The 230,686-nt window shown below is 42.6% G+C and carries 210 protein-coding genes, 4 tRNA genes and 3 riboswitches (1 of these 217 only partly in view); of the genes, 133 read left to right on the top strand and 81 right to left on the bottom strand.

Going from position 1 to position 230,686, the window contains the following annotated elements; all coding sequences use genetic code 11:
• The 8 genes from yidC to COR50_RS21960 all read left to right on the top strand — a co-directional run.
• Positions 1–105: the 3' portion of a membrane protein insertase YidC gene (yidC, locus tag COR50_RS21995; protein ID WP_098195997.1), read on the top strand. The gene continues 1,725 nt to the left of window position 1, outside the view; only the last 105 of its 1,830 coding nucleotides appear in the window; its start codon lies beyond the left edge, outside the window; it ends in the stop codon at positions 103–105.
• A 132-nt stretch (positions 106–237) separates the two neighbouring features.
• Positions 238–651, top strand: coding sequence for an OsmC family protein (locus COR50_RS21990; protein WP_098195996.1), 414 nt, complete (start codon positions 238–240; stop codon positions 649–651).
• A gap of 530 nt (positions 652–1,181) precedes the next feature.
• Positions 1,182–1,553 (top strand): PH domain-containing protein, encoded by a 372-nt coding sequence (locus COR50_RS21985; RefSeq protein ID WP_098195995.1) that lies wholly within the window; start codon positions 1,182–1,184, stop codon positions 1,551–1,553.
• Positions 1,554–1,822: 269 nt separating this feature from the next.
• Entirely contained in the window at positions 1,823–2,458 is a 636-nt protein-coding gene (locus tag COR50_RS21980; protein WP_098195994.1) for a DUF4240 domain-containing protein, read from the top strand.
• Positions 2,459–2,694: 236 nt separating this feature from the next.
• Positions 2,695–3,453 (top strand): alpha/beta hydrolase, encoded by a 759-nt coding sequence (locus COR50_RS21975; RefSeq protein ID WP_098195993.1) that lies wholly within the window; start codon positions 2,695–2,697, stop codon positions 3,451–3,453.
• A 103-nt stretch (positions 3,454–3,556) separates the two neighbouring features.
• Complete coding sequence (locus tag COR50_RS22805; RefSeq protein WP_098196365.1) at positions 3,557–3,706, top strand: GrpB family protein; 150 nt, start codon at positions 3,557–3,559, stop codon at positions 3,704–3,706.
• A 17-nt stretch (positions 3,707–3,723) separates the two neighbouring features.
• Complete coding sequence (locus COR50_RS21965; RefSeq protein WP_098195992.1) at positions 3,724–4,710, top strand: phosphotransferase; 987 nt, start codon at positions 3,724–3,726, stop codon at positions 4,708–4,710.
• Positions 4,711–4,907: 197 nt separating this feature from the next.
• Positions 4,908–6,260, top strand: coding sequence for an ATP-binding protein (locus tag COR50_RS21960; protein WP_098195991.1), 1,353 nt, complete (start codon positions 4,908–4,910; stop codon positions 6,258–6,260).
• Between the two features lie 313 nt (positions 6,261–6,573).
• On the opposite strand, the gene COR50_RS21955 is transcribed toward COR50_RS21960, so the two are convergent.
• The 5 genes from COR50_RS21955 to COR50_RS21935 all read right to left on the bottom strand — a co-directional run bounded on the left by COR50_RS21955 (position 6,574) and on the right by COR50_RS21935 (position 8,730).
• The gene (locus tag COR50_RS21955) at positions 6,574–7,197 is read right to left on the bottom strand and encodes a SprT-like domain-containing protein (RefSeq protein WP_098195990.1); all 624 of its coding nucleotides are present in this window, start codon (positions 7,195–7,197) and stop codon (positions 6,574–6,576) included.
• Positions 7,198–7,201: 4 nt separating this feature from the next.
• Positions 7,202–7,594: a hypothetical protein gene (locus tag COR50_RS21950; RefSeq protein ID WP_098195989.1), complete on the bottom strand. Its 393-nt coding sequence runs from the start codon at positions 7,592–7,594 to the stop codon at positions 7,202–7,204.
• Complete coding sequence (locus COR50_RS21945; RefSeq protein WP_198405735.1) at positions 7,581–7,844, bottom strand: AtpZ/AtpI family protein; 264 nt, start codon at positions 7,842–7,844, stop codon at positions 7,581–7,583. The genes COR50_RS21950 and COR50_RS21945 overlap by 14 nt, the downstream gene beginning before the upstream one ends.
• Positions 7,786–8,232, bottom strand: coding sequence for a bactofilin family protein (locus COR50_RS21940; RefSeq protein WP_098195988.1), 447 nt, complete (start codon positions 8,230–8,232; stop codon positions 7,786–7,788). Before COR50_RS21940 ends, COR50_RS21945 begins: the two co-directional genes overlap by 59 nt.
• A 129-nt stretch (positions 8,233–8,361) precedes the next feature.
• Positions 8,362–8,730: a hypothetical protein gene (locus COR50_RS21935; protein WP_098196363.1), complete on the bottom strand. Its 369-nt coding sequence runs from the start codon at positions 8,728–8,730 to the stop codon at positions 8,362–8,364.
• 249 nt (positions 8,731–8,979) lie between these two features.
• Between COR50_RS21935 and porW the strand changes: the two genes are divergently transcribed.
• A complete protein-coding gene (gene porW / locus COR50_RS21930) occupies positions 8,980–11,967 on the top strand; it encodes a type IX secretion system periplasmic lipoprotein PorW/SprE (protein ID WP_098195987.1) in 2,988 nt (995 codons plus the stop codon).
• Positions 11,968–12,044: 77 nt separating this feature from the next.
• Positions 12,045–14,456, top strand: coding sequence for a transglycosylase domain-containing protein (locus COR50_RS21925; protein WP_098195986.1), 2,412 nt, complete (start codon positions 12,045–12,047; stop codon positions 14,454–14,456).
• A gap of 77 nt (positions 14,457–14,533) precedes the next feature.
• Here COR50_RS21925 and COR50_RS21920 read toward each other — a convergent pair whose 3' ends face one another.
• The 4 genes from COR50_RS21920 to sucC form a co-directional block, all read right to left on the bottom strand.
• Entirely contained in the window at positions 14,534–15,466 is a 933-nt protein-coding gene (locus COR50_RS21920) for a M20/M25/M40 family metallo-hydrolase (RefSeq protein WP_098195985.1), read from the bottom strand.
• Between the two features lie 27 nt (positions 15,467–15,493).
• Positions 15,494–17,419 (bottom strand): DUF4139 domain-containing protein, encoded by a 1,926-nt coding sequence (locus COR50_RS21915; RefSeq protein ID WP_098195984.1) that lies wholly within the window; start codon positions 17,417–17,419, stop codon positions 15,494–15,496.
• A gap of 134 nt (positions 17,420–17,553) precedes the next feature.
• On the bottom strand, positions 17,554–18,564 hold the full coding sequence (locus COR50_RS21910) for a DUF4407 domain-containing protein (RefSeq protein WP_098195983.1): 1,011 nt from the start codon (positions 18,562–18,564) through the stop codon (positions 17,554–17,556).
• A gap of 231 nt (positions 18,565–18,795) precedes the next feature.
• A complete protein-coding gene (sucC, locus tag COR50_RS21905) occupies positions 18,796–20,010 on the bottom strand; it encodes an ADP-forming succinate--CoA ligase subunit beta (protein ID WP_098195982.1) in 1,215 nt (404 codons plus the stop codon).
• A gap of 224 nt (positions 20,011–20,234) precedes the next feature.
• Between sucC and COR50_RS21900 the strand changes: the two genes are divergently transcribed.
• The 7 genes from COR50_RS21900 to COR50_RS21870 all read left to right on the top strand — a co-directional run bounded on the left by COR50_RS21900 (position 20,235) and on the right by COR50_RS21870 (position 27,613).
• Entirely contained in the window at positions 20,235–21,092 is an 858-nt protein-coding gene (locus COR50_RS21900; RefSeq protein ID WP_232516227.1) for a purine-nucleoside phosphorylase, read from the top strand.
• A gap of 18 nt (positions 21,093–21,110) precedes the next feature.
• A complete protein-coding gene (locus tag COR50_RS21895) occupies positions 21,111–23,069 on the top strand; it encodes a putative porin (protein WP_098195981.1) in 1,959 nt (652 codons plus the stop codon).
• A 128-nt stretch (positions 23,070–23,197) separates the two neighbouring features.
• Positions 23,198–23,593 carry an HYC_CC_PP family protein gene (locus COR50_RS21890; RefSeq protein ID WP_098195980.1) on the top strand — a complete coding sequence of 132 codons (396 nt, stop codon included), beginning with the start codon at positions 23,198–23,200 and terminating at the stop codon, positions 23,591–23,593.
• Positions 23,594–23,687: 94 nt separating this feature from the next.
• A complete protein-coding gene (locus tag COR50_RS21885) occupies positions 23,688–24,242 on the top strand; it encodes a heavy-metal-associated domain-containing protein (protein ID WP_098195979.1) in 555 nt (184 codons plus the stop codon).
• Positions 24,243–24,268: 26 nt separating this feature from the next.
• Positions 24,269–25,144, top strand: coding sequence for a hypothetical protein (locus COR50_RS21880; protein WP_098195978.1), 876 nt, complete (start codon positions 24,269–24,271; stop codon positions 25,142–25,144).
• Between the two features lie 4 nt (positions 25,145–25,148).
• A complete protein-coding gene (locus COR50_RS21875) occupies positions 25,149–25,721 on the top strand; it encodes a helix-turn-helix domain-containing protein (protein ID WP_098195977.1) in 573 nt (190 codons plus the stop codon).
• Between the two features lie 191 nt (positions 25,722–25,912).
• On the top strand, positions 25,913–27,613 hold the full coding sequence (locus COR50_RS21870; RefSeq protein WP_098195976.1) for a L,D-transpeptidase family protein: 1,701 nt from the start codon (positions 25,913–25,915) through the stop codon (positions 27,611–27,613).
• Between the two features lie 79 nt (positions 27,614–27,692).
• Here the strand turns inward: COR50_RS21870 and COR50_RS21865 are convergent, their stop codons facing one another.
• The gene (locus tag COR50_RS21865; protein WP_098195975.1) at positions 27,693–28,922 is read right to left on the bottom strand and encodes an NADP-dependent isocitrate dehydrogenase; all 1,230 of its coding nucleotides are present in this window, start codon (positions 28,920–28,922) and stop codon (positions 27,693–27,695) included.
• A 105-nt stretch (positions 28,923–29,027) separates the two neighbouring features.
• On the bottom strand, positions 29,028–30,293 hold the full coding sequence (icd, locus tag COR50_RS21860) for an NADP-dependent isocitrate dehydrogenase (protein ID WP_098195974.1): 1,266 nt from the start codon (positions 30,291–30,293) through the stop codon (positions 29,028–29,030).
• Between the two features lie 211 nt (positions 30,294–30,504).
• Between icd and COR50_RS21855 the strand changes: the two genes are divergently transcribed.
• The 6 genes from COR50_RS21855 (at position 30,505) to COR50_RS21830 (ending at position 35,100) form a co-directional block, all read left to right on the top strand.
• A complete protein-coding gene (locus COR50_RS21855; protein WP_098196361.1) occupies positions 30,505–31,131 on the top strand; it encodes an SGNH/GDSL hydrolase family protein in 627 nt (208 codons plus the stop codon).
• A 54-nt stretch (positions 31,132–31,185) separates the two neighbouring features.
• The gene (locus COR50_RS21850) at positions 31,186–31,848 is read left to right on the top strand and encodes an FAD-binding oxidoreductase (protein WP_098195973.1); all 663 of its coding nucleotides are present in this window, start codon (positions 31,186–31,188) and stop codon (positions 31,846–31,848) included.
• Positions 31,849–32,129: 281 nt separating this feature from the next.
• A complete protein-coding gene (locus COR50_RS21845; RefSeq protein WP_157761061.1) occupies positions 32,130–32,867 on the top strand; it encodes a LiaF transmembrane domain-containing protein in 738 nt (245 codons plus the stop codon).
• A 62-nt stretch (positions 32,868–32,929) separates the two neighbouring features.
• Positions 32,930–33,283 (top strand): DUF4288 domain-containing protein, encoded by a 354-nt coding sequence (locus COR50_RS21840; RefSeq protein ID WP_098195971.1) that lies wholly within the window; start codon positions 32,930–32,932, stop codon positions 33,281–33,283.
• A 21-nt stretch (positions 33,284–33,304) separates the two neighbouring features.
• Positions 33,305–34,348 carry a sensor histidine kinase gene (locus tag COR50_RS21835; protein WP_098195970.1) on the top strand — a complete coding sequence of 348 codons (1,044 nt, stop codon included), beginning with the start codon at positions 33,305–33,307 and terminating at the stop codon, positions 34,346–34,348.
• Positions 34,348–35,100 carry a LytR/AlgR family response regulator transcription factor gene (locus tag COR50_RS21830; RefSeq protein ID WP_098195969.1) on the top strand — a complete coding sequence of 251 codons (753 nt, stop codon included), beginning with the start codon at positions 34,348–34,350 and terminating at the stop codon, positions 35,098–35,100. The genes COR50_RS21835 and COR50_RS21830 overlap by 1 nt, the downstream gene beginning before the upstream one ends.
• Here COR50_RS21830 and COR50_RS21825 read toward each other — a convergent pair.
• Positions 35,095–35,487: a thioesterase family protein gene (locus COR50_RS21825; protein WP_098195968.1), complete on the bottom strand. Its 393-nt coding sequence runs from the start codon at positions 35,485–35,487 to the stop codon at positions 35,095–35,097. The two genes, COR50_RS21830 and COR50_RS21825, sit on opposite strands and share 6 nt — an antisense overlap.
• Before the next feature lie 93 nt (positions 35,488–35,580).
• Here COR50_RS21825 and COR50_RS21820 point away from each other — a divergent pair, with 93 nt between their 5' ends.
• The 12 genes from COR50_RS21820 to COR50_RS21760 all read left to right on the top strand — a co-directional run bounded on the left by COR50_RS21820 (position 35,581) and on the right by COR50_RS21760 (position 52,263).
• A complete protein-coding gene (locus COR50_RS21820) occupies positions 35,581–36,279 on the top strand; it encodes a hypothetical protein (protein WP_098195967.1) in 699 nt (232 codons plus the stop codon).
• 414 nt (positions 36,280–36,693) lie between these two features.
• Positions 36,694–40,716 carry a DUF5977 domain-containing protein gene (locus tag COR50_RS21815; RefSeq protein WP_098195966.1) on the top strand — a complete coding sequence of 1,341 codons (4,023 nt, stop codon included), beginning with the start codon at positions 36,694–36,696 and terminating at the stop codon, positions 40,714–40,716.
• Between the two features lie 39 nt (positions 40,717–40,755).
• Positions 40,756–46,287, top strand: coding sequence for a DUF6443 domain-containing protein (locus COR50_RS21810; protein ID WP_098195965.1), 5,532 nt, complete (start codon positions 40,756–40,758; stop codon positions 46,285–46,287).
• Positions 46,288–46,290: 3 nt separating this feature from the next.
• Positions 46,291–46,821, top strand: a complete 531-nt coding sequence (locus COR50_RS21805) for a hypothetical protein (RefSeq protein WP_098195964.1) — start codon at positions 46,291–46,293, stop codon at positions 46,819–46,821.
• 23 nt (positions 46,822–46,844) lie between these two features.
• The gene (locus COR50_RS21800) at positions 46,845–47,504 is read left to right on the top strand and encodes an RHS repeat domain-containing protein (protein WP_262496279.1); all 660 of its coding nucleotides are present in this window, start codon (positions 46,845–46,847) and stop codon (positions 47,502–47,504) included.
• A gap of 278 nt (positions 47,505–47,782) precedes the next feature.
• The gene (locus COR50_RS21795; protein WP_157761060.1) at positions 47,783–48,244 is read left to right on the top strand and encodes a carboxypeptidase-like regulatory domain-containing protein; all 462 of its coding nucleotides are present in this window, start codon (positions 47,783–47,785) and stop codon (positions 48,242–48,244) included.
• A 141-nt stretch (positions 48,245–48,385) separates the two neighbouring features.
• Positions 48,386–48,784: a hypothetical protein gene (locus COR50_RS21790; RefSeq protein ID WP_098195962.1), complete on the top strand. Its 399-nt coding sequence runs from the start codon at positions 48,386–48,388 to the stop codon at positions 48,782–48,784.
• Between the two features lie 292 nt (positions 48,785–49,076).
• Positions 49,077–49,289, top strand: a complete 213-nt coding sequence (locus tag COR50_RS22800) for a DUF1493 family protein (RefSeq protein WP_098195961.1) — start codon at positions 49,077–49,079, stop codon at positions 49,287–49,289.
• Positions 49,290–49,295: 6 nt separating this feature from the next.
• Entirely contained in the window at positions 49,296–49,802 is a 507-nt protein-coding gene (locus COR50_RS21780; RefSeq protein ID WP_157761058.1) for a hypothetical protein, read from the top strand.
• A 554-nt stretch (positions 49,803–50,356) separates the two neighbouring features.
• Positions 50,357–50,986: a hypothetical protein gene (locus COR50_RS21770; protein WP_098195958.1), complete on the top strand. Its 630-nt coding sequence runs from the start codon at positions 50,357–50,359 to the stop codon at positions 50,984–50,986.
• A gap of 13 nt (positions 50,987–50,999) precedes the next feature.
• Positions 51,000–51,716 (top strand): RHS repeat-associated core domain-containing protein, encoded by a 717-nt coding sequence (locus COR50_RS21765; RefSeq protein ID WP_098195957.1) that lies wholly within the window; start codon positions 51,000–51,002, stop codon positions 51,714–51,716.
• 67 nt (positions 51,717–51,783) lie between these two features.
• Positions 51,784–52,263 (top strand): hypothetical protein, encoded by a 480-nt coding sequence (locus COR50_RS21760; protein WP_157761057.1) that lies wholly within the window; start codon positions 51,784–51,786, stop codon positions 52,261–52,263.
• Between the two features lie 232 nt (positions 52,264–52,495).
• On the opposite strand, the gene COR50_RS21755 is transcribed toward COR50_RS21760, so the two are convergent.
• Together COR50_RS21755 and COR50_RS21750 are read right to left on the bottom strand one after the other, a co-directional pair.
• Complete coding sequence (locus COR50_RS21755) at positions 52,496–53,188, bottom strand: hypothetical protein (protein ID WP_157761056.1); 693 nt, start codon at positions 53,186–53,188, stop codon at positions 52,496–52,498.
• 68 nt (positions 53,189–53,256) lie between these two features.
• Complete coding sequence (locus COR50_RS21750) at positions 53,257–53,586, bottom strand: helix-turn-helix domain-containing protein (protein WP_098195954.1); 330 nt, start codon at positions 53,584–53,586, stop codon at positions 53,257–53,259.
• 142 nt (positions 53,587–53,728) lie between these two features.
• On the opposite strand from COR50_RS21750, the gene COR50_RS21745 reads away from it, so the two are divergent.
• The 3 genes from COR50_RS21745 (at position 53,729) to COR50_RS21735 (ending at position 55,376) form a co-directional block, all read left to right on the top strand.
• The gene (locus tag COR50_RS21745) at positions 53,729–53,941 is read left to right on the top strand and encodes a SymE family type I addiction module toxin (RefSeq protein ID WP_098195953.1); all 213 of its coding nucleotides are present in this window, start codon (positions 53,729–53,731) and stop codon (positions 53,939–53,941) included.
• Between the two features lie 368 nt (positions 53,942–54,309).
• A complete protein-coding gene (locus tag COR50_RS21740) occupies positions 54,310–54,642 on the top strand; it encodes a DUF6984 family protein (RefSeq protein ID WP_098195952.1) in 333 nt (110 codons plus the stop codon).
• A gap of 236 nt (positions 54,643–54,878) precedes the next feature.
• Positions 54,879–55,376: a hypothetical protein gene (locus COR50_RS21735; RefSeq protein ID WP_098195951.1), complete on the top strand. Its 498-nt coding sequence runs from the start codon at positions 54,879–54,881 to the stop codon at positions 55,374–55,376.
• A 127-nt stretch (positions 55,377–55,503) separates the two neighbouring features.
• On the opposite strand, the gene COR50_RS22510 is transcribed toward COR50_RS21735, so the two are convergent.
• Positions 55,504–55,641 carry a hypothetical protein gene (locus tag COR50_RS22510; RefSeq protein WP_198405734.1) on the bottom strand — a complete coding sequence of 46 codons (138 nt, stop codon included), beginning with the start codon at positions 55,639–55,641 and terminating at the stop codon, positions 55,504–55,506.
• A 602-nt stretch (positions 55,642–56,243) separates the two neighbouring features.
• On the opposite strand from COR50_RS22510, the gene COR50_RS21730 reads away from it, so the two are divergent.
• From COR50_RS21730 to COR50_RS21705, 6 genes are read left to right on the top strand one after another with little or no spacing between them, the layout of a single operon-like run.
• Positions 56,244–56,834: a hypothetical protein gene (locus COR50_RS21730; RefSeq protein ID WP_098195950.1), complete on the top strand. Its 591-nt coding sequence runs from the start codon at positions 56,244–56,246 to the stop codon at positions 56,832–56,834.
• A gap of 18 nt (positions 56,835–56,852) precedes the next feature.
• Positions 56,853–57,089, top strand: a complete 237-nt coding sequence (locus COR50_RS22795; RefSeq protein ID WP_098195949.1) for an RHS repeat-associated core domain-containing protein — start codon at positions 56,853–56,855, stop codon at positions 57,087–57,089.
• Between the two features lie 54 nt (positions 57,090–57,143).
• Positions 57,144–57,692: a hypothetical protein gene (locus COR50_RS21720; RefSeq protein ID WP_157761054.1), complete on the top strand. Its 549-nt coding sequence runs from the start codon at positions 57,144–57,146 to the stop codon at positions 57,690–57,692.
• Between the two features lie 31 nt (positions 57,693–57,723).
• Positions 57,724–58,188: a hypothetical protein gene (locus COR50_RS21715; RefSeq protein ID WP_098195947.1), complete on the top strand. Its 465-nt coding sequence runs from the start codon at positions 57,724–57,726 to the stop codon at positions 58,186–58,188.
• The gene (locus COR50_RS21710; RefSeq protein ID WP_098195946.1) at positions 58,131–58,799 is read left to right on the top strand and encodes a hypothetical protein; all 669 of its coding nucleotides are present in this window, start codon (positions 58,131–58,133) and stop codon (positions 58,797–58,799) included. Before COR50_RS21715 ends, COR50_RS21710 begins: the two co-directional genes overlap by 58 nt.
• 11 nt (positions 58,800–58,810) lie before the next feature.
• Positions 58,811–59,140 (top strand): hypothetical protein, encoded by a 330-nt coding sequence (locus COR50_RS21705; protein WP_098195945.1) that lies wholly within the window; start codon positions 58,811–58,813, stop codon positions 59,138–59,140.
• Positions 59,141–59,200: 60 nt separating this feature from the next.
• On the opposite strand, the gene COR50_RS21700 is transcribed toward COR50_RS21705, so the two are convergent.
• Together COR50_RS21700 and COR50_RS21695 are read right to left on the bottom strand one after the other, a co-directional pair.
• Positions 59,201–61,078 (bottom strand): Nramp family divalent metal transporter, encoded by a 1,878-nt coding sequence (locus COR50_RS21700; protein WP_098195944.1) that lies wholly within the window; start codon positions 61,076–61,078, stop codon positions 59,201–59,203.
• Positions 61,079–61,098: 20 nt separating this feature from the next.
• Positions 61,099–61,758, bottom strand: coding sequence for a metal-dependent transcriptional regulator (locus COR50_RS21695; protein WP_098195943.1), 660 nt, complete (start codon positions 61,756–61,758; stop codon positions 61,099–61,101).
• Between the two features lie 142 nt (positions 61,759–61,900).
• Here COR50_RS21695 and COR50_RS21690 point away from each other — a divergent pair, with 142 nt between their 5' ends.
• Positions 61,901–62,842: a hypothetical protein gene (locus COR50_RS21690; protein ID WP_098195942.1), complete on the top strand. Its 942-nt coding sequence runs from the start codon at positions 61,901–61,903 to the stop codon at positions 62,840–62,842.
• A gap of 401 nt (positions 62,843–63,243) precedes the next feature.
• On the opposite strand, the gene aat is transcribed toward COR50_RS21690, so the two are convergent.
• The gene (gene aat / locus COR50_RS21685) at positions 63,244–63,897 is read right to left on the bottom strand and encodes a leucyl/phenylalanyl-tRNA--protein transferase (protein WP_098195941.1); all 654 of its coding nucleotides are present in this window, start codon (positions 63,895–63,897) and stop codon (positions 63,244–63,246) included.
• Positions 63,898–63,910: 13 nt separating this feature from the next.
• Positions 63,911–64,219: an ATP-dependent Clp protease adaptor ClpS gene (locus COR50_RS21680; protein WP_098195940.1), complete on the bottom strand. Its 309-nt coding sequence runs from the start codon at positions 64,217–64,219 to the stop codon at positions 63,911–63,913.
• Positions 64,220–64,406: 187 nt separating this feature from the next.
• Here COR50_RS21680 and COR50_RS21675 point away from each other — a divergent pair, with 187 nt between their 5' ends.
• Both COR50_RS21675 and COR50_RS21670 read left to right on the top strand, forming a co-directional pair.
• On the top strand, positions 64,407–66,569 hold the full coding sequence (locus COR50_RS21675) for a cation:proton antiporter (RefSeq protein ID WP_098195939.1): 2,163 nt from the start codon (positions 64,407–64,409) through the stop codon (positions 66,567–66,569).
• Positions 66,570–66,826: 257 nt separating this feature from the next.
• The gene (locus COR50_RS21670; RefSeq protein WP_098195938.1) at positions 66,827–67,393 is read left to right on the top strand and encodes a DeoR family transcriptional regulator; all 567 of its coding nucleotides are present in this window, start codon (positions 66,827–66,829) and stop codon (positions 67,391–67,393) included.
• 685 nt (positions 67,394–68,078) lie between these two features.
• On the opposite strand, the gene COR50_RS21665 is transcribed toward COR50_RS21670, so the two are convergent.
• A complete protein-coding gene (locus COR50_RS21665; protein WP_198405733.1) occupies positions 68,079–68,474 on the bottom strand; it encodes a hypothetical protein in 396 nt (131 codons plus the stop codon).
• Positions 68,475–69,012: 538 nt separating this feature from the next.
• On the opposite strand from COR50_RS21665, the gene COR50_RS21660 reads away from it, so the two are divergent.
• The gene (locus tag COR50_RS21660; protein ID WP_098195937.1) at positions 69,013–69,987 is read left to right on the top strand and encodes a hypothetical protein; all 975 of its coding nucleotides are present in this window, start codon (positions 69,013–69,015) and stop codon (positions 69,985–69,987) included.
• A 378-nt stretch (positions 69,988–70,365) separates the two neighbouring features.
• Here the strand turns inward: COR50_RS21660 and COR50_RS21655 are convergent.
• From COR50_RS21655 to mtaB, 4 genes are all read right to left on the bottom strand, one after another.
• A tRNA-Val gene (locus tag COR50_RS21655) sits at positions 70,366–70,440 on the bottom strand.
• Between the two features lie 154 nt (positions 70,441–70,594).
• A tRNA-Val gene (locus tag COR50_RS21650) sits at positions 70,595–70,669 on the bottom strand.
• A gap of 28 nt (positions 70,670–70,697) precedes the next feature.
• A tRNA-Val gene (locus COR50_RS21645) sits at positions 70,698–70,772 on the bottom strand.
• A gap of 204 nt (positions 70,773–70,976) precedes the next feature.
• Positions 70,977–72,254: a tRNA (N(6)-L-threonylcarbamoyladenosine(37)-C(2))-methylthiotransferase MtaB gene (gene mtaB / locus COR50_RS21640; RefSeq protein ID WP_098195936.1), complete on the bottom strand. Its 1,278-nt coding sequence runs from the start codon at positions 72,252–72,254 to the stop codon at positions 70,977–70,979.
• Between the two features lie 70 nt (positions 72,255–72,324).
• Between mtaB and COR50_RS21635 the strand changes: the two genes are divergently transcribed.
• From COR50_RS21635 to priA, 3 genes are all read left to right on the top strand, one after another.
• Complete coding sequence (locus tag COR50_RS21635; protein ID WP_098195935.1) at positions 72,325–72,732, top strand: DUF4258 domain-containing protein; 408 nt, start codon at positions 72,325–72,327, stop codon at positions 72,730–72,732.
• A 77-nt stretch (positions 72,733–72,809) separates the two neighbouring features.
• A complete protein-coding gene (locus COR50_RS21630) occupies positions 72,810–73,577 on the top strand; it encodes a lysophospholipid acyltransferase family protein (protein ID WP_098195934.1) in 768 nt (255 codons plus the stop codon).
• A gap of 11 nt (positions 73,578–73,588) precedes the next feature.
• On the top strand, positions 73,589–76,033 hold the full coding sequence (gene priA / locus COR50_RS21625; RefSeq protein WP_098196359.1) for a replication restart helicase PriA: 2,445 nt from the start codon (positions 73,589–73,591) through the stop codon (positions 76,031–76,033).
• Position 76,034: 1 nt separating this feature from the next.
• On the opposite strand, the gene COR50_RS21620 is transcribed toward priA, so the two are convergent.
• Together COR50_RS21620 and COR50_RS21615 are read right to left on the bottom strand one after the other, a co-directional pair.
• Positions 76,035–78,032, bottom strand: coding sequence for a DUF3857 domain-containing protein (locus COR50_RS21620; protein WP_157761053.1), 1,998 nt, complete (start codon positions 78,030–78,032; stop codon positions 76,035–76,037).
• 71 nt (positions 78,033–78,103) lie between these two features.
• Positions 78,104–78,760 (bottom strand): NAD(P)H-binding protein, encoded by a 657-nt coding sequence (locus tag COR50_RS21615; protein ID WP_098195932.1) that lies wholly within the window; start codon positions 78,758–78,760, stop codon positions 78,104–78,106.
• 53 nt (positions 78,761–78,813) lie between these two features.
• On the opposite strand from COR50_RS21615, the gene murB reads away from it, so the two are divergent.
• Entirely contained in the window at positions 78,814–79,833 is a 1,020-nt protein-coding gene (murB, locus tag COR50_RS21610) for a UDP-N-acetylmuramate dehydrogenase (RefSeq protein ID WP_098195931.1), read from the top strand.
• A 154-nt stretch (positions 79,834–79,987) separates the two neighbouring features.
• On the opposite strand, the gene COR50_RS21605 is transcribed toward murB, so the two are convergent.
• The 8 genes from COR50_RS21605 to nagB all read right to left on the bottom strand — a co-directional run bounded on the left by COR50_RS21605 (position 79,988) and on the right by nagB (position 88,747).
• Positions 79,988–80,971, bottom strand: a complete 984-nt coding sequence (locus COR50_RS21605) for a YpdA family putative bacillithiol disulfide reductase (protein ID WP_098195930.1) — start codon at positions 80,969–80,971, stop codon at positions 79,988–79,990.
• A gap of 84 nt (positions 80,972–81,055) precedes the next feature.
• Positions 81,056–81,754, bottom strand: a complete 699-nt coding sequence (locus COR50_RS21600; protein WP_157761052.1) for a type 1 glutamine amidotransferase — start codon at positions 81,752–81,754, stop codon at positions 81,056–81,058.
• Between the two features lie 77 nt (positions 81,755–81,831).
• On the bottom strand, positions 81,832–82,788 hold the full coding sequence (locus COR50_RS21595) for a YeiH family protein (protein ID WP_098195928.1): 957 nt from the start codon (positions 82,786–82,788) through the stop codon (positions 81,832–81,834).
• Between the two features lie 103 nt (positions 82,789–82,891).
• On the bottom strand, positions 82,892–83,818 hold the full coding sequence (locus COR50_RS21590) for an NAD-dependent epimerase/dehydratase family protein (RefSeq protein WP_098195927.1): 927 nt from the start codon (positions 83,816–83,818) through the stop codon (positions 82,892–82,894).
• 23 nt (positions 83,819–83,841) lie between these two features.
• Positions 83,842–84,405, bottom strand: coding sequence for a GNAT family N-acetyltransferase (locus COR50_RS21585; RefSeq protein WP_098196358.1), 564 nt, complete (start codon positions 84,403–84,405; stop codon positions 83,842–83,844).
• Between the two features lie 116 nt (positions 84,406–84,521).
• Complete coding sequence (locus COR50_RS21580; RefSeq protein WP_098195926.1) at positions 84,522–85,223, bottom strand: phytanoyl-CoA dioxygenase family protein; 702 nt, start codon at positions 85,221–85,223, stop codon at positions 84,522–84,524.
• A 23-nt stretch (positions 85,224–85,246) separates the two neighbouring features.
• The gene (locus COR50_RS21575; protein ID WP_098195925.1) at positions 85,247–86,716 is read right to left on the bottom strand and encodes a DNA recombination protein RmuC; all 1,470 of its coding nucleotides are present in this window, start codon (positions 86,714–86,716) and stop codon (positions 85,247–85,249) included.
• Positions 86,717–86,824: 108 nt separating this feature from the next.
• Positions 86,825–88,747 (bottom strand): glucosamine-6-phosphate deaminase, encoded by a 1,923-nt coding sequence (nagB, locus tag COR50_RS21570; protein ID WP_098195924.1) that lies wholly within the window; start codon positions 88,745–88,747, stop codon positions 86,825–86,827.
• Positions 88,748–89,128: 381 nt separating this feature from the next.
• Between nagB and COR50_RS21565 the strand changes: the two genes are divergently transcribed.
• A complete protein-coding gene (locus COR50_RS21565) occupies positions 89,129–89,536 on the top strand; it encodes a hypothetical protein (RefSeq protein WP_098195923.1) in 408 nt (135 codons plus the stop codon).
• Between the two features lie 216 nt (positions 89,537–89,752).
• Here COR50_RS21565 and COR50_RS21560 read toward each other — a convergent pair whose 3' ends face one another.
• The 7 genes from COR50_RS21560 to COR50_RS21530 form a co-directional block, all read right to left on the bottom strand.
• Positions 89,753–92,047 (bottom strand): glycoside hydrolase family 20 protein, encoded by a 2,295-nt coding sequence (locus COR50_RS21560; RefSeq protein ID WP_198405732.1) that lies wholly within the window; start codon positions 92,045–92,047, stop codon positions 89,753–89,755.
• A gap of 621 nt (positions 92,048–92,668) precedes the next feature.
• Positions 92,669–93,448: an endonuclease/exonuclease/phosphatase family protein gene (locus COR50_RS21555; RefSeq protein WP_157761051.1), complete on the bottom strand. Its 780-nt coding sequence runs from the start codon at positions 93,446–93,448 to the stop codon at positions 92,669–92,671.
• A gap of 175 nt (positions 93,449–93,623) precedes the next feature.
• The gene (locus COR50_RS21550; RefSeq protein ID WP_098195920.1) at positions 93,624–94,517 is read right to left on the bottom strand and encodes an alkaline phosphatase; all 894 of its coding nucleotides are present in this window, start codon (positions 94,515–94,517) and stop codon (positions 93,624–93,626) included.
• A 63-nt stretch (positions 94,518–94,580) separates the two neighbouring features.
• The gene (locus COR50_RS21545) at positions 94,581–95,327 is read right to left on the bottom strand and encodes a copper homeostasis protein CutC (protein WP_232516226.1); all 747 of its coding nucleotides are present in this window, start codon (positions 95,325–95,327) and stop codon (positions 94,581–94,583) included.
• 23 nt (positions 95,328–95,350) lie between these two features.
• Positions 95,351–96,400 (bottom strand): N(4)-(beta-N-acetylglucosaminyl)-L-asparaginase, encoded by a 1,050-nt coding sequence (locus COR50_RS21540; RefSeq protein ID WP_098195918.1) that lies wholly within the window; start codon positions 96,398–96,400, stop codon positions 95,351–95,353.
• 36 nt (positions 96,401–96,436) lie between these two features.
• Positions 96,437–97,402 (bottom strand): ROK family protein, encoded by a 966-nt coding sequence (locus COR50_RS21535; RefSeq protein WP_098195917.1) that lies wholly within the window; start codon positions 97,400–97,402, stop codon positions 96,437–96,439.
• Positions 97,374–98,795 carry an MFS transporter gene (locus COR50_RS21530; RefSeq protein WP_098195916.1) on the bottom strand — a complete coding sequence of 474 codons (1,422 nt, stop codon included), beginning with the start codon at positions 98,793–98,795 and terminating at the stop codon, positions 97,374–97,376. The genes COR50_RS21535 and COR50_RS21530 overlap by 29 nt, the downstream gene beginning before the upstream one ends.
• A gap of 188 nt (positions 98,796–98,983) precedes the next feature.
• Here COR50_RS21530 and COR50_RS21525 point away from each other — a divergent pair, with 188 nt between their 5' ends.
• Positions 98,984–100,282, top strand: a complete 1,299-nt coding sequence (locus tag COR50_RS21525) for a sugar MFS transporter (protein ID WP_232516225.1) — start codon at positions 98,984–98,986, stop codon at positions 100,280–100,282.
• Positions 100,283–100,560: 278 nt separating this feature from the next.
• Entirely contained in the window at positions 100,561–101,709 is a 1,149-nt protein-coding gene (gene galK, locus COR50_RS21520) for a galactokinase (protein WP_098195914.1), read from the top strand.
• Positions 101,710–101,860: 151 nt separating this feature from the next.
• On the opposite strand, the gene COR50_RS21515 is transcribed toward galK, so the two are convergent.
• Positions 101,861–103,252 carry a Gfo/Idh/MocA family protein gene (locus COR50_RS21515; protein WP_098195913.1) on the bottom strand — a complete coding sequence of 464 codons (1,392 nt, stop codon included), beginning with the start codon at positions 103,250–103,252 and terminating at the stop codon, positions 101,861–101,863.
• A 416-nt stretch (positions 103,253–103,668) separates the two neighbouring features.
• Between COR50_RS21515 and COR50_RS21510 the strand changes: the two genes are divergently transcribed.
• The 10 genes from COR50_RS21510 to argH all read left to right on the top strand — a co-directional run bounded on the left by COR50_RS21510 (position 103,669) and on the right by argH (position 115,270).
• Positions 103,669–105,750 (top strand): alpha-L-fucosidase, encoded by a 2,082-nt coding sequence (locus COR50_RS21510; protein ID WP_098195912.1) that lies wholly within the window; start codon positions 103,669–103,671, stop codon positions 105,748–105,750.
• Between the two features lie 396 nt (positions 105,751–106,146).
• A complete protein-coding gene (locus tag COR50_RS21505) occupies positions 106,147–106,959 on the top strand; it encodes a GNAT family N-acetyltransferase (RefSeq protein WP_232516224.1) in 813 nt (270 codons plus the stop codon).
• Between the two features lie 44 nt (positions 106,960–107,003).
• Positions 107,004–108,200, top strand: coding sequence for an argininosuccinate synthase (gene argG, locus COR50_RS21500; RefSeq protein ID WP_232516223.1), 1,197 nt, complete (start codon positions 107,004–107,006; stop codon positions 108,198–108,200).
• 45 nt (positions 108,201–108,245) lie between these two features.
• The gene (gene argC / locus COR50_RS21495) at positions 108,246–109,229 is read left to right on the top strand and encodes an N-acetyl-gamma-glutamyl-phosphate reductase (protein WP_098195910.1); all 984 of its coding nucleotides are present in this window, start codon (positions 108,246–108,248) and stop codon (positions 109,227–109,229) included.
• Positions 109,230–109,298: 69 nt separating this feature from the next.
• Positions 109,299–110,426, top strand: coding sequence for an aspartate aminotransferase family protein (locus tag COR50_RS21490; RefSeq protein ID WP_098195909.1), 1,128 nt, complete (start codon positions 109,299–109,301; stop codon positions 110,424–110,426).
• Positions 110,427–110,478: 52 nt separating this feature from the next.
• Positions 110,479–111,432, top strand: a complete 954-nt coding sequence (locus COR50_RS21485; protein ID WP_098195908.1) for a Rossmann-fold NAD(P)-binding domain-containing protein — start codon at positions 110,479–110,481, stop codon at positions 111,430–111,432.
• A 6-nt stretch (positions 111,433–111,438) separates the two neighbouring features.
• Positions 111,439–112,233 (top strand): acetylglutamate kinase, encoded by a 795-nt coding sequence (gene argB / locus COR50_RS21480; RefSeq protein ID WP_098195907.1) that lies wholly within the window; start codon positions 111,439–111,441, stop codon positions 112,231–112,233.
• A 3-nt stretch (positions 112,234–112,236) separates the two neighbouring features.
• A complete protein-coding gene (locus tag COR50_RS21475; RefSeq protein ID WP_098195906.1) occupies positions 112,237–113,304 on the top strand; it encodes a M20 family metallo-hydrolase in 1,068 nt (355 codons plus the stop codon).
• Positions 113,305–113,307: 3 nt separating this feature from the next.
• Positions 113,308–113,895, top strand: a complete 588-nt coding sequence (locus COR50_RS21470) for a GNAT family N-acetyltransferase (protein WP_098195905.1) — start codon at positions 113,308–113,310, stop codon at positions 113,893–113,895.
• A 43-nt stretch (positions 113,896–113,938) separates the two neighbouring features.
• Positions 113,939–115,270 carry an argininosuccinate lyase gene (argH, locus tag COR50_RS21465; protein ID WP_098196356.1) on the top strand — a complete coding sequence of 444 codons (1,332 nt, stop codon included), beginning with the start codon at positions 113,939–113,941 and terminating at the stop codon, positions 115,268–115,270.
• Positions 115,271–115,431: 161 nt separating this feature from the next.
• On the opposite strand, the gene COR50_RS21460 is transcribed toward argH, so the two are convergent.
• The gene (locus COR50_RS21460; RefSeq protein ID WP_098196355.1) at positions 115,432–117,810 is read right to left on the bottom strand and encodes a TonB-dependent receptor; all 2,379 of its coding nucleotides are present in this window, start codon (positions 117,808–117,810) and stop codon (positions 115,432–115,434) included.
• Positions 117,811–117,915: 105 nt separating this feature from the next.
• Positions 117,916–118,011, bottom strand: a riboswitch (TPP riboswitch).
• 233 nt (positions 118,012–118,244) lie between these two features.
• On the opposite strand from COR50_RS21460, the gene COR50_RS21455 reads away from it, so the two are divergent.
• The 8 genes from COR50_RS21455 (at position 118,245) to COR50_RS21420 (ending at position 123,629) form a co-directional block, all read left to right on the top strand.
• Positions 118,245–118,550 carry a single-stranded DNA-binding protein gene (locus COR50_RS21455; RefSeq protein WP_098195904.1) on the top strand — a complete coding sequence of 102 codons (306 nt, stop codon included), beginning with the start codon at positions 118,245–118,247 and terminating at the stop codon, positions 118,548–118,550.
• A 99-nt stretch (positions 118,551–118,649) separates the two neighbouring features.
• Positions 118,650–118,721, top strand: a tRNA-Met gene (locus tag COR50_RS21450).
• Positions 118,722–118,845: 124 nt separating this feature from the next.
• Positions 118,846–119,715 (top strand): GTPase Era, encoded by an 870-nt coding sequence (gene era, locus COR50_RS21445; RefSeq protein WP_098195903.1) that lies wholly within the window; start codon positions 118,846–118,848, stop codon positions 119,713–119,715.
• 63 nt (positions 119,716–119,778) lie between these two features.
• Complete coding sequence (gene der / locus COR50_RS21440; protein WP_098195902.1) at positions 119,779–121,095, top strand: ribosome biogenesis GTPase Der; 1,317 nt, start codon at positions 119,779–119,781, stop codon at positions 121,093–121,095.
• 88 nt (positions 121,096–121,183) lie between these two features.
• Positions 121,184–121,390, top strand: coding sequence for a hypothetical protein (locus tag COR50_RS21435; protein WP_098195901.1), 207 nt, complete (start codon positions 121,184–121,186; stop codon positions 121,388–121,390).
• Positions 121,391–122,312: 922 nt separating this feature from the next.
• Positions 122,313–122,579 (top strand): hypothetical protein, encoded by a 267-nt coding sequence (locus COR50_RS21430; RefSeq protein WP_098195900.1) that lies wholly within the window; start codon positions 122,313–122,315, stop codon positions 122,577–122,579.
• 152 nt (positions 122,580–122,731) lie between these two features.
• Positions 122,732–123,151, top strand: a complete 420-nt coding sequence (locus tag COR50_RS21425) for a hypothetical protein (protein ID WP_098195899.1) — start codon at positions 122,732–122,734, stop codon at positions 123,149–123,151.
• A gap of 13 nt (positions 123,152–123,164) precedes the next feature.
• Positions 123,165–123,629 carry a hypothetical protein gene (locus tag COR50_RS21420; protein ID WP_098195898.1) on the top strand — a complete coding sequence of 155 codons (465 nt, stop codon included), beginning with the start codon at positions 123,165–123,167 and terminating at the stop codon, positions 123,627–123,629.
• A gap of 742 nt (positions 123,630–124,371) precedes the next feature.
• Here the strand turns inward: COR50_RS21420 and COR50_RS21415 are convergent.
• Positions 124,372–125,979 (bottom strand): S41 family peptidase, encoded by a 1,608-nt coding sequence (locus COR50_RS21415; protein ID WP_098195897.1) that lies wholly within the window; start codon positions 125,977–125,979, stop codon positions 124,372–124,374.
• A gap of 153 nt (positions 125,980–126,132) precedes the next feature.
• Between COR50_RS21415 and COR50_RS21410 the strand changes: the two genes are divergently transcribed.
• From COR50_RS21410 to COR50_RS21370, 9 genes are all read left to right on the top strand, one after another.
• The gene (locus COR50_RS21410; RefSeq protein ID WP_098195896.1) at positions 126,133–126,999 is read left to right on the top strand and encodes a BadF/BadG/BcrA/BcrD ATPase family protein; all 867 of its coding nucleotides are present in this window, start codon (positions 126,133–126,135) and stop codon (positions 126,997–126,999) included.
• 23 nt (positions 127,000–127,022) lie between these two features.
• Positions 127,023–127,835, top strand: a complete 813-nt coding sequence (gene murQ, locus COR50_RS21405) for an N-acetylmuramic acid 6-phosphate etherase (RefSeq protein ID WP_098195895.1) — start codon at positions 127,023–127,025, stop codon at positions 127,833–127,835.
• Positions 127,836–127,934: 99 nt separating this feature from the next.
• Positions 127,935–128,498 (top strand): hypothetical protein, encoded by a 564-nt coding sequence (locus tag COR50_RS21400; RefSeq protein WP_098195894.1) that lies wholly within the window; start codon positions 127,935–127,937, stop codon positions 128,496–128,498.
• Between the two features lie 143 nt (positions 128,499–128,641).
• Positions 128,642–129,319: a succinate dehydrogenase cytochrome b subunit gene (locus COR50_RS21395; RefSeq protein ID WP_098195893.1), complete on the top strand. Its 678-nt coding sequence runs from the start codon at positions 128,642–128,644 to the stop codon at positions 129,317–129,319.
• A gap of 19 nt (positions 129,320–129,338) precedes the next feature.
• Positions 129,339–131,312: a fumarate reductase/succinate dehydrogenase flavoprotein subunit gene (locus COR50_RS21390; RefSeq protein WP_098195892.1), complete on the top strand. Its 1,974-nt coding sequence runs from the start codon at positions 129,339–129,341 to the stop codon at positions 131,310–131,312.
• A gap of 52 nt (positions 131,313–131,364) precedes the next feature.
• Entirely contained in the window at positions 131,365–132,111 is a 747-nt protein-coding gene (locus COR50_RS21385) for a succinate dehydrogenase/fumarate reductase iron-sulfur subunit (protein WP_098195891.1), read from the top strand.
• 240 nt (positions 132,112–132,351) lie between these two features.
• Positions 132,352–133,734, top strand: a complete 1,383-nt coding sequence (locus tag COR50_RS21380; protein WP_098195890.1) for a Gfo/Idh/MocA family protein — start codon at positions 132,352–132,354, stop codon at positions 133,732–133,734.
• Between the two features lie 203 nt (positions 133,735–133,937).
• Positions 133,938–135,986 (top strand): S9 family peptidase, encoded by a 2,049-nt coding sequence (locus COR50_RS21375; protein ID WP_198405731.1) that lies wholly within the window; start codon positions 133,938–133,940, stop codon positions 135,984–135,986.
• 131 nt (positions 135,987–136,117) lie between these two features.
• Positions 136,118–136,930: a mechanosensitive ion channel family protein gene (locus tag COR50_RS21370; protein WP_098195888.1), complete on the top strand. Its 813-nt coding sequence runs from the start codon at positions 136,118–136,120 to the stop codon at positions 136,928–136,930.
• Between the two features lie 64 nt (positions 136,931–136,994).
• Here the strand turns inward: COR50_RS21370 and COR50_RS21365 are convergent, their stop codons facing one another.
• Positions 136,995–137,555, bottom strand: coding sequence for an HdeD family acid-resistance protein (locus COR50_RS21365; protein ID WP_098195887.1), 561 nt, complete (start codon positions 137,553–137,555; stop codon positions 136,995–136,997).
• 149 nt (positions 137,556–137,704) lie between these two features.
• Here COR50_RS21365 and COR50_RS21360 point away from each other — a divergent pair, with 149 nt between their 5' ends.
• Positions 137,705–139,348, top strand: coding sequence for an ABC-F family ATP-binding cassette domain-containing protein (locus COR50_RS21360; protein ID WP_098195886.1), 1,644 nt, complete (start codon positions 137,705–137,707; stop codon positions 139,346–139,348).
• 116 nt (positions 139,349–139,464) lie between these two features.
• Here the strand turns inward: COR50_RS21360 and COR50_RS21355 are convergent, their stop codons facing one another.
• The gene (locus COR50_RS21355) at positions 139,465–139,863 is read right to left on the bottom strand and encodes a response regulator (RefSeq protein WP_098195885.1); all 399 of its coding nucleotides are present in this window, start codon (positions 139,861–139,863) and stop codon (positions 139,465–139,467) included.
• Positions 139,864–140,271: 408 nt separating this feature from the next.
• A complete protein-coding gene (locus COR50_RS21350; RefSeq protein ID WP_098195884.1) occupies positions 140,272–141,240 on the bottom strand; it encodes a hypothetical protein in 969 nt (322 codons plus the stop codon).
• 98 nt (positions 141,241–141,338) lie between these two features.
• Between COR50_RS21350 and COR50_RS21345 the strand changes: the two genes are divergently transcribed.
• Together COR50_RS21345 and holA are read left to right on the top strand one after the other, a co-directional pair.
• Positions 141,339–142,079 (top strand): ribonuclease H-like domain-containing protein, encoded by a 741-nt coding sequence (locus COR50_RS21345; RefSeq protein WP_098195883.1) that lies wholly within the window; start codon positions 141,339–141,341, stop codon positions 142,077–142,079.
• Complete coding sequence (gene holA / locus COR50_RS21340) at positions 142,057–143,091, top strand: DNA polymerase III subunit delta (protein ID WP_232516222.1); 1,035 nt, start codon at positions 142,057–142,059, stop codon at positions 143,089–143,091. Before COR50_RS21345 ends, holA begins: the two co-directional genes overlap by 23 nt.
• Here the strand turns inward: holA and COR50_RS21335 are convergent.
• Entirely contained in the window at positions 143,088–144,032 is a 945-nt protein-coding gene (locus COR50_RS21335) for a bifunctional riboflavin kinase/FAD synthetase (protein WP_098195881.1), read from the bottom strand. The two genes, holA and COR50_RS21335, sit on opposite strands and share 4 nt — an antisense overlap.
• Positions 144,033–144,174: 142 nt before the next feature.
• On the opposite strand from COR50_RS21335, the gene COR50_RS21330 reads away from it, so the two are divergent.
• A complete protein-coding gene (locus tag COR50_RS21330; protein ID WP_098196354.1) occupies positions 144,175–145,353 on the top strand; it encodes an AIR synthase related protein in 1,179 nt (392 codons plus the stop codon).
• A 274-nt stretch (positions 145,354–145,627) separates the two neighbouring features.
• Here the strand turns inward: COR50_RS21330 and COR50_RS21325 are convergent, their stop codons facing one another.
• Positions 145,628–146,914, bottom strand: coding sequence for a M56 family metallopeptidase (locus tag COR50_RS21325; protein WP_098195880.1), 1,287 nt, complete (start codon positions 146,912–146,914; stop codon positions 145,628–145,630).
• Positions 146,911–147,282, bottom strand: coding sequence for a BlaI/MecI/CopY family transcriptional regulator (locus COR50_RS21320; protein ID WP_098195879.1), 372 nt, complete (start codon positions 147,280–147,282; stop codon positions 146,911–146,913). The genes COR50_RS21325 and COR50_RS21320 overlap by 4 nt, the downstream gene beginning before the upstream one ends.
• Before the next feature lie 274 nt (positions 147,283–147,556).
• Between COR50_RS21320 and COR50_RS21315 the strand changes: the two genes are divergently transcribed.
• From COR50_RS21315 to pnp, 3 genes are all read left to right on the top strand, one after another.
• Positions 147,557–148,252 carry a cell division ATP-binding protein FtsE gene (locus COR50_RS21315; RefSeq protein ID WP_098195878.1) on the top strand — a complete coding sequence of 232 codons (696 nt, stop codon included), beginning with the start codon at positions 147,557–147,559 and terminating at the stop codon, positions 148,250–148,252.
• A 135-nt stretch (positions 148,253–148,387) separates the two neighbouring features.
• On the top strand, positions 148,388–148,660 hold the full coding sequence (gene rpsO / locus COR50_RS21310) for a 30S ribosomal protein S15 (protein ID WP_098195877.1): 273 nt from the start codon (positions 148,388–148,390) through the stop codon (positions 148,658–148,660).
• An 86-nt stretch (positions 148,661–148,746) separates the two neighbouring features.
• The gene (gene pnp, locus COR50_RS21305) at positions 148,747–151,053 is read left to right on the top strand and encodes a polyribonucleotide nucleotidyltransferase (RefSeq protein WP_198405730.1); all 2,307 of its coding nucleotides are present in this window, start codon (positions 148,747–148,749) and stop codon (positions 151,051–151,053) included.
• Between the two features lie 78 nt (positions 151,054–151,131).
• On the opposite strand, the gene COR50_RS21300 is transcribed toward pnp, so the two are convergent.
• The gene (locus COR50_RS21300; RefSeq protein WP_098195876.1) at positions 151,132–151,707 is read right to left on the bottom strand and encodes a hypothetical protein; all 576 of its coding nucleotides are present in this window, start codon (positions 151,705–151,707) and stop codon (positions 151,132–151,134) included.
• 92 nt (positions 151,708–151,799) lie between these two features.
• Between COR50_RS21300 and prmA the strand changes: the two genes are divergently transcribed.
• The 3 genes from prmA to COR50_RS21285 all read left to right on the top strand — a co-directional run bounded on the left by prmA (position 151,800) and on the right by COR50_RS21285 (position 154,342).
• On the top strand, positions 151,800–152,621 hold the full coding sequence (prmA, locus tag COR50_RS21295) for a 50S ribosomal protein L11 methyltransferase (protein WP_098195875.1): 822 nt from the start codon (positions 151,800–151,802) through the stop codon (positions 152,619–152,621).
• A gap of 122 nt (positions 152,622–152,743) precedes the next feature.
• Entirely contained in the window at positions 152,744–153,406 is a 663-nt protein-coding gene (gene plsY / locus COR50_RS21290; RefSeq protein WP_098195874.1) for a glycerol-3-phosphate 1-O-acyltransferase PlsY, read from the top strand.
• Between the two features lie 132 nt (positions 153,407–153,538).
• A complete protein-coding gene (locus COR50_RS21285) occupies positions 153,539–154,342 on the top strand; it encodes a M48 family metallopeptidase (RefSeq protein ID WP_098195873.1) in 804 nt (267 codons plus the stop codon).
• A gap of 67 nt (positions 154,343–154,409) precedes the next feature.
• Here COR50_RS21285 and COR50_RS21280 read toward each other — a convergent pair whose 3' ends face one another.
• Complete coding sequence (locus tag COR50_RS21280; protein ID WP_098195872.1) at positions 154,410–155,279, bottom strand: transglutaminase-like domain-containing protein; 870 nt, start codon at positions 155,277–155,279, stop codon at positions 154,410–154,412.
• Between the two features lie 68 nt (positions 155,280–155,347).
• Positions 155,348–157,696: a type I DNA topoisomerase gene (gene topA / locus COR50_RS21275; protein WP_098195871.1), complete on the bottom strand. Its 2,349-nt coding sequence runs from the start codon at positions 157,694–157,696 to the stop codon at positions 155,348–155,350.
• Positions 157,697–157,907: 211 nt separating this feature from the next.
• Between topA and COR50_RS21270 the strand changes: the two genes are divergently transcribed.
• From COR50_RS21270 to COR50_RS21255, 4 genes are all read left to right on the top strand, one after another.
• Positions 157,908–158,687 carry a Rossmann-like and DUF2520 domain-containing protein gene (locus COR50_RS21270; RefSeq protein ID WP_098195870.1) on the top strand — a complete coding sequence of 260 codons (780 nt, stop codon included), beginning with the start codon at positions 157,908–157,910 and terminating at the stop codon, positions 158,685–158,687.
• 90 nt (positions 158,688–158,777) lie between these two features.
• Complete coding sequence (locus tag COR50_RS21265) at positions 158,778–159,299, top strand: KdsC family phosphatase (RefSeq protein ID WP_098195869.1); 522 nt, start codon at positions 158,778–158,780, stop codon at positions 159,297–159,299.
• A gap of 40 nt (positions 159,300–159,339) precedes the next feature.
• Positions 159,340–160,281: a geranylgeranylglycerol-phosphate geranylgeranyltransferase gene (locus COR50_RS21260; RefSeq protein ID WP_098195868.1), complete on the top strand. Its 942-nt coding sequence runs from the start codon at positions 159,340–159,342 to the stop codon at positions 160,279–160,281.
• Positions 160,282–160,848 (top strand): Maf family nucleotide pyrophosphatase, encoded by a 567-nt coding sequence (locus tag COR50_RS21255; protein WP_098195867.1) that lies wholly within the window; start codon positions 160,282–160,284, stop codon positions 160,846–160,848.
• A gap of 172 nt (positions 160,849–161,020) precedes the next feature.
• Here COR50_RS21255 and COR50_RS21250 read toward each other — a convergent pair whose 3' ends face one another.
• Both COR50_RS21250 and COR50_RS21245 read right to left on the bottom strand, forming a co-directional pair.
• Entirely contained in the window at positions 161,021–162,202 is a 1,182-nt protein-coding gene (locus tag COR50_RS21250; RefSeq protein ID WP_098195866.1) for a homoserine dehydrogenase, read from the bottom strand.
• A 2-nt stretch (positions 162,203–162,204) separates the two neighbouring features.
• Entirely contained in the window at positions 162,205–163,383 is a 1,179-nt protein-coding gene (locus tag COR50_RS21245; protein ID WP_098195865.1) for a trans-sulfuration enzyme family protein, read from the bottom strand.
• Between the two features lie 168 nt (positions 163,384–163,551).
• A riboswitch (SAM riboswitch) is annotated at positions 163,552–163,665 on the bottom strand.
• 120 nt (positions 163,666–163,785) lie between these two features.
• Here COR50_RS21245 and COR50_RS21240 point away from each other — a divergent pair.
• Positions 163,786–165,072 (top strand): DUF2851 family protein, encoded by a 1,287-nt coding sequence (locus COR50_RS21240; RefSeq protein ID WP_098195864.1) that lies wholly within the window; start codon positions 163,786–163,788, stop codon positions 165,070–165,072.
• Positions 165,073–165,250: 178 nt separating this feature from the next.
• On the opposite strand, the gene COR50_RS21235 is transcribed toward COR50_RS21240, so the two are convergent.
• The gene (locus COR50_RS21235) at positions 165,251–165,658 is read right to left on the bottom strand and encodes an OsmC family protein (RefSeq protein ID WP_098195863.1); all 408 of its coding nucleotides are present in this window, start codon (positions 165,656–165,658) and stop codon (positions 165,251–165,253) included.
• Between the two features lie 197 nt (positions 165,659–165,855).
• Between COR50_RS21235 and COR50_RS21230 the strand changes: the two genes are divergently transcribed.
• Positions 165,856–166,677 (top strand): hypothetical protein, encoded by an 822-nt coding sequence (locus tag COR50_RS21230; protein WP_098195862.1) that lies wholly within the window; start codon positions 165,856–165,858, stop codon positions 166,675–166,677.
• A 33-nt stretch (positions 166,678–166,710) separates the two neighbouring features.
• On the top strand, positions 166,711–167,610 hold the full coding sequence (gene lipA, locus COR50_RS21225; protein WP_098195861.1) for a lipoyl synthase: 900 nt from the start codon (positions 166,711–166,713) through the stop codon (positions 167,608–167,610).
• 80 nt (positions 167,611–167,690) lie between these two features.
• Here the strand turns inward: lipA and COR50_RS21220 are convergent, their stop codons facing one another.
• The gene (locus tag COR50_RS21220) at positions 167,691–168,095 is read right to left on the bottom strand and encodes an SdpI family protein (protein WP_098195860.1); all 405 of its coding nucleotides are present in this window, start codon (positions 168,093–168,095) and stop codon (positions 167,691–167,693) included.
• Between the two features lie 108 nt (positions 168,096–168,203).
• Positions 168,204–170,909, bottom strand: coding sequence for an AsmA family protein (locus COR50_RS21215; protein ID WP_157761050.1), 2,706 nt, complete (start codon positions 170,907–170,909; stop codon positions 168,204–168,206).
• A 187-nt stretch (positions 170,910–171,096) separates the two neighbouring features.
• Here COR50_RS21215 and COR50_RS21210 point away from each other — a divergent pair, with 187 nt between their 5' ends.
• On the top strand, positions 171,097–171,384 hold the full coding sequence (locus COR50_RS21210) for a hypothetical protein (protein ID WP_098195858.1): 288 nt from the start codon (positions 171,097–171,099) through the stop codon (positions 171,382–171,384).
• 448 nt (positions 171,385–171,832) lie between these two features.
• Here the strand turns inward: COR50_RS21210 and COR50_RS21205 are convergent, their stop codons facing one another.
• From COR50_RS21205 to leuC, 5 genes are read right to left on the bottom strand one after another with little or no spacing between them, the layout of a single operon-like run.
• Positions 171,833–173,338, bottom strand: coding sequence for a 2-isopropylmalate synthase (locus COR50_RS21205; RefSeq protein WP_098195857.1), 1,506 nt, complete (start codon positions 173,336–173,338; stop codon positions 171,833–171,835).
• Between the two features lie 42 nt (positions 173,339–173,380).
• Entirely contained in the window at positions 173,381–174,460 is a 1,080-nt protein-coding gene (leuB, locus tag COR50_RS21200) for a 3-isopropylmalate dehydrogenase (RefSeq protein ID WP_198405729.1), read from the bottom strand.
• A 31-nt stretch (positions 174,461–174,491) separates the two neighbouring features.
• Entirely contained in the window at positions 174,492–175,091 is a 600-nt protein-coding gene (leuD, locus tag COR50_RS21195) for a 3-isopropylmalate dehydratase small subunit (RefSeq protein ID WP_098195856.1), read from the bottom strand.
• A gap of 31 nt (positions 175,092–175,122) precedes the next feature.
• Positions 175,123–175,875: a class I SAM-dependent methyltransferase gene (locus COR50_RS21190; RefSeq protein WP_098195855.1), complete on the bottom strand. Its 753-nt coding sequence runs from the start codon at positions 175,873–175,875 to the stop codon at positions 175,123–175,125.
• A gap of 10 nt (positions 175,876–175,885) precedes the next feature.
• Positions 175,886–177,289 (bottom strand): 3-isopropylmalate dehydratase large subunit, encoded by a 1,404-nt coding sequence (gene leuC / locus COR50_RS21185; RefSeq protein ID WP_098195854.1) that lies wholly within the window; start codon positions 177,287–177,289, stop codon positions 175,886–175,888.
• A 198-nt stretch (positions 177,290–177,487) separates the two neighbouring features.
• Here leuC and COR50_RS21180 point away from each other — a divergent pair, with 198 nt between their 5' ends.
• The 3 genes from COR50_RS21180 (at position 177,488) to COR50_RS21170 (ending at position 183,222) form a co-directional block, all read left to right on the top strand.
• Entirely contained in the window at positions 177,488–179,041 is a 1,554-nt protein-coding gene (locus tag COR50_RS21180) for a hypothetical protein (RefSeq protein WP_098195853.1), read from the top strand.
• A 274-nt stretch (positions 179,042–179,315) separates the two neighbouring features.
• Positions 179,316–179,519, top strand: a riboswitch (cobalamin riboswitch).
• Positions 179,520–179,649: 130 nt separating this feature from the next.
• Entirely contained in the window at positions 179,650–180,624 is a 975-nt protein-coding gene (locus COR50_RS21175) for a ribonucleoside-diphosphate reductase small subunit (protein WP_098195852.1), read from the top strand.
• Between the two features lie 222 nt (positions 180,625–180,846).
• The gene (locus COR50_RS21170) at positions 180,847–183,222 is read left to right on the top strand and encodes a ribonucleoside-diphosphate reductase subunit alpha (protein WP_098195851.1); all 2,376 of its coding nucleotides are present in this window, start codon (positions 180,847–180,849) and stop codon (positions 183,220–183,222) included.
• Positions 183,223–183,768: 546 nt separating this feature from the next.
• On the opposite strand, the gene COR50_RS21160 is transcribed toward COR50_RS21170, so the two are convergent.
• Both COR50_RS21160 and COR50_RS21155 read right to left on the bottom strand, forming a co-directional pair.
• On the bottom strand, positions 183,769–184,380 hold the full coding sequence (locus tag COR50_RS21160; protein WP_098195849.1) for a TrmH family RNA methyltransferase: 612 nt from the start codon (positions 184,378–184,380) through the stop codon (positions 183,769–183,771).
• Positions 184,381–184,452: 72 nt separating this feature from the next.
• On the bottom strand, positions 184,453–185,148 hold the full coding sequence (locus tag COR50_RS21155) for a M15 family metallopeptidase (protein WP_157761049.1): 696 nt from the start codon (positions 185,146–185,148) through the stop codon (positions 184,453–184,455).
• Between the two features lie 118 nt (positions 185,149–185,266).
• Here COR50_RS21155 and COR50_RS21150 point away from each other — a divergent pair, with 118 nt between their 5' ends.
• The 10 genes from COR50_RS21150 (at position 185,267) to COR50_RS21105 (ending at position 193,573) form a co-directional block, all read left to right on the top strand.
• Positions 185,267–186,043, top strand: coding sequence for an SDR family NAD(P)-dependent oxidoreductase (locus tag COR50_RS21150; protein ID WP_198405884.1), 777 nt, complete (start codon positions 185,267–185,269; stop codon positions 186,041–186,043).
• A 38-nt stretch (positions 186,044–186,081) separates the two neighbouring features.
• On the top strand, positions 186,082–186,828 hold the full coding sequence (locus tag COR50_RS21145; RefSeq protein ID WP_098195847.1) for a hypothetical protein: 747 nt from the start codon (positions 186,082–186,084) through the stop codon (positions 186,826–186,828).
• A gap of 8 nt (positions 186,829–186,836) precedes the next feature.
• Complete coding sequence (locus tag COR50_RS21140; protein WP_098195846.1) at positions 186,837–187,688, top strand: fumarylacetoacetate hydrolase family protein; 852 nt, start codon at positions 186,837–186,839, stop codon at positions 187,686–187,688.
• 72 nt (positions 187,689–187,760) lie between these two features.
• Positions 187,761–188,099: an L-rhamnose mutarotase gene (locus COR50_RS21135; RefSeq protein ID WP_098195845.1), complete on the top strand. Its 339-nt coding sequence runs from the start codon at positions 187,761–187,763 to the stop codon at positions 188,097–188,099.
• 34 nt (positions 188,100–188,133) lie between these two features.
• Positions 188,134–188,967, top strand: coding sequence for an amidohydrolase family protein (locus tag COR50_RS21130; protein WP_232516221.1), 834 nt, complete (start codon positions 188,134–188,136; stop codon positions 188,965–188,967).
• Positions 188,968–188,992: 25 nt separating this feature from the next.
• Positions 188,993–189,778, top strand: coding sequence for an L-fucose dehydrogenase (locus COR50_RS21125; protein ID WP_098195844.1), 786 nt, complete (start codon positions 188,993–188,995; stop codon positions 189,776–189,778).
• 34 nt (positions 189,779–189,812) lie between these two features.
• Positions 189,813–191,078 (top strand): L-fucose:H+ symporter permease, encoded by a 1,266-nt coding sequence (gene fucP, locus COR50_RS21120; RefSeq protein WP_098195843.1) that lies wholly within the window; start codon positions 189,813–189,815, stop codon positions 191,076–191,078.
• A gap of 142 nt (positions 191,079–191,220) precedes the next feature.
• On the top strand, positions 191,221–191,982 hold the full coding sequence (locus tag COR50_RS21115; protein ID WP_157761048.1) for an MbnP family protein: 762 nt from the start codon (positions 191,221–191,223) through the stop codon (positions 191,980–191,982).
• The gene (locus tag COR50_RS21110; RefSeq protein ID WP_098195841.1) at positions 191,982–193,037 is read left to right on the top strand and encodes a cytochrome-c peroxidase; all 1,056 of its coding nucleotides are present in this window, start codon (positions 191,982–191,984) and stop codon (positions 193,035–193,037) included. Before COR50_RS21115 ends, COR50_RS21110 begins: the two co-directional genes overlap by 1 nt.
• 101 nt (positions 193,038–193,138) lie before the next feature.
• Positions 193,139–193,573 carry a septal ring lytic transglycosylase RlpA family protein gene (locus COR50_RS21105; protein WP_098195840.1) on the top strand — a complete coding sequence of 145 codons (435 nt, stop codon included), beginning with the start codon at positions 193,139–193,141 and terminating at the stop codon, positions 193,571–193,573.
• Positions 193,574–193,585: 12 nt separating this feature from the next.
• Here COR50_RS21105 and COR50_RS21100 read toward each other — a convergent pair whose 3' ends face one another.
• From COR50_RS21100 to COR50_RS21075, 6 genes are all read right to left on the bottom strand, one after another.
• Positions 193,586–194,227 carry a response regulator transcription factor gene (locus COR50_RS21100; protein WP_098196349.1) on the bottom strand — a complete coding sequence of 214 codons (642 nt, stop codon included), beginning with the start codon at positions 194,225–194,227 and terminating at the stop codon, positions 193,586–193,588.
• Positions 194,228–194,406: 179 nt separating this feature from the next.
• A complete protein-coding gene (locus COR50_RS21095) occupies positions 194,407–194,961 on the bottom strand; it encodes a DNA-3-methyladenine glycosylase I (RefSeq protein ID WP_098195839.1) in 555 nt (184 codons plus the stop codon).
• Between the two features lie 284 nt (positions 194,962–195,245).
• A complete protein-coding gene (locus COR50_RS21090; RefSeq protein ID WP_098195838.1) occupies positions 195,246–197,447 on the bottom strand; it encodes a DUF4954 family protein in 2,202 nt (733 codons plus the stop codon).
• A gap of 25 nt (positions 197,448–197,472) precedes the next feature.
• On the bottom strand, positions 197,473–199,311 hold the full coding sequence (gene glmS, locus COR50_RS21085) for a glutamine--fructose-6-phosphate transaminase (isomerizing) (protein WP_098195837.1): 1,839 nt from the start codon (positions 199,309–199,311) through the stop codon (positions 197,473–197,475).
• Between the two features lie 209 nt (positions 199,312–199,520).
• Complete coding sequence (locus COR50_RS21080) at positions 199,521–199,727, bottom strand: hypothetical protein (protein ID WP_157761047.1); 207 nt, start codon at positions 199,725–199,727, stop codon at positions 199,521–199,523.
• A gap of 151 nt (positions 199,728–199,878) precedes the next feature.
• Positions 199,879–202,257, bottom strand: coding sequence for a S9 family peptidase (locus tag COR50_RS21075; protein ID WP_098195835.1), 2,379 nt, complete (start codon positions 202,255–202,257; stop codon positions 199,879–199,881).
• A 117-nt stretch (positions 202,258–202,374) separates the two neighbouring features.
• Between COR50_RS21075 and COR50_RS21070 the strand changes: the two genes are divergently transcribed.
• Entirely contained in the window at positions 202,375–202,914 is a 540-nt protein-coding gene (locus tag COR50_RS21070) for a histidine phosphatase family protein (protein WP_157761046.1), read from the top strand.
• Here the strand turns inward: COR50_RS21070 and mgtE are convergent, their stop codons facing one another.
• Positions 202,915–204,291 (bottom strand): magnesium transporter, encoded by a 1,377-nt coding sequence (gene mgtE, locus COR50_RS21065; RefSeq protein WP_098195833.1) that lies wholly within the window; start codon positions 204,289–204,291, stop codon positions 202,915–202,917.
• 97 nt (positions 204,292–204,388) lie between these two features.
• Positions 204,389–205,264, bottom strand: a complete 876-nt coding sequence (locus tag COR50_RS21060; protein ID WP_098195832.1) for a bestrophin family protein — start codon at positions 205,262–205,264, stop codon at positions 204,389–204,391.
• Positions 205,265–205,390: 126 nt separating this feature from the next.
• On the opposite strand from COR50_RS21060, the gene COR50_RS21055 reads away from it, so the two are divergent.
• The 8 genes from COR50_RS21055 to COR50_RS21020 all read left to right on the top strand — a co-directional run bounded on the left by COR50_RS21055 (position 205,391) and on the right by COR50_RS21020 (position 213,687).
• Complete coding sequence (locus tag COR50_RS21055) at positions 205,391–205,798, top strand: SET domain-containing protein (RefSeq protein WP_098196348.1); 408 nt, start codon at positions 205,391–205,393, stop codon at positions 205,796–205,798.
• Positions 205,799–205,971: 173 nt separating this feature from the next.
• Positions 205,972–206,487 (top strand): MarR family winged helix-turn-helix transcriptional regulator, encoded by a 516-nt coding sequence (locus COR50_RS21050; RefSeq protein WP_098195831.1) that lies wholly within the window; start codon positions 205,972–205,974, stop codon positions 206,485–206,487.
• 11 nt (positions 206,488–206,498) lie between these two features.
• Entirely contained in the window at positions 206,499–208,067 is a 1,569-nt protein-coding gene (gene hutH, locus COR50_RS21045) for a histidine ammonia-lyase (protein WP_098195830.1), read from the top strand.
• The gene (gene hutU / locus COR50_RS21040; RefSeq protein WP_098195829.1) at positions 208,045–209,715 is read left to right on the top strand and encodes a urocanate hydratase; all 1,671 of its coding nucleotides are present in this window, start codon (positions 208,045–208,047) and stop codon (positions 209,713–209,715) included. Before hutH ends, hutU begins: the two co-directional genes overlap by 23 nt.
• A gap of 46 nt (positions 209,716–209,761) precedes the next feature.
• Positions 209,762–210,991 carry an imidazolonepropionase gene (gene hutI / locus COR50_RS21035; protein WP_098195828.1) on the top strand — a complete coding sequence of 410 codons (1,230 nt, stop codon included), beginning with the start codon at positions 209,762–209,764 and terminating at the stop codon, positions 210,989–210,991.
• A 15-nt stretch (positions 210,992–211,006) separates the two neighbouring features.
• Positions 211,007–211,996 carry a formimidoylglutamase gene (gene hutG, locus COR50_RS21030; protein ID WP_098195827.1) on the top strand — a complete coding sequence of 330 codons (990 nt, stop codon included), beginning with the start codon at positions 211,007–211,009 and terminating at the stop codon, positions 211,994–211,996.
• 138 nt (positions 211,997–212,134) lie between these two features.
• On the top strand, positions 212,135–212,626 hold the full coding sequence (locus COR50_RS21025) for a metallophosphoesterase family protein (RefSeq protein WP_098195826.1): 492 nt from the start codon (positions 212,135–212,137) through the stop codon (positions 212,624–212,626).
• Between the two features lie 29 nt (positions 212,627–212,655).
• Entirely contained in the window at positions 212,656–213,687 is a 1,032-nt protein-coding gene (locus COR50_RS21020; RefSeq protein ID WP_098195825.1) for a DUF4421 domain-containing protein, read from the top strand.
• On the opposite strand, the gene COR50_RS21015 is transcribed toward COR50_RS21020, so the two are convergent.
• A complete protein-coding gene (locus tag COR50_RS21015; protein ID WP_098195824.1) occupies positions 213,684–214,010 on the bottom strand; it encodes a hypothetical protein in 327 nt (108 codons plus the stop codon). The two genes, COR50_RS21020 and COR50_RS21015, sit on opposite strands and share 4 nt — an antisense overlap.
• Positions 213,991–214,269, bottom strand: a complete 279-nt coding sequence (locus tag COR50_RS22380) for a hypothetical protein (protein WP_157761045.1) — start codon at positions 214,267–214,269, stop codon at positions 213,991–213,993. The genes COR50_RS21015 and COR50_RS22380 overlap by 20 nt, the downstream gene beginning before the upstream one ends.
• Before the next feature lie 771 nt (positions 214,270–215,040).
• Here COR50_RS22380 and COR50_RS21010 point away from each other — a divergent pair.
• The 11 genes from COR50_RS21010 (at position 215,041) to COR50_RS20960 (ending at position 223,810) form a co-directional block, all read left to right on the top strand.
• Positions 215,041–215,556, top strand: coding sequence for an RNA polymerase sigma factor (locus tag COR50_RS21010; RefSeq protein WP_098195823.1), 516 nt, complete (start codon positions 215,041–215,043; stop codon positions 215,554–215,556).
• Positions 215,553–216,113 (top strand): hypothetical protein, encoded by a 561-nt coding sequence (locus COR50_RS21005; protein ID WP_098195822.1) that lies wholly within the window; start codon positions 215,553–215,555, stop codon positions 216,111–216,113. The genes COR50_RS21010 and COR50_RS21005 overlap by 4 nt, the downstream gene beginning before the upstream one ends.
• Positions 216,097–217,176, top strand: coding sequence for a DUF4097 family beta strand repeat-containing protein (locus COR50_RS21000; protein ID WP_098195821.1), 1,080 nt, complete (start codon positions 216,097–216,099; stop codon positions 217,174–217,176). Before COR50_RS21005 ends, COR50_RS21000 begins: the two co-directional genes overlap by 17 nt.
• Before the next feature lie 93 nt (positions 217,177–217,269).
• Positions 217,270–218,079 (top strand): head GIN domain-containing protein, encoded by an 810-nt coding sequence (locus tag COR50_RS20995; protein ID WP_098195820.1) that lies wholly within the window; start codon positions 217,270–217,272, stop codon positions 218,077–218,079.
• Between the two features lie 106 nt (positions 218,080–218,185).
• Complete coding sequence (locus tag COR50_RS20990) at positions 218,186–218,677, top strand: YajQ family cyclic di-GMP-binding protein (protein WP_098195819.1); 492 nt, start codon at positions 218,186–218,188, stop codon at positions 218,675–218,677.
• Positions 218,678–218,817: 140 nt separating this feature from the next.
• Positions 218,818–219,066 (top strand): type B 50S ribosomal protein L31, encoded by a 249-nt coding sequence (locus COR50_RS20985; RefSeq protein WP_098195818.1) that lies wholly within the window; start codon positions 218,818–218,820, stop codon positions 219,064–219,066.
• 72 nt (positions 219,067–219,138) lie between these two features.
• Positions 219,139–220,323: a putative sugar nucleotidyl transferase gene (locus tag COR50_RS20980; RefSeq protein WP_098195817.1), complete on the top strand. Its 1,185-nt coding sequence runs from the start codon at positions 219,139–219,141 to the stop codon at positions 220,321–220,323.
• A 27-nt stretch (positions 220,324–220,350) separates the two neighbouring features.
• On the top strand, positions 220,351–221,109 hold the full coding sequence (tpiA, locus tag COR50_RS20975) for a triose-phosphate isomerase (RefSeq protein WP_098195816.1): 759 nt from the start codon (positions 220,351–220,353) through the stop codon (positions 221,107–221,109).
• A gap of 134 nt (positions 221,110–221,243) precedes the next feature.
• Positions 221,244–221,840, top strand: coding sequence for a 2'-5' RNA ligase family protein (locus COR50_RS20970; RefSeq protein ID WP_157761044.1), 597 nt, complete (start codon positions 221,244–221,246; stop codon positions 221,838–221,840).
• 1,164 nt (positions 221,841–223,004) lie between these two features.
• A complete protein-coding gene (locus COR50_RS20965; protein ID WP_098195814.1) occupies positions 223,005–223,304 on the top strand; it encodes a hypothetical protein in 300 nt (99 codons plus the stop codon).
• Positions 223,305–223,537: 233 nt separating this feature from the next.
• Positions 223,538–223,810 carry an acylphosphatase gene (locus COR50_RS20960; RefSeq protein ID WP_098195813.1) on the top strand — a complete coding sequence of 91 codons (273 nt, stop codon included), beginning with the start codon at positions 223,538–223,540 and terminating at the stop codon, positions 223,808–223,810.
• Positions 223,811–223,899: 89 nt separating this feature from the next.
• On the opposite strand, the gene COR50_RS20955 is transcribed toward COR50_RS20960, so the two are convergent.
• The 6 genes from COR50_RS20955 to COR50_RS20930 form a co-directional block, all read right to left on the bottom strand.
• Positions 223,900–225,024 carry a C1 family peptidase gene (locus COR50_RS20955; RefSeq protein WP_098195812.1) on the bottom strand — a complete coding sequence of 375 codons (1,125 nt, stop codon included), beginning with the start codon at positions 225,022–225,024 and terminating at the stop codon, positions 223,900–223,902.
• Between the two features lie 162 nt (positions 225,025–225,186).
• Positions 225,187–227,328, bottom strand: a complete 2,142-nt coding sequence (locus COR50_RS20950; RefSeq protein WP_098195811.1) for a M56 family metallopeptidase — start codon at positions 227,326–227,328, stop codon at positions 225,187–225,189.
• 55 nt (positions 227,329–227,383) lie between these two features.
• Positions 227,384–227,758, bottom strand: coding sequence for a BlaI/MecI/CopY family transcriptional regulator (locus COR50_RS20945; RefSeq protein WP_098195810.1), 375 nt, complete (start codon positions 227,756–227,758; stop codon positions 227,384–227,386).
• A gap of 107 nt (positions 227,759–227,865) precedes the next feature.
• A complete protein-coding gene (locus COR50_RS20940) occupies positions 227,866–228,735 on the bottom strand; it encodes a sterol desaturase family protein (RefSeq protein WP_198405728.1) in 870 nt (289 codons plus the stop codon).
• A 47-nt stretch (positions 228,736–228,782) separates the two neighbouring features.
• Positions 228,783–229,628: a sigma-70 family RNA polymerase sigma factor gene (locus tag COR50_RS20935; RefSeq protein WP_098195809.1), complete on the bottom strand. Its 846-nt coding sequence runs from the start codon at positions 229,626–229,628 to the stop codon at positions 228,783–228,785.
• A gap of 101 nt (positions 229,629–229,729) precedes the next feature.
• Positions 229,730–230,191: a carboxymuconolactone decarboxylase family protein gene (locus COR50_RS20930; RefSeq protein ID WP_098195808.1), complete on the bottom strand. Its 462-nt coding sequence runs from the start codon at positions 230,189–230,191 to the stop codon at positions 229,730–229,732.
• Positions 230,192–230,686: the final 495 nt, after the last annotated feature.

The raw sequence follows: 230,686 nt of genomic DNA, 5'->3' as shown, positions 1-230,686 counted from the left end.
AAGAAGAAGCCGAAGCAGAAATCGAAGTGGGCAGAGAAATTAGAAGAAATGCAGAAACGCCAGGCAGAAATTCAAAAAACACAACAACAACAGCGTAAAAAATAGTATTCCTGCAACGGAATCCAGATATTTTGAAGGCCGGTTCTTTTTTAAGGACCGGCCTTTATTTTTAGAAATGAATTAGCCTAGTTTTTCTCCCGGCAATTTTGTAAATTTTGAGTAGAAAAAGGTTGGCTTATGCAAGTACATCTCAAAACGATTCATGACACCAGCGCCGCTACCATCTGGGCAGGGCCGAGGGCTGTAACTATTGATAGAACTCCCAGGGCCGGGGGGCTCGGGATAGGCTTCAGCGGGGAGGAATTATTGTTGATGTCCATCGGGGCATCTTATTGTAATGTACTGTATAAGGAAGCGCCAGGTTTTGGCGTTGAGATTTCCGAAGTGGAGATTATTGTCAATGCCGATTGGGGAGGTGAACCCCTGCAAGCGAAGAATGTCCGTTTCGACGTGAAAATTAAAACAGCTAGTCCCCGCGAGACGGTGGAAGAATTGTTGAAACATACGGATAAAGTAGCCGCTGTACATAACAGCTTAAGGCAAGGGATACCGGTTAAATTAAATGATTGGGAGCTGTTGAAAAGCCGGTAAAGTAGGGACATCTTTTATTTAATAAGTTACGAATTATGTAAAATCCCTGCCTTTACCAAGTTACAAAAAGCTCTAGGTATTTGAAATCCATCCAAATGATTGGAGCATCATTGTGCCAGCCGTCCCGAAAGTCAAAACCAGAAAAATCAACAACTTCTATATTGCGCATTTTGTATTACTTGCAAAAAAAATCTAAGGAAGTTATACAAAATAGGCAATATAAAAAGTCTCGCAATACCAAAGCAACACACTTAAAAACAACTGTTTATAGAGGTTGGTAGAAAGGTACTTGGTATGTTTCCAGGTAGAAGATTATAGCGTATATTTGAGAGTCATGGGCAAGTTTAAAACGACACGCTACAACGGAAAGTGGCAGACAAGAGAGCCACCGACTTTTCATTTTGACACGTCTTGACAGTCATTCACGACTGACAACAATCCTTTATTTTTAAAAATGGAGACCAGCGACCATTAAAAAAATAGGGCGACACCGAAAAGCCAAACGAGTAGGACATAAAAGGAAAAACAAAATGGGAAAATACGTTGACAACAATTTAATCAAAGATGAACAAGTTGAATTAGAAACAACTTATCATTGGATAATTTTCTGCAATTTAAGAGCAGTCTTAACACTTTTTATTGCACCGCTTATTGACAAATACACAGACGAGTTTGCAATCACAAATAAACGTGTCATTATCAAGACGGGTTTAATCAGTAGAAAGACTTTTGAAATGAACCATTCAAAAATTGAGAGTGTGAATGTTGACCAAGGAATATTAGGAAGAATACTTGGTTACGGAACAATCAGAATTGTTGGTTCGGGAGGAACAAAGGAAGTTTTTCCAAAAATTCAATACCCTATTGAGTTCAGAAAAAAATTCCAAGAGTTATCACATTAGAAGTTGTAAAGTTGGTTTGTCGTCTGACTGTCTTGCTGACAGTCGGACAACAAACCTGCTCATAACAGCGGTTTTGCGTGAGTCGGGGTGAAGTGCTTCGTATGAACATTTGTGCTAAATTTGAGCTTTCGGCTTCGTATCAAGGTTAGTGCTAAAAAGCCCGCCCGAGCGCAAAGCCGCAGACCGTTGGCAGTAATATTATGAAGACCCTCATACTAACATTGATTTCCTTGACATTATTTAGTTGTGTAAACTCAAAAGACAATTTTATGGGACTATTTGACAAACTTTTCGGGAAAAAAGAAAATTCTGAAAGTGGACAAATTAATAACACAAACATAGACACAACTCAATTGACCAAAACTGCTGAAATGCTTGACGAAGATTTGTATTGGTCAATAATTGACAAATCTTTAAAAAGCACAAGAAACCAAGACGAACAAGAGCAATTTTTAATAAAAGAAATTGGCAAACTGACACCAAAAGAAATGATTGGCTTTCGCTTACGAACGGACAAACTTTTATATGACACTTATAATTCTGAAATGTGGTGTGCAGGTTACATAATGAATGGCGGTTGTTCTGATGATGGATTTGAATATTTCAGAAATTGGGTAATATCGAGAGGAAAAGACGCTTACTACAATGCAAAGAAAAATCCGGACAACTTGATAACTGAAGTTGATGAAAATGCAGAAATGTATGACTTTGAAAGTTTTTGGTATGTTGCACTTGAAGCATTTAAACAAAGAACAGGAAAGAGTTTGTATGACTATATTGACGACGAAAATTTCAAAACCAAAGAAGGACAATATCCACAGTTTGAATTTACTTGGCAAGAAGAAAATCCAGAAAGTATGAAAAAGATTTGTCCAAAACTATTTGCAAAATTGTGGAACCATTAAAAAAAACTACGGCCAACAAGGCACTTATGAAGGCGGGCCGAAAGTCAAATCATCAACTTTCGTACTACTATTTCGCCTTCGCCGTTTTTCTTGGCAGAAAAACGTAAATTAGACAACAAAAATGGCTTCGGCTTGCAGAAGTGCAAAGGTTGAACTTTTGGTTCGCTATTTCTAGCCCTTCCGCAAAACCCAAACCGTAAGCCGTCATTGCCAAGTTACACTCCAAAAACTTTAAAATGAACAAAAATACTTGCCTGGTTTTATTGACATATTTACTTTTTACTGCTTGTTTGACAAATAGTAAGATAGCCAAAAGCCAGACTCATACCTTGGGATTGGACACCTTGACATTATTTGACCAATCAAGGAGCAGAGAAATCCCAGTAGCATTCTATAAGCCTCACATTGACAGCCCTAAAATTGTAATCTTTAGTCACGGGTATGGACAAAATGAAGGGGGAAATTATTTATACTACTCTTATTTAACAACGTATTTGGCTGCTAAAGGATACTTTGTAGTTAGCATTCAGCACGAACTTCCCACAGACAGCCTAATTCCTTCAACCGGAATTCCTCAAATTGTCAGACGACCTTTTTGGGAACGGGGAGTGGACAATATTCTATTCGTTATAAATGAACTGAAAAAATCAAATCCTGAGTTAGACTTTAAGCATATTACTCTAATCGGACATTCCAATGGTGCGGATATGTGTGCACTTTTTCCTCAAAAATATCCGGGCATAGTTGACAAAATAATTACGTTAGACAATAGACGAATGCCTTTACCGAGAACAATTGAACCTAAAGTTTATTCATTGCGTTCGACTGACCAACCTGCTGACGAAGGAGTCTTGCCGACAGAAGAAGAACAGAAAAAGTATGGGATTACTATCATAAAGTTGCCAAATACAATTCACAATGACATGGACGACCATGCGAATAAAAGACAAAGGAAAGAAATAAGGGATTTTATTATGACATTTCTAAATAACTGAAACAACGAGCCGCCGACATGCGCATTTTTGTTATGTTGGCGAACAGACAACGCCGCCCTAGCTTCACTTGTCAATCATCTGTAGCCCGGGCAGGGCTTTATAAATTGGGCAAATTGACTTTCGGGATTATCTAAATTCCAATAATAAACGAGCAAAGGAATACGAAGATTTAAAACTTGAATTAGCATTCAAATTCAGAAAGATCCGAGGTTCGTATGTACTTGAAAAAACGCCTTCGTCAACGAAACCATAAATTTAGCGACTAAAACAATGACAACATTCCCCGTTATAGCCTCTACTCTTTCTGCCAAAGAATTAGGAGAATTTGTGAAAGAAAGATATGGCCTAGACGATAAATACAATTGTACTTTATTCAGAACAGGAATGAATCACACGTATTTTCTTTCCAACACCGAAACGAAATACGTTTTACGAGTTTATAGTCATAATTGGAGGTCAAAAGCCGAAATTATTGAAGAGCTTGAACTTTTGAAATCATTGCAGGACAAAAATTTAAGTGTTTCTTTTCCAATTGAAGATAAAGACGGAGCGTTCATTCAAGAAATAAGCGCGCCCGAAGGAACCAGGTACGTTGTACTTTTTTCCTTTGCTCAAGGTGGAAAAATTCGACTTATGGACAACGAAACTTGCTTTCGAATAGGTTCTCTAATGGCAAAAATCCACAACTTTACCGTAAACAAGAACATTAACCGAGTATCATATAATAAGAAGTCTCTTATAGAATTACCTTATGAATATTTAAAGCAATATTTTTCAGACAAGTTGCCAGAAATGGAATTCATTAAGGAATTTGGACGAAGTTTTCAAAACTCAGATTTTGATAATACTCGAAACGGAATTATACATTTGGATATTTGGTATGATAATATGGCTGTAACTGATGACAAGGGAATCACAATCTTTGATTTCGACAATTGCGGAAATGGATGGCAAATTTTAGATGTTGGATATTTCTGCAAACAACTATTTTTCATAGAATCAGATAAAGAGCAGTATGAATTAAAAATTCAAAGCTTCCTACGTGGATACCATAACAATAGATTTTTATCTGAAAAAGAGCTCCAGTTAATACCAAAAGCGGGTGCTTCTATTTTTATTTTTTATCTTGGAGTACAAGCACAAAGATTTGATTGGTCCAACATATTTTTGACAGAAAACTATCTTAAAATGTTTGTCGGAAGAATAAAAGCTTGGATGGATTATTACGCAAAGAACGAAGTCACTGTGGCTATATAGTGAAAGATTGATGAAAAAAAGACGTTTAATTTTCAAATCCATCCCCCCGCTCATTTGTGGCCTGCGAAACCCCACCACTCTTGCCTTACGCTGTTCTCGATTTGGGCATTTACGATGAATTTCTTTCATGCCATGCATGGCTTTCTCCTTTCCCAATAGCATTTTATTCTCATCTGTATAAAATGTAAATTTGTATTATGTCAGAATCTCAAAGCACAGAGTATAAAAGTAGTTGGAGAGACGAATATCTCAAATGGATTTGCGGTTTTGCGAATGCAAATGGCGGTACTATTTATATCGGTAAAGACGATAACGGGAAGGTCGTGGGTATCACTGATGCTAAAAAAATGCTGGAAGAAATTCCCAATAAAGTGCGTGATGTTTTGGGTATTCTGGTTGATGTGAATTTGTACGAAACCAAAGAGGGCGACTATCTGGAAATTATTGTTGAACCTTATTCAAACGCAATCAGCTACAAAGGACAATACCATTACCGAAGTGGAAGTACCAAACAAGAATTGAAGGGCGTTGCGTTGGAAAAGTTCTTGTTGCATAAAAAGGGAAAGCGCTGGGATAGCGTGCCGATACCTAAAGTTTTAGTAAGTGATTTAAAACAAGAAACTTTTGAGTTTTTCAAAAAGCGTGGAGTAAGAAGCAAGCGCCTTGATGAAAACAACCTTACCGACAACAACGAACGTTTGCTTGAAAACCTAAAACTTACTGAAAACCTGCCTGCCGGACAGTCAGGCAGTTATCTGAAACGAGCTGCAATTTTGTTGTTCCACCCCGACCCCGAAAAATTTGTAACGGGAGCTTATATCAAAATCGGATATTTTGAAAACAGTGCAGACTTAATTTTCCAAGATGAAATTCACGGGAATCTGTTTGAGCAAATTGAAAAAACGCTTGATATACTATTCACAAAATACATTAAGGCAATTATCAGTTATGAAAATGGAATTAATCGTATTGAAACGTATGAATATCCGAGAGAAGCCGTTAGGGAAGCCTTGTTGAATGCCATTGCTCACAAAGATTATTCAGGTTTAACGCCAATTCAAATTCGTGTTTACAAAGATCGTATAATGATCTGGAATGAGGGACATTTGCCGGAAGATTGGACAATAAACAATCTTCTGAAAGAGCATTCCTCAAGACCGTTCAACCCCGATATTGCTAACGCTTTTTTCCGAAGTGGTTACATTGAATCTTGGGGACGAGGAATCAGTAAAATGACGGAATTATGTGTAGCTATAGGACTTCCCAAGCCGTCTTACCTTGTTGAAGGTTCGGACTTTTGGGTAGTATTCAGAAAAGATATTTATTATGCCGAACACTTACAATCACTTGGACTTAACGACAGGCAGGTAAAAGCGGTTTTGTTTGTGAAAGAAAAAGGTAAAATCACGAACAGCGATTACCAAGCGTTAAACGACATATCGAAACGTACAGCAACAACGGAACTGACTGAATTAGCAGACAAATTAAAAGTTTTAACGAAAATAGGAACTTCGGGAGCAGGTATTTACTATAAGATAGTCGGGCAATAGTGGGGCAAATGGGGCAATGATGGAGCAATAGTAGGGCAACGGTTGGAACATTGTTGGCAAAACATTCTTCAAGTCCTTACAATCCCGATATAGCCTATGCCTTTTTAGAAGTGCTATATTGAATCTTGGGGTCGGGGGGCGGAATAATTGCATTATTTGCACATTGAGTTGGGGGTAATAACTAAGTATTGAGGTTTTTAACGAAAATGAGTGGCAAAATTCGGTATATCCACCCATTTTTTATCCAAATTTCGAGTTCAAGGAACATCAATTGGAATTCCTGGGTATAGCTTTCCATGAATGTTATAACAACCTAGTTTTCGACTAATTCCACCTCGTACACCGGGCTAAATAAATACACCTTACTCGTTCCCACCTCTTCACAGCGAAATCTTTTCCTGATCCTTTCACCGCGGCGGAATATCCTGCCATCTTTCGTTTTAAAAAGCTGGTGCAACGGTAATTGCTCCACGAGGTAATGATTTTCCTTCTTATCATCATATTGACGTAGCACGCGCATCAATTGCTCATCAGAGCAGGAGCTCGCCCCGGGGTTCTGCATGCTTTGCCGGATAGCTAATTCAACATCCGGGGGAAAAAGGGATTTCCCGACGAAGGATTTCAAAATCTTGGAATATTCATGTTTCCATTCTTTGCCATGGGCAGCTACTGAATGCCCGTACAATTCGAACGTGATCATATGTGCGAACTCGTGCAGCAAGGTCACGAGAAAAGAGTACCGGTTCAGGGTGCTGTTCACGCTGATCCTATGACCGCCTTTCCCGGCAACGGGGTGGCGGTAATCACCCAGTACGCTTTGTCTTTCCCGCGTAACGGTAAGGTGAACTTTATAATCCGTTAAGAATGGTAAGATTAGATCGAAAGATCCTTTGGGCAAATAGGCGGCTAATGCTGATAAAGGATGTTCTTTTTTCAAATTCTCAATTTTTTTTCTTCCCTAAAGCGTATAGGCTAATGGTTTCCACGACGGTGTAAACCAGGTAAAAACCAAGCAAGATAAAGATACTGAGTTTACTGATATGATCCTTGGTCAGTAATACGTAAATGGTAATACCGATCAGGCAGAGGAAGAGTTTACTAAAGGTCGATGCATATACCAAGCGGACGAAGGCATGGTTATTTTCGGCATGCATCCCCTTGATATTCAGGTGGTAAGATAAGGCCGTGATACAGGCCATGATGAAATTTCCCGCGAGTAATACTTCAAAATGGGCTTGTTGCTCCAGTAATTGGGGTTTGAGGACGAACAAAGCCGCGGAAATCAGTAAGAAATAGGCGATCAGCCGTACTACGAATTTATCAGTTTTCTTCATTTGGTTTATTAGTGTCTTTTATAATTTGCCACAAAAGTAGTGCTAATGCCAATAAAGAAAAAATGATGATGAACAGTGGGAAGCCTAAACCAACCCACTGATCAACTTTATAACCTAAGAAAAGAGCCATACCGATCGCGACCAGCATTTGAAATGCCAGCCCGGAGTATTTCAGCAGCAACTGCTTATTACTAAGCGATGGTTTCTGCTGGCTGTTCTTCTTGTGCTTGCTCTCTTTTCGCTCTTCCATGTTTATTTTCAGGCTTTCCTTCGGAAGCTTCCATATGGCAACGGCCGTTGAAGTTCGCAGAAGGCTCCATTTCGAAATGCTTGGTGTAAACATCTCCTTTTACTACTGCATTCCCTTTCAGGAATAATAAATCGTCGACCTTGATGATACCGGTTACCTGGCCCAGGATATCCGCGCTATCGCATTGAATATCACCGGAAACACTCCCTTCTGGTCCTACTACTACTTTAGACTTAGTGCTGACCAATCCTTCTACTGAACCATCGATCCTGATATCGCCTTCACATACGATATCCCCCTTGATACTTGTTCCAGCTCCAATAATGTTGATATTGGAAGTCGGCAAAATGCTTTTGCCCTCGCTCTTTGTATTACCTCGGTTAAACATAGGTCTACAGGTTTTTCTGGTTTAAAATTTGCGTAAGATAATAATTATTTATAACATGTAATGTTTTTTATATTACTATTTATTGTAATAATCTAACATGACATGCAAGTATGACTTATATTTTCTTGTTTAATAAGTACTGTTATCGTGTTTAGGTACTTTTAACATGGTGGTATCGAGCTGGCCTGTAAAATTGCCGCTGATCACCTGTTTTACGTTTTCAAGATACTGGTCGCGTTGATTGATGGCTTTCTGCATCGAATCGGCTTTCATTTTTAAGGATAGAAATTCCTTGCGTTGATTGAGGTCGCCATAGCCCGGAATATAATAGCGCAACGGCGTAAATACTACCGTGGCAACCGTTATGGCAACCAGCAACACGAACAAGGTACTCATCGCTACATACACACTCATGCGTGATAAACGGAAAGAAGTAACTTCTTCGTACGTATCGTCATTCATAATTACCAAGCGGTATTTATGCTTGAGTCGATCCATACGATTCACTTTACTTTTTTTCTTCTTATTACTTTCCAAAGGCATGAACTCAGTCGGTTAATTCAAAAAACAAGTTTTCAGAGGGCTAAAGTTAATCAAATAATCCTTGTCTCCTAACCAAAGAAAAAAATTATCCTATCTTTAAAATATTTTTTTATCTACCGAGTTATATATATTCGCCTATATTCCCAAGCATACATGAATTGCTCCCGACTGTTAAATATTTATCTAGCTTTTATATGTGGATTGATGTTCTGTAATCTTGCAGCCATGGCTCAACAGCCGGTACAAGCGCAGAAATCTCCCACCCAGGTACAGCAACAGCATACCAGGCCGGCTAATCAAAAGACCCCGGCCGAAAAGATGAAAAGCAAACCCTGGAACTGGAAAAGACAGTTTTTCCAGAATATGACTACACGTTATAACTATTATTTTCATGCTAATCTCCAGTTGCAAGGTATCTTGGCCGGCGTGAACCGCGAAAGGCAGGAGAACTACAGCGAGTTTTTACCTTTTTACCCGTATTCTGCCGAAAGCCTCAACCTCAATCAAAGTGACCTCGATTCCGTAATTACCAGGGCCTCTATCGCGATTCAAATCCACGATGCCCGCGGTAAATGGATCGATGATTGCTATTTGCTCATCGGGAAGGCTTATTATTATAAAGCTGATTGGGAAAATGCGGATAAAACCTTCGCTTTCATTAACATGAACTTTGCGCCTAAGAAGAAGGATGAGTATAAAACCGTGGTGGGGCAATCAAAAAATAGTCAACTTTCTATAGCTACCCGCGAAAAGAGGAAAGGTGTAGTGGGCAAGATGAAGCATAAATCTGCAAGGAATGACGCTTTCCTCTGGCAGGCCAAATCTTATTTGGAACAGGGTAAATATGATGATGCCCAATCATTACTGAATATCCTGAGCGAAGATCCATATTACCCCAAGAGGTTACATGGCAGCCTTGCCGAGATGCAAGCTTTCCGCTTGTATAAACAGGAACGTTACCTCGAATCTATCGAGCCGCTCAAAGTTGCTATCAAGGACACGGACGATAAAATTCAACGTGCCCGGATGCAGTATATCCTTGGGCAGATATATGATTATAACAAGCAGCCGGATTCGGCCTTGGTCGCTTTCCGCGATGTATTGAGCTTCCATCCCGACCCGCTGATGGATTTCCACGCCAGGTTAGAAATTGCCAAGAATAATATCTTGGCCGAAGGGGGAAGTTTAGAAGAGAGTTTAGCCGCCTTGGAAAAGATGCTCAAAAAGGAAAATTTCATCCCTTACCGCGACGTGATTTATTTTACGATGGCAGAAATCGCCATGCCCGAGGACGAAGCTAGGGCAGAGGAGTTTTTGCAACGATCGCTCAAGGAACCAAGTGACAATACAGTGCAGAAAGCCGTTACCTATTATACATTGGCAAACATGCGTTATGATGATAGGAACTATGCCGCTGCAAAAAAATATTACGATAGCGCCGCGGCCGTTATGCCAAACGATTTTTCCGCTGCAGAAATAATCAATGCCCGTAAAGACGTGCTCAATGAGGTGGATGCCAATATCGCATTGATCCACCAGGAAGATAGCTTGCAGGCTATCGCCGCGATGGATCCCTCGTCCAGGAATATTTTCCTCGAAAAGAGAGCCAGTGAAATGAAAGCGGAAGCCAAGCGGAAGGCCGCTTTGTTCGGCAGGGAAAATAATTCCTTTTACGTGCCGCCTTCAGCTGAAGTAACGCAGCAAAGATTGATGAACAGCAACCCTCTCTATGCACAACAGAACGGCGGGCAAGGGAATGTGAACGGCTCCATGGGAGATTGGTATTTTTATAACCCGGTGACGAAATCTTCCGGTTTACAAGAATTTAAAAGGAGATGGGGAAACCGTCCCCTGGTGGATAATTGGAGAAGATCCGCGGCGGCGGGCATCGGTACGAATGCCAGGATGCCCGGTGACCTGTCAGCGTTGGATAGTGTTGAAGCGCAATTGCTATCTCGCAACATGGAAGCGCTGCCTGCGGATAGCATCACGGTGGAATTATTGTCCAAGAACTTACCATTGACCCCGGAATTACTCCAGCAATCGAAACAGAAGCAGATGAATGCCGGGTTCGACCTGGGTAAATTATACCATGATAAATTGGAGAATTTGCCCGAAGCGATCAAGGCTTACGATACCTTGTTGATCAAATTCCCGGAACATCCGCGTAAACCTGAAATTTTATATTCGCTGTATGTTTGGAATGACCAGGCTAGTAATACACAGGCTGCGGAGCGGTATAAAAACCAGTTACTCAAAGATTACGGGGCAACAGAATTTGCCAGGGCCATCCGGGGCGTGAAATTTGAAAATGTTGATGATCAGAATAATAAGGCAGCATTGGCCTTGTATGATTCCGCTTATATTAATTATTTATCAGGGAATTACGATATCGTATTGCAAAATAAAAAGGCGGCAGATTCATTATATCAGAAATACCCGCACCAGGCACAGTTTGAAATTTTGAATAGCATGGCGCTTGCCAAACTTGGCGACGAAGCCGGCGCCAAGGCTGCATTAGAAGCCGTGATTCAAAAGTATACGGCCGATGATGAAATAATAGCCAAAGCGCAAAGTTTATTAAACGTAATGAATCATAAACAGGAACTGGTTGACTATCTTTCCGGCTTGCAAGTACAAAATACCGATGACAAGACCCGCAAAGTGGATGAAAATATCAATATTGTTTATCCTTGGCAAAGACCGGATCCCAAACTTGTTGATTCTACGCAATTACAAAAAGCGAAAGATTCACTTCAAAATATTACACCCGAACCGCCACCGAAACCGAAAACTCCTTACAAGTTGAAAGGAGATGATCTTACCGCGGCGAATCCCCATTTCGTTGTATTATCGTTTAACCGGGTTGAAAAAGCGATGATTGATAAAGGTGTGGCACAATTTTCGAAATACAATGCAGAGAAACATGCAGGAGAAGGGATCGAAGTAAGTAGTTTCGTATTGACGCCAACAGATATTATGCTGATATTCAGGCTGTTCCCGAACGAAGAAGCAGCGTTGAAGTACTGGGGTGAGGTACAAAAAGAAGCGCCAAAGTCGATTATCCCGCATATTAATCCGAAAGATTATTCGATTTTTATCATCTCCAGGGAGAACTTTATCTTGCTAAATACTTCTAAAGATTTGCAGGGGTATAAAGAATTTTTCGAATCGAATTACGAACTCAACTAGGTTTAACAGCTTATTAGTACCTAAAAGTGATAATTTTCAATAGTTTTGTGTGCTGATGCACTTAATTAATTCTTAATATGAAGAAATCGGTTAAAATATTGTGGCTGACTGTTTTAGGTGGGATGGGATTATTTGTTATAATACTTTTGTTAATCAACTTCCGTATTATTGGTAATATGCCGTCCATGGAAGCGCTCGAAAATCCGAGGGCAGCCCTGGCATCCGAGGTATTAGCCGATGATGGCACCATCATGGGGAAATACTATGCGGTGGATCGTTCGAATGTCGATTATAAAGATATCTCCCCCAATGTTATCAAGGCCTTGATCGCTACCGAGGATGAGCGTTTTTATTCACACTCCGGTATCGATGCTATCAGTACGATGGCGATCCCATTTTACCTGATGGTTGGGAAAAAGAGGGGATCCAGTACTATTACACAACAACTTGCGCTCAACCTGCAAACAGATAACGGCGCGGGGCAGCGGGCGCGTAACCCGATTTTACGGGGATTTCAAAAACTTACGGAATGGGTAATTGCCGTGAAGTTGGAACGCAACTTTACCAAGGAAGAAATTATTACGCTTTATTTGAATACGGTTGCTTTCGGGGATAACGTGTACGGCATCGAAAATGGCGCCCGTACCTTCTTCAGTAAAGATCCTTCCCGTTTATCCGTGGAAGAAGCAGCTACCTTGATAGGAATGTTAAAAGGTGTAACCTTGTATAATCCCCGCCGTAACCCGATCGAATCGAGGAACAGGAGAAATACGGTGATCAACCAGATGGAAAAAAATGGTTATCTCACCGAGGCTGAAGCGGAATCCGCTAAAAGCAAACCGATCGTATTGCGCTATAATAAAATTGATCATAACAAAGGTTTAGCGCCGTATTTCAGGGAAGTTTTGCGCGGCGAATTGAAAGATTGGTGTAAAAATCATAAGAAAGCCGATGGTTCGGAATACAACTTGTACCGCGATGGACTGAAAATTTATACCACTATCAATCCCAGGATGCAACTGTACGCGGAAGAAGCAGTTGCGCATCACTTGAAAGATTTACAGAAAGTTTTTTATAATCAGAATAATATTAAAACCGGTTCCGTTTGGAAAAAATGGAACAAGGACCTGCAATATTTTATCAAGCAAACGGAGCGTTATCAAAATATGAAGAACGATCCGGATCATGAATATACCGATGAGGAAATCATGAAAGTGTTTAACACGCCGACCAAGATGAAAATATTTTCTTGGAACAGCTTCACGGAGCCGGAGTTGAATGAAATTGATACGGTGATGACCCCGGTCGATTCCATCAAGCGGATGCGGGAAGTATTGCAGGCGGGTTTCATGGCGATGGATCCGATCAATGGTGAAGTGAAAGCCTGGGTCGGCGGGCCGGATTTCAGGTACTTTAAAAACGACCACGTTATCCGTAGCCGCAGGCAAGTGGGATCCACTTTCAAACCTTTCCTTTATTGCTTCGCGTTAATCAACGGGTTATCGCCCAACACGATACTTCCGAATGAACCCGTGACGATCGGGAACTGGACGATCTCCCGTAACTCCGAGGGAAGTGTAGGTGGTGAAATATCCATGGCCGGGGCTTTGGCGAAGTCGTTGAACCTCGTTTCAGTTTACCTGATCAAGCAATTAACGCCGAAAGCTTTCGCAGATTTTGCGCAGAATAAAATAGGTTTCTCAACGAAGATCGATCCGTATCCTTCCATCGCATTGGGGGTATCGGAGATTTCGCTGTATGAAATGTTGCAGGCATATACGATGTTTGCCGGGAGGGGCATCATCTCTAAACCGATTTACATTACCCGTATAGAAGACAGGAACGGTAATATCCTCGAAACTTTTGCACCGGAGAAAAGGGAAGTGATTTCCGAAACGAATGCTTACACGATGGTAAAAATGATGGAAGGTGTTACAACGACCGGGGGGACCGGCGCCCGTTTACGTTTCAGGTATAACTTACCTGGGGAAATCGCAGGTAAAACCGGGACAACGAACGATAATACGGATGGTTGGTTTATCGGTTACACACCGCAGATTTTAGCAGGCGCATGGGTAGGTTGTGATAATAATTACCTCCGCTTTTCAACCACCAGGATAGGACAAGGTGCTAATACCGGCTTGCCGATCTGGGCTTATTTCTACCAGAAACTGCTGAATGATAAAACATTGGGTTACGACTCCAAGTCGACATTCCCAATTCCACCGAATTTTCATGAAGACTTGTACCTTGATTATAAAACCGATGTGCTGCCGGGTGCAGAAGCAGAAAATACGGGTAACGGTTCGGCGGAAGATTATGGCGGTTACGTAGATGTACAGGCTTTAGAAGCCCAGGCCGATAAAGAAGCGAGGGCGCGTGAGAAAGCTAAGAAAGAAGCTAAAGCGAAAGAACAGCAGAAGAATAATAAGGGTGATCAGAAAGATGGAAAGCAACCGAAAGCACAGTATCCTCCTAAGAACGATTAATAACAGGTTATTTTGTTTACATAAAAAAGGATCATCCGCATTCCGGATGATCCTTTTCATTTATTTTCACACGTTAACTATTCAGTTTCCATGAAAGTTAGCGAATCGAATTTCATAGCGCCGTTAATTATCTGGATGCCGATATCCAGGATGCCGGCTTCTTCTTTGGCCATCAGTTTATCGGCGTCATCAGTAGGTTTATGGTAATCATCATGTCCGCCGGTATGTAAAAATATTACGGGTACATTTTTCATATAAAAACTATGGTGGTCGCTACCACCTTTCCCGGCTTTATCCGTAAAGAATTTAATAGTATCGCTGCTAACGTTTTTAAATATTTCCGGCCACTGGGCCGCGGTTCCATATCCGCCGATACCTACGCCCCTGGAAGGGTTGTATCGCCCGATCATATCCATATTCAACATGAAATGAACCTTATCCAACGCGATCGCCGGATGGTTCACGAAATACTTGGATCCTTGTAACCCTAATTCTTCTCCACCGAAAGCAATGAATAAGAAATTGAACGGTTCCTGTTCATTATTTTTAGTATAATAACGCGCTAGTTCTAGTAATCCTGCAATCCCCGAAGCATTATCATCTGCACCGTTATGAATTTCCCCGATCGGGTATTTACCATCGAATAAAGCTGCCCGGCCTAAATGGTCGTAATGCGCACCGATTATAATAGTTTTGGCAGCGTGATTATCGAGGAAGCCTAATACGTTCCTGCTCGGGATATCTTTATGAGCATTTTTATCAAATTTAAAATCCTGGTAATAGTTACCTTGATCTCCACCTGCCGCTAAACCCAGTTTTTTGAATTGTTTTTCCACGAATTTGCCGGCCTTGATGCCACCTTTTTCATCGGTTCCCCGGCCTTTTAATTTGTTTGATGCCAAGTAATTAACTACCGATTGAATCCTGGCAGCATCAGGCAAATATTCCTGTGCAAAGTTTACAGATGGCGCAAGCAACAATGCTGCGCCGATGATCAGATATTTTCGCATGAAGCAAAATTAGCAGGAAATTTATGACTACAAATAATTTATCAATTTATCCTTGGGTAATTTTATGCCGAATTGTAAATACTCTTTGTGTTCCTTTCCCGGCTGAACTTCCAGCTCCCATGTAAGTATTTGCGTGTTCTCATCCAGCCTGGCATGCTCATATTTCGGTTTAATCAGTTCAACATTGTTGGAGATCGGGATCGGTAATTGATCCAACAATTTTATTTTTACCGCTTCTTTCTTCAGGTTACGGATACTGAATTCAAAGGATTTATATTCGGTTTTATTATTCCCGATGAACTGTCGTTTATTAAATTCTTTCTGTTGGACACGGTTTACCTGGATGTTTTTATCGCTGCCTAAAGAAAGTACCAGCGTATCGCCAACATTCGCCAGGTTCAATAATGTTTTTCCGCGGAAGCTGCCATCGATATAAATATTCGCTTCGCCTTCCAACAAGTTCAATTGATCCCAATCGATGATGCTGGCAGTGAGGTAAGCGTTTTTATCTTTCTTCGGTATGCTGATGTATTCATAAGTGGCGGGCACAGCAACTTGGTTGATGTTTACCGAGATAGGGGCATCTCCACTAGCCACGGTGTAAGGCATCGTAATGTCATAAGTAACCGAGGTGGGTTGGTAGTTCATCTTCGTTTCAACTACCAAATTAGGCGCAGGCGGCGCTTCTTTTTTCATTTTAACTGAGCTGGCCCCGCGAATTTGTAATCCTGCCACTTTCCCTTGCAGGCCGGATTGATTTCCGTATCCTGTGACTACGACTTCATCTAAGGCCAACGAACTTTCGATCATCCTGATGATCGTGTTCGATTGGTTGGGTTGAATTTCTTGCATTTCGTAACCAACCGCGCTAACAACAAGTGTAATCCCGGTTGGATCAATCTTCAGGCTAAATCGACCGGATGCATCGGTAACAGTACCGATCGATCTGCCTTTAACCAATAGGGTTGCTCCTACAATGGGAGCGCCGTTTTTATCCGTTACGATTCCTTTTACTTCATGTTCCCCGCTACGTGCTTCTTGCACAAGCCGTAATTGGTATTCGGAATTGTACAAATTCGTATACCAAGGATCTAGTTTAGGAATGTTGTTGTTATCATCGGGGTTCGTTGTAGACAAATGAAGTTTTACCCCGTTCCAGTCTTCCCCGGTTAATTGGTGTACATTGGCCCGGTAAATCAGATCTATGGGCTGTGAAAGGGAGTTCACCTTTAGGTCGTATGTTGGATACCAATGCGCATTTTTCACGAAATATTTCAAGGTAATATTTCCTTGAACGGCTTGCTGGGTAGAGATTTTAATTAACAATGTATTCGTGGTGGCGGAGGGAGCGGTATGCAGGCTGGATAGCTGTTGTTGGTATTTCGTTTTAACAGAGTCTAAGGTTTGAATTTGGTTCTTGATTTTTAATTGTTTTTCGATGATTTCTGTTCTCCGGTTCCTCTGGAATTCCAACATGAGGGCCAGGTCGCGGATGGTGGTTTCCCCGGCTTTGTTATCTCCTTTCCCTATTTGAATATTGGCATCCAATATTTTCCCTTCTGCTTCGAAAACGGAGAGTTGGGCCATTTTTTCATTGATGTTTTTCGTGGCTTGGAAAATTTTGTTATTTAGCAAGTCTATTTCCACTCGCTTATCGCCGGAAGTTAGGTAGTCTTTTTCTTTAGCAACGGAGATCACCGTGAAATCGCCGATACCATCGATTTGTAAACTTTTCTCATCGATGTCGGCAGCAATTTTAGGGAATTGCAATACTGTAATACCTGCCTGTAAGGATATTTTTGCTGTCCTGGTGACCTGTGCTCCATTCAGGAAAACAGTTACATCAGATATTTTTGATGCTATTTTTTCTTTTTCATCTCCTATACCATAACTGGGATAAATGGTAGAAATACAAATGATTAAAGCCGATAAAAAGGATAACTGTTTTTTCATATCTCATGGATTTTTATCCATGATGCAGTTTTTATGAAAATTCCACAGGCCCGGGTTGGATTCAGCTGGTTGGGTTCAGCTGGTTGGGTTCTGCGGGTTGGGGTCGCGACCCCAACCTGGCAGGGCAGAATTTCCTAAACCAGGATATCTTCATCCTGCATTAATCTCTTCTTGCTATTTCTATCCAGCATAATTTTCCTTTCATCTTTATGCACTTTGAAGGCATATTCATGTTGTTCCAACAAATCATCATAGGGGCCGCGGGTGGAAATTAATTTTACAAAGACCGGGGCTGTTTCCAAAGCAATAAACAGGAGCATGATAAACCAGTTGGCCCAGCGGATCGGAACACTATTTTTAGTGAGAGTACCGAGTGCATCTAACCTTGAGGCGAAGCCATCGAGGCGGTCCCTTTTCAGGTCCTGGATGGTTTGTTGAATCGAGCTATCAGTCTGCGTTATCAATATATTATTAGCATCGATGCGGGCATTATTTCTTTGGCTAATGGCATTTAAGCGGGCAGTGGCGCTATCAGCATCAGCTTTTTTAGCTTTATAAATAGGTCCGAGGTTTTTTACCCGGGAGCCGCCGGTACCATCAGCTTCCTGTTGGGCTATTAACAATAAAGTGTCGCGAGTGGCAGCCTGGAGATCCATTTCGGATTTCAGCAAGGCATTTTCACTTTTAAGGGAGTCTATCTTTGATTGGAACCTTATTTTTACAAGATCTTCTTGTTCTTTAAACTTCTGTTGTTCCATCACGATCAGTTCGGCTTGTATTTCCTTGTTGAAGATTTGTAACTCCAGGGGTTTAGAAATCACGGTAGCAATTAGTATTGCCATGATAATACGGGGAATAGCCATTTTGAATTCATCCCAGGCCCTTTCCCTTTTACGCATACTGGAAACGATATACCTGTCGAGGTTGAAGATCATCAATCCCCATATGATCCCGAAGAGTAAGGCTGCCCACCATTGACCAAAAACAGTCCACATGGCATAACCCCCGGCCAGTGCAGCCAGTAACCCGGTGAAAAATATCGTTCCGCCGATGCCGGCATATTTATTGGCTTCCGATGGAGCCCTTTTAATAATGGGCAAATAAGCGCCGGAACATAGAAGTAAGAAATGTTGTATTCGTTGCATATTCTCTAGGTATAATATATTGTGTCAATAGAATATTTTACCCGCAACTAGCACAGATAGGTATTATATAAGGAAGGATGTAATGTAAAGGTATTACAATATTGGAATATAAGTTAACATGCGCACCAAATATCTACATGATAGGGTTAAAAGGGTTACCAAAGGTGAAGCGTATTAAAGAAGCCGCACCGAATGAACGGTACGGCTTTTATGTATGCTGATAAGTTAAGATTAAGCTTGAACGGCTTTTTGAACTAAAGCGGCAGCTTCGCTCAACAAGATGGCGGATTGTACTTTCAAGCCGCTTTTCTCGATCAGTTCTTTTGCCTCGGCAGCATTGGTACCTTGCAGGCGAACGATGATCGGCACCTGGATATTACCGATAGAGTTATAAGCATCGATAACACCTTGCGCTACGCGGTCACAACGAACGATACCACCGAAGATGTTAATCAGGATTGCTTTCACTTTCGGATCTTTCAGGATGATGCGGAAACCGGCTTCAACAGTTTGAGCATTCGCGGTACCACCAACATCCAAGAAGTTAGCCGGTTCACCACCGCTCAACTTGATCATGTCCATCGTAGCCATCGCCAAACCGGCGCCGTTTACCATGCAACCCACGTTACCATCTAATTTAACGTAGTTCAGGTTGTATTGACCGGCTTCTACTTCCGTAGGATCTTCTTCGGTGATGTCGCGTAAAGCTACCAGGTCAGGATGACGCATCAACGCGTTATCGTCCAGGTTCAGTTTACAGTCAACCGCGAGGATTTTCTCATCGGAAGTTTTGAACAGCGGGTTGATTTCCAACATGGCTGCATCCAAACCTACGTATGCGTTGTAAAGGTTGGTTACGAATTTTACCATGTTTTTGTGCGCTTCACCTTTCAAACCTAAATCGAAAGCGATTTTACGGGCTTGGTAACCTTGCAATGGCAAGTTCGGCGCTACCCATACTTTGAATATTTTCTCAGGGGTGTTATGAGCCACCTCTTCGATGTCCATACCACCTTCTGTAGAGTACATGATTACATTTTGTCCTTTCGCACGATCTAACAAGATAGACAAATAAAATTCTTTCACCGGGTTAGGGCCGGGATAATATACGTCTTGCGCTACTAAAACTTTGTTTACCAATTTACCTGCATCACCGGTTTGGATGGTTACCAAGGTGCCACCCAGGATGTTGCCGGCGATAGTTTTGATATCTTCAGCGTTTTTGCCTACAGCAACACCGCGTTGTTCCGTGCCCCTGATTTTTCCTTTACCACGGCCACCAGCATGAATTTGCGCCTTCACAACTGCAAATTCGTTGCCATAGGTCACCTTCAATTGCTTGTATGCTTCTGCTGCCGCCTCGGGGGTATCTACCGGGATACCTTCCTGTACTGGTACGTTATATTTCTTCAACAGTTCCTTAGACTGGTACTCGTGTAAGTTCATCGGAATAAAATTTGCCGCTAAAATAGTGCATATTGGATGAAAAGCCAATAACAAATATCATAAATCGCCCTTTAGTGGCTTGTATCCTAGTAGAATAGGCCGTTTTCAGTATATTAACTAATTTTTATATGATGAGTTCCCAGGCAGAAACGTAATTGTTATCTATTATAGGATTAACTTTGCCCGCGTATAATTTCTGAATCTTGCCCGGTAAAAGTATTTAAATGGGCAAATTGGAACCTATCAAAATATCTACCAGGATGAGTCAATTATTGCAAAAGATTGCCGAAGCGAAGGCTTTTATCGAGGGGAAATCAGGACTGAAAGCTACCACGGGTATCGTGTTGGGCAGCGGTTTAGGAAATTTAGCCAACGAGATCGAGGCCGAGCTTGCCATCCCGTACCACGAGATACCGCATTTCCCACCGGCCACGGTAGAGGGGCACAGTGGGAAACTGATACTCGGTAAACTCAACGGCAAGCCCGTGATAGCTATGGCCGGAAGGTTTCATTATTACGAAGGTTTGTCGATGCAAGAGGTGACCTTTCCTATCCGGGTAATGAAGGCGCTTGGAGTTGAAACGTTGTTGCTCTCAAATGCCGCGGGCGGTATGAACGAGAACTACCGTGTCGGGGATTTGATGATCATCACGGATCATATTAACCTGCAACCGGAACACCCGCTGCGGGGGCCTAACATGGATGAGCTGGGACCGCGCTTCCCCGATATGAGTGAACCTTATGCCAAGCACTTGGTAGGAAAAGCGCAACAAATAGCGCAACAACATAACATATTCGTCCATAACGGCGTTTACGTAGGGGTGCAGGGACCTACCTTTGAAACCCGGGCAGAATATAAATTTATGCGCATCATCGGTGGAGACGCCGTGGGAATGAGTACCGTGCCTGAAGTAATCGTGGCGGTACATGCGGGGATGAATGTTTTCGCGATGAGCGTAATTACGGATATAGGCATCCGCGAAGAGGAGAATGTTATTACACACGAAGAAGTACTGGCGGCGGCCAAAGCGGCAGAGCCCAAATTGACCTTGATTTTTAGCGAATTGATCCAGCAATTATAATTTTTAGTTACCAACAGGATGAGGCATTTACTCTTTTGCATGATCGGTGTTTTTTGTATTTCATTGTCGGCAAATGCTCAATTCAACCGTAATTTCGGTGGAATGGGCGGCGGCAAGATGCAAATCGATACCTCGAACCACGAGCACGAACCGGATACTTTGACGATTAGATATACTTTTTTAGGTGAGCCTACTGAATACATGATAGATTCGTCTATCTTGGACTTTACCAAGAATTACCTGGGGGTACCCGCGACTTATATATCAACCGGAAATTATGGCGGCGCCGCGCGTAACCTGTTATTTAGCCCGAGGATGAAAGCCGGTTTCGATGCCGGTTTCCATGCTTACGATGTTTACGGGAATTACCATGAAACGGCAAAATTTTATAATACCAATAGACCTTATTCGGAGTTGTACTACATGATCGGTAGTAAACAAGAGCAGGTCATCGGGGTTTCCCATACCCAAAACCGGACGGAGAAGTTCAACATCGCTTTCGATTATATCAAGATCAATTCGCCCGGCTATTATAGAAGCCAGGTTACCAACCACGACCGCTACCGTCTTACAAGCCGCTACCATACTCCGAATAAACGCTATAATATCCATATTAGCTATTATTTAAATAGGTTGAACGGCGGTGAGAACGGGGGCATCGAAAACGTAGCATTATTGGATGATCCTGCATATACGGATTATAAAACAATTCCTACGAACCTGGGCGGTTCAACGATCAGCTCAAATGCATTGTTCAGCACCAATATCCCGACCAAATCCGATTACCAGGAAGGTAGTTTTTTATTCCAGCATAGCTACGACTGGGGAAGAGGCGACACGATTCATGTAAATGATACGACCGATTATTGGAAATACGACCCGCGCTTCCGCATTCAGCATACTTTAACCTATACACAGAACACGTATCGTTTCTTGGATAGCAATCCCGATACGGTATTCTATCCGCAACACTACGGTTTTTCCGTTTCTGACATAGATACGCTGCGTTCTATGCAACGTTGGAAGATCATGAGCAATGATCTCTCGATCATCTCTTTCCCGATCTTGGGCAACCAGGCGCATTTCTTGAATTTAGGCGCAACCATTGACAACGTAAAAGGTGAGCTGACCGATGCGATTGCCGATTTTTACAACTTCAGGGTACACGGAGAATACAGGAATAAAACACGCAACAAGAAATGGGATCTCTCTGCAAAAGGAGAATTCTATGTTCTGGGAGCCAATTCAGGGGATTATACCCTTAGCGGGAGCTTAAGCAGGTATATTAACCCGAAATTGGGAAATATAACCCTCGCCGTGAAGAATACGAACCAAGAACCTTATTATAAGTACAAGTTTTTCAGTACCTCTGAAAAGTTTTGGCTCAATACATCCTTTAACAAGGAAAATATTACGAAGTTATCCTTCATCGCCAACAGTGATTTGTGGAAATACAACCTGTCATTGAATTATTTCATCGTAACCAATTATACCTATTTCTCCGATTTCCAGACCAGCGCACAATACAACGGTGTATTCAACGTGTTGCAGCTTTGGGTAGATAAGAAGTTTAAATTGAAGAGCTTTACATGGTTGGCGGAAGCCGCTTTCCAGCAGATTCACGGCAGCGCTCCCCTGCAACTGCCCACTATCTGGACCCGTCACCGAATCGGCTACGAAGGTACCTTGTTTAAAAACCTGAACCTGTTTACAGGTATTGAAGCTAAATATACGACGGCTTATTATGCCGATGATTATTCCCCTTTATTCGGGCAATTCGTTTACCAGGATGTTAACAAGATTAATAATAAACCGGATCTTGCCGCATTCGTTCATTTCCGGGTGAAATCTTTCACCGCTTATGTTCGCGGGGAGAATCTGAATGCTTTCTTGTGGACGAACAACCTGAATGCTCCCTTATATCCAAGCAACAATTTTGCTTTCCGCCTCGGCATCCGGTGGTGGTACATCAATTAATGGCTGCCAAAATGCAATATGAAATCGTACGTCTACCAGCCTTTGTATGATGAATTGTTAAAATTGATGATAGGTTCGGCGCGAAAAAAGGATATGGCGAAGATTTTGTATTTTTGTAGCCAGGATTTATGAAGAAAATACTTACCATATTAATTGCTTTGCTGTACACCGCTATCACGAGTGGTTTTACGGTGAATGTGCATTATTGTATGGGGAAATTGGCTGCTGTTAAATTTATTCAATCCAACAGTGCCGCCTGCCCGAAATGTGGTAAGAAAGATGGCAGTAATAAATGTTGCCGGGATGAAGCTAAGTTCTTTAAAATGAAGAAGCTGCACCAAAATGTGCAATTGAATGTAGACTTTGTTAACCAGCTTCCGGTTGCAATCCTGGATACTTCGTTTCCGAGTTTGTTAATGCCCAGGATAGAAATTGCGGAACGCAACCCGATGGCACGTCCTAATGCTCCGCCACTGATAAAACCTACCCCTCTTTACTTATTGCATGAAAGTTTCTTGATTTGATCATTCCTTGACCTGCCCGCTTTTGGGTAACGGGGAAGCTAGTACTTAATGTCAACATATTGTTGCGTATTTATTAATAATAATTATCAAATTCATGAAACATATATTCATTTTTTTTACCTGTTTATTAAGCCTGCAATTTACCGCCACACAAGCCCAGGTTAAGAAAGCCGCATTACAGGCAAGTGGTCTTACTTGCGCGATGTGTTCCAACGCCACGTTGAAGTCTTTACAAACATTACCCTTTGTAGATAAGATTGAAACAGATCTGAATACGACAACTTTTAATATCTATTTTAAAAAGAATGCCGCCGTGAATGTAGATGCGTTAAAAGAGAAAGTTGAAGATGCCGGTTTTTCCGTTGCTAAGCTCGTTCTTACGGCCGACTTCCATCAAACGAGTATCAAGAAAGATGCACATATAGATTATAACGGGCTGGTGTTGCATTTTGTGGGTGTAAAAGACCAGGTATTAAATGGTGAACAGCAAATCACCGTAGTCGACAAGAATTTTGTACCCAATAAAACGTTTAAGAAATATGCAGCTATGACGGATATGACTTGTATCCAAACCGGTCATATGGGTACTTGCTGCAATACTGCTGCAACTTCTATTGCCGGATCCAGGGTTTATCATGTTACCATTTAATAAATCAACCGGGAAAATAGATTGTTATGAAGAGAATTTTAGCCATCGGGATATTGATTTGGTTGAGCGGGACTGTATCTGCGCAGGAACTTTACGTAAACTCTGAGCCGGCCAGTAATATGCCTGCAAAGGCGCTCGGCTTCCGGCTGACAGATAAGATATTTAAATTATCAACGGATGGTCGCGTGGCCACCAGGCTTGAACCCGAAATCATGTTCGGGATCAGTAAAAATTGGATGGTACATGCACAAGCGTTTTACGGGAATGCCATGCAAGTGTCTAACCGTTTTGAAGGTGCGGGTGTTTATGCGAAATATAGATTTTATTCTAGCGACCAACCACATGCACATTTCAGGATGGCGGCATATTTGAGAGCAAGTGTTGTAGATAATCCTTTTATTCAGCAAGCTGGGGAAGATTTGAATGGAAAAAATGTAGTTAATCAAGATTTGGATTTGGAAGGCGGTGTTTCCGGTGTAAACGGCGGGGTTGTAGCGACACAGTTAATACATAAGTTGGCTTTGTCATCGACCGTTGGATATAATCGTTACATGAATAATGTGAATCACCATTTAGATACAGAACTTGGCCTGCCTGCACAAGCCATGAATTACAGTTTGTCCGCAGGTTATTTGTTGTTGCCGAGGAAATACAAAAGCTATGAACAAACCAATTTGAATTTGTACGTAGAGCTGTTAGGTAAATCAAATATGGGCGGCCTCGCTAACGGTACTTATTTGGATATCGCGCCAGCTATACAGTTTATATTTAATAGTACCACCCGCTTGGATGTATCATACCGGACGGAGCTGTATGGGAATATGAACCGCATGTCGCCGTATAATAATTTTTTAATTAGGGTGGAACATAATATATTCAATGCATTAAAACGAAAATCTTAAAGACATGGATAGCACTACTTTGTATATCAAGAATATGGTCTGTCCTCGTTGTATAAAAGTTGTACAGGAAACAATTGAAAAGAGCGGATTGAAGGTCGGGCATATTGAACTCGGTAAAGTAACCTTGGATGGAAATATTGACCAGGAAGCAAAGGATATACTGTCAAACCGGTTGAAAGGAGAGGGATTTGAATTACTAGACGATCGTAAGCAGCAGTTGATAGAAGCGGTGAAAAATATTATTGTTGAGCTGGTGCATTATGGAGATTTGGACGAATTGAAAGAAAAGTTTTCAACGGTTATCACGCAGAAGTTAAACAAGGATTACCATAGTATTTCAAAGCTGTTTTCAGAGATCGAAGGAGGTACGGTGGAGCAATTTATCATACAGCAGAAAGTAGAAAGGGTAAAAGAGTTGATCGCTTACGGGGAACTAACTTTGAGTGAAATATCGTTTAAGATGGGATATAGTAGCGTTGCTCACTTGAGCGCTCAATTTAAAAAGGTTACCGGGATGACACCCAGCCAGTTCAAAGCGGATCCCGGTTCGTACCGGAAACCGATCGATGCTATTTAAAATTGATATCATGAAATACATCATAAAGTTTTTACGTTGGATACCAACGTTATTTGTTAAAAAAAACTGTTGTAAGTAATAAGGAACGGGTGCGGAATGTACCCGTTTTTTTATGATGCCAGCCGTTAGCTAATTATTAACAAATGACTGGAATCAGTTATTCGTAATTTGCTGTACTTTCGTTTTGAATTATGATGATGTTATCCTCGAATATAAGAACGAATACATTACTTTGTTGCCTGCTGATCTTCGCTTCTTGCGGCCACCCGAAACAAGCCCCGAAGGAACAAGAGATCGTGCAGGATACCCGTCAATTAGATGAAATTATCCATGAAAATATCGCGGAAAGAATCGAGTATATAAACGCCAACGACGGTGTTATGGAAGATAGTATCGCAAGTTTTCCGGGTAATATATTGATACGGGTATATGAAGGTAATCAGTATAAACCCAAATGGTCATCAAATGGCGTTCCCAACAAATCTTTACCGGAGCTTATTCAAAAGATTAATACGGCGGATTTGCTCGGCTTGTTTCCCGGCAATTACCACCAGCAAAGCCTCTCTAAAGCCTGGCAAAAAATAGAAAGCGATTCTATTGCAAGGAAAGATGCTGCCTTATGGGCAAAGGTAGATGTTATGGCTTCCGATGCATACCTGAAGATGATGCAAGATTTGCATTTCGGTATGTTTCCCAGGGACAGCAATACACTAAGGAAAGATTCCACCTTCGATGAACAACGATTAATGGAACAATTGCAAATTGCCAGCTCAAATGCGGGGTTGCAAAATACCCTGGACTCTTTAGAGCCGAAACATCCGGGATACCGGGATTTAAAGAACGCATTTTCGGCATTCAAGACCTATTATCAAGGTTTGCATTGGGATACATTGCCCTTAGAATATTCCGATACGGTGGCATTCCGGATATTGTTAGCCAATAGGCTGGTTCAAACTTTCCACCTCGATACTTCCGGTGGAATAGGTTATGATTCTTTGGCCATCGTAAAAGCCGTCAAATCATTCCAACATGAATTTAGTTTATACCCTGATGGCATCGCGGGAAAGAAAACCATCGATCTATTAAATAGGAAATATACAGGCTGGTTTTTACAATACGCCGTTAATATGGATCGTTGGCGCAAGTTGCCCGATTCTTTACCTGCAAGGTATTTATGGGTGAATGTTCCGGCTTACCAATTAGATGTCTATGAAGACAGCATCCCGGTGGTGCATTCGAGGATTATCGTGGGTACTTCCAGGAATAAAACACCTTTATTGGCCTCTTCCATGACCAACTTTGTATTATATCCATACTGGAGAGTGCCTTACAGTATTATTTACAAGGAAATGTTGCCGAAGATAAAGAAAGATGTGAACTACTTAATTGAAAACAGGCTGGAGGTAATTGATAGGAACGGGGAGATCGTGAATCCTCATGATGTGGATTGGCAACAATTGAATAAAAAGCATTTCCCTTACGTGTTACGGCAAGTGGATGGGGAAGATAATTCCTTGGGGATTATTAAGTTTAACTTCAGTAACAGGCATAGCGTTTATTTGCATGATACGAACAACCGGAATTTATTCAAAAACTCTTTCCGCTCCTTGAGCCATGGTTGCGTGCGGGTGCAAAATTGGGACACCTTGGCCATGTACCTGGTAAAAGATGATACCAGCCGTCTTGCAAGGAGGGATAGCGTTAGGACCTGGTTAGTAAGAGGTGCGAAAAAGCAAGTGAATTTTAAAGATCGCCTACCGATTTTTATCCGGTATTTTACTGCCGTTGCAGAGGATAAGCATATCAGGTTTTACGAGGATATTTACGGCATGGATCGTTCGATTATTGATCAATATAAATTGATTCATACCAAGGGGAAGGCGATGTTTTAAATGTATTCCCCGCGGTGATAAACGTGTAGAGCCAAGGCATGCCTTGGCTCTACATAAAATAAAATATCAAAAATTCTTCTTACGCCAATTTCGCTTTCAAGCCGTTATCGATCGCTTCCAAGAATTCTTCGGTATATAAATAATCTTTACCGTGTTCTACTTTACTACCGTGGATACAAACGGCCAAGTCTTTCGTCATTTTACCGCTTTCAACAGTTTCGATACAAACTTGTTCCAAAGTTTGGCAGAAATGAATCAACTCTTGGTTGTTATCTAATTTACCACGGAATTCCAAACCGCGGGTCCATGCAAAGATGGAAGCAATCGGGTTGGTAGAAGTTGGTTTACCTGCTTGGTGATCGCGGTAGTGGCGGGTAACGGTACCGTGGGCAGCTTCCGCTTCCATGGTTTTACCATCGGGCGTAACGAGGGTAGAAGTCATCAAACCGAGGGAACCGAAGCCTTGTGCAACGGTATCGGATTGAACATCACCATCATAGTTTTTACAAGCCCATACGAAGTTACCATGCCATTTCAAAGCGCTGGCCACCATATCATCGATCAGGCGGTGCTCGTAAGTAAGCCCGTTCTTATCGAACTCGGCCTTAAATTCATTTTGGTAAACATCTTCAAAGATATCTTTAAAGCGACCATCATATTTTTTAAGGATCGTGTTCTTAGTACTGAGGTACAGGGGCCATTTTTTCATCAAGGCTTGGTTGAAGCAAGCCCTTGCGAAACCACGGATAGATTCATCGGTGTTGTACATGGCTAATGCAACGCCATCGCCTTGGAAGTTATATACTTCGTGTTCGATTACTTCACCGTTTTCACCTTCAAATTTTATAGTGAGCTTACCTTTTCCCTTGGTAAGAAAATCTGTAGCGCGGTATTGATCACCGAAAGCATGACGACCGATGCAGATAGGCGCAGTCCAGTTAGGCACTAATCTCGGAACGTTGCTCATCACGATAGGCTCGCGGAAAACTGTTCCATCCAGGATATTACGGATGGTACCGTTAGGAGATTTCCACATTTGTTTCAGGTTGAATTCCTTCACGCGGGCTTCGTCCGGGGTAATGGTGGCACATTTGATACCAACGCCGTATTGACGGATCGCATTTGCCGCGTCAACGGTAACCTGGTCGTTGGTAGCATCCCTATGTTCCATACCTAAATCGAAATACTTGATATCGAGATCTAAATATGGTGTGATCAATTTGTCTTTGATAAACTTCCAGATGATGCGTGTCATTTCGTCACCATCCAATTCTACTACAGGGTTTGCAACTTTAATTTTTGTAGACATTTCAGGATTTTTAATAAATTATATGATAATAACAAGGCAGAACCCCTTTTCCGCCCTCCAGTTTAAACCCCTAATATACAAAGTAGCTATGTAATAATCAAACTATTACATATGTTTGATAATCTCGTCTGCGAACTCGCTACATTTCACGAGGGTGGCATCGTCCATCAATTTGTAGAAGTCGATCGTAACGCGCTTTCTCATGATGGCAGTACTCAAGCCTTCAACGATAATGTTCGCAGCTTCTTTCCAGCCCATGTATTCGAACATCATCACGCCGCTTAAAATCACGGAGGATGGGTTCATGGTATCCGTGTTGGCAAAACGCGGGGCAGTACCGTGCGTGGCTTCGAATACGGCATGACCGGTGGCATAGTTGATATTAGCACCCGGCGCGATACCGATACCGCCGACTTCCGCGGCCAATGCATCGGAGATATAATCACCGTTGAGGTTCAAGGTTGCCACGACGGAATAATCTTGCGGCGCCAGCAGGATTTGTTGCAGGAAGTTATCAGCAATAACATCTTTGATCAAGATTTTACCGTGGGCTAGTGCGATGTTCAGCTCCTTGTTGGCAGCTTCTTCACCTTCGGCTTTCTTGGTCGCTTCCCATTGTTCCCAGGTATAAACAGCATCGCCGAATTCCCTGGCAGCCAGGGCATAACCCCAGTTTTTGAAACCACCTTCGGTAAATTTCATGATATTACCCTTATGAACGAGGGTAACAGAAGGTTTTTTGTGATCGATGGCATATTGGATAGCCGCGCGGATCAATCTTTCAGAACCTTCAACAGATACCGGCTTGATGCCGAATGAAGAAGTTTCAGGGAAACGGATATTCTTAACTCCCAGCTCGTTTTGCAGGAAGTGCAATAATTTTTTAGCTTCCGGGGAATCGAACTTATACTCAATCCCGGCATAAATATCTTCCGTGTTTTCGCGGAAAATCACCATGTCAACCAGTTCCGGGTGCTTCACGGGTGAAGGCACCTTGTTGAACCAACGGATCGGGCGAACACAGGCATATAGATCCAAGGTTTGGCGCATGGCCACGTTCAGGGAACGGATACCGCCGCCTACGGGGGTAGCCAATGGTCCCTTGATAGATACGATATATTCGGAAAGGGCGTCTAAAGTAGCTGCTGGCAACCATTCCCCTGTTTGTTGGAATGCTTTTTCACCTGCTAATACCTCTTTCCACGCTACTTTTTTACTGTCGCCATAAGCTTTCTTTATAGCTGCATCAAATACGCGAACGCTGGCACGCCAGATATCTGGGCCAATGCCATCGCCTTCAATAAATGGAATAATTGGATGGTTCGGAACTATTACCTGGCCATTATTCATCGTGATTTTTTCTCCCGGCATAAAACACTTTATTTACACTTTACGAATGTATGTTTAGCACCGCAAAGGTAAAACATTTAAAACTAAGAAGCTGTTAAATATAAAGGGTAATAAAATCTCTTGATCCTTATTGGTGGCTTATTTCCTCGTATTGTTAAAAAAAATATGGCTTATGTTTCAATTCATCTTATTTTGGGGGCTGATTTTACAACCAACCATAAATTCAACCGTTATGAGAAGCGAACATGAGCAACATGAACTCAGTTACCTGGCCCTTGGCGATAGCTATACCATCGGGGAAAGCGTTGCCGATACCGAACGTTTTCCCATGCAGACTGTAGAACTGCTTCGCAGGAAAGGCCTCTCGGTACAGCAGCCCAGGATCGTAGCTACTACTGGCTGGACAACGGACGAGCTGGAAGCGGGGATCGTCTTAGCCGGTATTGAACCGACATATGACCTCGTGACACTGCTGATCGGCGTTAATGATCAATACCGTGGCAGGAGCGTGCAGGAATATGAACCGGCATTCGAAAAGCTGCTCCGGGCAGCTATCGCATTCGCAGGCGGGGAACGTAACCATGTCTTCGTTCTGTCCATACCCGATTGGGGTGTAACACCCTTTGCAGAAGGGCGCGATCGCCAGCAGATTGCCTTCGAAATCGATGCTTATAATGCCGTCAATAGGAGGATTGCCCAAAAAGAGGGGGTTGCTTACCTGGATATTACCCCCGGTACGAGGCTAGCTACTTCGGATCCATCGTTGGTAGCAGGGGACGGGCTGCATCCTTCCGGCAAGGAATATACCGCCTGGGCACAGCAGTTGGCGCCGATGATCCTGAAAGTTATGCAACGGTAAAACTATATATGATACAAATTGTTTACATTGCTGAGAGTCAAAAAATATCCATTTATGGAAGCACATGTAGTTAAAATCCTGAAAATCGATCAAGTTACGCACAACGTAAAGCGTTTTAAAGTTGAAAAACCGGCTGGATATAAGTTTATACCCGGTCAAGCTACGGATGTTTGTATTAACCAGCCGCGTTGGGACGAACAATTGCGTCCTTTCACTTTCACGGCCCTCAACGATTGGGATCACCTCGAATTTACCATCAAGATGTATAAAGATCATGATGGGGTGACCCACCACCTCGATAGCCTGAATGTTGGCGATAGCCTCATCATCCATGATGTTTGGGGAGCAATCCAATATAAGGGAGAAGGGGTTTTCATCGCCGGGGGAGCCGGTGTTACTCCTTTTATCGCGATCTTTCGCCAACTATACAAGGATGGCAAAGTGGGTAATAATAAATTACTGTTCTCCAATCAAACGGTTAATGATATCATCCTGAAAGATGAATTTCAAAAGATGCTCGGTAAGAATTTTATCAATATTATTACCAAGCAGAAGGTGGATGAATACGATTACGGTATCATCAATGAAGATTACCTCAAAAAGAAGATCAGTAACTTCAACCAACCTTTTTATATCTGTGGCCCAGATGCCATGGTAACTTCATTGTCCAAAACCTTGGAAAACCTTGGCGCTGAAACAGTAGTGGTTGAAATGTAACATTATCATTCTCCTGATATAATCCCCCGTGAATGTGAAAGGTACATTTTCGGGGGATTTTTATATGTAATTGCTGCCGGCTCATCAGAAGCCGGTACGGGGTAATAAAAAAGCTTTCTATGAGCTGGAATCCGGCAATTCACCGGTTATTTTCCGGGCAGTGGAAATTTCACCGATGATTTACCTGCTTTTACCTAGATTCTGATCTATTTAGCCTAAGCTGTATTGCCTGGGCTTTACCAGGATCCTATTTTTGTTGTACAAATTTAAAATATATGAACATGGAAGATCGTCATAAAGAGTATAACTACGAACGTAACATGCGCAAGCGTAATGGTAATAGCAGCCTTTGGGGAGGACTAGTGCTGGTATTGATTGGCTTGTTCCTGATCCTTAAGAGGTTGAACCTTCATCTACCGGATTGGTTATTTTCCTGGGAGATGATCCTGATCGTAATAGGTGTGTTGGTAGGTTTGAAGAATAATTTTAAAGGCTCCGGCTGGTTAATCTGTATCGTTATCGGCGCCGTATTTATGCTTCACGATGTCCTGCCATGGTGGCCTGATGAAATGAGGAAATTTACCTGGCCTTTACTGATCGTCCTGGCAGGAGTATTAATTATCGTGAATGGCACTAAAAGAAACGTGACCCGGTCGATGGTAATAGAAGGGGGCAACGCGGAAGATTATATCAACGCCACCGCGATTTTCGGTGCAGCCAATAGGAACGTGATGTCAAAAAGTTTCAAGGGAGGACAAATTACGGCAATCTTCGGCGGTGTAGATGTGAATTTTAATAATGCAGATTTCGAAGGGGAGGTTGTCCTGGATATATTTGCAACGTTCGGTGGTGTCGATATAGTTGTGCCCGCCAATTGGGAAGTTGTGATGGAAGTAAAAACATTGTTCGGCGGTGTAGACGATAAAAGGCAGCCCGCTTATGCCCAGGAGCCATACACAAAACGCTTGATTATTACAGGTAACTGTACGTTCGGCGGTATTGAATTGAAAAGTTATTAATACGGTACCCCGCTGTATGTGGCGGGGACTGATCCATCCTTAACAAGACTAAAATTTATTTTATGCAGTGGTTTGTAGCAAAGGTGGTGTACCAGGTAATATGTGGCAAGGGAGATCATGCAGCACAGTTCGATGAACAACTGCGTTTGATCAGCGCGGAGAATAAAACCGAGGCTTGGCGAAAGGCTAATTCCATCGGTCAACAAGAGCAGTACGCATTTAAAAACCAGAAGCAAGAACTCGTGGAATGGCGTTTTATCAATGTTCCGGAGTTAGTGAACCTGGTTGAACTGAAAGATGGTATGGAGCTTTATTCCCGCGTGGAAGAACCGCAAGATGCCAATACTTACATGGCACTACAACAAATGAAAGCAACACAATTGCAAGAGCAAAAGTTCTTAGACATCAATATATAATACCTATAAATCCTAACTGTTTTGGCAAAACGCTTATTTGCATTTTCAACATCGCGGTGGAGCTTCGGGATCATCTGGCTATTGATTACTATCTGCCATATAGCCCTGTTGTATTTTTGGTTCGGACTTCCCATCTCTGTCGCGGTGGCCGACAGCGCCATTCATAATATACTGTTGGCATGGACGATCATAGGCATGAGCCAATATTTTGCTTATTACAGGCCAGTTAGGGGCAGATATCTTTTCCTGGTATCCGTCAGTGCAGCCCTTTCCGCCATTTGGGTAGTGCTCTGTTCATGGATACTAGGTAAGATATTTGCGATGGATTTGTATTACCTCGAATGGTTGAATAATTCGATGCCGATATTTTTCGTGTATTGTTGGATATTGAACCTCTCGATGGGCCTACTAAGTACCTTCTGGTATGAAATGCAGGAAAAGCAAGAAGCGCTAGCCAGGAAGGAAACGAACGAGAAGATGGCGCGCGAAGCGGAGCTATATAAATTGCGGCAGCAGTTACAACCGCATTTCCTGTTCAATAGTTTGAACTCGATTAATGCTTTAATTGCCATGCGCCCGATGGAGGCCCGCGAGATGATTACGAAGTTATCCGAATTTTTGCGGGGAACATTGAAGAAAGAAGATCAACAATGGGTAAAGTTTGAAGATGAAATTCAATACCTAACTTTATACCTTGATATCGAGAAAGTACGCTTTAGGCACAGGCTCAAAACGGTGATTGAATTTCCACCGGAAGCCTCTACCATGTTGGTGCCACCGATGATTTTACAACCCGTTGTTGAAAATGCGATCAAGTTCGGATTGTATGATACCACGGGGGAGATTACGATCAGCATTCAAGCAACCGTGGCAGAGAAGGCGCTGAGCGTACATATTACGAATCCCTTCGATGAACAATTACATAAAAGCACCCAGAAGGGGACAGGATTCGGATTGAAATCGATCGATAGGCGCTTATACTTGTTATTTGCAAGGAATGATTTATTGAATACGCAGATCCATGACAACTTATTTACAACAACGATTAAAATCCCGCAGCCTTAATGGACAAGAAGAAAGTAATAGTAATAGATGATGAGCCTTTAGCAAGGGAATTATTGATGGAGTACCTTGGGTCATTTCCTCAAATCGAAATGGTACAGGAATGCAATGATGGGTTCGAAGGTTTGAAAGCTATTCAACAGTATCAACCCGACCTGGTTTTCCTAGATATCCAGATGCCGAAAATTAACGGTTTCGAAATGTTGGAATTGGTGGAAAAGATGCCCGCCGTGATTTTTACAACAGCTTTTGAAGAATACGCGCTGAAAGCATTCGAAGTTCATGCCGTAGATTACTTGCTCAAACCCTTTTCCAAGGAGCGTTTCGATAAAGCGGTACAAAAATGGTTGGACGGGCAACTGGTATTGCAGCAGGAAAATGCTACGCAGGAACTATTGGAAACCGCATCTCAACAAATGCCGGCACAGCACAATAGGGTAGTAGTGAAGATCAATGGTAAGATCAAAATAATACCGGTAATTGATATACAATATATTGAAGCAGCCGATGATTATGTGAGACTAGTAACGCAGGAAGGTTCATTTTTAAAGAATAAAACGATGAGTTTCTTTGAAAGCTTTTTAGATGCACAGCAATTTACGCGGGTGCACCGTTCTTATATCTTGAACGTCAGCCAGATTACCCGGATTGAGCCTTATGAAAAAGATACGCACCTGGCCATTTTGAGGAGCGGCGAGAAAATCCCAGTAAGTAAAACCGGATATCCTAAATTGAAATCTATCTTGGGTTTATAGTAATCGCTCAAAAATTTTTTCTAATTGTTGCTTCGGCAAAATTTTCTGTCCTTGTTTACCTTTCGCGATCAAACGCGCCCCTACATATGCTTCGTATTGGCATATGATTTCATTCCCTTGTATGGAAGCTACCGTGGCCGTAAAATCCACGGTAGCACCAACTAGGGCCGGTGCAAGATGTTCGATTGTTAACATGGTGCCGATCCCCTCTTCATCATCTTCCTTCATATCCAGTACAAATAAACGGCAGCACCATTCCGCATCCCTGGCCAATGCAAATGTTGCATATACGGGGTGCACCAGTCCACTTTCGAAACTGGCACAATCTGCCTTCGTAACTACCCTGGAAAAATGACGGGTATCGCCTGGTTTGAAGATCAACTTCATACGATAATCTTAAGAAATTTTTACTCAATTTTATTTTGAAATGGTATATTTAATGAATCAATTTAGTTCTTTTTCATCAAACCCATTTTACCTATGCCTATTAAGAAGATTTTGTTGCCCGTAGCGGTCATTGTATTTAGTTTCCCGGCATTAGCACAGGACCCAACTTTAGAAGAAGTCACAACTAGTGGAAATACGACGTCAAAAAGTATTATTATCAAGAATGCCGATGGTTTAGTGGTAGCCGTAGACCCGGCTTATAACTTTAATGTAACCACGCACAAAATCAAGGCTTCTCCGGAGGAAAGCCGTACCCTTAGGTTTGACTGTAGTTCGATTACGCCAAGCGGGGGGTGGGAGTTTTACAATTCCGGGAGTAGCAGTAGCTTACTGTATGTTAAACAAAATGGGAATGTTGGCATCGGTACGGCCTCTCCCCAATCTACACTCGCGGTGAATGGAGCGATTACTTCTAAAAAAGTTACGGTTGAATTAGAGGGCTGGCCAGATTTTGTGTTCCACCCGGCTTATACTTTCCCGACCTTGCACGAATTGGAATTGTTCATTAAGAAGCACAGGCATTTACCTGGAATCCCACCGGAGAAAGAGGTAGCTGCACAAGGGATCGACCTGGGCGAAATGCAAGCGAAACTATTGCAAAAAGTAGAAGAGATGACCCTTTACCTCATCGAGTTGAATAAGCAATTAGAAAAGCAACAGGATATTATTGAGCAACAACAAGCGCAGTTGGAAGAGCAGGCAAAATTGTTAGAACAGTTATCAAATAATTAGGTCTTGTTGTGATATTTGAAAGGGTTTTGTTTTTTTCTTTAAAGAAAATGTTTATTTTTATCTTGTATTTATTCCATTAACCTATACCGCTAATTTTATGATTTTGCTATCAAAAACCCGATTCCCAATTTGATAATACTACGCCCAGGCTTATTTGGCTTAATCGCCGAATAGAGAAGATCATTTTATATGGTCATATAAAAGTATTTATCCAAATTAATTACACCGCGGTTATCTCGTTGGATTGGCTTCCGACCCGGGAGTGTTTTGCTTAAAATATGCAGGAAAGAATTGCTATGAGCCGCACAATTAGTAACAGCTTACCTATTCGTGAAGAAGACAGCATTATGTGTTTTGCATCCCTGCTTATCGCGTACATGCAATAAAATTAACCTGGTTTAACCTAATTGATATATGAATAACTTCACTAAGTTTATCTTATTATTGGGCGTTGGCATGTTATTAATGAATGTTAAATGTATTTGCCAATTCAATACTAATCTACCCGATATATTACCTCCTTCTCCTGAAGTTGCCAATCTAACAAAGGCAGGTATAGGGGCTGTAGATCAGTCTACAGGCGCTATTAACGCGAGTATTCCCCTTTATACATTAAAAGTAAGGGAAATAGCATTTCCTATTTCACTATCGTATAATAGTCAAGGTATTAAGACGGATGAAGCTTGTTCCAGGGTTGGTTGTGGTTGGAATATTAATTCTGGTGGAGTTATAACGAGGGTTGTCAGGGGGCAACCGGATGAGATGACTCCTTGGTTGGATCCACCTGGACCATTAAATCTATCGAATGCTCAGAATTACAATTATGTCAACTTGATCGCAAGCAATAATTTTTATGATACAGAAGTAGATGAATTTATATACAGTTTTAATGGTTATTCGGGACGGTTCGTAGTCGGGAAGTTTGGACAAGTAATTCAATTAACGAATAGCAACCTGAGGATAGAAATTGACAACAATTACTACAATATTAAGATTACAGATCCCAATGGTATAAAATATTATTTTGGAGGAGCACAGTATGAAGAAACAATCAGCCATAATGTAATATCCCTGTCAGGGACCAGCCCCCATATTAAAACAGGCTATTTCTTGAACAAAATCCTAGCCCCATCTGGTGCCAGCCTGGATTTTGTCTATAGCAGTATAAATACTGAAATTACGAATGGGATGTGGCAAACGGTTACATTCCCGGATAGCGTAAATTCCGGGCCTAGTCCTGTAAACCCGTGCCTTGACTGTCCAGATAATACAACTACCTTGAAAGGTGTCTATAAAACGATCTATAATACTAAATATCTCACTTCTATCGTAGGATCAAATGGGCTGAGCGTAACGTTTTCGTACGAGTCTAGACCGGATCAGACCGGGGATAACAGGTTAATAAGAGCCGTGTTTAACCAAGGTCTAAATTCATTGAAGTCATACCGATTTGAATATTACAATGTACCCGGCCAAGATGGCACTAGTCATGATTTCCTGGGACACCAGGTATTAGTTGGTCGATTTTTTCTAACAAAACTGGTAGATGAGGAACGTAGTTATGATGAATACGGTGAATATACATTCATCGACAGGGAATATATTTTTGATTATTATGATCGCGATGAAGTAGTGATGCCTATTTCGACTCAACAGGATCAATTTGGCTTTGCTAACAATAACAGTAACCAAAGTTTATTACCCCCTTTCAACAATTACACCTTCGGCTCTTTTGCACTAGCGAACAGGAGTTCCAATGCCGATATTGCTAAGAAAGGAATGTTGAAATCGATTATTTATCCAACAGGGGGCAAAGAGGAGTTCACATATGAAGCTAACACTATCAATGAATCTGTTTTACGGAATACCAAGGTTTCTAAGTCCATGTCGATTAAATACGATGAGGGAAGCGCAAATGTTAAAAGCATACTATTTGAAATAAAGAAACCCCAAGATGTTACGTTTTATTACCAATCCTCTTGGGATTCGCTGGATACTACCTCGATACCTCCTTCGTTGAAGTGGTTTAGAATGAGGGTTTACTGGGGTGATTCTACGGTTGTTGACCGTACTTTACTCGGTTTAAAAACGGATTCCTTGGTGGCGTGGTTGGAACCTTACCATAGCTATCGTTTCGAGATAGCCATCCTGAATAACCGGGAAGAAAGCTCCGGTTCAGCAACAATGATTTATGATACGAGCGCTACAAATATTTACGATAGAGTAAATACGGAGGTAAGCGGACTGAGGGTGAGGCAAATTAAAATGACAGACCTTTTTACCGGAACTACTTCAAGCAAGTTTTATACTTACGCGGGGTTAGAGGATTTAACAAAATCGACAGCAATCGCAAACAAGGAAGTGTTTTACCTATCCCGTACTAAGAACCTGAAAACTTGTATAGCTGATTCCAATAGTTTTGTGCTTTATAGGCTGTGTGAATTGAACCTTTATAGTACTAATACCACCTTCAGCGGTTATAACTTTAACGGCAGTCATATTAGTTACAAGAAGATTATAGAAAGCGATGATGAAAATTTTAAAAATGGCGGTACAGAGTACGAGTTTTTTGACCCTGTTCAAGCTTATTCAGATCAAGTTTTTTGGGGCGGCGAACTGCCAAATGTTCCTTCAACCTGTTATGGTACGTTAACGGGTAAAGTCTATAAGACGAAGGTGTTCGACAGTTCTTTCTTTGTATTGAAGGAACGGACAGATAACTACGCGCCACTTTGGATGAGCGGCGATTCAGGTTATGTAACCTCGTATCTGATTAGGAAAAAATATGACATGATAGAATATCCGACCCCGGATTACGACGAGGAAATGGAATCCTTTAACGTGATTCAATACCGGCATACGGGTCGCTGGCTTAAGCTCGCTTCCACAATTGAAAAGGAATACGACCATGCTGGAAATACATTCACAAACGAAACTCTTTATACCTACAATTCAGAAAAAAACATATTGCCATCTGGCATAGTTACGACCGACAGTAGGGGAAGGGAAGTACGTAATAGTGTTACATATCCGACTGACTATGCATCGGGTAGCTTATACAAGAAGATGGTTCAAGTGAACTTGATAGAAAAGCCCATCGAGGAAAATATTTACATAGATAATATATTACAGCAACAGAAAGTAACGGAATATGAACCCGTATTATCAGACAGCTCATTGATTTTACCTTCCGTGGTGAAGTTGAAGGCTTCTCCTAATGATGTCTTGAGAAGTAAAATTGAATTTCAGTTATACGATGAAACCGGAAATCCGCTTCAGTTTAATAAGACAAGTAACGAGTCTTATGCGTATATATGGAACTATAATAAGGAATATGTTGTTGCCCAAGCGATAGGAGCAAAGTTTGCGCAGGTTGCGTATTCAAGTTTTGAAACCGGTGACCAGGGTAATTGGATGATTTCCAGCGGGACCACCATTAATGGCGGGTTCACAGGCTACCAATCTTTTAGTGGTACGGTCACGAAAGATATAACGGATCCGGGAACTTATACTGTAAGCCTTTGGACTAAGCAATCAGCAACGGTTAATGGTCAACCTGGAACACAATTAAAAAATAAGGGAGGTTGGAAATTATTCCGTTATACACTAAATAATCCGTCAACTGTTACGGTTAGCGGCACTGGGATAGATGAATTGAGATTGATACCTCTGGATGCAGTTATGGTAACGAATGTTGTAATACCCGGGGTTGGGATTACCGCCCAAGGCGATGCTAACCATAATTATAAGTTTTATGAATATGATCCAGCCAATAGGCTCCGCTTAGTCAAGGACATAGACGGCAATATATTACAGAAAGCAGATTATAAATATTTGAACATTCCATATTCTAATTCTGATCCCGTTTGGATTGGTACCGGTGAAACCAGGTGCCAAGAATGCAATAGGTTTAAGGGATTCTACACCGGGAAGAGGGAAGAATTACATAGAGATGCTAACGTGAGAAGTAGTACCTATAATCAAACTAAATGGATCGTGGTTGCAGATGATGCTACCTGTGGCCAGGGATGCCCAACATATTCTAACCCTGAAACCCTGTACGCTCGATTCTATAAATCAAACTGTGAAGGGGGGGGCACTGCAAGCTTCACTTATATTATACCGGCAGGAACCGTCTATTCGTATATAAGCGCACAAGATGCGGCAGCGAAAGCTTTACAGAAATTGAATACCGAGGGACAAGCTATTATTGATAGTGTGCCTTGCCCTGCTAGTTGCGGTAACATGGTAGTGGATAACTTTAGTTCCAAGTGCATCAATAATTTGTACGAGGCTGGGCAAATAATTATGAAATCAACGCGCTATGATCAATCAATTGATAAGTATATCTGTACGTATTATTACCAGTTTTCAGATGGTAGCACTTCATTTGACTGGTATGCTATAGGAGATGATATGTGTATTATAGAGCTATAACTATTGTTTAGAAACCCTAATAATTAAAATCCTGTATCTATGAAATATAGATTGATTATAATAACCATTCTGTCAATTTGTTTGGGGATATCTTCCTCTATCAAAGCGCAGGGTATTATCATTAATGGGCCGGAAGTGGTTGGGTCGGGTGTGGAATATTGTTATCAAGGAGTTGATTCGTGTAATAGCGCGGTAATTATTAAAACGAGTATAGGTGTTCAAAGCTTGGTGAGGGAAACATGTTTTATCGAATCACTTGTTGATACGGGTTCACCGAGCCTGATGTCTTCAAATTTAACTTCTGGTACTTTTGTTTATGCTAAAATTACTTTTCTGCCAACCACAATTGAACGTTACGTTTTAATTACGGTATCGAATCAATGCGGTGGGGCAGACACATTGGTCGTATTAGTATTACCTGTTATTTCTAACGTTAGCTTAGCAAATGATATTCAAACAGTACAAGTTAATTATGTGCCTGAACCGATAACGGTGGCTTCAGTAAGTGGTGGCGATGGAGAATATATGTATCAATGGCAGGTGTCTGATGATAATTCAAATTGGTCCGATATCCCGGGCGCGGACTCTTCTAGTTATATTCCCCCTGCTAATGCTTCCCCCGTAATAAAATATTACAGGGTTGTAATTCAATCACATATTTATTCTTATACAAGTAATGCCGCTACAGTACAAACAGTACTTGGACCACCGGTTATTAGCCCTGTAAACCAATGGTTAGGAAATCAATCTAGCATTCAACAATTAACAGCGACGAATGTCAGCGGGGTGCCATTTACTTACCAATGGTATTCTTCAACTGATAGCCTGGTTTGGAAGGCTATTAAGAATGCTAATAGCGCTACTTATACGCCTCAAAATTTGGATCAAACTACTTATTTCAAGCTGGGAGCGAGTATTAACAGTATAAATGTTTTATTTAGTAATGTTGTAACGGTTGGAATATTAAGCCCGGGTATATTTGAAATATCGAAAAAATTGATCGGGTTCAATGAGCCTATAGGGTATTTATATGCAACTGCGGCTAGCGGTAGCCCCGGCGGTTACTCCTACCAATGGCAACAATCAACGGATAGCATTTCCTGGTCCGATATTAGTTCAGCTAATACACTTAACTATTATTATGAAAGTACCATCCACAGTCCTTTGTATATTAGGAGGAAAGTAACGAGTGCGGGCGTAACTTCATATACTGGTGCAGTTAAATTTATTGCTAAAAGTAGTTCTAACACCCCGGATGATAATGCCGCAACGGGGACGGCAGTGTTAAAACCCATCCCAAAATACAATAGTGAGTATAACCCGGATGATATAAATTTCGTTAGAACCAAGCTAGTTAAAAAGCCGGGAGTGTTTGATACTACCGCGGTAAACGCCTTAATAGATCCATTTGAACAGCAGACGGTTACCAAGTATATAGATGGTTTGGGGCGCGAATTTCAAACAGTTGCGGCACAAGCTTCCCCTAATTATGGCGACCTTGTAAGTACGGTGTTTTATGATCAATACGGACGATCTCCCAATGTGTATTTGCCTTATGTAGATGATGCAGGTGATGGATCTTTCAAAATGGATGTACCACAGAAACAACCATCCTTTTATGATAACCTATTCCAAGGAAGCGACTCTTATTACTATTCACAAACCGAATTTGAACCGTCACCGCTCGGGCGCGTATTGAAACAGATGGCGCCGGGCAATAGCTGGACGGGTAACTTGAGGGGTACATCGGTCATTGAACGGTTTAATGCTTACGACGAAGAAGTGAGGATTTGGGTTATAGACTCGGTATCGATGGCAATTCCAATTTCGAGTACTATATATCCAGCAGGCAGGTTAAGGGTGCTTGAATCGAAGGATGAGGATGAAAACAGGGTAATCGAATATAAAGATCTGTCAGGGAAAGTCGTGTTAAAGAAAGTCCAGTTGGTAGCGAATCCCAGTAAAGCGCATATTGGTTGGTTGAATACATATTATGTTTATGATAACATCGGTAATGTAAGGTTTGTAATACCACCCAAGGCAGTAGAAAGTATTTCTGCCGGTTGGGTAATCCCCGCGAATATCAGTAAGGAGCTTTGCTTCCAATATGCTTACGATGCGATGAACCGTATGATTATCAAGAAAGTGCCGGGCGCTGAACCCGTAGAGATGGTTTACGATAACCGGGATCGCCTTGTATTTAGCAGGGATGGAAATTTGAAGGCAAAAAATCATTGGATGCTAACTTTTTATGATGGTCATAATCGCCCGGTAGAAACGGCCCTGTATAATTCAACCGCTAATAGGGCCGGTTTGCAAAATTCGATGAATACTATTGCCGGAACTACAACAGGGCTTATTTCCTATGATACCCCTGTGCCACAAAATTTAGAAGTTGCAGCCCATGATGGAAGAACCGAATACAAAGCAAGTGAAATGATTGTATTCAACGCGGGTTTTGATGCCGGGGGCAATTTTGAAACCATTTTGGGCCCGGGAGTATCTTATTCTACGAATGTTACTGTAACCAACCCCTTGCCTAATATTAACACGGCCAATGTTTATCCTTTAACCTATACTTTTTACGACAATTATGATTATGGATCGGGTGGAGAGGGGAAGCACCCATTCGTAGCTTCTTATTTTAATAAATTGCCCCAAGTAGAGGAGCAATTCCCGGAGCCGGCTGATGAAGCATCTAGTTTAACTACAGGACTGGTAACCGGAACCCGGGTGCGGGTGCTTGAAACAGGAGATTGGACAACAGTAAGTACTTATTATGATGAAAAAGGCCGGGTTATTCAAACTGCAAGCAATAACATGAGTACCGGCGCAGATTATATATCCAGCTTGTATGATTTCAGCGGTAAGGTTTTGAGTACATATTTGCACCACAGGAATGTAGCCAGTAGCCTAACACCGGAATTAAAAGTATTAACAACGATGAATTACGATCACGGGGGAAGGTTGATCAGTGTACATAAGCAATTGAACGATGAGGGAACGTTAAAACGCTTGGATACATTGACTTACGATGCTTTAGGGCAACTGGAGACCAAAACTTTGGGAAATGACCTGGAATCGTTAGATTATGATTATAATATCCGGGGATGGGTTAATGGTATAAATAAATCGTATAGCGAAAATTCAGCCGCACCACATTTCTTCGGGATGGAGTTATTTTACGATCAGGGGTATACAAATAATTCATTTAATGGAAATATAAGCGGTATTAGATGGAGGGGATTTAATGATACTACCCGGAGGTCATATGGCTTTGAATATGATAATAGTAACCGTTTGTTGAAGGCGAAATTTACAGAGCAGTTGGGGAGTACATGGAATACGGGCAACAATATTGATTTTACGGTACCTGTTATCCGGTATGACGCTAATGGAAACATCATGTCATTAAAACGCAGTGGCTTGAATGGAACATCCAGCAATATAATTGATAATTTAACTTACGCTTATTATGATCATTCCAACAAATTAAAAAGTGTTACCGATTCTGTATTTAATCCCAACTCAACCTTGGGGGACTTCAAGGAGGTTACACAAGGACAGGTTACCGATTATGATTACGATCGAAATGGTAATCTTAGATATGATGAAAATAAGGAAATCGACAGTATCCGCTATAATATCTTAAACCTGCCGGAATATATCAGTATTACGGGAAAAGGTACAATCGAGTTTGTTTACGATGCAGCGGGTAATAAATTGAGAAAAACAGTAATCGATCAATCTGTCAGCCCTACAAGAACAACTGTAACGGATTATATATCAGGAGTGATTTATGAGAACGATACCATGCAGTTTTTTACCCATGAAGAGGGGAGGATTAGAGCTGATTATAATTCCGGTCATTTAAACGGATATATATATGATTATTTTGTAAAAGATCACTTAGGTAACGTACGTATGGTGCTAACCGAGCAAACGGATACCAGCATATACCTGGCCACGATGGAAACGGAGAATGCCCCTGTGGAAACAGCGCTGTTTAGCAACATCGACGCGAGCCGTGCGGCGAACCCTTCCGGTTACCCGGCAGCTAGCCCTGGGAACAAGCAGGTGGCAAAGCTGAACGCGAATAACGAAGGCAGCAAGATCGGTCCCTCGCTGGTATTGAAGGTGATGGCCGGAGATACGATCAGCATCGCCGCGAACGCTTTCTATAAATCGGTCACACCCCAAGAACAGTCGGCAGCGAATATCGAGACGGATATCGTGCCGGCCTTGCTGAACGCGCTGGGCGGTGCGGCGCCCCAAAATGCCTTGAAGGGATCGGGGATCACGTCTAGCCCAATCACAGCAGATTTTTACAACAACGCCTACCAGCGTTTGCGGGAGCGCGATAAGGGTGATAATAATACAGATCGGCCAAAAGCCTACCTGAATTTCGTGATGTTCGATGAAAAGTTTAACTTGGTGGAGGGCAACAGCGGCGTGAAGCAGGTGGCCGCGAGCCCTGACGAGCTGCAAACGCTAGCAGAAGGCCAGCTGGTGATGGAAAAGAGCGGCTTCCTGTACGTTTACACGAGTAACGAGAGCGGGCAGGATGTTTACTTCGATAACGTGACGGTGGCGATGCAGAGCGGGCCGGTACTGGAGGAGACGCATTATTATCCGTTTGGGTTGACCATGGCGGGGATCAGTGCAAAGGCACCGGGAAAACTAGAGAATAAGAATGAGAAGTTCCAGGGGCAGCCGTTGGATGATGATCTAGGATTGAACTGGTATGGCTTTAAATGGAGAAATCATGACCCGCAGATAGGAAGGTTTGTTCAAATAGATCCTCTTGCTTCGGAGTATACTTACAATTCAACATATGCTTTTTCGGAAAATCAGGTTACTGCACATGTTGAACTAGAAGGCCTTGAGAAATGGTCCATAAAAAATGGAATTGGAGAATTAGTTAACATTTATGGACCATATGCCAATCAAAATGCTGCACAACAGCACTTTGATGACAATCTCACGACAAGTGGCCGCGCATTCACTTTGGGGAACGGAGGATTTGTGGAAAGTAATCGTGTTACTCCAAATAGAGTGGAAGCTCTGGAGAGAGGAAACCTAGGTGATGTTAATGGCGTAGTTCTGCATAGAACAGCTTCAAGTTCGACGGAGGGTACTCTACGGGCGTTTCAAAATGGTAGGGACGGTGTAAACTATGGCACACATTTTTTAGTGGGGAAAGATGGAGAGATTCTTCAAACTGCAAGTTTAGAATCTTATACGTTGCATGTAGGGAAAGTAAGAAATAAAACATACCCAACCAATTCTAATGCCATTGGAATTGAGGTCGTCGGCAATTACGATTATAAGGCCAAAAGTTGGGAACCTCTTACTAATGCTCAAATAACGTCTACTGCTTTTCTAACTAATAGCTTGAAGCAAACATATAACTTAACAAATGCACAGGTGTACAATCATGAGGATATTTCCTATAAAACTAAAGACGAAGGTCGGGTGGTGATGAATGCAATATCTCAATATTTAGCACCGCCGTCTCAGAATACTTCTAGTAACAAAACCCCATGGTGGATGCAGTATTTAAACAGATAATTTATGAAACTGAACTTCTTAATTCTTCTTATAAGCTTGCTCAATATACTAATCTCTTGTAAGGTCAAGCCACGTACCTTAAAAAAGGAACAGGATCATACTAAGATGAAAGATACAAGTGTAGTCGCTAAGAATGATACATTGGTGAAAGGAAAGACTACAAAAAAAATTGAGATTAAACCCAACTCCATCATAAACGTTAAATCTACAAACTGGACCTTAAACGAGGCTCCACCAGATGATATAATGGTCTCTAAATGCAAAAACTGGAGCTTATCGCCAGCATCAATTGTAACAATAATCAAAAGCGGAGAATCAATTAATATGCATGATTTCTCCTATTTATACTATGTATTACCATGCGAAATAAAAGGACAGATAGAGATTGACAGCAGCCTTTATAGCTATAGAGTAAATGCAGGATCATTTTTTACTATTTCAAATGAAGATACGACATATTTTTATGGGTGTAATTCCCCACAATGCAGGAAATTCTTTCTAATGGGTGGAGGAAATCCTAAAGATATTGAGTAGTTGAGCAGTTCTAGTCTCGGGCCGTGGAGGAGACGCACTATTATCCATTTGGGTTGACGATGAAGGGGATTAGCAGTAAAGCAATTTACAGTCCTGAGAACAAGTATCAGTATAATGGTAAAGAGTTGCAGAGTAAGGAGTTCGCAAACGGAAGTGGTCTTGAATGGTATGATTATGGGGCCAGGATGTACGACCAGCAGATCGGAAGATGGCATGTTGTTGACCCGATGGCGCAAAAACGTTATTGGGTAACTTCATACAACTATGTACAGAATAATCCTATGATTAGAATAGACCCCAATGGTTTGACGGATTACATACTGAATAAAAAAACAGGTGAGATAAAACAAGTAGGTGAGAAAAATGATGATCCTGATAGAATACTGAAATCAAAAACAAACAAAAAGGGCGAAGTTGTACTTAAGACTAAAAAAAATGGCAAGCCTAAAATAGCGATCGGTGAAATAGAAAAAGGAATTCTAAAAGACGGAATAAATTTTCAAAAAAATGATAACGTTATTACCGTTGGTGGAAAAGGGCAACCGTCAGTTGATGGAGTTAAATCTTTTACATTACAGCTTTCAGAGTATGTTGGAAAGGAAATCAAAGGCTATTCGTATTCGTCTGATGGTTCCAAAAATGTTACTGATATGGTATTAGGAAAATATGTAAACAACGAATAAGATAAACCATTTGGTAATGTCATAGAACTACAAAAAAAATACGGGAATAATTTTTCTAGTAATAATATTTTACAAGAATTTTCATACACATCCTGATGGTAAGTTAGGTGCAACTCAATCTGACCCGGGACTTTCACAAGACGTTAGAAGTCTAAAAGGGCAGAAGCCATTAATACCCAATGCAAGTTTTATTATTTTGTATAGAATTGCAGGCCAGGTAAGATCAGGAGAATACGATTATACTCATGAATATATACCGTAAAAAGATTGAAGATAGGATGAAGAAATTAATTATCACCTTGATTTTAATCACCGCTTCAACAGTTAGTCTTTATTCACAAAATAAAACAATCAAGGGGCGAGTAATTTCTGATGATTTTGAAATAGTACCATTAGCGTTAATCATGATTAATGATACGGTTGAAGTTGGTAGAACAGATTCAAATGGTTTTTTCCAAATAGACATCCCTGTTTCCGTGAAAAAAATATTATTTAGGGATGTTGGATTTGAGCAGGTAACAATAGCGTTTGTAGATACATGTGATGAAGTTGAGGTTGTGATGATGTTAAGCGGTACTTATGATTTTCGAACTCTCAAGAAAGTTGATAAACTTCGAATGAAAAAATTTAAGAAGCTACCAGAATTACATAGAGAAGCATTTGAGAAAGGCATATTTAAAACTGATAAAGCTTGCTATATACAAGAGTTTATACCTTATTATAAGAAAAAGCAAAGGTGATATTAGGGGGTGACTAAAAAGCTGTTTAAATTTCTTAACAACTCATTTTAGAAGAATACTAATGAATGCTACTTGGATGAACGCAACAGATGATTCAGGTAGCTGTTTCTTTTAGTTTTTGATCTTGGTAAATTTTTAGATATGAGTATTAAATTAAAAAGATTAATTCGGATACTTCCATTCGCTGTTGTACTTGTACTTGTGACGATCGGATGGTGGCGTATTTTGAATATCACATATCTTGCTAGGGTTAGAAATGGTATAGCAGCGATTCTAGTATTAATTAATCTTTTGATGTTCCTTTTCAGCTATCGTTTAGCGATTTTGTTTACAGGAATCATTTTATTGCTTTGTACCTTAAATTTAGCGTCGTTCACATTAGAAATTAGGACAGAGTCTTATTCTTTGTCATTTGGAGGTTTTAGTGTTTCCACACCAGAATTTCAGCCTTGGGCACTTCTGCTTTTAGCCGTTTATTTAGTAATTAATCTCCGTTTTCTTTTAAACTCCTTTGGTAAATATGGCTCCGCAATAAAATAAATCGATTTGATTATAAAATGAAAAGTTGAATACCTCTACGAAGCGTGCACAATATGGAGTGCGGGTTTTGTTATTTAGCATATACTTTATGCGCTTTGCAGTCCCGCAGGTAAGTATCGATCATATTAAATAGGGTTGCCATGGTAATGCTACTTATCAGTTTTATTTGACAAAATTTGTCAACATGCCTACAAACGATCAGTTTAGGTTTGTAAATACTATAAGATGCCGGTTCCTAATGCCGCAGGTACTTTGTAAAGATAAAAAAATGCATCAAGAAGCATTTTAAGATTTGGTTGCTTTTATACATGAACAGTCAAGAAGATATGAAGTTTCAATTACTTTGGATACTTCTATTGAGAATGACCTTGGCCTGACCGGTGATGATGGAGAAGCGCTAATTTTAGCATTTAGGAAACGCTATAATGTAAATATTGATTATTTTTACATTACCAAGTATGATGAACCAGAAGACCCTTCGCCAATTCCATTTGTTTATTATTGATAAATTATGAGAGTTTATATATTGCTATTATCAATCAATTTGAGCATAAGTTTAATGAGCAAAGCACAAGATAGCAGTCTTGATTCATCACATCAATTTACTGTAATACATCTTCCTGCTTATTACAATGAAAAGGGAGTAGTTTTTAATAAGGATTATGTTGTTGGGATTGAAATGAGAAACTTACAGTCCAGGTATACACCAACAAAAGACGACATAATAAAAGCAGAAAAGATTTTCAACAACAAGTATAACGAGATAAGAAAAACAAATGTTGACACCAAAACATTCTTTTGTCGTTGGGTAAGGCAATATGTTGGACTGATAGATAATAACGGTAACAAGAACATTATTGTTCAGCTTGTTGATAATACAAAACCAAGAATAATAAACCGGTTATTCGGAAAGGGCTGGGAAACTTCGTTCGTTATTTATTTTGCAGACCCCTATCCGGGTTTAGGTATTCCTTTTAGAATTAACATAGATACAGGAGAAATGTCAGACCAGCTATAGCTACTGAATGAAATTAAATGACACTATCTCAAAAACTGTGTAAATCATAAAAATCGGGCTTTCACTCCGATTTTTTAATTTTAAAGTATATAGAGTTTTATTAAGACAGAAGATTTTTTATCTGACGACTTTGCAGTGCTCGTTTTCTTCATTGGCAGTATCTTTCTGCTGGAGGTTGCTTTGGAAATAGTAAAGGTGGCATAGGAAGGAACTGCCGTAAAGATGAAGATTGAGCGGCTTTACCCAGGGCAACGTGCGGGTGGTACTGACGGAGCAGACGGATTTCAGCATGTATACAGCCACGATGGAAACGGGGAATGCCCCGGTGGAAACGGCGCTTACATATATGAGACAGGTACAACATCCAGTTCTGGGGGAACAACTATTCCAGCATCGGATTTAAGCCCATCAAAAAGCTTGTCTAATGTGAAAATTAGTGGAGGATTTTGGGTAGAGAGCTCATCTAATCTAATGACACCAGTAGTCGTTCACCCGGTTATTCCTATACCCAAAACATTTAATCACAAGTGGACTGCTCCTAAAAAATAGCTCATATGAAGATGTATATATTTTTTTTTGTTTTAGTATTAAAGGTAATTTGTTCAGGTTGCCAGGGGGAAATAAAATCTGAAAAAAGCAAATGTAAAGAAGCGTATGAGGAAGCTAATGCTCGATTGAATGAATATTACCAGAACGCAGATCAGGAGATGCTTGATACTGTCTTACATATTGTTCAAAAAAATATTAATGACTGTCCCGATTATAATGTTAAAATGGTTAATTTGAAAATAAGGGTTTTGATATTGCTTAAAGAATATGATCTTGGGTATAAGTTTATTTATTCATTAGATGAAAAGAAGTTCGAAAAGCCATATAAAAAGGACTTTTACCTTAAAAGCTTAAAGGCAATGGAGTTAGAAAGTCAAGGAGATTCAGCAAGCAGGAACGAACAATATTTGGGTATAATTGATGATGTATTGAGGTATATAAATCTGCATCAATCTGATAAGGAAGCGATTGCAGATTTGTTTTTTATAAAAGCCAAAGTAGAAGAGAAATCAAGAGTTCTTGAGAGCTTGGATATAATGCGGGACCAGGGTAATAGCGGTGATAGCATGTTCTATGAAGGATTAAAATCAGCAATATTGGGGAGCGAAATTACCGCTCCTGCTGTTCGGCAGTAATAATGTATCATTCTTGGAGGAGACGCATTATTATCCGTTTGGGTTGACGATGAAGGGGATATCCAGCAACGCGATCTATAGCCCGGAGAATAAGTTCCAATACAATGTGAAGGAATTGCAGAATAAGGAGTTCGCTGGCAGTGGGTTAGAGTGGTATGATTATGGAGCGAGGATGTATGACCCGCAGATAGGTAGGTGGCATGCTGTTGACCCATTAGCTGAAGAGTTCTCTCTCCAATCTCCATATGTGTTTACTGATAATAATCCTTTCAACAAAATAGATCCAGACGGAAGAGCAGCTTATCCAATTGTTACAATTACAAAACAAAAAACGGGTCAAACTGCGGAGCAAAGAGTATTGGGATATAGCGGTGGAGCCACAACCCAAGTTGATTTGTATAAAGTCGTAGTAACTGATACAGAGGATGCTAATTTTAGAATGGAATTTTCTGTTACAAGAGATGCTTGGACCGTTGAGCAGGGAAATTCTACAGCTTCCAATGTTGCCTTTGAGCCCAAAGATGGAAACGTAAATAATTTTACTGGAAAAGTAATGAACGGAGGCTATCCCAAAGGAAATGGAACGGAGGCTTTAAAGTTAACACAGAAAGGCTCTGAAGTTGTTCATGCAGAACCAAATCAGACATCCGTAAATATGGGATGCAGAAATAAAGATGATGTGGCTGCAGGAGTAATGATACACGTAGGCGGGAATTTCATATTCGCATAGCATTTGAATACCATTCAAGACCAAGCTAATAAAAGTCAAACAAACCCTGGACATATCAGAGTAGTAATTGAAAAAAGAGAAGGCAATGAATATCCAACGACCAAAAAAATCAATTAACTTACTGTTAACCGTTCTTGTGATGGTATTTGTTGTAAGTTGTGAAGCTCAAAAAAAAACAAAGGTTGTAGAGATTTTTATGGGCGTCCAGATGGTTGACAAAAATTACAACTATTCTGATGAATCAGTTTTTAAGCTTGATAATATTGAGTATTCATTGAGGAGCAAAGCTATTTATGATACAAGTGGAGATATTCAACAGCTAATTATTTATAAGCCCGGGGGAGCATTAGAATATAACAAACTTCAACTATTAGAGGATGAAAACTTAATGATATATTATGATATTCCACTTCATCAGAGTTTTACCTATGCTGGTGGAACAATACTGAAAAGCGAGGAGGGTAAAATAGATGTAATTAAGATTACGGAAGACTATTTAATAAATAAAACAGGTGGAGACAAAGTTCAGTTTTACAAACTGAAATAGTCAGAAATCAAAAATAAAGCCTTGCAGAAATGCAGGGCTTTTTCATTACATAATACTTCGTAGTTTGGTCTGCTTCAGGAATACATCAAGGAGGGCGAAAACGTGCTGTTTTTCGTCCTCTTTACATAGTGCTTGCTATGTTTGTGATTTTTTTATTGATGCTATTGCTTGGCTCTGGATACGATCATCAATGGCGCCCCGGGCAATCCTTTCCTGTAAGGCGACGGTAAACTTAAAGGATGGGGCTATTGTCAGTAAGGAATGTCATGCTTTTTTTGAAATCAGATTTAATGTTCGGAACAAGAAAGTTGATCCACTGAGGTTTTTTTTCATCTTTATCACGTAAAAGAGCGAATAGAGCTAGCGCGTACCCCCATTCTTGCTGGCTCAGGTAACCTTGTTTTCGATATCCCCAGCTTTCTTGATTTGTATAAAACCTGAATGAAGAATTGGCATTAAAAATGCCTAGGCCAAAAATGACAGTGACTAAATCAGTAAGGAACTCATCATTTTGTTTTATTCTTTTTTCTCCTATTAGTTTAATGTGAGCGAACTCGTGAGCTAAAGTGGCGATGAGGCTTTCTGTATTTTTTAATTGGGCAGCTTCTATTGAGATGACAAATTTCCCTGCATTCTTTTTAGTATTATAAGTACCAGCTGAATATTGTTCGCCGGGCGTTTGTTGTGAAAATATTTTTCCTGCGCCTGAGGAAAATTCTGCCAATGTTTGGTCATAAAACCGAAGTTCTATTTGTGATGATTCAACTTCCATTTGTTCGGCAATGACTGGTAGCAGAATATAGGCATCTTCTTCAGACTGATTAAACTGGAAGGGGAAATCTTCGTTAGATGGCCTTAATATCTTGCGGGAAATAATTTTATCTTTTTTAAACTCGCTTATCAGCCATTTGAATGCGTCTTCCATCCATATCCTGTTCTCTTCAGGAATAGGGCATTTAGCTTTTGTAGATTTACGAAAGAACCCGAACATATTTATTGCAATACGTTTTTAATTTTCCTGTTGGCGATAAAAGAATCGAGGAACTCGAACACGAGTTCTTTGTCTTTTGGGGACAGTTTATTGATATCTTGTATCCTGCCGAGGGTGGCGGCATCCAGCTCCATATCGGTGATGCCGACAAGCCAATCGAGCGATACGCCCAGCACCTTCGCCATTTTTGTAGCTGCATCAATGGACGGCTTCATCTCATCCCGCTCATATCTACCGATAGCAGGCCCTTTAGTACCGAGGTGAGAGGCCATCTCTTCCTGGCTGATACCTTTCTTTTTGCGGGCTTCCAATAAACGTTTACCAAAACTCATACGTACTGATTAAAACGGCCCAACCGGGCATAAGCCGAAATTATGGAACATAATTGTTGTTAACAAAACGGAATAATTTTGTTGATTAGAGCTCATACGTTATTTTTGGAACGGATGAGTTCTAATTAAATGTTTTTTCCATATGGTGCGCAAAGTCAACAAGTTTCGCCTGGTAAAGCTAGGTACAAAAGCGCATCCGCGCGACAGGGCCGATAAATATTTACCGTGGCTGAACCTGAGCGCGGTCTGGTTGGCACAGGCTGGGTTCCAGATCGGCGACCAGCTAGAGATCACGGTGAGCAATGTTTTGTGGGCTTCCAACAAACGTTTACCAAAACTCATACGTACTGATTAAAACGGCCCAACCGGGCATAAGCCGAAATTATGGAACATAATTGTTGTTAACAAAACGGAATAATTTTGTTGATTAGAAAGCATCCGTTATCTTTGGAACGGATAAATTCTAATCAAATGTTTTTTCCACATGGCACGCAAGGTTAACAAACTGCGCCTGGTAAAGGTAGGTGCAAAAGCGTATCCGCGCGACAGGGGTGATAAATATTAGCCGTGGCTGAACCTGAGCGGGGTCTGGTTGGCACAGTATCTGCACAGATAGTGCCTGGTAAGCCATTTAATCAGGTGATAGAAGTTGCAGGGCAAAGAATACATTATACTGCATTCAAACTACCGGATGGAACAATAAACAAAACATAGGAAGAATACATGGAGTCGATTGGAAAGCCATCAAGGCAAGAGCTTAATCTTATAAAGTTATTGGTGCATAAGGCAGCCAGGATACTACCTTTAAATTGGGAAACTGATTTGAAGGTTCGCTCCATGCAAGATGGAGGAATGGGAAGCCTGCTTTTATTCCCTAATGGAATATTTGTAGAGGATCGTAAATTTGGAGAAAGAATAAGTGAATATCAATTCCGTGATGTCGATGGGGTTGATGTAATAATCTCGCTGAATTATGATACTAAAGGAGAACTATTTGAATTAGATGTGTGGAAAACAGATTTAAGTCCTTTAAGTCACCTCCCAGGTAAATTGTAATTATTGGAGGACATTTTTAATTTTCCTGTTAGCGATAAAAGAATCAAGGAACTGGAACACGAGTTCTTTGTCTATTAAGGACAGGTTATTAATATCCTGTATCCTTCCGATTGTAGTAGCATCTAGCTCCAAATCGGTAATGCCGACGAGGCAGTCGAGCGACACGCCCAATACCTTCGCTAGGAAAAACTCGTCAATAGAAAACTCCTTTTGTAGTTATAAATCCATAAACGTCTATGTTAAAAATTATATTATTAATATTAATTGTTTCTTCTTGCTCAAGCATGAAAGGTGTTAAAAAGGAAGACAAGTTAGAAGGAGTTTGGGTTCCAGTAAAAATTGAGTGGAAAAGTGCAGTAGAAGGTGATCAGGAACTTGAAGGTATAAATCATGCTTCCTTTTACATTTTTTCATTTGCTAAATCTGAGTTTATTTTAGTTGGATCTACAAATGCCCCCGGAGATAACGACAGCTTAATAATTGCTTCGGAACCTGGCTATAGCTTATATTATGGAAAATGGGAAATGCGCGATAGCATTGTTCTAACCAAGTATAAAAAAGTTTATAGTTTTTTAAATCTTCCAGGAGATACGATGATGTTAAAAGAAAGAGTAGATACCTTGATTTTAAGGAATGAAATTTTAATTTTTAACAATGAACCTTATAAACCTTACACTAATACTGATACAGGTAAGATAAGCAGATTTTGGAGACAGGCAAAGGAAGCAAAATAGGATAACCAATTTTTATTGATCACAATCCCCTCTCGGATCCTTTAGACACTATAGTAAAACAAATTCAGTGAGAAAGCATTTTGAAGGTGATGGCCTGAGATACGATCAGCATCGCCGCGAACGCTTTCTATAAATCAGTCACACCCCAAGAACAGGCGGCAGTTAATATCGAGACGGATATCGTGCCGGCCTTGTTGAACGCGCTTGGCGGTGCGGCGCCCCAAAATGCCTTGAAGGGATCGGGGATCAGGTCTAGCCCAATCACAGCGGATTTTTACAACAACGCCTACCAGCGTTTGCGGAAGCGCGATAACGGTGATCATAATACAGATCGGCTAAAAGCCATCTGGATTTCGTGAAGTTCGATGAAAAGTATAACTTGGAGGAAATCATCATTAAGAAATAGCCCGCAGCGAGCGTAGCCGAGCTGCATATCTTAGCAGAAGGCCAGATGGTAATGTAGAAGAGTGGCTTCCTGTACGTTTACACGAGCAACGAGAGCGGGCCGGTGCTGGAGGAGACATATTATTATCCTTTTGGGTTGGTGATGAAGGGGATTAGCAGTAAAGCAATTTACAGTCCTGAGAACAAGTATCATTATAATGGTAAAGAGTTGCAGAGTAAGGAGTTTGCTGGCAGTGGGTTAGAGTGGTATGATTATGGAGCCCGGGAAGTAGTTTAATTGGCACTCGGCTGACAAACGCAAGTACGACTATTGCTACTGGACAAGCGATGAAGGAAATGAATACATATATGCGGTTGGCGGAGAAGGTTAGGTCACGGGGTAAAGCAGATTCCTATAACTACTGGAGAAATGCAGCACAGAATGTGTATAGGACTAAATTGTCTAATTAAAAGAGAGAAAGAATGAATAAGTACCTTTTTTTATTTGTTGCCACTTTTTTCATTAGTTCATGCATTGATTCCCAAACTAAAAGAGGGCATTTCAAAACGAATGATAGCACAACTTTAGATGAGAAAGTAGAAAATGGCAAAAAAAATGAGCTTGAAAATGACGAAGAACTCATCACGTTTGTCAAAACATTTGAGAAATTATTGTTGGATACTGTTGTTGTTGATTCTGTGTTTGACGTAGGTTCTGATAAAATAACTTTTTCTTTCAAGCATTATGCAAATCAAGCTAAAACAATGTTAATTCCAGACAAGTATACCCGTGTATATGGATTAAGTCACTATAAGGTGCCTGAGTTTGTTTCGTCGATTCAATTGAGCCGAAATAGTTCAATTATATTAGATACGATTTTGCAGAAACCGATTTTTTACAAGATATTGCCTGTCGAATTAATTGAATATGGAGCAATGTTGTATCCTGTCATTTCCTTTGAAGAGGATGGCTTGGTTATAAAGTATAGTATTTCTATTCCATTGACAGACATTGGGAAAAAGGCCATTTTGCGAATGGATTACCTTGGAAGACTTGCTATTGATGAGGAATAAATACATGTCGAAGAAGTATTGTTGGAGGAGACGCATTATTATCCGTTTGGGTTGGTGATGAAGGGGATATCTGCCAGAGTTATTTACAACCCAGTCAACAAGAACCAGCTATTCCAGGATCAACCGTTGGATGATGAGTTAGGACTTAATTGGTATGGATTTAAATATAGGAATCATGATCCGCAGATCGGGAGATTTATTGAAATTGACCCTCTGGCATCTGATTATACGCATAACTCTCCTTATGCATTTTAGGAGAATCAGGTGATAGCACATGTCGAGTTGGAGGGACTTGAAAGCATCGGATACTTGAAAGCCCAGCTTTGGCAATCGGCTGGCATAACATCGACTACTGCCAGGAATATCGAGAATACCGCAAATACAGCGTTGAAAGAAATAAAACCCTATGCAGAAGGAGCCGCTACCGGATTGAAATATGCAGGTATAACTGCGGGTATTCTTTTAGGAGGGCCCGCGGGAATAATACTTGGTATTCCGGCACTAGGTTTAACTCTTACAAAAGACATAGCTCATGCGGTTAATCCAGACAATCCAAAAGTGGAAGCAATACCTGAGGGTTTGGGAGAGACTGTTGGGCTTGTTGCCGACAAAACAACCGAGGCTGCAACGGGACAAAGTACAAATGGACTATTGCAGAATGTTGGAGGGTTCTTGGAGACAGTATTAACGGGTACAAAGGATTTGCTGAAAAAAGCCAAACCAAACCAGCCCAAAGCATTAGTAGCTATTGATAAAACAAAGACGGCAAGTGATACGTATAAAGATGGTGAAAAAGTGGTTATAAAGATAGATCAAGCAATTGAGCAGAAAAAAGACGAAAAGAAAGAAGGAAACTAATTAATAATATCCTTTAAAAGTCATTGTAGCAATGAAATTAGAGCTTTTTGGAATTGAGGAAGCTAATCGACATTTTTTATTACGATATTGGCGTAATATTAGAGTATTTCTGCTGCTTTTTGTCGTCATAGACATTGCATTATTCGTAAAGATTGGACTAGGGTGGGGAGTGATTATTGTTGAGGCTGGGTTTTTACTTTTAGTGGCCTTATATGGGTTAAGAATGTCTGTTAATGTTTTGTACAAAGTTTATCTGGATGAAGATAATGATATAGTTGAAATAGAAACACTGTATTTTAGCCAAGTAAGAAAAATTCAGCGTAACAGAAAGGATGTGAAAGTGAGGGTTATTCAAGATGCTTCATCTAGATATATCGTGGATATGATACGTATCGATGTAGATAGAAAGACATATTTTACCCAAAAACAGTTTGCTCCTTGGTCTCGAGAAAGGATTCAGCAGGTAAAGAATCTGGTAACACAAGGAGTCTTGTAAATGAGACTGATTATGGAGCTGATGGCAGTTCTGAATTAGCAACAAAAGCAGCTTCAAACATCCAGAGTCAATGGAATGCTGCGAATGGAAAAACCACAATAGATGATGTTGAGTATAGTGTTAGTTTTGTTGTAACGGGAATTTTTGATAACTCCATAACTGCGGATGATATAAAAAACAATACTGATATAAAGAATAATTATATAAAGTTTACTAAATCACGAATAGATGTTTCTTATATGGATGGTGTAGGAAGTAACACAGGAGAGTTTTTAATTAAGAATGTTAATGACGCTAAAATTACTACAGAGACACACGAATTTGGACACGGCTATGGTTTAGCTCACCCAACAGATACAGATTTAAGAGGCAAAGGACAACCTGGAATAATGTATCCAAGAGGAACACTAGTTGATGCGAAATATACATATTACCCGAAAAAAGGGAATTCTGCTGTTGACCCAACAACTGGAGCTCGTTCAAATACTATAAATCCTGTATATAGGAAAGTCACTCAACAAGACATAAATAATCTTGGACTAGATAAAATAAAGTATGACCCAAATACTGGAACAGGACAACTAGGTAAATTATCAAACATTAAACATTAAAAGTTTTGAATATGAAAAAAATAATTTTAGGTGTTATAGTGTTTGTTTTTATACAATCTTGTACAGTAAATAAAAGTATAGTTGGGAAATGGTGTTTGGATGATAAGACACAATTAAATTACCCAGTAATAACTTTTGGCATAGATTCCATTGCTGTATTTAGTAGTAAAATGGATACAGTTTATTCCTTTAAATACTACAAAAAAAATAATTATTTGCATCTGGTTCAGCCAACAGGGGAAATAATAAAAGAGGAAATACTTTATCTGAATAAAGATAGTTTAGTGCTTAAATCTTTAATGGAAAACAAAGTACTACAGAAATATACTAAATGTAACTAAATCAAAAGCCATCCAGTCGGGTGGCTTTTTCCTAAAAAATAAAATGATCCGGCCAATCTATCACTGCACCACCAGCACCGGCACTTTCACATAATGCCTTACGTGGTTCACCGTTTCCCCGTAAATCCAATCCTTGATACCCCGGTGCCCATGGCCGCCGAGTACCAATAAATCGGCCTGTTCTTCTTTCACGATCCTCACGATTTCCTTAGTCCGATTTCTATAACCTAAGACTCCCTTGGCGTTAATGTTTTTATCTTTTAGCAACCTTATATACGTATCCAACTGTTCCTGGTCTTTGCGGGTTTCAAGATCATCGCTTTCATTACCGAAATACCGTGCAGAAGCACTTTCCACGATATGGATCAAAATATAGCTCGTGTTAGGGTTGCCTTGCGCTAAAGCATTGCTGATGATTTTCTCATCGTAATTGCTGAAATCCAAGGCTAGGGCAATCCTGTTATACACGGGGTGTTCTATGTTGCCAAGGCTCACCTGCGATGGATGCATCCGCGCTTCGGTTGCTTTTTTATAGCGGTTGATTAACGGGTAAATAATGGTCACCACGAGAAGGGTCATAAAGAAAAGACCGAATACTATAATCGTGATATCAATCCAAGTGTTCCCCGGTTCTTGAATATATTGTATAGCTTCCGTGTACACCATCTTGGCATTTAAATACACTAGGACTGCTGCAATTGCCCAGGCTGCAAGTTTTACATGCCAGCGGATCGCGTAATGTCCCATCGTGGTTTTATCGCTTACGAAATGTATCAGGGGTATGACCGCGAAACCGAGCTGTAAACTCAATAATACCTGGCTGAAGACTAATAACCCGCCTATTTGCTCCTCTCCTGCTATTAAAATTACTAACAATGCCGGGATGATCGCTAATAATCTTGTAATTAACCTCCTCAACCAGGGGTTGATACGTAGGCTCAGGTATCCTTCCATCACGATTTGCCCGGCCAATGTCCCGGTAACGGTTGAACTTTGTCCCGCTGCAATTAATGCTACCGCGAATAAGATCGGGGCCAGCTTGGTGCCTAGCAGTTTATCCAGCATCATATGCGCATCGCGGATATCCGCTATACCGGTATAACCCGATTCAAAAAATACTTTCGCGGCAAGAATTAAAATCGCGGCATTTACAAAAAATGCCAGGTTCAACGCGATCGCGCTATCCATGAAATTATACTTAATCGCTTGCCGGATGCCGGCATCGTTCCGTTTAATTTTACGGGTTTGTACCAAGGCCGAATGTAAGTACAGGTTATGCGGCATTACCGTGGCGCCTATAATACCGATCGCGATATACAATGCCGTTTCGTCCGGGATGTGCGGAACAAATCCTTTCACGATTTCCCCGACTTCAGGCTTTGCCAGTAGCAACTCGATCATAAACGAGGTGCCCACGATGGCAACCAACGAAATAATAAATGCTTCCATCTTCCTGATCCCGTAACGATGTAATACCAACAGTAGGAAGGTGTCCAAAACGGTTAAAGAAACGCCCCAAGTTAAACTGATGCCGGTCAGTAATTGTAATCCGATTGCCATGCCTAATACTTCGGCTAAGTCGGTGGCGGCAATGGCTATTTCCGCGAGAATATATAAACAAAAGTTGATAATGCTAGGGTAGGTTTCCCTATTAGCCTGTGCCAAATCCCTGCCGCGGACAATCCCCAACCGCGCACTCAGGCTTTGTAACAACAATGCCATCAGGTTACTCATCAACAGCACCCAAATTAGTGTGTAGCCGTACTGCGCACCACCCGCAAGATCCGTAGCCCAGTTGCCCGGATCCATATAACCAACGCTTACAAGGTAAGCCGGTCCGAAGAAAGCTAATATACGTCGCCATTTCGAGCGACTTTTAGTCATATCTACCGAGTTATGTACTTCGCTTAACGAATTTGTATTATGATGTCGGTTCATAAATCCTGGATTGCTATCAATTAAATCGGTCTAACGAGGATGTTTTTAGAAACTTGCTCGCTCAAGGTTAATGCCGGTTGGTTCTTTATTTTGATTTCTACGGAGTTGTCAAATTCATAACGCTCGATCACTTCCATCTGGGTACCCAACTTGATCCCCTTGGTATTGAGAAATTCAAGCAAGGCCGTAGATTGGTCCGTGACACCCATAACTTCCAGCCGTTTAGCTTGGGCCTGATCCAGCGAGATGGAAACGATCGATGCGTCGATATTGCCATCTGCATCGGGAATCGGGTCTCCATGGGGATCCGTGGAAGGATTGCCCAGGAACTCACTCAAACGGTTCGTCAGTTTTTCACTGCGCACATGTTCGAGATCCTCGGCAATTTCATGTACTTCTTCCCAGCTAAATCCCAATTTATCCACCAGGAAACACTCCCAAAGACGGTGCCGCCGCACTATCTGGAGGGCGATGCTTCTCCCGGTAGCCGTCAGGAGGATACCCTGATATTTTTCATATTCGATATAGCCTTTTTCTTTGAGCTTTTTGGCCATATCGGTAACTGAAGCCGGTTTGGTATCCAGCTCATAGGCAATTGAATTAGTGGCAACGGGTTGTTCACCGTCCTGTAACTTATATATAGACTTGATATAATTTTCTTCAGCAACCGTTAAATTCATGCTATCTAAATTAAATTTTAGATAAAGCTAAATAATATTTTGATGATATACAACATCCATTCATCTTTTATATGAATATTTCATAACAAAGGGTACAACATCGATAAGATTTGTGTAATTTTCCATCCATATACGTATATGTATGAATAAATTAACCTGGTTATTGGCTATCATCTTGTTAGCAAGCGCTTGTAAATCGAAGAAGGATGCCTCGGCAAACGACGAAAATGCTCCATTGACCTATCCCGCTTTCCGCGAACTATTTCCCAAAGGACAGGCCCCGTTTACCTTGGCTGTAGACAGCGTAGCTGTAAATCTGCCGGATTCGCTAGCGTTTAAGACCAAGGTGGTCACCCAGTTTCATTTGGATTCTTTATTGAATGATAAGGGGAACAAGCAGAAAGCCCATTATTTTCCAATGAAGTATTTCAAGGAATCGGCCATTGACTATTTCCTCGTTAAGAAGGAAGCAGCCGCAACCCGGGAAGTGTACTTATGTTTGTACGATAAGGAGGGCGCTTTTATCAATAAGATTCTCGTGGGCAAATCAAGTGCTAATCAAAATGTAAACTTTTCATTAGATAGGCGCTACAATATAAAGATCTCCACCAGGGAAACTGCCAAAGATGGATCAGATAATATAAAAGAAGAATTTTTTGATGTTTCTTCGCAAGGGGAGTTTATCCTCGTTCTAACAAACTCCAACACGCCGGTTGCATCCGGTCAATATTTTAACCCGATCGATACATTACCTCAAAAACACAAATTATCAGGCGATTATGTGCTGGGTGAAAATAATATCGTGAGCATCCGTGATGGCGACACGCCGCATGATTTCCTGTTTTTTATTCACCTCGATAAAGAAAAAGGCGCCTGCATCGCTGAAATGGATGGCGCCGGAAGGTTTACTACCGCCACCAATGGCCATTATAAAGATAAAAGCTCTGCTTGCAGTGTAGAGTTTAAGTTTAGTGGTAACAAGGTGTCCTTGGAAGAAAGTGGATGCGGCGCTTACCGTGGAATTAAATGCTCGTTTTCAGGCACCTATACCAAGAAAAAGGTGCAGGTTAAAAAGACGAAGTAGAACCAGTTTGAATGAGCATGATGATTCGGGTAGAACGTTGCTCATGGAGGGAGTCCGGGCTTGGAATCCTCTAGCGTTCGAAATCATTTCAAGTTAAATAAAGTAGAGTTTCACCGGAATTTCCTAAAAAACCATTCAACAAGTTAGATAAGCAATAGAGAGCGGATGCCTGGTAACACAGTAGTACAGAAGCTGGATCGGGCGATCGAATTGGTGGCCATAATGGCCCCTTTCTTTGTAATTTTCTTTGGGGAAACAAAGGACGTTAAAATGTTGACGGGCTGATAAAAGTAAACGCGCAAATTAAGGAGCGTAAATTAATGTAACAGAAAAACGAAACTGCATATATACTCTAAAATTGTATTAAATCTAAGGTGCCGGTTTCCGCATGCTGAACGGCATCATTGAAAAATATCCATATTTTCCCTGGTAATACTCAAGAATTGATCCCTGGATATAAACCTCGCTCCCAAAGATTCGAGGTGTTCAGTATGAACTTGGCAATCAATTATTTTTAGCTGGGGATCAGATTGTACGAAGCTAATAAAAGCAGCTTTCGAAGCATTACTAACTTTTGCAAACATCGATTCCCCGAAGAAGCATCCCCCCATCCTGATACCATACAAGCCGCCTACTAGTACCTCATCTTGCCAAGCCTCAACTGATACGGCGAAGCCCATTTGATGCAGTTCGGTATAAGCCCTTTCCATCTCGCTTGTAATCCAAGTTCCGTCTTGCCCCGCCCTGGGACTCGTTTTACAATGCCTGATCACATCTTTAAAAGCCTTGTTAACCGTAATCGTGAAAGGTGTTTTTTTCAACACCTGCCTCATTGATTTCGATATTTTGAGTTCATCTGGAAATAAGACGAACCTGGGGTCGGGGCTCCACCATAAGATCGGTTTTTCCGAAAACCAGGGGAATATCCCGTGGCAGTATGCATTTAATAGTCTTTCTGCACGTAAATCTCCACCAATGGCCAGTAAGCCATCCGGCTCCGCTAGAGATACCGGGGGAAAATCAAAATTATCATGTTGTAATTGAAAAATCGGCACGATATGGAGTAGGTTAGGAACCGACGGTTTCTTCTATTGTTGCGCTCAATCCCCTGTCTAAAAGGGCTTCACACATGGGTTTTAATTCCCTTATTTCACCTGATTTTACCGCGTATTTACCGTTAAAGTGAATAATGAGGGCGCATTGTTCGGCTTGTTCGGGAGAGTGGTTGCATACTTCAACCAGGGACTGAATGACCCAGTCGAAAGTATTCACCTCGTCGTTCCAAACTATTAAATTGTACGGAAGTTGCTCGTCTTCTGCAACCAGCACATCTTCCCAGGTTTGGGTTGACCTTTCCGTCTCAGTCTGATAAGCCATGATAACAATCGTTGTTTCATGCAAATTTAATCAAATTAACGGCTTTTTGAAAGCGCTTAATTTGGCAGGAAATTACGATCTTACAGCCTGGGCAACATGAATTATTGTGTCGTTAAACTGTAAATCAACGGTTTACCGCTCATTTTATTCACCCGGTTTTGACGAAAAGAACGTAAATTAAGGTTATATGAAAGGATTGGTATTATTATTAGATTTTAGTTTGCCTTTGAAAGACCCGATACCCATCTTTTCATTGGTGTTGTTCATTATCCTCTTGGCGCCTATCATCTTACGGAAATTCAGGATACCCAGTATTATCGGGCTGATCTTGGCGGGGATGTTAATCGGTGATCACGGGTTTAATGTGATCGAGAAGGGAAGTATTGATTTGTTTGGGAAAGCAGGATTGCTTTACATCATGTTTTTGGCAGGCTTGGAGCTTGATATGGCGGAGTTCTTGAAGAACAAGAACCGTAGCCTCGTGTTCGGGTTATTCACATTTTTGATCCCGATGGGCTTAGGCTATGCGGTCAGCGCATACGTTTTACAGCTCAATTTCCTGGCTTCCATGTTGGTGGCCAGTATGATGGCAACGCATACCTTGGTCGCTTATCCTATCGCTAGTAGGATGGGCATTACCAAGAACGAAGCGGTTACCATTGCCGTTGGCGGAACAATCATTACAGATACCGCCGTGCTATTGATTTTAGCCATTATCACCGGCGCCGAAGCGGGAAACCTCAATGCCGCGTTTTGGACTCGCCTCGGTATATCATTGACCATCTTTACCGTGATAATCATGTGGGGATTCCCTTATATCGGCAGGTGGTTTTTCAAGAAAATTAAGGATGACAAAACCACGCACTTTGTTTTCGTATTGGCATTGGTGTTCCTGGCTGCTTTCCTTGCTGAATTAGCCGGTGTAGAAAGCATTATCGGCGCTTTCTTGGCAGGACTTTCGCTAAACAGGCTGATCCCGCATACATCACCCCTGATGAATCGACTGGAGTTCGTGGGTAATGCACTTTTTATCCCGTTTTTCCTGATTAGCGTTGGTATGTTGGTAGATTTAAAAGTGTTGTTGAAAGGTACAGAAGCTTTGATCTTAGCTGGAATATTAACCGTGATTGCATTATTTAGTAAATGGTTCGCCGCTTGGATCACGCAATTGTTGTATAAATATTCCCCTAACCAGCGGAAAGTAATTTACGGTTTAACTTCTGCAAGGGTAGCAGCAACGATTGCCGTAGCCTTGATCGGTTTTAACATGGGTGTCATCAACGAGAGTATGCTGAACGGCACGATCATCGTGGTACTTATCACGAGTATGGTTGGTTCATTTATAACGCAGAATGCCGGTCGTAAACTGGCAATCGAGGAAGCGGAGAAGAAACCCATCATCGAAACCGGGCCGGAGAAAATATTGGTTCCCGCGGCACATCCCGAGAAGTTGGAAACCATGTTAGACTTCGTTTTCATGATTAAAGATCCGAACTCGGAGAACCCGGTTTATCCCTTGGTAGTGGTGCAAGATGATGCGGAAGCCAAGGAGAAAATTTTGCTGAGTAACCGGATGATGGAAAAAGCGGTGATACATGCCGCCGCTACCGAAAATGATATCAAGGTCGTAACCCGTGTCGATCTGAATATTTCAGATGGAATTTCTAGGGCAGCGAAGGAGCTCATGGTTTCCGATGTTGTATTAGGATTTACTGATAAAACCAGTACCACGGAACGCTTCCTCGGAAACATCTTCGGAACCACGCTCGATAATGTACTTTCCAGTGTTTGGGATACGATTTATGTTTGTAATTTCCAACATCCCTTAAATACGACGAAGAACCTGGTACTGGTAATTCCCAGGAACGCGGAATACGAAATCGGGTTCGCGCATTACCTGGGCAAAATGATTTTATTGACCAAGCAAGCCGGGGCAAAATTGCAGGTTTACAGCAGCATCAGAACGAAGTCAGCGATAGAAGATCTCCTTTCATCCAAAAAAAATAACAGCATCGATATCCAGTTTAATTCGCTGGACGACATCGAAGATTTCTTAATATTATCGCGTAAAATTTCTAGTAATGACCTGTTGGTAATTGTTTCCGCCAGGAAAGGTACCTTATCATATCAACCGTTTTTAGACAGCATGCCCTCGAAGCTTTCCAGGCATTTCAAGGAGAATAACGTGATCTTAATTTACCCGGAACAGACGGAAGTGAAGTTCAGTGAGCCGGGATTGATGCAGGAAGATTTAACCTTGGCCCCGATCCAAGAACAAATCGAAAACTTGAACAAGCTGGGTAAAGTGGTGAAAAGGATTTTCAAACAGCCAAAGCAAGACGAAGATTAGTTGAACAGTATGTATTTAGTGAAAAAGGTGATCCCGGTTCCGGGGCCACCTTTTTGCCGGTGCATTTAAAATGTATATAGCAATTTACGGCGTTAACGGGTGATCGTTGAACGAAGCGAAAAGAACGTAAAGAAGTTATTAAAAAAATAGCCGGTCATCTTGAGTGACCGGCTATTTGAAGTGGGAGTTGACGGATTCGAACCATCGACCCTCTGCTTGTAAGGCTAAAAAATTATAATTTCAGTTATTTTATCAATATGCTGGATATTGCAGCGCTGAGATGGCGGACAGTGGAGGAAGAGAGTATTTTGTTTTCACGCGGGAAAACACGCGGAACCAGCCGAAAGTCTGCAAAACCAATTGTTATTATCAGGAACGAAATTATTGACCGGATACTGGATGACTGGGGAACCAGCCCTAAAATTGATGATGTTTTTGTGTTTGATATTGCTGCTGTGGAAGATGATCCCGCCAACCGTTTAACAAAGGAGTATGCGGGTAAAGGTAAAGCAGTGTTTATAGAAGGCGGAACATTTAAAACCCTTATTCCTCTGCCTGTCGGAAAAACTATTATAACTGATGATACTGTAAATGATACTGTAAATGATGCTGTAAAAAAACGCCTAGTACAAATAATACTGCAACTACAAGATCATCCGGGACTTCGGATAAGCGAACTGACGGAGATGTTCAAAGTATCTGAAGTAACCGTAAAAAGAGACATGCAGAAAATTAGGCCACTGGTTGAGTTCAAGGGCAGTCAAAAAACAGGTGGCTACTTCCTCACAGATTATATGCTTTCGAAGCTCCAAAAAAACTCTTGATCCGCAGAATAAATCGAGAAAATACCCCAAATATATTCCTGTATGGGCATAATCTTATTTGATGGTTATTTAGTTTGTGGCTTATTATATACTAAGTAATTGATAATCAGTTTATTTTATTTGATGGTTATTTGATTGGATGTCAATTACCGGGTATGCCTCGGTAGTTGGGAACGATAAACTTTACAAGCGTAATGTAGTGCGATCTGTTAGCTTCACCGGATCGCAGGCTGTGCCTTTGTAACACTTACATTGATGATTGCAGAAATTTAATCGTTTATCGACCCCACGTATTGGGGGAACCCTGTAAACAGTCTCAAGCAAATTCAACGAAGAGCAGAAGGAGCGGCAGACGACATCGATCCGTTCTGTTTTTCAGATTTTGAAAAAGATTTCATTGATAAAAATACCAGGATCAAAAAAGAATTGGAACGATTATACAAACTTGACAAATCGAGAAGGAAAAATTGAGGCAAAGGCAAGAATAGCAAAAACAGAAAAAAACATAGTGTCTTGTTATTATAATTGACGTGTAATAACCGGCACAATTTATAGCCGGGTTTTTGCCTCCGACTTATAATTTTCGTATTAAACCATCAAAGATCCTAATCAAATTGGGCAATATCATCGGATAGGTAAATCCTGGCTACCATGGCTTATGAGATGTGTATTATGATGTCCTCAGCTATTCACTTAGTGCATTTACGAAAGTGCCAAACCGAAGGATTTTTTCGCTGTTCGCTTTGTTGAACAACAAATGTTCGAAATCCCATTGTTTTACTTTCAGATCCATCTTTTTAAGCTGTTGCAGATTGCGAATACCGGAACGTGCTGCCAGGAATTCATAATCAGGTTTAGACTGCGACAGTAAAAACATCAGATCATAAAAATCCCAGCCTTTGGAACGGGACAACATGGCCGCAACCTTCATGCTGCACAATACGCCATCGGAAGGAACGGGAAAAGGAAAGAAAAATCCACAGCCGCTTATATCAATGATGACAGGCTCATAGGCTATCCCCTGATCTTGGCTTTCCACTTTTATTAAAAAACGTTCCTCTTTGTGCCCGTTCAACCCCATATCAAACAAAAGTTCAGGGAAATGAATATTTCTCCTGAAAGCAGTGAGCTTCGAACTGCTCTTATCCTTTGCTTCTACACGGTAGCCCGAACGCTCTAAAAACAGAAGAAACCCGTTAAATAATTTTAAATCCTATTGCTAGAAAAAAAAAAGTTGATTATCTTTAAAAGATCATCAGTGATATCTTTAACCATAACCTAAAGCTGATGCGCCCTATTTCATGAACGACCTATACTATTCTCCGCTCCCAAGGCGGCCTGAACCCTATCAGAAAAGACCTTGTTGGTTCAATTCATTTCTTCGCTGCCTGTTGACGTTGGGCAGGATTTTTTCTCTAGCTAATTTATTGAAGCAGGAATTTGATGGCCGTTTTATACTTGTCAGCCAGGATAGATATAACAGTAACGACCAATCGCTTCTCATCTTTTTCTAAATAGCATATCATTTAATTTAAATAAAACTCTTTTCCTACAAACGGGGAGGGTATGTACTGCCTAACTTTTTGTAATTATTAACTGCTACGTATATACTAATCTTTATGAAATGGAAATCCATTTTTGTTTATATTCTTTTTTTAAGCGCTCTGTCAATATCTTCACTTTATGCGCAAACCAATACTGCCACCATCACCCAATCAGGCTGGTACAGGATCGCTATTAACGGACCTCTTATTCAAGGTGGTTCAGGGGGAAGCAGAGCTGCCGCCAGGTTTATTCTGAAAGATGTATCCGATCATACCCACGGAACGCTGGAATTTTTGGGATACATACATTTCGGAGATAAACCTGTAATAAACATATTAAACAACAGTTTCTACAATCAAGTATCGTTTGTGAAATTACGTATAGTAGAAGCGGGATCTTATGAGGGCGCTGCAATAGAAGTTTATGTCCGGAATCAAAGCCCAGATACCAGCCATATTACCTGCTATATAGAAAATAATATTCAGTTGAGCGGTTGGACGCCTGTTGATTGGCAATTTATTAATAGCTCACCTGGAGATAACGATGGAATCCCCAGTGGTTTTGCTGCAAGGACAATTAATCTATCTAATATAGTCCAAGGGTTTGTCACAGATGGAGGCCGACAGAAATCCTATTTTAATGGCAACTTCTATACCAGTGGCAAAGTAGGCATTGGCACCGAAAATCCGCAATCCGAGTTAGCAGTCAATGGTACAGTTACAGCTAAGCAGGTAAAGGTGACTATCACAGGTTGGCCGGATTACGTCTTCGATACCGCTTATAGCCTGTTGCCGCTAAAAGAGGTGATGGCTTATGTTCATGAACACAAACACCTCCCGGAACTGCCTTCAGCAAAAAACATTGACAAGGAGGGACTCGACCTTGGTTCAATGCAGAAAGCTCAAATGAAAAAGATCGAGGAGCTGACCTTATACTTGATGGAGGAAGATAAAAAAATAGCTGATTTGAAAGAGATCGTCAACAACCAAAATAAAATCATTGAGAAACTGAATTTGCGCATTGAAAAACTGGAGAACCAAAAACAATAAAATCCTATTGCCTTAAAATTAACCTAAAAGAAAACCTTTGAAGCCCTTATCAAAAAAATTGAAGCTTGTTGTAAGCGTATGTACGTTGCTGCTATTTTGTCTGTGCCGGTACACCATCTTTGCATGCACAGGGGCTTTCGGATAGTGCCACCACAGACCTATCCACGAAAGCAGAAAAGACAGCATAGCTTCCATCCTCCTATTTCAAAGACATCGATATGCAACTTACCGCCAAAATAGAAGATAATAAAGGGGAATTGTGATCGTGCAATTTGCTGTAAATTTGCACTGTAAAAGCTCTTTGTTTCAAGATTTCCGAAGGCACTAGCAAATTTATAAAGGCCGCCAGTGGCGACCTTCTAAATGATTGATAATCAGTGGGAGTTGACGGATTCGAACCATCGACCCTCTGCTTGTAAGGCAGATGCTCTGAACCAGCTGAGCTAAACTCCCTTGTGCTGACTGCAATCCTGTTAGGGATTACCGGGTGTGCAAATGTAATTATTAAAAGCTTTTGAAGAACAAATGTGCATAAGTATTTTAATACGCAATGATCCACATCCGGCTTAAGAACTTATTGAAAAGCCCCGGCATTACCGAGGCTTCGTGGGAGTTGACGGATTCGAACCATCGACCCTCTGCTTGTAAGGCAGATGCTCTGAACCAGCTGAGCTAAACTCCCTTAGGGAAATATAAAATCAGAAAAAAAGTGGGAGTTGACGGATTCGAACCATCGACCCTCTGCTTGTAAGGCAGATGCTCTGAACCAGCTGAGCTAAACTCCCTAAACTTACTTCCCCAGTGTATTTCGATCGCTTTTCGTTCGTTGGGATTGCAAAGGTAAAAATTATTTTTTCTCTGCCAAATATTTTTTTGATTTTCATTGAAACAGTTGGTTCTCAATTGCTTGAAAATCCTTGTCAGCATTAATTTCTACAGGGAGGGTAAAAAGTTAATTTATTGTTCCCTCATAGCCCGTAGCTTAAGTATTACCTTAATTCCCAATCTACGATTTGATTCACCCATTCTTCACGGAAAGGGGTGCTGACCTTGATATAATTATCGGTATAGCCTTCCATCATCCCGTTTTTGGCATGTGATTCAAACAGCACGCTGCGGGTTTCCCCGGTATGTTGCCCCGTGAAATATTGCATCTTCTTAAAACTCAGGTTCCGTAACATCTTGTTCCTTTCCTGGCGGACTTGTTGCGGTACAACCGGGTTAATATCCAGGGCTGCCGTATTCGCCCTTTCGCTGTAAGTAAATACGTGTAAGTATGAAATATCTAAGCCGTGCAAGAAATCATAGGTATCCTGGAAATGTGCATCGCTTTCGCTGGGGAATCCAACGATGACATCTACCCCTATACAACAATGCGGCATTAAGGATTTGATCTTATGCACTTTCTCTGTATAAAGTTCCCGGCGGTAGCGGCGGCGCATCAGGCCTAATATCTCGTTATTCCCACTTTGTAAAGGGATATGGAAATGCGGCATGAACTTGCGGCTCCTGGCCACGAATTCAATGATTTCATCAGATAAAAGGTTCGGCTCGATGGAAGAGATGCGGTACCGTTCGATACCGGCTACATTTTCCAATGCCTGCACCAGTTCATAGAAGCTTTCTTCCCTGCGCTTGCCGCCTTCGAAGCCCTTGCCGAAGTCTCCCAGGTTAACCCCGGTCAGCACGATTTCTTTTACCCCGCCGGCTGCCAATTCTTTTACATTTTCAAGGACGTTGGCGATGCTGTCGCTACGGCTGATGCCGCGTGCCATCGGTATCGTGCAAAAAGCACAGTTATAATCGCAACCATCCTGCACCTTGAGGAACGTCCGGGTACGATCATTTACCGAGTAAGAAGCATGGAAAGTATTGACATCTTCAATATCGCAGGAGCAGATTTGCGCGCTATCGCCCTTCGTGAAATTTTTAATATGATCCACGATATTGAACTTTTCGGCGGCGCCTAATACGAGGTCCACACCTTCGATCCCGGCAATTTCCTGCGGTTTCAACTGTGCATAACAGCCCGTGATCACGACCATACTTCCCGGTGCGCGACGTTGGATGCGGCGAACGAGCTGCCGGCATTCCTTGTCTGCATTGTCTGTAACAGAACAAGTATTGATCACATAAACGTCGGCCTCATCCTCAAATTCTTTCTTTTTGAAACCGTCATTCTCGAATAGCCTGCCAAGGGTGGAGGTTTCCGAGAAGTTCAGCTTGCAGCCGAGGGTATGAAATGCTACTGATTTTGCCTGTGCCATAAGCTCGCAAAGGTAGCAACTTTTTAGCTTAGTTGAAGGTTCCTATTTTTGTGTTAATTTAGTTCGTAATATGTTATCAAAGAATCTTAGGAAAGTTATCTGGGTGCCGCTCGTGGCGGTAGCGGCCTTTTTCGTAATCGGAAAGGACAAGTTAGCCGGGAGCAAGCCGGCAGCACAGCAGCAAGGGCCAGCCACTCCTTATTCTAAGGAGCATCCTTATTTTTATTATACGAAGCATGCCCGTTGCCGCATGGAATGCCGCCATGTTTCGGAAGAGGAAGTGGCAGAGATATACCGGGAAGGTAAAGTGAACCGTGCTAAGTCGGATCCCGGTGATAAACCTTGCCCTACAATTGCCAAGGAAGGCTATTCTGATGATGGTCAACATTTACGGATTGTTTTCGCGAATTGTGGGCAGGTAATTAAAGTGATTACCTGTATAGATTTGGAAAAAGACTGGACTTGCGATTGCCAATAGTTTGAATAATATTTTTAGGTAATCCGCTTACTTATACTTAATTTTCGCGTTTTTAGAGATAATTGTCGAGCTGATTTATGCGTACCATCCTCAAGCCTATCCAGGTTATTTACACGATTTATGCGATCATTACGTTCTTGGGCATCATGTTCCTGATCTTACCACCTATTATCTTGGCCACATTAATTTTCGGTAGGGTTAAAGGTGGCAACATCGTGTTTTATTTCTTGAGATTTTGGGCGCATGCTTGGTTTCCATTAATCGGCATTTGGGTAAGCCGCATTTATAAAGCGCCCCGTAAGAAAGAGCCTTGTATTTACGTGGTGAATCACAGTTCTTACCTGGATGCAGCGATTGCCGTTAAGGTAATGCGTTTGCCCTTTCGCCCGCTCGGTAAAGTAGAATTAGTTAAAGTACCCTTTTTCGGGATTATTTATAAGGCTTCGGTGGTGGCTGTAGATCGCAAAACGGCAGTTGGCCGCGCGAAAAGTGTTAGGGAAATGATTGCCATGTTGAAAGAAGGGGTATCCGTATTGATATTCCCGGAAGGAACATTTAATAAATCAGATAACCCCTTGGGTACTTTCCATAACGGCGCTTTTAAAATCGCTATCGAAACCCAAACCCCGATTAAACCGGTGGTGTATGTAGATAGTAAATTCAGGTTGAAGAAGGTTAACCTCACTTCCCTGGCGCCGGGCAAATGCCGCGTAGTATTCTTGCCGGAGATCCCCGTTGAAGGATTGACGATCGAAGATTTACCGGCCTTGAAACAAAAAACTTACGAAATCATGGATGCTGCGATGCGTGAATACCATGAGTATCCCGCCTTGCAGACGGTTTGATAAGTATTGATATGAAGTTTGCAGATGTAATCTTACCCCTGGCGCTGCCCAGGAATTATACATATTCCATCCCCGATAAGATGGTGCCTCTTTTACAACCCGGCAGCCGCGTGGCGGTGCAGCTCGGGCGACAAAAGAAATATGCTGCCATTGTTAAAACCATCCACGAACAAGCTCCGAAGGCTTATCAAACTAAGCCTATATTAGATATACTCGATAAGGACCCCGTTGTATTTCCGAATCAAATTAAGTTTTGGGAATGGATCGCTTCGTATTACATGTGCACCGAAGGCGAGGTGCTCAACGCTGCTTTGCCCGCGCATTTAAAATTGTCGAGTGAAACGATCCTCTTATATAACGATGACCATACTTACGATTCTGCATTACTGGATGATGATGAGTTTATGATCGCGGAAGCTTTGCAGATCCGTAAAGAACTCAGTATCGAGGAAGTACAGCAGATTTTGGATAAAGTAGAAGTATATAGCGTGATCAAACGCCTGCTGGAAAAGAACATCCTGTTGGTGTATGAAACGCTGAAGGAAGCTTACCGGGAAAAGAAAGAGAATTATGTGCAACTTAGCCCGGACTACCAGCAGGAAGAACGCCTGTCCGCATTATTCGATGAATTGGGCCGCGCACCTAAACAACTGGAATTATTATTGGCCTACCTGCACTTCGTTAAAACGCAAGGCAGTGTTTTGCAGGCGGAGTTGTTGAAAAAATCTGGCGCATCTGCCGCGCAGTTGAAAGGCTTGGTTGATAAGGGAATACTCTGGATCGAAAAAAGAACGGTGGATCGCATCCCCTTAGGCAAAACGGAAGCCACGATAGATTTTAACTTGAGTCCTTCTCAAGAAAATGCCCTGGCAAGCGTACGCGGATGTTTCGAAACTAAAGCCGTTACCTTGTTGCACGGCGTTACGTCCAGCGGTAAGACACAGGTATACGTAAAATTAATAGAAGATTGTATCAATAAGGGGCAGCAGGTCTTATACCTTTTACCGGAAATCGCGTTGACAGCGCAGATCATCCGCCGGTTGAAAAAACATTTTGCAGGAAAGATCGGGATTTACCATTCCCGCTTTAACAATAACGAAAGGGTTGAAATTTGGAACAAGGTGAAATCCGGGGAGATTCAAATCGTCCTGGGGGCCCGTTCTAGCTTATTATTACCATTTAAAGACCTGGGTCTTATTGTCCTGGATGAAGAGCATGATAGTTCTTACAAGCAACAGGATCCTGCACCGCGCTACCATGCGAGGGATGCGGCCATTTATTATGCGGGTTTGTTCGGTGCAAAGGTGCTGCTGGGCTCCGCGACGCCCAGCATGGAAACTTACTTCAATGCCAGCCAGGGTAAATTCGGTCTGGTGAAATTGATGGAACGTTTCGGCGGTATCGAGATGCCCGCAATCGAAGTGGCGGATTTGAAACAGGAAGCGGCCTTGAAAACGATGAAAGGCAACTTCTCCCAACAGTTGCTCTCAGCGATGGAAGAAGCGTTGCAACAACAGAAACAGGTCATCCTGTTCCAAAACAGGCGTGGCTTTGCACCCTTTCTCTTGTGTACTACCTGCGGCTGGATTCCGCATTGCCATCAATGTGACGTATCATTAACTTACCACAGGAACCAAGATAAACTGCATTGCCATTACTGCGGTACAAGGTACCCCTACTTATATACTTGCGAAGCTTGCGGCAGCCAAACATTGATCCCGAAAAGCTTCGGTACCGAAAAGGTGGAAGATGATTTACAACATCTTTTCCCGGAAGCGAGAATTGCCCGCATGGATGTGGATTCTGTACGTACTAAGGACTCCCATAACAAGATGATCCAGATGCTTGAACAAAGGGAAATTGATATTTTAGTAGGTACGCAAATGGTCGTGAAAGGCCTGGACTTTGAAAATGTAAACTTAGTTGGGATTTTGAGTGCCGACAGCTTGCTGAGTTACCCGGATTTCAGGGTAAATGAAAGGGCGTTTCAACTGATGGAGCAAGTGAGTGGCCGCGCGGGTAGAAGGGACGGACTAGGTAAGGTAATTATCCAGGCTAATAATACGAAACACCCGGTATTGCAATATGTGGCTGACCATGATTACAATGCTATGTATGTCAATGAAATCGCGGAGCGCGAGCAATTCAACTACCCGCCGTTTTGCCGTTTGCTCAAAATAACATTGAAGCATAAGCAGGAGAAAACGGTTGCGCAGGCGGCACAGGTTTTAGGTAATTGGCTGGTACCGAAATTCGGAACACAGGTTATCGGGCCATCGGCGCCGATCGTGGACAGGGTTAGGAATTATTATTTACAGGAGCTGATGATAAAGTTGCCCCGCGATTCAAAAAAAATCGCGCAGGCAAAATATATGCTGCGCGAATTCTTTATCCAGTTAACGACGGAAAAAGCTTTCCGCTCGGTTATTATCATCCCGGATGTAGATTGTATCTAGGTTATTTACGTTTTAATACTATTGGACTTTCTTTCAATTGCAAAAGCTGACCTAGCATATTGTGTAACTGGTCAAATACGCCCAGCTCGTAATGTGTTGCCCCGTACCATTGCGTGATATAATAAGTAAGATTGTTCCCGTCCACCATCACCATGGATTTAAAACCGGCTACTTCTTTTGCCCCATCTTTTACCGTAAATTCTTTATCGTAATATTTGGGATTGGCTAATGTATAACCAGCCGGTATTTCGATAGTGATTTTACTTTCTTGGAAGAATGGATACAAAATATCAAGGCCTTTATCCCGCGGCGGTAATGTGTTATTTGCACTCACGATAGTAGGATTAAGTCCGCCCAGCCTAATCTCGATCCCGTTATTAGTTTTCGTTAATAAAGAAGCATTGGTGTAGGTACCCTTGATATTTGTAGGCGCTTCTATCTCGGTTGGTGACCAGTCGGTATTGCTATAGCTAAGTGCTTTAATATGGATGTCTTTTTCCGCCACCGGCAATAATTGGGCTGCTTTATCCCTATATTGATTCGCGTTCAGCGCTTTAAACATCGTCTTTACGCTTACATCGGGTAAACCGTTGATTGTTTGGGACGAATTGATGAGCAAGGAGTCCATGGAAGCGGTCAATCGAATGTTGCTCACCGTGCGGCTGCCGTTGCCTGCATAATCCTTTGCAGGTACTTGCATAAACGCAGTTTTTACTTCGGACTGGTCGCCATCCTTAACATCCCAACAATGCAAGGCAGTAGTATTTGCCCAGAGTGGGGGAATATTTGGGAAATGGTATTCATATTCGGTGGGCGCCATGCATAGATCTATTTCCGGGAAATACAGCAAAGGTTTTTTAGCCCTATCGAAACTACACATTGTTGAATCGATCTGCAATTCATCCCTTGGGGAAGTCAATAATAACTCCGTGCGGATTCCGAGCATGTAATATACCGCTGAAAATAGCCTTACCAAGCCTACATCGTTGGCTTCGCGGTTCCGGAGAATGTAACTTAAGTCTTCCAGTTGCTGGATATTTTCAGCCGGTTCGTACTTGATAATGCTTTTGAGGTAATGCTCCACCTGGTATATTAATAAGGGTAAAGCTTTTTGTTGTTTTAGGAAGGCCCAGCGTTCCATATTCTTTTGCAAGTTATTGAACTCCGTACGGCTAATGTTATTGTAAGTGATGAATTCCGATTCGCCAAAATCTTGCCAGGTATAGGTTACTTTCTCTTTCTTATTATAAGTTTGATTGACAAAAGATGACATGGCATAAGCTACAGCCTGCATGTTCGGTTTGGGGAACATGTAAATGCTGTTGGATATAGCGGGGATATTGCTACTGCTGGCTTCTGCCGTAAGAAGCTTCGTGCCGGCGATAGGGGAGATATCACCGAAACCATTTAATCCCTTCACGTCGAAAGTAAAAGTATTGGGAGCAATTAGTTTAAAGTTCGCTTTCAGCACGGGGCTATTTTCCTGGAAATAATCTACGCCGGAATATTGATTATAAATTAATAAACCGAAATCGTATTCAATTTCACAACCTACTTCTAGGTTTTCGGGGCGCATGACCCAGGCCTCTTCATCCTTGCTAAGTTTAACCGTTCTTAGGTATCCTTTTACCATCTCGAATTTCCCGTTAGGATGAATAACCCTAGCTTCCATGAAATATGGATCGGCATTCGGAATCTTTGGAATCATGTAATTAGCTAAGCTATCGACTGCCTTTTGCGTATTGAGACGGATGTGTTTATGTATATAAAGCACCTGTGAAAGATCCGGCTCCGACCTCGTGGTAGCTTCATAGAAATTACGGGCTACGCTATAATCCAGTATGGTGACATCCGTTTGTACTAAACCGGGATCGGTAACCACGTAGGGGCTGGGATTCACGCTCCATGTACCAGGAATCTGGGTATTGATTTGCGCATTAGTAACCAGGTGACCCATCAAGCATACTCCGATAATCATTAATAATCGTCTAATTCTCATAACTTTTACCATTGATTGGGTGTGTTTATATCAGCAAATATGGTAAATAAATCAGCAAAAAAAGCACCAGATTACCTGGACGGCTGTACCATATCATTATATTCATATATATGCAAGCCTTTCGACTGTTGCAAAGAAGCACCTAGCATTGATTGGACAATCGTTCCGGGTGAGATACTTCTATATTTGCGGAGGCCGTCTAAAAGTAAGGGATTCATTGCCCTCATTAACATCATCGAAATCTTTTCGGCCAATCTTCGTTCAGATCTTTCACCGTCAATCAAAGATGGCCTGAAAATATGCAGCGACTCGAAATCCAATGCTTCCAATGCCTTTTCCATCTTGCCTTTCGTGCGCAGGTAGAAATTACTGGAACCGGCGTTGGCGCCTATGGCAGAAATAACAAGCATTTGAGGAACTGCGGCTTGTTTCGCCAGGGATCCAAAATTTACAGGGATGTCAAGGTCCACTTTCGCAAAGGCTTCCCGGGTGCCGGCTTTTTTGATCGTGGTACCGATACAACAGAATAGCGCTTCGCCTTTCAATTCCGCTGATATCGTAGGAAGGTTATCAAAATCAGTTAACACTTGTACGAGTTTAGGATGATTGATAGGCAGGGAAGTTCGCACGAAAACCTTCACTTGATCAAAGTACGTATCTGAAAGCAGCAGCTGGGTCAACTTTTTACCACATAAGCCGCTAGCCCCTATAATTAAGGCAGTTCGCATGCGATTTTATTTATCTTTGTTCAATTATTAAAGATAGTTTTTTATACGCAACCATGATACAAGTTCAAGAACAAGTTTCATTATTACCCTACAACACCTTCGGCATTGAGGCTACGGCTCAATATTTCAGTAGCTTTCGCAACGCGGTAGAGTTACAGGAACTACTGGAGGGGAAATCATGGAAAGGTTTACCAAAGTTGATTTTAGGAGGGGGAAGTAACATGTTGCTGACCAAGGATGTGGCCGGGCTGGTAATGAAAAATGAAATTAAGGGACTAGAGATATCGGGTGAGGATAAGGATTTTGTATATATAAAATGCGGCGCAGGGGAAGTTTGGCACCAGTTTATCTTGCATTGTGTGCAAAACAATTGGGCTGGGCTAGAAAATCTTTCCTTGATACCCGGTAACGTCGGCGCAAGTCCCATGCAAAATATCGGCGCTTACGGCGTCGAGATAAAAGATAGTTTTTACGAGCTCACAGCTTTGCAGCTTGAAGATCTGAGTATCCATACTTTTGATAATAAATCCTGTGAATTCGGTTACCGTGAAAGCGTTTTTAAAAAGGCGCTGAAGAACCGGTTCGTGATCTTGGATGTGACTTATAAACTCCGCAAGCAACCGCGGTTTAATACCAGTTACGGCGCTATAGAACAAGAATTGGAAGCGATGGGGGTTGAAGATTTGAGTATCCAGGCAATCAGCCAGGCCGTTATCAATATCCGTTCCTCGAAATTGCCAAATCCTGCCGAGATCGGTAACGCTGGGAGTTTCTTTAAGAATCCCGAAATACCGGCAAAGGTATTCGCATCATTACAAATCGATTTTCCGGGTATCGTAGGTTATCCATTACCTGGTGATCGTGTCAAATTAGCTGCCGGGTGGTTGATCGAACAATGTGGCTGGAAAGGTTACCGTAATGGGGATGCCGGCGTTCATGCCAAGCAGGCCCTGGTTTTGGTGAACTACGGTCATGCCAAAGGACAAGAAATATTTGACTTGTCTACTGCTATCTTGGAAAGCGTTCAAGCAAAATTCGGCGTTGCACTGGAACGCGAGGTGAATATCATATAACATCTCGCCCCTTAGTGGGGTGGGCTGGTGTATGATGCAGTATTATAACGTGGGTTGTAAACTTAAATTGATTACTCTAAACAGGTTGATAAAATAGTAAGGGCTAACAAGATAGTAATAATAATTTAATATTTAAGCATTTTGTTAAAAAAAATTAGAAGGTGTAACTATTTTTATTTTGAATATGATGCACGATCTTCTTTGCATGCTCCCTAGAATTTTCTATAAACCAAACATGGGTATCCATCCCCCCGCAAACAACCCCCGCTAGGTATATACCTTGTAAATTGGTTTCCATCGTTTTCTCGTTATATGCCGGATACCGCTTCCAATCCTTGGATAATGCAATACCTACTTTTTCCAAGAAACTGAAATTGGGTTGATACCCCGTCGCGGCAATGACGAAGTCATTATCAATTGACACGATTCCATCAGGTGTTTTGATGTCAACGCTATGATCATGGATGGCATGGATTGTTGAATAGAAAAAAGCTTTGATGCTTCCTTCTTCTACCCGGTTCTCTATATCGGGTTTTACCCAGTATTTTACTCGTTTACCAATATTGCCTTCCCGGATAACCATCGTTACTTCCGCCCCTTTTCTATATGTTTCCAAGGCGGCATCTACGGCTGAATTATTGGCGCCTACAACGACTACCTTTTGACCGGCGTAGTAATGTGGGTCACGGTAGTAATGCGTTACTTTGGGTAAATCTTCGCCCGGTACATTCATCAAGTTCGGAATGTCGTAAAATCCTGTTGCGATAACTATATTTTCGGCTTCATAATGTGTTTTGCTTGTCTGCACGGTATAGTACCCGTCCGCGGGGATGATCGCCGTCACTTCTTCGAACAATTTCATCCGGATCTTGGCAGAATCGGCTACACGGCGGTAATATTCCAATGATTCGGCCCTTGTCGGTTTTGCGTTATTAGAAACAAAGGGAATGCCGCCGATCTCCAATCTTTCCGAAGTGGAGAAAAAAGTCATATTAAGCGGGTACCGGTACAGGGAGTTGACCAGGCAACCTTTTTCAACCACGAGGTAGCTTAATCCTGCTTTCTGTGCTTCTAAAGCACATGCCAAACCAATGGGGCCGCCCCCGATTATCAATAAATCAATTCTTCCTTCTTTCATAAACTTTGCAAGATTTTCCTGAGAAAACAAAGCTACTGGTTATCCTGCTTATTTCATGCATATAACTGTCATTTTGTGACGGTTTTAACCTGCCATCGCGGTTAACCTGTCCAGCAACTTATACATGTAAGCATTGGCTTTCGGTATATGTTCTACGCCTTTCAGCAGATGGATTTTATCTTGAATAAAAGGTGCGGTAATTAACTCGTTTTCACAATGGGTTAATAAATCTTGGACACCTTGCTCCAGTATCTCGAAATGAAATTGTAAACCGAGAACTTTCTGTTTATAAATGAATGCCTGGTTATTACATGCGACGCTGGAAGCAAATTGCAAGGATTCATCGGGAAGATCGAAAGTGTCGCCATGCCAATGAAGCACGCGCAACTCGGAAGGTAAAAAGTCTAACTGGCGAAAAGTATGGACATTTTCTTTGAAATATACCGGGTGCCAGCCGATTTCCTTCTGTTGATTTGGAAAAACATTTGCACCCAGGGCCGCTGCAATTAATTGCGCACCGAAGCAAATCCCCAATACGATCTTACCGGAATCTATCGCTAGTTTTACCAGCTTCTTTTCAACATGCATCCATGGATAACGTGTTTCCTCGTATACTCCCATGGGACCACCCATTATAATGAGCATGTCGATCGCGTCAAGGTTAGGTATACTAATGGTTTCGTACCACCTGGTATGGCTTACCGTATGTTTGTTTTCATCAATCCAAGACTGGATACAGCCAAGACCTTCAAAGGGAACATGTTGAAAGTAATGTATGTGCATAGCGGGTATTTGGGTCAATTTCCCGAAAAAATACAAAAATTTCCCCTTCCTTAATAATTCAAATGATGAAATGTTTCTTAGATAACATATAAAATGATGAACAGGGTTAGCATGCTTGTCAATATCCATAAGAACGTACCATGTAGTAATGGCTTCCAGCCAATGTTTGCCAAGGATGCGGGCGTTAGGCTGGCCCCGATAAGAAATAATGTGAGTAGGAACCCGGTTTTGGCTACCGGCACTATGTAATTTGAAAATGTCTGCGCGGCAGGGATATAAGTATAAATCAGCATGGCCAATACGAATGCCGGGATAAAATACGGGATCTTGATACGCTTAGCTCCCTGTTTAAAATGCCAAGAGGAATAAACAGCCAGCGGGATGATCCATAACACCCTTGATAATTTTATCGTAGTCGCGATCTTCAAGGCTTCTTCTCCATATTTCCCGGCAGCTCCCACGACGGAACTTGTATCATGGATCGCCAATGCACTCCAGGTACCGAACTGTTGCTGACTTAAACCTAACCGGTGGCCAACCAATGGGAAAATAAACAGCGCCGAAGCATTTAATAAGAATACCACGCCCAATGAAACGGAGAGTTGTTCATTATCTGCTTTTATGACCGGCGAAATGGCCGCAATTGCACTTCCGCCGCAAATGGCAGTACCTGCACATACAAGGTGGGCGGTGGTTTTCTCAATACCCATCCACCTGCCTAAGAGTTTACCCACAACCAATGTGAAGAGGATGGATATAATGGCTAATCCAAATCCTTCCTTACCAACTTTGAACGCTTCGATAGCATTCATGCCAAAGCCTAGTCCTACAACGGAACATTGTAACAATATATGTGAAACTTTTCCTTGTAATGCGGCAAATGGATGCGGGATAAATTGTGCAACTATAATCCCCAAAACGATGGCGATCGCCGCGTTCATAAATGGAAGTAAGCATACACCCATAGCAACAAAAAACAGGATTCCTTGCCATGAAATATTTCCCTTCGTAACCGATAATAATTTTCTAACCATCTGGAACAAATTTTATTGTTGCAAAGGTTAGATGAATCGATAACTAAGTCAAATCAAGAAATAGTATGAGTTATAACTAAAAGTTATGAGATTAATAGGTTGGCTACCTTTTTTGCCGGTTATATTGAATCATATATTGAATACCCTCACTGTACGGCGTATACATCTTCCCGAACCTTTTCTCGAACTTGGAACTATCGAAAAGATACGGTGAGTCGTATTGGTACAACATTTCCTTGATCTCGCGGATATTGGTATTAAACAAGCCTGCAATCGTAAGTAACCAAGGAGGGAAAATACCGATTTTTTGGGGCAGTCCCGCAGCTTCCAAGGCTTGATGAATGAATGACTTCATCGTAATTTTTTCCGGGTCGGTTGGTAAATGCCAAATTTGATTATAAGCATCCGGGGTGTTTCCCAGTAGTGCGGTTGCTTTGCCGGCATCGGGCGTATAAGTTAAGGAGTGGGGCACATTGATATCAACGAGCCATTGTGGCTTTTTGCCATCGCGGATATTATCAAATATTAAATTCGTAACGCTGTTTTTAGTTCCCGGTCCGTAGAAGTCTACCGAACGCGCGATTAAAATAGGGAACGTGTTCTTATGCATCTCGTCCTGGAGCATACTTATAAGGCGGGTACGCACTTTTCCTTTCTTGCTATTAGGGCGCATAATGCTTTCTTCCGTCATCCATCCATCTACTTTGCCATACATGTATACGTTATCGAAGAACACTAATTTTGCGCCGGTACGGATACAGGCATTGATAACATTTTGCATCAAGATAGGCCATTGCTCTTGCCATACTTTTGCCTGGTATTTTAATCCAACCGTTAGGTAAACGACTTCAGAGCCTTCGATGGCGCGGAATGTTTCACCCGGGTTTAATAAATCTGCTTTGAAGACCTGGTCTGTCTCGTTAACTTTCTGTGGATTCCTAGCTACTATCCTAATGTCTGTCGTGTATTGGGTGAGGGCTTTTGCAAGCTCGATGCCAATAATACCGCCGGCTCCTAATATCGTCTGCATGTCAAATGATTTTTTTAATGTTTTTATGATATTGTCATCGCTTCATATTTCTTTCTCAACAAGACGAACATATACATATCGAAATGTTTTTGATCGAAATACATCCAGTCTTTGAGCATAGCTTCCCTGTAAAAGCCCAACTTCTCCAGCACCTTTATAGATGACGTATTACCGGGCATAACTTCCGCTTCGATGCGGTTGACCTGTAATTGTTCCATTCCAAATTGAATGACACGTTTTAATGCTTCCGTCATAAAGCCCTTGTTCCAATAATCGGGATGAAGGTCATAGCCTATATTGGAACGGTGGTTCGGCGTAAAATGGTTGAACCCGACCGTACCGATCAATTTCGTTGCACCTTGAATCGTGATACCCCAACGGACACCTTTCTGCTCTTGAAAACGCTTGGCATAATAATCAATAAAGTGTTGCGCTTCATGCAATTGCCGGAAAGGATGCAGGTTATAAAATTGCGTAACGCGCGTGTCGCTGAACAATTTAAAAATATCTTCGAGGTGTTTAGGATTGATAGGCACCAATGATAACCTCGCTGTTTGAAGTACGGGAAATGCTAATAATGATGACATTGCCGGTGAGGTGATCATAATCAATATCGGGTTGTGTGATAAATGTACAACAAAATGGGTTGAAAACCTTAAATATATGTGTGGCTACAAGTACTAGGTTGGCCATTGGCTAAACCCTACAAAATGATCTTCTCTTCCCATTCTAATTCCCCGGGTAAGTCCATCGCAGCATATTCAATGTGTAAAACCCTGCGGCTTAAACCTCCTTTACTCCTGCCGGATGAATGCAGGATTAAAGGTTGCATAATCATTATACCACCCGCCGGAACATTACATATAACCTCCTTGGTCCTGTATTGATCGAACTGATCGGGTGGAATAAGGCCTTGCTTATGGCTCCCGGGTACCACGCGGAGCGCCCCGTTGTCTCCGGTTGTATTATCTAAATGTATCCTGCAAGTGTAAACTTGTTGTAATAATTCAATAGGTGGCTGAACCGAAAAATAACCGTTTTTCTTTGTCCATTTGGAATATTTTGGAGTTGCTACCTGCTTGCTGACAGATATAGTTAAATCTTGGTGGTAGCTTACAAACCAGTTGGAATGAGCGGGCTTATCAAAGTAAATTGATTTAACAGGAAAATATTTTGAACCCGGTAAGATCGGATCAAAATATTTTTGTAGCCCCGGCTTTATAAGTGCCGCCAAACTCGGGATTTCATGCAGGATTTTCCTTGTAGCATGGATGGCGGTACCTTCAGCGCAAGGATCTATCTTGCTATTTAATAATGATTGTATACAAGCAACTTCCTGTTGCGAGAATACATTTGGTATAATAAGGTACCCTTCGTTTTCCAAGAACTCTTTCGGGTTAATCATTTTAGTATCAGTTATTTTTGATATTAGGCATCTTCTTCTACATCAGCTTCCGCGTCTCTACTCCCGGCAAAATCATCCTCCAATAAACTGATATCGCTAATGAATTGTTGCGGGATTTGTTTAGTTGTTTTGGCTTCCAGCCGTTTGATATTATCGATCTTCCCGGTAATAGTATCGCCTCTCCTGGCGCCCTCACTTAGTTTATTCAAAGCCTTGGTATAAGAATTATTAGCAGATTGCAAGCTATCGCCCAACCTACTCATATCTTCTAGGAAGCTGACGAATTTATCATGAAGGGCGCCGCATTGTTTAAAGATTTCTTCAACATTTTTAACCCTGTTTTCCTTCTGCCAAATCATTTTCACCATTTTCATAGCTGCTACTAAGGTGGTAGGCGTGATGATAACAATATTCTTCTTCAAGGCTCGGTCAAATATATCCGGGTTCTCGTTGAGCGCTAAACTTAAGGCAGATTCGAAATGCATGAACATGAATACGAAAGGAGGGGCATTGAGTCCCTGCAAGTGCTGGTAGTTTTTAGCGGAAAGATCATCAATATGGTGGATGATATTCTTCGCTAATTGTTGTAAATAACTTTTTTTCTCATTATTATCTTGCGCGTTAAAATATTGTATATACGCGTTGAGCGAAACTTTACTATCGATGATGATGTGTTGGCCACCCGGCAGGTTCAGGATGAGATCGGGCTTACGGGTAATGTTTTCTTCCGTGTCTTTGAACGCGCCCTGGGTACTGTAATCGATATATTTCTCCAGGCCTTCCGCTTCTAGGATAAGTTTCAGCCTGTCCTCGCCCCAGTTGCCTTGAACTTTTACATCAGATTGTAAAGCTTTAGAAAGTCTTTGTGCGTCCCCGCTTAATTGCTGATTCATCTTTTGCAAGGCTTCCAGTTCTTTCTTTAGGCTGGTAATATCCTGGATGTCTTCTTTGCGGGTTTCTTCAATCGTTTTTTTGAACTGGGTAATATCCTGTTTTAAAGGGTTCAGCAGGATATCCATATTGCTCTTATTATTCAATGCAAATTCTTTACTGTTGTGGTTCAGTATTTCGGTAGCAAGATTTTTAAATTTCTCTTCAGATAATTCCTGTAAGCGTACCACTTCCTCCTTGAAATCGGACATTTTATCTTGCAAGTTTTCATTTTCTTTTTTCAAACTGGCGCATGCCGTATGCAACTGGACGAGCTCGGAATCCTTGGCCTGTAAATACCTTTGCAATTCATCCTTTTCGAATTTTTGTTCTTGAATTTGTTTCAACGTATGTAGGTGCAATTCTTTGGAAACGTACAATTGTTCCAATGTTGTTTTTGAAACGGATTGAGTTTGCTGGAGTTGTACTTGCTGGTAATTCTTGTTTAAATCATCATACAAATGCTTATCAACACTATTTCTATTCTTTGTTGATATGGCAATGAAATATCCGAGTAATGTTCCGGCAACTAGTGCTGCCAATACATATAATAAGGTCATCATGAATTATAAATTAGGCTTCCCCAAAAATACTGAAACTTATTTAGAGCTGAAATACAAAAGCCCCGGACATATGATGACCGGGGCTTGAAATATCAACGAATTTATTTTTTACAAGAAATGGTAGCGAACAAATGCTTCCATCGCTGCATATTTCTGCAAACCGAGTTTGTCATAAAGTTCCGCTGTATTCGCATTCCTATCTTCTGCACGTTGCCAGAACTCGCGCAAATCAGTTCCTTGGAAAGGAACCACGTCTTTCTGACTTTGGTGGATGAAGATACCAAGGCGTTTTTGCATTACTTGGTCGGGGCTCATCGGTACGGCCATCTCAATTTCATGGATGTCCCATTCTTGCCAAGCGCCTTTATATAACCAAACCCAACAATCCTTGATCCAATCTTCGTTTTTCAAGCGCTCCAATGCCGCGAATATAATATCCAAGCATACCTTGTGCGTGCCATGCGGATCGGCTAAGTCGCCCGCGCAATAAATTTGCTGCGGTTTTAATTTTTGTAATAGATCCACGGTGATTTGGATATCTTCTTCACCCATTGGCTTTTTCTCCACCAAACCTGTTTCGTAGAAAGGTAGGTTTAAGAAGTGTGCATTGTCTTCCACACCTACGTAGCGGCAGGTAGCTTTAGCTTCGCAGCGGCGGATCAGGCCTTTGATCGCGCGGATCTCCGGTGTATCTTTTTGGGATGGTTTCTTGATTTTCAAGAATGCTTTAGCTTCTTCTAAAACTTTAGAGCTCTTGTTGCTATCAATTTCGAACATTTTGTCGAAACCTACGGCGAAATCGATGAAACGCAATACAAATTCATCGGTCACGGCGATGTTACCGGATGTTTGATAAGCGACATGTACATCGTGACCCTGCTCGTGCAGGCGGATGAAAGTGCCACCCATAGAGATAATATCATCATCTGGGTGGGGGGAGAAGATCAGCACGCGTTTGCTGGCGGGTTCTGAACGTTCCGGGTGGTTCGGCAAGTTCGCGCCCGGTTTACCTCCTGGCCAACCCGTAATGGTGTCGCGGATACCGTTAAATTGTTCGATGTTTAATTCGTAGGCGGAACCGTATTGTACAACGAGATCATTCAATCCATTTTCATTGTAATCGCGATCCGTCAACATCAGGATGGATTTATTCAATTTCAACGCTAGGCTGGTAACAGCTTTGCGGATCAACTTCGGTGTCCATTCGCAATCCCCTGTCAACCAAGGTTCCTTGTACCTGGTCAATTCTTGCGCTGCTTGTTCGTCGATCACGAACTGGCAATTAGGATGTTGCTGCAACAGGGAAGCCGGCACCTGATCGGTACTATGACCTTCAACAGAGCGGCGAACGATTTTCGCTTTATGGGAACCCCAAGCCATCAGGATAACGCGTTTGGCCCTCATGATCGAGCTGATACCCATGGTAATGGCTAACCTTGGCACTTGGCTCATGTTAGGGAATTCGTAAGCGTTGGCAAGGCGGGTGGTATTGTCTAAAGTTATAAGGCGCGTATGCGAGTTGATATTGGAGCCCGGTTCGTTAAAGCCGATATGGCCGTTGTTACCGATACCCAAGATCTGTACATCGATACCACCTACTTCTTCAATTTTGCGTTCATAAGCTTCGCAATAAGCTTTAATCTTTTCTTTAGGCACAGTTCCGTCAGGGATGTGGTAGTTTCCTTCGGGGATGTCAACATGGTTAAATAAATGCTCCTTCATGAAGCGGTTATAGCTTTGTAAAGCATCCGGCTCAATGGGATAGTATTCGTCCAGGTTAAAAGTTACAACGTTTTTGAAGCTAAGTCCTTCCTCTTTGTGCAGCCTTACCAACTCCGTGTATAAGTATTTCGGTGTGGAGCCGGTAGCAAGGCCGAGCACGCAAGGTTCGTTGGCTGCCTGCTTTTCCCGGATGAGTGCCGCAATTTGCTGGGCTACCGCTTGGGAGCCTTCCTTGGCGGCAGGATGAATCTCAACGGCAATTTGTTCAAAACTGTCGATCAGTTCAATTTCCTGGTGATTGATGGTCATGAGTCAATGTTTTATATGCGTTTTAAAAACGAGCCGGAAAAATATAAAATTTACAGGTATCTAGGACAAATATTTAATATTTGTTAAATATCCCTCCCGAATTATTGAAAATTCATAAGCTATCCATAAAATTAGTGCAAGTTGCAAATGTACAAAAGCTAAACATTTAGCGGGTGAATTTTTTTGCAAAATTTATCTTAATTCATAAAAAATTCTCCAGGTTAAGCTTCGGGGTAAAAATCCAAATTCATTGAAATCTCGTTACTTATAATATACACACTCCATAAATTCTCCCGGGAAGGATTGATGGTCATGCTTATAATTTCTGCTCTCAATAGGGCTGTTTTTCTATTGGATAACCTTTAAAATCCTCGTTTAATAATGAAAAAGTTATGCTTTTTATGCATCGCTACAGGCATGTTCCTGGTAGCGGGACCCGGTAAACTCGATGCGAATTCTCACCAACCTGCAAGTTGCATCTCCGTAGTTTTTGAATGGAAAAAAGCTAAAGACGGCGCTTGGCCGGGCATGAAAGATGGAAAAACTTATTGGTACAAGTTAAAAAAAGGCGGAAACCTTGTTTGGAGTACTGATGGTAAGTCCTGGGCCGAAGTACCCGGGAATGCCTGGGCTGATAAAGACGGCAAATGGCTAAAAATCAGCGATGGCAAACTGCTGTGGTCTAAAGATGGTAATGATTGGGCCGAAGTACCCGAATGGAAATGGGAAGCCTCCGATGGGAAATGGTACAAGTTCGATAAGAATTGGGGACTCTGGGTAAATATGTAAATGTTTGCGTACCCGGTACGCGAAGTGGTTAACACGTAATGCAAAGTGGTAGAGGTCGTCTTGTTTTAAAGGCGGCCTCTATTTATATAGTAAGTGAAATGAGCCGTTCCATATGATATAATAAGCCCCGCCTGGATGCGCTATTCTTAAGTAAGAACGGAAGCGTGACGGGTGCTGTTAACGTAAAATTATTAATCCTTGAACGGTTCCGGGTGATTACCTCACCACTATCTCATCCACGAACAACCAGCTATCTTCTCCCGCACCGGGGTTCCCCGAGGGAATCTTCCCGGCATTTTCAAGCACAATTTTTACATAACGGGCTGAAGCGCCGGGTTGGTAATGTAATTTCATTTCACCGATTAATTTCCCTCCGAAAGAGCCTTCAGTAGTCCTATTGTTGAAGTTTTTACCATCGGTCGATAGACCGATGGTAATCTTTTTTCCTGCCCAAATCCATTGACTGGGATTCTGCAAACTCCTGCAAGATACTTCCTTGACAGGCATTTCTTTTCCGAGGTCAATGACTGCTTCCATATTCTTTCCCGCGTAACCCAACCATGCGCCGCTCGCATGTTCCTCGTTTCCCTTGATACCATTTACAAGTGTAAATGCACCATCGGCCATATATTTTTCACTGGGTTGTGTTAATAAGGTTGTTTTTTTTCCAAGGGCTTTATGGTAAATAAAGTCTTGATGATAACCGCTACCAAAGGCTTTTTGTCCTTGGAAAACCTTCGCCCAAATATCCATATCCTTGCTGACCTGGATCGGTTTTTTATAAATTGGTGAACGCGGCGTAGGTTCTTTACCATCCAAGGTATAACGGATGACGCCGCCATCTAATTTCGTATCAAGCGAAACACTCACTTGGCCGTCTGCCTTATTTTCAACCTTGCTTACAATCCCGAATACATGCTTCGCATAATTGACATGTTTTACATCTAAACGTTTCAGATGCACTTTCAAACGGTTTAAGAAATCATCATAATCCCGTTTTCCTTCCGGCGACCACAATACTTCCGACAATGCGGTTGCACGCGGGTATACCATGTATTCTACCTGTTCGGGCGTTAAAATATATTCGCTCCAAAGGTTGGCTTGCGCCCCGATGATATATTGCTTTTCTGTTTCTGATAAAGAAGCCGGAACAGGTTCAAAACTATAAACTTTACTAACAGGAGTAAATCCTCCTATAGCGATAGGCTCAGATTTATCTTTAGATTGATAATGATCGAAATATACGTGGGATCCCGGGGTCATAATAACATCGTGATGTTGCTTGGCTGCCTCGGTACCACCTTCCATACCTCTCCAGCTCATCACGGTTGCATTCGGTGCGAGCCCGCCCTCTAAAATTTCATCCCAACCGATGATTTTTTTGCCTTTGCTATTGATATATTTCTCCATTCTTTGAATGAAATAACTTTGCAAGGCATGTTCATCTTTTAAGCCTTCCGCCTTGATCCTGGCCTGGCACTTGGGGCATTCTTTCCAGCGCGTTTTAGGACATTCATCACCGCCGATGTGTACGTATTTGCCAGGGAACAACGGCATTACTTCGTCTAATACATCCTGTAAAAATGCGAAAACAGAATCATTTCCTGCGCAAAAAACATCATCGAATACTCCCCATTTGGTACCGACTTCGTATGGACCACCGGTACATCCGAGGTTAGGATACGCTGCCAAGGCCGCCAGTGCATGGCCCGGCATTTCAATTTCAGGAATAACCGTTACCTGTCTTGCCGCTGCATATTTAACGACATCTTTAACTTCTTCCTGTGTATAATAGCCACCGTATGGCTTGCCATCGAATTTATTATCTGCATAACGGCCAACCATAGAAGTTTTTCTTCGTGATGCAATGGTTTGTAGCTTGGGGTATTTCTTGATTTCGATACGCCATCCTTGGTCATCGGTAAGATGCCAATGGAAAGTATTCATTTTGTGCATCGCCAATAGATCGATGTATTTTTTTACGAAGCTAACCGGGAAGAAGTGGCGGCATACATCGAGATGAAGACCCCTGTATTGAAATCTCGGGTAATCTTCTACCGTTACCAGGGGAAGCGCATAATTTTTGCTTTTTTCCACCGGTACTAATTGCATGACGGTTTGCATACCGTAAAAAGTGCCCGCATCGTCATTGCCGGTAACTGTTATCGCGTTTGGCGAACTGCTGATCCTGTAGCCTTCGGCGGGCGACTGTTGCAGGGTTCGTAATATGATGACATTATTGGTCGCTGTAGCTACGATCGGTAATGCATAGCCGCTGATACTCTTGAAATATTCATTAAATAATTCCGCGGTTTGTTTTTCTGAAGGGCTGTTCGCCATCAACTTAGTACCGGGATTAATCATGAAGTAACCATCTTTTTCTTGGAGAGAAACCGGTAGTGGAATGATGTTAGCTTTACGCGTAGCTTGCGCTGATGCCTCTAAACTGAATACACAAGCTATCATTAACCCAATGACAGATTTGCGAAGCAACAAGTTGATAATTGACATGGAGCGTGTTTCTTTTGTGTGTTGAAATATTTTGGATCACTGTTAGGTATAAAGATAGATATTGATTGATTAAATTAATCACGGATTTTTATGGATTAGGGGATTTCACGGATTTTTTTCGGGGAAGTTTTGGGGGGCAATGGAAATGGCCGTGAATATTGGGGGGGATGATAGGGGAATGATGGGGGGAATGACGTGGAATAAAAAATCCCGGTTATGGGATAACTGGGATTTTTTTAAATTGTTAATCATTGTTGTCCGACTAAAATTGCATCCAATTTACTTGGATTTCCTTACATGGTCAAGGACATAAGCGAAGGGTGATCTATTCGGCCCCGCCAACAAAACCGTGGAACTTCGCACCGTTGATAGCGAAGGGAAGCTTGGCCATACAGTAGCACAAAAGCTGGATCGAGCAATCTAATTGGCGGCTGTGATGGTCAATTTGTGCCCTTTTTTGTTACTTTTTTGGGCAAGCAAAAAAAGTACAAAGAAATGTGCAGGTGAACATTGGATCGAACTTTTGAGGCGATGATAATTTTTTCGTTGAAAATTTAGTAGGACAATAATGATTGTTAATATTTTTTTTGCTTTTGTTCTTGTTGTTTTTTTGTTGATATGTTAATTGATTTCCAATTCGCACATCACTGGTCGATGATCGGAGGCTATCGTTTCTTCAATAACTTTTGATTTGATTATGTTGAATCTGGATGCCGGGTGAACAAATATGTAATCTATTTTAATCTTGGGCGAATCTGCGGGATGCGTTGGCCCGCTGAATTCTGTTACGTCGTGGTATAATTTTTTGAAATGTAACATTTCTTTAGACCCGGGAACGGTGTTGAAATCACCCGCGATAATAGTCGGGGTTATTCCCGGTTCGAAATGTTTATATAAAATATTCATTTGTTCTGTTCTGTCGATTCCATCTTCATTAAAGTCGAGATGGGTGCTTACAAAATTGAAAAGGCTGTCATCGGGCAATACTAAGCGGGTTACCGCGGCAGTGCGCGGTTCTGCTTTCGGGTTTTTACTGGGCAATGGAATGCTATAGCTACTATCAATAGGGAACTTTGAAAGCACCCCGGTTCCATATCCGCCACCTTGTAAGTCCATTGCTTTACTGAAATAAATATACATACCGGTGAGGGAAGCTAACTCTTTGAGTTGATCCACTTGCTTGGTGCGCGTTGTCATACTATCAACTTCTTGTAATGCAACCACATCAGGATTGTAAGCGAGAATTACTTTAGCGATGCCGCTGATATCCAGTTCCCCGTTGTTGTTCTCCGCATGGTGGATATTATAGCTTAGAACACTAAGATGTTGGGGTGTATTCTGTGCTTTAATAAGGGTATTGGAACCAACGGCCATTATCATAAATAGCGCAAATCGTTTCATAGATAACATATTAATTCGAGTCAGAAATCACATGTTAAATTACAAAAACTCTTTTCTCTACAAAAAGAATGCATGTAATAATGTGATGAATTCTTATAAGTATATCAATATGAATGCCATGAATTTCGATGCAAACGATTTGCGCAATTTTACGCATTAAAAAATATTCTAAGAATTACTTGGTGAAAGCAGTCCTAACATTTCTACCAATCCAAGCCTGTGGCACTTTTAGCCCGAATATATAGGCAATTGTTGCCGCGGTATCAAAAGTGTTAACTGTTTCCTGTATTTCTTGATTTTTTTTGATGCCTTTACCCATAATTAACCATGGAATTTCTATTTCTTGCAGGGTTTTGCCACCGTGACCTTTATTAATCCCGCCATGATCGGCAGTCAGCATCACGATTGTTTCATCCCAGGTGCCGGATTCTTTAATGGCATCGAGGATTTTACCAATTAATTGATCTTGGATTTTCAATTGCGCGTAATACTCCGGGGTATCATGCCCGATTTTATGCCCCGTTTCATCAGGTTGATCGAAATGTATGAATAAGAAATTAGGCTTTTCGTTTTTGATATAATCTGTTGCAACAGCAGTGGTCATGCTATCTGATTCACAATGCACATCTTTTTTCACGGTTTGCTTGGGAAAGAGGTAGCCGATACCTTCCCAGGTGTAAATCACACCGGCGGAATACTTCGGTTTTTGTTCGTACAAGAGTGTAAAGATAGATGGGAACATCCCGAATTGATCAACAACGCGCGATGGTATTTCCGGTTTGCGGCTGTTCCATTCCGTGTAACCATGTATTTCCGGGCTGGCGCCCATGAGGAGCGATGCCCAGTTAACAGCGCTGGAAGTAGGTAATACGTTCCGGGCTTTAATTGTCCAAGAACCTTGTTGCATCATTTCTTTAAGCCGGGGCATTTCCGCTTTCGGGATGCTATAAGAGCCGAAGCCGTCCAGTCCTATCAAGATGACATGTTTTACGCCTTTTACGCCTTTGGATTGAGCAAAGGCAGGGAAAGATAAAAATGCTAGGCATAGCCCAAATAACAAATGCTTCATATTTACTGTCTTTCGTTTCAGTAAATATAGAAGCATTTGTTTAATATTTGTAAATAAAGTTTACTAAACTTCTTCAGCAATTTTACGAATGGTAGCTACCTGGTCTGCCTGGGTAAGAGAAATCCCGTATTCGGGAACCCCGGGAATACCGCCCATACTAACATTAGGGTTTCTGAATTGCATCTGGCTTTCTTCGTAAGCTTTAGCTGATGTATGGTACTCTGTTGCTTTCGTTGTTGTAACGAGTTCCGCAATATTGTTGGCCCTGACACCCGAGCCGACCATGATCGTGATGCGGCCATCGGCTTTGTTGACCAGTTCTGCTAATAACCCGGCCCCTTCAACCGCCGTATTTCGGTGTCCTGACGATAAGATTCTCTCGCAGCCACAATCGATGATATCTTCCATGGCTTGGAAAGGATCAACCGTCATGTCGAATGCGCGGTGGAAAGTAACGCCTAAAGGGTATGCCAATTCAACTAACTCGGTCGTTCTGATTTTATCGACCCTGCCATCGGCTGTTAATAAACCGGTTACCACGCCATCACATCCCAGCTCTTTGCACATCCTGATGTCCTTTTTCATCACTTCGAACTCGGTATCATCATAGAGAAAATCACCCCCTCGCGGGCGGATAATGGGATATAGTTGTATACTGATCTTCTCCCTGGCTACCGCGATGGTGCCATAGCTGGGGGTTGTACCACCTTCTAACAAGTTATCACATAATTCAACCCGGTCTGCGCCCCCATTTTGCGCAGCAATACATGAGCCAACGGAGCCCGCTGCAATTTCTAAAACGATTGCCATTTCAATTCAATATAGAAGATGAATTATTTAAAATAATACTTGCCCTTAATCAATTTCTTTTGATCTTCCGCGTTGCAAACAGCGTAGTTGAATCCTTGCTGCAAGCAATATGCACCGTGTTCACCTTTTTTATTCAAGGCTAGGAAACCGATCTGGATAGCTTTCGCCTTCGCTGGATCGCGTTTTACGATGCGCATCACGGCCTCTTTACAAGCATTTTCAGGCGAATAACCTTGGCGCATTAACTCCACTACCAGGTGGCTACCTACTATGCGGATCACTTCCTCACCGACACCGGTCGAGGTAGCCGCACCAACTTCATTATCGACGAACAAACCGGCGCCGATGATAGGAGAATCTCCAACCCGGCCGCGTAATTTGAAGGCCATGCCGCTGGTAGTGCAAGCACCGGAAAGGTTCCCGTTCGCATCCATCGCCAACATGCCGATCGTATCGTGGTTGTACACGTTCCCCGGCAGCATCAGCGGGTTGTAAGCCGTTGCACCATTGCTGTCGTAGGATTTGGTTTCCATGTTGATGATCGGCTTATATTCCGATTTTTCTAACCACTCTTTCCAGGCTTTTTCCGCTTCCTGGGTGAGCAAGTTTTCCTTTTTGAAACCGTTTTCCAAGGCGAACTGCAAGGCGCCTTCGCCTACGAGCATAACATGCGGCGTTTTTTCCATCACCAACCGGGCAACGGAAATAGGATGCACGATATGTTCCAAGGCAGCTACCGAGCCGCAATTGGAGTATTCATCCATGATGCAGGCATCCAAGGTAACATGCCCGTCACGGTCGGGATAGCCGCTATAACCGACGCTGTGGTTCTTAGGATCGGCTTCAGGTACGTGTACGCCGCGTTCCACGGCATCTAGCGCCCGTCCGCCAGCGCTTAGCACTTTCCATGCTTCCGCGTTGGCAGCGATCCCGAAATCCCAGGTAGAAACAACGATCGGTTTCCCTTTTACAACTTTGGGGGTGGCAGCTTTGGCCGTTTTAGAAACCCCGTCAATTGAAAAGGCAGCAGCACCAAGCACTGCTGCCTTGAAAAATTTACGCCTGTTTTGCATATTGTAAATTTGTGAAGCTTTTGCTTCCTGGCAAAATTAATCTTTCATTTCCCAGGCCAGTGCGCTGGCGCCGAGAATAGCGGCATCACTTTCCTTCAGTTCCGAGAAAAGCAATTTCACTTTATTTTGGAATATAGGCAATAAGTTTTTCTCCATATGCTCCCTTACAGGTTTCATGATGAGGTCACCGGCTTTCGTAAGACCACCGAAGAGGATGATGGCTTCCGGGCTGGAGAACATCACGAAGTTGGCCAGGGCTTCACCCAGTACTTTTCCCGTGTAAGCGTATACTTCGCGGGCAAGCGGATCGCCTTTTTGTGCCGCTTCGAAAATCACCTTGGAAGAAATTTCATTTTCAGGGTAGTTTCTAAGCAAGCTTTCCGTTTCAGGCCTGTTGTGTAAGAACTCGATAGCAGTATTGGTAACGCCCGTCGCAGAAGCATAAGATTCGAGTGAACCTTTAGCGCCTGTACCCGGGTGTAATCTTCCGCCCGGAATCACGATGACGTGACCCAATTCGCCTGCAAAACCATCATGACCGTAGATCAATTGACCGTTGGCCACGATGCCGCTTCCCACGCCGGTACCGAGGGTAATCATGATGAAATCCTTCATACCCCTGGCCGCACCGTACGTCATTTCACCTACGGCAGCCGCGTTGGCATCATTGGTGAGATGCGTAGGGATATTGAACAAACCTTGTAACATGCTTGCCAAGGGAATGATTCCCTTCCAGCGAAGGTTGGGAGCATATTCAATATTTCCTGAATAATAATTTCCGTTAGGAGCGCCCACGCCGATACCTTTAATATTGGCGGGTCCGCCGACTTGGTCGATAAGTTTGGATAAGTGCCCGTGTAGTTCGGATAAGTAGGTCGTAACTTCTTCATGGGCTTTGGTTGACATTTTCCCATCGCACAAAATGTTACCTCTTCTATCTACAATGCCGAACACGGTATTGGTTCCTCCAATATCAATGCCCACCGCTAATTGCTGACTCATAATCAATTCCTTGAGATTTTAGTATAGATTTAACTCTGATCGCGTAAAATGCTAAGTATGCAAAGCACAATACAGGTATGATGTAAGAAGTGTGGATACCGATCGTATCGGCCAAGCCACCTTGAACAAGTGGAACGATCGCCCCACCGAGAATCATCATAATTAAGAAGGCAGAACCTTGGGAAGTATATTTCCCCAAACCTGCGGTAGCCAATGTGAAGATACAAGGCCACATTACGGAGCAGAAAAGACCTCCACTGATAAAGGCAAACAATGCTACTTTACCTGTTGTCACCAAACCGATCACCATTGCAGCAATACCAAATAAGGCAAATACTAATAATTGACGGGCGGGTTTATCTTGACTTAAGAAGAAGGCTACCACGATGAATGAAATACATACACCGTAAATATATAGATCGCTAACATCACCTTCCCTGATCGCGTTAATCAATAAATAAACGACGAACGCTATATACGGTACAATAACCGTTAATATTTTTTTCCAAGTTGCAGATGGGTTGAATGCACTCGTACCGGCAGTCCAACGCCCCATCATCATACTAGCCCAGAATAAAGAAACGTAGTGGCTGATTTGAGAGGAGTCCAGGTTTTCGGTTACCTTCAAATATTCACCCAGGTTGGAAGCGATAGAAACTTCAACTCCTACATAAATGAAGATGGCCACCATACCCAGCACTAACTGCGGGTATTTCAACGCGCCGAAGCCTTTCTCCATCTTTTCATCGTTACGCACAGCCGGTAATTTCGACATGTAAAACACGATCGCTACCAATATGAATAATACGCCCAATACCAGGTAAGGGATTTTCACGGCGCTGATCGGTGCATTTTTCGCCGCATCCTTCGTGGCCTCGCCAAAGATGGCGATACTTACCAATACAGGACCCAGCGTGGAACCGAAATTATTGATACCACCCGCTGCGTTCAAGCGCTTGGCGCCGTCGGCAGGGTCGCCCAGGGCGATTGCAAAGGGGTTGGCAGCAATTTGTTGCAAAGAGAAACCTAAGCCTACCATGAATAATGCGGTGAGCATTAAAGCGAAAGATTCGGTTTGGGCAGCCGGGTAAAATACCAAGGTACCTAGACCGGAGAAAATGATCCCGTAAACGATCCCGTTTTTATACCCGATACGGTTGAGGGGATCGGTGCCCCAAATTTTTCCAACGATGAAATAAATAATAGCTCCTACGAAATAGGCGATATAAAATGCAAATCCTACCAGTTGCGATTGCCATTGTTCCAAGTGGAATTTTTCCTTAAAAAGTGGTATCAGAATATCATTAGAGGCAGCAACAAACCCCCAGAAAAAGAACACCATTACTAACACAAAAAACTGTGGGTGGGTTCCTTGCTTCGATTGCGTGGACATATTACTTGTTAATTTTAAATAAATTTGTGGCAATAAATGTATAAATTATTTTTTATCATTTTCGCAAAAAACTAAAGAAAATGTTCAGGTTTCATAACTGCTTTAACGTTTTAGCTAATATATTTATGAAATTTAAAAAGTAATGAGTATGTTCGTGTTCACGTGAACACATTCAATCAAAGCAGCTTATGTCAACAATGACTTCAACCAAACCAGCCAGCAGTACGGCTACACCATCAAATTATAAGCAGGCCATGGTCGTTATCGGGACCATGTTTTTTATCCTGGGTTTTGTTACCTGGCTCAACAGCTTGCTAATACCTTTCTTGAAACAGGCATGCGAACTTACTGATTTCGAAGCATACTTCGTGACATTCGCATTTTATATTTCCTACTTTGCCATGGCAATCCCTTCTTCGCTCATCCTGAAGAAGATCGGGTTTACCAAGGGAATGTCGCTCAGCCTCGTCGTGATGGCCATCGGCGCCCTGGTATTTATCCCCGCGGCACAAAGCCGTTCTTACATCGTTTTCTTACTGGGTTTATTTACTACTGCTGCCGGCATGACCTTGCTGCAAGCAGCCGTAAACCCCTATGTTACGATTTTAGGCCCGATTGATAGCGCGGCGCAGCGTATGAGTATCATGGGTATCTGTAACAAGGTGGCCGGTATGATCGGTATTTTTATCCTGAGCATGTTCTTGTTCCATGACAGTGCGGAAATCTCCGAACGTATCAAGACCCTTAGCGGCGCCGAGAAAGAAGCGGAATTGACATTACTGGCATCGAAGGTGATCGTGCCTTATATCGTGATGGCAGCCGTTTTATTTGTCCTGGCCTTCATTGTAAGGAAAGCCCCACTGCCGGAAGTTAACGCGGAAGACAACGTGGAATCTAATGAACCGGACCAGTATGGCAGGACTTCTGTATTCCAGGTGCCGTACCTCGTATTAGGCGTAATTTGTATATTCTTATATGTAGGGGTAGAGGTATTAGCGATCGATTCCTTGACTTTATTCGGTGAATCGCAAGGGTTTACCCAGGACATTGCTTCCAAGTTCGGTATCGGTAGTTTAATTGCCTTTACAGTAGGATATTTACTGGGTATCGTGTTGGTGCCTAAATTTATTTCCCAAAGGAAGGCATTTATTCTTTGTGCTATCCTGGGAATGGTATTCACTACCTGCGCGATATTAACCAGCGGTTGGACTGCCATCATCTTTATGATCCTGGTGAGTTTTGCACATTCCCTGATGTGGCCGGGCATTTGGCCTTTAGCGATCAATAAGCTTGGCAAGTTTACCAAGATCGGATCGGCATTATTGGTAATGGGTATCGCCGGGGGAGCCATCCTGCCGTTAATCTACGGTAAAATGGCCGACGTGATGGCTGACAGGCAAATTCCTTATATCATCATGATTCCATGTTACCTGTACATGATTTATTACGCGATGAGCGGTTATAAAAAAGGCTTGCCAGCCGAATAATTTGTCGCTAATAATTTTTATATAAAATTCGCAAACCCACCCACCGAGGTGGGTTTTTGCTTTTGTATGGTACTTAAAAGTTGGGAATCAAATTATTATAATGCTTGTTAAGCTGTTTAGGAATGGAGCCTACTTGCTTTTTCCTGGTAATAATTCATCGAAATTTCACCTGTTTATAACTTTCTATTCACATAATAATGTTATTTTTTAAAAGGTGGGTACAACTTTTATAAATGTTTTATATTTTTAGGTGTAAAAAATACATTTATTAGACTTATATGATCCAGCAAGTAAGGGAGCAATTTATATCAACATTTGGGAAGGAACCCATCGTCACTACTTCACCCGGTAGAATTAATTTAATAGGCGAGCATACGGACTACAACGAAGGATTTGTATTACCGGGAGCCATCGATAAGAACATTGTTTACGCGGTGTCTTTAAACGGTACGGATACCTGTAATGCATTGGCTTTGTTTAACGGGGAATTGGTATCGTTTGAAGTGAATAATATTCAACCGACCAACGAAGGTTGGATCTGTTACCTGATGGGTGTTGTATATCAAATGCAACAAATGGGGCACGAAATAAAAGGTTTCGATTGCGTATTACACGGGAATATTCCCATCGGCGCCGGTTTATCTTCATCAGCCGCCGTGGAAGGTGGGCTCGTAGTTGCTTTAGACCAATTATTGAACCTCGGTATGGATCGCATGGATATGGCGAAAGTAGGTCAATTGGCAGAACATACGTTCCCCGGTGTAAAATGCGGCATCATGGATCAGTTTGCCAATTTGCACGGGAAAAAAGATACGGTGATGCGCCTTGATTGCCGTAGCCTGGAGTACCATTATTTTCCATTCGAGTTCGGTGATCAATATAAAATCGTGTTGTGCAATAGCATGGTATCGCATTCCCTCGCTTCTTCGGAATATAACGTGAGAAGGGCGCAGTGCGAAGAAGGAGTTGCCATCTTGCAACAGTACTTGCCGGGTATCAAAAGTTTAAGGGATGTAAGTTCTGAACAGGTGAAGGAATATGCGGATAAATTACCTGCCAAAGTATATGATCGCTGTTTGTACGTGACTTCAGAAAATGAAAGGGTATTAGCTGCTTGCGAATACTTGCAACAGAATGACCTGGAAAATATGGGTAAGTTGATGTACGCAACCCACGAAGGTTTGAGCAAGTTATACGAAGTTAGTTGCCCTGAACTGGATTTCATGGTAGAGTGGGCCAAGGAAAGACCCGAAGTTGCAGGCGCCCGGGTTATGGGCGGTGGTTTCGGCGGTTGTACGATTAACTTGGTAAAAACGGACAAGGTAGATGAATTCATCGCTTTCATGAAACAGCGTTACGAATCAAAATATAATAAAGTGCCCGAAGTATACGTCACGAGTATTGAAAAGGGTACTTCCGTAGTTTAAATGTTTATGTTTGAGATTTAGATAGATTGAAAAAGGAACATCCCATTGCGGGTGTTCTTTTTTTATATGGCAAATTGCAATAAACAAAATACCCCGGTGCCATTTGCGCCGGGGTATTTTTATAATCACCTGTGTTATGGAAACCTGTGGATTAATACTGATCGTCGAATGCGAAAATCGGTTTGCGGTTGATCCACTGGCCGCGGGTAAAGTCCGGAATGTATTGAACGTTACCGCCTTCTGCAATAGACTGCTCGCTCAATGGCGTGATGGAGTACCATGTAGCCAAATCGTAAACATCTAACGGGTATTCTGCACCGCGCTTGATACTCTCGATGAATGAATTGATCACGTACCAGTCCATACCACCGTGCCCTGCACCGGAAGCGTCATTTGCATAACGTTTCCATAAAGGGTGGTCGTATTTACCGAAATAAGATTCCGGATCGTTGAAATCACCTGTTTTCTCGTAAGAGTGAGGCTTAGATTTACCGGCGATGTGCACGGATCTTACATCGTCCATCCACAAACCGTTCGTACCTTGTACGCGGAAGTTCAAGGAGTAAGGACGCGGGGAGTTCGTGTCGTGAGACAACATGATCGTTTCACCGTTGCTGGTTTTCAACAAGGTGGTAACAATATCGCCCAGGTTAAATTTTACCTTGGCATTCGGATGGTTTTCGCCACCGTGATCCACGATGTATTTGTGCAATCCGCGGGATTTAGTTGCCACTGAAGACAAGGTCATCAAGCGGTTACCCCTGTTGAGGTTGATCACGTTACCTACGGGACCTAATCCATGCGTAGGGTAAAGGTCGCCGTTACGGTGAACCGAGTGATTGGTTCTCCAATGAGCTTCTGAAATAGCTTTCTCACCAAATTCCACGCCGCCGCCGTAAACTTGTTTACCGTTGTTGAATTTCACTTCGCGCAGATCGTGCTGGTAGCCACCTTGCAGGTGAGTAATTTCACCGAACAAACCTTGGCGCGCCATGTTCAATACTGCCATAACATCCCTGCGGTAGCAAACGTTTTCCATGGCAAACACCTGGATGCCGGTAGCTTCGCTGGTGTTTACCAGTTCCCAACATTCCTGCACATCGGAAGCGCCGCAAACTTCAACTGCCGGAGTTTTACCAGCTTTCATCGCTGCCACTGCTTGGATCGTGTGCCATTCCCATGGAGTCGCGATAATAACGGCATCGATATCATCGCGTTTCAACATGTTATGGAAATCTTCCGGCCCGTTGGAATACTCGGCAACTTTTTTCTTTGCACCGTAAATTTTCTCGATCATCTTCCTGGATTCAGGAATGGCCCTGTTGGTATCAGGATCCGCGATCGCAACAACTTCCACATCCGGCCTGTGCAAGCAAAGGGAAAGGTGGCCGCGGCCTCTTTCTCCTACGCCGATCAAACCTACTTTTACTTTATCTTTCTTCTGTGCAGCGAAAAGTTTTGCCGATGATCCCATCAACGACAAGCCAACACCGGCTGCCGCGGTGTTCTTGAGAAAATTTCTGCGATGTAAATGCTTATTCATAATGCTGTATTGTTACTGTATGAACGTTGAAGCACTAAATTTATAAAATTAGGTGTATGAATTACGCATATACTTGTTTTTTTGTGACATTATTGTGAGAAAAGGGTTTCATCTTGTTTAAATGGTAAGGTATTTTAGGCGATGAGGGTAAAGAATAGAACAATATCCGTGAAGGGCGTATTTCTTTGAATCCCTTTATTGTAGCACTTCTTATCGAATTTTAACACAGTCTTACATTTCCCAGGTATTTAATTCCGTAGTATTTTATCTATCCTTGCAAATATTTTATCATTATCCTACCAGTTCATCCCGCAATTGTATTTTTATTGAAAATGATGTGATTTTGCATCATATTTACAAATTAGTATATGTATTGCGTCCATTGCGAGATGGTCAACATAGAGTAACAAAAACGTATGAAGAAATTATTACTGGCTACCGCGACCTTACTTAGTAGCTTCCTACACCTTGATGCACAGGTTCTGAAACCTTACGGTTCCCTGCCTTCCGAAGCACAGTTGAAATGGCAGCAATTGGAATATTACATGTTCATTCACTTCGGTGTCAATACTTTTACTGATAAGGAATGGGGCCACGGTGACGAAAGTCCGAAGGTTTTTAATCCGACTCAACTGGATGCCAGGCAATGGGCCAGGACGGCTAAATTGGCCGGGATGAAGGGGATTATCATTACTGCAAAGCACCACGACGGCTTCTGTTTATGGCCCAGCGCCTATAGTACGCATACCGTAAGGGAAAGCGCTTGGAAAAATGGCAAGGGGGATGTTTTGGCCGAATTATCTGCCGCCTGCAAGGAATACGGGTTGAAATTCGGTGTATACCTTTCGCCTTGGGATCGCAATCACCCCGCTTACGGTACCCCCGGGTATAACGAGATATTTGCCAAGACCTTGGAAGAGGTGCATACCAAGTACGGCGATGTATTCGAACAATGGTTCGATGGCGCCAACGGTGAGGGACCTAACGGCAAAAAACAGGTGTACGATTGGGATTTATTTCATAAGGTGGTCTATAAATACCATCCCAACGCGATCATATTCAGCGATAACGGCCCCGGTTGCCGTTGGATAGGGAATGAAAAGGGCTTTGCCGGGGAAACTAATTGGAGCACGATCAATGCCGATAAGCTTGCACCGGGGATGCATGGCATCAACGAAATATTGAATAATGGCCTGGAAGATGGAAAGGATTGGGTGCCGGGAGAAGCAGATGTTTCCATAAGACCGGGATGGTTCTACAGTCCTGCAACCGACGATAAAGTAAAATCGGTACAGGACCTGATGCAGATTTATTACGCTTCCGTGGGCAGGAACGCCAACTTGTTATTGAATGTTCCGGTAGATCGCCGGGGTTTGATACCCAGGGGGGATTCTATCCGCCTGATGGAGTTTAAAAGGGCTAGGGATGCCGCCTTTAAGAATAACATCGCGTTGAAATTGAGGGCTACGGCCACGAGCACCAGGGTTGGTAAAAATGTGAGTGCCATTTATCTTACCGATGGAAGTGCACAAACGTACTGGGCTGCATCCGATGCGGTGAAACAGCCTGTACTATATTTATCTAGCTATAAACCTTTTACTTTTAACCGCTTGGTTTTGCAAGAACATATTGCCCTGGGGCAAAGGGTGAAGTCCTTCAAAGTGGAAGCCCTCGTAAATCATGTTTATGAGGAGATCGCTTCAGGAACCACCATCGGGCATAAAAGAATCCTGATCTTGCCGACCACCACCACTAATAAACTAAAAATCACTTTCTTAGATAGTAAAGCGGCCCCCGTTATCAACGAGCTTCAATTGTACCTGGCGCCGGTGATTCTAAGCGATCCTAAAATCCAGAGAAATCAACAAGGTTTGGTCAATATAGAGGATGCTAATAAAGAAACCCTGGTACGGTATACCCTGGATGGAAGGGAACCAACAGCACAGTCAAAGGTTTATTCAGCGCCGTTTGCTTTCATCCAGGGCGGAACGGTAAAAGCAAAAGCATTTACCAAAACAGGTGTTGCCCGTTCGGGGAATACGGTAACCGCCAAGTTCGACCTGGCCCCGGTAAAATGGAAGGTGATCGGCAGCAGCGATGAAATTCTCGGCAACGAAGCCGCGAAAGCCATTGACGGCCAGTTAAATACAGCTTGGCGCACCAATTGGAAAACCACGAACAAGGGTTATCCGCATGAAATCTCGGTAGACCTGGGTGAAACTGTAACCGTGAAGGGTTTCAAATATTACCCGAACCGGGATGATAAGGGTAGTGGGAATGTATACGAATACGCGTTTTACCTTAGCCAGGACGGCAAAAACTGGGGAGCCCCGGTAGCCAAGGGGCAATTTGGTAATATTGCCAATAACCCGGTACTGCAAACCGTGCAACTGAACGTACCGCGGCAGGCAAAATTCTTCAAATTCGAAGCCATCAGCCCGGCACACGAAAATGAACATTGGGTGACAATACCGGAAATAAATTTGATTACTAAGTAACTAATTGATTATCAGTAATATTATTGACAGCATCGCTATATATAATGGCGATGCTGTATTTTTTAAAATATTTCACAAAAAAATTGGGCATCGGTAAATATTATTATTATAACTTTGCAATTGTCTAAAAACATAACAAGTATTTTAATAACAATTTAACGCTGAACTGAAGTTGGAAATTACCAAAGCCCATACCAACATCTCCGCATTTCACCCTTCTCTGATACAGGGTGTACATACTATTGGGTGTCCCGTTTTTAGATATCTTTCCCGACGACCTCGTATCTGATAGCGTCCGTCATTACTTTATAGGCACGCTATCGCACAACGAGACCTTAACATGTCTGTTGTGACTGCTGTATTCCTAGCATTACCAAGGAATAAATTCAACCACATTTGGATAACGTTTTCAATTTTAATAAGTTGGAAAATCAACATATCATAGTACGGGTTGCAACCGTAGCAGATAAGCATTATGCTCAAATTATCACGGATGAAATGGAGTCGTCGGCCAAGGCGAGGGGAACAGGTATTGCCAAAAGATCACCGGATTACGTAGAGAAAAAAATGGATGAAGGCAAGGCCGTAATTGCCACCACGCAGGAAGGGGATTGGGTCGGTTTCTGTTATATCGAGGCCTGGGGGCACGAAAAATTCGTTGCCAACTCAGGTTTGATCGTGAATCCCGCTTTCCGCGGACATGGCGTCGCGAAGTCCATCAAGCATAAAATATTCGAATTATCAAGGAAAAAATACCCGCATGCCAAGATCTTCGGTCTTACTACCGGGCTGGCAGTGATGAAGATTAATTCCGAACTGGGTTACGAACCTGTAACTTATTCAGAGTTAACAGATGATGAAGAGTTTTGGAAAGGTTGCCAAAGTTGTGTCAACTTTGATATCTTGACAGCCAAGAACCGGAAAAACTGCATCTGTACGGCCATGCTGTACGATCCTGAAGAAAAAGCCAGGGAGGCCGCGGAAAAAGAGGCATTGGAGAAACAAGTGGTTGCCGATAAAGCGAAAATGATAAAAACGGTGCGCTCCGCTTCCGGCTTGCGGAAGAAAAGGAAGTTTAAAGGAAACATCAAGTTGTTTGAACGGTGGATGCGTTTCAAAAAATACGTACTCCTCAAGCAAAACCGTAAAGAGCAAAATGGCGGCGGCGCCGGGAGCAATAAAAAACGCTTCTTCCTGTTTTCCTTGTAAGTATTTTAATTTTTCAACACCTGTAAAAAAATTCATTAGGCATCATGAAAAAAGTTGTATTAGGATTTAGTGGCGGATTGGATACGTCTTATTGCGTAAAATATTTAACGGAAGAGAAAGGTTATGAAGTACATTCCGTGATTGTTAACACGGGCGGATTTTCTGAAGAAGAATTGAAGGAAATTGAACAACGTGCCTTGAATTTAGGTGTGAAAAGCCATAAAACTGTTGACGCGGTAAAATCTTATTACGATAAAGTGATCCGTTTCCTCGTTTACGGGAACGTATTGAAAAATAATACTTACCCTTTAAGCGTAAGCGCTGAAAGGATGAGCCAGGCTTTGGCCATTGCCGAATACGTGAAAGAAGTGGGTGCCGATGCCGTGGCGCACGGTAGTACCGGCGCCGGTAACGACCAGGTGCGTTTCGATATGATCTTCCATATCATGATCCCGGGTGCAGAGATCATTACCCCCATCCGCGATATGAAATTGAGCCGCGAACAAGAAATTGAATACCTGAAGTCCAAAGGGGTAAGCATGAACTTTGATAAGGCCATGTACTCCATCAACAAAGGTATCTGGGGAACCAGCGTTGGCGGTAAAGAAACATTGACCAGCGACGGTATGCTGCCCGAAAGCGCATTCCCTACACAACTTACGAAAAATGACCCCGAACAAGTTACCCTCCATTTCGTGAAGGGTGAATTAACCGGGATTAATGATAAACAATTTTCTCATCCTACCGAAGCCATCCAATATTTGCAATCTATTGCCGGGGCATTCGCGATCGGCCGCGATATTCACGTAGGAGATACCATCATCGGTATCAAGGGGCGTGTTGGTTTCGAAGCGGCTGCGCCGATGGTGATTATCAAGGCGCACCATGCCTTGGAAAAACATGTTTTGACCAAGTGGCAATTAAGCTGGAAAGATCAATTGGCCCAATTCTACGGTAACTGGATGCACGAAGGCCAGATACTGGATCCTGTTATGCGTGATATCGAGGCATTCCTGGAGCATTCACAAGAACATGTAACAGGTTCCGTGAACGTTACCTTGATGCCTTACCGCTTCCAAGTAACGGGTATTCAATCGCCTTACGACCTGATGAGCAGCAAATTCGGTAAATACGGCGAGATGAACCAGGGCTGGTCCGGTGAAGATGTGCGCGGTTTCAGCAAAATATTTGGTAATCAAACTATGATCTACCACCAGGTGAAAACAGACCAGGAGAAATAATTCAACAGCAGATTTTCAAATCCTTATAAATCGATTCAACTAACGATGAACAATCAACAAACAATTCGGGCCGGAATTATAGGTGGTGCAGGTTATACGGGCGGTGAAACGATCCGCTTATTATTGAACCACCCTTCGGTGACCATTTCGTTTGTGCATAGCCGTAGTAATGCCGGTAAACCTTTGTATGCGGTGCATGCAGATTTGCTGGGTGAAACGGAACAAGTGTTCAGCGATGCTATTCATCACGAAGTAGACGTTTTGTTTTTGTGCCTCGGTCACGGGGAGTCTAAGAAATGGATGGAAGCGAACCCATTGCCCGCCCATATCAAGGTCATTGATTTGAGCCAAGATTTCCGCCTGGGAGAAACGGCCGGAGATCGCGAATTCGTTTACGGCTTGCCGGAATGTAACCGGGAAGCGATCCGCACTGCGCAAAATATTGCCAATCCCGGCTGCTTCGCTACAGCGATTCAATTAGGTTTATTGCCCTTGGCAAAGGCCGGAAAATTGAAAGAAGTGCATACAACGGGCATTACAGGTTCTACCGGGGCGGGGCAGAGCTTGCAATCTACTTCGCATTTTACATGGAGAGCGAATAATGTATCTACATATAAAGTATTGACACATCAACATCTTAAAGAGATCCGACGAACCTTGAGCACACTGCAATCATCGTTCGCGGAGGATATTAATTTTGTTCCGGTAAGGGGAGATTATCCCAGGGGGATCTGGATCACCTCGTACCTGGATTGTGATTTGACGCTGGATGAAGCGGTGTTGCTCTACAAGGATTATTATGCAACACATCCTTTTACAACGGTGAGCGACAAGCAAATTGACTTGAAACAGGTAGTGAATACCAACAAGGTATTGATCCAGTTAGAAAAAGTGGGTAATAAGTTGGTGATTCATTCTATCGAGGATAACTTGATCAAAGGCGCTTCCGGGCAGGCTGTTCAAAACATGAACTTGCTATTCGGCTTGGAAGAAACTGCCGGTTTGAAATTGAAGTCCATCGTATTTTAATGTTTGCAGCCTACCCGCGGGGATGTTTTTAGAATGCTTTCCTCATCACAATTCACAAATGAATCAATCATGAATCTTTTTGATGTTTATCCTGTCAATGATATCGTAATAGAAAAAGCCAAAGGCTCCCTCGTTTGGGATGATAAAGGACAGGAATATTTAGATATGTACGGCGGTCACGCGGTAATCTCCATCGGGCATACCCATCCGCATTACGTTAAAAGACTAACAGATCAACTCAATAAAGTCGGATTTTATTCCAACTCTATCAAGATACCGATCCAGCAAGAATTAGCTGCCAAGCTGGGCAAGATTTCCGGTAAGGAAGATTATCAATTGTTTCTTTGTAATTCAGGGGCAGAAGCCAATGAGAATGCTTTGAAATTGGCTTCGTTCCATAATGGTAAAAAGAAGATCATCGCCTTTAAGAAGGCTTTTCATGGCAGGACTTCGCTGGCCGTTGCCGCTACGGACAATCCTAAGATCGTGGCTCCCGTGAATGAAACGGACAATGTAGTATTTCTTCCATGGTTGGATGAAGCTGCGCTGGAAGCGGCCTTTCAACAATACGAAGTTTCTTCCGTTATTATTGAAGGTATCCAAGGGGTCGGTGGTATACAGGTAGCTACCCCGGCATTTTTACAGAAGATCCGTTCCTTATGCGATGCCAATAACGCGGTATTCATCGCGGATTCGGTTCAGTGCGGATACGGCAGGAGCGGGAAATTCTTCTCCCATGATTATGCCGGGGTAAATGCCGACATTTACACGATGGCGAAAGGAATGGGCAATGGTTTCCCGATCGGTGGCATCATCATTGCACCGCATATCCAGGCGTCTTACGGTTTGTTGGGCACAACTTTCGGGGGGAATCACCTGGCTTGCGCCGCCGGTTTGGCCGTTTTGGAAGTGATGGAACAGGAAAAATTAATGGAAAATGCTACTGCACTAGGCGCATACCTGGTGAAAGAATTACAGGCTTTGCCAAATGTGAAAGAAGTAAGAGGTCGCGGCCTGATGATCGGTATCGAATTACCTGACTCTTTAGCGCATGTGAGGAAAAACCTGTTGATGCAACACAAGATTTTCACGGGCGAAGCCAAGCCTAACGTGATCCGTTTATTGCCGTCCTTGGCGCTGAGCCAGGAACATGCAGACCGGTTCTTAACTGCTTTTAGAAAAGAAATCAATATTTAGTTACAACAAAGGGCGGTTTGTACCGCTACAAAACAACCATTAGGCCATAACAATGAAACAGTTTATTTCCGTTGACGATGTGCCGGGCGTGCCCCGTATGGTGGATATCGCTTTGGACTATAAAAAGAATCCTTTCAAAGATAAAGGACTCGGTGCCCAGAAAACCCTGGGTATGATTTTTTTGAATCCTAGCTTGCGTACACGCTTGAGCACGCAGGTAGCTGCTAGGAATCTCGGCATGGAAGTAATCGTTTTCAATATCGGGAAAGAAGGTTGGGCCTTGGAAATGAATGATGGCGTGGTGATGAACGGCAGTACCACGGAACATGTGAAAGAAGCCGCCGCCGTGATGGGACAGTATTTCGATATCTTGTCCATCCGTACATTTCCAGGCTTGGTAGATAAAGCTGAAGATTATACAGAAAAGTATATTCAACAATTCATCAAGTATGCGGGCAAACCGGTGATCAGCTTGGAAAGCGCCACTTTGCACCCCTTGCAGAGTTTAACGGATGCATTAACCATCCGCGAGACCTGGCAAGAAAATCGTAAACCCAAAGTGGTAATGACCTGGGCGCCGCATGTAAAAGCATTGCCGCAGGCCGTTCCAAATTCCTTCGCTGAATGGATGAACAATTGGGATGAAGTAGATTTCTCGATTACGCATCCCGAAGGGTACGAGCTGGATCCTAAGTTTGTAGGCAATGCACCGGTAATCTATAACCAGCAGGAAGCATTGAAAGATGCGGATTATATTTATGTGAAGAATTGGTCATCTTACAAAGACTATGGCCAGATCATCAATTCCGATTCTTCTTGGATGTTAACGAATAAACACCTCGAAGTTACGAACAACGCAAAAGTGATGCACTGCTTGCCCGTTCGTAGGAACTTGGTGATCGCTGATGAGGTCCTGGACGGGCCAAATTCTATAGTCGTTCAGGAAGCGGGTAACCGTACCTGGGCCGCGCAAGCTGTTATCAGCGAAATATTGCGCAACCAATAAATTCTGATGGATAAACAAGCTCTATATGTTATTAAAGTAGGCGGCAATGTCATCGATCACGAAGCATTGCTGTCTACTTTTTTAAAAAATATCGCTGCCATAAAAGGCCACGTGATCTTGGTTCATGGCGGTGGTAAAATTGCCACGCGCCTCGGTGATAAGCTCGGGATAGCATCGAAATATGTTGATGGTCGCCGTATCACGGATGCTGATACTATCGACCTGGTTACAATGGTGTACGGGGGCTTAGTGAACAAGAAAATCGTGGCTAGTTTGCAAGCGAATCATTGTAACGCTATCGGTCTTTGCGGTGCAGATGGGAATATTATTCCCGCTACAAAAAGACCCGTTAAAACGATCGACTACGGTTTTGTAGGCGATATTCAAACATCAGCAATCAATACGGCACCCTTGATCTCCATGATTAACGGTGGACTGACGCCTGTTTTTGCCCCGTTAACACATGATGGTAATGGACAGATATTAAATACGAATGCAGATACGATTGCCAGCTCGCTCGCCATTGCATTAGCTGCTATTTACGAAGTTAGGTTGGTCTTTTGTTTTGAGAAGAAAGGAGTATTAAGGGATGCGAATGATGATAATACGGTCATTAACAAGATTAACCGTTCTATTTATCAACAATTGCTGGATGAAAAAGCTTTATTCGATGGTATTATCCCGAAGTTAGACAATGCATTCGCAGCGATCGATAACGGTGTAAAAGAGGTGTTGATCGGCCATGCCGATGATGTTTTGCAAAATACCACCGCGGATGTTGCCGGAACTTTAATATACTAGCCCATGTCGAATGAACAACTTTTCCAGGACGCATTGAACTTATTGCAGCAGTTAATCGCAACACCTTCATTAAGCCGCGAAGAACAGGGGACAGCAGCGCTCTTGGCCGATTTCTTGAAAGAAAGAAATATCCCGTTTCAACAGCATTTGAATAATGTTTGGGCCATCAACCAACATTTTGATGCTGATAAACCTACCATTTTATTGAACTCCCACCACGATACGGTGAAACCTAATCCCCAATATATCCGTGATCCATTTGCTCCAACCATTGAAGATGGAAAATTATACGGCTTGGGGAGTAATGATGCAGGCGGCTGCTTGGTGAGTTTGCTCAATACTTTCGTACATTTTTATCATCGGGATGACCTGCATTATAATATTGTTTTTGCAGGTACAGCGGAAGAAGAAATCAGTGGTAAAAACGGGATTGAATGTATTTTGGATCAATTACCCAAAATTGACCTGGCTATCGTGGGAGAACCGACGAAAACAGATCTGGCCATCGCTGAAAAAGGTTTGATGGTATTGGATTGTACGGTAACCGGGAAAGTGGGCCATGCCGCTCGCGAAGAGGGAGAAAATGCTTTGTATAAAGCATTACCTGACCTGGAATGGTTTAAAAATTACCAGTTTCCGAAGGTTTCTGAAACGCTCGGTCCCGTGAAGATGAGCGTTACCGTTATCAATACAAGTAATAAAGCGCATAATGTTGTTCCGGCTGATTGTACTTTCGTCGTGGATGTCCGCGTGCCGGATCAATACAGCCTGGAAGAAGTACTCGATATTATCCGTAGCCATGTAGCCTGCGAGGTGAAGCCGCGTTCCATGAGAATGCGCTCTTCATCGATCCCTGTGGATCATCCCATAGTACAGGCAGGACTGAAATTGGGAAAACAAACTTATGGCTCACCGACTACGAGCGACCAAGCACTGATCCCGGTAACTTCAGTTAAAATTGGCCCTGGCGATTCGGCCCGTTCACATTCGGCAGACGAGTTTATTTACGTGGAGGAGATCAGGCAGGGAATTGATACTTATATTCAATTATTAGAAATGATCAACATATAAATTATGTACATCGATTTTCAACCGGAACTTTCGAATAAAAGAGTGTTGCTCCGCCCTTTGCATGTGGATGATGTTGCAGCATTATTACCTTTTGCATTGGATCCGGAATTGTGGGAAGTCGGGGTTCAAAGCCTGGATACTGTCAATGATCTGACAACATATATCGAAACAGCCATCAAGGAAAGGGAAGCCGAACTTTCTATTCCTTTCGTGGTAATTGATCGTGAGCAGGGGAATGTTGTTGGCTGTACGAGGTATATGAATATTTCTGAAGTACATAAACGTTTGGAAATCGGATCGACCTGGCTCAATCCCAAGTTGCATGGTAGCGGAGTCAATAAAGCGATGAAATATGCATTATTGCAACATGCTTTTGAAGTGATGGGTTTCAATAGGGTAGAGTTGAAAACAGATGAACGGAACCGGCAATCGCAGCTGGCGATTAAAAGCATCGGGGCGCAGTATGAAGGCACTTTACGGGAACATATGATCACTTACTCCGGGCATAGGAGGAATACCGTTTACTTTAGTATCCTGGCATCGGAATGGCCGGGGGTGAAAGAAAGGATATTTAGCAAATACGATTTTTAACCAGCCGGGTATAAGAATGCCCGGTGATTTAAATAAACTGAATATGAAATTGTGGCAAAAAGATAAAACCGCCTTGGCTTCGGTGGAACGCTTCACGGTTGGTAAAGACCGGGAAATGGATCTTTACTTGGCGCCTTTCGATGTGCTGGGATCTTTGGCGCATACGAAGATGCTGGCATCTATCGGTCTGTTGACCGGAGAAGAGTTATCTGCATTGCAACAGGAATTGAAAAATATTTACGGTGAAATTTCGCAGGGGGACTTCGTGTTGGAAGATGGAGTGGAAGATATTCATTCGCAGGTGGAACTGTTATTGACCCGGCGCTTGGGAGAATCCGGTAAAAAAATTCATAGCGGCCGCTCTAGGAATGACCAGGTTTTAGTTGATTTGAAATTGTTCTTACGTGCTGAGTTGGAGAGCATCGTAAAGGATGTAAAATCCTTATTCGATTTATTACAACAGCAAAGTGAAGCGTTTAAGGGGTATTTGCTGCCCGGGTATACGCACCTGCAAATCGCGATGCCTTCCTCTTTTGGTTTATGGTTCGGCGCTTATGCGGAAAGTTTGGTAGATGACCTAGAAGTGTTGAAAAGCGCATATAAAGTTGTCAATAAGAATCCCCTGGGCTCCGCGGCAGGCTACGGTTCTTCTTTTCCGTTGAACCGTACGATGACGACCCAATTATTAGGATTTGATGATTTGAATTATAACGTGGTATATGCCCAAATGGGGCGTGGTAAAACCGAGAAAATCGTTGCTTACGCTTTGGCGAACCTCGGTGCCACCTTGGCTAAAATGTCGATGGATGCTTGTTTGTTTATGAATCAGAACTTCGGCTTCATCAGTTTCCCGGATGAACTAACAACCGGCTCCAGCATTATGCCGCATAAGAAAAACCCGGATGTTTGGGAATTGATCCGTTCCCATGGCAATAAATTGCAGGCTTTGCCGAATGAAATCGCGATGATGATTACTAACTTGCCATCAGGCTACCATCGGGATCTGCAATTGTTGAAAGAGAATCTGTTCCCGGCTTTTCAAACCTTGCGCGACTGTATGTCGATGGTGAAATTAATGGTTGAAAACATCCGTGTGAAAGATAATATTTTGGATGATGAAAAATATAAGTATCTATTCAGCGTGGAAGTGGTGAATAACCTGGTGCTAAGCGGCGTACCTTTCAGGGAAGCGTATAAGCAAGTGGGGATGGATATCGAGTCCGGAAAATACGTGGCCAGCACAGAGGTGAACCATACGCACGAAGGAAGCATTAATAACCTTCAAACGGCTGCTATCCAACAAATGATGGAGTCGGTCTTGGAAGGGTTTCATTTCGAGCGGGTACACGAAGCGGTGGATGGGTTGTTGAAATAGAGATATGCGTTGATCCAAGGTATGTATGTTGAGCCAAGGTATGCCTTGGCTTTCCTTATTCTCTCATTCTCTCATCCTCTCTCCAGGATGATGAAATGAGAGAAGCACCGTAGCAACGATGGCTAGGTGCTCTCTGTATGTGTCTCGGATATGGGTACAACTTAAAAAGAGATATGCACCCCGGCCAGCACGTTAAATGTTGCCATGGGGTAATATCCGTTCTCTGCGGCTACTTGGTTACTAGCGAAATAGGTGTAAGTGTACCCATTTGCTACATATTTCCTGTTGAATATGTTGTTCAACATCAATTGTAAGCCTAATTCTTTAAATAATTTTTGAGGCACAAGGTAATTGATCCTTGCATCGCTAACAAAGTAAGATGGTAAAGTAGCATCTTCAGTAGATGTGTTGTCAAGATATTGCTTACTTACGTATTTTCCTAACCATTCTATCACTAAATTTTTCACAGGTTTTACACTTAAGGTATAACCCGCTACTACGGCTGGCGAGAAAGAAATATCCGTATTTTTTAAATTTACTTCTTTAGGTACCCCACTATAATAATCATCGTCAATAAATGCTGTAAAAGATTTGATTTTGTTTTTACTGAATGCACCGTTAGCAGAAAGGGTCATGAAGTCCGTAATATTTGTTGCAGCCTGTAATTCAATACCGGCGCGGTAACTGTCGGGAATATTGGTGCGCGTGTACGCTCCAACATCATTAATGCTTCCTGTTAAAACCAATTGGTTGTGGTAATTCATGTAATACAAATTTCCCTGCAATACTACATCTTGATGGCGGTAAACATATCCTACTTCTATATTTTCTAAACGTTCACTCTTGGGTGTTTGTTCAATTCCTGCCTCAAAATCATCCCTGTTTGGTTCCTTGTTACCCACTGCGAACGAAGCATAAAGTTGTTGTTGCTTATTAATGGTGTACCGGGCGCCTACTTTCGGATTCACAAAATTATATAGATTATGTTGAATTAAGCCGGGATTCTTTCTAAAACCATCAATATTATATTTGACATGCCTATATTGGATATCGGCAAATACCTGCAATTGATCTAATAATGTGTATTCTCCTTTTAAATAAGTGTTTACATCCGATTTAAAAGCTTTTAGATGATACCATTCATAATTGATATCTACCGGGTATTCTGCCCAAGGAATCCTACCGTAATGTTTCCCGTCATAGCGGTTGTAACCGCCGCCCCAAGTCCAATTTAACTTGCTGTGATGCCCATTTAATGAGAAAACCGTTCCGTAGAAGTAATTATCCAGCCATAATTGCCGAACCAGGTCGGTGTTGCGAATTGTATCGGAGCCAATAATCGGCGGCGTCAGTCCGTAATCTCCGTATGCTTCCCCGGCTTTATAATTTTCATAGTAGCCTTTGCCGCGTGCCAGGTGCAATGCAATGTTGAAATCTAATGCAGGACTGATGACCTGGTTGTAAAACAATTGGTAATGATCTTGTTGGTAGTTATCGGTTTCATTATCATATGGTTTACCCGGTTTTTCTGTTCCGGAAGAGTTATAAGTCCTGTCGTTTTCCAATTGTTCCTTGCTGATGCCGTTCCAGGCCTGGTACGTTTTTTCTTTACCTGAGAAGATATTTAAGCGGATCGCCGTATTCTTGGATATATAAGCAGCCGAAGTGTAATAAGATTTTAAATCGGATGAAGCCCTGTCTACATAACCGTTGGATGATAGTTTGGAAAGCCGGGCATCGAAAGTAAAATGCTTATTGATCAAGCCGGTTCCTGCCTTGATGGTATGTTTCCATGTATCGTAAGAACCGTAACTGTTATCGAAGCTAGCGTAAGCTTTTTCATTATAAGTATTGGTGCTGAGGTTCAAGGTAGCGCCGAATGCTCCCGCGCCGTTGGTCGAAGTGCCGACCCCGCGTTGCAATTGTATACTGTTCAAGCTCGATGCAAAATCCGGCATATTTACAAAAAATGTACCCTGGGATTCAGCATCATTGATCGGTATGCCATTCACCGTAACGTTGATCCGGGTAATATCGGATCCCCTAACCCTGAGGCCGGTATAACCCACGCCATTCCCTGCATCGGAGTTGGTAACAACACCGGGTAACTGGTTTAATAATAACGGTAAATCTTGACCGAGGTTCTGCTTTTGAATATCTTCCGCAGATAACTCCGATTTGGTGAAGGGGGCATTCTTCGAGGCCCTGGTACTGGATATTTCTACCGGTTTTACAAATAAGCCCGTTTCTTCCAGCGCTATATCTAATGTAATATTTCCCTTTACGGTTAAGTTCTTGCTAAATACTTTGTACCCTAAGTAGGTCGCCTTTAACGTAATATTTTGACCGTGGTTGATCTTGATACTGTATTTCCCATCCGTACCGGACTGTGTACCTTGATTGAGGGCAGGTTGAATAACGATATTCACCCCTTCTATCGGCTTACCGCTTGATTGATCGGTTACGGTTCCGCTGATAATTCCCTGTGCATGTAATAATGCGCATTGACAGAGCAATGCGAATACTAAAAAGATTCTCATGATTCGATCCTGTTTACTCGATTTTACAAATAATAAATACATGCTACCTTGAGAGGTAAGCATTTAATGCGGCTTTCAGCCGCTTTCAGATCATAAAACAGGTAAGGTGAAAGTACTTACCTTTCCTAACCAGCATTACCTGGTCCAGGTTCAACGGGTATGATCTCAGCCTGTAATTGTAAGGCACCCCGAGGTGAAACCTTGCAGATATAAAGTGAATCTTCAAATAATCCGCTGTTTCCGTTACAAAGGTAGATGACTTCGAGCAGAATTTATTCAAATTTTTTTTGGGTAATACCTTCCTGGTTTGTAATTTCAGTTGTCTTAAAAACCAGGATGTTATGGCTGGATAAAGAAGTATGTTTGTTAACTTATCAAAATAAATTTCAGCCAGGCATTCGTATTTAATTTGTTAATCCAAAAAATCAACCTACATGTTGAAATTACAAATCATCGGTAATATCGGTTCAGATGCCCGTTGCGGCAATGTGAAAGACCGGAGTGTATTGAACTTTTCCGTAGCCCATAACGAGAAAACAAAAGATGCTAACGGCGAAACGCAGGAACAAACCGTTTGGGTCGATTGTGCCCTTTGGGACCGGGAAGCCCTGGAGCCTTACCTGAAGAAAGGGAAAAAGGTTTTTGTAGAGGGCTTACCCTCCGCTGCCAGTTATAACAATAGCAACGGCGAGATGGTGACGGCGCTGAAACTCTCTGTTCATAAATTGGAGCTGATGTAAGCCGGATGAGCGGTGGAGGGCTATTTCCACCGCTAATTCCTTCATTTTTAAAATTTTATTTGGTAGTTAAAATGAATTCCCCTAATTTTGCACCCACATTGCGAGGTAGAGCAGAGGTAGCTCGTCGGGCTCATAACCCGAAGGTCAGTGGTTCGAATCCGCTCCTCGCTACAAAGTTTATAAAGCCGAAGTAGTTTCGGCTTTTTTTATTGGAGCTAATGGATGCAGGTATTCTCCCTAAATTTGTATCATCAAAAAATAGTGTACGTTCATCTTTTGGCCAAACAATCGAGATATGTTTAAAGCAGGATTCGTCAATATTTTTGGTAAACCGAATGCGGGGAAAAGTACTTTGTTGAACACCATTATCGGTGAGAAATTAGCTATCATTTCCCCCAAGGTTCAAACAACCAGGCACCGCATTACCGGTGTCGTTACCCAGCCGGATTATCAAATTGTATTCTCCGATACACCGGGCATCATCGACCCGAAATACAAGATGCATGAAAAAATGATGGGCGCCGTGAAATCTGCATTGGAAGATGCCGATCTAGCATTGCTGATCATGGATGCCAAGGATAACGTGGATGAGAACTTGGCTTTATTTGAATCGCTCCGCCTGAAAGCTCCTTTTCTTTTAGTGATCAACAAGGTTGATCTTTTGATGAAAGATGACCTGGATGCGCTGGTTCAAAAATGTAAAGATTGGGGAAAAGCAAAAGAAGTAGTACCGGTTGCTGCCATTCAGAAAAAGGGCGTGAAAGACCTGTTGAAAACGATCGTTGAGTACTTGCCGGAAGGGATGCCTTTTTACCCGGAAGATACGCTGACGGATCGGAGCACGCGGTTCTTCGTAGCCGAAATGATCCGGGAAAAGATCTTCCACCTTTACGATGAAGAGATCCCTTATCATACGGCGGTCATCGTTACACAGTTCCAAGAAAAAAATACTTTGACGAAAATATCTGCCGAGATCATCGTGACCCGCGAAACGCAGAAAGCGATCATCCTGGGAGAAAAAGGTTCAGCGATCCGTAAATTGGGAACGGAAGCCCGCCAGGAAATCGAAGCTTTCATCGAAAGGAAGGTATTCCTGGAACTTTTCGTAAAAGTGCGTAATAAATGGCGTGATAACGACAACTATTTACGCGAATATGGATTATAATTAAACCAACCCGCAAGGCTTGGTCAGATGTTTAGAACAACAAAAATTTAAATACCCGGTAATATGGCTGGTTTTACAGTAGCGATCGTTGGTCGCCCGAATGTTGGTAAATCTACTTTGTTTAACCGTTTGCTAGAGCAAAGGAAGGCAATCGTGGATGATGTGAGCGGGGTGACGCGCGATCGCCAATACGGTGTGGCTGATTGGAATGGAAAAACGTTTAACGTGATCGATACAGGAGGCTTCGTATCAAATAGTGATGACGTATTCGAAAGGGAGATCCGCAAGCAGGTGAAAATTGCCATGGAAGAAGCCAATGCATTAATATTCATGTGCGATGTAGCAACAGGTATTACCGATCTGGATGCAGATGTGGCGGACTTGTTGAGGCGTTCATCCAAACCGGTATTCCTAGTTGTCAATAAAGTTGATAATAGTGACCGCCGTTTAGAAGCAACCGAGTTTTATGCCCTGGGATTCGAAAATGTACATTTCCTATCCTCGATGACCGGGAGCGGTACGGGTGAATTGCTTGATGATATTACCGCCCTGATCACGGACGAGTTCCTGGTGGAAGAGAAAAACGAAGCGCTGCCGAAGATCGCGATTATCGGTCAGCCGAACGTTGGTAAATCCTCACTGCTGAACGCGTTGGTAGGGCAGGAGCGCAATATCGTTTCCGAAATTGCCGGTACGACACGCGATACCATCCACACGCATTACAATTTATTCCAAAAAGATTTCGTGTTGATAGATACCGCGGGCCTTCGCCGGAAGAATAAAGTGAGCGAAGACCTGGAGTTTTATTCAGTGATCCGCGCCATCAAGGCGATGGATGAAGCAGATGTTTGTATGTTGTTGCTGGACGCGGAGAAAGGTATCACGGCGCAAGATTTGAACATCTTCAGCTTGGCTGCCCGTAAAGGGAAAGGCTTGGTCATCTTGGTGAATAAATGGGATCTTGTTAAAGAAAAACAAACCAATACGGCGCGTGATTACGAGAAGGAGTTGAAATCGAGATTGTCGCCGTTCAACGATGTACCGATTATCTTCACCTCCGTCGTGGAGAAGCAAAGGATTTTCAAAGCGATAGAAGTGGCCTTGGAGGTATGTGAAAACAGGACTAAGAAGATTCAAACTTCCCGCTTGAACGAAGTCATGCTGAAAGCGATCGAATCTTACCATCCGCCGGTAGTAAGGGGAACGCCGATCCGTATTAAATACGTGACGCAATTGCCGACATATACACCGGCATTTGCCTTTTTCTGTAATCTTCCCGATGATATTAAGCAACCTTATAAGAACTACTTGGAGAATAAGTTGCGTGAAAACTTTGACTTCACCGGTGTACCTATCAAGATATTTTTCAGGAAGAAATAATTAGAAGAAAACACTTATTATAAAAATATTTATTGTTTTATATAATTTTTGAGTAGCTTTGCGGCACTTATAAAACCAAACAAACAACATGAAAAAATTATTCGTTTTAGCGATCGCTGCAGGTCTTTTCGCAGCTTGTAATTCAGCCGGTACTACTTCTGAAAAAGATACTACTGCAGCTACTGAATCTGCTGCTCCTGCTGAAACTACAACTCCAGATTCTACCGCGGTAACAACAGATTCTACAGCTACTCCTGCTGCTGATACTACAGTTGCAGCTGAGCCTGCTAAATAATTTTTAATTCTATCGAGTTAAAAATAAACTTAATTGGGCCGTTAGCACTTTGCTAACGGCTTTTTTGTGCCCAAAAAAGCACGGATAAAGATCCGTGCTGTACATATTTCCTAGTGTAACCATTGTATGTATGTCTTTACCTGGGTAAATGAATTTATATAACATGTTGAGAATTAATAGAAAGGCGGCCTATCAACTTCACTTACCGCCTTTCAAAAGAAAATGGGGATCCATCTTCTATACTTAACCCCAACATTACTAATATCAGAAGAAAGGTGGGTTCCACTCCCTACTTACAACCTCTTACCACGACCCACCTCCTTGGGTTTGTCCAAAAACAGAACTTTTTCACATTTCCTTTCAGCACGCTGTTTGGAGCCGTATCTTTATAACACGGACGTGTTATCCTTTTAAGGATGGTGTTTAGATTATTTTTAATGTCCCTTCATATGATGTTGAATGCCTTTCTATTCCTGGTTTCCGATCTTTTATTGTAATACAAAGTTCCGACTATTTGAGCCGTAAAATATTGATATGCAACGAGCTTGGATATGAGAATTCTCATACCCCGGGTTGACGGCGCGCATGTTTTTTACTAAATATGGAGCGTATTTTCAAATACGTAACGGCTTTTAAGCCGGGAGAAACAAATAAATTATAAAAAAATTATATATTATTGAAAATATTTACTTAAATTTAATATGATTGAATTTTGAAATGCAGCTTGAAATTTTTACACGAAAGCGTTATTGTTTTATATTAATAAATTGACAAATTTTAGATGCTGAGTTAGAAATGAAGGATTACACTGTAAATTGACCCGGTTGAAACAACAAAGATCTAAATATTGATTTTGTCCATTGACAAGCAGATTACCTCAAAACCATATGATTCTTTAAACCTGGTAAACTACCTATGCCTCATGTTTCGTAGATTATTAGTTTCGTCTGCCCTGTTTGCCGTAACAGGGATCATGATGTTTTTCATCGTTTATTATATCTCCATGTCTTTCTTCCCGCCGGCAAGCGCCGCATCGATCGGGGAGGGTTTTCCTTTAGGACATTTGCTGGTATCTTTTGCACTTGCGTTCCTTGTCGCGATACTGGCTTCGCTCGGCGTTTACTCCAAGATGGACGATAGCCGCAGGCGCAGGTTGGTAAATACCCGTTACGCTTTCAGGTACCGTTAAGCGGTATTAATTTTTACGTTGCAGGTTGCTCCTTGATTTACAAGGAGTAGGGGATTTATACGCCCGTTTCTTGAAATAAATTTGCGAAATACTGGAATCATATATAAAGATTTTTTTGTAAATTATTCTTCGAAGCAACTATTTAACCTATTATGCAACCTAAGAAATTTATAACCCTGGTAGTGCTACTTCCCTTGTTACTCTCACCGGTAATCAGCGCACTTTTATTTACTTTAATCCTGCAAAAAGTAATCAATGCGAACTTATTGCTTGACACGATCTTGCATTTGTGGATCCGGTTATCCATATTCGTGTTCTTGGGCGGGGTAGCGCTTTGGTGCTTATATTATTGGTTGGTAAGCGCATACCACGACATTTTAGATACCGTAACGCTAAAGTGGGCCTTCGCCTTGGCGCCGATTCTCGTGATGTGCTGCTTGTTATACCGCGGGGCACAAAGAGAAACAGCCAGCGTGCTATTCACCCCGGAAAGCATTATTGCATTTTATCCTTTATTAATTATTGTAGGGATCATCGTATTTAGATTAAGGGGATTGGAAGAGAAGCGTTGATTAAATTTGTTGCATGAAACCTTTAAAATATAGCTTATCCGTATTTGGGCTTGGCTTACTGATCCATTCAATTTGTACATCTATTGGGTATTATCTTGTTGTTACTTATATAAAGAGCGAGCTGGTATTGAATACTCACCAAGTATACTTGGATCTCCTGAAATACAGCCTTATTCAGAACTTCATTAATTACAGCATCATCGCCATTTTGAATTATACCATAATAATTATTTTTTATAGGAAACTTGAAGTCAAAAAAATAAAATCTATTGTAACGGTTCTACCTTTAATCTGGCTGCTTTACGTGCTGATGAAATTTGGTGATGAAGATCAACTCAATCCTTTACTAGTAGCCGTTTGCATCGGGATTGTTTCATTGATGTTCCTTATCAATTTTGTCAAATTAGCTCCCCGTAATAGTACGATGGCCGCATCATTGGAAGAAGAGATACAAACAATTAATATTAGTAATGAATAAAAAAAAAGTTCGCGCTGGCGGTATCCTTATCTGTCGGTGGGTTGATTATTCTCAGCCTATTCATATTATTAATAATAATGGAAGGTTTTTATAGTACAATAAATGATGGAGAATTTCTGCTAAGATTATTGATGATCTCTGCGATCGAAATAGTGGTATGTGCAGCAACAGCTCTTCCAATTAGGAACGATGGCCGCGGTACTTTATGCTCTTATTAGTAGTTTGATTTTATACTTAGGTTCAGATGAAAAAGAAGATTTACTATTTGTGAATGCAGTCATTTGGTCACATAGGCTTTTCTCTTCCCTTATGATTTTTTATTCAGGTTAGATGTTTGGAACGAAGATACAGGGGCGCTATTGAAAGATTTAGATCACCTGGTACCGGATTCAAATTCTTGATTTTTTACGGGAATAATTTCATTGCATATCAATTTTCTGTGTTTTTTAACTTTAATTTATTTCCTTATCGGGAATTTTAAATTTCGATTTAAAAACTAATGAAGTTTAATTTCAACATTGAGTTGTTACCCGGAGCAGTATTTTTTTTGTAAAATTTGGATGATAATACAAGGGAATAGATTTATTATAATTTACATCGATCGCAATATATTTATAGTCCCGGGTTTCGAACACTTACGGTATGGAAGCATCGGCCAGCAATACATCGCTGATGTCAAAATAAAAGCCCGGCAAATCGTGATTCACCGGGCTTTTACATCTATACTGGTTACATATAGTTTTTATTCCGCCATCTCCTGTATCTTTTTCACAGCCGTTTCAACCATCGGGTCGTCTTGGTTCATTACTTCGTAATAACCATTTAAATCCCAACGTTTCCTGGCCAGTAAGGCTTTCAGTCTCAGGCTGATATCTTCATCATCTTTTACGCTATGCCTGGTAGGGTTAATACTGGCTTTCTGTACGTAGCTATAAAACGATTGTAATATTGCCGGTGTGATGGTAAATTCTTGGATAAAATCTTTAATGTCTTTATAACCTGCAAAATCAGCTTTGTGCGCCAAGTAGTATTCGTATGCAAATTCGCTGTAAAGATTTTGTTGATATATCTGTAATTGCAAGGTAGAATAATGAGCCGTGTCGTATGGAACGAATACATCCGGAATGATACCGCCGCCGCCGTATACAGTCCTGCCTTTTTCCGTTTTGTATTCAACGGTATCGTAAATCTGGATGCTGTCTTTATTGAGCAGCTCACCGTGAATATACCGGTTCTCCAAATCCTCCCCGTAGGCTTCGCGGCCATCTTTGTAAGACTTCTGGATACTTCTGCCGCTCGGTAAATAATACCGCGCAATCGTTAAGCGCAATGCGCCGCCATCGCTCAGGTTGTATTGATCCTGCACGAGTCCTTTGCCGAAGGTTCTCCTACCTATAATTGTGCCGCGATCCCAATCTTGCACCGCGCCGGCCAACACTTCACTGGCAGAAGCGGAGCTTTCGTCGGTCATGATTACCAAGGCTCCTTTTTCAAAAAGTCCGGGCTGATTGGTTTTATATTCTTTTTTAGGTGAATGAACGCCTTCCGTATAAACTACCACCTTGCTACCATCCAATAACTGGTCGGATATTCTGAAAGCTGCATCGAGTAAACCACCTGGGTTTTGCCTTACGTCGATGATTAATTTTTCCATGCCCGCACGGGTCAACTCCCGCAATGCCGCCATAAATTCATCCACGGTAGATTCGCTGAAACGATCGATCTTGATATAGCCGATGCCGGGGCCTACCATATAATGGGCGTTGATGCTATATAAAGGGATAATCCCCCTTTTCACCTGGATCGTTTTTTCCTGGTGATCGCGCAGGAGGCTGAGCTTAGCACTCGAACCCTGGGGCCCGCGTAAATAATACTTAATCTTGTTATCTGAAATATTAACACCCGCGATTAATGAATCATTAACCCTTATAATCTTATCTCCCATTTGCAAACCTGCTTCTTCAGACGGTCCACCTTGCAGCACGTTGACCACGTTGAGCGTATCGTTGAACATAGAATACTCGATACCGATACCTTCAAAATTACTATTCAGGTCTTCATTGATCCTAGCTAATTGTTCCGCTGGAATATAGATAGAGTGCGGATCTAAATGCTTGAGTAATGCATTGATGGCGTCTTCTTGTAAATCTCCGAGATGGACGCTATCTACATATTTATACTTCAATAGGTCAACTACCTCCTGCAAGGCATCCCTTTTATTCGGGACGAAAAAAATCTTGGAGCTACTGTTGCGAACCGTAGGCATTCTATAGCCAATGAACATTCCCAAAGCTAATACCAAGGCAAATAAGAACGGTAAAAAGACGTTCAATTTCCTGTTTTTCGACATACTTCGAATATTAATCGCTAAAATTTAATCCCGGATGACGGTTTTTTAATATTTGCTAATGTGAAACCGTTTTCCTTAACTTGTGGCAAAAATAGGGTATTCAATTTCAATTCTTCATCCATCGATCTTTTAATTTCCTAAATTCATCTGGGTATGCCTACAAATATTACATTAGTGGCAGATAGCGGTTCCACCAAAACTGAGTGGTGCCTGATCAACGGCGACAGCCGCGCAACTTACCGTACACAGGGGATTAGCCCGTATTTTCAAACCGGCGAACAGATTATCAATATACTGGAACAGGAGCTTTTACCGCAAATGCCCCGTAAGCTGCATATTGATGAGATTTTTTATTACGGCACCGGCTTAGGCAGTAGCCAGAATGCTAAACTATTGCATGATAGCCTGCAAAGCGTGTTCATGGATACTTACGTGGAGGCAGATCATGATTTGGCTGCCGCAGCTAAAGGCTTATGCGGCAAGGAGAAAGGTGTTGCCAGTATCTTGGGAACAGGTTCCAACTCTTGTTACTACGATGGTGAAAAAATCGTGAAAAATAACCCCGGTTTGGGATTTATTTTAGGTGATGAAGGAAGCGGGGCTTACCTCGGCAAAAAAATAGTACAATATTACCTTTACCATACTTTCGATGAAGATTTGAAAGCCAACTTCGATGAAAAATTTCATATTACGAAGGATGAAATTCTCGATAGCGTTTACCGTAAACCGCTCCCCAACCGCTTCTTATCCACATTTGCCCCTTTCCTGTCCGAAAACCGCGGGCATTTTATGATCGAAAACATCTTGGAAGATGGCTTGAATGAATTTTTCTTCAACCATATTTATAAATACCGTGAAAGCTGGACGGTTCCCCTGCATTTTACCGGTAGCATCGCTTGGTATTTCAAGGATATCATCCAACAGCTATGCGAATTGTACGAGTTGCAGCTTGGAACGATCGTTAAATCGCCAATGGCGGGACTGATCCAATACCACACGGAAATCAACCCTCGTAAATAATTTTAATATTAAGACATCTACGTATGGAATTTATTAGAGTAACGGAGCAAGCTTCCCATTACCATCATTTGGAGCAAATGAGCATCCGTGAATTGTTAATAAACATCAACAAGGAAGATCAAACCGTTCCATTGGCCGTGGAGAAGGCCATACCGCAAATTGAGAAACTGGTGACTGCTATCGCTGATAAAATGCTCGCCGGGGGACGTTTATTTTACCTCGGAGCCGGAACCAGCGGTCGTTTGGGCATCGTGGATGCCTCGGAATGCCCGCCTACTTACGGTGTTCCTTTCGACTTGGTAGTCGGTTTAATCGCCGGTGGTGATTCGGCTATCAGGAAAGCCGTTGAGTTTGCGGAAGATTCCAAATCCCAGGGCTGGAATGATTTGCAGGCGTATAATATTAGTCCGAAGGATGTTGTGATCGGCATCGCTGCAAGTGGTACAACACCTTATGTTATAGGCGCTTTGGAACAATGTAAGGCACACGGGATTACGACGGGAAGCATTTCCTGCAACCCCGGGGCGCCGGTATCTGCCGCGGCAGATTTCCCGGTGGAAGTGGTAGTGGGGCCGGAGTTTGTCACCGGGAGTACCCGCATGAAAAGTGGCACCGCGCAAAAATTAGTGTTGAATATGATTTCAACTTCAGTGATGATCCAGTTGGGAAGGGTAGAAGATAACAAGATGGTTAACATGCAGTTGAGCAATGATAAGCTCGTAGACCGCGGTGTTAAAATGTTGATGGAGCAAACCGGGGAAACTGATTATGAGAAGGCAAAAAAATTACTGCTAAAGTACGGTAGCGTAAAGAAAGCAGCGGAAAGCCAGCCGTAGTTGATGACGATTAGCTAAACAATTTAGTTATTATAGGATAAGGAAAAATTAGGATTTTACCAATGGGCATTTTCCTATCAAAATAAGTAATTTGCCGCCATGCACGAGATTGAACCCTTTTATAATTGGAGACATTTATATGCGGCCGAAGAAGATGAGTTTTCTCCCTTTTACGGGAGGGAATACAGCGAGTTTGAGTTTAGTAACACGGTGTACAACTACTATATTCACCCGCAATGGGATTATTTTGGCGCCCCGAATCTATACATGAAGATGCTTTTCGTGGATTACGAGTTTAATTATGCCATAATAGAATTAATCGGGGAGTGGAATGATGCGATCGAAGATAATATCATGACCCTGAAGCGCGAGATCATAGATGCGATGATCCCCCAGGGCATTTATAAATACATACTGATTTGCGAGAACGTGCTCAATTTTCATTCCGGTGATAGCGATTATTATGAAGAATGGTGGGAGGATATCCGCGATGAAGGAGGCTGGATCGTGGCGTTGAACATGCCGGAACAAACCCGGCAAGAGTTTAAACATGCCCATTTGGATCATTATATCCACTTGGCCGAAGATGCAAAGTGGCGAACATTTCAGCCCCAACACCTGTTTAATGTGATAGACAACTGGATGCTGAGGCGCTTAGAGTAAGTTTTACACATTTAAAACGGCCATAATTGTGGCTTTAAGTGCCGTTTTTGTGATAATTATCATTTGAATTTCATCAATCATGTTATAAATTTGCCCGTCATTTCAATTTATCATTTTACAAAAGGAAGCTTAGAAAGTATCTTATGAAATGGTCACAATTCTTTAGTACCTCAATTGGTAAAAAGTTGTTAGTTGGCGCTACCGGCTTATTTTTATGTAGTTTCGTCATTGTACACTTAGCTGGTAACTTCCAGTTGTTGTATAAAGATGATGGCAAGGCTTTCAATGCTTATGCGGAGTTTATGGGTCATAACAGCTTGATCCAGTTCATCGCCTGGGGATTGAAGATTATCATCGTGCTACATGCATTTATTGCCATTCAACTGACCTTCAAAAGCCGCGCATCACGCCCGGTAAAGTATGCTGTAAAACCCGGCAACAAAACATCTTCATGGTTTAGCCGCCAGATGGCGATCATGGGAAGTATCCTCTTCATCTTTATCGTGATTCACCTGGCTAATTTCTGGTGGAAATTCCACTACGGCGAACTGCCTATGAACACCTATGATGGTAAAGAATACAAGGATTTATATAAAGTGGTTCAAGTTGCCTTTAAAGAAACTTGGATCGTGGTATTGTACACTGTCGGTATGATCGCGCTTTCATTCCACTTGATTCATGGTTTCAAAAGTGCTTTCCAAACCTTCGGTTTAAACCACAAAAAGTACAACGGCCTTATCAATTTCATCGGCGTATGGATCTTTGGTATTGCTATTCCTGTTGGCTTCGCCATCATCCCATTGTACATTTTCTTTAATTAATTCTGAAAAGTAAGGATATATGCTCAATTCAAAAATTCCTGCTGGACCGCTAGAAACTCAGTGGAGTAAATATAAAAGCACCGTTAAACTGGTAAACCCTGCCAACAAGCGCAAACTTGAAGTGATTGTTGTAGGTACAGGTCTTGCCGGTGCATCTGCCGCAGCTTCTCTCGCAGAGCTCGGTTATTCTGTAAAAGCATTCTGTTTCCAAGATAGTCCCCGCCGCGCGCACTCTATCGCTGCCCAGGGGGGTATCAATGCTGCTAAGAACTATCAAAATGACGGTGACTCCGTTTTCCGTCTTTTTTACGATACGGTTAAAGGTGGTGACTACCGCGCCCGCGAAAGCAACGTGTACCGTTTGGCTGAAGTGAGTGGTAACATCATCGACCAATGCGTGGCGCAAGGTGTTCCCTTTGCCCGCGAATATGGCGGTTTGCTGAGCAACCGCTCTTTCGGCGGGGTGCAAGTACAACGTACTTTCTACGCTGCCGGTCAAACCGGGCAACAATTATTGCTCGGTGCTTACTCTGCCTTGGAAAGACAAGTTTCCCTCGGTAAAGTAAAAATGTACCGCCGCCACGAGATGCTCGACATCGTGAAAATCGATGGTAAAGCCCGCGGAATCATTGCCCGTGACCTGGTAACCGGTAAACTGGAACGCCATTTCGGTCACGCGGTATTATTATGTACAGGTGGTTACGGAAACGTTTTCTTCCTGTCTACAAACGCTATGGGATCTAATGTTACCGCAGCTTGGAAGGCCCACAAACAGGGCGCCTTCTTCGGTAACCCTTGCTTCACACAGATTCACCCGACTTGTATCCCGGTTTCCGGCGATCACCAGTCTAAATTGACCCTGATGTCCGAATCCTTGAGGAACGATGGTCGTATCTGGGTGCCTAAGAAAAAGGATGATACCCGCAAACCTTCAGAAATTCCTGAAGATGAAAGAGATTATTACCTGGAAAGAAGATACCCCGCTTTCGGTAACCTCGTTCCCCGCGATGTGGCTTCAAGAGCCGCCAAGGAAAGATGTGACGCCGGTTACGGTGTGGGCGCTTCCAAGATGGCCGTATATTTGGATTATGCCGATGCGATCAAACGTTACGGTAAAATCGAAGCCAGCAAACACGGTAAAGATCATGCTTCCGATGCAGAAATCATTGCCATGGGTAAAGCGGTTGTAGCAGAGAAATATGGTAACCTGTTCGATATGTACGCGAAAATTACCGGTGAAAATCCTTACGAAACACCGATGCGTATTTATCCAGCGGTACACTATACCATGGGTGGACTTTGGGTGGATTATGAACTGATGACTACCGTTCCCGGTTTATACGCGCTGGGTGAAGCGAACTTCTCCGATCACGGTGCCAACCGTTTGGGTGCTTCCGCGCTGATGCAAGGTTTAGCAGATGGTTATTTCGTGATTCCTTATACAGTGGGTAACTTCTTGGCAGATGAAATTCATACCAAGGCTATCCCTACAGATCACCCCGCATTCGAAGAAGCTGAAAAGAATGTCCAAGCTAGTCTTGAAAAACTGATGGGCATACAGGGTACTAAATCCGTGGATCATTTCCATAAAGCCCTGGGTAAAATCATGTGGGATAAATGCGGTATGGCCCGTAACGAACAAGGACTGAAAGAAGCGATTGAAGAAATTAAAGCCCTCCGTGAAGAATTCTGGAAAGATGTTCGTATCCCGGGAGATGCCAATGGGATCAATACCGAACTGGAAAAAGCAGGCCGTGTAGCCGATTTCCTCGAACTGGGCGAGTTGATGTGTATCGATGCTTTGCATCGCCGCGAATCTTGCGGAGGTCACTTCCGTGAAGAATCTCAAACAGAAGACGGGGAAGCTAAACGCGACGACGAAAACTTCCAATATGTAGCTGCATGGGAGTATCAAGGGCCAAGTAAATACGATTTACATAAGGAGCCGTTGAACTTCGATGTTGTTCATCCAACTCAACGTAGCTACAAATAAGCGAAACTAATCCGTAACCAGCCGGCAACACTTAACATTTAATTTTTGAATAATGAATTTAACACTCAAAGTTTGGAGACAAAAAAACGCCCAGGATCAGGGTCACTTTGAAACGTTCCAAGTTTCAGATGTTTCTAAGGACATGTCGTTCCTGGAGATGTTTGATGTGTTGAATGAGCGATTGATCAACGAAGGGAAAGAACCGATAGCTTTCGATCACGATTGCCGTGAAGGTATTTGCGGTATGTGTTCCATGTATATAAATGGCCGTGCTCACGGCCCTTGGGATGAAACAACAACCTGCCAACTGCATATGCGTGCCTACAATGATGGCGATACCATTACTGTAGAACCTTGGCGTGCAGGAGCTTTCCCGGTATTAAAAGACTTGATGGTTGATAGGACTTCCTTCGATAGAATTATCGAAGCAGGTGGTTTCGTTTCCGTAAATACTGGAAACGCGCAAGATGCCAATAACATTCCAATCGGTAAAGATAAAGCGGATGTGGCTTTCGCGGCCGCGGCTTGTATCGGTTGCGGTGCCTGCGTGGCAGCTTGTAAGAACTCATCTGCTATGTTGTTCGTTTCTGCTAAAGTATCTCAATTGGCATTGCTGCCTCAAGGTCATCCTGAACGTAAACAACGTGCAATTGATATGGTAGCGCAAATGGATAAAGAAGGCTTCGGTAGCTGTACGAATACCGGCGCTTGTGAAGCGGAATGCCCTAAAGGTATTTCCCTGACTAACATCGCACGTTTGAACCGCGAATTTATCGGCGCAGGTTTCAGCAAAGAATAGCAATTTTCCGTGATAATTATTTTGAAGGCGCCCCATCCAGGGCGCCTTTTGTGATTTATGGATGGGACGGCCTCGCGAGGCCGTCCTGCCAGTCTCGGCCGTCCTGCCAATCGAGACCGTCCTGCCAATCGCGATTTACCATTTATCCACCTGTCAACCCTTCTATCTAGTCCGAATGGTACACTTGTTTGCATAATTGGGTACATCTTCCTAACTTTTAGAACTCTAAATCTTTCTAATATGCCCAATAATTCTCGTAGAAAATTCCTCCAGCAGCTTGGTACCACGGCCGCTGCACTGGGGGCGGGGTCACTTTCAGGCTTAGCTGCTAAGCCCATTCCACAAACCATACTCCCCGGACAAAAACCTGTTAGCTCGAACGATAAAATCAGGATCGCCGGTATCGGCATGGGTATCATGGGCTTCGGTGATATTTCTTGCGCACTCCGGGTTCCCGGTGTGGAACTGGTTGGTGTTGCAGATTTATATACCGGTCACCTTGAACATGCTAAAGAAGTGTACGGTCAGCAGATATATACCACCAGGGATTACCGCGAAATACTCGATAGGAAAGACATTGACGCGGTTGTAATCGCTACCCCGGATCATTGGCACGATACTATTTCCATCGAAGCCATGAAGAAGGGGAAAGCGGTGTATTGTGAAAAACCGATGGTTCAGCAAATTTCCGAAGGACATGAAGTGATAAAGACGCAAAAGGCCACCAATGCTGTTTTCCAAGTAGGCAGTCAAAGGGTAAGCAGCGTGGCATTGGCCGAAGCCAAGAAATTGTATCAATCCGGTGCTATCGGTAAATTGAATTTTGTAGAAGCCAAAATTGATCGCCATTCCGCTTTAGGCGCCTGGGAATACTCTATCCCTACAGATGCTTCACCCAAAACAGTTGATTACGACACCTTCCTCAAGGATACGCCCAAAACACCGTTCGACCCGGTTCGTTTCTTCCGTTGGAGAAACTACCAGGCCTATGGAACCGGCGTGCCGGGAGATTTATTCGTACACCTGATTTCCGGTTTACATTTCATGATCGATTCCGAGGGCCCCAATAGGATTTTCTCTAGCGGAAATTTGGTGCAATGGATCGATGGCCGCGATGTACCGGATGTTATGGTTGCCATATTCGATTATCCTGAAACCGATACGCATCCTGCCTTCCAAATGAATCTGCGCGTGAACTTTGCAGATGGCGGCGGCGGCGGAGAATATACCCGTTTAATCGGAACAGAAGGCGTGATTGAACTCGGCTGGAACGATTTCAAGATGAAACAACATAAACTTCCCGAAGCACCCGGCTACGGTGGATGGGATACTTTCAATACCTTCACCGAAGCGGAGAAAAAGGCATTCATTAAGTCTTATAATGAGAAATACGCGAATGCTGCTAAAGGCAAGTTCGAAGAAAGTAGTTATGCGGCGCCTAAAGGCTATGATGATCGCTACGATCATTTCGTTAACTTTTTTGAAGCAATGCGAAACGGTAAACCGATCGTTGAAGATGCAACCTTTGGCCTGAGAGCCGCCGGACCAGCATTGGCAGTAAATGAAAGTTATTTCAAAAAGAAGGTGATCGATTGGAACCCAACCAAGATGCTTATCTCCTGATCCTTTTAACATATTTTGAAACCAACCTGCTTCCCGCCTATGGGTAGCAGGTTTTTTTATGCTAATAAATCCATGTCATTTTTCAATTAGATTCTTTAAATTTAGCATAGTCCCAAAAAGTTGTTATGAAACAATTAGCTCCAATTTTGGCCATTGTAGTACTTTGCGCCTGTAATAGTTCGACCCAACAAAACAAAGATTATATGAAGATTCCGCCCCCGACTGTAGAAAAGAAACCGAAAGAGCTCGTGGCACATGGAGATGTCCGTATCGACAATTATTACTGGCTCAATGAAAGGGATAACCCGGCAGTACTCCGCTACCTGGAAGCTGAAAACGCTTATGTAGACACGGTGATGTCGCATACCAAACACTTGCAGGAAAAGCTATTTAACGAAATGAAAGGCCGCATCAAGGAAACGGATGAAAGCGTCCCCACCTTCGATAACGGGTACTATTTATATGCCCGTTATGAAAAAGGTAAAGAATACCCAATTCATTGCCGTAAGAAGGGAACCTTGGAAGCGCCGGAAGAGGTGATCCTCGATGTAAATGAACTGGCGGAAGGACACGAGTTCTTCAGCGTAGCGGGATTGAAAGTAAGCCCTGATAACCAGGTGCTGGCTTATGCTGTTGATGATGTTGGCAGAAGGCGTTACAAGATTCATTTTAAAAACTTGGAAACCGGGGAAACCTATCCCGTAGCACTTCCTGAAGCTACCGGTAACTTAGTTTGGGCCAATGACAACAAAACATTGTATTACGTAACAAAGGACACCGCTACGCTCCGTAGCGACCGCGTTAAACAACATATCTTGGGACAAACTGCCGAACAAGATAAGAATGTGTATTTCGAGGATGACAGCACTTATAGCGTTTATTTGTCGAAAACGCGTTCGAAGAAGTTCCTTGTTATCAATTCGGAAAGCACACTTTCATCCGAAGCAAGAATTTTACCTGCCGATAAGCCTGGCCTGAACTTTACAGTGTTTCAGCCTCGCCAAAAAGACATGCTCTATTACCTGGATCATAAAGAAGGCCAATTTTATGTCCAAACGAATTGGGAAGCTAAGAATTTCAGGTTAATGGTTTGCCAGGAAAATCAAACGGCCAAATCTAACTGGAAAGACCTGATTCCACACCGGGATGATGTTTTGCTTGAAGAGTTTTTGTTATTCAAAGATTACCTCGTTTTACAGGAGCGCAAAAGGGGGCTTATCCAGCTGAGAATTATCAACAGCAACAGCCAACAAGAACATTACATTGACTTCGGGGAACCGGCTTACGTTGCCATGATATATGGAAATCCCGAATACGATACGAAGCTGCTCCGCTACAGCTATGCTTCCATGGTGACGCCCAACTCGACTTTCGATTATAACATGGAAACACGCGCTAAAGAATTGAAAAAACAACAAGAAGTCTTAGGCGGTTACGATCCTAAAAATTATACAACGGAACGGTTATATGCCAAAGCAAAGGATGGTACCGAAGTTCCTATCTCTATCGTATATAAGAAAGGGTTCCATAAAGACGGCAACGGGCCGCTCCTGTTGTATGGCTACGGTTCTTATGGTAATTCAACGGAAGCAGGTTTCAACTCAAACCGGATTAGCTTGCTCGATAGGGGATTTGCTTATGCAATTGCCCATATACGCGGTGGACAGGAAATGGGACGCCAATGGTATGAAGATGGGAAAATGTTCAAGAAGAAGAATACTTTCACCGATTTTATAGATTGTGCCGACTATTTAATTGCCAATAAATATACTTCTTCCAACCATTTGTATGCATTGGGAGGAAGCGCCGGTGGCTTATTGATTGGCGCCGTAATCAACATGCGGCCCGAGTTATGGCATGGTGTAATTGCCGCGGTACCTTTTGTAGATGTTGTTACTACGATGTTGGATGCTTCGATTCCATTAACGACGAGCGAATACGATGAATGGGGAAATCCTAATAACAAGGACTCGTACGATTACATGAAATCTTATTCACCGTATGATAATGTAAAGGCACAGAATTATCCTAATATTTTAGTTACCACGGGTCTACATGATTCACAAGTGCAATATTTTGAACCGGCTAAATGGGTCGCCAAACTCCGGGAAATGAAAACAGATCAACATTTACTGCTGTTTAAAATTAACATGGATGCCGGGCATGGTGGCGCATCGGGAAGGTTTAAAGCCTTGAAAGAAGTAGCCTTGCAATACGCTTTCTTCCTCGACCTGGAAGGGATAACAAAATAGTTTTCAACATGAAGTTTATTTGGCCGGGTCTTATAATAAGCGCCCGGCCTTTTTATTGAGGTCATTTTATCAGCTTTCACAGCCGTGTATGAACAATTTGTCTGCTTGGAACATTATTCATTAAAAACATTATGAACGTTTCAAATTTGCAAACTTATATCGACAAGCTGGTGCTGTGGGCAGGGGAATTTACCCCGAGGGTAATCGGGGCTATCTTGACCCTCGTTATCGGGTTTTGGATCATCAAGAAGCTCAACAAGATGCTGCAAAGGATATTGGAGAAGCGGGAAGCCGATGTGTCTTTGCAAACATTCCTCGGGAGCTTGGTCAGCGTTGGACTGAAAGTACTGTTGATCATCTCCGCTGCCGGGATGATAGGTTTTCAAACCACTTCCTTAATTGCCGTTATCGGTGCGGCAGGATTGGCAATCGGTTTAGCCTTGCAAGGGAGTTTGGCAAATTTCGCCGGGGGCGTATTGATATTGATGTTTAAACCTTTTAGAGTCGGGGAAGTGGTTACCGTACAGGGAATCACGGGCGTAGTTACTGAAATTCAAATATTCAACACCATATTAAGCACGGGAGATGGAAAGATCGCCATCTTACCAAATGGTGCCGTCGCAAACGGAAATATTATCAACGCCAGCCGAACCGGCATGCTGATGGCTAATATCACGGTGAAAGTGCCATTCGATGAAGATTTTGAAAAAGTGAAACAGGTGGTGATCGATGAGCTGAAGCAGGACGACAGGATATTGGAAGATCCACCGATCCAGGTATTTATCACTTCTTACGAAGATAACAATATGGTTATTTCCGTCCGGGCAAGAACCAAAACCGGGGATTACTGGCCGGTTTTCTTCGATGCGAATCAAAATATCAGGAAAGCCTTGGTAGCGCATGATATTAAAGGTCCTGTAACGGCGAAAGTGATGCAGGCCTAAAATTATTAATCCCCGGTATTTGCAGTACCGGGGATTACAATTCAGATACGACCGGTATTCTCCATTATGAAGGATAATGATTTGGATGCGTTTTCAAGTATTTATTCAAGCGTATTCCCACCATAATTAACATTATCCCGAAGATGCCCGCGTAAATTCCTAACCAGTACGCTATCACGATGGCCCCGGCAATAGGTTGCGCTAAGAAGAGTATTCCCAACACGATAGATAATACCCCTGCCAATATCAACATCCATTCGTTTTCCATCTCTTTACGCCATTTAATTGCCACGATGATCTCGAGCACCCCGGTAAATATGGCCCAAAATGCTAACATGTAAATGAGGAAAATAACGGTCGGTCCAGGCCAGAAGAAAACAACCAAGCCGGCGGCAATACCCAGGAGGCCTTCCAGGATGAGGACCCAGTACTGGGAATCGCTCTTCCTGATCTTTATCCCGTTATAACAAGCAAAAACGCCGTCCACCAAAAGAAAGGCGCCCAGGAAGATGGTTAACACCTGTATGGTGATGCCCGGCCAGAAAAAGGCTATTAAGCCGAATAATATGGCAAATACACCCCTTAGGATGAATAACCACCAGTTTTGTGCAATTTGATGGAACATATGGATTTTTTTAGCGTGAAAGATCTATAATGGCCTAACAAGCATACAGGAAAATTGTTTAATATGTTAAGCATATAACAATTCTCGAATATCCTAGGCATGCCACTATTTTTTTGTAACTTTGCGGCTTCAAAATTTTTATTCCAAGCATGATTAGTGTTAAAAATGTATCGCTTTCTTTTGGAAAGCGGGTTTTATTCGACGAAGTAAACCTGAATTTCACCAAGGGTAACTGTTATGGTGTTATCGGGGCCAATGGCGCCGGTAAATCTACCTTCCTCAAGATCCTTTCCGGTGAGATCGATCCCAACAAGGGAACGGTTGAAATTACCCCCGGCGAGCGCATGAGCGTATTGAAACAGAACCACTTCGAATTTGACGAAGTGACTGTTTTGCAAACCGTGATGATGGGTAACAAGAAATTAGCTGCCATTGCCGCTGAAAGGGATGCTATCTATGCCAAGGAAGATTTTACCGAGGAAGATGGCATGAGGGCAGGCGATCTTGAAGCCGAGTTCGGTGAAATGGGTGGTTATACTGCCGAAAGTGATGCTGCTTCCTTGCTGGGAGACCTCGGTGTCAAGGAAGAAATGCACAATACACTCCTCAAAGATATAAGCGGTAGCCTGAAAGTAAGGGTGCTCCTGGCACAGGCATTGTTCGGCAACCCCGATATATTGTTGCTGGATGAGCCTACCAACGACCTGGACGTGGAAACGATCGGTTGGTTGGAGAACTTCCTGGCTGATTATCAAAATATCGTGATCGTTGTATCTCACGACCGTCACTTCCTGGATGCGGTTTGCACCCACGTGGCGGATGTAGATCGCGCTAAGATCCAGATTTTCACGGGTAACTATTCTTTCTGGTACGAATCATCGCAATTGATGGCGCGCCAGATGAATGATAAGAACAAGAAAATAGAAGAGAAACGTAAGGATTTGATGGACTTCATCGCGCGGTTCAGCGCCAACGCTTCTAAAAGTAAGCAGGCCACTTCCCGTAAGAAAGCCCTGGAAAAATTGGTTGTTGAGGATATTCAGCCATCCAATAGGAAATATCCAGGTATCATCTTCAAACAATTGCGCGAAGTAGGTAACCAAATATTAAACGTAGAAAAATTAGAGAAATCCATCGACGGGCGTGCATTGTTCTCCGATGTTAGTTTCTCTGTTAATAAAGGTGATAAAATCGCGTTCCTTTCCAAGGACCACCTCGCATTAACCACTTTCTTTCAAGTTATCAATGGGGAAGAGGACGCAGATGGCGGTAAATTGGAATGGGGTACAACCGTAACCAAGGCATACCTACCAAATGAAAACGCGGCGTATTTCCAGGAAGATCTTAACTTGTTGGATTGGTTGCGCCAGTACGTACCTTCACATGTTACCGATGTTGATGAACCATTCTTACGCGGCTTCCTTGGTAAAATGCTGTTCAGCGGCGATGAAATCATGAAGAAAACGAAAGTATTGAGCGGCGGAGAGAAAGTACGCTGCATGATTTCCCGCATGATGTTGCAAGATCCTAACGTCGTGATTTTAGATGAGCCGACGAATCACCTTGATTTGGAATCCATCCAGTCATTCAACGAAAGCATGAAAGATTTTAAAGGTATCGTGTTATTTACCACGCATGACCATACATTCATGCAATCAGTTGCTAACAGGATTATCGAGATTACGCCTAAAGGTATTATCGATCGCTTGATGACCTTCGATGAATACTTGGCAGATGACCGCGTGAAAGCGCTCCGGGAAGAAATGTACGGGGAACAAGTAGTGGCGGGTTAATTTACTTAGAATATCAAATCTGCATAAAGAAAGAGAAAGGATAAGGGTATTTTGCTTGGAAAATATCCCTTATCCTTTCTTAATTGTTGGACATAGGTGGGTGATCTGTGTACTTTTTACAAGTAAGTGGCTATCAGTTTCATTTTTTGCTTGTCGAGGGGTTTGGTAATATATTCCCTCAACTCCGGGATCTCCTTCACTTTTTCAAGGTCAGATATGTTCGTACTCGACGAACACATAATGATTGGTACTTCCCGCCCCGTTTTAGTTTTTAATACCTTGTAAGCCTCGATAAACTCCCAGCCATTCATCCTTTGCATATTCATGTCCAGGATGATTAAAGTAGGCAAATTACTTGCAACCGGGTCTTCCTCTAATGCTGCAATCGCTTCTTCCGCACATAAAAATGATGATATTGTCACATCCCAACCTTGCAACCCAAACATCTTTTTAATGATGAAATGAAAAATTTCGTCGTCATCTATTACATAGACCTTCTTCTGCTTGTGTGCCATGATATAATTTAGTTATCAAATGTTCTTTAGCTCAAGAATCATGTTGGGGACTTTCAATAGATCTGGCAGTTTTGCTTTGTTCAACAAGCAATGGTTTAAATTTTTTTCAAAAAATGGCATTTTTTAGATCGCATTTCTGTATTTATTGCAAAGAAAGTTAATTTTAAATTAAAATATATATGTTTTATATCCGATAACTAATATTTAACAATTTTTCGTTATATTATTGCTGCCTGCTGACAAAGCCAGCAAAATTAGACTTATTCCGGGCATTTAATTTATAGGTGATCCTAACATTCTGTAGTCATAACGATTTTTTATCCAAACCAGCGGGAATCATTTGCACGAAAAAACGCGGCCCCTTTTGAGAACCGCGTTTAGATTTATATAGTATGATTTCCGTTCAGCTTAAAATAAACCGCCTTTTCTCAAGGTTACTTTACCTTGACCGATTTTAAAACCGTCATGGTAAATTTCAACGTTATAGTCGCCCACCTTGAAATCAGAATTTTGTTTCCAATCCATTTTCACGGCAGCTTTTTCTCCTTGGGTATAAGCTATGGTTTGTTTAACGGTGTATAATTTTTCAGTACCGTCTTCCAGCGTGAATTTACCGCTGCCCAGGGCTTCTACTGCTAACGGTGTTCCATCCGGAGCCGTGATAGCAACATAGATTTCCTTATCGCCGGTTGGCGCGATCCTGTTTTCATCTAAATCAAAGGTCACGCGCATCATATCCGCTTTCTTAGCTTTGGAGGTTTCAATCTCCTTGCTACCTTTCAAACGCAAAGGTGTCAACTTGATGTTAGAAGCATGTAGAACGGAACCGAGATCGATTTTCTTATCAAGGTCTTCTTTCAAAGTCTGAACAGAATCTCTTTCTTTCCTGGCAACATCACGTTCGCCGGTTAATACGATCTTTTCACCTTCCAATCTTTCGATAGTAGCAGTGTAAGATTCGATGTTGGACTTATATTGTTCGATGAGCCTGCGGGCTTCCGCTAGTTCAGCCTGCGTAGCATTCTTGTTTCCAAGGATACTGCTGATCCTGGCTTTCATGTCCTGAATCTCCTTATCCTTGGTTTTAACAAGGCTATCCATACGGGTATTTTGGGAGATCAATTCATCGATTCGTGCGTTGGTTGCTTGGAATTGGCTATACAACTCGTCACGGGCAGTAGTGATGGTATCGATAGTTAATTCTTGTTGATTTAATTGTTGGGATGTTTGGCTCCTGCTGTAGAACATGTATCCCCAGGTACCCAGTAATGCGGCGATTAATACACCGTAGATGATACCATTCTTGTTGTTACTCGGTTTTTCTTGTCCTGACGAAGATGGACCGGTAGGGCCGGCATTAAATGTGTTTTCCGCCATAATATTTGTTGTTTTTTAATTGTTGTATGGGTAAAATTTTATTTGAACTACGTTGTTTTAGAATTAGTTATATTTAGATCAACATAAAATCATTCATCGTGTTAAACCATGTCGCACTTGACCAACTTTTAATCTTGGATATAGAAACTGTTCCGCTGGTATCTTCATTTAGTGATCTATCAACCGAGATGCAATATCTCTGGGAAGAGAAATTTACAAAAACTGCGCCAGAAACTGGGGACGCTGCCGCAGGGTACATGGAAAGGGCAGGGATCTACGCCGAGTTCGGTAAGATCGTGTGTATTTCTGCCGGTTTTTTCCACGCTGATGGCGGGAAGTACAACTTTCGTATGAAATCATTTTCCGGGGATGATGAGCCTCAACTCCTGGAAGAATTCCTGGATTTAGTACAGCGTTTTTCTCTCAAATTTCCCCGCTTCCAGTTTGCCGGGCATAACATCAAGGAATTTGATATACCCTATATTTGCCGTAGGTCGGTAATCAGTAGTCTAATATTGCCCGCCGCGCTGCAAATTCACGGTATGAAACCCTGGGAACTGCCGATGCTTGATACGATGCAGCTCTGGAGGTTCGGGGATTTTAAGAATTATACTTCGTTGAAATTATTATCTGCTATCATGGGCATTCCCTCTCCGAAAGATGATATCGACGGAAGCATGGTCGGCAAAGTATACTGGGAGGAAAAGGATATCCATAGGATCACCGAGTACTGCCAGAAGGATGTGGTCGCCGTTGCGCAGCTGCTACTGAAATTTAAGAATTTACCACTACTGGAAACGGAAGATATAATTATGATTGGCAATAGTCAAGGAAACTAATAGTTTTGCATTCATGGATTACCAAGCGATCATCAAAGATTGGAAACAAAAGAAATTTCGCCCGCTTTATTGGTTGGAAGGAGATGAAGACTTTTTCATTGACCAGGTGGTAGATTATGCCGAGCACCATTTATTAGCGGAAGAGGAAAAGGGCTTTAACCTGACCGTATTATATGGTAAGGATGCCGAGTGGAGTTCCGTTATCAATGCCTGTAGGCGTTACCCGATGTTTGCCGATTACCAGGTAGTGGTCCTAAAAGAAGCGCAATCCATGCGGGACCTGCTCAAGTTGGAAGCTTATATCGAGCAGCCGTTGAGTTCCACGATCTTTGTAGTGGCTTACAAGCAAGGTAAGATCGACGGGCGTAGCAAAATGGCGAAATTGATCAAGGAAAAAGGCGTTGTATTAGCATCGAAGAAATTATATGATAACCAGGTGCCTGCTTGGATTGAAGCCTATGTAAGTACTTTAGGTAGAGCCATCTCCCAGAAAGCCAGCATCTTATTATCCGATCATATCGGCAACGACCTTTCCCGCATTGCCAATGAGCTGGATAAGCTGCTTGTTAATTTGCCAGCGGATAAAAAGATCGATGAAAATGACATTGAGAAATACGTGGGCATCAGTAAGGAATACAATGTATTCGAACTACAGAATGCCGTGGGCAGTAAGGATATGGCTAAAGTGATGCGCATCATTCAATATTTTGCAGCTAACCCCAAGGCGGGACCGATCCAAATGACGATCCCCGCACTATATAATTATTTCGCTAAAGTGAATATGGTTTTCGGTGTTAAAGGCGGCGAGAAAGAAATCGCCGGTACAATCGGGGTTCACCCATTCTTCGTTAAAGATTACCTGAAAGCCGCCAATCAATATGGCCCCCGGGGGGCTGAAAAAGCCATCTTGTTACTCCATGAGTACAATTTGAGAAGCATCGGTATTAACGATAGCGGTGTTGAAGATGGGGAGCTGATGAAGGAATTGATGTTCCGGATCCTGCACGACTAGGACTGCCTATAAGGATCTGCGAAATACAGTTTCGCATTTTCTACATCAAGTTTTATTTGTTCAACGAGCGAGTCAACGGAATTAAACTTTTGATCTTCCCTCAGGAATGCATGGAAGTTTGCCCTGATGGATTCCCCGTAAATTTCCCTGTCAAAATCAAAAATATATACTTCTATCCTTAGCTCCAGCTTGTCGAAAGTAGGCCTGGTACCGATGTTTAAGGCGCCTTGAAATACTTGACCTCCGAGCAGCACATCCACGGCGTAGACGCCTTTTGCCGGGACGAGTTTACGGTTATCATTCAACGAAATATTTGCCGTGGGAAAACCGATCGTACGCCCCAATTTATCACCATGTACCACCGTTCCCTGCAAAAAATACGGGTAACCGAGTAATTCATTTGCCAAATGCACATCCCCGGCAATGAGGCTGTTCCGTATCTTGGTAGAGCTAACAGCAAGATCATCAACAACCTGCTGCGGGATTTCCACCAATTGGAAACCGTAACGGCTTTGTTCTGCTTCCAATAATGGCAAGCCACCTTCGCGGTTATGCCCGAAACGGTGATCGTAACCGATAATAATAGTATGGGGGTTGAATACCTGCACCAGGAAATTCTCCAGGTATTCCTTGGCCGATAATTCGGAAAAAGCCTTAGTAAATGGAACGATGACAAGGTGGTCGATGCCATGCTGTGATAGCAATTCGATCTTCTCATCGAGGGTAGTCAACAACCGTGTGGCAGATTTTTGCGGGAAGAGAATTTCCCTGGGGTGGGGATCAAAAGTTACTACTACAGATTCGCCCTTGCAATCTTCGGCCACTTTCCTGAGTTGTTGTAAAATATGAACATGACCGTAATGTACCCCATCGAAAGTCCCGATGGTAATCACTGCATTCTTGAATCTTGGTAGTTGTTGTAAATCCCTATAAACCTGCATCTTTATTGATCTAATCCGGTAAAAGCCCCGCAAATCTAAACGTTTTAAGCATATTCCTCAATACTATCACCGGGTATTGCTCAGAATCTTTTATTTTTGCAAGCTGAATCAGGAACGAATTTACTTAAATAATATTCAACAAGTGGATCAAAACCTCTACGCGAAACGCGGTGTGTCTGCCGGGAAAGAAGATGTGCATAATGCCATCAAGAATATTGACAAGGGAATTTTCCCGAAGGCCTTCTGCAAAATTATCCCCGATATCTTGGGCGGCGATGCAGAATGGTGCAATATTATGCATGCAGATGGCGCCGGAACTAAATCATCATTAGCTTATACTTATTGGAAAGAAACGGGGGACATCAGCGTTTGGAAAGGGATCGCGCAAGATGCGATCATCATGAATATCGATGATTTACTTTGTGTGGGTGCCGTAGATAATATCCTGCTGTCTTCCACGATCGGGAGAAATAAACAATTAATCCCAGGCGAGGTAATCGCCGCCATCATTAACGGTACCGAAGAAGTGTTGTCGGAATTAAGAGCGCATGGCATCGGTATCCATTCTACGGGCGGTGAAACCGCTGATGTGGGAGATTTGGTAAGAACCATCATCGTGGATTCTACCGTTACCTGCCGCATGAAGCGTTCCGATGTAATTTCGAATGACCGTATCCAACCGGGCGACGTGATCGTGGGCCTTGCTTCCTATGGCAAAGCCAACTACGAAGCAGGGTACAACGGGGGGATGGGGAGCAACGGTTTGACCTCCGCACGGCATGATGTATTCAGCAAGAATATAGCAGCGAAGTACCCGGAGAGTTTTGACCCTAATTTGCCATCGGAAGTAGTATTTACCGGGAAAAAGTCGCTCACCGACAAGATCGAAGTACCGGGATTTGGCGCGGTTGATGCCGGGAAACTGGTATTATCGCCCACGCGTACCTACGCCCCGGTCATTAAGAAAGTATTGGAGCAATACCGTGCACAAATTCACGGGATGGTGCATTGCAGCGGCGGCGCACAAACTAAGGTATTGCATTTTATAGATTCCCTGCATGTAATTAAAGACAACTTATTCCCGGTTCCGCCATTATTCAAATTGATTCATGAGCAATCGGGAACAGATTGGAAAGAGATGTACCAGGTATTTAATATGGGGCACCGCATGGAGTTGTATGTACCGGCAGAAATTGCCGAATCCATTATTGCAATCTCGCAAAATTTCGGAATTGACGCGCAAATAGTGGGAAGGGTAGAAGCCGCTACACAAAAGCAGGTGACGGTGAAAAGTGAATTCGGGGAGTTTATCTACCAATAATTAATATAAGGATCTTTATAAAAATAAATGCCGGGTATTAGAAAATGCCCGGCTTATTATTTTTTGGTAGTTAGAAAAAGGGGGTAAAACAATGTTAACGTAGTATTATATAAACTTTATAAAAAGCAAATGATCAAGCATCTTGATAGTAATTACCATCAAAATACTTGATCACCTGTATTTTTAGACAATATCATCCCTAAGTGTATATTATAAGGGTCAAATATACACTTAAAATATGTGGAAAATCAAAAAAAAGGGAAAATTTTAATAATTATTTGGTACCGCCGGTTTTTTTAGGGGTATCCAGGTTGAATTGGATAGGCAAATGGTACAGGACTTTGGCCTTCTCGCCCTTATCTGATCCGGGTTTCCATTTCGGCATCTTTCTGACTACCCTCATGGCTTCTTCTTCGAGGCCGCTTCCTATTGGATTCCCGAGAGTTTTCACCCTGGATATAGTACCGTCCTCGTTAATAACGAAGCTTACAATTACTTTACCTTGAACATTATCCTTGGCAGCTTCTTTAGGATACCGAATATGTTGGGTTAAAAAGCTGGCCATTGCCCTGTTACCGCCTGGGTAAACGGGAGGGTTATCAACCTTTTTTTTGACCGGCTTTTCTTGTTCCGGGTTACCGCTGCCATAAGCCACTACGACAACCGTTTTTTCTGCGGTAGTATCTTTTTCTCCCGGTTTATCCTGCGAAACCGCTACAGCCATGAAACTTAAGAAGGCGAAAGGAAAGATGAGCATTTTGCGTAATGTATTATTTTTCATTTGGTGAGATTTTAAGAGCATATGGATGCGCCTGGTAACCGGGGCATAGGCAAATGTGCTTGCTACCGGTTGGCTTCCTGCCTGCATGGAATATAACAAGATGCTTTCCGCGTAAGCCGTGACATCACTAGCCGAGGCTTTTTCATCGGCAATAAATTCATGCACCATGTTCAATTCTTTTTTAAAGAAATGGAAGATCGGGTTAATCCAAAAAAGCGCCGTTACCAGCTCCATGAAAATATTGTCCCAAGAATGCTTTTCCTTAACATGTACCAATTCGTGTTGTAAAACCCGTTGATCCTGGAGCCCTGTTGGCATGAAGATCGTATTCATAAATGAAAAGGGGCTTTCTATCGAATCACCGGTAATACAAACCCATGAGCCCACCGGCTCCGTATTGCCGCTACCCCGCTTTTTTAGTTTTTGTATAGACAATATATTCTGGACGAAGATGATGGCCATGATGATACATACGGCGAGGTAAGCCAAAATCATGATTCGTGATAATGGCAAGTTTTGCGAAATATGATCCTGCTGAAATACGAATGTTTTCAATTCTATAAAGCTCCCGGTGTAGTCGCTGACCTTGTTGCCGCTCTCTTTTACCAGTTGGACAGGTATCTTGATCAAGGGTGCGAGCATGGAAAAAGCAACACTACCCATTATAAAATACCGGTTCCAACGGTGGAGCCTTGCATTTTTCAGCGCAACCTGGTAATAGAGGTAAAATACACCGGAACATGCCACTACTTGGCAGATGTATGCAAAAAATGGTGTCATTGCTTTTCTTTTTTAGCTTGCTCAATCATCTCCATCAAGGCATCCAATTCATTAACATTCATTGACTTGTCATGTACGAAAAAGGAAACCATCTTGCTATAACTCCCTTCGAAGTAACCCTTGACAAAAGTTTTCAATGTACTTCTGCTATATTCTTCCTTGCTAACCAGTGCAAAGTATTGATGGGATTTACCGAAGGCGTTGAAATCAACGAAACCCTTATCAACTAAAATCTTTACCAGTGTAGAAGTAGTGTTGTAATGGGGCTTCGGCTCAGGCAGTTCCCCGATGATGTCTTTCACGAAGGAAGGCCCCTTTTTCCACAGTACCTGCATGATTTGCTCTTCGGCCTTTGTTAATGTTTTCATGTCTTAATTTACGTATTTAGATATAAATCCAATTTTATTAATTCAAATATAACTAAATATTTAGTTTGTTAACTAAAAAAATAGTTAAAATATCATTTTTATTTCCGCTACATTGAAAATGAAGGGGAAGCAAGGGATTCAGATTTTGGTTTATGTGTATTACTATAATATTGGTATTTCGCGTAGTAGATGCAAATAAATCGCACGAAACTTGCGTTAATTTTGTATTAGGACAGTATAATTAGTTACTTTTGTTCAAGTTAAATCAGAATCGATGACCAGCGAACAACCCATAATTCAATTATCGAATGCAAATATTTACCAGGGGAATGCCCTGGTATTGTCGGATGTGAACATCAGCATTAATAAAGGAGAATTTGTTTACCTGATCGGTAAAACCGGTTCCGGGAAGTCAAGCTTGCTGAAAACCCTTTACGGTGATTTACCCCTTAAAGAAGGGAGCGGTGAAGTAGTGGGATTCGATCTGAAGAAGGTGGATTGGAAAAAGGTGCCTTATTTGAGGCGTAACCTGGGCGTGGTGTTCCAGGATTTTCAACTGTTGACCGACAGGACCGTGCACGATAACCTCGAATTTGTGCTGAAAGCGACCGGTTGGAAAGACAGGAAGGACATCGAGGATAAAATCAACGATGTATTGGAAAAAGTGGGATTGCGTACCAAGGGGTTCAAGATGCCCTACGAACTGAGCGGTGGCGAGCAACAACGCGTGGATATTGCCCGTGCCTTGCTGAATGCGCCGAAGCTGATCTTGGCAGATGAGCCTACCGGTAACCTCGACCCGGAAACCTCCGACGGGATCATGCAATTATTATTCAGGATTTGCCGTGAAGACGGTACCGCGATCCTGATGGCAACCCACGATTATATCGTTTTACAGAAATTCCCATCCAGGGTGATCCGCACGGAAAATGGTCAAGTGGCTGATAATGCGGCGATTAATTTTGCATAGTATTTATTTTTTTAATATAAAAGTTGGCCGGGGCAGAAAAAAGCTATATATAAATAACAAATTTGGGAATTTCTAAATTTGCATTACCTTTGCACCGGAAAAATAGCGACTTATAATTTTATTATTTTTTACAAGATGCCTTACTTAACAGTAGAAAAGACAGCAAATATTTTTAAAGAATTTGGTGGTAGCGAGAAAAATACCGGTTCAATCGAAGCTCAAATCGCTTTATTGACAGTTCGTATCTCTAGTATTTCAGCTCACTTGAAAGAAAACAAGAAAGATTTCTCTACCCACCGTGGTTTGATGAAGATGGTAGGTCAAAGAAAGCGTTTACTTTCTTACCTATCAAAAACTAACTTGGAAGGCTACCGCGCACTTATCGAAAAGTTAGGTCTCAGAAAATAACCTGGAATTTTTTATAGCGCTATTCCCAACTTTCTCAGTTGGGAATAGTTTTTTTGTATGTATACGTTTTTAATCTTCACTTATTTATGATGCTGACACCTACCTCGGTTAAATTTGATATAGGCGATGGCCGCGAGGTGACCATCGAAACGGGCAAGATGGCCCGCCAGGCTGATGGCGCCGTTACGGTAAGGCTCGGGAATTGTATCCTGTTGGCCACCGTGGTTGCAAACAAAGAACCAAAGGAAGGTCAATCATTCTTCCCACTGATCGTGGATTACCAGGAAAAATTTGCCTCTGCCGGTAGAATACCCGGCTCCTTCTTCAAACGCGAAGGCAAATTATCCGATTCTGAAGTTTTGATTTCCCGTTTGATCGACCGTGCTTTACGCCCCTTGTTCCCCGACGATTATTTATGTGATGTTCAAGTACTCGTTTCCCTTATTTCCTCTGACCCTGAAGTGATGCCGGATGCATTAGCTTGCTTGGCTGCTTCTGCTGCTTTAGCGGTGTCTGATGTTCCTATCCAGGAAATCATCTCCGAAGTTAGGGTGGCCAGGGTAGACGGTAAAATGGTCATCAACCCGAACCGTTCCCAGTTGGCGACTGCTGATATGGACTTTATCGTGGCTGCTACCGAGAAGAATATCATGATGGTAGAAGGGGAAAGTAAAGAATGTAGCGAGGAAGACCTTATCCAAGCGATCGAGTTAGCGCACAACGCTATCCGCATCCAGGTTAAAGCACAGGAAGAACTCCGCGATAAGAAAGGTATTACTGCCAAAAGGGAATTTACCAAACCTTACGATAATCCGGAACTGAAAGCGAAAATCGCTGAATTTGCTACGGAAAAAATATTCAACATCGCTGCTGCCGCTTCTGCGAAGCACGAACGCTCCGATGCTTTCAAGAAAGTAGAGGAAGAATTGGTGACTTTCTTAGGTGAGGAATTACCGGAAGAAGACCAAGCCCTGATCGGTAAATATTTCCACGCCCTCGAAAAAGAAGTGGTTCGTAACATGATCCTCGATAAAAGCATCCGCTTGGATGGCCGTAGCCTGGATCAAGTTCGCCCGCTGGAAATGGAAGTGGACATTTTACCTTCCCCGCACGGTTCCGCTTTGTTTACCCGCGGTGAAACGCAGTCTTTGACAACCGTAACCCTCGGTACCCCCGATGATGAACTGTTGGTTGAAACCGCTGCAACATCTAATTACTCTAAATTTATCCTCCACTATAACTTCCCTCCATTTTCTACCGGTGAGGTGAAAATGATGCGCGGCCCCGGTCGCCGTGAAGTGGGTCATGGTAACCTGGCGATGCGTTCCCTGAAACAAATGATGCCGGGTAATGACTATGCTTACACCGTGAGGGTTGTTTCCGATATCTTGGAATCTAACGGTTCTTCTTCCATGGCGACAGTTTGCGCTGGTTCCTTGGCTTTGATGGACGCCGGTGTTCCTTTACCGAAGCACGTTTCCGGTGTGGCTATGGGTTTAATCTCCCGTGCCAGCGATGGTAAATGGGCGGTATTGACAGATATCTTGGGAGATGAAGATCACCTGGGTGATATGGACTTTAAAGTAACCGGTACCCGCGATGGTATTTGCGGTATCCAGATGGATATCAAGGTAGATGGTTTGAGTATGGACGTAATGCGTCAAGCATTGGCCCAAGCAAACCGTGGTCGTATGCACATCCTCGATGCGATGTACGAAACAATGCCTGCCGCTCGTCCTGAACCGAAACCGCATGCTCCGCGTATGGAGAAACTGATCATCGACCGCGAATTTATCGGCGCCGTGATCGGACCAGGCGGTAAGGTTATCCAGGAGATCCAACGTGAAACAGGTACTACCATTAATATCGAAGAAGTTGGTCAAACCGGTGAAGTAAGTATCTTCTCTTCCCAGAAAGAAAGCTTGGATAAAGCTTTAGAATGGGTTAAAGGTATCGTGGCTGTTCCGGAAGTAGGCGAAGTATACGAATCTACCGTTAAGTCTATCATGCCTTACGGTGCGTTCGTAGAATTCTTACCTGGAAAACAAGGTTTGCTGCATATCTCCGAAGTTTCTTGGAAACGTCTTGAAAACCTAGACGGTGTATTAACAGAAGGTGAAAAAGTGAAAGTGAAATTGACAGGAACCGATCCGAAAACCGGTAAGTTCAAGTTGAGCCGCAAAGTGTTGATGCCAAAACCTGAAGGTTATGTTGAAAGACCGGAGCGTGAACAACGTGACGGTGGCGATAGGAGAGGCGGTGGCTTCAGAGATCGTGGCCGTGGCGGTGATCGTGATCGCGATCGCGGTGGTGACCGTGGTTTCAGGGGAGGACGTGACGACAGGGGAACACCTCCGCCGATGGAAGCACAAGAACCGATGTTCGACGAATAAGAGAATCGATTTTTTTAGCATAAAAAAACCGTCATTTTACGAAATGACGGTTTTTTACATTTATAAATGTGAATAGCATTAAATATTCATGAAATGCTCCAGGTAAATATCCGTTTCCCTGAGAATATCTTTCCCGTCTTTTAGTTTGAAAACCCTGTAAGGTTTGTTATTCACCACTTCAATCACCACCTGGATATAAGGCGCAACGATCTTCTTAGGGAATTTTTCAAACACCCGCACTTTCCCTTCGGATAAGAAACGCGATAAGACTTCGTTGATATAAGGCAACAAGATCTTCTCATTCTCCATCCAGAACAAAGCAATTTCGTTGTAACGGAAGTTGAGCGGGTTTTCTTTCACGGAATTCCATATTTCCATGGTTGTTTCGTAATGCTGCTTCACATCTTCCTTGGTCAACTGGGCAAATTGAATGTTTTGAAACAACTTAGGATCGTAATCGTGGTTTTTCAATAAAGTGTCCAGGTTTACCAGGTACTCATCCAGGTCCCTTTTATCAATGCTCAAATAAGCAAACTTCGTTTGATACACGATAGAATCTTGCATTTCCAAAGGTTGTGACTTGATGATTTCCTGGGCATTTACTAAACGGCACATGAAGATCATGCCGATGATCAGTAGGCAGTGTTTTCGCATAGGATAAGGTTATATTATTTTAAAAACAAATATAATCGATCTCTATAAGAACAGCAAGTTTAGCAGCGGGAATCTGTATATTTGCAGCCTGTATGCATTATATATCAATAACTTTACAGCTACCGCTAGAATTGAATGACATCATGGTAGCACATCTATCTGCCGGGGGATACGAGGGATTCGAGGAGCAAGTTGGCGGCACCTTGGTGGCATTTATCCCGGCGGCAGATTTTGACCGGGCCGCTTTGGAAGCTATTTTAGCACCTTATAATTTAACATACGAAGCTTCCACTATCGAACCGACTAATTGGAATGCCCTGTGGGAAAGCAATTTTGAACCGGTACTGGTCGATGATTTCTGCGGTATCCGGGCTGATTTCCATGAAACATTAGCCGGTAAAGTTAAATATGAAATCCTGATTACGCCGAAAATGAGCTTCGGTACAGGACATCATGCTACCACTGCTTCCATGATCCGTTTAATGCGGGATATAGATTTTTCCGGGAAGCAGGTGTTCGACTTCGGAACCGGTACGGGTATCCTTGCTATTTTAGCCGAACAACTAGCTGCGGCAAAAGTAGACGCGATCGATAATGATGAATGGGCTGTCAATAATACCATGGAAAACATTGCCAATAATAATGCGGTGAAAACGAAGGTGTGGCAAGCCGATAATTTAGATCATGTTGAGCCCGGCTACGATATTATCCTGGCGAATATCAACCGGCATATCTTGTTACAATTTATGCCAAGGTTACAACAACTATTAAGAGCCGGGGGAAAATTACTCTTAAGTGGTATATTAAGTGAAGATGAATCACTTATCTTAGCAAGCGCGGTCGAGAACCAATTCAATTTTGAGTGTAAAGTGATGAAAGATAATTGGTTAGCGATGCAGTTTGAGAAAAAATAAAGAACATTATTTAAATTACCATATTCAATCAACTGGTTTTCTTGTATTTGTAGAAATTGTCCGCCGAAATTTCAAACAATATTAACAGTTAATTTCTTATCTTAGCAATCTAACTTATTGTGATGACAGAAATATTGCTATTAATCTGTGCCTACCTGATAGGCTCAATATCTACGGCTGTATGGGTAAGTAAAGGGGTGTTCGGTATCGATATCCGTGAGCATGGTAGCGGGAATGCAGGTGCTACGAACACTTTCCGCGTACTGGGACCCAAGGCTGGAACTTTCGTGATGTTGGTAGATATGATGAAAGGTGTATTAGCAGTAAGGTTAGCATTATTAGTACCTTATTACAGGGATCCCGAGCATTTAGTACAACTGGTAAACTTACAAATCGGCCTGGGTTTGATGGCCGTAATTGGCCATATATTCCCCATTTTTGCAAATTTCAGGGGTGGTAAGGGTATTGCTACTGTTTTCGGGATGGTTTTAGCTATTCAACCCGCAGTGGCTCTCTCTTGCGTCGGGGTTTTCCTGATGATATTATTTCTCACTAGATACGTTTCCCTAAGCTCTATTATCGCTAGTATCGCGTTGCCGGTATTGGTTTTATTTATCTTCAACGAGAAAGAGCTTTATTACCGCATATTTGCTATCGCCGTTGCCTTAATGGTGGTATTGACTCACCAAAAAAACATTGCCCGCTTACTAAATGGTAATGAAAATAAGGTGCCCCTGTTTAAAAACAGGAGGGGATTCCGCCGCCGCAGGCAAGACGGAGAATAAAATATTTGTTTTGCGAATCAATTGGCATAACGATTGCTTCTCTATTGTTTACATTTGCAATATTAATTGTGAAAATTAATGGGGATTCCACCATTTTGTTCCTCGAAATCAAATCGAATTAAAATCTTCATCATGAAAAAACTATCTGTCCTGTTACTGGCCGGGGTAGGCTTTGTAAGTTCTTGCACTAAAGTTCCTATCACGGGGCGAAACCAATTGAACCTGATCCCGGAAAGTACCATGCAAGAAATGGCGCTCACAGAATACAAATCATTCTTATCCGAAAATAAAACGATATCTTCTACTACCAGCAAAGATGCCGGGATGGTACAAAGGGTCGGTAACCGTATAGCTAAGGCCGTTACTACTTATATGAACCAAAATGGCTGGGGCGACCAAATCTCCGGCTATAAATGGGAGTTTAACCTGGTGGATAGCAAAGAAGTGAACGCCTGGTGCATGCCCGGTGGAAAAGTCGTTGTTTACACGGGCTTACTACCTATTACACAAAATGAAACCGCTCTCGCTTGCGTAATGGGGCATGAAATTGCCCACGCTATTGCAAGGCACGGTAATGAAAGGATGAGCCAAGGTTTGGTAGCGCAAGGCATCCAGATCGCAGGCGCCGTAGCTTTGAATAAAAATCCCCAAGCGCAGAATATATTTTCCCAAGCTGTTGGAATCGGCGGCCCATTAGGATTAATGGCATATTCCAGGCAGAATGAACTGGAAGCTGATCACCTCGGCGTGATATTTATGGCGATGGCAGGTTATAACCCGCAGGAAGCCATCCCGTTTTGGCAAAGAATGGCCTCGGCTTCAGGTGGCAATAAACCGCCGGAAATAGTAAGCACGCACCCGAGCGATGAAAAACGCATTGCCAAATTGCAAGCATTGATGCCGGAGGCTATGAAATATTATAAGCCGCAATCTTAATTGATATAACAATAAATATAAAAGGTATTTATAAGTAACCATCGGGTAGGTACCGGTGGTTATTTTTTTAGCCCAGGATTTTAGCCAAGCTGAGGACTTCCTCCTGCTTATTTTCGTCGTTTTCGTGTTGGTAACATTTGGCTAATTCTTCCAGTAAGAACTGGATGATCTGCTTATTGGTTTGCGGTTTGAAGTAAGCATCTAACTTTGGTACGGAAACCCTTTTGAAATATACCTCCACATCTTGTTGCGTATAAATTTGCCCTTGAATGGGATCAATATAAAACAAGATGCTGCTTTCATCCAACGAGGCAGGATTATTGATATCATGGAATGCATCGAAGTAAGCCAGGATAAACTGGCGTGGTATGTTGACGGCATATACCGGCAGATCCAGCATATTGCATAATGCCTGGTACATGATCCCGTTCGTGATGGGATTACCACGTTTCGATTCAATAACTTGGTGAATGAAGAACTGGTATTTTCTTTGATAAGCTACCTCTTCGCCTTTTAAGCCGAAATAATTAAATACCATGCTATTGAGTACATTCACCTGCTCCAAGGGAGTCAGGTAATTATTGAGCTCTAACCATATGTTTCTCTTAATTCTTTCGATCTCGGTGTAGATCGGCGCGGTGGAAAGCTCGGGGTATTGATATTGGGCAGCGAGGATGGCGCCTTTCATCAGGTCAGGGTTGATATCGCGGCTCCATTCAAGTAAACCTGCTTGTAAATCGCTGAAATGCACCCTATGGATTAACAATTCGATGCGTTCTTGAATCTGCTCATCAAAAGTATTTTCCCACAGGTGTTCCAGGTTGGGAATAATTTCTTTCCCAAACAGTAATATCTTGTTGGCCACGGTATCATATACCTCTTGATCCGGGTCATCCAACAGGTGGAACAATGCGTTTATTTCTTTTGTTTCGAGCATGAAGCTGGTTTACACTTGGTAATCTACAAACTTTTTCCCGGAATTTAACAGTATCTAAAATAACCGGGCTAGTCTGATTTTTTCTTGCGGCTAGCCGCTTTCTTCTTGGGCGGGTTCGCTTTTACTTCCTCGATAATCGCTTTCGCATCTTCGAGGGTAAGATCTGCCGCCGTGTCAATTTTCTCTTTCGGAATTTTGAAATTCCTCAAACCTTGTTTTATATAAGGGCCGTATGGGCCTTTTAAAATCTGTATTTTTTCCTTCTCAAAAACCTTGATGGTTCTTTCTGCTTTCGCGGCACGCTTTTCAACGATCAATGGCGCTATTTCATCTAGCCCCACCGTATAAGGATCCATTTCTTTCTTCAAGGAATAGAATTTCTTATCATGTTGTGCATAAGGACCGAACCTACCGATATTCACCGTCACTTCTGTTCCTTCAAATTCGCCAAGAATCCTCGGTAATTTGAACAATTCCATCGCTTCCTCCAAGTTGATCGTCTCGATACTTTGATCGGCTTTAAGGCGTGCAAAACGTGGTTTTTCTTCATCCTCTACGGAGCCGATCTGGATCATCGGGCCATATCGTCCCATCCTGGCCACAACAGGTTTGCCTGATTCGGGATCGGTTCCCAGCAGGTGTTCACCTTTCACCCTTTCAGCATTTTCCAAGGTATCTTCAATGTCTTTATGGAACGGTTTGTAGAACTCGTTCAGCATCTTGCTCCATTGTTTTTTACCGTGGGCTATCTCGTCGAACTCGTTTTCGATCTTGGCGGTGAAGCCGTAATCCATCACGGAGTCGAAATACTGGTTTAAGAAATCGGTTACCACTAGACCAAGATCGGTCGGGAAAAGTTTGGCTTTTTCCGCACCCGTATTTTCAGTGGCGGTTTCTTTACTCACCTGGTCATTTTGAAGGTGCAAAATTCTATATTCCCTTTTAACGCCTTCGCGATCCCTTTTCTCGACATAATTTCTTTTCTGCACGGTAGTGATCGTCGGCGCGTAAGTAGATGGCCTACCGATACCCAGTTCCTCCAGTTTTTTTACAAGGCTGGCCTCCGTATATCTTGCCGGTGGGCGACTAAATCTTTCAGTCGCGTGCATTTCTTTAAAGCCCAGCACCTGTTTCAAGCTTAATGGCGGTAATACCCCTTCTTTCTCCTCCTCGTCCTCATCTTCATCTTTACCTTCAAGATACACTTTCAGGAAGCCGTCAAATTTCAGTACTTCCCCGCTAGCGGTAAGATCTTCGTTATTGGTAGAAATATTTATTTTGGCGATGGTTTTCTCCAGTTCGGCATCGCTCATTTGGCTGGCGATCGTTCTTTTCCAGATCAGGTCATAGAGACGCTTGGTATCACTATCATCGATACTGCTATTTTCCATATAAGTAGGACGGATAGCTTCGTGTGCTTCCTGTGCCGCATCATTTTTGTTCTTGTATTTACGGGCTTGGTAATATTTATCGCCATAGCTGCCCGTAATTGCCTTTTGAATGTCATTCATGGCAGTTTCGGAGAGATTCACGGAATCTGTCCTCATATAAGTAATATTACCGCTTTCATACAGTTTCTGCGCTAGCAGCATCGTTTTAGACACGCTGTAACCGAGCTTGCGGCTAGCTTCCTGCTGCAAGGTAGAAGTGGTAAAAGGGGCGGCAGGCGACTTTTTAGCCGGTTTCACCTGTATATCCCTCACGGTATATTCAGCGCCGATGCAGCTTTGCAGGAATTTTTCTGCATCTTCGGCAGATTTAAACTTGGTAGGACCTTCTGCTTTGAAAGTTACGGACTTACCGCTCGTATCCTTTGCAGTAAAATAAGCATCAACTTTAAAGCTGCTGGTAGGTGTGAACTGGTTGATTTCCCTTTCCCTTTCCACGATCAACCGAACGGCTACACTTTGTACGCGCCCGGCAGATAGCGAATTGCGCATACTCATTTTCCTCCAAAGTACCGGCGATAGCTCAAAACCTACGATCCTATCCAGGATCCGGCGGGCTTGCTGGGCATTTACCAGGTTCATATCAAGCAAACGGGGCGTTTTTACGGCTTTTTCGATGGCAGGCTTAGTTATTTCATGGAAAACGATCCTTTTGGTCGAGGCGGGATCTAAGCCTAAAACTTCGCTTAAATGCCAAGAAATAGCCTCTCCCTCGCGGTCCTCATCCGTTGCTAACCAAACCTCTTCGGAGCCTTTAGCCATCTTTTTCAGATCCTTTACAACCTTTTCTTTATCTTCCGGTATTATATATTTAGGTCTGAAATTGTCCTGGATATCGACACCCATATCATCCTTCTCCAAGTCACGGATGTGACCGAAGCAGGAAGTGACTTCGAAATCAGTACCTAAAATTTTTTCAATGGTCTTAGCCTTGGCTGGGGACTCAACGATTACGAGATTTTTTGCCATGAACGCCTGCTTTGTTTACTTAAATTACGCTAGAATTTGAGGAAATGTTCCCAATTCGATTTTTGCAAGTATATAAAAGTAGTGCGAAATAAAAAATAGGGATTTGGTCGCGGTATATATATTATATATGTATAAACACTAATCAATCGGCTCTAGGCTTAATTTTTGAGCGAGAATACGGAAGCTAATATTATTTTAAATTTATAAAGAAATGGAGATAGTTATTATCGGATCTGGCAATGTTGCGCACTGTTTTGGACATTTTATGAAACTTCACGGGCATCAAATCAAGCAGGTAATTAGTCGAAATGTCGATCATGCTGCCGAGTTGGCAGAATTGCTTCACGCGGAAAGTAGTAGCGATTTGTTGGATATAAATATGGAGGTGGATATTTACCTCTTGGCCGTCAATGACGGCGCCCTGGCCGAGTTAAATGATGAATTACGGCTAGGAAAACGCTTCGTGCTGCACACTGCCGGCGCGGTTCCATTATCGGCTATCAGCAAGATATCTTCTAATACCGGGGTGATGTATCCATTACAATCGTTACGGAAGGAAATCAAGTCATACCCCGATATTCCGCTGATCTTAGAGGCTGCTAACGAGGATGTTATGAGGAGGATACAAGCCCTTGCTCAAAGTATTTCATCTAATATCTCCGTGAAAAACTCCGCGGAAAGGCTGAAATTGCACTTGGCAGCCGTATTCTGCAATAATTTTACGAACCATTTACAGGCTTTAACCAAGGATTTCTGTGATAGGGAGCAGTTGGATTATCATTTATTGCACCCGATTTTGCAGGAAACCTTTAACCGCTTGGAGAAATTTGCCCCTACTGAGGTACAAACGGGGCCGGCCATCCGTAATGACCAGGTCACCATGCAAAAGCATCTCGACATCCTGAAAGCTTACCCTACCATGGGAATGGTATACCCGGTGATATCGGAAAGTATTTTTCAATTCTATCAGGACCGGGATAAAAAAGCTTGAAACAGGTGGGATTAAATTCTATTTACGGTACTTTTGCTAGCTCATAAATATATAACTCCCTAAGGGAGTAAGGCTTCAATTCTCCTGGCAATGAATATATTAGAACAATTTAGACCTATCCGGACTTTTATTTTTGATGTTGATGGTGTGCTAACTGATGGTACGGTGCAATTGATGCCCAATGGGGATCTTTCGCGCAAGATGAACACCAGGGATGGTTATGCCTTGCAATTGGCTGTTAAGAAGGGGTACCGTATCGTAATAATTACGGGAGGAAAATCCGAAAGTGTTGTAAGTCGCTTAAAAGATCTCGGTATCCGGGATATATATACGGCGGTAGTAGATAAAAAGGAGCAACTTTCAGATTATGCCATGATGAATGATCTCTCCTGGGATGAAATGTTATATATGGGAGATGATCTGCCCGATTTTTTTGCCATGCAGATGGTTGCCTTGGCTACTTGCCCTTCAGACGCAGCCCAGGAAATTAAAAGCATTTGTAAATATATTTCCCCTTTCAGGGGTGGGGATGGTTGTGCGCGGGAAGTGATTGAAAAGGTATTGAAGTTGAATGGTGATTGGCTGATTGATGATACGATCAGCTCTAAATAACGATGGGTAAAAGTTTGCTTATGAATCTTATTCTTGTTTTATGAATATAGTTGCGGCATTTTTCCGGTTGACCCGGTATCCGAATCTTATATATATCGCATTAACCCAATTTCTATTACAATATTGTGTTATCGCACCAGTGTTGCATAATGAAGGGGTAGAACCGTCACTTACGGTTATGCAATTTATGCTGTTATGCTTATCAACTGTCTTGATAGCCGCCGCCGGTTATATAATCAATGATTATTTTGATATCAACATAGACCTGGTGAATAAACCGGACAAAATGGTGGTAGAAAAAATCATCAGCCGCAGGTGGGCCATGGCATGGCATACCATATTAAATATGTCCGGTGTATCCTTGGGTTTCCTGGTTGCAATGCAAGTTGGCCAATTTTACTTGGGCTTCACACAGGTTATTTGTTCTTTGCTGTTATGGTTTTATTCAACTTCTTTCAAAAGGCAGGTGTTGATCGGAAACATCGTGATTTCCGTTTTAACTGCCTTGGCGGTAGTAGTGGTAGGATTTTATGAAAAGCAGATTTATCATAGCTTCGAGGCGATCATGTCGAAAGAGGGGAGAACATTGATTAAGATCATCGGGGTATATGCATTGTTCGCATTTATAATATCTATGTTGCGTGAAGTAGTGAAAGACCTGGAAGATATGATAGGGGATAGTAAAGATGGTTGCAGGACGATTCCTATCGTTTGGGGCGTATTGCCAGCGAAAAAGCTGTGTTATACTTTATTATGGGCATTGCAACTCTTGGTGTTGGCAATCGAAATAAAGATATTCACACTGGGATGGTATTTTGCTATCTTATTTTTATTTGCCAGTGTACAGGTGCCGGCATTTTACATTTACCTGAATTTAAAGAAGGCACATTTACCTCCGCATTATCATAAAGTGAGTTCACTCGTGAAGATTGTCATGTTGACCGGAATCCTATCAATGGTGTTTTTCAAAATATATTTATAGATGTCATTAACCGAACCGATCGTATTAGCTTCTCAATCACCGAGGCGTAAACAATTGCTAGAGCAGGCGGGTATTCCTTTCGAAATAAAGGTAGTACCCACGGATGAAGATTTCCCCCCGGATTTACCTATTCCTGAAATCCCGGTATACATTGCCAGGAATAAAGCGTTGGCAGTTAAAACGATACTGTCTCAACCTAAAACGATTTTAGCCGCCGATACGGTGGTAGTGCTTCATGGTAAAATCATTGGTAAACCGAAGGACCGGGAAGATGCCATTAATATATTATCAGCATTATCCGGGCAATCGCATGAAGTGATTACCGGGGTTGTATTATTGGATGGAGAAAAGGAACGCTCATTTGAAAAAACAACCAAGGTACATTTTCTGCCAATTTCTAAGCAGCAAATTGAATATTATGTAGATCATTTCAAACCGTATGACAAGGCTGGTGCCTATGCGATACAAGAATGGATCGGGGCCGTTGCCATAGATAGCATTGAAGGTTGTTTTTATAATGTAATGGGATTGCCGGTCAGTGAAATTGTAAAATTGTTGAAATTGTAAAATTCCCGCAGATCAGCAATCCAACAAATCAGCAGCCAAGGGTCGCGACCCTTGGCCACAGGATCTGATCATACCGGTCATTCAAAAAAAACACCAGTATGATTGATCATACTGGTGCTGCAAAGCTGGTTGAGTTTTAGATTTTTTATTAAATACGATCTATTTACTATTCCTATTCCAATACTAACAAGTTTACATCCTTGCTTTCCAACCATTTTGATTCCTTTAATTTTTCCAGGTTGATTGTACCTACAACATACCTGTAATTTGGGGATTCATATTTTTCAGTGATGTTGTAAAAGCCCGTCAAGTCCACTTGTTCAGGGGATTTGTATCTCAGGTAAACCTTTAAGCGAACATCATTTGTGAAGGTCGGAGAATTGGATTGTTTGATCTTTTTATATTCATACCTGTAGTTATACAATAATGCTGAAATATCTGACAATACTGCACTTCCGGTAGCTGTGCCGCCGGCGCCTTTGCCAACAAAGAATTGTTTATCGGTGAACGCGCTTTCCAGCAAGATGCCGTTATATTCGTTATACACATCGAATAACAAGTTATGTTCTTTAACCAGGTGAGGCAGTACATAAGCATTTACATTACCATTCTGCCTACGACAATTAGCAATCAACTTAATAGTACAACCCCTTTGCTTGGCAAATTGAATATCGAAATCATTCAGGTGACTGATACCAAAGTTGAATACCTCCTCAGGTTTTACGAATGTACCGAAGGCGTGTAATAACAAGATCACGATCTTGAATTTAGGGTCGAACCCTTCGATGTCTAAAGTCGGATCTGTTTCAGCGAAACCTTTATCTTGTGCTTCTTTCAAAGCAACATCAAAGCTCCAGTTTTCTTCAAATATCTTGGTTAAGATATAATTGGTTGAGCCATTACAAATACCTTCAACCGCATTCAGCAAATCGTTATCGTAATATTCTTCCAGGTTGCGGATAATAGGAATACTGGCGCAGCTGGAAGCCTCGTATAAGAACGGTACTTTATTTTCAACTTGGAGTTGATATAATGAAGGTAAGTTTTCAGCGATCATCCTTTTGCTGGCGCTTACAACAGCTTTGCCATTGCGTAATGCCTTGCTGACAATTTCGAATGCCGCCTGTGTATCATTAATCAATTCTACCACTACATCGATCGTGGGATCTTCTAAAATATCATCCGCGTTAGTTGTAAAATAACTCTGATCTATGGGCCGGGATTTGTTAGGATCCTTGATACAAATTTTCTTGATCCTGGCGTTGATGCCTTTTGTCCTGTTAAGTACTTCGTATAAACCTTGTCCCACGACGCCGAAGCCAAAAATGCCTAAGTTGATAATCTTCTTTTCCATTGTTATTGTAGAACTGTAATTTGTTTTCCTATTGGTTGGTTTAATTTATCTAATGCTTGTTTTAAATCGTTGATCAAATCCTCCGCATCTTCTATTCCCACGGATAACCTGATACATGAATCTTGCAATCCCGCTTTTTTCCGAAACTCTTCCGGGATATTTCTATGTGTCATTGTAACCGGATGGTTCAGCATACTCTTCACACCTCCGAAACTTTCGGCAAGTTTGAACAACTTGGTGCTATTTACGATCCTGATTGCATTTTTTACCTGGTCTTCCTTCAAACTGAAACTGATGACAGCGCCGTAACCTTTCTGTTGTTTGCGGGCGATGTGATGATTTTTATGGGAAGCTAATCCGGGGTAAAACACCTTGTCTATAGCCGGATGTTCGGCTAACCAGTTGGCAATGGCAATTGAGTTGGCACATTGTTTTTCCAGCCTGAGGGAAAGTGTTTCTATTCCACGGATGGTTAACCATGCTTCAAAAGGACTTAATATACTACCTGAAATATTTTGGTTAAATTTCACCTGGTCAGCCAATGATTTATTATTCACCACCACTAAGCCCGCTAACACATCGCTATGCCCCGCCAAAAATTTAGAGGCGCTATGAATCACGATATCAGCTCCCAGCGTGATGGGTTTTTGTAACAATGGCGTTACAAAAGTGTTATCCACCACCAGCAGTATATCGTGCTGCTTGGCAATCTTACCGATCGATTTAATATCCGCAACTTTCAACGTTGGGTTTGTAGGAGATTCTAACCAAATGATCCGGGTTTTGGAGTTGATGTTTTCCAAAATTTTATCCGTATCGCACATGTCCACGAAATTTACCTTGATTCCGAAGCGCTCGAACATATGGTTGAAGATGGAGAAAATGCCCCCGTAAGTATCTTCAACGGCCATGATTTCATCGCCGGATTTCAACAATTTCAATACCGCGTCAATGGCAGCCATACCACTGGCAAATGCAAAGCCGGCATGCCCTTCTTCCAGGTTGCAGATGATATCTTCCAACACCTTACGGGTAGGGTTGTTGGCCCTGGAAAATTCAAACCCCTTGTTGATACCGGGCGATTCTTGTACGTAAGTAGATGTTTGATAAATAGGAACCGAGATGGCACCCGTCAATTCATCTACCGGGATACTGTGGATCAATTGTGTGGATGGTTTCATGCTACTTGTTCAAGTTGTTTTAAAAATGTTGCGAATAGCTATTAAACAGCAAATCTCTAAATGGCAAGGTCCGGGAGTATTGATAGGGAAGGTGGCAAAAAAAAAGCCCTTCCGGTTGGAAGAGCTCAAAAATTTATGCTGATTGCTTGTTAAATAATTTTGTCTGCCAACTTATCTACCCCCGGGTATACCGGAGCCGGAATTAGCACCTTATTTCAAGCTATGCTTGGAATGGTTGCTAAGGCTTCAAAGGGCCAGTCCCTCAGCCTTTCTGGATAAGTAATGTTTAAGAACTGCGTGCAAAGTTAATAGAACTTCAACCAATTTTCCAAATCTTCTTCCAAAACTTCCGTAAATTCTGTTTTTTTTGAAATCGATTCATTGTTTGTGTAATCTATTGTTATGGAAATAAACCCTTTGTTAACCGAAGCATTGCTGCAATATATTTGGAAATTTGGCATGTATCAGCAGCAGGATTTAAAAACCGTTGCGGGTGAGCCCTTGCAAATTATTAGTCCCGGAATACACAACCTGGACGCGGGCCCCGATTTTACAGCTGCCCGTATCCGTTGGAACGGCATCGAATGGGCCGGGAATATCGAGTTGCATTTGAGAAGCTCCGATTGGTTAAAGCACCGGCATGGAAAAGATCCGCTCTACAAGGATATCATCTTGCACGTAATTTATTTGGAAGATGTGGCGCTGCCATTGCCCAATATTCCAACTTTATGTTTACAGCACAGGATTCCTAATATCCTGCTCGATCGTTATTCCATGTTGATGGAAACCCCGGTATTTGTTCCGTGTGAAAATATGCTCACCAAAATACCCCGAATAACCTGGTTTGCATGGCTGGAGCGCTTGATGATTGAGCGTTGGGAGCGTAAGATGACCGTATTTCGTACCTGGTGGCTGCAAGCCGACTATGATTGGGAGGCAGTCTGTTTCCGGGCTGTTGCCCAGGGATTGGGTTTTCCGGTGAATCAATTCGCTTTCGAAATGCTGACAGGGATTTGTCCTTACGAGGTATTGCAAAAATACCAGTGGAAGCCGATGGAACTATCCGCATTAATTTTCGGGCAAGCGGGGTTGTTACGAGGTGAATGGTCGGAAGAGTTCCCCTCGGAATTACAGGCTTTGCATGCTTATTTGTTTCACAAGCATCATTTGGAACCACCGATGAATGCGCATTCTTGGAAATGGCTCAGGATGCGTCCCACGGCATTCCCGACTTATAGGATGGCCGTTCTAGTTGCTTTATTCCACCAAAGACCAAGAATGTTTTCAAGGATATTAAGGTTTAATGGCTTGCAGGATTGCATCGATTTTTTGAAAGTAGATTTGCCCGGGTATTGGCAAGATCACTATAGGTTTGATAAAATTAGTCCCAAAACGCCGAAACCGGGTCCCCAGTTTATGCAAACCATGATCCTGAACGCGGTATTGCCCTTGATGTACTTATATGGCAAAGAGCGCGGGGTGGCCGCTTTGCAGGAGAAAGCATTGCATTGGGCCGATCAAATCCAGGGAGAGGATAATAAAATTACCCGCGGATGGCAATCTGCCGGATTAAAAATAGACTCCGGCCTGAATTCACAGGCATTGATCGAATTAAAGAAGCAATATTGCGATCATAAACGTTGCCTGGATTGCGCAATCGGCATAAAACTCATGGGCCAGGGATTGTGATGGATTACAAGATTTCACGGATTTTTTAATTGATTTATTATTTTATATCGATTGACTCATCATTTTATATCATTTATCATCCGTGGATATGACCCTTCGGGGTCATGTCCTCAACAAACCAAGCATATAATCCGTGAAATCTTGTAATCCATCATAATCCGTGACAATAAATCTGTGACTACCAGTTGAAAGTCACTTGTTGCACGATATCCGGGTGAATGCTTTTTGCCACGGGGCAGGTTAGGGCGGCTCTTTCCAAAATGGTACGTGCTTTTTCATCGAGCCCGTGACCTTCCGGCATATTCATCACCACGTTTACCTGGATAATCCTTCTCGGCTCCGTGCCCATAATTTTTTCTATGCTAACGCGGGTGCCTTCAATTTTCCATTGATTGTCCCTTGCCTTGATGCCCATGATAGTAAGCATACAAGAGCCAAGTGCCGTGGCCACGAGATCCGTCGGTGAAAATCTTTCTGCCAAGCCATGATTATCCAAGGGCGCGTCAGTTTCAATAACGGAGCCTGATTTCAAGTGGGTCGCTACAGTTCTTAATTCCCCCTGGTAAATGATTTCTGATGTTTGCATCGCGATTGATTTTGCTACAAAATAAACTTATTTTTAAGGATAAGCCATGTTTTGCGAATCACCTGGGAAAATTCATGATGCAGTTAGTATTTCCCGTATATTTATTTAATAGAATAAGCATAAAATCCTGTACGTTTGTATAGCTGTAAAACATAATTTATAATCTTACGTTTATAATAATATAATCATACTATACTGTGAGAAAAATAACTTTACTCCTTTTACTCTTAGTTGCCGGCTCCGCGGTTTATGCTCAAAACGATAGCCGCGAGCAGAAAAGAAAAGAAAAGGAAGCCAAGCGACTTCAAAGAATATCCCTGTTTAGCGAAATGGAAGAAGGGGAGAATATGTATGAACGCGAGTTTTCAATAGGTGGCCGATTGAATACCAACGGCTGGAGCGGTTTTTTAGAGCTTGCCTACCGTAAAAATCGCGATAAAGTGCGTTATTTCCAGTTGGAGTTCTCTGAAATCAAGCATCCCAAACAAGACAAGACTTCCTTATTATATTCAGATGGTTTCGGTTTGACTAGCTCCTCATATTTTTATGGTAAAAAGAATAATTTTTATCCCGTGAATATCGGTTACGGTATTCGTAGACTTATTGGAGGAAAAGCTTATAAACAAGGTGTTGAGATTCAAGGTATATATTATGGTGGGATTTCCCTGGGTTTATTAAAGCCCTATGTTTTAGATGTACTAGATTCTACATATAACCAACGCCGGTATATTCATTACACCCCCGAAACTGCGGATCTATTTACAGATCCCGGTAATATTTATGGTTCCGGTGGTTTTACAAGAGGTTGGGAATACGTAACTTTGGTGCCCGGATTACATGCCAAATTAGGTGTCAGATTTGATTGGGCCAGGTTCAATCATGTTGTGTCTGCCTTGGAAGTGGGTGTGAACGCGGCTTATTACACGAAAACCATCGATATCATGGTACTGGAAGAAGATAAAAAATTCTTCCTCAATGCTTATCTCGGTATACAATTTGGGAAGCGTTGGAATAAGTAAGTAACTTTGCATATTATAAAGAAAGGATTTGCGATGCAAGAATTACCTGTAGTAGCGGCTGAACCTGCCGTTCAAAGAGTGAAAAAGCCAGACTGGTTGCGCGTTAAGCTGCCAATCGGTGAAAATTATAGACAAGTACGGAATTTAGTCGATACCCATAAATTACATACCATTTGCGAAAGTGGTAACTGTCCTAACATGGGTGAATGTTGGGGCGCCGGTACGGCAACATTCATGATATTAGGAAATGTTTGTACACGTAGCTGCGGGTTCTGTGCCGTGGCAACTGGTCGCCCGGAACCGGTGGATTGGGATGAACCCCAGCGTGTTGCAGAAGCTATTTACCTAATGAAAGTTAAACATGCCGTAATCACCTCCGTAGATCGTGATGAATTGAAAGATGGCGGTTCTATCATCTGGGCCAATACCGTGAATGCGGTGAGAAACTTAAATCCCGGTACGACGATGGAAACCCTGATCCCCGATTTTAGAGGGCAATGGGAAAACCTGCAAAGGATAATCGAGGTGGCGCCGGAAGTAGTGTCTCACAACTTGGAAACCGTGGAAAGACTTACTAAAAAGGTACGTATACAAGCGAAATACCACCGCAGTTTAGAAGTAATCCGCAGGCTTAAAGAAGGCGGAATGCGTACTAAAAGCGGTATCATGCTCGGTTTGGGAGAAACTAAAGAAGAGGTTATCCAAGCCATGCAAGATTTGCATGATAACGGTTGCGATGTTGTCACCTTAGGTCAATATTTACAACCAACGCCGAAACATCTTCCCGTACTGCGGTTCGTTCATCCGGATGAATTTGCGGAATTACGTGAAATCGGTTACAATATGGGAATCGATTACGTGGAAGCCGGTCCATTGGTGCGTTCTTCTTACCATGCTGAAAAACATATTTTTAGCGGGAGAAACAAGGGCTAATCGTCATAAAAACGCAAGAAAATAATTAATACCAGGAAGGTTCACTGCTAAGTGAGCCTTTTTTTATCGCCAAGCTAATTTCAATTGGGGTAGTCGGTCCCTTCCTGGTTAATATATTCGTTTTCACCTGGTTTCAGCATTTTTTGTAACCTCCATTCCGTGGCGCCGCAGATATATAAAATTCCTACCACCACCGGCACGATCGTTACATACATGAAAAATTTACTCTGGGTTGAAAAAAGCAGCGCAGCTAAGAATCCCCAAGGGATCAATATCCAGGATAAAGTTTGAGCTGACCTGGTAAAGTAGCGGTTGCCTTCATCCCACATCTTTTGATTGTGGGTAGATAAGTAAGAACGGTAGCCATACCATGATTTCATCGTTCTCGGCGGAAATTTCCTTATGATGAAACTAAATAGCATCATCAGTATCCCGGCTACCAGGCTTGCATTGAAAAAGGTGTTATGAAGAATCGCGGACATCATATAGGGGGTTTCTTTTAAATGTTAACAAGCAACGTGCCACGATTGTTGCTAAGGCGATTACCGGTAAGAGTAAGGCCGTTTCCTTAGAACCGGCCTTACGAAAATAATCTATTTTGATTTACTTGTATCCGCAGTGTTTTTCTTTTTATTCAATAAGCCTTTCAAAGTATTATTCAATGTCTTCTCAACTTTATCCTTGGAGTTTTCCGTAGTTTTCGTTGAATCGGTATCTTTTTTACCTAAAAGTTGATCTTTGATTTGGTCTTTTACCGCGTTACCTACCTCTTTTTTAACCTGGTTCAATGAATCTTGCAAGGCTTTTTTCGACTCTTCTACTTTTTCTTGCACCATCGCGGTTGCTTGGTTTTTAAGATTGTCTGCAAGCGCATTCGTAGTTTCCCTGAGATCCGTTTTGATCGATGGCTTCAAAATATTTCCACCCATGGCTACTTGCAAGTGCACACTGTCGCTAATATTTACCGGGACGCCTTTACTTTTTGCTTGTGATGCTAAGTTGTTGATGAATGCATTCCCTTGGCTGCCGATTACGCTTCTCGGCACATTTAATTGCAAGGTATAATCTAAAGATTGATCAAATCCGTGTGAACCGCCCACCAGGATATCCAGTCCATTAGTTTTGATCCTGAACGGATTCACTGTTACGCGACCATTTTCAAATGCAAAATAGTTCTTGATATCCCTTACGGAAATGTCTTTCAGTTGTGAAATATTTAATTGGCTGGCCAGTTGATCCACGGGTTCAAACTTCTTCAAAACTCCTTGGATTAAAAACAAGGTACCATCCCCCGAAAGGGTATTTAATATAGGACTCATATCCTCTCCCAATTTGCCTTCCATCTTGAGAGAAGATGAAATTTTACCGGAAAGGAATTGTGCTATCGGCATCAATTTCTGCACGGTGTTGAAAGCAAGGAAAGTCTTTTGAATATCCAGGTTTTGAACGTCGTATGATAAGTTGATGTCAGGGGTGGTTTTACTTTCTTTAGTCGAATATGTTCCGTTGATCTTTATATTACCTTCCAAACCGTTTGCCTTAATGTCCTGCATATAAACCGTTTCGTCTTTCAATTTTAAGGCGCCGGAAAGGTTTGTAAGATCTAACTTGTCATAATGAACTTTATCAACATTTGCATTTAAAGTGAAATCAAGATTATTCGGTACCACGAATGGACCGTCCGGGCTTGGAGCTGTTTCCGTGGTCTTTTGCGGAGTTGATTCGCTGCCCGTTGCCATGAATTTATCAAGATCTAATTGATCGGCGCTCACGGACAGTTTCCCTTCCAATGCTTTATTTTTAAATACGTATGCAAGCAGGTTATCCAGTTCACCATTTGCTTTAAAGTTGGTACCGAGGTAGTTTCCTGATAATTCCGACACTTTTACATTTTTAGGATTGAATAACATGGAGAAAGTGTTAATCTTAACTCCACCGGGATAATCCTTGCTCTTGTAAAGCATTTGCTGCAATTTGATGGCGCCCGCGGCATAAAATTGATCATATTTCTCCTGTTCGATGGAACTCATATGTCCTTTTGCCTGTATATCTGCGTCTAGCAAACCTTGCAGGGCAGTACCTTGATCTAACTTGACAAATTGGTTGATTTTGGATAAATCAAGATTGGTTTTGGCTGCCGCGTCCAGGTACATATCCGATACCGGGGTTTTTATCAACATGCGCAGATCGATGGGACTTTGATCAAATTCCAAGTGAGCTTGGCTCAAGTTAATCACGGTTTGATCGGCATCACCACCAGGATTGGCCACATTTAGGGCCAGTTGAATGTTTTTTACCGGTTTCGGCAAATCGGGGTATTGGAAGAACCCGTCTTTGACCTGCATTTGAATGCCGAATGCCGGTAGGCTGTTATCGGTATAATCACCTTTTACATAGCCTTCAAAGCTAGCTTTACCATCCGTTTTTATATCGTTGAAATCCTGTAAAAATACAGCCGGAACGAGCGATAATAAATCCTTGAATTTCGTAGATGGCGCGTTGAATTTTATATCCATGTTAATGGCTGGATCGACCATTTTAACAAACCCTTCCGTGGCAAGTTGAAGATTGTTCAACTTCAGTTGATCTGTTTTAAAGGAATAGGTGCTAGTTTTGTTATCGATGTTGATATCAGCATCAAGACTGGCTTTTGTATTAACCAAATATGGAACAATACCCATACTGAAATTAATACCCCCGATGGTAGTGTGGGTATTTAGCACAAAATTATCCAGTGTAAAATCGCCGGAACCTTCATGGTCCAGGTCATTGACGATCAAAATCATATCACCTTCCTGGTCGTTGTACACTACATATCCGTCTTCGATACTGTATTTCTGTAAGTCCAACTGAAGATTACTGCTAGTGGTATCTGCCGTTTCCGTAGCGCTGGAATCTTCGCTCGGTTTGCTGATATCCCAGTTAGCCAAACCCTCTTTATTGATGATGGCATGTACCCTGGGTTGCTCGATATTTACCTTGTAAATTTCGATATGATCCCCCTTGATGGCGCTCATCAAGTTCATCGCCATATCTATTTTGCGGACAGACACCAAGGTATCGCCCTCGAAGGGAGCCAAGTTCACGACTGATAAGTCCTCGATAGCCACAGCCAGCCTTGGGAAATGGCGGATCAAGCTGATATCGATATCATCAAATTCGATCTTGGCATTGACATTCTTATTCAATTCAGCCTTTACCATGCTGATAATTTTCCCTTTAAACAGGAAAGGAATCGCGATGATAATGGCAATAAGAATCAAGAAAACAATTAAAACACGCTTCAGAATTTTTTTCATCTGCATAGGTTTTGTAGATTTTTAAATTGGCTGCAAGTTAAATTTTTTACAGCAAGTAATATATTACCAGTTTCTAATGTGAATAATCGGGTAAACGCAGCAAAGGATGGGGCCTTTTTGGATAGAGGGGAATTAACCCTTGGGGAATCCTATTTATTTAGTTACATTTAGTTACAAGCAAACGCTTATGGCATCGTCTAACTCTGCAACTAATCCTACACCCGGGCCCAGCAACGTCAAACAATACTTTGGTAAAGTTTTATTCGTAGAATGGGTGGTTTTGTCCATTTCGATCATCATCTTATTTTTTTGTAGTGAACAGCCCAATTGGTATGGATTTGTGTTGGTAGCTTCCTGTTACGGTGCTTATTACCTTACAGCATCCAGACCCGGGGTAAGGTTGCTTTGCTTGATTTTCAGCAACTTATTATATATCATCTTGGGCGCCCTCTTATTAGTACAAATATTGTCCTGATGATGTGCGGTTACTGCAAGAACGATACCATTTTAGTTTTTAATCGTACCGTGGTGATACTTTCCGGGTAAACTTCATTCAGTCAATATAATAAACCGAACATCCAAAATGGAATTTTGGCATTAAACCCTGTTTCAATATCATCTGCTGCTATTAGGTAAGATGCTGTGTCGTTGACTTGTTTGGAGGGTTTATTTTTACCACCGGCTTCGATAGTTATATTATCAACAAAAAATCACCTCTTGTAGGTTTATATACATCGAAGCCTGCATTTAGTAATTGATGTAGAAGAAATGTTTCTCTCAAGTTGCCTTTGTCCGGACTGATTTCCCGGTGGGTGGGCCGGTAAGGGAATTGGCGGTAATAAGGATGCACCAAAAAAATAAAGCTGCCCTAATTAGGACAGCCTCATTTTGTGCATAGATTATATTTCCGCGATTTCTCTCGGCTAGAATATTTTGTTTAATGCATCCACGTAAGCATTCACGCTAGCGCTTACGATGTCGGTTGAATAACCGAAACCATAGTATGATTTGCCTTGGCTACGAACATGCATATTTACTTTACTAACATCGTTGCTACCGCCGCGCATGGATTGCACGCTAAACTCATCCAACTCGATTTCGTCTTTAACGATTTCATGAATAGCGTTTAAGGTGGCATTTACCGGACCATTCCCCGTTGAGCTGGCTTCTTTTTCTTCACCTTTGATTTTCAGCCTGACGGTTGCCATCGGTCTTAAAGGATCTCCACAAACCACTTGCAACAGGGTTACCTTGATCGCATCATCATCATAATTGGAATCAGAACCGTCGCCCATTAATACCAACAAATCGTGGTCGTTAATTTCTTTTTTCTGGTCGGCCATTTCGAGGAAGCGTTGGTACACTTCATCCAGGTTGATCTTGTCGATCTTGTAACCCAGTCTTTCCAAGTGATGTTTCAATGCGTGCCTACCACTGCGTGCAGTAAGGATGATGGAGTTGGATTGAATACCCAGGTCTTCCGGATTCAGGATTTCGTAGTTTTCCCTGTGTTTCAAAACACCATCTTGGTGAATGCCGGAGCTGTGAGCAAAGGCATTTCTACCTACGATAGCCTTGTTCGGCTGTACGGGCATGCGCATCATTTGCGAGATGAGGTTGCTGATGCCGTATATCTTTTTAGAGTTGATATTGGTTTGGTAACCGAGGGCATGATGTGTTTTAAAGATCATCGCAACTTCTTCCAACGAAGTATTTCCCGCTCTTTCACCGATACCATTAATTGTGCATTCTACCTGGCGGGCGCCGTTGACTACTCCCGCGATCGAGTTGGCGGTAGCTAAGCCAAGGTCATTGTGGCAGTGAACAGAGATAATGGCTTTATCGATGTTTTTCACGTTATCTGCCAGGTATTTAATTTTAGCACCGTATTGATCGGGCAGGCAATAACCGTTTGTGTCCGGGATATTCACGGTGGTAGCGCCGGCAGCAATAACTGCTTCTACCATTTGCGCGAGGTATTCAATATCCGCACGACCGGCATCTTCCGCGTAAAACTCCACGTCGTCAGTAAATTTACGGGCATATTTTACGGCAGCTACGGCACGTTCCAATATATTTTCACGGGTGCTGTTGAACTTGTATTTAATGTGCATATCGCTGGCGCCGATACCCGTGTGGATACGGCCACGTTTGGCAAAACGCAGTGCTTCTGCCGCGGCGTCAATGTCCGCGGTGTTGGCACGTGTCAAAGCGCAGATAACCGGCTCGGAAACGGCTTTGGAGATTTCCACCACGCTTTGGAAATCGCCGGGACTGGAAATGGGGAAACCTGCTTCGATAATATCAACTCCCAGTGCTTCCAATTCCTTTGCGACGACAATCTTCTCAACGGTCGTCAACTGGCAACCCGGAACTTGTTCCCCGTCACGCAGGGTAGTATCAAATATATAAACGCGATTATTATCCATTGTTTGAAATTTTATGTTGAAAGGCTGCTAAAATTGGTGTTATCAGGTTAAGTTTTCGATCACTTTCAATCCCATGGCTTCCGTACCCAGCAAGAATTGATTTTCCGTATGCTTGGTGGCGATGTCCATGGTGCGGAAACCTTGGCGTAAACTTGCATCTACAGCCTTGATGATCCTTTGCGATTCTTCTTGTAAACCGAAAGAGATATCAAGCAGCAACGCGGCAGAGAGGATAGAAGCGAGCGGGTTCGCTAACCCTTTCCCGGCGATATCGTGCGCGGAACCGTGGATCGGCTCGTAGAACCCGACCTTGTCGCCCACGGAAGCCGAAGCGAGCATACCCATCGAGCCGGCTACCTGGGAAGCCTCATCGGTCAGGATATCACCGAATAAGTTACCTGTTACAACTACGTCGAAGCGTTTCGGATCCTTGATGAGCTGCATGGCCGCATTATCAATGAACATGTGTTCTGTTTCTACATCGGGATATTCCTTGGCTAACTCTTGAACAACTTCGCGCCATAAGCGGGAAGCTTCTAATACGTTGGCTTTATCTACTGAGCATAATTTCTTTTTGCGGGTACGGGCAGCCTCGAATGCTTTCCGGGCAATGCGTTCTACTTCGTATTTATGATAGATCATCAGGTCCGAAGCAGTGTTCCTGTCTTCGGAGCGTTTCTTCTCCCCGAAGTATACATCCCCGGTCAATTCGCGGAAGAACAGGATGTCGGCACCTTGAAGTATTTCGGGCTTAATGCTCGATGCTTGCAGCAAGTCATCGAATAATTTGATCGGGCGAAGGTTGGCATAGAGTCCCAGCTCTTTCCTGATTTTCAGCAAACCTTGTTCCGGCCGTACTTTCAGGGTAGGATCATTATCATATTTGGCATGACCGATGGCGCCGAATAAGATAGCATCGGATTGTTTTGCCTTTTCTAATGTTTCGGCAGGCAAAGGTTCCCCGGTTGCTTCGATGGCAACATGCCCCATGATACCTTCATCAAATGTGAATTGATGACCGTAATTATCCGCTATTGTTTCCAACACCTTTTTACCCCAGGTTGTAACCTCTTGACCGATTCCATCTCCCGGGATGACTAATATTTTTTTCGAAATACCCATGTTCGTTGATTCTTATAAATGCGTTGTAGGATTAGAAATTAAATGGTCTGCTAGCTTCGTAATTTTCAATTTCCGGGCGGAGGTTCAGCAGGTAATCGATATCATCATAACCGTTCAACAAACAAGTCTTCTTATAAGGATTGATGTCGAATTGTGCCGATTCCCCCGTGCTGGTGATCGTGATGGTTTGCGCTTCCAAGTCTACGGAAAGGGTAGCTTTGGGATCGGCTTCCACCGCTGTAAAAATTTTATTTAAATATTCATCGGTTACCTGTACCGGAAGGATGAAGTTGTTCAAGGCATTGTTCTTGAAGATATCGGCAAAGAAGCTGCTCACTACAACTTTGAACCCGGCATCACCGATGGCCCAAGCCGCGTGTTCCCGCGAAGAACCGCAACCGAAGTTCTTGCCTGCTACTAGGATTTCCCCGCTATAGATAGGGTTGTTCAGCACGAAATCCGGTTTGGGAGAACCATCTTCGTTATAGCGCCAATCGCGGAATAAGTTTTCACCAAAACCATCCCTGGTCGTGGCTTTTAGGAAACGTGCCGGGATAATCTGATCCGTGTCGATATTTTCAATTGGAACGGGTACTACCGTTGACACCAGGTTCTTAAAAGTTTTATCCATAATATTTTTACTTCCTTGTTCTGTTTAATAATTAATGACTTGCCGGTCTTTCGGCGTGGATACGCAAGCGTTTATAATCGAGGAACCATTTACCGTCACGGAAATGTGTGGGTCGCAGGTTCTCTTGCACGGTGTACATGATGCGTTGTTTTTCGGCCGGGGGTACATTCACGAAGAAATGACCGCCAAACATTTCCAACCATTCCACGATGCCATTTTCGCCGTCTTTCAGTTCCGTTTCCCGGTCGAAGTACATTACTTTCCTGATCGTTAATCCTTGGTGTTCCAAAACGGTCGTATACCGGGCTGCAGAAGGGAAGTACCATACCGCGGGAAAGGCGTAATTGCTTTTCAACAATTCCTTGCTTACGGCATCTGATAGCGACTTTACATTATTCAATCCCCCCATTTCTAAAACCAGCCTGCCGCCGGGTTTAAGATGCCTGCGCATTTGAGCTGCGGCTTTTTCCTTTTCCAGGACCCAATGGAGGGTAGCGTTTGAAAAGATGGCATCGTACTCTTGGCCCAAGCTTAATTCCGTGATGTCTGCTACTTCGAAGCGGAGTTCAGGATAGTGGCTGCGGGCGCTTTCGATCATTTCCGGGGATTGGTCGATCCCTGTAACGATCGCTCCAGGTTCGGCGATCTTGGCCGTTAATTCTCCTGTACCGCAACCTACGTCCAGTATATGCTCCCCTTCCTTGGGATCTAACCACGAAAGGAGGTCATTACCATATTCGAATACGAAGGCGTGCTGTTCTTTATATAAAGTTGCGTTCCACATAAGTTTAATTTTATGATGCTAACATTTCCCTTACATCTACTACTTTACCGGTGATGGCGGCTGCGGCAGCCGTTAAAGGGCTAGCCAGGAAAGTGCGGGCATTAGGGCCTTGCCTTCCTTCGAAGTTCCTGTTAGATGTAGAGATACAATATTTTCCAGCGGGAATTTTGTCTTCGTTCATGCCCAGGCAAGCGGAGCATCCCGGTTGGCGCAATTGGAACCCGGCAGATTCAAATACTTTATCAATACCTTCTTCAATAGCTTGCGCTTCCACTTGCTTGGAACCCGGAACGATCCATACGGTTACATCATCGGCCTTCTGCTTACCTTTCACAAACTCGGCCACCTGGCGTAAGTCTTCGATACGGCTGTTGGTGCAGCTACCGATAAATACATAATCCACTTTCTTGCCGAGCAATTGGCTGCCCGGTTGTAAGTCCATATAGGAGAGGGATTTCGAGAAGGACGGTTTTTCATGTTCCGCGATCTCGGTAAGCGCCGGGATGTGTTGTGTTACACCCATGCCCATTCCCGGGTTGGTGCCGTAGGTAATCATCGGTTCAATATCATCGGCCTCGAATGTTAATACACTCTCAAATTGAGCATCTGCATCCGAATACAACGTTTTCCAATATTCCAGGGCTTTGTCCCAATCAGCGCCTTGGGGTGCAAATTCGCGACCCTTGATATAATCGAATGTTACTTCATCAGGGGCAATCATACCGCCGCGGGCGCCCATTTCGATGCTCATGTTGCAGATGGTCATGCGGGCTTCCATGCTCAGGCTACGGATAGCTTCCCCGGCATATTCCACGAAATAACCGGTAGCGCCAGAGGCAGAGATCTTGGAGATAATATATAAGATGATGTCTTTCGAAACCACGCCCGGTTTTAACTGGCCGTTGATTTCAATTTTCATCCTTTTCGGTTTGTATTGAAGGATACATTGTGTTGCCAAAACTTGTTCTACCTCGGAAGTACCGATACCGAATGCGATAGCGCCGAAAGCGCCGTGCGTGCTAGTGTGGCTATCACCGCAAACGATGGTCATGCCCGGTAGGGTAATGCCCAGCTCCGGCCCGATTACGTGAACGATACCTTGATACGGATGGCCGAGTCCGTATAGCTCTACGCCGAAAGCCGCGGTGTTTTCAGTTAACATTTCAACCTGTTTGCGGCTCAATGCTTCCTTGATCGGCAGGTGCTGATCCATCGTAGGCACATTATGGTCGGCAGTGGCGCGGGTCTTATTGGGTCTGAAAACAGGGATGCCCCTTTTACGCAAACCATCGAAGGCCTGCGGGCTGGTTACTTCGTGGATAAAATGCGTGTTGATGTAAATTACATCCGGGTGCCCTGGTTGGCTCGCTACAACGTGGTTCTCCCAAATTTTGTCAAATAATGTTTTTCCCATTCGTAAATTACTTTAGTATTTGCTTTTGTATGCCGTTTCCTATTTTTGTAATAATCGGTAACTTCGATAACGTTTACTCAAATCTAACGGTCAACAGCCTTACGGTATATGGTGACTTTTCATCTATTTACGATATACAACCGCCCTTTAGAGGATGTAATGAATTGATAACTAGTATTTTATAAACATCTTTCAACGATGCCCAACAGCCAGAACGATGCCTTATTTATATTGATAAAAACCTTGACGAAAGCAGAGAAAAGGAATTTTCAGTTGGCGTTTAACAAGAATAATTCCAAGGAAGATGTACTTTTCATACAATTATTCAACGCGATGGATCGCTTGAATACTTACGATGAGGAGCAACTGCTGAAAAAAACGCCCGGGATTAAAAAACAACAATTATCAAATGTAAAGGCGCATTTATATAAACAATTATTGACAAGTTTACGCTTATTGTACAAGCAGAAAGATCCGATGATCGATTTAAGGGAGCAGATCGATTATGCTAGGGTGCTGTATAACAAAGGTTTATATACGCAAAGTTTAAAATTACTTTCCAAGGCAAAAGCTAGTGCCAAGGAACAGGAGGAAGTGCTGCTTTGGTTTGAAATTATAGAATTTGAGAAACTGATCGAATCCCGGCACATTACCCGGAGCTTGGAAAATAGGGCTGATGAACTGAGCGAGGAATCAATCATGCTCAATGCGCACCTTACGAACGTGAGCCGACTTTCCACTTTGGCCTTACGTATGTACGGTCTTTACCTGAAGCTGGGCCATGCCCGCAATGAGAAAGATGTGTTGATGATCAAGAGTTTTTTTGACATCAGCCTCAATTCTAATATGCCGTCCGAGTTGAGTTTCTATGAAAAGATTTATTTCTATCAAGCCTATTGCTGGTATTACTATATTTTGCAGGATTTCTTAATGTATTACCGGTATACGCAGAAGTGGGTGGACTTATGCGATGAATATCCGTCTCTCAAGAAAAATGATCCGGATCTTTATATCAAGGGGATGCATAATTTGCTGACGGCGCACTTTTACAATGCAAACGGTGAGCGGTTTGCAGACGTTTTGCATGCCTTGGAAGATTATACGGCTAATAACAAGGATATGTTTAATGAAAGTACCGCTACCAGCGCTTTTGTATATATCTACACGGCCAAGATCAACCAGCATTTCATGATGGGGACTTTCTCCGAAGGACTTTCGCTGGTTCCCGAGGTTGAAGAGCAAATTTGCCAGCACCAATTAACGGTGGACCAACACCGTGTATTAGTTTTTTATTACAAGATAGCCTGTTTGTATTTCGGTAGCGGGGATAATAATAATGCCATTGTTTATCTAAATAAAATCATACACTTACGTATCGGTAATTTGCGTGCAGATATCCAATGCTTCGCGAGGATATTACACCTGATCGCGCATTATGAACTGGAGAATTATAGCCTGGTAGAATATTTAATAAAATCCGTTTACCATTTCATTGCCAAGAATAAAGATTTGGGTTTGGTCATGGAAGAGATATTGAAATTCCTCCGTAAGAACATTTATGCGCATCCGAAAGCATTAAGGGCAGCATTCATCGATTTAAAAGATCGCTTGGTAGAACTTTCCAAAAATCCATATGAAAGAAGATCCTTTCTTTACCTCGATATTATCTCCTGGCTGGAAAGTAAAATTGATGGTGTGCCCGTGCAGGATGTAATCCGGGAAAAGTTCAAAAATAAGGTTCCGCGGATTTAGTTTTTTACAAGGTAGGGGTCCATCCAGGAAATGCTATAACTTATTGAAGGAGAGTGTCATTTTAGTAAGAAAAAATGAATGGAATATTGTTGCCTATAAAATGTGTTTATTACAGATTATTAATTATTACCATGCCAAAAAAGTTGATGAAAAGGCACTAAAATTACTGTAACCTTTACCCCTATTAGCTTCACAAAAAGTTTAAAACTTTTATTAACACCTGTTAGCAACTTTATCGACCGGGGCATTTCTTGATCATTACATTTGCAATAGTTCTTGACTTCGTTGCAATGGTTCTTAGCAAAGAGAGATGAAAAGGGAATCGTGTGAAACTCACGAGCAGACGCGCTACTGTGATTCCGATAATGAATGGTTCATTATCCGTTGCCCAAAATCCACTGACCACTCGCTTAACCAACGGGGAAGGTGCGGTACCGGGAAGGAAAGCCAGGAGACCTGCCAATGCAACGTTTATGTCGAAACCTTCGCGTTCCAAGGTATTTGGCCCGGGTGTACATCACCTAATCTTTTACCACGTACTCTTTGCTGGTACGGGAACGGCAGTAATTTGAATTTTTTCACACATTGTTGCCAAAAATATTATCTATATGAACAACGAGAATGAGATACTTCTAAAAGAAAACAAAGACAGGTTTGTTTTATTACCGATTAATTATCCCAAGATCTGGGAAATGTACAAGAGGCATGAGGCTAGTTTTTGGACTGCTGAAGAGATTGATTTGAGCGGCGACTTAAAAGATTGGGCGAATATGTCGGATGGCGAGCGTCATTTTATTTCCCATGTATTAGCTTTTTTCGCTGCTAGTGACGGTATTGTTAATGAAAACCTGGCCGTGAACTTCATGAGCGAAGTTCAAATCCCGGAAGCCCGTTGTTTTTACGGTTTCCAAATCATGATGGAAAATATTCACTCCGAAACATATGCATTGCTGATCGACACTTACGTGAAAGATCCGGCAGAGAAAGACCGTTTGTTCCACGCCGTAGAAACTGTTCCTGCTGTGAAGAAGAAAGCAGAATGGGCTTTGCGTTGGATTGAGAACGGGAATTTTGCAGAGCGCCTCGTAGCTTTTGCCGCGGTAGAAGGCATTTTCTTCTCCGGTAGCTTCTGTTCTATCTTCTGGTTGAAAAAGCGCGGTTTAATGCCGGGTTTAACTTTCTCAAACGAATTGATCAGCCGCGATGAAGGGATGCACTGTGAATTTGCTTGCTTGTTATACAGCATGTTGGAAGGAAAATTATCCGAAACGCAAGTGCATGAAATCATCGGGGATGCCGTTGCTATTGAGAAAGAATTTATTATCGATGCTTTACCTGCTGCCCTGATCGGGATGAATAGCGAGTTGATGAGCCAGTATATCGAGTTCGTTGCGGATCGTTGGTTGTCGGAACTGGGTTGTAAGAAAATGTTTAACACTGCCAACCCGTTTGATTTCATGGAGATGATTTCATTGCAAGGTAAAACGAACTTCTTCGAGAAGAGGGTCGGTGATTATCAAAAAGCCGGCGTTTTGGGCGGTAACAAGGATGCCCAGACGTTTAGTCTCGATGAAGATTTTTAGATTTTGCAGCCGAGGTTCGCGAACCTCGGCAGACAGCCGCGAACCACGGCAGACAGCCGCGAACCACGGCAGACAGTCGCGAACCTCGGCAGACAGCCGCGAACCTCGGCAGACAGTCGCGAACCTCGGCAGACAGCCGCGAACCTCGGCAGACAGGCATGACAGGCGCGCAATCAAATACCAATTGAAAAATATTATTACTACCCATAAAATTTACCGCGTATGTTTGTTATTAAAAGAGATGGCCGTAAGGAATCTGTTAAATTTGACAAGATTACGGCACGTATTGAGAAGTTGTGCTACGGATTGAACCCCGATTATGTTGATGCGATAGATGTAGCAAAGAAGGTGATCCTTGGTTTGTACGATGGCGTCACGACCACCGAGTTGGATAACCTCGCTGCCGAAACAGCCGCATCACTCACCACCAAGCATCCGGATTATGCTTTGTTGGCTTCCCGCATCGCGGTAAGTAACTTACACAAGAACACTACGAAGTCGTTTTCCAAAACGATGAAGAAATTATATGAATACATCGATCCTAAAGTGGGCAAACCTGCTCCATTATTAAGTGATGAGGTGTATGAAATCATCAAGAAAAATGCGGATACGCTCGATTCTAATATCATTTATGATCGTGATTTCGCGTACGACTATTTTGGTTTCAAAACTTTGGAACGTTCTTACTTGCTCAAAGTTGACGGTAAGATCGCCGAGCGTCCGCAACATATGATCATGCGCGTGGCTGTTGGCATTCATAAAGATGATATCGAGAGCGTGATCAAAACTTACAACCTGATGTCTGAACGTTGGTTCACGCATGCAACACCTACCTTGTTTAATGCCGGTACCCCTAAACCGCAAATGAGTAGCTGTTTCTTGCTGAGCATGAAAGACGACAGCATCGAAGGTATTTACGATACGCTGAAACAAACAGCCAAAATTTCTCAAAGCGCCGGAGGTATCGGTTTAAGCATTCACAATATCCGTGCTACGGGTTCCTATATCAGTGGTACCAACGGTACTTCCAACGGTATCATCCCGATGTTGCGTGTCTTCAACGACACTGCGCGTTATGTTGACCAAGGTGGTGGCAAGCGTAAAGGCGCTTTCGCTATTTACCTGGAGCCTTGGCATGCCGATGTCTTCGAATTCCTGGACCTGCGTAAAAACCACGGTAAGGAAGAATTACGTGCCCGCGATTTGTTCTATGCACTGTGGATCTCTGACCTATTTATGAAACGTGTGGAGTCTGACGGCGATTGGAGCTTGTTCTGCCCGCATGAAGCACCGGGTTTACACGAAACATGGGGACCGGAATTTGAAAAATTATACACGCAATACGAGCAAGAAGGTCGCGCCCGTAAAACGGTCAAGGCACAGGAGTTATGGTTCGCCATCCTGGAAGCGCAGATCGAGACTGGTAATCCTTACTTGTTATACAAAGATTCTGCAAACGCGAAATCTAACCAGCAAAACCTCGGGACTATCAAGAGTTCTAACCTTTGTACCGAGATCATCGAGTACACGGATGCTAACGAGGTGGCGGTTTGTAACTTGGCATCACTCGCATTGCCCCGCTTCGTGAATGAAGGTCAATTCGATCATGAACGCCTTTACGAAGTAACTTACCAGGCAACAGTTAACCTGAACAGGATCATCGATTATAACTATTATCCTGTTGAAGAAGCCCGCAATTCCAACATGCGTCACCGCCCGGTTGGTTTGGGGGTGCAAGGTTTGGCCGATGCTTTTATCCTGATGCGTTTGCCTTTTGAAAGCGAGGAAGCGAAACAACTCAACAAAGAAATCTTTGAAACGATTTATTTCGCTGCCATGACTGCCTCTAAGGATTTAGCCATCAAAGAAGGCGCATATGAAACATTCGCCGGTTCACCATTGTCTAAAGGAATCATGCAGTTTGACATGTGGGGTGTGACTCCTACTGAAAGATGGGACTGGGCTACGCTTAAAGATGATGTTGTGAAACATGGTGTGCGCAATTCCTTATTGGTAGCGCCGATGCCTACTGCTTCCACTTCGCAAATTTTGGGTAACAATGAATGTTTTGAACCGTATACATCTAATATCTATACCCGCCGAGTATTGAGCGGAGAGTTCGTTGTCGTGAATAAACATTTGTTGAAAGACTTGGTAGAACTCGGTTTGTGGGATAATGATATGAAAAATAAGATCATCGCGGCAAACGGTTCTATCCAAAAAATCAACGAGATACCTGCCAATATCAAGGAATTGTACAAAACTGTTTGGGAAATCAAGCAACGTACCCTGATTGATATGGCTGCTGATCGCGGTGCTTATATCTGCCAATCTCAATCTTTGAACCTCTTTGTTGATACACCTTCTACCGGTAAATTAACTTCTATGCACTTCTACGCTTGGAAGAAAGGCTTGAAAACAGGTATGTACTATTTACGTACGCAAGCTGCTGCACAAGCTGTACAATTTACCGTGGAAAAACAAGGTGGTCAGAACATGGAGCCCGTTGTTGCAAAATCTGCTGAAGGTGAAACCCTTGAGGTGCCTGAAGGCGCAGTATGTACGATGGAGGAAGGTTGTGTAACATGTAGCGCGTAATTTGTCTATCCAATCGCAAGTAGTAATATGAAATGAAGGACAGCAATTTTTTGTTGTCCTTTTTTGTTACCGGGATTCGCTTTTTTGTTACCGGGAATCGCTTTTTTTGTTACCGGGATTCGCTTTTTTGTTACCGGGATTCGCTTTTTTTGTTACCGGGATTCGCTTTTTTTGTTACCGGGATTCGCTTTTTTTGTTACCGGGATTCGCTTTTTTGTTACCGGGATTCGCTTTTTTGTTACCGGGATTCGCTTTTTTTGTTACCGGGATTCGCTTTTTTGTTACCGGGATTCGCTTTTTTTGTTACCGGGATTCGCTTTTTTTGTTACCGGGATTCGCTTTTTTGTTACCGGGATTCGCTTTTTTGTTACCGGGATTCGCTTTTTTGTTACCGGGATTCGCTTTTTTTGTTACCGGGATTCGCTTTTTTTGTTACCGGGATTCGCTTTTTTTGTTACCGGGATTCGCTTTTTTTGTTACCGGGATTCGCTTTTTTGTTACCGGGAATCGCTTTTTTTGTTACCGGGATTCGCGAATCCCGGTACTTCATATAACCGGAAATTCAGCATCACCGGGTAAAAATCCCCATTCTGTTTTGAGGGATTCGAATTGTGTATCACTTAAACGACGTTGATCATAATGTCCGGCCAGTTGCTTTTGCCTAAATGCTTCATAAATAGTTACTGCACATGCCACTGAAATGTTCAACGATTTGATAATTCCAACCTGGGGGATAATCATGTCACCATCAGATTTTTCACGTACTTCATCACTGACACCATATTTTTCATTGCCAAAAACAATGGCGATGCTCCCCGAGGCAAAGTTCACCTCATGTAAAGTTTTGGCATTATCCGATAAATGTGTCGTCAGGATGGTATCATATTTTTTTCGTAGCGCATCAAATAAGGCATCTACTTCTGAAAAGGCATGTACGGTCAACCATTCCGATGCGCTGGAAGAACTCTTAAAACCGTAGCGTTTTTTCAATGGGATCGTATTCTTGAGCGTATAAATCTCCTGTATGCCCACGGCATCGCAAGAGCGCATTACTGCTGCAACGTTATGCGGATCAAATACATTATCCATCACTACGGTTATGTCAGGTTGGCGTTTGTTGAGTACGGATAATAATCTTGCAGAACGTTCTGGTGTCATTGAATAGGATGTTGGTGAACCGCAAAGGTAACGTATTTTCTGCTGTGAGTTGCTGTAAAAGGGCTACTGCGGCTATTTTCCTTCGATTAATGACTCGAAATCTACATCCATCAAGGGATATTTTTTATAATCGGGCAGGTAATAATGCCACCATTCGGTGGATAATGCTTTGAATCCTTGCCATTCCATCAAGCTTTTTAGTAAGGCCCTGTTCTTCCTTACTTCGGGATCAGTGATAATATAGTCATGATGCGCGAGATCGGTAAAATCATCAAAGTCGGTAGGCATTTTTAAGGGATGATGATGGTTTAAGTCATAAATACTTAAATCTATTGCCGCACCCCGGTTATGGCCTGAACCTTTTTTGGGATCGGCAGCGTAGCGATCGTCCGGAACAATTTTCCACATTTTTTCAGTAACGCTATAAGGTCTATAACCATCGAATATCAATAAGCAGTAACCCATCTTTTGCAAACTGTCATTCACGGCTTTCAATGCTTTGGCAACCGGGAGCCTCACCAAAACAAAGGCAGTGTCATAGAGTTTGGAACCTGTGAAATTGTGCCGGGTAGCATAACGGATATCATAGTGTAATCCCCGCAGCCAATCTTTCAATGGAACCATTAATTGATTGGAATCAATTTGAACGGATTGTTGATATAATTCCATCGTATTGATCACTTCTAAACCGTATTGATTCTTGGGGATATGCTGGGCAAATGCATACCGGCAAATCAGAAAAAGGCAGAGGATAGGTATCTTTTTCACGTTCAATTGGTTGAATTAATAAAAATTAGTCAAGAAAGTACAATATACGGGTAAAAAACAATTGTTGCAGGCTTATTATTTAGGTATTTTAGAACCCTTAAATCAAGGTGTAATGAATCTGTTTAGGTTAGATGGAAAAGTAGCCGTAATTACGGGCGGCGGAAGTGGTATCGGGCAAGCAATTTCGCAGTGTTTCGCTGCGCAAGGCGCTTTCGTAAATATTATCGAACTAAATGAAACTGCCGGTACCGAGACCTTGGCCAACATTTTACAAGATGGCTACAAGGCTGCTTACCATAAATGTAACGTGGCCAGTCAAACGGATGTAAAAGCAGTTATGCAGCAAATTATATCCGGGCAGGGTCGGATTGATATATTAGTAAACTGTGCGGGTATCGCCCATATTGGTAAATTGGACACCACGGCGGAAGAAGATTTTGACAGGGTTTACCAAGTCAATGTAAAAGGAACTTATAATTGCATGCTAGCTGTCATCGAACAGATGAAGCAACAGGATAGCGGCGTAATTCTTAACGTGGCTTCCATTGCCAGCAGCGTAGGCATCCCGGATCGATTTGCTTATTCTATGAGTAAGGGCGCCGTGCTGACAATGACTTTATCCGTCGCAAAAGATTATTTACCATACCATATACGTTGCAATTGTATTTCCCCGGCCAGGGTACACACACCTTTCGTAGACGGATTTATCTCCAAAAATTACCCGGGTAAAGAAGCAGAGATGTTCGAAAAGCTGTCTAAGACACAGCCGATCGGTAGGATGGCTAAGCCTACCGAGATTGCTTACCAAGCGCTTTACCTGTGCTCTGACGAAGCTGGATTCATTACTGGTTGCGATTATCCGATAGACGGCGGCTTTATTCGCTTGAATAATTAATAGATTTGTCGGATATTATCTAACAAAATCAAATTCCAATGAAACATTTAGCTTGGCTTTTGATGGCTGTTGTTGTTAGCTTTTCCATGGCTTGCAACTCATCCTCCAAGAGCGATCAGAAAGGAGAAGACACACTGAAATTCAAACCTGCAACACCTGCCGGAACGGTTGCTGTTGCTATCACGGGTATGGATGAAGATGAACAGAAAGTGCATATCAAGTTTAGCTTGAACGGTAAAGACAAAGAGGAAACTTTCGACCTGAAAGTGGCCCAGGGATATAATGAAGCTGAACTATACAGCGTGCTGTGGGATAAGCCCAACAGCGCTTACATAGCTCTTTTAAAAGAGAATAAGCAAACACGTTATTACCACGCTTTCGAAAAAGATGGTATCATGAGGATTTTGCACCATAACTCTCCGCCGAAAGAAATCTGGACTTATGTTGAAGAGGTAAAAGGATTTGGCCAGCCGAATAAAAATGCTTCTTTCGTAACCGGCTACAGCAAGGAGATACAATCCGGTAGCATCATCAGCGACTTTAAAGTTTTTACGATGAAAACGAATGTTGATGATTCCATCATGGTGCATTATTCTTTCGGCGGCGCCGATTTAAATAAAGGCACGATCGTGCCGCCGGGAGCCGTTCCAACGATCCGGGTCGATAAAGACGACCGCGTGATGTTCGGGTTTAAAGCCGGCGAACAATTTATGGAAGTGCTTGATATCTGGGTAAAGGATGGCAGGCTCGGCGCCAAACAAATTAGATTTTTTAGAAAAAGTTAATAAAAGATATGAAACTAACTAGGTTCGGAACGCCGGGTTCAGAAAAACCGGCCGTGGTTACCGGGGCGGGAACATTTGATGTGTCTGCCTTCGGTGAAGATTTCGGTGAAAGATTTTTTGAAACTGCTGGCCTTGAAAGATTAGCTGGCTGGTGGGAACAAAATAAATCATCTTGCCCGGCAGTTCCGGCAGATGCGAGGATCGGATCGCCTATTCAAAGGCCATCTAAAATAGTATGTATCGGTTTAAACTATGCCGACCATGCCAAGGAAACCAATGCCGCGATTCCTAAAGAGCCGATCGTATTTTTCAAATCAACTTCTTCTCTCGTAGGTCCAAATGATGCATTGGTCATTCCCAAGGGTTCTGAAAAAACGGATTGGGAGGTCGAGCTAGCTGTTGTGATCGGTAAGAAAGCCAGTTATGTCAACGAGGAAAACGCGATGGATTACGTGGCCGGTTACTGCTTGCATAATGATTATTCCGAAAGAGCTTTCCAGTTGGAGCGCGGCGGTCAATGGGTAAAAGGTAAAAGCAATGATACCTTCGCTCCATTAGGCCCTTGGTTGGTTACTAAGGATGAGATCAAGGATGTAAATAACTTGCGCCTTTGGTTAACATTGAACGGTAAAACCATGCAGGACGGCACCACGGCCAACCTGATCTTCAAAATACCTTTCCTGGTGGCATATTTGAGCCAATTCATGACTTTACTTCCGGGTGATGTTATTTCAACAGGAACTCCTGCCGGCGTAGGTTTGGGAATGAACCCCAACGTATATATCAAGGCCGGGGATGTAATAGAATTAGGTATCGACGGTTTGGGCACTTCTAAACAAGTGGCCGAAGCTTACCAATAATATTTTCAAGGGATGCCGCCATTTTTGCCAGGGCGGCATCCCTTTATTTATCACTCCAAAACAACCACGGTTATGAGCACGAGAAGATATTGCATGGCTTTAGATTTAAAGGACGATCCCAAGCTGATTGCCGAATACGAGCAATACCATGCCGCGGTTTGGCCGGAAATAGCGGATAGCATTCTTTCCAGCGGTGTAATATTGCTAGAGATCTACAGGATCATGAACAGGTTGTTTATGATCATGGAAGTTGATGAGCAATTTAGCTTCGAAAAGAAAGCCGCCATGGATGCAGCCAACCCGAAAGTCCAGGAATGGGAAGCCTTAATGTGGAAATACCAGCAGGCATTACCCGTTGCCAAGGAGGGTGAAAAATGGATCATGATGGATAAAATTTGCGCTATATCTTAAATATTAAATATCTACGCCTTCAAAAATAAATTCCATGTCAATTTGCATCGACGCGCATCAACATTTCTGGAAATATGAACCGGTTAAGGATGCTTGGATTACAGATGATATGTCCATGATCCAAAGGGATTTCTTTCCCGGTGATTTGGCAGCGGAATTACAGGCAAACGGTATTGATGCCTGCGTTGCCGTACAAGCGGATCAATCATTGTTAGAAACACGCTTCTTACTGGATTTAGCTAACGAACACACCTTTATCCGAGGTGTTGTTGGTTGGATTGATTTAAAGGCTGATGATATCGAAAGGCAATTGTCGGAATGGTCCAAGTTCCCGAAGCTGAAAGGCTTTCGCCACATCGTTCAAGCTGAGAAGGATCCGGGATTTTTATTGCAGGAAGATTTTAAAAGGGGAATTAAAGCTCTAGCCAAGCATCATTTTACATATGATATCCTTGTATACCATACACAATTAAAACAAGTTATTCCATTCGTTGCACAATTTCCCAACCAAGCATTTGTACTGGATCACCTGGGGAAACCCGGCATTAAAGACAAGGAGATTTCTGTTTGGAAGGACGAGATTGCTTACTTGGCACAACAACAGCATGTGTGTTGCAAGTTGAGCGGGTTGGTGACGGAAGCGGATTGGAAAAATTGGAAATATGATGATCTATTACCCTACCTGGATGTTGCTTTGCAAGCATTTGGCCCCAAGCGATTGATGTTTGGGTCTGATTGGCCGGTTTCGTTGCTAGGGGGCGGTTATCAACAAATCAAAGAAATTATTGAACGTTTTATAGATCCTTTGACTACAGCGGAAAAAGTCGCCATCATGGGAGAAAACGCGATCCGTTTTTACAACTTGTAAGGATCGGAATTAAAATTATAAGATCATGAATTTAGGATTAGATGGAAAAGTAATCATCGTAACCGGGGGCGCTAAAGGTATCGGCGAAGCCATATCAAAATCTCTTGCTGCCGAAGGTGCTACCGTGGTGATTGCCGGAAGAAATGAAGCTGACAATCAAAAAACAGTAGCAGCGATTACTGCTAAAGGCGGTCAAGCTATGCAAGTAAAAGCAGAACTGGGCATTGTAGCTGATTGCGAAAACTTAATTGATGCCACGGTGAAGGCTTATGGTAAAATCGACGGCCTGGTCAATAATGCCGGGGCCAACGATGGTGTGGGTTTGGAAAACGGCAGCCCCGAAGCATTCATGAAATCTTTACAGCAAAACTTATCTCATTATTACAACTTGGCGCATTTTGCTTTGCCTTACCTGAAGCAGTCGAAGGGAAGTAGTATCCTTAATATCGGTTCCAAGGTGGCTGATACCGGGCAGGGAAACACTTCCGGTTATGCCGCCAGCAAGGGAGCTATCAATGCCTTGACGAGGGAATGGGCCGTAGAACTGCTGCCTTATAATATCCGTGTCAACACGGTAATTCCTGCGGAGGTATGGACGCCACTATATGAAACATGGATCAACTCATTACCGGATCCAAAGGAAAAACTAAAAAGTATCACGAACAATATTCCACTGGGAAAAAGGATGACCACCGCGGAAGAGATTGCTGACATGAGCGTATTCTTGATAAGTAGCCGCTCTTCGCACACTACCGGGCAGATAATTTATGTCGATGGGGGTTATACGCATTTAGACCGGTCGTTAAAATAAAGATTCTATCAATCACCAACTAAATCAATTATTTATGGCTGGCGGAGCTCCAACATCCACGTTTACGTCAACAGATTCCACTTCCAAAAACAGCAAGTACCTTTTTCCATTGATCTTGGTAACGAGCCTGTTTTTTATGTGGGGCGCCTCTTACGGTTTGCTCGATGTGCTCAATAAGCATTTCAAGGAAGCAATGGAAGTGCCGCAAGAAAAAACCTACCTGATACAGTTGGCTTACTTCGGAGCTTACTTTATTTGGGCTATTCCTGCCAGTATCGTAATGCGGCGTTATAGTTATAAGAGCGGTATCATCCTCGGTTTGTTGTTATTTGCTACGGGCGCGTTCTTATTTTATCCTTCGGCACATTACCTGAATTACTTGGCATTCCTGGCTTCCATTTTCGTGTTGGCATCGGGATTATCTTTCTTAGAAACCGGGGCCAATCCTTATGTAACTGTTTTAGGCAGCCCTGCAACTTCGGAAAGAAGGCTAACTTTATCACAATGTTTCAATGGACTGGGTTCATTGATCGGTTCGAATATCGGCGGCTTCTTTTTCTTCCAAGAAGAAGGTAGCCCAGCCGCAGCACAAGCCGATTTATCATCCGTGCAATACGTTTACGTAATACTCGGCGTGATTGTTTTGCTGTTAGCTATCTTGTTCATGAGAACGAAATTACCGGATATTCAAGAACAGGCAGAAGTAAGCACCAGCGGGGAGAAGATCGATATCCCGTTATCGAAACAGCCCCATTTCATCTGGAGTGTAATCGCGCAGTTTTTTTACGTAGCAGCGCAGGTTTGTGTCGGTGCAGTATTCTTAAATTATGCAACGGAATATTGGGTCGGTTTATCTAGTAAGGATGCGGCGATTATTTTATCTATTGGATTCTTATTGTTTACATTGGGTAGATTTATCGGGGTGGCTTTGATGCAAAAGATAGCGCCGCACACATTGTTGCGTTATTATGCATTAATTAATATCGCCTTATCTATCGTTGTAATGATGGGTAAAGGTGCCATTTCCGTTTTTGCATTGACGGCTATTTTCTTCTTCATGTCGATCATGTTCCCGACAATATTTGCTTTGGGGATTAAGAATTTGGGCACTCACACTAAAAGGGCTTCTTCGTATTTGGTAATGTCAATTGTCGGGGGCGCTTTGGTGCCGCTGCTGATGGGGTATGTTGCCAAGTTAACTTCGACGGCGACAGGTTTCATCGTGCCATTAGTTTGCTTCTTAGCGGTGTATTATTTCGCTGCTTCGAAATATAAAGTAAAAACGATAGCTGCACATTAGCCCTGTTACTGTAAAGCTTGATTTTTGAAAAAATTGGAAGGCTACCGGGATGATTCCCGGTAGCTTTTTTGATTTCCGCGGTACCGAGGCAACAACCATCCAATTGCTATTTTTGTTGTACCTTATATCAGAATCCTATTGTATGAAAAAGTGCTTGCAGTCATATGCCACCCTGTTTATCCTGCTACTTTCCGTAGCCTGTAATAATGATAGCGACACAAAACCCGGTGCTGCAACCGGAACAATTCAATTGTCAATGTTCCATGTTTTTAACGGAACTGCGCTTCGACTAAATGATACTCAATATCAAAACAATTCTGGTGAGGGGCTTAGCATCACTACCTTCAAATATTACCTCAGTAATTTTAAACTGAAATATTCTGATGGTAGCGAGGAAAGGTTACCCGGCGATTATTTCCTGGTTGATGAATCTGTTTCGGCATCTAAACAGTTGATATTGAGTGATGTAAAGGCTGGAAAGATTACCTCCATAGCTTTTTTAGTCGGGGTCGATAGCGCGAGAAATAACAGCGGTGTTCAATCGGGTGCGCTAGATCCCGTTCATGGAATGTTTTGGAGCTGGAACAGCGGGTATATCATGGCGAAATTAGAAGGGCAGTCGGATGCGGCTAATACGCCGGATCATACATTTGCTTTACACATCGGCGGGTTTCAAGGCACTTACAGCGTTTTACATGAAATTGTGTTACCGGTAAACACGGTACAGTTGAACGCGCAACAGGAAGTTAAGATAACATTGAGCGCTGATGTTGCAAAATGGTTCGACGGTACACGTCCAATCTCTTTGCAAGTAACTTCAACTGTGCATGTTCCCGGGGAAACTGCCTACGGCGTATATCAGAATTATAGTAAAATGTTTTCCATACTAAGCGTTTCCGAGTAATGAACAGGAAGCTTTACATATTATATTTTCTTGCTTTTTGCTGGTTGTTATATACCTGCTCACCGGGTAAGACCGATGAAGTAACACCTGCGCCGGAACCATATACCCTGGATCTACCTAGTTATTTTCCAAAACCGGTTTATAATTTCGAGAATAACCCATTGACGATGGAAGGTATAGCCCTTGGAAGGCGGTTGTTTTATGATCCCCGTTTGTCGAAGGATAGCACTGTTTCCTGCGGCTTTTGTCACCAACAGTTCGCAGCATTCTCACATTTTGACCACCCGCTGAGCCACGGGGTTGAAAATAGAACCGGAACCCGCACCGTTCCAACGATGTTCAACGTGATTTGGCAGCAAAACTTCATGTGGGATGGCGGAGTTAACCACCTGGATATCCAGCCGCTTACACCCTTTACCGATCCTAATGAAATGGGAGAGACCCTCGAAAATATTATCAACAAGGTACAAGGAAATGCCACTTACAGGAAAATGTTTAAAGCGGCTTACGGTACAGACCAGGTAACTACAGAAAGGTTATTTAAAGCATTATCCCAGTTCATGGCCACGGTAAATAGTTTTACTACCAAGTACGACAGCGTTATAAACCATATTGGAAATGTATCTTTTACCTATGAGGAAGAAACGGGCTACGAGGTGTTTAAAGCAAAATGTGCTTCCTGTCATAAAGAACCGCTTTTTACCGATTTTTCTTACCGTAATAACGGTATTCCTTACAATACTTTCTTAGATGATGTGGGAAGAATGAGAATCACCAATAACACCGGCGATTATATGAAATTCAAAGTGCCGACCTTGAGAAACATCATGAAAAGTCCACCTTATATGCATGACGGTAGGTTTTATGATATATTTCAAGTGTTTAACCATTACAATTCCGGTATTGAGCAGTCTGCCACCGTGGATCCATTGGTCAAAAACGGGTTAAACTTATCCGGTATAGACCAAAGAAACCTTTATTTTTTCTTGAGAACATTAACAGATGAAGACCTGGTTAATAATCAAGACTTAAAGGAGTTGATTATCAATGATTAAAGGTTTTAATTTGATATGACAAATAAAGTTATATGTGAAATTCTTGTTAGAACCTGTGAGCAGGGATAATCCTAGCATAGTTTTTGCAAAAATGGCCGGGTATGAAAAAGGGTATAGTAATAAATTTTTTTGCTAAGTGTAGTGTGTTGATTTTTATGTTCGTGGCTTTGGCCGGCATACGTTCGCAAGCCCAGGAGGCACCGCAGGTTGGGACAGCCAGCTATTATGCCAATAAATTCAACGGGCGTAAAACTGCAAACGGCGAAATATTTAATAATAATGATTTTACCGCGGCGCATAATAAATTGCCATTAGGTACGTATGTTAAAGTGACGAACCTAAGGAATCATAAATGGGTGATCGTAAGGATCACGGATCGTTTACATTATGCCAATAAGAGGGTGGTGGATTTAACGCAGGCGGCAGCGAAGCGATTGGGTTTTTATTACCGTGGTTTAACGAAAGTAAAGGTTGAAGTAGTGAACCGTGAGTATGCGAGTAGCATCATCACGGCTCAAGAGTTATCTTACAACTGAAAGGTAGCGCTATTAAACTTTTACGATTCCGTATTTAATGGCGTATAGCACGAGACCTACGCGGCTTTTAATATCCAGCTTGATGAATAAGGCATCCCGGTAACCATCTATAGTGCGCGAGCTCAATCCCATTTCAGCAGCAATATCTTTATATGTCATTTCTGAAGCGGCTAATTTCAAGAATTGAATTTCCCTCTCTGTTAACTTGGGTTCTTCACTAATGGTTGAATTGGTGGCACGATGCAAAAATCTACCGGAAACGAGATCATTAAAATAATACCCGTTTTCAGATACTTCTTGGAGTGCCTTTGTTAGTTCTTGCGGATCTGTATCTTTCAATATATAACCGCGAGCGCCGCGTTGCAGCATCCGGGTAATCGCTTCTTCATTGTCGTGCATACTTAACGCCAAAATTTTCACATTAGGCGCATTCTCTTTGAGCCAAAGCGCTGTTTCATAACCATTCATTTCCGGCATATCGATGTCAAGCAAAAGAATGTCAGGCTCCTCGGCTTTTTTCAACTCCTGCTGCATACTAATACCATTATCCGCTTGGAAAACTACATCATACTCATCGAATGTATCGATAAGATTAGCCAATCCGGAGCGTAATAGTTTATGGTCGTCTACCAAGGCTACCTTAATTTTATCCATTACAGTATTGTAATTTTTATGACTATTTATATTTAATACCGGGTCCATGGGTTTAAATTTATTCGAAAATAATCTATCCACTATTCCCGGTACACCGTTAAAACACGGTTTATATAAACAATTATAGCTTTGAATTTAATAAAGCATTGATAATCAATCGGGATAAAATTAATAATCTATTATCTTTTCCAACAATCCATCATATGATCATTCGTCATGCCAACGGCTTGCATGAATGCATAGCAGATCGTTGAGCCGACAAACTTAAACCCTCTCTTTTTCAGATCCTTGCTCATCATATCCGAGATGCCGGTTTTTGCAGGTACTTGTGATAACGATTTGAACTGGTTAACGATCGGTTGATGCTCTACGAACGACCATATATAATGATCGAAGCTACCAAATTCCTTTTGCACGGCAAGGAAGGCCGCGGCATTAGAAATAGTAGCGGCCACCTTTAACTTGTTCCTGATGATACCGGGATTCGCTAAAAGCTCAGCAACTTTTTTATCACCATATTTGGCAATTTTTTTAGCATCCCAATTGTCAAAAGCTTCACGGTAGTTTTCACGCTTGGTAAGGACTGTGTACCAACTTAGTCCTGCTTGTGCCCCTTCGAGGTTGAGCATCTCGAACAACCTGGTGTCATCATGCAGTGGAGTACCCCATTCATGGTCATGGTAATCCATATATAATTTGTCCTTTAAACACCAGGCGCATCTTTTCTTTTCCATGTCACGTAAATTAAGTTCGCGGATTTATAATGGATTACGGGAATACACGGAATACATTACAACATTTATCGTGTGCCAAGTTAATGTATAATTTTCATTTAGGTTGGGTATATCTATGCCGGGCTGCCGTTATAGATTTAGAATCGATAAGTATGATCGTGAATTGGATTAGTGTTAATTAGGATTACATGGAATTCGCAATTAAGTAAGTTAACAGTTAAAATATTTAAAATAAATCAAGATGAATTTAAATAGCGAATTCCATGTAATCCTGTGATCTGAAATCAAAAGTTAATCCTTGAAAGTAGTTGGGTGGATTCGTGTTTGAATGTTTCTAATGCGGTGATCGTTTCGTTGATAAAGGTATTGTCATCCAGCTTGCCGATTACGGCTTCCATCTCTGCTACATTGTCATAACTCATTAAACGGAATGGATTTTTGTAATCTTTTTCGCGGGAGTGATAGATTCTATGGGCAATAATTTCTTGGGTAGCAATTGCCCGGTTGAATAATTGTCGCAATACTTTCATATCGATGTCGGGTAGGTTGTAACCTGCCACTTCGAGCATACTGGCCCAGGCATGTTTCAATTTCTCCTTTTTATAATCAGACCCGATTAGCTTGTACGCTTCATGTACGCTATCCCAACTATCTATCGTACCAGATTTGATATTATCTGTTAGCTTGTTCATCCGCGAGCGTGGCATTAGCAGTCCTCCAACATTGACCCAGGCTTCGCGATGGGCATCTGCAAAAAAATCCAACATGCTTTGCCAATTACTTAAACCCAGTTCCTCGGAATGAGCTACGAGGTTTTTAACACCGTACAACACGATTAGATCATGATAAAAACGATATATCTTATGCGCTTTTAGAAGCTTTACTTTCCTGTGGCTGTTTTCGATATTGTCGAGTAAAACTTCCAAACCAGCTACTATTTCAGGTTGATTCATCAGCAAATCGTGCCCGGTTTTCCTGAAGTCGCCTTCCAGTGGAAGTTGCTGTTGCAACAAATACGACTTACCAACTGCCGATGCCATGATGGGGAGTGATTCCATTAATTCTTCAACGCTATCAGGCGCCAGGTAATCATATTCTATGACAGGCATTTTATCGTTCCGTTTATCCCTGTCCACGTATTTCCAGCTATTCCTGGCGAGAGCGTACATATTATAGGTAAACCAATACCCCGCCATGATCTTCAACGAATTTTCATGTTCATCGTTAATGACCAAGCTGAAAGGGAAGGGGATATTCATTTCATGGCTATAAGTGCCTTTCGCGATCAAGGTAAAGGTTGGAAAGATGGAATTGTGTTTGAGGCTTACCGACAAACCCGGCCAGAAACCCCTGCCCGCAATTACTTCACCATCGGCTCCACGGGAGTTATGATTTGATCCTATCGTGGCTCCCGCTGCCATATTACTTTGACCCATAATCAAAGCTGCGCATAGGAACGAGTTATTATGGTGTTGTTCATGCGCAGGAAAGATTAAGGAGTTCAATACTTCGCAGCAGGAAATAGTCGCATTATTTCCAAGGAAAGAGTTGATGAGCCGGGCGCCGTATTTTAGTTGTGAATGCGATGCCAAGATAAAACGCACCGCTTTCACGCCGTAGAAAATGCGGCATCCATAACCGATAATCCCGTTTACCAACTCACAGCCTTCCCCGATTTGGGAAGGCGCTTGGGCGCTGCTGTTAACCGTCAAGTTTTTCAACTTGTTAGCGCCTTTGATATAAGCATCAGAACCAACCGCTACATCTTTAATGATATTGCAATGTTTGATGACGCTACGATCTCCTACAATACCATAGTACCCTCTTTTTTTATCAAATTTTTTCTCGGTAAATTCTTTGAATCTTTGTTGGATCTGTTGGTCATCTCGGTGCCGGGTCCATAAGTAAGCGTCACCGGGTAGCATGCCATCGAAAGGCATTACGGAGCGGTTGCCATTTTCGTTGCATAACTCCAACCATATCCTGAGCTTTTCATCTTCCCCGTCTTTAACGATGCCGTTCCCGAACTTGGCATAGTCGGTGGTGGCCATCTCATTAATATTAGCGAGGATGACTTCATTCCCGATGATATAATGGGAGAGGAAATTAACATTATGGATCACGATGTTGTCACCGAAATCACAAGATGCAATTGTACTATTATATAATCCTACGGGTAGGCGCAGGTTCCTGTATTCTAAGTAATAAGGTTCTAATTTACCAATGCGCACCAAGCCGTAAAAATGGCAGTGTTGTACCAGCTTCGGGTCAAATTCATCCGCTACGAAGATGTTGTTCCAATCATCGGAAGTATTATCATTGCGCACGAGTGTTTCTATCTCTTGCGCGTTTAATTTCCGGTAGGTTAATTGATTCCCTCTTTGCTGATCGCGCAGGTAGTATTCGTTTTTACCGTTTGGAAGGTATGCACCATCAATAAAATGATAGCCCAGGTCTTTTAACGGTTTTTTCTGTATACGGTTCATGCTGCTGCGATGTTAAGTGTTAATATTATTCTACGGTTACCGATTTAGCCAAATTGCGCGGCTTATCAACATCGTAACCTTTTAATACACCCACATGGTAGGCAAGCAATTGTAACGGGATAACAGATATCATCGGGGCCACCAGTTCATCGGCTTCCGGAACGATAATGACATCATCTGCCATGGCCGGGATCGTTTCATCGCCTTCCGTGATGATCGCGATCACTTTACCTTTACGGGCTTTAATCTCCTGGATGTTCGATACCACTTTCTCATAGTATGTATCTTTCGTTGCAACGAATACAACCGGTAAATTTTCGTCTACAAGTGCGATGGGACCGTGTTTCATCTCGGCGGCGGGGTAGCCTTCAGCGTGTATGTACGAAATTTCTTTCAACTTCAATGCGCCTTCCAAGGCAACGGGGAAATTGTACCCGCGACCGAGGAATAAAAAGTCGCGCGCATCTTTATATTTATCGGCGATCTCTTTTATTTGATCGTTCAGTTCCAATGCTGTAGCTACTTTATCAGAAACATCTTCCAACTCGTCCAGGAGGTGCTGAAATCTTTGCTCGCTGATCGAGCCTTTCTCTGCGGCAATTTTCAATGCAGTTAAGGTTAATACGGCCAATTGCGCTGTGAAAGCCTTGGTACTCGCTACGCCGATTTCCGGCCCCGCGTGGGTATAAGCTCCCGCTTGCGAGGCACGGGCGATAGAAGATCCTACCACGTTACAAATTCCGAGGATGATCGCACCTTTTTCCTTGGCGCTTTCGATTGCCACCAGGGTATCTGCGGTTTCGCCGGATTGTGAAACGGCGATGATCACATCCCCTTCACCGATTACCGGGTTGCGGTAGCGAAATTCTGAAGCGTATTCTACTTCCACCGGTATACGGCAGAGTTCTTCAATGATATACTCGGCCACCAGCCCCGCGTGCCAGGAGGTTCCGCAGGCTACGATTACGATCCTGTTGGCATTACTTAAAACATCGGCATACTCGCGGATACCACCCATGGTAAGTGTACCTTTTTTGGCATCAAGCCGCCCCCTTAAGCTGTCATAAATTGTTTGGGGTTGCTCGAATATTTCTTTCAACATGAAATGATCGTAACCGCCTTTTTCTATAGCGGCCAGTTCGATATCCAGTTTTTGTATATAAGGTGTTTGAATCTCGTTGGAAATATTTTTTAGGATCAATTCATCGGATTTGATAATCGCGATTTCATAATCATTGACATACACTACTTCCTTGGTGTATTCCACTATCGGGGACGCATCTGAAGCAAGGAAATGTTCGCCTTTCCCTACGCCGATCACGAGGGGGCTACCTTTCCTGGCAGCGATTAAGGTGCCGGGATTATCTTCGTCAATAATGACGATCACGTAAGCGCCGACAACCCTTTTCAATGCAATTCTTACTGCCTCTTCAAGCGAGCATTGATTGCTGTCCTTAATTTCTTCGATAAAGTGGATCAACACTTCCGTATCGGTATCACTTTTAAATGTGTGCCCTTTTTTAATTAATTCTTGTTTAAGAAGGGTATAGTTTTCAATGATACCATTATGGACTACGGCCAATTTACCGCTTGCAGATTTATGGGGGTGTGCATTTCTATCTGAAGGTTCCCCGTGGGTTGCCCAGCGGGTATGGCCAATGGCGATATGGCTATGCATATTTTTACCGCTGGCAAACTCTTCTAGCTCCGCGACCTTTCCTTTCTTCTTGTAGACTTCCAAGCCGGCATCATTCAAAATGGCTACACCGGCACTGTCGTATCCACGGTATTCTAATCTTTTTAATCCTTTTAATACCACGGGATAAGCTTCCCGTTGACCTATGTAGGCTACGATTCCACACATAATTAATTTGGGAGTTTTAATGATTATCTAACTACATTCTCTGGTTTTCAATGTCCAAAATGATGTACTTGAGTGAATTTACTACTAATTCAGGGTAATAAAGTACAAAAATAGGGTATTGAAAATTAAATGCCAAAGGCATCCCGGTTGCGTGGAATGCCTTTGGGTATGATTGATTTTGCACAAGTTACGAATTATTCTAAACTAAACTATTCTACATAATCCGGCTCGTAACCGTAATAGGTAGTATTATAACGAAAGTCATAAATAGTTCTTCTTAAGACTTTGTTAAATTGCGGCGCCAGGGCCTTTCCCGGATCATAAATTATGTCAGTTAACTGCTGTATATCTTGATTTGTGCTGAACTCCTTGATATTAGCGGGTTGTAATCCGCTTACGGCCAGGTACCATGTCAAGTCGTTTTTAGATTTTTTGTACTTGTAAAGGAACAACATCCTTGAACTGGGGCGGATCTCACTTTCGATGCCTGTAAACAATAATATTGATGAAACAACAATGGCCCGGTAAAATCCGGACCATTGTTATAAGTTATTTGTAGTGATTGTATTACAGAAGTGTTTCTTCGAATAATTTTAAAATTCTTTTATATTCATCCGTCCAGCTGGAAGGCTTGGTAAATCCATGATTTTCTACCGGGTACACGGCTAATTCCCAATTATCTTTACCCAATTCAATCAATCGTTGGCTCAAGCGAACGATATCTTGAAAATGAACATTCGTATCTACCATCCCGTGGCACATCAATAATTTACCTTGCAGGCCTGCTGCAAAATTGATCGGGGAGGAACGGGCATAGGCAATGCTGTCCGTTTGCGGTTCATTGAGAATGTTGGAAGTATAACCATGGTTGTAATGCGCCCAATCCGTCACGGAACGCAAGGCGGCGCCCGCTGCGAATGTGCCCGGTTTCGTAAACATGGCCATCAAGGTTATAAAACCGCCGTAGCTGCCACCGTAAATGCCTATACGCTTTGGATCGATACCGTATTTTTTAACGAGCAATGCCGCTGCATCTACCTGGTCATCGAGATCTTTACCTCCCATATGGCGGTAAATGCCCGTTCTCACATCCCGCCCGTAACCGGCGCTGCCGCGGTAATCGACATCAATTACAGTGAAGCCTCGATCTGCCAATAAATTGTGGAACATGTATTCCCTGGAGTAACTGCTCCACCATTTATGGGCGTTTTGTAAATAACCGGCGCCGTGTACAAAAATTACAGCTGCTCCATTTTTCTTCCCTGTTGCGGGTTGGTATAATCTTGCGTACACTTCTTGCCCATCGCTGGCTTGGAAAGTTATGACTTCCGGATCGCGCCAAGGGTAGGATTTAAATTCATCCGACATCGCCTTACCGGTTACCTGTATTGCTTTAGCGCCAGCCTTATTTTCTTGTACGTAAAGTTCCCAGGGTTTATTGCTGTAGGAATAACGGAAGGCAATCCATTTTTCATCCGGAGAAACACTCACTTCATTAGCTCCGGTCATTTGGGTAATCCTGGTTAACTTCTTGTTAGCAATGTTGAGATGATAAAATTGTTGCTCCCCGGGATGCACTTCATTGGTCGTGATGTAAAACGTTTTTTTATCAGCCGATAATTTCGCTTCCTGCACTTCAAATTTGCCCGAGGTTAAGGCATTTGTCTTCTTTGAAACGAAATTATATGTATACAAATGTGAATAACCACTTACTTCGCTTTGAAACCAGCAGGTGTTTTCATCGATCCAACCGATGTTGCCGCCGCCCATGCTCCAACCCAATCCCGGCCCGGCAATCCAAGCATCATCATGTTGCCGGTCCAAGGTTTGTAATTTACCAGTCGCCAATTCTACTGACATAAGCCAGCGGTCTTTATTGTCTTGCGAACGGATGTCGACAATTGCTCGCTGTCCATTTTCACTGTAAAACGGTCCATTTACAATGACGCCCCTAGCGGATGGTTTCGAGGAATCTTGCGGGTAATCTTTACGGTACGCAGGAATGTCCTTAATGCCGGGTATATCGGTTACATGTAATGCATAAGCAGTATCTTTTTCGCGGTCAAAGATGAAGGTTTCATAACTTCCTTGCGGAGAGCCGACCTTGGGTCTTGCATTGATTTCTGTAACATAACCGCTTTCATTTACCCAGCTAGGCACCATGGTATTTTTGTCCTTGGCATCGCGGTACAAGGTATAATTCACGAACCTACCATCCGGGCTGATATTCACCCTGGTAACCGTGCGATCTTGATAGGCGATTGGGTATATGCCTTTTTTATCGGGTAGGCTTTCCATGAAGGCTTCGCGGGCATCTTGCTCCGCTTTTTCTTCTTTTAACACATCAAATAATGCCAATTGTTGATCTTTCAACCAATCTTCCTGCGAGGATTTATCTTTCTTTTCCTTCTTGGTTTCCCTGCTTTTCGGGGCATTGGAAACAAAATTGGTCAATTGCGATGTGGTACCGTTCGCAATATCCCAGGCGTAAAGGTTTTGTTGCGACATGTAAACAATTTTTTCACCGTCAAGACAAAACTGGGGATTAAATTCGAAGCCGGTAGTGTGGGTAACCTGGATGGTTTTCCCTTTTTTTAGATCTAAATAAAAAATATCACCATCCTTGGCATAAGTGTAAGCTGTTTTCGCAGGGTTGTAATTTCCCGAGTTATATGCCCTAACATCAGCGCGTTCGATAGCCGGTGTAATTTGAGGTTTCCAATCATTTACTTTCACGAAATATAGGGAGTCGGAAACGGATTGCGTAGGATTCCAATCAAAGTAAATGACTTTGCTATCTCGCTGCCAGCGGATTCCATCGGGAGAAGTCCCGATCCATTTTTGATCCCGCATAATTTTTTCTACGGTCAATGGAGCCATTTGGGCTTTTAGTCCACCAAGGGGCGCCAGGGAAAGGATGAGTAGCAAACGTTTGTAAACTTGCATAGCTTTATCTCTTAAATTGAAGGTTTGATTTGTTGACACAGGGGTTTATTCCTGTAGATTTTGGTTGAATAGTTTAAAATTGTCTAATTTGTAACGCAATATAATAAACTACAAATCATGCGAAGGGTCTTAATGATGATCGGCGCCATTTTTACTTTGGCTGCCTGCCAGAACGGTGAGAAGAAAGTTGTGCAAGTTGCTGTACAGGAAGATACCACTTTTTTAACAGGGAAGTTTTTCCTGGTGCGGCATTCTGAAAAATTCCCGGGATATGACAGTTCCCTCACGGAAGAAGGTATGCAACGATCCGGCAACCTGTATTGGCTGCTGAAAGATAGCGGCATTCAAAAAATTTATACGACACGTTTTGTTAGGACGATACAAACCGCGGATTCGCTCCGTATATACAAAAAATTGGATACCGTCTTTTACCAGGCAGATACAACGGGCGAAGGACTCCTGGTGCAAATAAGCAAGCACCACGACTGGGGGAAGAAATTACTGGTAGTTGGGCATAGTAATACCTTGATTCCCATTATCAAAAGCTTGGGAGGCAAAGCGCCCTTGGATCATATCGCGGATGATGATTATAGCAATATTTTTATCGTAGATAAACCTTCCCAAAAGGATACAAAAGTGGAATGGGTACATTTTTAACTATAATAATGTGCCGTTTAACAAGGAGTATGCGACACTGAAATAGATGATTAACCCTGTAACATCTACTAGCGTGGCAACGAATGGAGCGGAAGATGTGGCCGGGTCGGCGCCGGCTTTCTTGAGAAGGATGGGAAGCATGGAGCCGGAAATAGTGCCCCAGATAACAACACCCATCAAGGTGATCGCTACCGTGATGCCGATCATGATGTAATGATCGCCGTAAGAATGGAAGATCAAGCTCCATACTACGATCCTGATAAAACCGATTAAGCCGAGTATCGTTCCAAGGAAAAAGCCGCTGGCTAATTCACGGCGCATAACCCGCCACCAGTCGCTCAGCTTTATTTCGCCAAGAGCCATCGCCTGGATAATCAATGTAGAGGCTTGTGATCCACTATTACCTCCGCTCGAAATAATAAGCGGAACGAATAATGCAAGTACGACCGCCCTGGCGATCTCGTCTTCGAAAAAAGCCATCGCCGTCGCGGTGAGCATTTCCCCGAAAAACAATATTATCAACCATCCGGCGCGTTTCTTGATCAGCCGGAATAATGAAATGTCAAGGTAAGGTTCATCCAGCGCTTCGGTACCACCGATCTTTTGAACGTCCTCTGTATGTTCTTCATTGGCAATCCATAACATATCGTCAATCGTTACGATGCCTAGCATGACGCCTTGGTCGTCTACCACGGGCAAGGCTACACGGTTTTCCATCCGGAAAGTCTGGATTGCCTCTTCCTGCTCCTCGTTAGCGTTTAATGATACAAAGCGGTTATCCATCAGCGCATTCACCTGCAAACTCGGCTCCACGAGGAGAAATTCCCTGATCCTGAAGTCATCGAGCAATACGCCGTTGTCATCTATAACATAAATTACATCGATCGTTTCACTATCTTTCCCGTGAATGCGGATATGATCTAATACTTTTTTCACGCTCCAATCTTCCTTTACGGCGATATAATCGGGCGTCATGATACGGCCCACGCTCGTTTCAGGGTATCCCAGCAATGATAGGGTGATCCTTCTCTCTTCAGGATCGAGTAATTTGATCAGCTCGGTCACCGCTGCGCTTGGCAGCTCCCCGAGGAAGGCGGTCCTATCATCAGGGGGGAGTTCGTTGAGGAGTTCTGCAATTTTAGGAGCGGGTAACAGTTTGATAATTTCCTCTTGTTCAGGGAATTCAAGTATTCTGAACGCTGCCGCGGCGCGGCTGATGGTCAGCAACTGGATTATCTTGGCGCCTTCTTCGGGCTCTTCCTCGATGATCTCCACGATGTCTGAAATCAGCTGGTCGTCCAAGTAGGTGTGCAAGGCTTTATAGTCGCCATTGCGCGATAATTCTTGGTATTGTTCTAGTAATACTTCATTTTCCATAAACCTTCTCCTGTGGGCGAAAATAAGAACAAAAGTCTAAAATGCAGTCATTATCAACACAACTAACAGGCTGGATCGATGCAATGTTGACTAAATACTATAAAATTTCACCTACATGTTTCCTGATATTTTTACTGATAGTTTCAGTTGGTAAGTCGTTCGCATCCCTGCCGAAAGGGTCTTCTATTTCTTCAGCTATCAGTTCTAAACTTGCAAGTACATAGAATATGAAAACAGACATTGGAATAATATAATACCCGACGCTGAATACATAACCAAAAGGTAATGTCATCACGTAGATGAATATGAATTTTTTAATGAAAGCGCTATACGAATACGGGATCGGGGTGTTCTTGATCCGTTCGCAGGCGCCGCAAACGTTGGTTAGGGTGTTTAGATCATTATTAAGGGTAATTAACTGGTCGCCTGAAATAATGTTTTGGCGGTAAAGCGTATGTACTTCCTGCAACATTTTGGCGGCGAGATGATTGGGGACATGGATATCGTGCGAAACCGCGGTTGGTTCAAAATCATGGGCCTCTTCCAGGTCTGCCGGGTGGTATATATTCCTCAAGTGATTTTTCAAGGCAAAGGCATAATTGGGAATCATGGTTCTGAAAAATTCCCTAGCGGGATTGCCGGGCGGTAAAATAGCATGGAGTTTAATCGCTAAGTTGCGGCAATCGTTGACCAATGCTCCCCATTGCTTGCGGCCTTCCCACCACCTGTCATAAGCGGTATTAGTACGGAATACCAATAACAATGATATCACGAAGCCGAGTAAACCGTGCATGGACGATAAGTTGCTCAATCCGCCTTTGCCGCTCAACTGCCATACTTCCAGTTCCAGGTAAGAAATGATTCCCGAGTAAATAGCCATGGAAATCAACATTGGCCATAACTTCTCGATGGTATCAGATTTATGAATCCTAAAAATGAACGTAAACCAATCTTTCGGGTTATAATTAACCATGATGAGGAATTTTCGGCAAAAATAGAGTTATCCCGGAATAATTACGGGGGTGTTTACTAACAAATTCAGCTTAAATTTTGATAACTAACTGGTTTAATGTTATTTTACGAATCATTAAAGAACAATATGATAAAACCATACTTGCAAATCAAGAAAATCAAAGGAAAAGGAAGAGGCGTTTTTGCAACGGAAATAATTCCTTCTGGCACCAGGATAGAAACATCGCCCGTATTAGTGTTGTCGAAAAAAGATACGGATAAAGTGGATAAAACATTTCTTCATAATTATATCTTCTTATGGGGTGAAAAGGAAACCCGCTCCTGTATTGCACTGGGATATTGTTCTGTTTACAACCATGATTACAACCCTAATTGTGAATACGAGATGGATTTCGAGAAGGAAACCATGAGTATCATTACCCGTAGGGAAGTTAAGAAGGGTGAAGAATTGTGCATCAATTACCATGGTGATGTGGAAGATCAATCCCCGGTTTGGTTCGATGTAAAGAAAAGTAAAACTAAAGCCAAGAAGTAGTAAACGATCCCTTCTAATAGGGTCGGATACAAAATATAATAATATTTCTTTTTGTATAGAAATAGGTAACTGGTTAAGGTAAGCTCACTGTGGGCTTACCTTTTTTTGTTGCTACTTTTCCTAAAATTCCCTAATATTGTTAAAATATATAAGTGCTTATATAATTTTATCACATGGGTTTTTATCATTCATTAGGATACTTGATTTTCGGCAGCAGGCTCAGGCGATTGAGTGAATATTTCTTATCGGAAGTTAATAAGGTTTATGAACAGGAAGGATTGGCTTTCGATGCCAGTTGGTTCCCCGTTTTCTACATTCTCTCTTCCAAGCAGCCGGTTACCTTAATGGATATGGCTACGCAGCTGGAAGTGTCGCATTCTGCGATCAGCCAGCTTGTTACCAGCCTCAAGCAGAAGGGCTTCGTGAAAACCAGCCGCTGTAAAGATGACGGCAGGCGACAATTGGTTGTGTTAACCAAGAAAGGTGAAGCGTTGTTAGCCGCAATTCAACCGGTTTGGTCGGCTATAGATATTGCCATGCGCCAATTGGCCACCGAACATGAAGAAAGCCGCAGGATTTTGGAGTCCATCTCCGCTATTGAACAATCTGTGCAAGGAGTGCCGCTGTCAGAGAGGATCCGGAAAGAACTCGATCATTCAACTAATATCATACAACAAAACAACTGTTAAATCATTTTACAATGATGCAATCTTTTAAATATGGCATCGATACCCTTAGTGTACATAAGGCTATTGCGATTGCTAATGGCCAGGTGAAGGGGATATTATGCCCGGAAGCCATAGAGCGTGTTGAAACCAGCTACGCTTACGTGCAGGAGATCGTTCAACATAACACAACGGTTTACGGTATAAATACAGGTTTCGGGCCGTTATGCGATACCAGTATCTCCGGGGAGGATACGAAGAAATTACAGTACAACATCCTCCAAAGTCACAGTGTTGGGGTTGGCGATCCCATCCCGGGCGAAGTGGCCAAGTTGATGATGATTACCAAGGTCCATGCCTTGGCGCAAGGATATTCTGGTATCAATCCAAAGACCTTGGAACGAATCATGTGGCATATCGACAATGATGTTATTCCACTGGTGCCGGAGAAGGGTTCTGTTGGGGCTTCCGGCGACTTGGCGCCCTTGTCGCACCTGTTTTTACCATTGATTGGTCTAGGGCATGTTTATTATAAAGGCGGGAAACGGGCAGCTGCGGAAATGTTACAAGCGGAAGGATTAGAACCTATCGCTTTAGGCCCGAAAGAAGGGCTGGCCTTGATTAACGGTACGCAGTTTATACTTGCTTTTGCAGTAAAAGCCGTATCCCGCTTGCATAATGCCCTCGAAGCTGCCGACTTGATCGGCGGTATGTCCCTCGAAGCATTGATGGGTACTAATAAACCTTTCGATCCCCGTTTACATCAAATCCGTCCTTTCCCGGGGAATCAATTAGTGGCGCACAGGTTAAACACCTTGCTGACGGGTTCCGAGATCATGTATTCCCATGTGGATTGTGGCCGTGTGCAAGATCCTTATTCTTTAAGATGTATGCCGCAAGTACATGGAGCTTCCCGCACCGCTTGGTTGCATCTGAAAGATCTTACGGAAATTGAGTTGAACTCCGTAACAGATAATCCCATCATCTTCTCAGCAGTAGATACGATCAGCGGGGGGAATTTCCACGGTCAACCGATGGCGCTACCATTGGATTATGCGACGGTAGCGGCAGCGGAAGTAGGTAATATTTCTGATCGCAGGAGTTACATGATGATCGAAGGAAGGTTCGGCTTACCCAAGTTGTTAACGGGTGATGCCGGTTTGAACAGCGGTTTCATGATCCCGCAATACACCACGGCAGCCTTGGTAACAGAAAATAAGACCCTCTGTTTTCCCGCGAGCGCAGATAGCGTTCCAACATCCCTTGGACAAGAAGATCACGTTTCGATGGGTTCCATCAGTGGCCGCAAGTTAAACCAGGTGATTTCCAACTTGGAATACATCTTGGCAATAGAGTTGTTATATGCGGCGCAGGCAATAGATTTCCGCAGGCCGTTAAAAACAACACCCGTCCTGGAAGCTTTACATCAATACACCCGTTCCAAGGTCAGCTTTGCAGATGATGATCGCATCTTCGCTTACGACATAGAAGCTTTGCAAGCAATTATTGCCGATGGTTCTTTTGTTAAGGCGGGCAATGATGCCGCCGCACAATTACAAATTCCTTTAAACGATATTTTATATGAACAGTTCCAACTTTCTTAAAGAATACGCGGCTCACCCGCATTATAAAGCGCCCCGTGGTGCGCAGTTGAATGCCAAATCTTGGCAAACGGAAGCGCCGCTGCGCATGTTATTGAATAACCTCGATGCAGAAGTGGCCGAAAATCCCGATGAATTGGTGGTATATGGCGGCATAGGCCAAGCAGCCCGTAACCGCGAAGCCTTGCAAAAAATCATCGAGACCTTGTTAACTTTAGATGAAGACCATTCATTATTAGTGCAATCAGGTAAGCCGGTAGGTTTGGTCAGGACACATCCGCAAGCGCCGAGGGTGTTATTAGCGAATAGTAACCTCGTTCCGAAATGGGCCACCTGGGAACATTTTAACGAACTCCGGGCGAGAGGTTTAATGATGTATGGACAGATGACTGCCGGAAGCTGGATTTATATCGGTACGCAAGGAATTTTGCAGGGAACTTATGAAACTTTTGTAGAATGCGGCCGGCAACATTTTAACGGGGATCTTTCCGGTAAATTATTAGTGACTGCCGGTATCGGCGGCATGGGTGGAGCGCAGCCGCTGGCTGCAACAATGGCCGGCGCTACCTTCCTAGGTGCGGATGTTGACCCGGCACGTATCCAAAAAAGAATAGACACGAAATATATCGATAAGATGACTTACTCGTACGAGGAAGCCATCAAATGGGTAATGGAAGCCAAGGAAAAAGGGGAAGCGATCTCCGTAGGCCTGGTGAGCGATGCCGGGGATATGCTTGAAAAACTGATCCGCGATGGTATTGTTCCCGATATCTTGACAGATCAAACATCGGCACATGATCCGATTAACGGCTATGTTCCGAACGGGTTGAGCTTAGAAGAAGCTGCCGCCCTGAGAAAGTCCGACCCTGCTGCTTATAAACAACGTTCATTGAAAAGCATGGCCCGCCATGTAAGCTTGATGTTGGATTTGCAAAAGCAAGGCGCCGTAACTTTCGATTACGGGAATAACCTGCGTGAATTTGCCAAGGAAGGCGGCGAAGCTAACGCATTTGACTTCCCCGGTTTTACGCCGGCTTATATCCGCCCGCTTTTCTGCGAAGGTAAAGGGCCATTCAGGTGGGTGGCGCTTTCGGGTGACCCGGAAGATATATACACGACCGACCGCGCGCTAATGGAAGCATTCCCCGGAAATGCGGCGTTGCATAACTGGTTAAAGAAAGCGCAGGAAAAAGTTGCTTTCCAAGGTTTGCCTGCACGCATCTGCTGGTTAGGTATGGGTGAAAGAGAAAAAGCCGGCCTCATCTTTAATGATCTCGTGAAGAGCGGCAAAGTGAAAGCGCCTATCGTTATCGGCAGGGATCACTTGGATTGCGGTTCGGTAGCTTCTCCTAACCGTGAAACTGAAGCCATGAAAGATGGATCCGATGCTGTTTCCGATTGGACTTTATTAAACCTGATGAGTAATACTGCCGGGGGAGCGACCTGGGTTTCCTTCCATCATGGTGGTGGCGTAGGTATGGGTTATTCTCAACATGCCGGCATGGTGGTATTGGCTGATGGTACTGATCGTGCGGCTGCCTGTTTATCCCGCGTGTTATTCAATGATCCCGCGATGGGGATTTTCCGTCATGCAGATGCCGGTTATGAGAAAGCGCTAGAATACCGGGATGATTTCGGTTTAACAATATAATTCACTGGTCTTCCCCTTAAAGGGAAGGCCATAAATCAGATGTTCCATGTTATTAATCGGCCCATTCAAACAAGTTTTGCCCTTGACCGGCTTACCGGCAAAGGGCGCTATTCCCGATGAAGCTTTACAGGTTATTGAAAATGCCGGGGTGGTAGTGGATGGAAAGCGTTTGGTCGCAGTTGGCCCGTTCAAAAGGTTAAAAGAATTATACCCCGCGGCCGAACTGCAATTCATAGAAGATGATCGTGTCTTGTTGCCGGGATTTATCGATGCCCATACGCATATTTGCTTTGATGGTTCGCGTAGCCGCGATTATGCTATGCGGATAGCCGGAAAGTCGTACTTGGAAATAGCCCGCGCGGGTGGGGGCATATGGGATTCGGTTACCAAGACCCGTGCCGCCAGCCTAGACCGTTTGGTGGAACTGACCGTGGAAAGAGCTAACCGCCATCTTACGGAAGGTGTAACAACGATCGAAGTAAAAAGCGGTTACGGTTTAAGCGGGCGGGATGAATTAAAAATGTTGGAAGCCATTGCGCAAGCAAATGATCTTACGGTAGCGACATTGATTCCCACATGCCTGGCCGCTCATATGAAACCCAGGGATTATGAAGGCGAGGCAGGAGCGTATTTGGATTGGGTGTTGCAGGAGCTTGTTCCGCAAATAGCCGGAAAGCAATGGGCGCAACGATTCGATATTTTTATAGAGGACACGGCATTTGATACAACGGTGGCCTTGCCATTTTTACAACAATTAAAATCGAGGGGTTTTGATCTAACGGTGCACGCGGATCAATTTACCGCCGGGGGCTCAAAGGTTGCAGTTGAGGTGGGGGCGGTTTCTGCCGATCACCTTGAAGCTAGCAGGGAGGAAGAAATTGCACTGTTGGCTGCATCTAATACCGTTGCAACCGTTTTGCCCGGCGCTTCTTTAGGTTTAGGTATGCCGTATGCCCCGGCAAGGAAACTATTGGATGCCGGCGCCTGCTTGGCAATCGCGAGCGATTGGAATCCCGGTTCTGCACCGATGGGTGATTTGTTGCTGCAAGCAGCAGTGATGAGTGCGGCAGAGAAATTATCTACAGCGGAAGTTTTCTCCGGCTTGACAACCCGGGCAGCTATGGCATTAAGTTTGCGGCAAGTTGGAACTTTGGATATCGGCATGGATGCCGATATGCAGGCTTATCCCTGTAGCGATTACCGCGATATTTTATATTACCAAGGTAAAATGAAACCCTGCAAGGTTTGGAAACAAGGCCGATTAGTTCATACTTAGATAAATAGCATCAACATGAATCAGTATTATTATCCCGCGAACCCGCATATTTGGCGAGGAAGAAATGATGGCGATGATCCTTCGGCATGGCGTTGGCACCAGGTAGTTAAATGTTTGGACCTGGATAAAATGGCTTTGCCGGCATTAAAAGAAGGAGAAAAAGCTGCGGTAATACTAGGTTTCGCGAGTGATGAAGGCGTGCGCAGAAACAAGGGAAGAACGGGCGCAGTTGCCGGGCCTACCGCTTTGAGAAAGGCGTGTGCGAATTTTCCGGTTCATTTTGATACCAGTTCCGCAGTCTTTGATATCGGGGATATTGTTTGTGATGATCAGAACCTCGAAGCTGCACAAGCTGCCCTTGCGGAACTAGTAAGTGCAATTCTCGATCTGGGCTATTTTCCACTAGTATTGGGTGGCGGGCACGAGGTTACTTATGCAAACGTATCCGGTATCAAGCAATCAAAGTCGGTTGGAGATAATTGGGCGGCGATTAATTTCGATGCGCATTTCGATATCCGTCAACCGGGAGTGGAAGGCCCCAGTTCCGGGACCGGGTTTTACCAATTGGCGGAGGAAGCGAGGGCTGCGGGGAAAGCATTTCATTACTTAGCCTTGGGTATCCAGGAAAACAGCAACACGAAATTATTATTTGATACAGCCGCTGCTTTTGGCGCAAGCTATATACCGGGAAGTGATTTTCATCTTGATGGGCAAAACAAACTAATTCAATCCATCGGGGAATTTATTGATTCCCGGAGACACGTTTACCTCACTATTTGCCTGGATGTTTTTGCAGCCGCATTTGCCCCGGGGGTAAGCGCTACGGCATTTAACGGGATCTTACCGGACCAGGTTTTCCTTGCAGCTTTGCGGCAAGTATTGCGATCGGGTAAAGTTGTATCATTCGATATCGCGGAGCTGAATCCCGCTTTCGATATTGATTCTAGAACTGCTAAGTTGGCGGCATCATTGGTATTTGAAGTCATGCAACAGGTCTTAAAATAATTTTCAATCGCGATTTCAGCCTTTTAAATAATCAGTATTTCTCAACCGCCGCCTTAAAGCTGCGGTTGTTTTTTTATGAATTGGTGCAACGAATCATAAAAAACTGTAAACTTGCAGACGTCGAATTTTCCAGGGAGCATGAAAAAAATTGGTTTAATGTCGGATACCCATGGATATTTACATCCATCGGTCAAAGAATATTTTAAAAATGTTGATGAGATCTGGCATGCCGGGGATATCGGGAATGTGGCCTTAGCAGACGAACTGGAAGCGCTAAAACCATTGAGAGCAGTAACCGGGAATATTGACGGTGCCGATTTGAGAGTCCGGTACCCTGAAAATTTAAGGTTCGAGCTGGAAGGTGTGGATGTTTGGATAACGCATATAGGGGGCTACCCGGGAAAATATTCCCCGGCGATCCGTTCCGAAATACGTCAAAATCCTCCGAAATTATTTATTTGCGGTCATTCGCATATTTTAAAAGTCATGAATGACCCCGCGTTAAAGTTGTTACATATCAATCCGGGAGCATGCGGAAAACAAGGTTGGCACAAAGTAAAGACCTTGATTCGTTTTGAGCTGGAAGGTGGTACCATAAAGAATTTAGAAGTCATCGAGCTTCCCGGTTAACCAGGAGCCGTGGATAATTGTTAGAACGCATGCGCAAATACCTTACAACTGTTTTACTGATTTTAATCTGCCGGCAGGTATCCTTCGGGCAAGTGGATATTAGTTGGCTGAATCCCCCGCTTGATTCCAATTATATCGAGGATCATTCCAAGGACCTGACCGTACGTTTGTACGGTTCGAGAAAGTATACCCATTTCGACCTGGTGGATCATCAACAGAAAGAAAAAGTTTTATATAAGCCGAATAGCAATTTCAACGTTGGTTTCGGTTTCAATTATAAATTTCTAGGTATCAACTTCGGGTTTAATTTGCCATTTATTAATAATGATGATGAGAAATATGGCAAAACCAAGTATCTCGATTTGCAGAGCCATATTTATTTACGGAAGATCGTAATCGATTTTTACGGGCAATATTACAAAGGGTATTACCTGGCGAATCCCATTAATACCCTGGAAAACTATCAAGCTAGCGGGCGTTTCCCGCAGCGACCGGATATGTATAATGTTGACCTGGGCGTTAGTGCGCATTATATTTTCAATCACCAGAAGTTTTCTTACCGGGCGGCTTACTTACAGAACGAATACCAGAAGAAAAGCGCCGGTTCCTTTTTATTGGGCGGAGATATATTCAGTTACAAGATGAAGGGCGATTCCGCCCTGGTGCCGAGGGATATCAAGAATAAAGATTTCTTTGATTATGATGATTACCATAAAACCAACGTAATTAGCTTGGCCGTTAATGGCGGCTATGCTTATACTTACGTGATACGCAGTCATTTTTTCGTGATGGCTTCACTTTCAGGCGCCGTGGGAATTAATCATACGACTTTATATTACCTGGATACCGATCGTACCAACCAAGAAACCGGTTGGCAGTTGAATACTACCTTGAGGATTGCTGCCGGTTATAACTCCAGCAAGTATTTTGCAGGCATACATTATGTGGATATGAAAACCCGCAGTGAATCACCGATTGATCGAACTTACCAGGCTTTCGGTACCGGGAACTTCAGGGTAAGTTTTGTGAAACGCTTCGTTTTGAAAAAGAAATTATTTTAATGTTGATGCGCCGGGAACCGTGCTGAGCTTTTTGGCTGTAGATGTTCGATAGCTGTTTTTCCTTGTTTTGACTTTCGAATTTTATTTAGAAATAACCTGGAACTCTGGTTAGTTTGAGCTTCCAAGTTCGGACTCCCGTTTTGGACAACGTTCAATTGATAGAACATCTTTTTCGGGAGTACCAGGCATCTAAGAATCGGTAGTTCGTGGTGCAAGGAGCCGGTACCATTTTGTTTCCGGTACAATTGTAAATGTCTTGGAGTGTGCGTTGGTCCGAGCTTGGAAGCTCGAACCAGCGTGGGTTTAGATAGCTGTTTTTCCATGTTTTGACTTTCGAATTTTATTTAGAAATAACCTGGAACTCTGGTTAGTCCGAGCTTCCAAGTTCGGACTCCCGTTTTGGACAACGTTCAATTGATAGAACATCTTTTTCGGGAGTACCAGGCATCTAAGAATCGGTAGTTCGTGGTGCAAGGAGCCGGTACCATTTTGTTTCCGGTACAATTGTAAATGTCTTGGAGTGTGCGTTGGTCCGAGCTTGGAAGCTCGAACCAGCGTGGGGTTTGATAGCTGTTTTTCCATGTTTTGACTTTCAAATTTTATTTAGAAATAACCTGGAACTCTGGTTAGTTTGAGCTTCCAAGTTCGGACTCCCGTCTTGGACAACGTTCAATTGATAGAACATCTTTTTCGGGTGCACCAGGCATCCAAGAATCAGTAGTTCGTGGTGCAAGGTGCCGGTACCATTTTGTTTCCGGTATGATTGTAAATGTCCTGGATTGTGCGTTGGTCCGAGCTTGGAAGCTCGAACCAGCGTGGGGTTTGATCGCTGTTTTTCCCTGTTTTGACTTTCGAATTTTATTTAGAAATAACCTGAAACTCTGTCTGGTTCAAGCTTTCAAGCTCGGACCAGCGTGGATTTTGTACCAGCAAGGATTTTGAACTAGCGTGGATTTTGAGCATTAGGGATATCATTCAACAACCGGACCCGGTTTTCGAACTCTTGTAGCTTTCAGGCTTCAATAAGGAAGTCCAAAATACCCGGAACCTTCTCATTGGAATGCGCGAGGGATAGTAGTGGAAAGCCCGCAGGCACGACCGTAGGGAGTGCCGAGGACTTGCAGCGGATAGCCCGACCCGAAGGGGCGCGCCCCATTATTTTTACTGGTATATTTAAAGTATTAAAGAGTTGATTATCAGTAATTTAATAAAAATCACTTCCCTTTTTAAAAGAAATTATGCAATTTTTGTGACCGCGCATGCAACTTCAATCTTAAAGCGGTGTCATTAATTATGTAAACGAACTTAGACAATACATTGCATCAATCAATTCTAAATACAGCGAACCTCGTTTTGCGTTGCCGTAAAGGTGATGTTGCTGCTTTCAAAGAGCTGTACGAAGCTTATTCGAAAGCGATGTTCAACATCTGCCTGAGGATGGTCAGCAATGTGGCCGATGCGGAAGATGTATTGCAGGAAGCTTTTACACAGGTGTTTAAAAATATTGGTAAACTCAATGATGCGGCCACCGCGCCTGCCTGGATTAAGCGTATCGTCGTGAACCAATGTTTGAACCACCTGAGGAAGAAGAAGGTGTATTTCGAGGAAGTCGATCAAAATGATACAATGCCGGAAGATGACGGGGTGGATGAAGCATGGCATGCTGCAACCGTTAACTATGTTAAAGAGGCCATCGAGGCATTGCCGCAGGGTTACAAGGCGGTTGTGAACTTGTATCTTTTTGAAGACTATACCCATAAAGAGATCGCGAATTTTCTCGGTATCACCGAATCTACTGCCAAAACGCAGTATATGCGGGCCAAGGAAAAGATCAGGCAATTTGTAAAAGAAAAAACAATCACGCTATGAGGCAAGGCGATTCATTGAAGGACTTTATCCGGCAGCACCGGGAGGAATTCGAAAACGAAGGGCCCTCTCCCAAAGTTTGGGAAGCCTTAGCTTTAGAAGTTCCTACCGGTAGGAAGCAAGGGAAGCTGGTAACGCTCTTGGGCAAGCATTGGCTCAAGGTGGCCGCATCTGTAATCTTGCTGGTGAACGTGGCATTTTGGTTGCATTATATCGATGTAAAGAAAACTGTTGCTAACCAAAACGTGATCGGCATGATCCCGGGTTTACAGGAGGCCCAATTTTATTACTCTTCCCAAATCCAGGAACGGTTGGATATTATTCACAGCTTCCCAGCAGAACAGTTGGGCTTGGATAGCACCGCGTTGAAAGAGCTGGAATTGAGAAACGATACTTACTTGCATTTAAAAGAAGAACTGGAAAAAAATCCGGGCAACGAAAGAATCCGTGCCGCGATGATCCGGTATTATCAACTAAAATTAGAGTTGTTGGACCATATTTTGGACGAACAGCAAAAATTTGACAGCACTAAAAATTTACCTCATGCTTCAGAAATTTAAAATATTCATATTACTTCTCCTTCCGCTATTCGCTTTTGCCGAAAAAAGAGATGTGTACTACAAACGCACCGTGGTGAAAGAATTTCAGCTTTCACCCGGTGGGATGGTACAACTCGAAAACAGGTACGGCAAGGTTGATATCAAGCTGTGGGATAAAAATGAAATGAAAGCCAACATCGTGATCACGGGCTTCGGAAGTTCCGATAAACAAGCCCGGGAGATGGCCGAATCGATCGATATCGAGGCCGGGCAAAACGGCAACAGCCTCAAGGTGGCCACGGTTTATAATGCCAAGGGCAAAAAATGGTGGCAAGGTAACCTGCGCGGAAATATCAAGAAACAAGTAAACATCGATTACGAGGTTTATTTGCCCAGGAACTTATCAAAATTGTCGATCGGGAATAATTTCGGGGATGTATTGGCGAATGAACTGCCTTTCCCGACCTTGATCAGCCTGAATTACGGCTATTACCACGTGGGTACTTCCAAGGGACTTTTGACGCTTCATATGAATTATGTAGACAAAAGCTCTATTACTAATGCGGACAATGTAGAAGTGCATTGTAATTATTCGGATATGAAGTTCGATAACGTGAAACGGCTTAAGATCAGCGCCAATAATGGCGACTTCTCGGTGGAGAAAGCGGAGGAATTGTCGGTCGACTGCAATTACGGCGACATGAACCTCGGGTCGATCGGTTCGTTGAGCATCAGCTCCAATTATACAGATTACAACGTGCGTGAACTGAGGACTTCCGGTAAGTTTAATACAACTTATGGCGATATTAAGATTGGTCGCCTGGGAATGCAGTTCAAGGGTATCGAGTCGGATATGACCTATTCCGATTTGAGTATCAAGATACCTTCCAAGCTGCAATTCGGGATCAAGGCCCGGTTGACTTACGGCGATGTTCGCAGCGGCGGCTTCGAATTCCAGAAGGTTAATAACATTAAGAAGTCCAGCCATCATGAGTTTACGGGCTATACTTCTTCTAGTACGGACCTGCCGATGATCCGCATGAGCGGCACATACAGCGATTTAAAGATATCCAAGATAGATTGATGCAATCATTTGCATGGCAGGCGGCGGTAAGATATTCGTTTACTATCTCTACCAAAGCCTGCCCATCATTTTTATTCCCCTAAAAGATATTTTATGAATAAAAGATATGTATCCCTGGCAGGGACTGTTAATCTATTGCTTATTGCAATCATGTTTTTGGCATCCAGCTTTCTACATTGTAATGTTAAAGCAGGAGGTTCCGGTAAACCCGTTGTTCCCGGTGAAGGTATCGTGATAAAGGATGAAGTGATCCGCGGAAACGGGCAAATTAAAACGGAGACCAGGCAGGTGAGCGCTTTTTCGGAGCTTTCCAGCAGCGGTAAATACGAGGTACAATTGGAGCATGCAGGCCGGGAAGGATTGAAGATTGAAGCCGATGCAAACCTGTTGCCCTACATAGAAAGCTTCAACGAAGGGAAAGCCCTGGTGATCCGGTTCAAGAAAGGCTACGAATTGAAGCCTTCCGGTAAAAGAGGTATCATAAAATTATACGTTCAATACAAGAACTTGGCGTATATCCGGGGCGCGGGCTCAGGAATGATCTTTACTAAGAACCAAGTAAAATCCGGTAAAATTAGCCTGGATCTAAGCGGTGGCTTCAAGGTTAACATGGATATGGACGTATCCCGGATGGATTTGAACGTTAGTGGAGCTTCCGAGTTTTCTGCTACGGGGGTTGCAAAGCAATCGTCTTATAATATAAGCGGCAGGGCAGATATCCGGTCCTCAGGTTTAAGATCGGACGATGTGTTCATCAACGTGGCAGGCAATACGAAGGCTTATGTGACGGCAGAGCAGGAATTATCTGCCAATATATCCGGGCGTGGTTCCGTATTTTACAAGGGCAGCCCTAAAGTAAAGCAGTCTATACTGGGAGCAGGGGCAGTAAGGCGACAGGACTAATAGGTACTTTTTCGGATCGAAATGGCTATTTTGGCCAATAATTTCTTTATATATTTGCAGATAATCAGCTGTAAAGCATATTATTTTCAAATAAAAAATTTAGGTTATGCCCTCCTTTGACATTGTAAGCAAAGTAGATACGCAAACACTGGATAATGCTGTGAATACAGTAAAGAAGGAAATCACCAACCGTTACGATTTCAAGGATTCACAAGTAACTATCGAGTTGAATAAGAAGGATTTAGTACTCACTATAGAGGTAGAAAGCGACATGAAGCTGGAACAGGTGAAGGATGTATTGATTAGCCGCTCGATGCGCCAGGGGTTGGATGGAAGCATTTATGATTTTAGCAAGGAGCCTTTCCAAAGTGGGAAGGTGCTGAAACAGCAAGTGACGATCCGCAACGGGATTAAGCAAGACGATGCTAAGAAGATCGTTAAAACCATCAAGGATTCCGGCCTGAAAGTACAGCCGGCTATCATGGATGACATCATCCGTGTAACTGCCAAGAAAATCGATGATTTACAATCTGTAATTCAATTATGTAAGGAAGGAAATTTTGGATTACCTTTGCAGTACGTTAATATGAAGAATTAATTTTTATTCAAATGCGTATTAAGGTGGTTTTTAATATTAATAAAGATAAATTTGGATTTTTTCATAAATCCTGCTTCCAAATGTTTGATCTTTATTAAAAAATCCGTTACCTTTGCGCTCTGTATTTACAAATTTTAGATATGAAACAGGGAATTCATCCGGAAAATTATAGGTTCGTTGTATTTAAAGATATGTCAAACGGTGAAAGCTTTTTGAGCCGTTCTACCGCTCCTACCAAAGAAACAATCACTTGGGAAGACGGTAATGAGTACCCAGTAATCAAATTGGAGATCTCTAATACTTCTCACCCATTCTATACCGGTAAAAACGTATTAGTAGATACCGCAGGTCGTATCGACAAATTCAATAAACGTTACGGTAGAAAGTAATGTTTTAGTAGAAAATATTTTACTACATCCCATCGATAATTTTTCGGTGGGATTTTTTATTTTTAGGCCCTCATGCATAACCCTCATTACATCTTATTTGATACCCCCGGCCGAGATTTAATGTATCCATTTACGCATACCAGGCCTATGGCTGCTTGCAGGATCGGCATTTTGACGATCCAGGAAAAATGGGAACGTTGGCTCGGGGTTTCTTGCTCCCATTATACGGCTGAATATCTACAGCCTAAATACCCGCTTCAATTATCGCCGGAAGGGAAAAATTTGCTTATAAACGGGCATATATTACCCAATGCAGCCTTAGTTGAGGCTATCCGGGAGTTGAAACCGGGGCAGGAGCTGTTCAAGGAAAATCACCTGGTCGCAAAATACGTGGATGGAAAGGATTTCTTTAATCCCGTGGCACAAGCGGATAGGCTTAGCTTTGAAGGGGTGTTCACGAGGATTGATCATCCCTGGGAGTTGCATCTACATAACGCGGTGGCATTACAGGATGATTTCGAATTGCTTACCGCGGGCAGGGAGTCGGCGCCTATTGATCCGGGTAACCAAGTGGTGGGAGCGGGGAATATTTTTCTAGAGGAAGGCGCCGTGGTAACCCATTCAATTTTAAATGCTTCCACGGGGCCGATTTACATAGGCAAAGACGCCTTGATCATGGAAGGTTGTATGATCCGCGGCGGCTTGGCTCTGCTCGATGGCGCCGTCATGAAGATGGGAACAAAGATTTATGGAGCGGTGACCGTTGGAAAGCAAGGCATAGTGGGTGGGGAGATCAAAAACAGCATATTTTTCGATTATAGCAATAAATCGCATGATGGGTATATCGGGGACGCGGTGATCGGTGAATGGTGTAACCTCGGCGCCGGGACGAGTTGTTCTAACATCAAGAATAACGGTAGTGAAGTGAAGATTTGGATGGAAGCAAAGAATGAGGCCTGGCCGGCAGGATTGAAATGCGGGGTATTGATGGGGGATTATTCCCGTTGCGCTATCCAGACGATGTTCAACACCGGTACGGTTATCGGGGTTTCTTGCAATATTTTCGGGGGAACATTCCCACCGAAGTTCGTACCGTCTTTCACCTGGGGCGGGATCGGTTTGAGCGAGCGTTACCGCTTGGCAGAAGCGCTGCGCGATGTTACTTCCTGGATGTTATTTAAAAAGAAATCGCCCTCGGAATCGGAAAAACAAATCTTAACTTATATTTTTGAGCAGCAAAATAGTGGTCTCGCATAATACAAAACTGTAAATCGAATCATAAAAATGAGAAAAAAAATCGTAGCAGGTAACTGGAAAATGAACCTCACCTTGTCGCAAGGGGAGCAGTTGTTAAATGATATCGTGAATGCCGGGTTGAAGTTAGAAGATGATGTAGCAGTTGTTGTGGCGCCACCATTCCCATATTTACAAAAAGCAAAATCCATCTTGCAACATAACCCAGGTTTCTTCGTAGCCGCTCAAAATTGCGCCTCCGAGAAATCCGGCGCTTATACGGGTGAAGTATCTGCTGAAATGTTGAAATCCATCGGCGTGGACTACGTGATTTTGGGGCATTCCGAGCGCCGTGAGTACTTCAACGAAAGCAATGAAATTCTTGCTAAAAAAGTAGACTTGGTATTGGCAAACGGGATGAAAGCTATTTTCTGCTGCGGTGAGCCATTAGCTGTAAGGCAAGCCGAAACACAAAACGAGTACGTTGCCAAGCAACTGGAAGAGAGTTTATTCCACCTGCCTGCCGAGGCTTTAAAAGATATTGTTATCGCTTATGAGCCCATTTGGGCGATCGGTACCGGGTTGACTGCATCCGCACAGCAGGCGCAGGATATGCACGCGTTTATACGTGCGCAAGTAGCTAAAAAATACGATCGCGAAACTGCGCTCCGTTTAACTATTTTATACGGCGGGAGCGCAAAGCCGGGCAATGCACCCGAGTTATTTGCCTGCGAAGACGTGGATGGCGGTTTGATCGGTGGGGCATCTTTAGTAGCGAAAGACTTTGCTGCGATCGCTCAAAGCTTCTAATAAATTCATTTACAATTTATAAAGAAGATGCTCCCTTGCCGGGAGCATTTTTTTTCAGAAAAATGCTAAAAAAATTAGCATTTGCCAAAATTGTTAGTATATTTGTACTGTCACCAATCAATAAATGGATGCACATGGAAACACAAGATTTGCAAACTATAGAATATGATTACTTGGTAGTCATACACCCGGATGCGCAAGTGGAACATGATGTAACACATTATAAAGCGATCATCGCGCAGGAGTTGGGTGCTCCAGGGAAGGCATTTTCACCGGTTTATATCCCGTTATTCAGGTCTTCTTTTCCTAGTAAGTACGAAAGCGATTTTATCGATGTACTCACCCGTCTTTCGGGGGAACAGGGAGCTTTCACGGTATATACTTCGCGGATAGACCATGTAAATGCCGGAAGCGATAAGCATAATATTTACGTGAACGTAGCGAATCCCCGTCCCGTGGCAGCTTTACATAAAAGTATTTTGTCTGCTTTCGAATTGGAAGAGCAAGGTTATCAACCGCATATTACATTAGCCCGTGGATTATCAAGCGATGCTTTTGATAGGGTGCAGAAACAGTTGAACAACCGTTTATTCGTACGCTCGTTTTATTGCCACAGTTTTCTTTTGTTAAGAAAGCCGTTGGGTAGTTCCGATGCTTATGAAGCGGTACATGAATTTTGTTTCGGCAAGGATGATCCGCATGATGGGCCTTTGTATTATCATGCAGCATAAACCATTTTTGTATTGTAGCCGGTTGGGGATAGAATAAGAATATATCTATTCTGGATGTGAAGTTCGTATCGCGGAAATCCTTGAACGGCTGAAAGTAAGAATGTAAGAAAGTAAGAATGCAAGAATGTAAGAAAGCAAGAACGGAAGAAAGTAAGAACGGAAGAAAATAAGAGTGTGGAGAATTGAAGAAGCGGGGGAGTGGGGCTGCGGGGACGGTTCCGAGTAAAAAGTGTATATATTTAAAAACATAGCTTATGTACATCTAGATACATTACTTCATATGTTTGATGTAACAATTATATGTTGTGTTCTATACTAAAGAAATGTTATACAACTTGGTATCATAGGCAGTTGTGCGACTCGATATAATTTCCATTTTATTTTTTTGTTTCTTTTTTCGAGGAAGCGAAAAACAAAGAAACGAATTAATTATGAAATGTAAAATGCAAGGAGAATCGAAAGAAATGCGGAATCAGAAAATATGGTTAACTATTAATTTTATACGGTTCTGCCCTCAACAATGTGGACTGATAGAAGGGGTTAAAAATGCAGGAAAATAATAGCTCTAATTGAAATTTGAAGAATAAAGCTACTGGATGCTTTAAGGAAAATTATATAAACATCCGATTATCAAACCGAACTTAAAATACCAGTGATCATGTAAAAAGTTTTGAATCAATATCCGGTTATACACTCCCCATTAAATTCAAGAATAATTCAGGTAACCCATTATTCCTATTTCAATAATTAAAAATTTAAACTGATGTCATTTAGCATAATGACACCTTGCGAGTTTATGTCTAAATAATTCGGGCAGTACATCGTAGGTGGTCTTGGAGCAATAATATTTATTGTCTTCAACAAGTTAACTATTCTTATATACATTGTATGATGTAATACCAATCGGTGTGCTGTCCCGAATAACTTTAAAAGCGGGTAGGAAAACAGTTTATGTGATCAAGTCGCATAATTACAGAACAGGAAGGAAGATCCCTTTGCGGTGTACATACTCCAAGGTGTGCAAAACCGGGTGTTAGCACCGCATGTAAATACTATTTACTAGGTGTTAACACCTATTTACAAAGAGCTTGTTGTTGAACAAATATGCAGTTGTCATTGTGCGTTAACCCCAATTTTTTAAACTTAACGATTAAATGTGCAGTAATGGAATGGATGCATATAAAGCCGGATTATGAGAACGGGAAAATGATACCTAGTAAAGACCAGGCTATATTTTCAAGGATGATGAAAGCCGGTTTTCAACTTGAATTGATACAGAAGAATCCGCGGTACGATTGCATGGAATATTTCTATTTTCATCCATCTCGATATATACAAGTGCATGAAGTACGTGCTACTGGCCAGGGCCTGGTTAATTTCTATCTTTTTTTACCTGGAGGTAGCACTACTTGTGCATTTGATCTCGATGGCTTGGAATCGGTTTTGAAGCGATGTGGATTATAAAAATATGTTATTTAAACTTTCAAAATGTGAATAACATGCTGCCGCAGATGTAAAATTATGGCCTACAGGATGAAGTGTCGACTAGGATCATTACATATAAAATTGATATACTGTGATTTATAGATAAATTAAAAACCTTGGAAAAGGAGTTGCCGGCATCTTTGTAAATGTTGAAATCTCGATTTTTTCAAATGGATTATTGGAAATAACTTTAAATACAGATCAGAACAAAAATGATTGTCAACAAGCAAATAACTGTTAAAGGAAATGTCCAAGGTGTATATTTCAGGGCTACGGCAAAATCGGTAGCTCAAAAGATGGGCATCGTTGGATATGTCAAAAATTTGCCTAACAGGGACGTGTTTTTAGAAATCGAAGGTTTGCCTACCATGTTGGAACAATTTGTAGCATGGTGCCGGGTCGGTCCCTCGTTGGCTGATGTATCGGAACTGGTATTGAATAATGGTCCTGTAAAGGGGTATCACAGTTTCGAGATCGAAAGGTGAAAATCAATCATAACCTATCGCAATAAAATTTGAAGAGCCGGGCATGCCCGGCTCTTCAAATTTATATTACCAAGTTCTTGGTGCAACAATTATAATGTTGTCGTAACATCCGGATGTTTTTTCAACCAACTTTTCGGTAAGGCTGATTTCGGTATTACGATCGTGATGGTATTCACCGCGAAATAAGGCTCAGATACGTAAACATATCCTTTAAAAGGACCGGCTTGTTCGCCCCATGAATTTTTTACCACGAAATATTCCTTGCCGCTTTTATCCTTGGCTAAGCCTGTTATATGCATCAGGTGATCATCTTGCGTAATTAATTCCTCGTACAACTTTTGACGGTACTCGGGGCTTACTTCCTTCTCCGCGACATCGGGATTGAATGGTGTCGCTTTGATCGCCTCTTCATCTTTAGGAGCGAGGGCATAACCGTTTTTAAATGCAAACCCACGGTTGCTAACATCCGCATCCCACATAATGGTGTATCCTTTTTTCAGGGCTTCCTTAGAAATTTGGATCAGCTCGTTTAATGGAACATTGTAATAAGAACCGTTCGAAAAGTTGTCCGGCACTTCCACGATGAAATTTTGATTATACGGATGGTGGGTGAAAGATGTAAAACCTACATAGTCATCGGCATTAAAATGCAATACTTCCGCGGCGAATGATTTGGGATTGTATTGTTTACCGTTATAATCAAATGTTGCGGGAGCTTTACCCATATATTCATCCAGGATAGCATTGAAACCGGGTTCCCAATCGGGCAGCGGTTTTTTTAGCTTCAGGATGCTGTCGAGGTAATTTTGCAGGCGGGGCGCCATCTTGCTGTGGTTGAAAAATTTGGCGCCACCTGTTAAGCCGGTATATGCACTTTCCGGAACGGCGCCGTACCGGCTGATGGTATGGATCACATCGTGTCCCAATCCGCCCTCGCTAAATTGTGCGTGCCCTTGCCGCAAGATATAATTCCGGCCCTTATCGAGGTAAGTATTTCTTACCGTGAACATCTCGGAAATGTCTATGTCTTGCTTCTTGTGATCTTTCAGGTATTGAGATTCTAGCAGGGACGTTGTTGAGAAACACCAGCAGGTGCCCGTTTGTTGCTGATTTTTGATGGGGCTTACCGCGTTATCGGTCAGGAAACCGGGTTGTTCCTGTGCATTGGCTGCCATGCTACCCAATAAAAAGCATATGAATAAAATACGTTTCATGTTGAAAGGCTATTTATAACTGTAAGAATAATTGGCAATATAACAATAATCTTTCTCACGGCATCCGGCAGATTGATAAATGGAGATTTAAGTGGCAGGATTAAAAAAGCCGCTACCCTGAAGGCAGCGGCTTGAAAGAATGGCGGAGTATTTTGTTGCAGATTAATTAGATTTCTTAGAAATAGAAGTTGAAGATGAATTCCCTTTTTTCTTGATATGCACTTGATCGGCATCTAAATACCTGTTACAGATATCTATTAACTCATTATGCTTAGTTCCGTTGATAAAAAGATTTCCCTTTTTTAAGCTGATGGTATAATTATCATTTTTATCGATAAATCCCCTACGATCCAGCTCGTTGACAAATCCTTCTACATTATCGCGTTTGCCGGAACGGGTAGTGTATACACTTATAGCATTATCCTGGGCATTCCGTGTTTTGGCAATGGCCAAGGCATATTGTTGCTGTGCCCTGGCCTGGTTTAACCTGGCCTTGTCTTGGGCATCCATCATCATCACCCTGGCTCTTTCCATTTCTCGTTGAGCTTTAGCCCGGCTTCTTTCGGCGCTGGCTCTCGCCGTGGCATATCCCCTAACGGTAACAGCCCTAAGAGCGGAATCATTTACGCTATAACCCCTAACAACTATAGGTTCATTGCTGTCAACATTTGTCACGACAAAAACGGAGTCGCCTTTAAATTGGAAGGATTTCAATGAATTATTGAAGAGCTTAGCATCTTTGTTAAACATGATACTGTCAGATGTAAAGTTATAGTTGAAGTTCATGTTTCTACCGGGACGGAAAGTAAATATTTGCTGCTGCGCTTTTTTAAATTCAGCTTCGCTGATTTGATGTTGTTCCTTGGCAATTTCCAATTGTTTCATGGCTTCTTGCACTTGCAACTCCATCTCTTTCATATTTTGTTTCTCACTATCTTTTAGGCTTTGTTCCATCTCTTCCCACTTGATTTTTTCAAGGGCGGATTGAGCCGCGGCTAGTCCTTCTTCTACTTTTTTGCGGCTGATAGCTATTGCGCTATCTGCTTTTTGCTTTTCACCCCAGGAGCCACCGAAGCGGTACACCCTTACAGAGTCAACCCTTTTCCGGTTGCCGGGTACCGTATCGCCATTCATCGGGCGACCGACAACAACTATTTCTTCTAAATCATCTTGATCCTTACCAGTAGTATCCGTAACCGTAGGTGGTTCTTCCGCGATAGCTGTGGTTTTATTTTGTGAATCATGCTTCATGCCACCTGCTTTGGCTTTAATAGTAGGCGTTAGCCAAGCAATGGAAACCAAGCCTGTAGCTACGATGGTGAGAGCAAGTAAGCGTTGTGTATAATTTAGTTGTTTTGTTTTCATTTCCATGATGCGTTTGATGCGATGAAATAAATGCTGTTGATTTCCCGCAGCAGCCATGGCCAACAGGTTACCCGGTAACCGGTTTTCTTCGAGAACCACGAGGGCTTTGGCATAATGCAAGGGTTTCACGTTGGAGTTAACCACTATATCATCACAACAATGTTCCCTTTCCGTGCGGATGTAATTGGATATCCATCGTACGAAGGGGTTGAAGAATAATATAGTTTCGATAATGGATTGGAAGATATTTAAGATGTAATCGTTTCTTTTGATATGTGCCAATTCATGCAAGATAAGTGCTTCCAGTTGAGAGGATTGCAATTTCGTTAACATGGCTAAAGGCAGCAGGATAATCGGTTTCAGGCAACCTACCATCATCGGGACCTGGATCTTTTCCGATATCCTTACTTTCACTTTTTTAGGGAGGGATACCTTCGAGATCACCGCGGCTAACTGTTCAGCTAGGGCCGGTTCCAAATGCAGGATGTAATTATTTTTAAGTTGCTTGATCTGGAGCAAGTCAACAGACATTTTGACGAACATGACCAACATGCCGAGTAAGTAAAATCCTACTAGGAAAGGGAAATAGGCTTCAATGCCGGGTATCCACGTTTGAATCTGTTGCGTGGCAGTAAGTTCTACTGGACCAACCTGGCCATTTGCAGGGAGTTGATCCGGTAGGATGGCGATCACTATATTTTGATACGTGATCTTTTGAATAGATTGTATTTGCTGTACCAGCGTGTAAACGAACCATGCAAAGATGCCGAGCAAAGAAGTATAAGCCAAGTTGTGCTTGATCTTTGCGCTCGCCATGGGCCATATTTTCAACACCACCTGCAAACAGGTAAAGATGATTAAGGCTTGCCATACAGAATGTAATAAGGCCCAGCCTAATGCCCTGATTATATCGCCCGTAATAGGAAAGATTTGTTGCATGTTAGTTTTCAATTTGGGTGTTCGAATACAATTACCGGATAGTAGCCTACAATAATTATTCTTCCATCTTGTCTAAATACTGCTTGATCTGTTCTAATTCTTCCTTCGAAGATTGGTGCTGACCCAGCGCTTGCATTACTAGTTGGCTGGCCGATCCGCCAAACAGGGTATCGATCATTTTATTTAAAAATTGCTCCCTGGTTTGTTCCCTCGAAACGGCCGCGGTATAAATATGGGTTTTATTACTCGCATCGCGGGTCAATAAGCCCTTATCATGCATAATTTGCATCAACTTCAATGTCGTTGTATAACCGATCTCTTTCCGTTGTTCCAAAATTTCATGTACAGCCCGAACGGTTGATGCGCCGCGTTCCCAAAGTATCGCAAGTATCTCAAGTTCGCTATCTGTAGGTTTTATATGTTTTGTCATTTTATGCCTTTTTAAAGGTAGATCGATGAAACGATTACTGATCTACGAATATCTTCGTAAACAAATGTACGATAGTTTTCGTAAATGTCAAGTACCGGCAAAAAAATTTAGGAAATTTTAGGACGAGCGGTTTTTTCGCGGGCTTTAGGTGGTTGGGAAGGTTGCCAACCGGGAGGCCTGAATAAATAAGCCAGGGAAAGTTTCCAACTGCTGGCGCCCTTCATGTCTTTCCAAAGACTTAACCATTCATGGGTGGCAATGCGGATAGGGTTGTAAGTATGGATGTTTTTCGTTAACCCGTAAGTAGGTGGGGTGGTTTCCGGGGTGAAAGTGCCGAATAGCCGATCCCAGGTAATTAATATTCCCGCATGATTCCTATCGAGGTACCCGTAGTCCGAAGCGTGATGTACCCGGTGATGCGACGGGGTATTGAAAACCGCTTCGAAAAAAGCGGGCATCTTGCGGATGACTTCCGTATGTATCCAAAATTGATACAACAGGCTGATGGACTGCATCGTCATTACCATTAAAGGATGGAAACCCAGTATCGGCATCCAGGCCCAAAACAGGAAAGTGCCGGTAAGGTTGCCCGTCCAAGTTTGACGTAAGGCGGTCGACAAGTTATAATATTGCGATGAGTGATGGACGACATGTGATGCCCATAAAAAACGGATGGTATGACTCCACCTATGAAACCAATAATAGGTAAAATCATCAGCAAAAAAGCATAGTACCCATACCCACCAAAGGCTGCTATCCAAAGTAAAAAGACGGAATTGATATAGAAAGCTGTAGACTGCGAAGATCATGCCCTTCATGAATAAGCCGACAAATACATTGCCCAATCCCATCGCGATACTGCTGGCAGCATCTTTCGTGGTATAATTTTCCTTTTTCATCACGGCGGAGAGGATCACCTCCACGGTAATGAGCAGGATAAACCCCGGAATGGCAAAATGTATTAAGTCGACTTTCACCCGGCTTCTTTTTATACAATTTACTAATTTCCGCGCTTTGTTGCAGCTTATTCTTCCAGCAAGTATTCCAATGCTTTCAATTTCTCCGGATCAACAACGATCAGTATTTGCATGATTTTCCCTGTCTCGGGTGATATTTCAAATACCTGGCTGTTGATAACCCTGTTTTTATCGATATAGACCAGTGCCGGTTGATGGTTGAGGTAGGTAAACAGGATTTTGGCCTTCGTTTGGAAACGTTGATATACCAATTTGATCACATCCATCACTTCCGGGATGCCGTGTGTAAACTTGGAAACAACCCTGAGCTTACCACCGTCTGCATAGTAAGTAATGTCTTTATGCAATAATTTAGTTAATGCTTCCAGGTTTCCGCTCCTGATGGCATTGACATAATCATGCAGGATATCCATCGTCTGGCTGTCGATATGTTGGGCATGCTCACCGGGCTTGAATAGGTTTGTTTTGGCACGGCTGAACAGCTTCCGGGAGTTTTCCTCGGAAATATCCAAGGTTTCCGCGATTTCCGCGTGGCTATAATCAAAGCTTTCTTTCAAGATGAAAACCGCCCTTTCCTTCGGAGATAATTTTTCCAGCAAGATCAGCATGGAATAGGAAAGAACTTGGTTCAGGTAAAGGTTTTGATCACCGGGATTGGTAACCACCGGTGCGGGCAAGAGACTCTCTTCCAAAGAAATCGTCTTGCGTTGTTGTTTGAGTTGGATGGCGCGATTAATAACAGATCTTATTAAATAGGCTTTTTCATTTTCTATTTGCCCATGATCTTTCGCATAATAATTCGAGATAATATCCTGGATCGCATCTTTTGCATCTTCCACGCTTCCTAAAATATTGTATGCATAAGGAAACAGTATGTTTTGGTAATTTTCCATCCGAAACTTTAATTATGACAGGTAACAATTTCAATTCGAAATGCTGCACTTTGAAGGCATTAAAGATATTAAAGTTCGATCAAAGTACAGCATCGTTGCCCTTAATTCGTTGCAGCGAAGAGGCCCGGTTTGTAAGTACCCGGTACAGGTTTGAATACCAGGTTCAAGCGATTCCAGGTATTAATAGTCGCGATGGCCAGGCATAAATCGGCTATCTCTTGTGTACTGAAGTATTGCTCCAAATCTTCGACCAGGTGTTCCGGTGCTTGCGCTCTTGTCAGTGATTCTGCAAACCTTAATGCGGCCTTTTCAGCATCGGAGTAATAAGGACATTCTTCGAATGCTGCAATAGTATGTAAACGCATTGCTTCTTCTCCAAGCACTGCCGCATCTTTGCTGTGCATATCAAGACAATAAGCGCAGCCATTCATTTGTGAAACCTTGTAATTGATCAATTCTAATAATTTTTTGTCCAGCGTGGTTTTTCCCAGGTAAGCGCCTGTTTTGAATAAACCATCTGTAAATCCTTTTGCCAATGAGAATAAATTAATTTTAGCTTCCATGATTATAATGTTTTGTTTAATGTTTATTGAATGTTGTATGTATATAAGATCATGGAGCGGGTTGATTCGTGACAACTTTGAAGAAAAAATTGAAAAATATTTTTTTCTGAATGTTAAGTGGTTGATTATTAATAGGTTAATATTTTGCGTTTTGTAATCATTATTGTCCGACTAAATTTTCAATGAAAAAATTATCATCGCCTCAAAAGTTCGATTCAATGTCCACCTGCACATTTCTATGTACTTTTTTGCTTGGCACAAATTGGCCATCACGTCGCCAATTTGATCACTCGATCCAGCTTTTGTAATACTGTATGGCTTCGCAATCAACAGTGCGAAGTTCCACTGTTTTGTTGGCGGGGCTGAATAGCTCATCCTTTGCTTATGTCCTTGACCAGTTAAGGAATCCAAGTTAATTTAATGCAATTTTAGTCGGACAACACGTAACATAATCATAAAAAATGGGCGACCCAACAGGGGCCGCCCAGGCAAAAA

The organism is Chitinophaga caeni (genome assembly GCF_002557795.1).
In the GTDB taxonomy this organism is placed as follows: Bacteria; Bacteroidota; Bacteroidia; order Chitinophagales; family Chitinophagaceae; genus Chitinophaga; species Chitinophaga caeni.
Note: the sequence above shows the minus strand (reverse complement) of the source record. Positions and strands in the feature narration are given on the sequence as shown.

Bases quoted from the DNA above. Each gene is read 5' to 3' on its own strand.
- COR50_RS21990 (WP_098195996.1), top strand. From the start codon at position 238: ATGCAAGTACATCTCAAAACGATTCATGACACCAGCGCCGCTACCATC.
- COR50_RS21985 (WP_098195995.1), top strand. From the start codon at position 1,182: ATGGGAAAATACGTTGACAACAATTTAATCAAAGATGAACAAGTTGAA.
- COR50_RS21980 (WP_098195994.1), top strand. From the start codon at position 1,823: ATGGGACTATTTGACAAACTTTTCGGGAAAAAAGAAAATTCTGAAAGT.
- COR50_RS21975 (WP_098195993.1), top strand. From the start codon at position 2,695: ATGAACAAAAATACTTGCCTGGTTTTATTGACATATTTACTTTTTACT.
- COR50_RS21965 (WP_098195992.1), top strand. From the start codon at position 3,724: ATGACAACATTCCCCGTTATAGCCTCTACTCTTTCTGCCAAAGAATTA.
- COR50_RS21960 (WP_098195991.1), top strand. From the start codon at position 4,908: ATGTCAGAATCTCAAAGCACAGAGTATAAAAGTAGTTGGAGAGACGAA.
- COR50_RS21950 (WP_098195989.1), bottom strand. From the start codon at position 7,594: ATGAAGAAAACTGATAAATTCGTAGTACGGCTGATCGCCTATTTCTTA.
- COR50_RS21945 (WP_198405735.1), bottom strand. From the start codon at position 7,844: ATGGAAGAGCGAAAAGAGAGCAAGCACAAGAAGAACAGCCAGCAGAAA.
- COR50_RS21940 (WP_098195988.1), bottom strand. From the start codon at position 8,232: ATGTTTAACCGAGGTAATACAAAGAGCGAGGGCAAAAGCATTTTGCCG.
- COR50_RS21935 (WP_098196363.1), bottom strand. From the start codon at position 8,730: ATGGATCGACTCAAGCATAAATACCGCTTGGTAATTATGAATGACGAT.
- porW (WP_098195987.1), top strand. From the start codon at position 8,980: ATGTTCTGTAATCTTGCAGCCATGGCTCAACAGCCGGTACAAGCGCAG.
- COR50_RS21925 (WP_098195986.1), top strand. From the start codon at position 12,045: ATGAAGAAATCGGTTAAAATATTGTGGCTGACTGTTTTAGGTGGGATG.
- COR50_RS21920 (WP_098195985.1), bottom strand. From the start codon at position 15,466: ATGCGAAAATATCTGATCATCGGCGCAGCATTGTTGCTTGCGCCATCT.
- COR50_RS21915 (WP_098195984.1), bottom strand. From the start codon at position 17,419: ATGAAAAAACAGTTATCCTTTTTATCGGCTTTAATCATTTGTATTTCT.
- COR50_RS21910 (WP_098195983.1), bottom strand. From the start codon at position 18,564: ATGCAACGAATACAACATTTCTTACTTCTATGTTCCGGCGCTTATTTG.
- sucC (WP_098195982.1), bottom strand. From the start codon at position 20,010: ATGAACTTACACGAGTACCAGTCTAAGGAACTGTTGAAGAAATATAAC.
- COR50_RS21900 (WP_232516227.1), top strand. From the start codon at position 20,235: ATGGGCAAATTGGAACCTATCAAAATATCTACCAGGATGAGTCAATTA.
- COR50_RS21895 (WP_098195981.1), top strand. From the start codon at position 21,111: ATGAGGCATTTACTCTTTTGCATGATCGGTGTTTTTTGTATTTCATTG.
- COR50_RS21890 (WP_098195980.1), top strand. From the start codon at position 23,198: ATGAAGAAAATACTTACCATATTAATTGCTTTGCTGTACACCGCTATC.
- COR50_RS21885 (WP_098195979.1), top strand. From the start codon at position 23,688: ATGAAACATATATTCATTTTTTTTACCTGTTTATTAAGCCTGCAATTT.
- COR50_RS21880 (WP_098195978.1), top strand. From the start codon at position 24,269: ATGAAGAGAATTTTAGCCATCGGGATATTGATTTGGTTGAGCGGGACT.
- COR50_RS21875 (WP_098195977.1), top strand. From the start codon at position 25,149: ATGGATAGCACTACTTTGTATATCAAGAATATGGTCTGTCCTCGTTGT.
- COR50_RS21870 (WP_098195976.1), top strand. From the start codon at position 25,913: ATGATGATGTTATCCTCGAATATAAGAACGAATACATTACTTTGTTGC.
- COR50_RS21865 (WP_098195975.1), bottom strand. From the start codon at position 28,922: ATGTCTACAAAAATTAAAGTTGCAAACCCTGTAGTAGAATTGGATGGT.
- icd (WP_098195974.1), bottom strand. From the start codon at position 30,293: ATGCCGGGAGAAAAAATCACGATGAATAATGGCCAGGTAATAGTTCCG.
- COR50_RS21855 (WP_098196361.1), top strand. From the start codon at position 30,505: ATGAGAAGCGAACATGAGCAACATGAACTCAGTTACCTGGCCCTTGGC.
- COR50_RS21850 (WP_098195973.1), top strand. From the start codon at position 31,186: ATGGAAGCACATGTAGTTAAAATCCTGAAAATCGATCAAGTTACGCAC.
- COR50_RS21845 (WP_157761061.1), top strand. From the start codon at position 32,130: ATGGAAGATCGTCATAAAGAGTATAACTACGAACGTAACATGCGCAAG.
- COR50_RS21840 (WP_098195971.1), top strand. From the start codon at position 32,930: ATGCAGTGGTTTGTAGCAAAGGTGGTGTACCAGGTAATATGTGGCAAG.
- COR50_RS21830 (WP_098195969.1), top strand. From the start codon at position 34,348: ATGGACAAGAAGAAAGTAATAGTAATAGATGATGAGCCTTTAGCAAGG.
- COR50_RS21825 (WP_098195968.1), bottom strand. From the start codon at position 35,487: ATGAAGTTGATCTTCAAACCAGGCGATACCCGTCATTTTTCCAGGGTA.
- COR50_RS21820 (WP_098195967.1), top strand. From the start codon at position 35,581: ATGCCTATTAAGAAGATTTTGTTGCCCGTAGCGGTCATTGTATTTAGT.
- COR50_RS21815 (WP_098195966.1), top strand. From the start codon at position 36,694: ATGAATAACTTCACTAAGTTTATCTTATTATTGGGCGTTGGCATGTTA.
- COR50_RS21810 (WP_098195965.1), top strand. From the start codon at position 40,756: ATGAAATATAGATTGATTATAATAACCATTCTGTCAATTTGTTTGGGG.
- COR50_RS21805 (WP_098195964.1), top strand. From the start codon at position 46,291: ATGAAACTGAACTTCTTAATTCTTCTTATAAGCTTGCTCAATATACTA.
- COR50_RS21795 (WP_157761060.1), top strand. From the start codon at position 47,783: ATGAAGAAATTAATTATCACCTTGATTTTAATCACCGCTTCAACAGTT.
- COR50_RS21790 (WP_098195962.1), top strand. From the start codon at position 48,386: ATGAGTATTAAATTAAAAAGATTAATTCGGATACTTCCATTCGCTGTT.
- COR50_RS21780 (WP_157761058.1), top strand. From the start codon at position 49,296: ATGAGAGTTTATATATTGCTATTATCAATCAATTTGAGCATAAGTTTA.
- COR50_RS21770 (WP_098195958.1), top strand. From the start codon at position 50,357: ATGAAGATGTATATATTTTTTTTTGTTTTAGTATTAAAGGTAATTTGT.
- COR50_RS21755 (WP_157761056.1), bottom strand. From the start codon at position 53,188: ATGGAAGACGCATTCAAATGGCTGATAAGCGAGTTTAAAAAAGATAAA.
- COR50_RS21750 (WP_098195954.1), bottom strand. From the start codon at position 53,586: ATGAGTTTTGGTAAACGTTTATTGGAAGCCCGCAAAAAGAAAGGTATC.
- COR50_RS21745 (WP_098195953.1), top strand. From the start codon at position 53,729: ATGGTGCGCAAAGTCAACAAGTTTCGCCTGGTAAAGCTAGGTACAAAA.
- COR50_RS21740 (WP_098195952.1), top strand. From the start codon at position 54,310: ATGGAGTCGATTGGAAAGCCATCAAGGCAAGAGCTTAATCTTATAAAG.
- COR50_RS21735 (WP_098195951.1), top strand. From the start codon at position 54,879: ATGTTAAAAATTATATTATTAATATTAATTGTTTCTTCTTGCTCAAGC.
- COR50_RS21730 (WP_098195950.1), top strand. From the start codon at position 56,244: ATGAATAAGTACCTTTTTTTATTTGTTGCCACTTTTTTCATTAGTTCA.
- COR50_RS21715 (WP_098195947.1), top strand. From the start codon at position 57,724: ATGAAATTAGAGCTTTTTGGAATTGAGGAAGCTAATCGACATTTTTTA.
- COR50_RS21705 (WP_098195945.1), top strand. From the start codon at position 58,811: ATGAAAAAAATAATTTTAGGTGTTATAGTGTTTGTTTTTATACAATCT.
- COR50_RS21700 (WP_098195944.1), bottom strand. From the start codon at position 61,078: ATGAACCGACATCATAATACAAATTCGTTAAGCGAAGTACATAACTCG.
- COR50_RS21695 (WP_098195943.1), bottom strand. From the start codon at position 61,758: ATGAATTTAACGGTTGCTGAAGAAAATTATATCAAGTCTATATATAAG.
- COR50_RS21690 (WP_098195942.1), top strand. From the start codon at position 61,901: ATGAATAAATTAACCTGGTTATTGGCTATCATCTTGTTAGCAAGCGCT.
- COR50_RS21680 (WP_098195940.1), bottom strand. From the start codon at position 64,219: ATGGCTTATCAGACTGAGACGGAAAGGTCAACCCAAACCTGGGAAGAT.
- COR50_RS21675 (WP_098195939.1), top strand. From the start codon at position 64,407: ATGAAAGGATTGGTATTATTATTAGATTTTAGTTTGCCTTTGAAAGAC.
- COR50_RS21670 (WP_098195938.1), top strand. From the start codon at position 66,827: ATGCTGGATATTGCAGCGCTGAGATGGCGGACAGTGGAGGAAGAGAGT.
- COR50_RS21665 (WP_198405733.1), bottom strand. From the start codon at position 68,474: ATGGGGTTGAACGGGCACAAAGAGGAACGTTTTTTAATAAAAGTGGAA.
- COR50_RS21660 (WP_098195937.1), top strand. From the start codon at position 69,013: ATGAAATGGAAATCCATTTTTGTTTATATTCTTTTTTTAAGCGCTCTG.
- mtaB (WP_098195936.1), bottom strand. From the start codon at position 72,254: ATGGCACAGGCAAAATCAGTAGCATTTCATACCCTCGGCTGCAAGCTG.
- COR50_RS21635 (WP_098195935.1), top strand. From the start codon at position 72,325: ATGTTATCAAAGAATCTTAGGAAAGTTATCTGGGTGCCGCTCGTGGCG.
- COR50_RS21630 (WP_098195934.1), top strand. From the start codon at position 72,810: ATGCGTACCATCCTCAAGCCTATCCAGGTTATTTACACGATTTATGCG.
- priA (WP_098196359.1), top strand. From the start codon at position 73,589: ATGAAGTTTGCAGATGTAATCTTACCCCTGGCGCTGCCCAGGAATTAT.
- COR50_RS21620 (WP_157761053.1), bottom strand. From the start codon at position 78,032: ATGAGAATTAGACGATTATTAATGATTATCGGAGTATGCTTGATGGGT.
- COR50_RS21615 (WP_098195932.1), bottom strand. From the start codon at position 78,760: ATGCGAACTGCCTTAATTATAGGGGCTAGCGGCTTATGTGGTAAAAAG.
- murB (WP_098195931.1), top strand. From the start codon at position 78,814: ATGATACAAGTTCAAGAACAAGTTTCATTATTACCCTACAACACCTTC.
- COR50_RS21605 (WP_098195930.1), bottom strand. From the start codon at position 80,971: ATGAAAGAAGGAAGAATTGATTTATTGATAATCGGGGGCGGCCCCATT.
- COR50_RS21600 (WP_157761052.1), bottom strand. From the start codon at position 81,754: ATGCACATACATTACTTTCAACATGTTCCCTTTGAAGGTCTTGGCTGT.
- COR50_RS21595 (WP_098195928.1), bottom strand. From the start codon at position 82,788: ATGGTTAGAAAATTATTATCGGTTACGAAGGGAAATATTTCATGGCAA.
- COR50_RS21590 (WP_098195927.1), bottom strand. From the start codon at position 83,818: ATGCAGACGATATTAGGAGCCGGCGGTATTATTGGCATCGAGCTTGCA.
- COR50_RS21585 (WP_098196358.1), bottom strand. From the start codon at position 84,405: ATGTCATCATTATTAGCATTTCCCGTACTTCAAACAGCGAGGTTATCA.
- COR50_RS21580 (WP_098195926.1), bottom strand. From the start codon at position 85,223: ATGATTAACCCGAAAGAGTTCTTGGAAAACGAAGGGTACCTTATTATA.
- COR50_RS21575 (WP_098195925.1), bottom strand. From the start codon at position 86,716: ATGATGACCTTATTATATGTATTGGCAGCACTAGTTGCCGGAACATTA.
- nagB (WP_098195924.1), bottom strand. From the start codon at position 88,747: ATGACCATCAATCACCAGGAAATTGAACTGATCGACAGTTTTGAACAA.
- COR50_RS21565 (WP_098195923.1), top strand. From the start codon at position 89,129: ATGAAAAAGTTATGCTTTTTATGCATCGCTACAGGCATGTTCCTGGTA.
- COR50_RS21560 (WP_198405732.1), bottom strand. From the start codon at position 92,047: ATGTCAATTATCAACTTGTTGCTTCGCAAATCTGTCATTGGGTTAATG.
- COR50_RS21555 (WP_157761051.1), bottom strand. From the start codon at position 93,448: ATGAAACGATTTGCGCTATTTATGATAATGGCCGTTGGTTCCAATACC.
- COR50_RS21550 (WP_098195920.1), bottom strand. From the start codon at position 94,517: ATGAAGCATTTGTTATTTGGGCTATGCCTAGCATTTTTATCTTTCCCT.
- COR50_RS21545 (WP_232516226.1), bottom strand. From the start codon at position 95,327: ATGGCAATCGTTTTAGAAATTGCAGCGGGCTCCGTTGGCTCATGTATT.
- COR50_RS21540 (WP_098195918.1), bottom strand. From the start codon at position 96,400: ATGCAAAACAGGCGTAAATTTTTCAAGGCAGCAGTGCTTGGTGCTGCT.
- COR50_RS21535 (WP_098195917.1), bottom strand. From the start codon at position 97,402: ATGAGTCAGCAATTAGCGGTGGGCATTGATATTGGAGGAACCAATACC.
- COR50_RS21530 (WP_098195916.1), bottom strand. From the start codon at position 98,795: ATGTCCACGCAATCGAAGCAAGGAACCCACCCACAGTTTTTTGTGTTA.
- COR50_RS21525 (WP_232516225.1), top strand. From the start codon at position 98,984: ATGTCAACAATGACTTCAACCAAACCAGCCAGCAGTACGGCTACACCA.
- galK (WP_098195914.1), top strand. From the start codon at position 100,561: ATGATCCAGCAAGTAAGGGAGCAATTTATATCAACATTTGGGAAGGAA.
- COR50_RS21515 (WP_098195913.1), bottom strand. From the start codon at position 103,252: ATGAATAAGCATTTACATCGCAGAAATTTTCTCAAGAACACCGCGGCA.
- COR50_RS21510 (WP_098195912.1), top strand. From the start codon at position 103,669: ATGAAGAAATTATTACTGGCTACCGCGACCTTACTTAGTAGCTTCCTA.
- argG (WP_232516223.1), top strand. From the start codon at position 107,004: ATGAAAAAAGTTGTATTAGGATTTAGTGGCGGATTGGATACGTCTTAT.
- argC (WP_098195910.1), top strand. From the start codon at position 108,246: ATGAACAATCAACAAACAATTCGGGCCGGAATTATAGGTGGTGCAGGT.
- COR50_RS21490 (WP_098195909.1), top strand. From the start codon at position 109,299: ATGAATCTTTTTGATGTTTATCCTGTCAATGATATCGTAATAGAAAAA.
- COR50_RS21485 (WP_098195908.1), top strand. From the start codon at position 110,479: ATGAAACAGTTTATTTCCGTTGACGATGTGCCGGGCGTGCCCCGTATG.
- argB (WP_098195907.1), top strand. From the start codon at position 111,439: ATGGATAAACAAGCTCTATATGTTATTAAAGTAGGCGGCAATGTCATC.
- COR50_RS21475 (WP_098195906.1), top strand. From the start codon at position 112,237: ATGTCGAATGAACAACTTTTCCAGGACGCATTGAACTTATTGCAGCAG.
- COR50_RS21470 (WP_098195905.1), top strand. From the start codon at position 113,308: ATGTACATCGATTTTCAACCGGAACTTTCGAATAAAAGAGTGTTGCTC.
- argH (WP_098196356.1), top strand. From the start codon at position 113,939: ATGAAATTGTGGCAAAAAGATAAAACCGCCTTGGCTTCGGTGGAACGC.
- COR50_RS21460 (WP_098196355.1), bottom strand. From the start codon at position 117,810: ATGAGAATCTTTTTAGTATTCGCATTGCTCTGTCAATGCGCATTATTA.
- COR50_RS21455 (WP_098195904.1), top strand. From the start codon at position 118,245: ATGTTGAAATTACAAATCATCGGTAATATCGGTTCAGATGCCCGTTGC.
- era (WP_098195903.1), top strand. From the start codon at position 118,846: ATGTTTAAAGCAGGATTCGTCAATATTTTTGGTAAACCGAATGCGGGG.
- der (WP_098195902.1), top strand. From the start codon at position 119,779: ATGGCTGGTTTTACAGTAGCGATCGTTGGTCGCCCGAATGTTGGTAAA.
- COR50_RS21435 (WP_098195901.1), top strand. From the start codon at position 121,184: ATGAAAAAATTATTCGTTTTAGCGATCGCTGCAGGTCTTTTCGCAGCT.
- COR50_RS21430 (WP_098195900.1), top strand. From the start codon at position 122,313: ATGTTTCGTAGATTATTAGTTTCGTCTGCCCTGTTTGCCGTAACAGGG.
- COR50_RS21425 (WP_098195899.1), top strand. From the start codon at position 122,732: ATGCAACCTAAGAAATTTATAACCCTGGTAGTGCTACTTCCCTTGTTA.
- COR50_RS21420 (WP_098195898.1), top strand. From the start codon at position 123,165: ATGAAACCTTTAAAATATAGCTTATCCGTATTTGGGCTTGGCTTACTG.
- COR50_RS21415 (WP_098195897.1), bottom strand. From the start codon at position 125,979: ATGTCGAAAAACAGGAAATTGAACGTCTTTTTACCGTTCTTATTTGCC.
- COR50_RS21410 (WP_098195896.1), top strand. From the start codon at position 126,133: ATGCCTACAAATATTACATTAGTGGCAGATAGCGGTTCCACCAAAACT.
- murQ (WP_098195895.1), top strand. From the start codon at position 127,023: ATGGAATTTATTAGAGTAACGGAGCAAGCTTCCCATTACCATCATTTG.
- COR50_RS21400 (WP_098195894.1), top strand. From the start codon at position 127,935: ATGCACGAGATTGAACCCTTTTATAATTGGAGACATTTATATGCGGCC.
- COR50_RS21395 (WP_098195893.1), top strand. From the start codon at position 128,642: ATGAAATGGTCACAATTCTTTAGTACCTCAATTGGTAAAAAGTTGTTA.
- COR50_RS21390 (WP_098195892.1), top strand. From the start codon at position 129,339: ATGCTCAATTCAAAAATTCCTGCTGGACCGCTAGAAACTCAGTGGAGT.
- COR50_RS21385 (WP_098195891.1), top strand. From the start codon at position 131,365: ATGAATTTAACACTCAAAGTTTGGAGACAAAAAAACGCCCAGGATCAG.
- COR50_RS21380 (WP_098195890.1), top strand. From the start codon at position 132,352: ATGCCCAATAATTCTCGTAGAAAATTCCTCCAGCAGCTTGGTACCACG.
- COR50_RS21375 (WP_198405731.1), top strand. From the start codon at position 133,938: ATGAAGATTCCGCCCCCGACTGTAGAAAAGAAACCGAAAGAGCTCGTG.
- COR50_RS21370 (WP_098195888.1), top strand. From the start codon at position 136,118: ATGAACGTTTCAAATTTGCAAACTTATATCGACAAGCTGGTGCTGTGG.
- COR50_RS21365 (WP_098195887.1), bottom strand. From the start codon at position 137,555: ATGTTCCATCAAATTGCACAAAACTGGTGGTTATTCATCCTAAGGGGT.
- COR50_RS21360 (WP_098195886.1), top strand. From the start codon at position 137,705: ATGATTAGTGTTAAAAATGTATCGCTTTCTTTTGGAAAGCGGGTTTTA.
- COR50_RS21355 (WP_098195885.1), bottom strand. From the start codon at position 139,863: ATGGCACACAAGCAGAAGAAGGTCTATGTAATAGATGACGACGAAATT.
- COR50_RS21350 (WP_098195884.1), bottom strand. From the start codon at position 141,240: ATGGCGGAAAACACATTTAATGCCGGCCCTACCGGTCCATCTTCGTCA.
- COR50_RS21335 (WP_098195881.1), bottom strand. From the start codon at position 144,032: ATGCAGGTTTATAGGGATTTACAACAACTACCAAGATTCAAGAATGCA.
- COR50_RS21325 (WP_098195880.1), bottom strand. From the start codon at position 146,914: ATGACACCATTTTTTGCATACATCTGCCAAGTAGTGGCATGTTCCGGT.
- COR50_RS21320 (WP_098195879.1), bottom strand. From the start codon at position 147,282: ATGAAAACATTAACAAAGGCCGAAGAGCAAATCATGCAGGTACTGTGG.
- COR50_RS21315 (WP_098195878.1), top strand. From the start codon at position 147,557: ATGACCAGCGAACAACCCATAATTCAATTATCGAATGCAAATATTTAC.
- rpsO (WP_098195877.1), top strand. From the start codon at position 148,388: ATGCCTTACTTAACAGTAGAAAAGACAGCAAATATTTTTAAAGAATTT.
- pnp (WP_198405730.1), top strand. From the start codon at position 148,747: ATGATGCTGACACCTACCTCGGTTAAATTTGATATAGGCGATGGCCGC.
- COR50_RS21300 (WP_098195876.1), bottom strand. From the start codon at position 151,707: ATGCGAAAACACTGCCTACTGATCATCGGCATGATCTTCATGTGCCGT.
- prmA (WP_098195875.1), top strand. From the start codon at position 151,800: ATGCATTATATATCAATAACTTTACAGCTACCGCTAGAATTGAATGAC.
- plsY (WP_098195874.1), top strand. From the start codon at position 152,744: ATGACAGAAATATTGCTATTAATCTGTGCCTACCTGATAGGCTCAATA.
- COR50_RS21285 (WP_098195873.1), top strand. From the start codon at position 153,539: ATGAAAAAACTATCTGTCCTGTTACTGGCCGGGGTAGGCTTTGTAAGT.
- COR50_RS21280 (WP_098195872.1), bottom strand. From the start codon at position 155,279: ATGCTCGAAACAAAAGAAATAAACGCATTGTTCCACCTGTTGGATGAC.
- topA (WP_098195871.1), bottom strand. From the start codon at position 157,696: ATGGCAAAAAATCTCGTAATCGTTGAGTCCCCAGCCAAGGCTAAGACC.
- COR50_RS21270 (WP_098195870.1), top strand. From the start codon at position 157,908: ATGGAGATAGTTATTATCGGATCTGGCAATGTTGCGCACTGTTTTGGA.
- COR50_RS21265 (WP_098195869.1), top strand. From the start codon at position 158,778: ATGAATATATTAGAACAATTTAGACCTATCCGGACTTTTATTTTTGAT.
- COR50_RS21260 (WP_098195868.1), top strand. From the start codon at position 159,340: ATGAATATAGTTGCGGCATTTTTCCGGTTGACCCGGTATCCGAATCTT.
- COR50_RS21255 (WP_098195867.1), top strand. From the start codon at position 160,282: ATGTCATTAACCGAACCGATCGTATTAGCTTCTCAATCACCGAGGCGT.
- COR50_RS21250 (WP_098195866.1), bottom strand. From the start codon at position 162,202: ATGGAAAAGAAGATTATCAACTTAGGCATTTTTGGCTTCGGCGTCGTG.
- COR50_RS21245 (WP_098195865.1), bottom strand. From the start codon at position 163,383: ATGAAACCATCCACACAATTGATCCACAGTATCCCGGTAGATGAATTG.
- COR50_RS21240 (WP_098195864.1), top strand. From the start codon at position 163,786: ATGGAAATAAACCCTTTGTTAACCGAAGCATTGCTGCAATATATTTGG.
- COR50_RS21235 (WP_098195863.1), bottom strand. From the start codon at position 165,658: ATGCAAACATCAGAAATCATTTACCAGGGGGAATTAAGAACTGTAGCG.
- lipA (WP_098195861.1), top strand. From the start codon at position 166,711: ATGCAAGAATTACCTGTAGTAGCGGCTGAACCTGCCGTTCAAAGAGTG.
- COR50_RS21220 (WP_098195860.1), bottom strand. From the start codon at position 168,095: ATGATGTCCGCGATTCTTCATAACACCTTTTTCAATGCAAGCCTGGTA.
- COR50_RS21215 (WP_157761050.1), bottom strand. From the start codon at position 170,909: ATGAAAAAAATTCTGAAGCGTGTTTTAATTGTTTTCTTGATTCTTATT.
- COR50_RS21210 (WP_098195858.1), top strand. From the start codon at position 171,097: ATGGCATCGTCTAACTCTGCAACTAATCCTACACCCGGGCCCAGCAAC.
- COR50_RS21205 (WP_098195857.1), bottom strand. From the start codon at position 173,338: ATGGATAATAATCGCGTTTATATATTTGATACTACCCTGCGTGACGGG.
- leuB (WP_198405729.1), bottom strand. From the start codon at position 174,460: ATGGGTATTTCGAAAAAAATATTAGTCATCCCGGGAGATGGAATCGGT.
- leuD (WP_098195856.1), bottom strand. From the start codon at position 175,091: ATGGATAAAACTTTTAAGAACCTGGTGTCAACGGTAGTACCCGTTCCA.
- COR50_RS21190 (WP_098195855.1), bottom strand. From the start codon at position 175,875: ATGTGGAACGCAACTTTATATAAAGAACAGCACGCCTTCGTATTCGAA.
- leuC (WP_098195854.1), bottom strand. From the start codon at position 177,289: ATGGGAAAAACATTATTTGACAAAATTTGGGAGAACCACGTTGTAGCG.
- COR50_RS21180 (WP_098195853.1), top strand. From the start codon at position 177,488: ATGCCCAACAGCCAGAACGATGCCTTATTTATATTGATAAAAACCTTG.
- COR50_RS21175 (WP_098195852.1), top strand. From the start codon at position 179,650: ATGAACAACGAGAATGAGATACTTCTAAAAGAAAACAAAGACAGGTTT.
- COR50_RS21170 (WP_098195851.1), top strand. From the start codon at position 180,847: ATGTTTGTTATTAAAAGAGATGGCCGTAAGGAATCTGTTAAATTTGAC.
- COR50_RS21160 (WP_098195849.1), bottom strand. From the start codon at position 184,380: ATGACACCAGAACGTTCTGCAAGATTATTATCCGTACTCAACAAACGC.
- COR50_RS21145 (WP_098195847.1), top strand. From the start codon at position 186,082: ATGAAACATTTAGCTTGGCTTTTGATGGCTGTTGTTGTTAGCTTTTCC.
- COR50_RS21140 (WP_098195846.1), top strand. From the start codon at position 186,837: ATGAAACTAACTAGGTTCGGAACGCCGGGTTCAGAAAAACCGGCCGTG.
- COR50_RS21135 (WP_098195845.1), top strand. From the start codon at position 187,761: ATGAGCACGAGAAGATATTGCATGGCTTTAGATTTAAAGGACGATCCC.
- COR50_RS21130 (WP_232516221.1), top strand. From the start codon at position 188,134: ATGTCAATTTGCATCGACGCGCATCAACATTTCTGGAAATATGAACCG.
- COR50_RS21125 (WP_098195844.1), top strand. From the start codon at position 188,993: ATGAATTTAGGATTAGATGGAAAAGTAATCATCGTAACCGGGGGCGCT.
- fucP (WP_098195843.1), top strand. From the start codon at position 189,813: ATGGCTGGCGGAGCTCCAACATCCACGTTTACGTCAACAGATTCCACT.
- COR50_RS21115 (WP_157761048.1), top strand. From the start codon at position 191,221: ATGAAAAAGTGCTTGCAGTCATATGCCACCCTGTTTATCCTGCTACTT.
- COR50_RS21110 (WP_098195841.1), top strand. From the start codon at position 191,982: ATGAACAGGAAGCTTTACATATTATATTTTCTTGCTTTTTGCTGGTTG.
- COR50_RS21105 (WP_098195840.1), top strand. From the start codon at position 193,139: ATGAAAAAGGGTATAGTAATAAATTTTTTTGCTAAGTGTAGTGTGTTG.
- COR50_RS21100 (WP_098196349.1), bottom strand. From the start codon at position 194,227: ATGGATAAAATTAAGGTAGCCTTGGTAGACGACCATAAACTATTACGC.
- COR50_RS21095 (WP_098195839.1), bottom strand. From the start codon at position 194,961: ATGGAAAAGAAAAGATGCGCCTGGTGTTTAAAGGACAAATTATATATG.
- COR50_RS21090 (WP_098195838.1), bottom strand. From the start codon at position 197,447: ATGAACCGTATACAGAAAAAACCGTTAAAAGACCTGGGCTATCATTTT.
- glmS (WP_098195837.1), bottom strand. From the start codon at position 199,311: ATGTGTGGAATCGTAGCCTACATAGGTCAACGGGAAGCTTATCCCGTG.
- COR50_RS21075 (WP_098195835.1), bottom strand. From the start codon at position 202,257: ATGCAAGTTTACAAACGTTTGCTACTCATCCTTTCCCTGGCGCCCCTT.
- COR50_RS21070 (WP_157761046.1), top strand. From the start codon at position 202,375: ATGCGAAGGGTCTTAATGATGATCGGCGCCATTTTTACTTTGGCTGCC.
- mgtE (WP_098195833.1), bottom strand. From the start codon at position 204,291: ATGGAAAATGAAGTATTACTAGAACAATACCAAGAATTATCGCGCAAT.
- COR50_RS21060 (WP_098195832.1), bottom strand. From the start codon at position 205,264: ATGGTTAATTATAACCCGAAAGATTGGTTTACGTTCATTTTTAGGATT.
- COR50_RS21055 (WP_098196348.1), top strand. From the start codon at position 205,391: ATGATAAAACCATACTTGCAAATCAAGAAAATCAAAGGAAAAGGAAGA.
- COR50_RS21050 (WP_098195831.1), top strand. From the start codon at position 205,972: ATGGGTTTTTATCATTCATTAGGATACTTGATTTTCGGCAGCAGGCTC.
- hutH (WP_098195830.1), top strand. From the start codon at position 206,499: ATGATGCAATCTTTTAAATATGGCATCGATACCCTTAGTGTACATAAG.
- hutU (WP_098195829.1), top strand. From the start codon at position 208,045: ATGAACAGTTCCAACTTTCTTAAAGAATACGCGGCTCACCCGCATTAT.
- hutI (WP_098195828.1), top strand. From the start codon at position 209,762: ATGTTATTAATCGGCCCATTCAAACAAGTTTTGCCCTTGACCGGCTTA.
- hutG (WP_098195827.1), top strand. From the start codon at position 211,007: ATGAATCAGTATTATTATCCCGCGAACCCGCATATTTGGCGAGGAAGA.
- COR50_RS21025 (WP_098195826.1), top strand. From the start codon at position 212,135: ATGAAAAAAATTGGTTTAATGTCGGATACCCATGGATATTTACATCCA.
- COR50_RS21020 (WP_098195825.1), top strand. From the start codon at position 212,656: ATGCGCAAATACCTTACAACTGTTTTACTGATTTTAATCTGCCGGCAG.
- COR50_RS21015 (WP_098195824.1), bottom strand. From the start codon at position 214,010: ATGGAAAAACAGCTATCTAAACCCACGCTGGTTCGAGCTTCCAAGCTC.
- COR50_RS22380 (WP_157761045.1), bottom strand. From the start codon at position 214,269: ATGGAAAAACAGCTATCAAACCCCACGCTGGTTCGAGCTTCCAAGCTC.
- COR50_RS21005 (WP_098195822.1), top strand. From the start codon at position 215,553: ATGAGGCAAGGCGATTCATTGAAGGACTTTATCCGGCAGCACCGGGAG.
- COR50_RS21000 (WP_098195821.1), top strand. From the start codon at position 216,097: ATGCTTCAGAAATTTAAAATATTCATATTACTTCTCCTTCCGCTATTC.
- COR50_RS20995 (WP_098195820.1), top strand. From the start codon at position 217,270: ATGAATAAAAGATATGTATCCCTGGCAGGGACTGTTAATCTATTGCTT.
- COR50_RS20990 (WP_098195819.1), top strand. From the start codon at position 218,186: ATGCCCTCCTTTGACATTGTAAGCAAAGTAGATACGCAAACACTGGAT.
- COR50_RS20985 (WP_098195818.1), top strand. From the start codon at position 218,818: ATGAAACAGGGAATTCATCCGGAAAATTATAGGTTCGTTGTATTTAAA.
- COR50_RS20980 (WP_098195817.1), top strand. From the start codon at position 219,139: ATGCATAACCCTCATTACATCTTATTTGATACCCCCGGCCGAGATTTA.
- tpiA (WP_098195816.1), top strand. From the start codon at position 220,351: ATGAGAAAAAAAATCGTAGCAGGTAACTGGAAAATGAACCTCACCTTG.
- COR50_RS20970 (WP_157761044.1), top strand. From the start codon at position 221,244: ATGGAAACACAAGATTTGCAAACTATAGAATATGATTACTTGGTAGTC.
- COR50_RS20965 (WP_098195814.1), top strand. From the start codon at position 223,005: ATGGAATGGATGCATATAAAGCCGGATTATGAGAACGGGAAAATGATA.
- COR50_RS20960 (WP_098195813.1), top strand. From the start codon at position 223,538: ATGATTGTCAACAAGCAAATAACTGTTAAAGGAAATGTCCAAGGTGTA.
- COR50_RS20955 (WP_098195812.1), bottom strand. From the start codon at position 225,024: ATGAAACGTATTTTATTCATATGCTTTTTATTGGGTAGCATGGCAGCC.
- COR50_RS20950 (WP_098195811.1), bottom strand. From the start codon at position 227,328: ATGCAACAAATCTTTCCTATTACGGGCGATATAATCAGGGCATTAGGC.
- COR50_RS20945 (WP_098195810.1), bottom strand. From the start codon at position 227,758: ATGACAAAACATATAAAACCTACAGATAGCGAACTTGAGATACTTGCG.
- COR50_RS20935 (WP_098195809.1), bottom strand. From the start codon at position 229,628: ATGGAAAATTACCAAAACATACTGTTTCCTTATGCATACAATATTTTA.
- COR50_RS20930 (WP_098195808.1), bottom strand. From the start codon at position 230,191: ATGGAAGCTAAAATTAATTTATTCTCATTGGCAAAAGGATTTACAGAT.